The sequence below is a fragment of the Plantactinospora sp. WMMB782 genome (assembly GCF_049179135.1).
GTDB lineage: Bacteria > Actinomycetota > Actinomycetes > Mycobacteriales > Micromonosporaceae > Plantactinospora.
Genome location: NZ_JBMHMC010000007.1, coordinates 7609463 through 7840148, shown reverse-complemented (window position 1 = coordinate 7840148; position 230686 = coordinate 7609463). Strand labels below are relative to the sequence as shown.

184 protein-coding genes, 1 tRNA gene, 3 rRNA genes, 8 pseudogenes and 1 riboswitch (2 of these 197 cut by a window edge) are annotated in these 230686 nt (G+C 72.4%); of the genes and pseudogenes, 116 read left to right on the top strand and 80 right to left on the bottom strand.

The genetic code is table 11. From position 1 onward, the window contains the following. From ACN28A_RS36930 to ribH, 7 genes are all read left to right on the top strand, one after another. Positions 1-882, top strand: the 3' end of a protein-coding gene (locus tag ACN28A_RS36930) for a xanthine dehydrogenase family protein molybdopterin-binding subunit (RefSeq protein ID WP_421404838.1). Its footprint begins 1233 nt before the window's first position; only the last 882 of its 2115 coding nucleotides appear in the window; its start codon lies off the left edge, out of view; its stop codon occupies positions 880-882. Between the two features lie 38 nt (positions 883-920). Next, positions 921-1601: a ribulose-phosphate 3-epimerase gene (gene rpe, locus ACN28A_RS36925; protein ID WP_421403500.1), complete on the top strand. Its 681-nt coding sequence runs from the start codon at positions 921-923 to the stop codon at positions 1599-1601. A gap of 22 nt (positions 1602-1623) precedes the next feature. Then, entirely contained in the window at positions 1624-2631 is a 1008-nt protein-coding gene (locus ACN28A_RS36920) for a GGDEF domain-containing response regulator (protein WP_421403498.1), read from the top strand. 81 nt (positions 2632-2712) lie between these two features. Further along, positions 2713-2885: riboswitch (FMN riboswitch) on the top strand. 167 nt (positions 2886-3052) lie between these two features. Beyond that, positions 3053-4114, top strand: coding sequence for a bifunctional diaminohydroxyphosphoribosylaminopyrimidine deaminase/5-amino-6-(5-phosphoribosylamino)uracil reductase RibD (gene ribD / locus ACN28A_RS36915; RefSeq protein WP_421403496.1), 1062 nt, complete (start codon positions 3053-3055; stop codon positions 4112-4114). Between the two features lie 2 nt (positions 4115-4116). Continuing rightward, entirely contained in the window at positions 4117-4746 is a 630-nt protein-coding gene (locus tag ACN28A_RS36910) for a riboflavin synthase (RefSeq protein ID WP_421403494.1), read from the top strand. Beyond that, positions 4743-6011 (top strand): bifunctional 3,4-dihydroxy-2-butanone-4-phosphate synthase/GTP cyclohydrolase II, encoded by a 1269-nt coding sequence (locus ACN28A_RS36905; protein ID WP_421403492.1) that lies wholly within the window; start codon positions 4743-4745, stop codon positions 6009-6011. The genes ACN28A_RS36910 and ACN28A_RS36905 overlap by 4 nt, the downstream gene beginning before the upstream one ends. A gap of 2 nt (positions 6012-6013) precedes the next feature. Next, positions 6014-6493: a 6,7-dimethyl-8-ribityllumazine synthase gene (gene ribH, locus ACN28A_RS36900; protein ID WP_278066221.1), complete on the top strand. Its 480-nt coding sequence runs from the start codon at positions 6014-6016 to the stop codon at positions 6491-6493. 88 nt (positions 6494-6581) lie between these two features. Here ribH and ACN28A_RS36895 read toward each other — a convergent pair whose 3' ends face one another. The 8 genes from ACN28A_RS36895 to ACN28A_RS36860 form a co-directional block, all read right to left on the bottom strand. Continuing rightward, positions 6582-7016, bottom strand: a complete 435-nt coding sequence (locus ACN28A_RS36895; RefSeq protein ID WP_421403490.1) for a hypothetical protein — start codon at positions 7014-7016, stop codon at positions 6582-6584. After that, positions 7013-9091 carry a galactose oxidase-like domain-containing protein gene (locus tag ACN28A_RS36890; protein WP_421403488.1) on the bottom strand — a complete coding sequence of 693 codons (2079 nt, stop codon included), beginning with the start codon at positions 9089-9091 and terminating at the stop codon, positions 7013-7015. The genes ACN28A_RS36895 and ACN28A_RS36890 overlap by 4 nt, the downstream gene beginning before the upstream one ends. Then, positions 9088-10248 carry a glycosyltransferase gene (locus tag ACN28A_RS36885; RefSeq protein WP_421403486.1) on the bottom strand — a complete coding sequence of 387 codons (1161 nt, stop codon included), beginning with the start codon at positions 10246-10248 and terminating at the stop codon, positions 9088-9090. Before ACN28A_RS36885 ends, ACN28A_RS36890 begins: the two co-directional genes overlap by 4 nt. Next, the gene (locus tag ACN28A_RS36880; RefSeq protein WP_421403484.1) at positions 10241-11905 is read right to left on the bottom strand and encodes an ArnT family glycosyltransferase; all 1665 of its coding nucleotides are present in this window, start codon (positions 11903-11905) and stop codon (positions 10241-10243) included. Before ACN28A_RS36880 ends, ACN28A_RS36885 begins: the two co-directional genes overlap by 8 nt. After that, complete coding sequence (locus ACN28A_RS36875) at positions 11902-13185, bottom strand: glycosyltransferase (RefSeq protein WP_421403482.1); 1284 nt, start codon at positions 13183-13185, stop codon at positions 11902-11904. The genes ACN28A_RS36880 and ACN28A_RS36875 overlap by 4 nt, the downstream gene beginning before the upstream one ends. Before the next feature lie 285 nt (positions 13186-13470). After that, on the bottom strand, positions 13471-14229 hold the full coding sequence (locus tag ACN28A_RS36870; RefSeq protein ID WP_421403480.1) for an amino acid ABC transporter ATP-binding protein: 759 nt from the start codon (positions 14227-14229) through the stop codon (positions 13471-13473). Then, complete coding sequence (locus ACN28A_RS36865) at positions 14226-15071, bottom strand: amino acid ABC transporter permease (RefSeq protein WP_421403478.1); 846 nt, start codon at positions 15069-15071, stop codon at positions 14226-14228. The genes ACN28A_RS36870 and ACN28A_RS36865 overlap by 4 nt, the downstream gene beginning before the upstream one ends. Continuing rightward, positions 15068-15925, bottom strand: coding sequence for an ABC transporter substrate-binding protein (locus tag ACN28A_RS36860; protein ID WP_421403477.1), 858 nt, complete (start codon positions 15923-15925; stop codon positions 15068-15070). The genes ACN28A_RS36865 and ACN28A_RS36860 overlap by 4 nt, the downstream gene beginning before the upstream one ends. Positions 15926-16145: 220 nt before the next feature. Here ACN28A_RS36860 and ACN28A_RS36855 point away from each other — a divergent pair, with 220 nt between their 5' ends. The 4 genes from ACN28A_RS36855 (at position 16146) to hisG (ending at position 19417) form a co-directional block, all read left to right on the top strand. Next, entirely contained in the window at positions 16146-16667 is a 522-nt protein-coding gene (locus tag ACN28A_RS36855; RefSeq protein ID WP_421403475.1) for a SigE family RNA polymerase sigma factor, read from the top strand. A gap of 98 nt (positions 16668-16765) precedes the next feature. After that, positions 16766-17983: a GerMN domain-containing protein gene (locus tag ACN28A_RS36850; protein ID WP_421403473.1), complete on the top strand. Its 1218-nt coding sequence runs from the start codon at positions 16766-16768 to the stop codon at positions 17981-17983. A gap of 204 nt (positions 17984-18187) precedes the next feature. Beyond that, complete coding sequence (locus ACN28A_RS36845; RefSeq protein WP_101366712.1) at positions 18188-18451, top strand: phosphoribosyl-ATP diphosphatase; 264 nt, start codon at positions 18188-18190, stop codon at positions 18449-18451. 120 nt (positions 18452-18571) lie between these two features. Next, on the top strand, positions 18572-19417 hold the full coding sequence (gene hisG / locus ACN28A_RS36840; RefSeq protein ID WP_421403470.1) for an ATP phosphoribosyltransferase: 846 nt from the start codon (positions 18572-18574) through the stop codon (positions 19415-19417). 425 nt (positions 19418-19842) lie between these two features. Here hisG and ACN28A_RS36835 read toward each other — a convergent pair whose 3' ends face one another. From ACN28A_RS36835 to ACN28A_RS36790, 10 genes are all read right to left on the bottom strand, one after another. Beyond that, positions 19843-20073, bottom strand: a complete 231-nt coding sequence (locus ACN28A_RS36835) for a hypothetical protein (protein ID WP_421403468.1) — start codon at positions 20071-20073, stop codon at positions 19843-19845. A gap of 173 nt (positions 20074-20246) precedes the next feature. Next, positions 20247-21167, bottom strand: coding sequence for a TauD/TfdA family dioxygenase (locus ACN28A_RS36830; protein WP_421403467.1), 921 nt, complete (start codon positions 21165-21167; stop codon positions 20247-20249). Further along, positions 21167-22513 (bottom strand): glycosyltransferase, encoded by a 1347-nt coding sequence (locus ACN28A_RS36825; RefSeq protein WP_421403465.1) that lies wholly within the window; start codon positions 22511-22513, stop codon positions 21167-21169. Before ACN28A_RS36825 ends, ACN28A_RS36830 begins: the two co-directional genes overlap by 1 nt. Beyond that, entirely contained in the window at positions 22510-23283 is a 774-nt protein-coding gene (locus tag ACN28A_RS36820; protein WP_421403463.1) for a PIG-L deacetylase family protein, read from the bottom strand. The genes ACN28A_RS36825 and ACN28A_RS36820 overlap by 4 nt, the downstream gene beginning before the upstream one ends. After that, the gene (locus ACN28A_RS36815) at positions 23280-24971 is read right to left on the bottom strand and encodes a hypothetical protein (RefSeq protein WP_421403461.1); all 1692 of its coding nucleotides are present in this window, start codon (positions 24969-24971) and stop codon (positions 23280-23282) included. The genes ACN28A_RS36820 and ACN28A_RS36815 overlap by 4 nt, the downstream gene beginning before the upstream one ends. Then, positions 24961-25716 carry an SDR family NAD(P)-dependent oxidoreductase gene (locus ACN28A_RS36810; protein WP_421403460.1) on the bottom strand — a complete coding sequence of 252 codons (756 nt, stop codon included), beginning with the start codon at positions 25714-25716 and terminating at the stop codon, positions 24961-24963. Before ACN28A_RS36810 ends, ACN28A_RS36815 begins: the two co-directional genes overlap by 11 nt. 22 nt (positions 25717-25738) lie before the next feature. After that, positions 25739-27697 (bottom strand): TOMM precursor leader peptide-binding protein, encoded by a 1959-nt coding sequence (locus ACN28A_RS36805; RefSeq protein WP_421403459.1) that lies wholly within the window; start codon positions 27695-27697, stop codon positions 25739-25741. Then, the gene (locus ACN28A_RS36800) at positions 27691-29697 is read right to left on the bottom strand and encodes a TOMM precursor leader peptide-binding protein (RefSeq protein ID WP_421403458.1); all 2007 of its coding nucleotides are present in this window, start codon (positions 29695-29697) and stop codon (positions 27691-27693) included. The genes ACN28A_RS36805 and ACN28A_RS36800 overlap by 7 nt, the downstream gene beginning before the upstream one ends. Before the next feature lie 85 nt (positions 29698-29782). Continuing rightward, on the bottom strand, positions 29783-31177 hold the full coding sequence (locus ACN28A_RS36795) for an aspartate aminotransferase family protein (protein ID WP_421403456.1): 1395 nt from the start codon (positions 31175-31177) through the stop codon (positions 29783-29785). A 104-nt stretch (positions 31178-31281) separates the two neighbouring features. Beyond that, complete coding sequence (locus tag ACN28A_RS36790) at positions 31282-32652, bottom strand: glycosyltransferase family 2 protein (protein WP_421403454.1); 1371 nt, start codon at positions 32650-32652, stop codon at positions 31282-31284. A 282-nt stretch (positions 32653-32934) separates the two neighbouring features. Between ACN28A_RS36790 and ACN28A_RS36785 the strand changes: the two genes are divergently transcribed. Continuing rightward, complete coding sequence (locus tag ACN28A_RS36785; RefSeq protein ID WP_421403452.1) at positions 32935-34638, top strand: nitroreductase family protein; 1704 nt, start codon at positions 32935-32937, stop codon at positions 34636-34638. Here the strand turns inward: ACN28A_RS36785 and ACN28A_RS36780 are convergent, their stop codons facing one another. Together ACN28A_RS36780 and ACN28A_RS36775 are read right to left on the bottom strand one after the other, a co-directional pair. Further along, the gene (locus ACN28A_RS36780) at positions 34639-36879 is read right to left on the bottom strand and encodes an ATP-binding protein (protein WP_421403450.1); all 2241 of its coding nucleotides are present in this window, start codon (positions 36877-36879) and stop codon (positions 34639-34641) included. It abuts the gene before it with no gap. Between the two features lie 453 nt (positions 36880-37332). After that, complete coding sequence (locus ACN28A_RS36775) at positions 37333-38973, bottom strand: helix-turn-helix domain-containing protein (RefSeq protein ID WP_421403449.1); 1641 nt, start codon at positions 38971-38973, stop codon at positions 37333-37335. Between the two features lie 483 nt (positions 38974-39456). Between ACN28A_RS36775 and ACN28A_RS36770 the strand changes: the two genes are divergently transcribed. Next, a complete protein-coding gene (locus tag ACN28A_RS36770) occupies positions 39457-40194 on the top strand; it encodes a class I SAM-dependent methyltransferase (RefSeq protein ID WP_421403447.1) in 738 nt (245 codons plus the stop codon). Between the two features lie 413 nt (positions 40195-40607). Here ACN28A_RS36770 and ACN28A_RS36765 read toward each other — a convergent pair whose 3' ends face one another. From ACN28A_RS36765 to ACN28A_RS36740, 6 genes and pseudogenes are all read right to left on the bottom strand, one after another. Further along, positions 40608-41045, bottom strand: coding sequence for a hypothetical protein (locus ACN28A_RS36765; protein ID WP_421403445.1), 438 nt, complete (start codon positions 41043-41045; stop codon positions 40608-40610). Beyond that, entirely contained in the window at positions 41042-41353 is a 312-nt protein-coding gene (locus ACN28A_RS36760) for a hypothetical protein (RefSeq protein ID WP_278062684.1), read from the bottom strand. The genes ACN28A_RS36765 and ACN28A_RS36760 overlap by 4 nt, the downstream gene beginning before the upstream one ends. 76 nt (positions 41354-41429) lie before the next feature. Further along, positions 41430-41795 (bottom strand): GntR family transcriptional regulator, encoded by a 366-nt coding sequence (locus tag ACN28A_RS36755; RefSeq protein ID WP_421403444.1) that lies wholly within the window; start codon positions 41793-41795, stop codon positions 41430-41432. Then, positions 41792-42586, bottom strand: coding sequence for a hypothetical protein (locus ACN28A_RS36750; RefSeq protein ID WP_421403442.1), 795 nt, complete (start codon positions 42584-42586; stop codon positions 41792-41794). Before ACN28A_RS36750 ends, ACN28A_RS36755 begins: the two co-directional genes overlap by 4 nt. A 279-nt stretch (positions 42587-42865) precedes the next feature. After that, a pseudogene (locus ACN28A_RS36745) lies at positions 42866-42952 on the bottom strand (IS5/IS1182 family transposase); the annotation flags it as partial. Positions 42953-43129: 177 nt separating this feature from the next. Then, positions 43130-43726, bottom strand: coding sequence for a DUF4240 domain-containing protein (locus tag ACN28A_RS36740; protein ID WP_421403440.1), 597 nt, complete (start codon positions 43724-43726; stop codon positions 43130-43132). Between the two features lie 144 nt (positions 43727-43870). Here ACN28A_RS36740 and ACN28A_RS36735 point away from each other — a divergent pair. Both ACN28A_RS36735 and ACN28A_RS36730 read left to right on the top strand, forming a co-directional pair. Then, positions 43871-45117 (top strand): IS3 family transposase gene (locus ACN28A_RS36735; protein ID WP_421403439.1). Its coding sequence is split into 2 segments (ribosomal slippage): positions 43871-44153 and positions 44153-45117, totalling 1248 coding nucleotides; the frame shifts between segments, so codons are not numbered across the junction. Positions 45118-45199: 82 nt separating this feature from the next. Continuing rightward, positions 45200-45427 (top strand): hypothetical protein, encoded by a 228-nt coding sequence (locus ACN28A_RS36730; RefSeq protein WP_421403437.1) that lies wholly within the window; start codon positions 45200-45202, stop codon positions 45425-45427. A 248-nt stretch (positions 45428-45675) separates the two neighbouring features. On the opposite strand, the gene ACN28A_RS36725 is transcribed toward ACN28A_RS36730, so the two are convergent. Then, positions 45676-46263, bottom strand: coding sequence for a TetR/AcrR family transcriptional regulator (locus tag ACN28A_RS36725; RefSeq protein ID WP_421403435.1), 588 nt, complete (start codon positions 46261-46263; stop codon positions 45676-45678). Between the two features lie 98 nt (positions 46264-46361). Here ACN28A_RS36725 and ACN28A_RS36720 point away from each other — a divergent pair, with 98 nt between their 5' ends. The 3 genes from ACN28A_RS36720 (at position 46362) to ACN28A_RS36710 (ending at position 49702) form a co-directional block, all read left to right on the top strand. Continuing rightward, positions 46362-46835, top strand: coding sequence for a GNAT family N-acetyltransferase (locus tag ACN28A_RS36720; protein WP_421403433.1), 474 nt, complete (start codon positions 46362-46364; stop codon positions 46833-46835). Positions 46836-47051: 216 nt separating this feature from the next. After that, the gene (locus tag ACN28A_RS36715; protein ID WP_421403431.1) at positions 47052-48776 is read left to right on the top strand and encodes an ABC-F family ATP-binding cassette domain-containing protein; all 1725 of its coding nucleotides are present in this window, start codon (positions 47052-47054) and stop codon (positions 48774-48776) included. Positions 48777-48781: 5 nt separating this feature from the next. Beyond that, positions 48782-49702, top strand: coding sequence for an arginase family protein (locus ACN28A_RS36710; protein ID WP_421403429.1), 921 nt, complete (start codon positions 48782-48784; stop codon positions 49700-49702). A 40-nt stretch (positions 49703-49742) separates the two neighbouring features. On the opposite strand, the gene ACN28A_RS36705 is transcribed toward ACN28A_RS36710, so the two are convergent. Together ACN28A_RS36705 and ACN28A_RS36700 are read right to left on the bottom strand one after the other, a co-directional pair. Further along, positions 49743-51371, bottom strand: coding sequence for a PQQ-binding-like beta-propeller repeat protein (locus ACN28A_RS36705; RefSeq protein ID WP_421403427.1), 1629 nt, complete (start codon positions 51369-51371; stop codon positions 49743-49745). A gap of 121 nt (positions 51372-51492) precedes the next feature. After that, a complete protein-coding gene (locus ACN28A_RS36700; RefSeq protein ID WP_421403426.1) occupies positions 51493-52062 on the bottom strand; it encodes a MarR family winged helix-turn-helix transcriptional regulator in 570 nt (189 codons plus the stop codon). A 61-nt stretch (positions 52063-52123) separates the two neighbouring features. Between ACN28A_RS36700 and ACN28A_RS36695 the strand changes: the two genes are divergently transcribed. Then, positions 52124-53113 carry a DMT family transporter gene (locus ACN28A_RS36695; RefSeq protein ID WP_421403424.1) on the top strand — a complete coding sequence of 330 codons (990 nt, stop codon included), beginning with the start codon at positions 52124-52126 and terminating at the stop codon, positions 53111-53113. Between the two features lie 31 nt (positions 53114-53144). Here ACN28A_RS36695 and ACN28A_RS36690 read toward each other — a convergent pair whose 3' ends face one another. From ACN28A_RS36690 to ACN28A_RS36675, 4 genes are all read right to left on the bottom strand, one after another. After that, entirely contained in the window at positions 53145-53954 is an 810-nt protein-coding gene (locus tag ACN28A_RS36690; RefSeq protein ID WP_421403422.1) for a glyoxalase, read from the bottom strand. 162 nt (positions 53955-54116) lie between these two features. Then, entirely contained in the window at positions 54117-55016 is a 900-nt protein-coding gene (locus ACN28A_RS36685) for an oxygenase MpaB family protein (RefSeq protein ID WP_421403420.1), read from the bottom strand. Between the two features lie 9 nt (positions 55017-55025). Then, the gene (locus tag ACN28A_RS36680; RefSeq protein ID WP_421403418.1) at positions 55026-56306 is read right to left on the bottom strand and encodes an MAB_1171c family putative transporter; all 1281 of its coding nucleotides are present in this window, start codon (positions 56304-56306) and stop codon (positions 55026-55028) included. Between the two features lie 85 nt (positions 56307-56391). Beyond that, complete coding sequence (locus tag ACN28A_RS36675) at positions 56392-56742, bottom strand: ArsR/SmtB family transcription factor (protein WP_421403416.1); 351 nt, start codon at positions 56740-56742, stop codon at positions 56392-56394. 65 nt (positions 56743-56807) lie between these two features. On the opposite strand from ACN28A_RS36675, the gene ACN28A_RS36670 reads away from it, so the two are divergent. Then, complete coding sequence (locus tag ACN28A_RS36670; protein ID WP_421403414.1) at positions 56808-57980, top strand: MFS transporter; 1173 nt, start codon at positions 56808-56810, stop codon at positions 57978-57980. 32 nt (positions 57981-58012) lie between these two features. Here ACN28A_RS36670 and ACN28A_RS36665 read toward each other — a convergent pair whose 3' ends face one another. From ACN28A_RS36665 to ACN28A_RS36645, 5 genes are all read right to left on the bottom strand, one after another. Beyond that, positions 58013-58516, bottom strand: coding sequence for a hypothetical protein (locus tag ACN28A_RS36665; protein ID WP_421403412.1), 504 nt, complete (start codon positions 58514-58516; stop codon positions 58013-58015). A gap of 51 nt (positions 58517-58567) precedes the next feature. Next, entirely contained in the window at positions 58568-59017 is a 450-nt protein-coding gene (locus ACN28A_RS36660) for a helix-turn-helix domain-containing protein (protein ID WP_421403410.1), read from the bottom strand. A gap of 345 nt (positions 59018-59362) precedes the next feature. After that, positions 59363-60460: a polysaccharide deacetylase family protein gene (locus ACN28A_RS36655; protein ID WP_421403408.1), complete on the bottom strand. Its 1098-nt coding sequence runs from the start codon at positions 60458-60460 to the stop codon at positions 59363-59365. Between the two features lie 361 nt (positions 60461-60821). Further along, entirely contained in the window at positions 60822-61325 is a 504-nt protein-coding gene (locus tag ACN28A_RS36650; RefSeq protein ID WP_421403406.1) for a hypothetical protein, read from the bottom strand. Between the two features lie 145 nt (positions 61326-61470). After that, positions 61471-61698 (bottom strand): helix-turn-helix transcriptional regulator, encoded by a 228-nt coding sequence (locus ACN28A_RS36645; RefSeq protein WP_421403405.1) that lies wholly within the window; start codon positions 61696-61698, stop codon positions 61471-61473. A gap of 226 nt (positions 61699-61924) precedes the next feature. Between ACN28A_RS36645 and ACN28A_RS36640 the strand changes: the two genes are divergently transcribed. Next, entirely contained in the window at positions 61925-62200 is a 276-nt protein-coding gene (locus ACN28A_RS36640; protein WP_421403403.1) for a hypothetical protein, read from the top strand. Between the two features lie 19 nt (positions 62201-62219). Here the strand turns inward: ACN28A_RS36640 and ACN28A_RS36635 are convergent, their stop codons facing one another. Beyond that, a complete protein-coding gene (locus ACN28A_RS36635; RefSeq protein WP_421403401.1) occupies positions 62220-63332 on the bottom strand; it encodes a DUF4037 domain-containing protein in 1113 nt (370 codons plus the stop codon). An 85-nt stretch (positions 63333-63417) separates the two neighbouring features. Here ACN28A_RS36635 and ACN28A_RS36630 point away from each other — a divergent pair, with 85 nt between their 5' ends. Continuing rightward, the gene (locus ACN28A_RS36630) at positions 63418-64281 is read left to right on the top strand and encodes a hypothetical protein (RefSeq protein WP_421403399.1); all 864 of its coding nucleotides are present in this window, start codon (positions 63418-63420) and stop codon (positions 64279-64281) included. 512 nt (positions 64282-64793) lie between these two features. Here ACN28A_RS36630 and ACN28A_RS36625 read toward each other — a convergent pair. Then, positions 64794-65249: a hypothetical protein gene (locus ACN28A_RS36625; protein ID WP_421403397.1), complete on the bottom strand. Its 456-nt coding sequence runs from the start codon at positions 65247-65249 to the stop codon at positions 64794-64796. Positions 65250-66054: 805 nt separating this feature from the next. On the opposite strand from ACN28A_RS36625, the gene ACN28A_RS36620 reads away from it, so the two are divergent. Continuing rightward, positions 66055-66180 carry a hypothetical protein gene (locus ACN28A_RS36620; protein ID WP_421403395.1) on the top strand — a complete coding sequence of 42 codons (126 nt, stop codon included), beginning with the start codon at positions 66055-66057 and terminating at the stop codon, positions 66178-66180. A gap of 77 nt (positions 66181-66257) precedes the next feature. Continuing rightward, positions 66258-67028: an alpha/beta fold hydrolase gene (locus tag ACN28A_RS36615; RefSeq protein WP_421403393.1), complete on the top strand. Its 771-nt coding sequence runs from the start codon at positions 66258-66260 to the stop codon at positions 67026-67028. A 238-nt stretch (positions 67029-67266) separates the two neighbouring features. On the opposite strand, the gene ACN28A_RS36610 is transcribed toward ACN28A_RS36615, so the two are convergent. Then, complete coding sequence (locus tag ACN28A_RS36610) at positions 67267-67680, bottom strand: YchJ family protein (RefSeq protein ID WP_421403391.1); 414 nt, start codon at positions 67678-67680, stop codon at positions 67267-67269. A gap of 85 nt (positions 67681-67765) precedes the next feature. Between ACN28A_RS36610 and ACN28A_RS36605 the strand changes: the two genes are divergently transcribed. The 22 genes and pseudogenes from ACN28A_RS36605 (at position 67766) to ACN28A_RS36500 (ending at position 91955) form a co-directional block, all read left to right on the top strand. After that, positions 67766-68368 (top strand): SMI1/KNR4 family protein, encoded by a 603-nt coding sequence (locus ACN28A_RS36605; RefSeq protein ID WP_421403389.1) that lies wholly within the window; start codon positions 67766-67768, stop codon positions 68366-68368. A gap of 357 nt (positions 68369-68725) precedes the next feature. Further along, positions 68726-69661, top strand: coding sequence for a DMT family transporter (locus ACN28A_RS36600; RefSeq protein ID WP_421403387.1), 936 nt, complete (start codon positions 68726-68728; stop codon positions 69659-69661). A gap of 146 nt (positions 69662-69807) precedes the next feature. Further along, positions 69808-70317, top strand: coding sequence for a PH domain-containing protein (locus ACN28A_RS36595; protein ID WP_421403385.1), 510 nt, complete (start codon positions 69808-69810; stop codon positions 70315-70317). A gap of 341 nt (positions 70318-70658) precedes the next feature. After that, complete coding sequence (infC, locus tag ACN28A_RS36590) at positions 70659-71279, top strand: translation initiation factor IF-3 (protein WP_130460242.1); 621 nt, start codon at positions 70659-70661, stop codon at positions 71277-71279. Between the two features lie 20 nt (positions 71280-71299). Further along, complete coding sequence (gene rpmI / locus ACN28A_RS36585; protein ID WP_203860005.1) at positions 71300-71494, top strand: 50S ribosomal protein L35; 195 nt, start codon at positions 71300-71302, stop codon at positions 71492-71494. 32 nt (positions 71495-71526) lie between these two features. Further along, a complete protein-coding gene (gene rplT, locus ACN28A_RS36580; RefSeq protein WP_203860006.1) occupies positions 71527-71919 on the top strand; it encodes a 50S ribosomal protein L20 in 393 nt (130 codons plus the stop codon). A 32-nt stretch (positions 71920-71951) separates the two neighbouring features. Then, positions 71952-72836 carry a TrmH family RNA methyltransferase gene (locus ACN28A_RS36575; protein ID WP_421403383.1) on the top strand — a complete coding sequence of 295 codons (885 nt, stop codon included), beginning with the start codon at positions 71952-71954 and terminating at the stop codon, positions 72834-72836. Between the two features lie 443 nt (positions 72837-73279). Next, positions 73280-74341, top strand: coding sequence for a phenylalanine--tRNA ligase subunit alpha (pheS, locus tag ACN28A_RS36570; protein WP_421403381.1), 1062 nt, complete (start codon positions 73280-73282; stop codon positions 74339-74341). 59 nt (positions 74342-74400) lie between these two features. Further along, a complete protein-coding gene (locus ACN28A_RS36565) occupies positions 74401-77001 on the top strand; it encodes a phenylalanine--tRNA ligase subunit beta (RefSeq protein ID WP_421403379.1) in 2601 nt (866 codons plus the stop codon). Positions 77002-77203: 202 nt separating this feature from the next. Next, positions 77204-78289 carry a substrate-binding periplasmic protein gene (locus ACN28A_RS36560; RefSeq protein WP_421403377.1) on the top strand — a complete coding sequence of 362 codons (1086 nt, stop codon included), beginning with the start codon at positions 77204-77206 and terminating at the stop codon, positions 78287-78289. Beyond that, entirely contained in the window at positions 78286-79809 is a 1524-nt protein-coding gene (locus ACN28A_RS36555; RefSeq protein WP_421403375.1) for a hypothetical protein, read from the top strand. Before ACN28A_RS36560 ends, ACN28A_RS36555 begins: the two co-directional genes overlap by 4 nt. Further along, positions 79806-81119: an MFS transporter gene (locus ACN28A_RS36550; protein ID WP_421403374.1), complete on the top strand. Its 1314-nt coding sequence runs from the start codon at positions 79806-79808 to the stop codon at positions 81117-81119. The genes ACN28A_RS36555 and ACN28A_RS36550 overlap by 4 nt, the downstream gene beginning before the upstream one ends. A gap of 59 nt (positions 81120-81178) precedes the next feature. Further along, on the top strand, positions 81179-82387 hold the full coding sequence (locus ACN28A_RS36545; protein ID WP_421403372.1) for a PQQ-binding-like beta-propeller repeat protein: 1209 nt from the start codon (positions 81179-81181) through the stop codon (positions 82385-82387). Positions 82388-82490: 103 nt separating this feature from the next. Then, positions 82491-83498 carry an N-acetyl-gamma-glutamyl-phosphate reductase gene (gene argC / locus ACN28A_RS36540; protein WP_421403370.1) on the top strand — a complete coding sequence of 336 codons (1008 nt, stop codon included), beginning with the start codon at positions 82491-82493 and terminating at the stop codon, positions 83496-83498. A 43-nt stretch (positions 83499-83541) separates the two neighbouring features. Beyond that, positions 83542-84714 (top strand): bifunctional glutamate N-acetyltransferase/amino-acid acetyltransferase ArgJ, encoded by a 1173-nt coding sequence (argJ, locus tag ACN28A_RS36535; protein WP_421403368.1) that lies wholly within the window; start codon positions 83542-83544, stop codon positions 84712-84714. Positions 84715-84886: 172 nt separating this feature from the next. Continuing rightward, positions 84887-85792 (top strand): acetylglutamate kinase, encoded by a 906-nt coding sequence (gene argB / locus ACN28A_RS36530; RefSeq protein WP_421403367.1) that lies wholly within the window; start codon positions 84887-84889, stop codon positions 85790-85792. Between the two features lie 17 nt (positions 85793-85809). Continuing rightward, a pseudogene (locus ACN28A_RS36525) lies at positions 85810-87097 on the top strand (acetylornithine transaminase); the annotation flags it as partial. Further along, the gene (gene argF, locus ACN28A_RS36520) at positions 87075-88091 is read left to right on the top strand and encodes an ornithine carbamoyltransferase (RefSeq protein ID WP_421403365.1); all 1017 of its coding nucleotides are present in this window, start codon (positions 87075-87077) and stop codon (positions 88089-88091) included. The pseudogene ACN28A_RS36525 and the gene argF, both read left to right, overlap by 23 nt. Next, positions 88088-88603: an arginine repressor gene (locus ACN28A_RS36515; protein ID WP_421404836.1), complete on the top strand. Its 516-nt coding sequence runs from the start codon at positions 88088-88090 to the stop codon at positions 88601-88603. The genes argF and ACN28A_RS36515 overlap by 4 nt, the downstream gene beginning before the upstream one ends. Beyond that, positions 88600-89811 (top strand): argininosuccinate synthase, encoded by a 1212-nt coding sequence (locus tag ACN28A_RS36510; protein WP_421403363.1) that lies wholly within the window; start codon positions 88600-88602, stop codon positions 89809-89811. Before ACN28A_RS36515 ends, ACN28A_RS36510 begins: the two co-directional genes overlap by 4 nt. Before the next feature lie 73 nt (positions 89812-89884). After that, positions 89885-91351, top strand: a complete 1467-nt coding sequence (argH, locus tag ACN28A_RS36505) for an argininosuccinate lyase (RefSeq protein WP_421404834.1) — start codon at positions 89885-89887, stop codon at positions 91349-91351. A 109-nt stretch (positions 91352-91460) separates the two neighbouring features. Further along, positions 91461-91955, top strand: coding sequence for a PH domain-containing protein (locus ACN28A_RS36500; RefSeq protein WP_421403361.1), 495 nt, complete (start codon positions 91461-91463; stop codon positions 91953-91955). A gap of 45 nt (positions 91956-92000) precedes the next feature. Here the strand turns inward: ACN28A_RS36500 and ACN28A_RS36495 are convergent, their stop codons facing one another. Continuing rightward, positions 92001-92453: a hypothetical protein gene (locus ACN28A_RS36495; protein WP_421403360.1), complete on the bottom strand. Its 453-nt coding sequence runs from the start codon at positions 92451-92453 to the stop codon at positions 92001-92003. Beyond that, positions 92450-92620 carry a hypothetical protein gene (locus tag ACN28A_RS36490; RefSeq protein ID WP_421403358.1) on the bottom strand — a complete coding sequence of 57 codons (171 nt, stop codon included), beginning with the start codon at positions 92618-92620 and terminating at the stop codon, positions 92450-92452. The genes ACN28A_RS36495 and ACN28A_RS36490 overlap by 4 nt, the downstream gene beginning before the upstream one ends. A gap of 192 nt (positions 92621-92812) precedes the next feature. Here ACN28A_RS36490 and ACN28A_RS36485 point away from each other — a divergent pair, with 192 nt between their 5' ends. Both ACN28A_RS36485 and ACN28A_RS36480 read left to right on the top strand, forming a co-directional pair. Further along, positions 92813-93445, top strand: coding sequence for a DNA-3-methyladenine glycosylase (locus ACN28A_RS36485; RefSeq protein WP_421403356.1), 633 nt, complete (start codon positions 92813-92815; stop codon positions 93443-93445). Positions 93446-93556: 111 nt separating this feature from the next. Continuing rightward, positions 93557-94501, top strand: a complete 945-nt coding sequence (locus tag ACN28A_RS36480; protein ID WP_421403354.1) for a sulfotransferase domain-containing protein — start codon at positions 93557-93559, stop codon at positions 94499-94501. A 131-nt stretch (positions 94502-94632) separates the two neighbouring features. Here the strand turns inward: ACN28A_RS36480 and ACN28A_RS36475 are convergent, their stop codons facing one another. Both ACN28A_RS36475 and ACN28A_RS36470 read right to left on the bottom strand, forming a co-directional pair. Further along, on the bottom strand, positions 94633-96864 hold the full coding sequence (locus tag ACN28A_RS36475; RefSeq protein ID WP_421403352.1) for a discoidin domain-containing protein: 2232 nt from the start codon (positions 96862-96864) through the stop codon (positions 94633-94635). A gap of 266 nt (positions 96865-97130) precedes the next feature. After that, on the bottom strand, positions 97131-98333 hold the full coding sequence (locus tag ACN28A_RS36470; protein WP_421403350.1) for an ROK family transcriptional regulator: 1203 nt from the start codon (positions 98331-98333) through the stop codon (positions 97131-97133). 250 nt (positions 98334-98583) lie between these two features. Between ACN28A_RS36470 and ACN28A_RS36465 the strand changes: the two genes are divergently transcribed. From ACN28A_RS36465 to ACN28A_RS36445, 5 genes are all read left to right on the top strand, one after another. After that, positions 98584-99885, top strand: coding sequence for an ABC transporter substrate-binding protein (locus tag ACN28A_RS36465; protein ID WP_421403348.1), 1302 nt, complete (start codon positions 98584-98586; stop codon positions 99883-99885). Between the two features lie 70 nt (positions 99886-99955). After that, positions 99956-100948 (top strand): carbohydrate ABC transporter permease, encoded by a 993-nt coding sequence (locus ACN28A_RS36460; protein ID WP_421403346.1) that lies wholly within the window; start codon positions 99956-99958, stop codon positions 100946-100948. Beyond that, positions 100941-101780 (top strand): carbohydrate ABC transporter permease, encoded by an 840-nt coding sequence (locus ACN28A_RS36455; protein WP_421403344.1) that lies wholly within the window; start codon positions 100941-100943, stop codon positions 101778-101780. Before ACN28A_RS36460 ends, ACN28A_RS36455 begins: the two co-directional genes overlap by 8 nt. A 113-nt stretch (positions 101781-101893) precedes the next feature. Next, positions 101894-103267: a GH1 family beta-glucosidase gene (locus ACN28A_RS36450; protein WP_421403342.1), complete on the top strand. Its 1374-nt coding sequence runs from the start codon at positions 101894-101896 to the stop codon at positions 103265-103267. Positions 103268-103462: 195 nt separating this feature from the next. Continuing rightward, positions 103463-104158: an FKBP-type peptidyl-prolyl cis-trans isomerase gene (locus tag ACN28A_RS36445; RefSeq protein ID WP_421403340.1), complete on the top strand. Its 696-nt coding sequence runs from the start codon at positions 103463-103465 to the stop codon at positions 104156-104158. Between the two features lie 148 nt (positions 104159-104306). On the opposite strand, the gene ACN28A_RS36440 is transcribed toward ACN28A_RS36445, so the two are convergent. The 3 genes from ACN28A_RS36440 to ACN28A_RS36430 all read right to left on the bottom strand — a co-directional run bounded on the left by ACN28A_RS36440 (position 104307) and on the right by ACN28A_RS36430 (position 108862). Further along, entirely contained in the window at positions 104307-105260 is a 954-nt protein-coding gene (locus ACN28A_RS36440; protein ID WP_421403338.1) for a sulfite exporter TauE/SafE family protein, read from the bottom strand. A 276-nt stretch (positions 105261-105536) separates the two neighbouring features. Continuing rightward, entirely contained in the window at positions 105537-108107 is a 2571-nt protein-coding gene (locus ACN28A_RS36435) for an ABC transporter permease (protein WP_421403337.1), read from the bottom strand. Next, a complete protein-coding gene (locus ACN28A_RS36430; protein WP_421403335.1) occupies positions 108101-108862 on the bottom strand; it encodes an ABC transporter ATP-binding protein in 762 nt (253 codons plus the stop codon). Before ACN28A_RS36430 ends, ACN28A_RS36435 begins: the two co-directional genes overlap by 7 nt. A 296-nt stretch (positions 108863-109158) precedes the next feature. On the opposite strand from ACN28A_RS36430, the gene ACN28A_RS36425 reads away from it, so the two are divergent. Together ACN28A_RS36425 and ACN28A_RS36420 are read left to right on the top strand one after the other, a co-directional pair. After that, a complete protein-coding gene (locus ACN28A_RS36425; protein ID WP_421403333.1) occupies positions 109159-110439 on the top strand; it encodes a sensor histidine kinase in 1281 nt (426 codons plus the stop codon). After that, on the top strand, positions 110436-111113 hold the full coding sequence (locus tag ACN28A_RS36420; protein WP_278062625.1) for a response regulator: 678 nt from the start codon (positions 110436-110438) through the stop codon (positions 111111-111113). Before ACN28A_RS36425 ends, ACN28A_RS36420 begins: the two co-directional genes overlap by 4 nt. A gap of 22 nt (positions 111114-111135) precedes the next feature. Here ACN28A_RS36420 and ACN28A_RS36415 read toward each other — a convergent pair whose 3' ends face one another. Beyond that, on the bottom strand, positions 111136-113325 hold the full coding sequence (locus tag ACN28A_RS36415) for an alpha-galactosidase (protein ID WP_421403331.1): 2190 nt from the start codon (positions 113323-113325) through the stop codon (positions 111136-111138). Positions 113326-113479: 154 nt separating this feature from the next. On the opposite strand from ACN28A_RS36415, the gene tyrS reads away from it, so the two are divergent. The 6 genes from tyrS (at position 113480) to ACN28A_RS36385 (ending at position 124605) form a co-directional block, all read left to right on the top strand. Beyond that, positions 113480-114781 (top strand): tyrosine--tRNA ligase, encoded by a 1302-nt coding sequence (gene tyrS, locus ACN28A_RS36410; protein WP_421403329.1) that lies wholly within the window; start codon positions 113480-113482, stop codon positions 114779-114781. A gap of 608 nt (positions 114782-115389) precedes the next feature. Continuing rightward, positions 115390-116906, top strand: a 16S ribosomal RNA gene (locus tag ACN28A_RS36405). A 358-nt stretch (positions 116907-117264) separates the two neighbouring features. Further along, a 23S ribosomal RNA gene (locus ACN28A_RS36400) occupies positions 117265-120377 on the top strand. Positions 120378-120471: 94 nt separating this feature from the next. Next, positions 120472-120588 (top strand): 5S ribosomal RNA (gene rrf, locus ACN28A_RS36395). The 16S, 23S and 5S rRNA genes sit together here, the layout of an rRNA operon. 82 nt (positions 120589-120670) lie before the next feature. Beyond that, positions 120671-123577 (top strand): hypothetical protein, encoded by a 2907-nt coding sequence (locus tag ACN28A_RS36390; RefSeq protein WP_421403327.1) that lies wholly within the window; start codon positions 120671-120673, stop codon positions 123575-123577. Next, a complete protein-coding gene (locus ACN28A_RS36385) occupies positions 123574-124605 on the top strand; it encodes an HAD-IIA family hydrolase (protein ID WP_421403325.1) in 1032 nt (343 codons plus the stop codon). The genes ACN28A_RS36390 and ACN28A_RS36385 overlap by 4 nt, the downstream gene beginning before the upstream one ends. A 137-nt stretch (positions 124606-124742) precedes the next feature. Here the strand turns inward: ACN28A_RS36385 and ACN28A_RS36380 are convergent, their stop codons facing one another. Continuing rightward, positions 124743-125081 (bottom strand): alkyl sulfatase C-terminal domain-containing protein, encoded by a 339-nt coding sequence (locus ACN28A_RS36380; protein ID WP_421403323.1) that lies wholly within the window; start codon positions 125079-125081, stop codon positions 124743-124745. A 120-nt stretch (positions 125082-125201) separates the two neighbouring features. On the opposite strand from ACN28A_RS36380, the gene ACN28A_RS36375 reads away from it, so the two are divergent. The 22 genes and pseudogenes from ACN28A_RS36375 (at position 125202) to ACN28A_RS36270 (ending at position 150957) form a co-directional block, all read left to right on the top strand. Then, the gene (locus ACN28A_RS36375) at positions 125202-125822 is read left to right on the top strand and encodes a phasin family protein (RefSeq protein WP_421403321.1); all 621 of its coding nucleotides are present in this window, start codon (positions 125202-125204) and stop codon (positions 125820-125822) included. Positions 125823-125874: 52 nt separating this feature from the next. Further along, entirely contained in the window at positions 125875-126147 is a 273-nt protein-coding gene (locus ACN28A_RS36370; protein ID WP_421403319.1) for a hypothetical protein, read from the top strand. Positions 126148-126172: 25 nt separating this feature from the next. Further along, positions 126173-127009 (top strand): TlyA family RNA methyltransferase, encoded by an 837-nt coding sequence (locus ACN28A_RS36365; protein WP_421403317.1) that lies wholly within the window; start codon positions 126173-126175, stop codon positions 127007-127009. Beyond that, positions 127006-127890, top strand: a complete 885-nt coding sequence (locus ACN28A_RS36360; RefSeq protein WP_278062618.1) for an NAD kinase — start codon at positions 127006-127008, stop codon at positions 127888-127890. The genes ACN28A_RS36365 and ACN28A_RS36360 overlap by 4 nt, the downstream gene beginning before the upstream one ends. A 228-nt stretch (positions 127891-128118) precedes the next feature. Beyond that, positions 128119-129876: a DNA repair protein RecN gene (gene recN, locus ACN28A_RS36355; RefSeq protein WP_421403315.1), complete on the top strand. Its 1758-nt coding sequence runs from the start codon at positions 128119-128121 to the stop codon at positions 129874-129876. 193 nt (positions 129877-130069) lie between these two features. Then, a complete protein-coding gene (gene steA / locus ACN28A_RS36350) occupies positions 130070-131248 on the top strand; it encodes a putative cytokinetic ring protein SteA (RefSeq protein ID WP_278062616.1) in 1179 nt (392 codons plus the stop codon). Between the two features lie 51 nt (positions 131249-131299). Beyond that, positions 131300-132235: a copper transporter gene (locus tag ACN28A_RS36345; protein ID WP_421403313.1), complete on the top strand. Its 936-nt coding sequence runs from the start codon at positions 131300-131302 to the stop codon at positions 132233-132235. Continuing rightward, positions 132232-133101: a hypothetical protein gene (locus ACN28A_RS36340; protein WP_421403311.1), complete on the top strand. Its 870-nt coding sequence runs from the start codon at positions 132232-132234 to the stop codon at positions 133099-133101. The genes ACN28A_RS36345 and ACN28A_RS36340 overlap by 4 nt, the downstream gene beginning before the upstream one ends. A gap of 1 nt (position 133102) precedes the next feature. Beyond that, a pseudogene (gene murJ / locus ACN28A_RS36335) lies at positions 133103-134839 on the top strand (murein biosynthesis integral membrane protein MurJ); the annotation flags it as partial. Between the two features lie 227 nt (positions 134840-135066). Further along, positions 135067-136230 (top strand): annotated as a pseudogene (locus ACN28A_RS36330) (glycosyltransferase family 4 protein); the annotation flags it as partial. Positions 136231-136340: 110 nt separating this feature from the next. Then, on the top strand, positions 136341-138773 hold the full coding sequence (locus tag ACN28A_RS36325) for a hypothetical protein (protein WP_421403309.1): 2433 nt from the start codon (positions 136341-136343) through the stop codon (positions 138771-138773). A gap of 145 nt (positions 138774-138918) precedes the next feature. Beyond that, positions 138919-140649: pseudogene (locus tag ACN28A_RS36320) on the top strand (CTP synthase); the annotation flags it as partial. A gap of 202 nt (positions 140650-140851) precedes the next feature. Next, on the top strand, positions 140852-141460 hold the full coding sequence (locus ACN28A_RS36315) for an NUDIX domain-containing protein (RefSeq protein WP_421403308.1): 609 nt from the start codon (positions 140852-140854) through the stop codon (positions 141458-141460). Positions 141461-141727: 267 nt separating this feature from the next. Next, positions 141728-142843, top strand: coding sequence for an alanine dehydrogenase (ald, locus tag ACN28A_RS36310; RefSeq protein WP_421403306.1), 1116 nt, complete (start codon positions 141728-141730; stop codon positions 142841-142843). Next, positions 142840-143829: a site-specific tyrosine recombinase XerD gene (locus ACN28A_RS36305; RefSeq protein ID WP_421403304.1), complete on the top strand. Its 990-nt coding sequence runs from the start codon at positions 142840-142842 to the stop codon at positions 143827-143829. The genes ald and ACN28A_RS36305 overlap by 4 nt, the downstream gene beginning before the upstream one ends. 244 nt (positions 143830-144073) lie before the next feature. Beyond that, positions 144074-145003: a ParA family protein gene (locus ACN28A_RS36300; protein ID WP_421403302.1), complete on the top strand. Its 930-nt coding sequence runs from the start codon at positions 144074-144076 to the stop codon at positions 145001-145003. A gap of 241 nt (positions 145004-145244) precedes the next feature. Then, the gene (locus ACN28A_RS36295) at positions 145245-146315 is read left to right on the top strand and encodes a segregation and condensation protein A (protein WP_421404832.1); all 1071 of its coding nucleotides are present in this window, start codon (positions 145245-145247) and stop codon (positions 146313-146315) included. Then, complete coding sequence (scpB, locus tag ACN28A_RS36290) at positions 146312-147295, top strand: SMC-Scp complex subunit ScpB (protein ID WP_421403300.1); 984 nt, start codon at positions 146312-146314, stop codon at positions 147293-147295. Before ACN28A_RS36295 ends, scpB begins: the two co-directional genes overlap by 4 nt. Further along, the gene (locus ACN28A_RS36285) at positions 147282-148031 is read left to right on the top strand and encodes a pseudouridine synthase (protein WP_421403298.1); all 750 of its coding nucleotides are present in this window, start codon (positions 147282-147284) and stop codon (positions 148029-148031) included. Before scpB ends, ACN28A_RS36285 begins: the two co-directional genes overlap by 14 nt. Positions 148032-148363: 332 nt before the next feature. Further along, the gene (cmk, locus tag ACN28A_RS36280) at positions 148364-149047 is read left to right on the top strand and encodes a (d)CMP kinase (RefSeq protein WP_421403296.1); all 684 of its coding nucleotides are present in this window, start codon (positions 148364-148366) and stop codon (positions 149045-149047) included. A gap of 211 nt (positions 149048-149258) precedes the next feature. Continuing rightward, positions 149259-150665 carry a ribosome biogenesis GTPase Der gene (gene der, locus ACN28A_RS36275; RefSeq protein WP_421403294.1) on the top strand — a complete coding sequence of 469 codons (1407 nt, stop codon included), beginning with the start codon at positions 149259-149261 and terminating at the stop codon, positions 150663-150665. Between the two features lie 218 nt (positions 150666-150883). After that, positions 150884-150957: transfer RNA gene (locus ACN28A_RS36270), tRNA-Pro, on the top strand. A 441-nt stretch (positions 150958-151398) separates the two neighbouring features. On the opposite strand, the gene ACN28A_RS36265 is transcribed toward ACN28A_RS36270, so the two are convergent. Further along, the gene (locus ACN28A_RS36265; RefSeq protein WP_421403292.1) at positions 151399-151578 is read right to left on the bottom strand and encodes a LysR family transcriptional regulator; all 180 of its coding nucleotides are present in this window, start codon (positions 151576-151578) and stop codon (positions 151399-151401) included. A 468-nt stretch (positions 151579-152046) separates the two neighbouring features. Between ACN28A_RS36265 and ACN28A_RS36260 the strand changes: the two genes are divergently transcribed. Genes ACN28A_RS36260 through ACN28A_RS36240 form a run of 5 tightly spaced genes read left to right on the top strand, consistent with a single transcriptional unit; the run spans position 152047 to position 159142 of the window. After that, positions 152047-153753: a hypothetical protein gene (locus ACN28A_RS36260; RefSeq protein WP_421403290.1), complete on the top strand. Its 1707-nt coding sequence runs from the start codon at positions 152047-152049 to the stop codon at positions 153751-153753. After that, positions 153753-154979, top strand: a complete 1227-nt coding sequence (locus tag ACN28A_RS36255) for a hypothetical protein (protein WP_421403288.1) — start codon at positions 153753-153755, stop codon at positions 154977-154979. Before ACN28A_RS36260 ends, ACN28A_RS36255 begins: the two co-directional genes overlap by 1 nt. After that, positions 154976-157384, top strand: coding sequence for a GTPase-associated protein 1-related protein (locus ACN28A_RS36250; protein WP_421403286.1), 2409 nt, complete (start codon positions 154976-154978; stop codon positions 157382-157384). Before ACN28A_RS36255 ends, ACN28A_RS36250 begins: the two co-directional genes overlap by 4 nt. Beyond that, complete coding sequence (locus tag ACN28A_RS36245; RefSeq protein ID WP_421403284.1) at positions 157384-158970, top strand: hypothetical protein; 1587 nt, start codon at positions 157384-157386, stop codon at positions 158968-158970. Before ACN28A_RS36250 ends, ACN28A_RS36245 begins: the two co-directional genes overlap by 1 nt. Next, on the top strand, positions 158960-159142 hold the full coding sequence (locus ACN28A_RS36240; RefSeq protein WP_421403282.1) for a hypothetical protein: 183 nt from the start codon (positions 158960-158962) through the stop codon (positions 159140-159142). Before ACN28A_RS36245 ends, ACN28A_RS36240 begins: the two co-directional genes overlap by 11 nt. Positions 159143-159167: 25 nt before the next feature. Here ACN28A_RS36240 and ACN28A_RS36235 read toward each other — a convergent pair whose 3' ends face one another. The 4 genes from ACN28A_RS36235 to ACN28A_RS36220 are packed head-to-tail and all read right to left on the bottom strand — an operon-like array spanning position 159168 to position 166507. Further along, positions 159168-163391 (bottom strand): SAV_2336 N-terminal domain-related protein, encoded by a 4224-nt coding sequence (locus ACN28A_RS36235; protein WP_421403280.1) that lies wholly within the window; start codon positions 163389-163391, stop codon positions 159168-159170. Further along, positions 163381-164343 carry an AAA family ATPase gene (locus ACN28A_RS36230; protein ID WP_421403278.1) on the bottom strand — a complete coding sequence of 321 codons (963 nt, stop codon included), beginning with the start codon at positions 164341-164343 and terminating at the stop codon, positions 163381-163383. The genes ACN28A_RS36235 and ACN28A_RS36230 overlap by 11 nt, the downstream gene beginning before the upstream one ends. Before the next feature lie 50 nt (positions 164344-164393). After that, on the bottom strand, positions 164394-166163 hold the full coding sequence (locus ACN28A_RS36225) for a trypsin-like peptidase domain-containing protein (protein WP_421403276.1): 1770 nt from the start codon (positions 166161-166163) through the stop codon (positions 164394-164396). Beyond that, complete coding sequence (locus ACN28A_RS36220) at positions 166163-166507, bottom strand: CU044_2847 family protein (RefSeq protein WP_421403274.1); 345 nt, start codon at positions 166505-166507, stop codon at positions 166163-166165. The genes ACN28A_RS36225 and ACN28A_RS36220 overlap by 1 nt, the downstream gene beginning before the upstream one ends. Before the next feature lie 428 nt (positions 166508-166935). On the opposite strand from ACN28A_RS36220, the pseudogene ACN28A_RS36215 reads away from it, so the two are divergent. After that, positions 166936-167525, top strand: a pseudogene (locus tag ACN28A_RS36215) (transposase); the annotation flags it as partial. 767 nt (positions 167526-168292) lie between these two features. On the opposite strand, the gene ACN28A_RS36210 reads toward ACN28A_RS36215, so the two are convergent. Further along, complete coding sequence (locus ACN28A_RS36210) at positions 168293-169171, bottom strand: DMT family transporter (protein ID WP_421403272.1); 879 nt, start codon at positions 169169-169171, stop codon at positions 168293-168295. A 71-nt stretch (positions 169172-169242) separates the two neighbouring features. Here ACN28A_RS36210 and ACN28A_RS36205 point away from each other — a divergent pair, with 71 nt between their 5' ends. After that, entirely contained in the window at positions 169243-170172 is a 930-nt protein-coding gene (locus ACN28A_RS36205) for a DMT family transporter (RefSeq protein WP_421403271.1), read from the top strand. Positions 170173-170178: 6 nt separating this feature from the next. Here the strand turns inward: ACN28A_RS36205 and ACN28A_RS36200 are convergent, their stop codons facing one another. Then, positions 170179-171492 (bottom strand): glycosyltransferase, encoded by a 1314-nt coding sequence (locus tag ACN28A_RS36200; protein ID WP_421403269.1) that lies wholly within the window; start codon positions 171490-171492, stop codon positions 170179-170181. Positions 171493-171759: 267 nt separating this feature from the next. Here ACN28A_RS36200 and ACN28A_RS36195 point away from each other — a divergent pair, with 267 nt between their 5' ends. Together ACN28A_RS36195 and ACN28A_RS36190 are read left to right on the top strand one after the other, a co-directional pair. Then, positions 171760-172368, top strand: coding sequence for a DUF4070 domain-containing protein (locus tag ACN28A_RS36195; protein WP_421403267.1), 609 nt, complete (start codon positions 171760-171762; stop codon positions 172366-172368). A gap of 52 nt (positions 172369-172420) precedes the next feature. Then, the gene (locus ACN28A_RS36190) at positions 172421-173047 is read left to right on the top strand and encodes a hypothetical protein (protein WP_421403266.1); all 627 of its coding nucleotides are present in this window, start codon (positions 172421-172423) and stop codon (positions 173045-173047) included. Positions 173048-173199: 152 nt separating this feature from the next. Here ACN28A_RS36190 and ACN28A_RS36185 read toward each other — a convergent pair whose 3' ends face one another. After that, positions 173200-175068 (bottom strand): glycoside hydrolase family 15 protein, encoded by a 1869-nt coding sequence (locus ACN28A_RS36185; RefSeq protein WP_421403264.1) that lies wholly within the window; start codon positions 175066-175068, stop codon positions 173200-173202. 115 nt (positions 175069-175183) lie between these two features. Between ACN28A_RS36185 and ACN28A_RS36180 the strand changes: the two genes are divergently transcribed. From ACN28A_RS36180 to ACN28A_RS36165, 4 genes are all read left to right on the top strand, one after another. Then, positions 175184-176206: an SDR family oxidoreductase gene (locus ACN28A_RS36180; protein ID WP_421403262.1), complete on the top strand. Its 1023-nt coding sequence runs from the start codon at positions 175184-175186 to the stop codon at positions 176204-176206. Between the two features lie 510 nt (positions 176207-176716). Further along, positions 176717-178189 (top strand): potassium/proton antiporter, encoded by a 1473-nt coding sequence (locus tag ACN28A_RS36175; RefSeq protein ID WP_421403260.1) that lies wholly within the window; start codon positions 176717-176719, stop codon positions 178187-178189. A 287-nt stretch (positions 178190-178476) separates the two neighbouring features. Then, positions 178477-180243 (top strand): thiamine pyrophosphate-dependent enzyme, encoded by a 1767-nt coding sequence (locus ACN28A_RS36170; RefSeq protein ID WP_421403258.1) that lies wholly within the window; start codon positions 178477-178479, stop codon positions 180241-180243. 5 nt (positions 180244-180248) lie between these two features. Next, positions 180249-183338, top strand: a complete 3090-nt coding sequence (locus ACN28A_RS36165) for an FAD-binding and (Fe-S)-binding domain-containing protein (protein WP_421404830.1) — start codon at positions 180249-180251, stop codon at positions 183336-183338. Between the two features lie 402 nt (positions 183339-183740). On the opposite strand, the gene ACN28A_RS36160 is transcribed toward ACN28A_RS36165, so the two are convergent. Beyond that, on the bottom strand, positions 183741-184163 hold the full coding sequence (locus ACN28A_RS36160) for a PRC-barrel domain-containing protein (RefSeq protein WP_421403256.1): 423 nt from the start codon (positions 184161-184163) through the stop codon (positions 183741-183743). A gap of 295 nt (positions 184164-184458) precedes the next feature. On the opposite strand from ACN28A_RS36160, the pseudogene ACN28A_RS36155 reads away from it, so the two are divergent. Further along, a pseudogene (locus tag ACN28A_RS36155) lies at positions 184459-185382 on the top strand (sigma-70 family RNA polymerase sigma factor); the annotation flags it as partial. A gap of 567 nt (positions 185383-185949) precedes the next feature. Here the strand turns inward: ACN28A_RS36155 and ACN28A_RS36150 are convergent. Together ACN28A_RS36150 and ACN28A_RS36145 are read right to left on the bottom strand one after the other, a co-directional pair. Next, on the bottom strand, positions 185950-188988 hold the full coding sequence (locus tag ACN28A_RS36150; protein WP_421403254.1) for a S8 family serine peptidase: 3039 nt from the start codon (positions 188986-188988) through the stop codon (positions 185950-185952). Positions 188989-189318: 330 nt separating this feature from the next. Next, positions 189319-190989 carry a glycoside hydrolase family 30 beta sandwich domain-containing protein gene (locus ACN28A_RS36145; protein ID WP_421403252.1) on the bottom strand — a complete coding sequence of 557 codons (1671 nt, stop codon included), beginning with the start codon at positions 190987-190989 and terminating at the stop codon, positions 189319-189321. Between the two features lie 342 nt (positions 190990-191331). On the opposite strand from ACN28A_RS36145, the gene ACN28A_RS36140 reads away from it, so the two are divergent. The 7 genes from ACN28A_RS36140 (at position 191332) to ACN28A_RS36110 (ending at position 197029) form a co-directional block, all read left to right on the top strand. Next, entirely contained in the window at positions 191332-193122 is a 1791-nt protein-coding gene (locus ACN28A_RS36140) for an ABC transporter ATP-binding protein (protein ID WP_421403250.1), read from the top strand. A 74-nt stretch (positions 193123-193196) separates the two neighbouring features. Continuing rightward, a complete protein-coding gene (locus ACN28A_RS36135; RefSeq protein WP_421403248.1) occupies positions 193197-193331 on the top strand; it encodes a keywimysin-related RiPP in 135 nt (44 codons plus the stop codon). A 40-nt stretch (positions 193332-193371) separates the two neighbouring features. After that, positions 193372-195204 (top strand): asparagine synthase-related protein, encoded by a 1833-nt coding sequence (locus ACN28A_RS36130; protein WP_421403246.1) that lies wholly within the window; start codon positions 193372-193374, stop codon positions 195202-195204. Positions 195205-195214: 10 nt separating this feature from the next. After that, positions 195215-195475 (top strand): lasso peptide biosynthesis PqqD family chaperone, encoded by a 261-nt coding sequence (locus tag ACN28A_RS36125; RefSeq protein ID WP_421403244.1) that lies wholly within the window; start codon positions 195215-195217, stop codon positions 195473-195475. Continuing rightward, positions 195472-195912 (top strand): lasso peptide biosynthesis B2 protein, encoded by a 441-nt coding sequence (locus tag ACN28A_RS36120; protein ID WP_421403242.1) that lies wholly within the window; start codon positions 195472-195474, stop codon positions 195910-195912. The genes ACN28A_RS36125 and ACN28A_RS36120 overlap by 4 nt, the downstream gene beginning before the upstream one ends. After that, positions 195909-196451 carry a MauE/DoxX family redox-associated membrane protein gene (locus ACN28A_RS36115; protein ID WP_421403240.1) on the top strand — a complete coding sequence of 181 codons (543 nt, stop codon included), beginning with the start codon at positions 195909-195911 and terminating at the stop codon, positions 196449-196451. Before ACN28A_RS36120 ends, ACN28A_RS36115 begins: the two co-directional genes overlap by 4 nt. Before the next feature lie 8 nt (positions 196452-196459). Then, positions 196460-197029, top strand: a complete 570-nt coding sequence (locus ACN28A_RS36110; RefSeq protein WP_421403238.1) for a hypothetical protein — start codon at positions 196460-196462, stop codon at positions 197027-197029. A 132-nt stretch (positions 197030-197161) separates the two neighbouring features. On the opposite strand, the gene ACN28A_RS36105 is transcribed toward ACN28A_RS36110, so the two are convergent. Genes ACN28A_RS36105 through ACN28A_RS36095 form a run of 3 tightly spaced genes read right to left on the bottom strand, consistent with a single transcriptional unit; the run spans position 197162 to position 198722 of the window. Next, positions 197162-197578, bottom strand: coding sequence for a YeeE/YedE thiosulfate transporter family protein (locus ACN28A_RS36105; RefSeq protein ID WP_421403236.1), 417 nt, complete (start codon positions 197576-197578; stop codon positions 197162-197164). Then, positions 197578-198261, bottom strand: a complete 684-nt coding sequence (locus ACN28A_RS36100; protein WP_421403234.1) for a YeeE/YedE family protein — start codon at positions 198259-198261, stop codon at positions 197578-197580. The genes ACN28A_RS36105 and ACN28A_RS36100 overlap by 1 nt, the downstream gene beginning before the upstream one ends. Continuing rightward, positions 198258-198722 carry a hypothetical protein gene (locus ACN28A_RS36095; protein ID WP_421403232.1) on the bottom strand — a complete coding sequence of 155 codons (465 nt, stop codon included), beginning with the start codon at positions 198720-198722 and terminating at the stop codon, positions 198258-198260. The genes ACN28A_RS36100 and ACN28A_RS36095 overlap by 4 nt, the downstream gene beginning before the upstream one ends. Before the next feature lie 316 nt (positions 198723-199038). Between ACN28A_RS36095 and ACN28A_RS36090 the strand changes: the two genes are divergently transcribed. Continuing rightward, positions 199039-199779 (top strand): SRPBCC family protein, encoded by a 741-nt coding sequence (locus ACN28A_RS36090; RefSeq protein ID WP_421403230.1) that lies wholly within the window; start codon positions 199039-199041, stop codon positions 199777-199779. Between the two features lie 209 nt (positions 199780-199988). Continuing rightward, on the top strand, positions 199989-201149 hold the full coding sequence (locus tag ACN28A_RS36085; protein ID WP_421403228.1) for an epoxide hydrolase family protein: 1161 nt from the start codon (positions 199989-199991) through the stop codon (positions 201147-201149). A gap of 73 nt (positions 201150-201222) precedes the next feature. Here ACN28A_RS36085 and ACN28A_RS36080 read toward each other — a convergent pair whose 3' ends face one another. The 6 genes and pseudogenes from ACN28A_RS36080 to ACN28A_RS36055 form a co-directional block, all read right to left on the bottom strand. Beyond that, positions 201223-201342 (bottom strand): aldehyde dehydrogenase family protein, encoded by a 120-nt coding sequence (locus ACN28A_RS36080; RefSeq protein WP_421403226.1) that lies wholly within the window; start codon positions 201340-201342, stop codon positions 201223-201225. Positions 201343-201398: 56 nt separating this feature from the next. Next, positions 201399-201569 (bottom strand): annotated as a pseudogene (locus ACN28A_RS36075) (aldehyde dehydrogenase family protein); the annotation flags it as partial. A 106-nt stretch (positions 201570-201675) separates the two neighbouring features. Continuing rightward, positions 201676-204021: an ATP-binding protein gene (locus ACN28A_RS36070; protein ID WP_421403224.1), complete on the bottom strand. Its 2346-nt coding sequence runs from the start codon at positions 204019-204021 to the stop codon at positions 201676-201678. Positions 204022-204065: 44 nt separating this feature from the next. After that, the gene (locus tag ACN28A_RS36065; RefSeq protein WP_421403222.1) at positions 204066-205226 is read right to left on the bottom strand and encodes a pentapeptide repeat-containing protein; all 1161 of its coding nucleotides are present in this window, start codon (positions 205224-205226) and stop codon (positions 204066-204068) included. Continuing rightward, a complete protein-coding gene (locus tag ACN28A_RS36060) occupies positions 205223-205909 on the bottom strand; it encodes a cyclase family protein (protein WP_421403220.1) in 687 nt (228 codons plus the stop codon). Before ACN28A_RS36060 ends, ACN28A_RS36065 begins: the two co-directional genes overlap by 4 nt. Positions 205910-206112: 203 nt before the next feature. Further along, complete coding sequence (locus ACN28A_RS36055; protein ID WP_421403218.1) at positions 206113-206421, bottom strand: hypothetical protein; 309 nt, start codon at positions 206419-206421, stop codon at positions 206113-206115. 272 nt (positions 206422-206693) lie between these two features. On the opposite strand from ACN28A_RS36055, the gene ACN28A_RS36050 reads away from it, so the two are divergent. The 4 genes from ACN28A_RS36050 to ACN28A_RS36035 all read left to right on the top strand — a co-directional run bounded on the left by ACN28A_RS36050 (position 206694) and on the right by ACN28A_RS36035 (position 211500). After that, positions 206694-207587: an MBL fold metallo-hydrolase gene (locus tag ACN28A_RS36050; RefSeq protein ID WP_421403216.1), complete on the top strand. Its 894-nt coding sequence runs from the start codon at positions 206694-206696 to the stop codon at positions 207585-207587. 165 nt (positions 207588-207752) lie between these two features. Then, on the top strand, positions 207753-210347 hold the full coding sequence (locus tag ACN28A_RS36045; protein WP_421403214.1) for a molybdopterin oxidoreductase family protein: 2595 nt from the start codon (positions 207753-207755) through the stop codon (positions 210345-210347). Beyond that, complete coding sequence (locus ACN28A_RS36040; protein ID WP_421403212.1) at positions 210344-210829, top strand: hypothetical protein; 486 nt, start codon at positions 210344-210346, stop codon at positions 210827-210829. Before ACN28A_RS36045 ends, ACN28A_RS36040 begins: the two co-directional genes overlap by 4 nt. Beyond that, positions 210829-211500, top strand: a complete 672-nt coding sequence (locus ACN28A_RS36035; RefSeq protein WP_421403210.1) for a hypothetical protein — start codon at positions 210829-210831, stop codon at positions 211498-211500. The genes ACN28A_RS36040 and ACN28A_RS36035 overlap by 1 nt, the downstream gene beginning before the upstream one ends. Positions 211501-211529: 29 nt before the next feature. On the opposite strand, the gene ACN28A_RS36030 is transcribed toward ACN28A_RS36035, so the two are convergent. From ACN28A_RS36030 to ACN28A_RS36000, 7 genes are all read right to left on the bottom strand, one after another. After that, positions 211530-212774, bottom strand: a complete 1245-nt coding sequence (locus ACN28A_RS36030) for a sensor histidine kinase (RefSeq protein WP_421403208.1) — start codon at positions 212772-212774, stop codon at positions 211530-211532. 41 nt (positions 212775-212815) lie between these two features. Further along, on the bottom strand, positions 212816-213502 hold the full coding sequence (locus ACN28A_RS36025; RefSeq protein WP_421403206.1) for a response regulator transcription factor: 687 nt from the start codon (positions 213500-213502) through the stop codon (positions 212816-212818). Between the two features lie 49 nt (positions 213503-213551). Continuing rightward, positions 213552-214838 (bottom strand): cation:proton antiporter, encoded by a 1287-nt coding sequence (locus ACN28A_RS36020; RefSeq protein ID WP_421403204.1) that lies wholly within the window; start codon positions 214836-214838, stop codon positions 213552-213554. Between the two features lie 46 nt (positions 214839-214884). Further along, positions 214885-216261: a cytochrome P450 gene (locus ACN28A_RS36015; protein ID WP_421403202.1), complete on the bottom strand. Its 1377-nt coding sequence runs from the start codon at positions 216259-216261 to the stop codon at positions 214885-214887. Next, entirely contained in the window at positions 216258-217316 is a 1059-nt protein-coding gene (locus tag ACN28A_RS36010; protein WP_421403200.1) for an alpha-hydroxy acid oxidase, read from the bottom strand. The genes ACN28A_RS36015 and ACN28A_RS36010 overlap by 4 nt, the downstream gene beginning before the upstream one ends. A gap of 68 nt (positions 217317-217384) precedes the next feature. Then, the gene (locus ACN28A_RS36005) at positions 217385-218989 is read right to left on the bottom strand and encodes an FAD-dependent oxidoreductase (protein ID WP_421403198.1); all 1605 of its coding nucleotides are present in this window, start codon (positions 218987-218989) and stop codon (positions 217385-217387) included. Between the two features lie 35 nt (positions 218990-219024). After that, positions 219025-220587 carry an HAL/PAL/TAL family ammonia-lyase gene (locus tag ACN28A_RS36000; protein ID WP_421403196.1) on the bottom strand — a complete coding sequence of 521 codons (1563 nt, stop codon included), beginning with the start codon at positions 220585-220587 and terminating at the stop codon, positions 219025-219027. A gap of 74 nt (positions 220588-220661) precedes the next feature. Here ACN28A_RS36000 and ACN28A_RS35995 point away from each other — a divergent pair, with 74 nt between their 5' ends. Next, positions 220662-222215, top strand: coding sequence for an NAD(P)-binding domain-containing protein (locus tag ACN28A_RS35995; protein WP_421403195.1), 1554 nt, complete (start codon positions 220662-220664; stop codon positions 222213-222215). A 7-nt stretch (positions 222216-222222) separates the two neighbouring features. Continuing rightward, positions 222223-223968: a class I adenylate-forming enzyme family protein gene (locus ACN28A_RS35990; RefSeq protein WP_421403194.1), complete on the top strand. Its 1746-nt coding sequence runs from the start codon at positions 222223-222225 to the stop codon at positions 223966-223968. 94 nt (positions 223969-224062) lie between these two features. On the opposite strand, the gene ACN28A_RS35985 is transcribed toward ACN28A_RS35990, so the two are convergent. After that, on the bottom strand, positions 224063-225784 hold the full coding sequence (locus ACN28A_RS35985) for an alpha/beta hydrolase (protein WP_421403192.1): 1722 nt from the start codon (positions 225782-225784) through the stop codon (positions 224063-224065). Positions 225785-225886: 102 nt separating this feature from the next. Then, positions 225887-226822 (bottom strand): RNA polymerase sigma factor SigJ, encoded by a 936-nt coding sequence (gene sigJ, locus ACN28A_RS35980; RefSeq protein ID WP_421403190.1) that lies wholly within the window; start codon positions 226820-226822, stop codon positions 225887-225889. Positions 226823-227016: 194 nt separating this feature from the next. Here sigJ and wrbA point away from each other — a divergent pair, with 194 nt between their 5' ends. From wrbA to ACN28A_RS35960, 4 genes are all read left to right on the top strand, one after another. Beyond that, positions 227017-227634: an NAD(P)H:quinone oxidoreductase gene (gene wrbA, locus ACN28A_RS35975; RefSeq protein WP_421404828.1), complete on the top strand. Its 618-nt coding sequence runs from the start codon at positions 227017-227019 to the stop codon at positions 227632-227634. A 281-nt stretch (positions 227635-227915) separates the two neighbouring features. Then, positions 227916-228671 carry an SDR family oxidoreductase gene (locus ACN28A_RS35970; RefSeq protein ID WP_421403188.1) on the top strand — a complete coding sequence of 252 codons (756 nt, stop codon included), beginning with the start codon at positions 227916-227918 and terminating at the stop codon, positions 228669-228671. A gap of 184 nt (positions 228672-228855) precedes the next feature. Next, a complete protein-coding gene (locus tag ACN28A_RS35965; protein WP_421403186.1) occupies positions 228856-229713 on the top strand; it encodes an RNA polymerase sigma-70 factor in 858 nt (285 codons plus the stop codon). A 107-nt stretch (positions 229714-229820) separates the two neighbouring features. Beyond that, positions 229821-230642 (top strand): alpha/beta fold hydrolase, encoded by an 822-nt coding sequence (locus ACN28A_RS35960; RefSeq protein ID WP_421403184.1) that lies wholly within the window; start codon positions 229821-229823, stop codon positions 230640-230642. A 30-nt stretch (positions 230643-230672) separates the two neighbouring features. On the opposite strand, the gene ACN28A_RS35955 is transcribed toward ACN28A_RS35960, so the two are convergent. Then, positions 230673-230686: the final stretch of a helix-turn-helix transcriptional regulator gene (locus ACN28A_RS35955; RefSeq protein WP_421403182.1), read on the bottom strand. 823 nt of this gene lie beyond the right edge of the window; the window shows 14 of its 837 coding nt (coding positions 824-837); its start codon lies beyond the right edge, outside the window; it ends in the stop codon at positions 230673-230675.

Here is a 230686-nt window from a genome sequence, read left to right as displayed (position 1 = left end):
CCGACACCCGGTGTGCGGCGGGCGGCCGGCGGCTGGCTGGTCGGCACCGGGGTGGCCGCCTCGATGTACCCGGTCTACCAGCTGCCCGGCTCGGCGGCGACGATCCGGCTGGAGCCGGACGGCCGGTACGTCGTCCTGATCGGTGCCGCCGACCTCGGCACCGGCACCTGGACCTCGCTGAGCCAGATCGCCGCCGACGCCCTCGGGGTGCCCGTCGACCGGGTCGAGCTGCGGATCGGCGACACCGACCTGCCGCCGGCGATGGCGGCCGGCGGCTCGTCCGGGATGACCTCGTGGGGCAGTGCGGTGGTCGAGGCCGCCCGCCGGCTGCGCGCCCGGGTGGCCGGCGAGCACGCCGACCCGCCGATGCACCCGATCGAGGCGAGTGCCGACATGCCGGAGAACCCGGAGCGGGAACGCTTCTCGATGTACGCCTTCGGCGCGCAGTTCGCCGAGGTCCGGGTGCACGAGGCGACCGGCGAGGTACGCGCGCCCCGGCTGCTCGGCGTCTTCGCCGCCGGCCGGATCATCAACCCGAAGACGGGCCGGTCGCAGCTGCTCGGCGGGATGACGATGGGGCTGTCGATGGCGTTGCACGAGCGGTGCGTGCTCGATCCCCGGTTCGGTCACGTGGTCAACCACGACCTCGCCGAGTACCACATCGCCACCAACGCCGACGTCGGTTGCGTGGAGGTGCACACGCTCGCCGAGGAGGACCCGTACGTCAACCCGATGGGCTCCAAGGGCATCGGCGAGCTGGGCATCGTGGGTACGGCGGCGGCGATCGCCAACGCCGTGTACCACGCCACCGGGGTGCGGGTGCGGGACCTGCCGATCACCCCGGACCGGTTCTTCGCCGACGGTGCCATGATCCGAGGGTGAGCCGAGCCGGGGGTGGCCGGCGTTCGTACACTGGCGCGGTGACCGTACCAGCGCCGATCGTCGCGCCAAGCATCCTCGCCGCAGACTTCGCCCGGCTCGCCGACGAGGTGCGGGCGGTGGAGTCCGCGGCGGACTGGCTGCACGTGGACGTGATGGACAACCATTTCGTGCCCAACCTGACCATCGGGCTGCCGGTGGTGCAGAGCCTGCTGGCCGTGACCGCGCTGCCGTTCGACGTACACCTGATGATCGACGATCCGCGGCGGTGGGCGCCCAGTTACGCCGACGCCGGTGCGTACAACGTGACGTTCCATGCCGAGGCGTGCGACAACCCGGTCTCGCTGGCCAAGGACCTCCGCTCGGCGGGGGCGAAGGCGGGGCTGGCGGTCGACCGGGACACTCCGATCGAACCGTACCTTGACCTGTTGCCCAGCTTCGATACATTGCTGATCATGACTATCAAGGCGGGCTTCGGGGGGCAGCGGTTCATCCCCGACCTGCTCGACAAGGTCCGGACCGCCCGCCGGCACGTCGCGGCCGGCCATCTCGAGTTGCGGATCGAGGTCGACGGCGGGATCGCGGCCGACACCATCGAGCAGGCGGCGGCGGCCGGTGCGGACGCCTTCGTCGCCGGGACCGCCGTCTACGGCGCCGCCGACCCGGCTGCCGCCGTCACCCAGCTGCGGCGGCTCGCCGAGCGCGCCGTCCCGTCGGCATGACCGCGCGGAGCGGAGGGCGGGGATGACCGTCGACGGGGCCGCCGAGGAGCGGCCCGACCTGATCCTGGTGGTCGACGACGACGAGGACATCGTCCGGTTCGTCTCGTTCAACCTGCGGCTGCACGGCTTCGAGGTGGCCCAGGCCAGCGACGGCCAGGAGGCGCTGGAGGTGATCGAGCAGCGCCGGCCCGACCTGGCCGTGGTCGACCTGCGGATGCCCCGGATCGACGGGCTGGAGCTGACCCGCCGGCTGCGGGCCAACCCGATGACCTCGGCACTGCCGGTGATCATGCTGACCGCCAAGGGCCTGACCGTGGACAAGGTGAACGGGCTCACCGCCGGCGCCGACGACTACCTGGTCAAGCCCTTCGACACCGCCGAACTCGTCGCCCGGATCAGCTCCACGCTGCGCCGCAACAAGGAGTTCCGCGAGGTCTCCCCGCTCACCGGCCTGCCCGGCAACACCCGGGTCCGCCGGGAGATCGGCGACCGGGTACGCAGCGGCGTCGACTACGCGGTCGGCTACATCGACATCGACCGGTTCAAGAGCGTGAACGACAGGTACGGCTTCGTGCGCGGCGACGAGTTCATCAGCGCGCTCGCCCGCAGCCTGCACCGGGCGGTGGTCTCGGTCGGTCTGCCGCCGGCCTTCCTCGGGCACATCGGCGGCGACGACTTCGTGATCGTCTGCGCTCCGGAGCAGGTCCGCCCGCTCACCGAACGGGCCGTCGTCGACTTCGAGAAGACCGCCGACGAACTCTACGACCCGGAGGACGCCAAGCGCGGCTACGTCGAGCTGAAGGACCGGCGCGGCAACATCCAGCGGGCCCACCTGGTGACCCTCTCCATCGGGGTCTCGCTGTCGGTGCCGGATCGCCGGTTCACCGACCCGCTGGAGGTGATCGCGGCGGCCTCCGAGATGAAGACGGTGGCCAAGAGCCAGCCCGGGTCGTACGTGGCGATGGACCGCCGCCGTACCCCGGGCGCACCGGCTGCCGACGCGGGGGAGCGGCGGCGCGGCGCGAAGTGACAGCGGTCACCCCGCTGTGAGGTCGGTCGCCTCACTGGCCCGACGGCGCCGGATTCGTGTAAGACTCGTTCCGTACCCACCACGCGCTGGCGGGACTCGGTGTAATTCCGAACCGGCGGTGATCCGGGCGCAAGCCCGGTAAGCCCGCGACCCGGTCGGCCTCGGCCGCCCGGTGGACCTGGTGAGAATCCGGGGCCGACGGTTGGGGGCGGGCAGTTTCCGCGCCCAGACAGTCCGGATGGGAGACAGCGCGCGGGACGGACGGGTCCGCTGGCCGGTGCGTGTGCGCCGACCCGTGGTCCGCCGGGGTCGGCCGCTGCCGTCCCCACGCTCCGCCGCCGCACGCCCGGCCACCGGCCGGCACCCCTCCCACGCCCCGCCCGCGCGTCAGGCGACGACGGGCGAGGGAGAGGGAAACGGCATGGGGGGCGTCTCCGCCGACGAGGCGATGCGCCGGGCCATCGCGCTGGCGGCCCGTGGTCTGGGCACGACGAGCCCGAATCCCCTGGTCGGCTGCGTCCTGCTCGACCCGCACGGCGAGGTCGTCGGCGAGGGCTTCCACGCCTACGCGGGCGGTCCGCACGCCGAGATCGTCGCGCTGGCCCAGGCCGGCGAGCGGGCCCGGGGCGGCACCGCCGTGGTCACCCTGGAACCCTGCGACCACCACGGGCGTACCGGGCCGTGCAGCGGGGCGTTGATCTCGGCCGGGGTCCGCCGGGTGGTGGTCGGGGTGCCCGATCCGAACCCGGTCGCCACCGGCGGGATCGAGCGGCTGCGCGCCGCCGGGGTCGAGGTCGAGGTCGGGGTACGCGCCGCCGAGGCGGAGGCCGGCAACCTGGCCTGGCTGACCGCGGTACGCCGCAACCGGCCGTACCTGATCTGGAAGTACGCGGCGACCCTGGACGGTCGGATCGCGGCGGCGGACGGCACCAGCATGTGGATCACCTCCGAGGCGGCCCGGATCGACGTGCACGCGCTGCGCGGCACCGTCGACGCGGTGATCGTCGGGGTCGGCACGGCACTCGCCGACGACCCGCGACTGACCGTGCGGAACCTGCGCGACGGCTCCCTCGCCATCCGGCAGCCGCTGCGGGTCGTGGTGGACAGCGCCGGACGTACCCCGCTCGACGCCCGGGTCCGGGACGGCGCCGCGCCCACCTGGGTGGCGACCGCGAAGGAGGTCGGCACCGGCCCGGACGGGCAGGTCGACCTGCCCCGGCTGCTCGCCGAGCTCTACCGGCGCGGCGTCCGGGCGGCGCTGCTGGAGGGCGGTCCGACCCTGGCCGGCGCGTTCCTCGCCGCCGGCCTGGTCGACAAGGTGGTCGGCTACCTGGCCCCGAAGCTGCTCGGCGCCGGCCCGGCCGCGCTCGGCGACGTCGGCGCGCGTTCCATCTCCGAGGTCGTCGACCTGGAGTTCACCGATATCACACCGGTCGGCCCCGATCTGCGGGTCACCGCGTTTCCCCGTAAGACGGAGGGCTGAGGATGTTCACCGGCATCGTGGAAGAGTTGGGCGAGCTGGTCCGGCGGGACGACACCGGCGCCGACTCGGCGGTGGTCGCGATCCGCGGCCCGGTCGTCACCTCGGACGCCCGGCACGGCGACTCGATCTCCGTCAACGGCGTCTGTCTGACCGTGGTCGAGGTGGACGGCGACACCTTCACCGCCGACGTGATGGGCGAGACGTTCCGGCGTACCGCGCTGGGGGCGTTGCGCACGGGTGACCCGGTGAACCTGGAGCGGGCCGCCACGCTGGGCAGCCGGCTCGGCGGGCACCTGGTGCAGGGGCACGTCGACGGGGTCGCCGGGATCGTCTCGCGGCAGCCGGCCGAGCAGTGGGAGACGGTCACCTTCGACCTCCCCGCCGACCTCGCCCGATATGTGGTGGAGAAGGGCTCGATCACCGTCGACGGGGTGTCGCTCACCGTGGCCGGGCTGACCCCGCAGACCTTCTCGGTAGGGCTGATCCCGACCACGCTGGCCGCCACCACGCTGGGCCGCAAGGGTGTCGGCGAGCCGGTCAACCTGGAGGTCGACGTCCTCGCCAAGTACGTCGAACGACTGCTGACGACCGGTGGACGGCTGCCGGTCGACGGACTGGAGGCAGTGGCATGACCGGATTCGGCACCGTCGAGGAGGCGCTGGCGCAGATCGCGGCCGGCCGGCCGGTCGTCGTGGTCGACGACGAGGACCGGGAGAACGAGGGCGACCTGATCTTCGCCGCCGACCGGGCCACCCCGGAACTCGTCGCGTTCATGGTCCGCTACACCTCCGGCTACATCTGCGCGCCGCTGACCGAGGAGGACTGCGACCGCCTCGAACTGCCGCCGATGTACCACACCAACCAGGACAAGCGGGGTACGGCGTACACGGTGACCGTGGACGCGCGGGAGGGGGTCAGCACCGGCATCTCGGCCGCCGACCGGGCGCACACCATCCGGCTGCTCGCCGACCCGGCCACCGACGCCACCGAGCTGAGCCGGCCGGGGCACGTGGTGCCGCTGCGGGCCAAGACCGGCGGGGTACTGCGCCGTCCCGGGCACACCGAGGCGGCCGTCGACCTCGCCCGGCTCGCCGGGCTCCGCCCCGCCGGGGTGCTCTGCGAGCTGGTGAACGACGACGGCACCATGATGCGCCTGCCCGACCTGGCGAAGTTCGCCGCCGAGCACGGCATCACGCTGATCACCATCGCCGACCTGATCGCCTACCGGCGGCGTACCGAGACCGACGTCGAGCAGGTCGTGCAGACCCGGCTGCCGCTCGGGTACGGGGAGTTCCGGGCGGTCGGCTACCGGGCCCGGCAGGACGGCACCGAGCACATCGCACTCGTCTACGGCGACCTCGGCGACGGCCGGGACGTGCTGGTACGCGTGCACTCCGAGTGCCTGACCGGAGACGTCTTCGGCTCGCTGCGCTGCGACTGCGGCCCCCAGCTCGACGCCGCGCTGGCCCGGGTCGCCGCCGAGGGGCGGGGCGTGGTCCTCTACATGCGCGGCCACGAGGGGCGCGGGATCGGGCTGCTGCACAAGCTCCAGGCGTACCAGTTGCAGGACCGCGGCCTGGACACCGTCGACGCCAACCTGGACCTCGGGTTGCCGGCCGACGCCCGCGACTACGGCACCGGGGCGCAGATCCTCTACGACCTCGGGGTCCGTTCGATGCGGCTGCTGACGAACAACCCGGCCAAGCGGGCCGGCCTGGAGGGGTACGGGCTGACCGTGGTCGGCCGGGAGGCGATGCCGGTCCGGGCCACCGAGGAGAACGTGCGCTACCTGCGCACCAAGCGGGACCGGATGGGGCACCTGCTGGACGGGCTGGAGGCCCCGGCCGACGCCGGGGAGCTGGCGGAACTCGCGAAGATGACGGAAAGGTTGGCGTGACGATGGCGGGCTTCGGCGAGCCGGAACTGTCGACTGTGGACGCGTCCGGGCTGACCGTGGGGGTGGTGGCCGCGCGCTGGCACGGCGAACTCACCGACCACATGGTCGACCGGGCGGTCACCGCGGCGAAGGCGTGCGGGGTGGACGACGTACTCGTGGTCCGGGTGGCCGGCTCGGTGGAGCTGCCGGTGGTGGCCCAGGCGCTGGCCCGGCGCTGCGACGCCGTGGTGGCGCTCGGCGTGGTGATCCGGGGTGCCACCGCGCACTTCGACTACGTCTGCCAGTCGGTGACCGAGGGGCTGACCCGGGTGGCGCTGGACAGCGGGCGGCCGGTGGCGCACGGCGTGCTGACGGTGAACGACCTCGGGCAGGCCCGGGACCGGGCCGGGCTGCCCGGCTCGGCCGAGGACAAGGGCTGGGCGGCCACCACCGCCGCCCTGGAGGCGGCAGTGGCGATCCGGGACATCGCCGCCCGCCCGTAGCCGCCCGCCCGTAGCCGGCCGGTAGGTCGGTCTCACCAGCCGTAGCCGGCTGGGCCGTTCGGTCTCCCCGGCCGTGGCGGCCGGTCGGTCAGTCTCCCCGGCCGCACGCGACACCGTCCCGGTTGCGGTCCAGCCCGTGCCGGTCCCGGGCCCTGACGACCCGCAGCGGCGGATAGTCCCGGGCCGACAACCAGCGGCAGCGGTCCCGGACACCGGGCGGGAACCGCCAGGGCACACAGACCTCGGCGTCCTCGCCGTAGCCGTGGTCACAGCCGTCGAACCCCTCCGCGACGACCGGCGGCGCGGTCGGGGACGGCAGTGCCGGGCGCGGCTTCCGGTGCGGCTGCCGGGCGAAGGGGTGGATCCGGGGCGGCGGTGTGGCGGGGGACGCCTCGACAGCGCCGCCGGGTCGGATCGTCGCGGGTCCGGCGGCGGTGCTGCCGGTCCGCCAGCCGACCAGCAGCGCCGCGGCGGCCAGCCCGACCAGGGCGGCGGCCGTGAACCGGCTCCTCCGGCGGCTCATCCGAGCCTCACCCAGCGGGCCAGCGACGGCACTCCGGCGGCGTTGTGCACGAAGAGCATGTACCAGCCGGGCGGCGCGATGTTCGGATTGCTTGTCACGTTCAGGCCGATCACGTCTCCCTGCACCGACATGGGCAACTCCACGAAGCGCTGGTTCGGGTCGGACGAGTGGGTGACCGCCGCCGGTCGGATCAGCGACGCCCGGGTCACCGGAGAGTCGACGACTACCTGCTGGGTGCTGCCGTAGCTCCAGTCGGTCCGCGCCACCGAGGTGATCCGCGGCCGGGGCCCCTTGAACAGGTAGGTCGGCGAGTAGATCGAGATCCGCATGTCGAAGCTGCCGTTCCCGGGGTTGTCCCCGACCGCCATCACCCGGCCGTCGGGCAGCAGGAACGCGGCGGAGTGGTAACCGCGGGGCACCGGGTCGGCGGCCATCGGGGTGAAGGTGCCGGCCTGCGGGTCGAACACGGACGCCTCGTGCACCGGGTCGGCCCGGTTGTGCAGCGCGCCGCCGGTCTCGAAGACCGTACCGTCGGGCAGCAGCACCGCCGAGACGTACATCTTGCCCTGGGTGCCGGTCTGCGGGACGCCGCCGCTGAGCGTGCCGGCGGGCAGGTCGGGGCCGGGCAGGTACGCCGGGTCGGTCTGCTTCAGGTCGACGATGTCGGTGAGCCGGTGCGCGTCCGGGTTGGTCTCGATGTTGCCGCCGCCGAAGGTCGCCACCCGCTGGTCCTGGGCCGGCGGCAGGAGCACGCTCGCGGACTGGTCCCGCTCGTCCTTGCGGCGCAGGCCGGGCACGTCGGTGATGGTGCCGGTGTGGTAGTCGAAGATCGAGGCGCCGGTGCCGGGCAGCCCGTTGCCGAAGACGTGGCTGCCGGTGTAGAAGAGCCGGCCGTCCTGCATCAGCACCATCGCCGGATAGAGGCCCCAGAACGACCAGGTCTGGTTGGCCTCCCAGATCCGCAGCCAGCGTTCCTGCTCGGCGTCGTAGTACTCGGCGGCGACCGTGCCGTTCGCGTCCTCGCCGAGGCCGCCGAGGGAGAGTACGTCGCCGTTGCCGAGCAGGGTCGCCGACGGGTACCAGTGCCCGGCCGCCAGGTCGTTGGTGCGGGTGTAGGAGCCGGTCGCCGGGTCGAACAGGTACGAGTCGGGCAGCCCCCGGTAGCCGACGGTGCCACCGGCGCTCGGATAGTCCTTGTTGCCGCCCATCACCAGCACCCGGCCGTCGGCGAGCTGGACGTGCCCGGCGCAGAACAGGTCGGCCGGGGTGGGCACGCTGTCGAACCCGCCGGTCACCGGGTCGTAGAGCGCGGTGCTGAAGCTGCCGGCCGCGAAGTGGTCCGGGTCGTTGCCGGAGCCGGCGATCAGCAGCACCCGGCCGTTGTGCAGTACCACCGAGTGGATGGCGCGCACCGGCGAGGCGTACGGCAGAACCCGCCATTCCCCCTTCTCGCACGCCTCCGGGTCGGTGCAGGTCCCGCCGGGACCGCCGACGGTGGCGTCGACCATCGAGTAGTCGTCGGTGAGCAGCCACCCCACGCCGTAGATGCTCAGCCCCCAGCTGAGCTGGTCGGTGCCGGCCGGCACCGGCGGGGTCCGCACGACCGTCTCGGTCCACTCGCCGGCGACCGGCAGGGTGGCCAGGTCCAGCCAGTACTGCCAGCCGAGGGTGGTGTCGTGCCGGAAGACGGTGACCGCGGCGGCCGGGGTCGACGACCTGTACCACGCCGACAGGTCGTACTGGTGCTCCGGCGTGACCTGCGGGGCGCAGGTAGAGGTCTCCAGCATCATCATCTTGCGGTCGCCGGGGCCGGTGGTCGAGGTGATCCCGATCCGCATGGCGTTGTCGCCGTGGTGGGCGTCGGCGGAGACGGTGTAGCTGAACTCCTGGTCGCCCCAGCCGGACGCCTCCCAACAGCTCGGGAAGCCGGCGGTGAGCTGCTCCAGGCTCGGATTGTGCAGCAGGTTGGCGGCGGCGCTGGCCGGTGTGCCGACCAGGCCGACCACGCCGAGGAGGACGAGGACGAGAAGCTGCCCGAGGATGCGTCGGGCCGGGCGCCCACTGTCGATGCTCACGGTGCCTCCGCTACGGGTGGTTCGGGGGCGGGGACGTAGATGACCCGGTCGATCACGACGAACCGGACCAGGAAGGCGGCCACCAGGGTCGCCAGGTTCGCGACGAGCACGTTCAGGTGCAGCAGGTCGATGAGTGCGGCGAGCAGGGGGATCCGGACCAGCAGGTCGGCGTTGTTGAGCGCGACGAAGCGGCCGAGCCGGGCCGGTAGCGCGTGCCGGCGGGGCGACCGGCGGAAGAGCAGCAGGTCGGTGAGGGTGAAGTTCCAGGCGATCGCGACCTGGGTCGCCACGATCGCGGCCGGCAGGTAGTGCACGCCCAGCCCGGTGCAGAGCAGCCAGAGCGTGACCAGGTTGGGCAGTACGCCGGAGAGGCCGATGACGCCGTAGCCGAGCATCCGCGCCCGGGTGCGGCCCAGCCGCAGTACGGCAAGATGCCGCAGGAAGCGCAGGCCCTCCCGGACCGAGGACTTCGACTTCCCGGCGAACCGGTCCGCGAAGGTGTACGGCACCTCGGTGATCCGGTCCGGCCTGGTCCGGACGACAAGTTCCAGCAGGATCTTGTAGCCGGAGGGCTGGAGCTGGTCCGGGTCGACCAGGGCGGCCCGGAACGCGAAGAAGCCACTCATCGGGTCGCTGACCCCGGCCAGGTCCCGCCGGAACAGCAGCCGGGTCAGCAGTGTCGAGGCGGCGGAGACCGCCCGCCGGTAGGCGCCCGCCAGCCCGGTCCGCCCGCCGCCGTCGGCGTACCGGCTGGCGACGACCAGGCTGGCCCGGTCCCGTTCACCGGCGGCGACCAGCTCGGCCAGCACCGGCGGCGGGTGTTGCAGGTCCGCGTCCATCACCACCACCCAGGCGCCCTGGGCCAGCCGGATCCCCTCGACCACGGCGCCGCCGGGCCCGGCCAGCGGCTGCTCCCGGTGGTGCGCCAGGACCGGCACCGGACAGCGCCGGGCGGCGGCCTCGACCATCTCGGCGGTGCCGTCGGTGCTGTCGTCCACCAAGATGATCTCCGCTGCGGTACCCGCCAGCACCTCGGCCAGCCGGCGCAGCAGCTCGTCGACGTTGTCCCGCTCGTTGTAGGTCGGGATCACCACCGACACGTACGGCGGGTGGTCGGCCGGTCCGGGTCCGGCCACGAGCGAGGCCCGGTCAGTCATGGTGTACCTGCCGGATCTCGATGCGGTCGGAGCCGGTGCCGAAGGTGACCAGCGGTGCGGAGTTGGCCATCAGCAGGTCCACCGTGGGCAGCGGGTTGTCGTCGGCCCGCATCGGCGGGGTGGAGACGATCAGGTCGACCTCGCGCCACCCGTTCGTCAGCCGCTCCGCCACCTCCCGGTCCAGGTCCAGCTTGTAGAACCAGATCACCCGGTCCCGCCGGTAGCCGGCGTCGAGCAGGTCCAGCCAGAGCACGTCGTCGGTGACGACCGTCCGGTCCGACCGCTGCGGCACCTCGGTGCGCAGCCAGGCCAGCGCGGCGGCGTACCTGCCGTTGTCCTCGGCCGTGACCGCCCGCAGGTTCCCCTCGTACCACCGGGGTGCCACCACCGCCAGCGCGACGGCCACGGCGGCGAGGACCACGCCGACCCGCAGGCTCCGCTCGGTCCGGCCGGCCCGGTCCCGCCAGCCGAGCAGCCGGCGGGTGCCGGTCTCGGCCAGTCCGGCGACCGCGACGGCCAGGAACGGCAGCGCCTGGACGACGTACATGGCCGGCAGGTATCCGTCGGGTCGCAGTGCCACCGCGAGCAGCAGTGTCACCGCGACCGCGACCGGCCGGAGTCGGCGTACGGCGAGACCGAGCAGGCCGGCGACGATCCCGGCGTAGATCAGCACCGGATCGTAGAAGAGCCACGAGTCCAGCACCTCCCGGGCGCTGCTGCCGGTGGCGAAGACGCTGCCGGAGCCCTCCCGGCCCTGCAACTGGAACCGCAGCGCGCCGAGCAGCGAGACGTGTCCCGGGCCGGGCAGGAGTTCGCTCTTCAGCAGGGCGTAGAGCGGATAGCCGATGCCGACCGTCAGCAGGCCGGTGCCGAAGCCGGCGAAGGAGAACGGCCGCACCCCGCCCGGCGTGGTGCCCCGGCACAGTGCCACCACGAGGGCCGGCAGCACGATCACGATCGTCTCCTTGGAGAGCACGGCGACCCCGGCGGCGGCGCCCGCCGCGACGTGGTGCCAGAGGTGCCGGCGGGGGGAGAGGGCCAGCACGAAGGCGCCGAGCATCCAGGCCACCGCGAAACTGTCCAGGTAGATCTGCCGTTGCATGGTCACCGCGAGCGGCGAGAGCCCGTAGCCGAGGACCGCGACCGCCCCGGTCGTCCGGGCCAGGCCGAGCCGCCGGCAGAGCAGGTAGACCAGCACCAGGCTGGCACCGGTGACCGGCAGCATCGCCACCCGGCCGGTGACCACGGCGAGCTGGTCCGGCATCAGCAGCGCGGGCAGCCAGGAGAGCCCCGCGAGCTGGATCCAGCCGAGCGGGGGATGGTCGTACCAGTAGGTGTAGTGGGCCAGCCCCAGCCCCTCCCGGACCGCCCAGGCCTGGGCCAGGTAGGTCCCCTCGTCGTCGGTGACGATCGGGAAACCGCCGATGTTCCACGCCTGGACCGTCAGCACGACGCCGAGCAGCGCGCCGAGCAGCGCGACGTCGGGATGTGGCCGTCGGCGTGGACGGCTGCGGTGGCTTCGGCGGCTCCGGGGGTCGCGGCGGCTCTGTTGGCCGGCCTCCGGGCGGGCGGCCGGGCCGGGTCCGCCGGTCCGCGGCGGTACCTCGGTGGCTGCGGGCCTCGGCGGGTCGATCGGCGGGCCGGCGGTCCTCGTCATGCGACGCTGCCCTCCCGGATCACCGGCGCGGCGCCGGGCAGGTGGGCGTCGGGCAGGTGGGCGCCGACGTGGGCGGTCAGTTCCCAGTCGTCCCGCCCGCGCAGGACCCGCCAGACGGCCCGGACCGCGGCCACCGCCAGCACGAGCATGTACGGGAAGGCGCCGAGCACCAGCCGCAGGTAGTCGATCGGCCTGATCCGGAGCTGATACTGCCGGCCGAAGTCGCGCAGCCCGACGATCTGGAACATCAGGGTGGCGGTCATCGGGGCGATCGGAAGGAAGCTCACCAGTGCGGCACCGATCCCGACGTCGAAGAAGACCGCGATGACGATGCCCAACGGCACGACCACACCGGAGAACGCCTGCACGAAGGGAGCGGTGAGCGTGTAGCGGGCGAGCATCCGCTGCCAGAACGAGGGCAGCCGGCGCCAGTCGCCCTTGCCCAACACCTGGAGGAAGCCCTGGTTCCACCGGGTCCGCTGCCTGACCAGGGCGGCCAGCGAGGCCGGCGTCTCCTCCCGGGTGACGAGTGTGGAGTCGTACGCCACGACGACCTTCGCGCCCCGGCTGGAGAGCCGTACGCCGAGGTCGCAGTCCTCGGCGAGGCAGTTGCCGTCCCAGCTGCCGACCGCCCGCAGCGCCGCGGCACGGACGAAGACCGTGTTGCCGCCGAGCGGGATGAACCCCTTGTCCGCGTGCAGGTGCAGCCGGCTGCGGAACCAGAAGAAGTACTCCAGGCAGTTGTGCAGGCTGTACCAGCTGGAATGGAAGTTGATCAGCTGTACGCCGCCCTGTACGACGTCGGCGCCGGTGGCCCGGAAGGCGTGGTCGACGTACTCCAGCAGGTCCGGGTGCACCTGGTCCTCGGCGTCGAAGACCCCGATCACCAGGCCCCGGCAGTACGGCAGGGCCGTGTTCAACGCCCGTGGCTTGTTCTTCACCGGGTTGGTGTCCACGACCACCCGGACCCGGTGCCGGTGGATCTCGGCGAGCCGGTGCGCCACGGCGGCCGTCTCCGGGTCGTCGTGCCCCACCACGATGATGATTTCGAACCTGGTGTGCGTCGACCGCATCAGCCGCAGCACCGTGTGCTCCAGCACCCGCTGCTCGTGCCGGGCCGGCAGGAGCAGCGAGAAGGACAGCCTGTGCGTGCCGTCCGGTGCCGCGAAACGGGTCGCGGCCAGGGTTTCGGGTGTCCGCCAGGCGTGCATCGTCCACCACAACGTGACCGAGGCGAAGGCGAATAGAATTGTTGATATGACTACGATGACAAGTGCCACCAGGGACCCCTTCTGCGGTGGGCCGATGGAGCGGCAATTCTTGGCAAAGGCTCCTGGCGACGATGGAACGGTAGTCCGGGGTGCGCGTCAATTGTTTCCGGCCGGTAGCGGCCGGGGTTGGCGGGTATCTGTCAGGCGAGGTGGCCGGCTACCCGTACTTCCGTCGAGGAGCAATTACCCGACCGGCGAAACTGTCGGAATAATCATCCGAACGGGAGTCTGGCCGAACGGTGCACCGGCGCGGTCGCTGGAATTTCCATTTGTCGTGGGTGCAATTCCGGTGCCTCAGCCGACCTGGAGCCGGCCCGCCTCGATGATCCGGCGGAGGAACTGCCGGGTACGCGGCTGGGTCGGCTCGCCGAGTACCCGCTCCGGCGGCCCCTCCTCGACCACCCGGCCGCCGTCCAGGAAGCAGACCCGGTCGGCGACCTCGCGGGCGAACCCCATCTCGTGGGTGGCCAGCACCATCGTCATGCCGTCCGCCTTCAGGTCCCGGATCATCGTCAACACCTCGCCGACGAGTTCCGGGTCCAGTGCCGAGGTCACCTCGTCGAGCAGCAGCAGCCGGGGCGAGTTGACCAGGGCCCGGACGATCGCCACCCGCTGCTGCTGGCCGCCGGAGAGCCGGTCGGGATAGGCGCCGGCCTGGTCGGCCAGGCCGACCCGGGCCAGCAGCTCCCGGGCCTGCGTCTCGGCCTCGGCCCGGTCCCGCCGGTGTACGCGGACCGGCGCCAGCGTGATGTTGTCCAGCACCCGCAGGTGCGGGAAGAGGTTGTACGCCTGGAAGACGATCCCGATCCGTCGACGCACCAGGTCGGGGTCGGTACGCGGGTCGGTGATGTGCTCGCCGTCCAGGTGGATCGTGCCGTCGTCGATCTCCTCCAGCAGGTTCACGCAGCGCAGCAGGGTCGACTTGCCGGAGCCGGAGGCACCGATCAACGCCACCACCTCGTGCTCGGCCACCGCCAGGTCGAGGTCGTCGAGCACGACGTGGCCGCCGAAGACCTTGCGCAGCCCCCGGCAGCGCAGCACGGGCGCGCTCACCGGGCGGCCTGCCGGCGGGCTGCGCGCAGGGTCACCCAGTCGGTGACCGCGATCAGTGGTACGGCGAGCAGCACGAAGAGCACCCCCGCCACAATGTACGGCGTGTAGTTGAAGGTCTCGGCGGTGGCGATCTGGGCGGCCCGTACCGCGTCGATCGGACCGGCCAGCGAGACCAGCCCGACGTCCTTCTGCAACGCGACCACGTCGTTGAGCAGCGGCGGGGCGACCCGGCGGACCGCCTGCGGCAGCACCACGTGCCGCATCGTCTGCCGGTGGGTGAGCCCGAGCGACCGGGCGGCGGCGAGCTGGCTCGGATGGACCGACTCGATGCCGGCCCGGAACACCTCGGCCAGGTAGCCGGCGTAGGTGAGGACCAGGGCGGCCCCGCCGAGCACCAGGACCGACGGCATCCCCTGCAACCGCAGGCCGGGGACGCCGAGGGTGAGCACGTAGATCACGATGATCAGCGGCAGCCCGCGGAACGTGTAGGTGTAGCCGGCGGCCAGCGCCCGGACCGGGAAGAAGACCGGACCGCGCAGGGTGCGCAGCACCGCGACCAGCAGGCCGAGGGCGAGCGCGCCGAGTGCGCAGAAGAAGAGCAGCCGGACGTTGAGCCAGAGCCCGGTGAGGACCTCCGGCAGTGCCTCCCGGCCGATCCGCGGGTCGAGGAAGGACCGGCGGACCCGCTCCCAGCCGGGCGAGCCGGTGACCGCGAGCACCAGCAGGGTGCCGAGGACCCCGGTCGAGGCGGCGGCCACCAGCACCGAGCGGACCGTCTGCCGTTTCCGGTAGGCGGTCCGCTGGCGGGCGATCGGTGAGGGGTGGTGGTCGAGCAGGCTCACGTGATGTCGGGTACGTCGACCACCTCGGAGAGCCAGGTCTTCTCCAGTTCCTCCAGCTTGCCGCTGCCGCGCAGCGCGTCGATCGCGCCGCTGACGCAGCCGGTGAGCGGCGAGCCCTTGTCCAGCAGCAGGCCGAAGGTCTCCGGCACGCCGACCTGCGGCAGTTGCCCGACGATCGTGGCGTCCTTGATCTCGGCCGAGGTGATCTGGAAGGCGGTCGGCAGGTCCACCACGATGCCGTCGAGCTGGCCGTTCTGCAGCGCCTTCTTGGCGTCCTCGTTGGTGTTGTAGACCTGCGGCTTGACCGTCGGCTTGACCACGTCGGTGATCGCCTGGTAGCTGGTGGTGCCCACCTGCGCGCCGAGCTTGGCGCCCTGGAGGTCGGCCAGCCGCGACCTGCCGGCGATCTTCGAGCCCTTGCCGGCGACGACGGCCTGCCGGACCAGGTAGTACGGCGAGGTCATGTCGACCGCCTGCTTGCGCTCGTCGGTGATGGAGAACTGGTTGATGTCGAAGTCGAACTCCTTCGGCCCCGGCGCGATCGCCGTCTCGAACTTGACGCGTACCCACTGCACGTCGATCCGGGCGTAGCCGAGCTGCTGGGCGACCTCGTACGCGACCGCGGACTCGAAGCCCTTGCCGTTGGCCGGCAGGTTGTCGGCGAACCAGGGCGCGTACGCGGGATCGTCGGTGGCGACTGTCAACTTTCCCGGGGTACGGGTCTTCAGCTCGGCCTTGGTGCAGGTGGACTGCGGTGGACCGGGCGCGGGTTGGTTCTGGGGCGCGCAGCCGGCGAGGGCCGCGAAAACGATGAGAGCGGTCGGAAGCGCGACCGGCAGAGATCGGCGAGCCATGGCCGACAGCATAGGCACACGTCGACGCGTACCCATAGACGTCTCTCTCGATCCGGTCCGGATGTCAGCCGGTCGGGTGGGTCTGCGGCCTGTCGACTGGTGCCGGCCGGGCCCGCCGGGTAGACCGGAAGCTGGCGTGCCGGGTAAACCGGAACCGGCCGTCGCGCGTCATGCGGTCGTGACGACCCGACTGGTCTCCGACCCGCCCGGCGGGAGGACCATGACACGACCGGGACCAGCACAGTGGTCGGCCGACGAGGCGATCACCAGCCTCTACGCCGCCCACTACCGCCCGCTGGTACGACTCGCCACGCTGCTCCTGCACGACCGGGGCGCGGCCGAGGAGATCGTGCAGGACGGCTACGTCGCCCTGCACGGGCACTGGTCCCGGCTGCGGGACGCCGACCGGGCGCTCGGCTACCTGCGGACCAGTGTGCTGAACCGCTGCCGCTCGGCACTGCGGCACCGTCGGGTGGTGACGGCGTACCTGGCCGGAGCCGGGCCGCTGGCGAGCGCGCCGAGCGCCGAGGCCGGAGCCCTCGACCTGCTCCGGCACGACACGGTGATGGCCGCGCTGCGTGCCCTGCCGCCCCGGCAGCGGGAGGCGTTGGTGCTGCGCTACTACCTCGACCTCTCCGAGGCCGAGACGGCCGACCTGATGGGTGTCAGCCGGGGCGCGGTGAAGAGCCACACCTTCCGAGGGCTGGCCGCGCTGAAACAGAGTCTGGGGGCGGAACGATGACCGAACAGCACCGGCCCGGCAGCTCGCCGGACGGACCGCCGGAACCGCCGTCCACGGCGGTGCCGCGAGCGCGGGTAGCGGGGGTGCCGGGAGCGCCGGTGCCAGGGGAGCCGGGGCCGGCGGTGCCAGGGGATCGGGTGCCGGCGGAGCCGGGGCCGGGGGACGAGGAGATGCTGCGCCGGGTACTCGCGGCCGAGGCCGACCGGATCGAGCCGGCGCCGGACGCGCTGGCCGGCATCCGGCAGCGGATCCGGGCCGGCGACGGCGGTGCCCGGCGCCGCCGGCCCTGGCCGGGCCGGTGGCGCCGGCCGGAGTGGTCGCCTTCCCGACGCCGCTGGGGTGGCTGGTCGCCCCTGGCGGCCGGCGCGGTGACGGTCGCCACGCTGAGCGTCGCGGCGGTGGTCGTCGGGCTCGCCGGCACGGTGCTGCCGACCGCCTCGGACCGGGCCCAGCCGTCCACCGGCGCGGTCGGCGCGTCGCCGCCGGTCTCCGTGGCACCGTCGCCGGGCGATCCGCACCCCGGCCCGACCCCGCCGGACGGCGCGGTCGCCCCGTCGGCCGGAGCCGACACGGGTACCCCGGCACCCGGCAGCAGCACCACCGCCCTACCGGTCTACTACCTCGGCGGCGACCCGGCCCGTCCCCGGCTCTACCGGGAGTTCCACCGGCTCTGGCTGCACGACGGCTCGGCCCGGGACCGGATCACCGCCGCGTTGCGGAACCTGCTGGACGGGCCGCTCGGGATGGACCCGGACTACCGCAACCCGTGGCCGGAGGGTACGGAACTGCGGGCGGTGACCGTCGCCGACGGTGTCGCCACCGTCGACCTCGGCGGAGCGGCCCGCGACGTCGACGACATCGACGAGGTCACCGCACGGCTGGCCGTGCAGCAACTGGTCTGGACCGTCACCGCGGCGCCCGGCGTCACCGGGCTGCGGCTGCGGCTCGACGGGACAGCAACCGACCGGCTCTGGGGCGGGGTCGACATCGCCGGGGTGCTGCGCCGGGCTCCGGCGACGGAGGTGCTCGCCCCGGTCTGGCTGATCGCGCCACAGCACGGCGACGCGGTCGGCCGGAGCTTCCAGGTGCACCTCGCCGGAATACTGCCGGAGGCGACCGCCCAGCTCCGGATCCAGCGCGGGTCCCGGATCGTCCGCGACCAGTTCGTCACGCTCTCCGCGGCCGGGCCGGCGCAGGGGGAGGCGAAGATCACCGTCACGCTGCCGCCCGGCCGGTACACCCTGACCGGGTACGCGATCTCGCTTGCCGACGGGACCGAGCAGTTCCTCGACGACCACACCGTGACGGTGCGCTGATCAGCCGCGCCCGGCGGTGCGCTGATCAGCCGCGCCCGGCGGTGCGCTGAACAGCCGCGCGGGTGGTGTGCTGAGCGACCGCGTCCGGCGGTCGACGCACGGCTACGTCCGGCGGTGCCTCCGGACGGTCGGCGGTCCACCTGGTGGGCCGCCGACCGACCCGGCGGCCGGCACCGGATCGGCAGGCTGCCAGAATCGGATGCCGTGAAGACGTTCGAGGAGCTGTTCGCCGAGCTGCAGGCCAAGGCCGCGGCCGGCACCCCCGGCTCGGCGACGGTGGCCGCGCTGGAGCGCGGCGTGCACGCGATCGGCAAGAAGGTCGTCGAGGAGGCGGCCGAGGCGTGGATGGCAGCCGAGCACGAGGGCCCGGAACGGGCCGCCGAGGAAATCTCCCAGTTGCTCTACCAGGCGCAGGTGCTGATGCTCGCCACCGGCCTGGAACTCAAGGACGTCTACCGACATCTGTAGTGCCCCGCCGCGTACCCCCGACCGGTCGACCCCGCCGCAGCCGCCGGCCCGTCGACCCGCCGGGACGCGTCCGTCAGCCCGATCCCGATCTCGATCCCTGACCTGCGAGGAGCACCTCCGATGCTGCGCATCGCCATTCCCAACAAGGGCACCCTGTCCGGGCCCGCCGCCCAGATGCTGCGCGAGGCGGGCTACCGCCAACGCGCCGACGACCGCGACCTGATCTGCCGCGACGAGGCCAACGACGTCGAGTTCTTCTACCTGCGCCCCAAGGACATCGCCACCTACGTCGGCTCCGGCGACCTCGATCTCGGCATCACCGGCCGGGACCTGCTGGTCGACTCGGCCAGTCCGGCCGAGGAGATGCTCGACCTCGACTTCGGCGCGGCGACCTTCCGGTTAGCCGCCCGGCCGGAGACCGTCGCCACGGTCGACCAGATCGCCGGCCGGCGCATCGCCACCGCCTATCCCGGGGTGGTCGAGGGATACCTCGCCGAGCACGGGGTCGCCGCGACGGTGATCCGGCTCGACGGCGCGGTCGAGAACGCCGTACGCCTCGGCGTGGCCGACGTGGTGGCGGACGTGGTGGAGACGGGTGCCACGCTGCGGCAGGCCGGTCTGGTGATCATCGGCGAGCCGATCCTGCGCTCGTCGGCCGTACTGGTACGCCGCAGCGGTGCACCGGCCAACGGGCAGGTGGACCAGCTCGTCCGGCGCCTGCACGGGGTGCTCGTCGCCCGGCGGTACGTGATGCTCGCCTACGACGTCCGGGCCGACCTGCTGGAGAAGGCCACCGCGCTCACCCCGGGGATCGAGTCGCCGACCATCTCGCCGCTGCACCGGGAGGGCTGGGTGGCGGTCCAGGCGATGGTGCTGCGCCGGGACGTACACCGGATCATGGACGAGCTGTACGAGGTCGGCGCCCGGGCGATCCTGGTCACCGACATCCACGCCTGCCGGCTCTGACGCCGCTCGCCCGGCCCGGGGCGGCGTAGCCAGCGCCACCGTCCGGCTGCCCTTCGCCCTCGTGGCGTCTGCCCGAAGGGTTGCCGGACGGTGGCCGTGGCCCGCATCGGCACCGACACGTGCGGTGCCCGGAATCGGGTCCCGAGGCCGCGATGTCGCACCGCGACCGCGGTGCCCGCACCGCGGATGCCGGCCTCCACGTCAGGGCGGCACACTCCACATCCCCGGAGGCCGGCCCGCGCGTCCCGTACCCGCGTTTCCCGCCGCCGCGCGGCCCAGGCGAGGGCCCCGAGGCGACGCCAGCCGGTCAGGCGGTGAGCTGGACCGCCAGGTCGGGTTCCGCCGTCCACGCCGCACCCCGGCCGCGCAGGCAGCCCTCGGTACCGGCCGGGCGAGCGGTCAACCAGTGGTCCCGATGCCTGAACTCAGCCTTCGTGGACATGGCAGACGGAGTCACAGACGCAGTTGCAGCCCTGACCGCCACAGGCCAGGGTGCAGCTCTTCGTGGTCAGCGACGGATCCACCAGGGTTACTCCCGGCGACATGGAGAGCGTGCTCAGCGTCAGCTCCGGCCGCTGCGGATCGATCTGGAACCCGGTCAGGTCCAGGCCGGACAGATCCCGGACGACGGCGTCGAAGTCTTCCCGTACCTTCATTCTGTCCCCTTCGTATTCTGGTCCGCGTCCGAGTGGAACCGCCCCCGTCGAGCACGATCTGGGCGGCACATCCGCCGCGCGGCTGCCTCAACCGTATGGATCACCGGATCGGCCCAGCCAGGCAACGGACGGGTAAGATACCGGCATCGAAGCCGCAGCCCGGAGCTGGTCGATCAGCACCCCGGCGGCGACCGGTCCGGCGCGGCCGGCACCCGCCACCACCGGTCGACCGACTCGGGCGTGAGGTAGCCCATCCGGACCAGGATGCGCCGGGCCGGGTCGGCAAAGGCGCGTCGGCCGTGCATCACCCGCGTGTTGTTCACGATGACGACGTCACCCGGCTGCCACGGCACCGGCTCGGTGAGCTCCTCGGCGACCGACGCGACCTCGCCGAGCACCTCGGCGGGGAACGGCGTGCCGTCGGCCATCCGCAGCTCCAGCCGCCGCCCGTCGTCGGCGTCGCCACGCCCGGTCCGGACCAGGACGGAGTTGCAGAACGCCGGCAGGCCGTCGAAGAGCGCCGGCGTGACGCACCGGGTCGACAGGCGCATCCGTACGGTCCGTCCCACCGCCTCGGCGGCCACCGACTCCCAGGGCATCAGGAACGGTGCGTACCCGGTGATCGCGGCGACCGCCGCCGCCGGGTCGTCCGCCCCGCACATCTGCTGCCAACTGCCGTCCGGCATGTCGAGCTGCCAGCGGATCTCGGCACCGGTGACGAACTCCCGGGTCGCCGGGGGCAGCGCCGCCAGGAGCCGGACGCCGTCACAGACGATCGTCTCGCCGCCGTCGGCCGCCGGGCGTTCGCAGTAGAACATCAGCAGCGAGGGAGAACCGGGAACGTACGACGCCTCGCGGTGCAGCGGGATGCCCTGCCGGCCCCTCGTCACGGTGGTCGTGGTCGCGTCACCGGCCACGAACTCCCGGGCCTCCGCTAGCGCGGTGCCGTGCGAGCGCGGCCGCATCAACGCGTCACCGAGGGCGACGAACTCGGCGCGGGAGAAGCGGTCGGCGGGCCGCAGCAGCACCGCCCCGTGGTCGGCGACCCGCCCCAGCACCTGATCCGGTTCCCGAAGGTCCGTCACGATCTCCATCAGCCGTGCTCCTGTGTGTTCGGGGCGTCCGGTCCGGCGGCGTCGGCTCCGGGCGCGTACCGGTCGATGACACCGATCTCCCGGGTCGGCCAGTACTGCACCCCGGCCGGCCCGTTCGTCGGTACGCCGTCGCGGATCTCGGCCCTGGCCGGCGGGTGGTAGAGGTGCAGCAGCGTGTCGGAGTACCGCTCCAGCGCGGCCCACAGGCCGAGCCTGATCGCGAAGTCGTCGTCCTCGCCGCCCCACCCTTCGAAACGCTCGTCGAGGCCGCCGACCCGGTGGAACAGTTCGGTGCGCAGCCAGACGCAGCCGCCGGAGGGAGACCGGAGCGCGAAGCCGCGCAGCGACTCCCGTTCGGCCGAGGGGGCCGCCTCCAGGCAGCGCCGCGCGATGGCCCGCCGGCTCGCCGCCGGATCGAGATAGAGGGCATTCCGGTACGGAAGCAGCGCGCCGACTCCCGCGTGCAGGAACCGTGCGCCGTTGCGCAGCAGGAAGTGCCGGTCCACGAGGATGTCGGCGTCCAGCACGCAGACCAGGTCGGTCCGGACGGGGCTGTTGCGGACGCCGACGTTCACGGTCCACGCCTTGTTGAACGGGCCGTCCTTGGGCGCGAAGAGATAGGTGTCCGCGAGCGGGTGCACCGCCTCGCGCCAGCGAGGTCGGCTGTCCGACTCGACGACCGTCACGTGGTAGCGGTGCCGGGGCAGCGCCTGGTCGGCCAGCGCCCGCAGGCAGGCCAGCGCGTTGCGGAGCCGGACCGCGTCGGCCCGGCCGTCCCGGAACGGCACCACGACCAGCACGGTGGGCGGGTTCGGCGACCGTGCGGCGTCCGGGTGGACCGGCCGGGGGGTACCGTCCGGTGGGATCGTCCCGTCCGGCTGTACGGAGGCCGCCGGAGGTCCGCCCAGCGACGCCGGCAACAGCGCCTGCACGGCCATCTCGTCACCGGTGTTCAGGTAGCGCCGTCCGACGTGGTAGCCGATCCGCGACATGCCCTCGGCCCGCCACGCCGCCCGGAACAGCGCCTCGGTGCCGGCGTCGGGCCGGGCGGCCAGCCGGGCGAGCGCGGTGCGCAACCGGAAGTACGTCCGCGTCGAGTCGGGAGCCTCGACCAGCTGCCCGGCCAGCGTCCGCACCGAATCGGCGGCCAGGGCCAGCGCCTCCGTCGTGACCTCGTCCCGCCACCGTCGTGCCTGGTCCCAGTAGGTCGGGCTGGCCGAGCGCGCCCGCGGGTCCGCCGTGACGACCAGGGTGTCCGCGACAGCGGCGGCCAGCCGGCCCGGAAACCGACGGCACAGGGCACGGATGTCGTCTCCGCTGTCGAACCCGTCGCCGGCCGAGGTCACCGGACCCGCCAGACGGCCTCGGTCTGCAACGGCCCGGGGCAGCTCATCAGACCTCGCGCGGTCACACTCAGCGGGGCGAGCTGCGACGCGTACGCCCAGACGGCGCGCCGCTTCACCGCCCACTCCGCAGCGGTGAGCCGGACCCAACGCAGCACCGCCTCGGCCGGCGGATCGTCGAACATCGCGATCGTCCGCAACGCGTGCCGGTCGCCAAGTACCCGTTCACTTCCCTCGGCCCCCCAGTGCCACAGGTTGGCGGCGTACGGCAGGTCGGCGTAGAGCTGGACGCCGACCCGGGCACGTCCGGTCAGCCAGCGCAGTCCGTCGTCCCGTACCCGCACATGGTCCCGGTGGCCCCCGATGCCGGCCGGGAGCAGCACCGTCGTGCCGTCGGGGACGCCGGCCAGCACCGCGCGCAGTTCGTCGAGACCGCCGCCGCCTCCGCCGTACGCGCCGTCCACCCCGGTCAGGTGCAGCGCCGTCGCGCCGAGCACCGCGCAGGCGACCCGGTCCTCTTCGGTCCGGACCCAGGCCGCGCTCGACGCGTCGTCGAATCCGCTGAACCGGTCCCAGTCGCTCACCGGGCGCGGCTGCTCCGGTGCCCGGGTGAAGACCGTGGCGACCACTGTGGGCCGGCCCAGCCTGACGAGCAGTCCGGTGGTGGAGAGCAGCGCGTCGTCGAGGTGCGGCGACACCACGAGTACGCCGTCGGGACCGAGCAGGCCGGTCAGCGCGTCGACATCGGTCGGGCCGAGCACCCCGGAGGTCACGGGGCACCTCCCGTCGCGGTGCCGGGGCCGAGGGCGATGTCGACCACTCCGCCCAGCGGTGCGCCCCGCCCCACGACGACGTGCATCAGGTCGTGGTGGTCGGCGGGTACGCCGAACAACCGCGCGGCCGGCCCGCTGTGGTATCCGAAGGAGGGCCGGCACGCCAGCCCGGTCGCCGAGGCGGCGAGGGCGGCCCGCTGCACCGCGATGCCCGCGACCATGCCCTGGATCCGGTACCAGACGTCGCCGACCGCATCGAGACCGGCGTCGAGGACGCCGTAGAGGAAGATACTCGCCGCGGCCGGCCGGAGGCTGCTGCCGTTCCCCTCGACCCGGACCGCGTCGATCGATTCGCGGATGTCCCCGCGACGGCCGGCGGGGACGAGACGGTGGGCGTACCGGTCGTACGCGTAGCCGCCCGGCTCGACATCCTCGACACGTTCCACCGCGCAGTACGCGATCAGGTGTCCGCACCGCCCGTCGGTGCCGGCCAGGTCGCTGTCGTATCCGCTGAGCAGATGCCACAGCACGGTGCCGAACTCGGCCCGGGACAGCGGCGCCGGGGTGAGCCGTACGGCGGACCGCCGGGCCGCGACGCCCCGTCGGAGGTCCACCGGAAGCGGGTCGGGGAGTGGCACGACCGACGGCGGGGTGCCGCCGGACCCCGGCGGGGCCACCGAGGGCGCGGCAACCTGGGACGCCGGCGGGACGACCGGCGGCGGGGTGCCTCCGGACAGCATTCGGGCGTCCCCGGCGGCGGTCCGGCTCGCCCGGTGCAGCCGCCGGACCGCCGGATGCGCGAGCCGGAGCAGCTCGCGGTCGGCCGCCAGACCGGCCGACCGGGTGACGGCCGTCGGCCACCGGGTGACGGCCGTCGGTGGCCGGCCGGCCACCGCACGCACCCCGGCGACCTGCGCCTCGACCAGTGCATAGCTCGATTCGAGGTCCGGGTCGAGGCCGAACGCCGCGTCCAGCAGGTCGGTGTCGAAGGTGAACCGGACCGCCGCCGGGACCGGAGCGGGGATCGCGGCCAGCACCATCCCGAGCAGTACGCCGCTGTCGACGACGCCGAGGCGATAGCCGAAGCTGCCGTACTTGGCGCTGTTCTTCCACAGCCGGCAGGAGATCAGGAACACCACGCCAGCGGGCTCGTGGCCGAGCGCACTGCCGAGCAGACCGCGCGGATCACCGGTGGCCATGGTCTCCAGCAGGTGGTGCGTCGCGTCGTAGTGGTACAGCCCGGCGGGCAGCGAGTCGTCCCCAGCGACCGCCGCGTACAGCTCGGTCGGGTGGAAGCCGCCGCCGGACGGCACCGCTCGGGCGACGCCGCTCACCGGTGGATATCCCTCGCCCCCGGCGACGGGCCGGCCGTCCAGCACGGCGCAGGACCGGCCCGTGAAGTAGTGGTAGCGGGTGGGCGCGTAGCAGGCGGCGACCGCGCCGACCACCGACATGGTGTCGGGATCGGGCCCGCACGGCCCCGGCACGGTGGCCGGCCAGGGCAGCTCGACGACGGCGGCGTCCGGATGCTGCTTGTGCCGCCGGTCACGGGCCAGCCCGGCGACGCCGGTGCGCGGCAGCGTGAGGTAGTCCCGGGCGGCGGCGCCGCGCGCCGGCCCGCCGCCGTCCCGGCCGCCCACCGACCCGCTCCGGCCCGGTGCCCGGAGCTCCCGCAGGTCATCGGGCATGGGAGGCACCGTTCAGGTCGAGTACGGCGCCGCTGCACCACTCGGCGGCGGGCGAGGCCAGGAAGTGCACCGCGTCGGCGACCTCCGCCGGCCGGCCGACCCGGTCGAACGGGCTGCGGGCACGCATCGCCGCCCCCACCGGCGAGTCGAGGACGTCGCGGGTCATGTCCGTCTCCACCCATCCCGGGGCCACCGCCGCCACCGCTATCCCCCGCAGACCCAGCGCCACCGCCATCGACCGGGTGAACGAGTTCAATCCCGCCTTGCTCGCCGCGTACGCGGCCGCGGACCACTCACCCCGGAACGCGCTCACCGAGCTGACGTTCACGATCCGGCCACCCACCGGCAGGTGCCGGACGGCTGCCCAGGTCACGTTGACCGCCCCCAGCAGGTTGACGTCGAGCGTCTCCCGCCAGGCACGGCGCCAGTCGGAATAGGTGGTCTCGTGGATCGGATGGGACCCGAAGACGCCGGCATTGTTCACCAGCACGGCGAGACCACCGAGCGCCTCGGCCGCCTCGTCCACCATCCGCAGCACCGCGTCGGCGTCGCGCAGGTCGGCCGCCACCGAGACATGCCCGACGCCCGGCAACCCGGCGTGCGGCTGCGCGGCCCGGGCACCGGTGCCGCTGTGGTGCACGGCCACCCGGTCACCGGCGGCGGCGAACCTGCGCGCGATGGCGGCACCGATGCCCCGCGACGCCCCGGTGACCAGCACCGGCCGGCCGGATGTCGCATCGGGCACAGCTCCCGGGTCGTGGGCGTGCTCACGGGAACGGGTGTGGATGGGGATTCACCTCCTCGTCGGGCAGCGGCTCGGCGCGGTGTCCGAGCCGGACCGGTGCGGTGCGCAGCCGGGGCAGCGTCTCGGCACGCCGGTGCCGGTGCCCGAAGGTCATCGGGAACGTGCCGGGAATGACGACCTTCGCCGCGTACAGACCGGCGGCGCGGAGTTCCGGCGGGGTGGTGTCCACCGCGACGACGTCCAGGCCCGACCGCAGGTAGCGGTCGACCAGGTGGTGGAGGTCGTCGGTCAGGTCAGGACTCGGGACGTACCGTTGCGCCGGCGGGAACGCCTCCGCCACACTGCGGATCCCGGCATCCCGGTAGAGGAACCCGAACCGTGGCCATGCCTCGGGAAGGGCGTAGAGCAGGGCATGGTCCTCCATCGACTCCACCAGGTCGGGGTCGGCGAGCATCGCGTACGCCCGCTCGACCGCCTCCGGGGTGTGCAGCTGACGCCGCGTGAACCCGATGCCGTTCACGGCCTCGAACAGCGCGGAGCGGAGCGCCGCCTCGGGGTCGAGTCCCGCGCCCGCCCCGCAGTAGACCATCGGATGCTCCGGGTGGCCGTCCTCGTTCACCAGCATCACCCACCAGGCGGGAACGCCCTCCGGCATCGTGGTGTCGAAGACGTGCACGGCCAGGCCGGCCCGCTCCATCCGGTCCACCAGCAGCCGTACGGTCAGGTCGGTGGCGGTACGCGGGTCGACGCGGGGCACCGGCAGCCGGGCGTACCAGGTCGCCAGGAACGCGTCCCGCTCGGCGATCTCGAAGATGCCGTGCAGTACCGCCTCCGCCAGGCTGCCGCCCAGCGCACACCCGTTGGAGCACTCGAACGCGAACCGCCGCTGTCCGTGCACCCCGTAGTAGGCGTACGACTCGGGCAGCAGCACCGGCGCCCGGCGCCCGAACGAGTACCCGTACACCCAGTTCATCAGCAGGTCCGGGGTGTAGTCGACGTAGCCGCTCCGGTCCGGCGGCGGCCAGGTCGGCAGGCCGAGCGAGACCGGGTCGACCGCGGTGCCGGGGTCGAGATCCGCGAAACTGGACCGGGTGACAGTGCGCTTCCCGCCGGGCTGGAGACCGGCCCGCCGTTCGAGTCCTTCCAGGATCGACACGGTCACGCTCGTCGTCCGGTCGACGGTGCGCCCGTAGCCGACGGTCTCGGCCTCGCACACCGGGCTGACCCGGGCCGCGCTCACCGGCGTCTCGCCGCCGAGGTGCAGCTCGACGCCGGCCACCATGCCGGTGCGCTCGTCGACGAAGCGGTCGAGCAGTTCGGCAGCACTGATCGGGCCGAGCCGGAAACCGGCGGGGTCGGCCTTCGGGTTCGCCCCGGTGGGGAAGACCGCCGCCGTCGCGGTGTCCTCCGGCAGGCCGCCGCAGGTCGGGCACGCGGCCACCGGCAGGAAGCGGTGCCGACTGGTCCGCAGCGACGCGGTGGCGACCCGCAGTACCGTCTGCCGGCTGCGCGGCTGGTCGGTCACGGTCCTCCGGTCGGCGCCGGAGAGCCCGAGCGTGCCCACCTCGTCCGCGACGAGCGCGCCGACCCCGGCCAGCACCCAGGACGGGAGCCCGGACCGACGCAGGTCGTCGCGGGCCGAGGCGATCTTCCGGGCCGTCTCCGTGCCGGCCCGCCGCGCTCCGTCCGTCCGCCGCCGTACACACTCCAGACAGCCCGGCTCTCCGGGTACCACCAGCGGGCCGATCTCGACGGCATCCGCGACGACCCGGACGGCGAGCACCGGCGGGCCGTGCCGTGCGGCGCGGTGGTTGACGTCCGAGTCGGCGAGGTCGATTCCGACCGCCACCTGAAGGGCCAGGGCGGCCGTCCGCTGCCCACCGCGGGGCGGCAGCGACCGGCGCAGCGCGGCCCGGACCTCGTCCGCGAGGGCGCCCGACCCGGTGACCAGCACCGTGTCGGCCGGCCGACGGGTCAGCACGGCGCCTCTTCCAGGGGTGTGAGGCCGGCTGCGACGAGGTGGGGCACCAGGCGGGTCAGTGCCGGGTCGACGTCGATCGCAGCGACGGTGGTCCGCCACCCCCGCTCGGCGAGGTGGGCCACCAGGCCCGGCAGCGCCCGCGCCCAGGCGGTGCCGCCTTCGCCGGCCGGGTCGAGATCTGGCGGGATGTCGGCGGTGACACCGGTGACGCCCTGGAGACGGAGCACGGCCGTCTCCAGGGCGGTTCGCGACGCCACCGGCCCGGTCAGCGCGGACGCGCTGGCCAGCAACGTCCCCCGGCCGAGCACGCCGACCGTGTGCACCCCGGACGCCGACGGCAGGTCGACGGTGGCCAGCGAACCGTCGAGCAGCAGCGCCGCGGACGCGAGCGGGAGGCCCGCCGACGCCACGAGCGGGACCGCCTCCCGGGGCGGCGGGTCGGCGGAACCCGGCCGGTCCGGGTCAGCCGCGGCGAGCCGGTGGCAGTGTCGCAGCAACGCCCGGCCGACCGCCTCCGGCCAGGTCGAGCCGGCACCGGCGGCGACCCGCACACCGGCACCGCCGGCCGGCTGCTCACCCGCCGCACCTGCCGGCTGCTCACCCGCCGCGCCTGCCGGCTGCTCGCCCGGTGCGCCGGCCGGCTGCTCGCCCGGTGCGCCGGCCGGCTGCGCCGCGAGGCGTTCCGCGGCCAGTTCGCAGCCGAGCACCACCGCCCTGCGCCGCGCGTCCTCGTCGGTGTCGGCGGCGCCGAGGACCCGGATCGGGCCGGCGCCGGCCGCGCAGGGGTCGGCGAAGGTCGCCTCGACCACCCGGAGCGGCAACTGCTGGTACGAGCCCTCGGTGAGTCCGAGCAAGGGGCCGAGGCGATCGTCGGCGACCTCGACCACCGCCTGGGACGACGCCTCGGGTGCCGGGGTGTCGCGGTGCCCGGCGGTGTCGCCGAGCGGTGCGGTCCAGACCGGAGCCCCGGGCCGGTGGCTCGGGCACAGCGGGTGCGGCAGGAACCGGTGCACCTCCGACTCGGCCGTCCGCAGGTCCAACCGGACCAGCTCGGCACGCTGCCCCAGCCCCGCCCGGGTGGCGGAGCGGAAGTGGCCGAACGCCGTCACCGCCGCGATCAGGCCGATCAGGGGCCGCGACAGGTACCGCTCGGCCGGCGCCTGCGGCCGGTCGACGAGCTGATGCGCCGACCAGGTGTCCTCGGCGGCCCCCATCGACCCCAACAGGCGTAGCCAGGCACACTCCCAGCACTCCCGCACCGGGTCCGCGCCGATCGGGCCGATCCACGCCGTGCCGGCGGTGACGACCGCGTGCACCACCGGAACCTTCGCCAGTCCGGCCGCCCGGCTGACCAGCGCCGCCCGGCCGAGCATCGGCGCGGAGGCACAGTGGACCACCGCGTCGTATCCGGCCAACGCCTCCGGTGCCGGTGCCCCCGCGTCGGACCAGAGGTTCGCGTCGACCACGTCGATCCCGCGCGCCGGGTCCTGGGCCAGCGTCTCGCGCAGCGCCGCCTCCACCTCGACCCTGCCGGCCGGATCGCGCACCGCGACGCTGACCGTCCGCAGCCCGATCCGCCAGAGCGTGTCCAGCACGGCGACCGGCAGCGGGCCGTCGCCGACGACCAGGACCCGCCCGGCCCGGAACCGCTCGAACCGGTGGGCGCCGGAGCCGCCGTCCACCTCCACGAAGGCGATCTCCTCGGCGTACCGCTCCCGCTCGGCCGGGGTGAGCCGGTGTGGCAGGTCCAGGTCGACGTCCCGCACCATGCCCGCCGCGGACAGCGCCTCGATCAGGTTGAGTACCGCGGCCCGCGCCGGGTCGGGCAGCGGTGCGGTGAGCGAGGCCAGGGTGCGTTCGCCGTCCAGGTACGGTGCGATCCGGTCCAACAGCTGGAAGGTCACCTCGCCCGGCAGCAGCAGCTGCCCGGTCGCCGTCTCCAGGTAGACGCCCTCCTCGACCGCGACGTAGACGCAGTCCTCCCGCAACTTGGGCCTCACGTGCCGTCCTTCCCACCACTCGACGGAATCCGTTCGACGAGCTCCCGTTCGACGAGCTCCGGATCCGCGCCGCCGGCCGATCCACTCACGCCGCCGCCAGTTCGTCGAGCCGGTGCAGGGCAGCGTCGACAGCGTCCAGCCCGATCTCCAGCTCCTCCTCGCTGATCCGCAGTGGCGGTGCGATCGTCACGGTGTTCGGCGCGTAGCTCAACAGCAGGACGCCGCTGCGCGCGCACTCGCCGACGACGAAACCCGCGGGCTGGAACCCACCCAGCGGATCGAGGCCGGGGCTGCGCCACCTGTCCTCCGGCACCCACCGTTGTCCGGTCTCCGGGTCACGGACCAGCTCGATGCCCCAGACCAACCCCCGGCCGCCGACGCCCGCGGCGGACGGGTGCCGGGCGACCATGTCGGCCAGCCGCTCCCGGACCACCTCGCCGAGGGACGCGACGCGGGCGACGACGTCCTCCTCGATCATGATCTCCAGGGTCGCCGCGACGGCGGCCATCGCGAGCGGATGTCCGGCGAACGTCGAGCTGTGGCCCCAGAAGCCGGTGGCGAAGTAGTCCGCGATCTCCCGGCTCACCACGCAGGCGCCGACGGGTACGGCCGAGCTGCCCAGTCCCTTTGCCGCGGTCATGATGTCGGGCTGGACGTCGTGGTGCTGGAACGCCCACCACCGTCCGGTCCGGCCCATCCCGGAGATCGCCTCGTCGTCGATCCACAACACCCCGAGCCGTCGGGTGAGGTCGCGGATCTGCCCCACGTACTCGTCGGGCACCAGGAAGGCACCGGCCCCGTGCCAGATCTCGGTGATGAACGCGGCGACGCGGTCCACTCCGGCCGATCGGATCACCCGCTCGGTCGCGGTGACGCAGGCCAGCGTTCCGTCGGCGTCCTTGCAACCGGGGTAGGTCCGGCCGAGCGGGCAGGAGACGCAGATCGGCGCCGGCGCCGAGGGCTGCGGATGACCGCCCGGCACCGGCCGGCTGGTGCCACCGGCCGGTGTGAAGCCGTTGCGCAGCATGCCGACCCCCGTCACGTCGGCGGCACCGGCGGTCCATCCGTGGTACGCGAGGTCGCGGGTCACGATCAGCGGACGGTTCTGGAAGAGCCGCGCGATCATGATCGCCATCTCGGTCGCCTCCGATCCCGACGAGACGAAGCGCACCGCGCCGGCCCACGGGGAACCGGCCATGGTCTCCTCGACGATCAGCCGTGCCGCCCGGTCCTTCTGCTCGGACGGGAAGAAGTCGGCGACGTAGTCCAGCCGGTCGACGGCGTCGTGCAGGGCGGCCGTCAGCTTCGGATGGCGGTGACCGATCCCGATGCACATGTGCTGCCCGTGGAAGTCCAGCAGCCGCGTCCCGTCGGCCAACCACAGCCAGGAACCCTCGGCGCCGACGACCGGCACCTGAGGCAGGAATCGTCGCGGCGCGGTCGACAACACGTGGTCGCGGCTCGGGACGGACTCGCTCACGCCGCGGCCCGGGACGGACTCGCTCACGCCGCGGCCCGGGACGGACGCGCTCACGCCGCGGCCCGGGACGGACGCGCTCACGCCGCGGCTCGGGACGGACCCGCTCACGCCGCCGCCCGTACCGTGACGACGCGGTCCGGATCCCGGTGCTCCACCGACGTGTCCAGGTGCGGTGCCAGCATCCGTACGAAGTACTCGACGTCGTCCACCCCGGCGACGCCCGCCGGCAGCCGGGCGTCGGAGGAGTGCACGAGCACGCTCGTGCCGGCGATCCGCAGCGACTCTCCCAGATACCGGCTGACGTCGTGCACACCGAACCAGCGCCACAGGTTGACGTTGACGACGACGTCGAAGGCCCGGTCCGGATAGTGCGTCGCGAAGCCCAGCAGGTGCGGGTTGGTCGGGGAGCGGGGCAGTCCGAGGTCGAACGTCTCCGCACCGTCCGGCAGGTCGAGTTCCCCGGTGCCGAGACCGATCACCAGGACCCGTGGGTGGGGCTGTGTCGCGGGGCGGTCGGCGGCGGCGACGACAGCGTCCAGGCCGGACCGTCGCCAGGCTCGGGCGGCCCGCCACGCCGGTTCCCCGGCGGTCGCGGCGAAGCTCGCCTCGTACCGCCGGATCCGGTCGGCCGCCTGCGCCGGCTGGACGAGCCCGGTGAACTCCCACTCGTAGCAGGGGTGCTTCTGTTTGGCCACCGCCATGTTCGCGTAGTAGTCCTGGAACATCCCGATGTTGGGTCGGTAGTGCGGCAGGTGGTAGCAGGTGGCGCGGTCGTCGTAGTGGAACGCGGCCGACCGGCGGCCCAGTTCGAGGTAGACCCGGTAGAACAGCTCCAGGTCCTCGAATCCCCATCTGGTGCCGAACGCCTCGTCGAACATGCCGGCGGAGACCACCACCTCCCGGGGCACCGAGATGTTGTTGGTGTAGGCGAACAACCAGGGGGTCCGCATCAGTTCCGCGATCCGCTCCGGCGGCGTCGGTTCGGGAAACCGCAGGTCCGCGCTCTCCGCAGGCAGCGCCGCCAGGTCCATCGCGCCGGCGACGAGGATCCGGTCGAGTACCGGCCAGTCGATCTCCCAGCGCTTGCCGACGAGTACCCGCGGCGTGTCGGCGCCGCGGTGGAAGTCGTGGTGTCGGGCCAGCAGGTCCGGGTCGGCGAACGAGTCACTGTCCAGGAAGACCACCACCCGCCCGCGCGCGGCCGTCACACCGTGGTTGCGGGCGGCGGAGCGTCCGACGTGCTCGGGCAGCCCGAGGTACCGGAAACCCCGGACGGCGATCGACTTGCCGACCTGGTCGTCGACCGTGTCGCCGTCACCCACCACGATCACCTCGAACAGTTCGGGATCCAGCCGTTGCCGGGTCAGCGAGTCGAGGGTGAGCGCGAGGCACTGCGAGTCGTGGTACGTGGGGATCACGACGCTCAGGAACGGGCTGTCGGAGGTGGGTCCGTCGACCTCCTGACTGGAAGGCATCTCGTCTCCTGTTCCCGGCGTCCCCGCCGCTGCGGGTCCGGCCGCGCGGCGGGTCGGGCGCGGACCACACCGGCGCGGCGTGGTTGATCTATCCGGCCAACGGTAGGAATCCGGGTCGGCGGCGAACCAGGCACCAGACAGGTAAAGGAGGGGCAAGATCGTTTGCTTCCGGCGTGGCCGGCGCAGGCCGCCCCGCCGGGTGGCGGGCACCGGGCGGTGGCCACCGGTGGGACGGGCTACCGTACTGCGACGCTGGTCGACATCGGGGGAGGGCTGGAGTCCATGACGTCGCCACGGCCGACCGGGGCAGCGCCCGGCACGGCAACCGTCGACTACCTTCGGGTGCACCGCGACACCCCCCGGGGGCCCCGCCGGCCACCACTGTTCAAGCAGTACCCGGGAAGCGTCCGGATCCCGCTGCCCTGGCCGGCGGCGCCGCACCCGGGCCGGTCCGCCGGGCCGCTGGCGCTGGTCGGGGCGCTGACCTCGGCGTACGCGCCCACCCGACTCCAGTTCTACACGACGGCCGCGATGGCCGCGCTCGGCGGCTTTCCCGGCACGAACACCGCCCCGACCCTGCGCGGCGGCGTCCGGCGGGCGGTGCCGTCCGGCGGTGCCTACTATCCGGCCGAGCTGTACCTGGCGGTGACCGGCGGGTACGCGCCCGGACCCGGCGTCTACCACTACGACGCCACGCACCACACCCTGGAGACGCTGGCCACCGACGATCCGCAGGCGTCGCTGCGGGCCGCGCTCGGCCGCGCGCCCACGCCGTACACGCTGCTCGTCTCCTGCCGGATGTGGAAGAACGCGTCGACCTACGGCGCGTTCGGCTACCGCCTCGGCTGTCTGGACACCGGCGCCCTGGCCGGCCAGCTGCTGCACCGGGCGCCCGACGGGACCGACCTGCGCCTCGTCTTCGACGACCAGGCCCTCGACACCCTGCTCGGGCTGGACCCCGACCTCGAGTCGGTCTACGCCGTCGTCCGCACCGGCCCGGCACCCGCCGTGCCGGCCGCCCCGGCAGCGCACCCCTCGGCCCGCACGCCGGACGACCCGGCCCCGGCGGCGCCGGCCGACGCGCCCGCTGCGCCGGCGCCGGATGTCAACGCGGTCCGGGGTCTGGAGTCCGATCTCGAGCTGCGTGCCGCCGCGCATCCCAGCGCGGTACGGCTGCATCACGCGAGTCAGCGCAGCGGTACGGCCGACCGCTCCCGGGACGTCCCTACCTGGGACGCGTTCCGCCGGTCGCCGGGGCGGGACGGCCCGACCGCCGCGGACCGGCGACGACGCCCACCCGCGTCCGGTCGGAGCATCGACCTGCCCGAGCCACTCGACCTGCCCGAGCCACTCGACCTGCCCGAGCCACTCGACCTGCCCGAGCCACTCGTTCCTGCGCGGGTGGACGCGGCGCTCCGGTCGGCCGTCCGGTTCAGCGGTGCCGCGATGACGGTCCGGCAACTCGGCACGCTGCTGGCGTGGCTGCTGACCGGATCCCGCTGCGACATCACCGGCACCTCACCCGGGGCGGGGCAGTTGGCCGCCTACTGCCTGCCGAGCCGGGTGACCGGGCTGGCTCCCGGACCCTACGCCTACGATCCGGCGACACACCGCCTCCGGCCCGCCCCGGGCACCGCCGGGGACGGGTCCGCCCCGACCGACGCCCTGGGCGGCTCGCGTACGGCTGCCGCCCGGCTGTTCCTCTTCGCCGACCTCGACCGGGGACTGCGCGGCCACGGCGACCGCTGGTACCGGATGCAGCACGTACTGGCCGGCATCGCGGTACAGCGGTGTCGCCTCGCCGGCACCGCGCTGGGTCTCGGTTGCCGGCCGGTCTCCGACTACGACTCCGGCGGAGTGCGGACGATGTTCGGAGTGCCACGCGGGCAGGTCGACGTCGTCCAGCTGCTGGTCGGTCCGGCCGCTCCGCGAGCCGGCGTCGTCGACATCGGCCTCTCCGGCCCGACGGACGGTCGGGAGGCCTGACTACTTCTCCCAGTCGCTCAACCCACCGTCGGCCGTGCGTCCCAGGCCGGCGAAGATCTCCTGCGCCTGCCGCAGCGCCTGGCCGGCCGCTTCCGGCTGCCCGGACCCGTCGTACGCCTCGCCGAGGTGGGTGAGGACGATCGCCTCGAAGTAGCGTTCGCCGAACGTCCGGTGCAGGTCCAGAGCGCGCCGGTAGCACTCGATCGCCTTCGCGCTCTCGCCGAGGTGGTGGTAGGCGTATCCGAGACTGTCCCAGGTGGCCGCCTCGCTGTGCTGGTCGCCGATCTCCCGGAGCATCGCGAGCGCCCGGCGGCAGTAGCCGACCGCCTGCCGGTGGTCGCCGGTGAGGGCCAGGCTGTAGCCGACCGAGTTGAGGCTGCTCGCCTGCCCGGCCCGGTTGCCGACCTCCTGGTAGCAGCTCAACGCCTGCCGGCTGTGTTCCAGCGCCTCGGTATGGCGGTCCCGATGGGAACAGAGCCAGGCCAGGCCGCGGTGGCTCCGGGCCTGTCCACTCCGGTCACCGAGTCGGGTGAACAGGTCGAGGGCGGACCGGTGGTGACGGTCGGCCGTGTCGTACCGGCCCGTCCGGAGGTGGGCGCCGCCGAGCCCCCGGTACGCGTGGGCCTGTGCGATCGGATCAGCCAACCGGCCGGCGGCGGCCACTGCCTGCTCCTGGGTCGCGGCCAGGTCGTGCCAGTAACCCCGGAAGTCGAAGTACGTCTCCAGGGACCAGGCCAACTGCCAGACGTGCGTGTCCGAGCCCGCCGTCTCCGCCCGGTCGACGATCGCGAGCAGCACGTGGTGTTCGGTCGCGAACCAGTCGAGGGCGGCGCGGTCGTCCACGATCTCCTCGGGCACGACCCCCGGCTGCGGTCCCGCCAACTTGATCGTCTCGGGGAAGAGCAGCGTCGCCGCCCGGTGCGCGGTGTGCAGGTAGTGGTCGAGCATGCGCTGCACGGCCTCGTCACGGTCGCCGTCCTGCTCGTCGTTCCGGACGAGTTCGGCGGCGTAGGCCTGGAGCAGTTCGTGGGTCGTGTACCGGCCGGGCGGGTACTCGGTGAAGAGGTGCCGGCAGGTCAACTCGGTCAGCAGGCGTCGCGCCTCCGGGACTGTGACACCGGCCAGGCTGGCGGCGGCGGGCACGCGGACGTGCGGTCCCGGGTGCAGGCCCAGCAGGCGGAAGAGCCGGGCCGCCCCCTGGCTGAGCCGGTGGTAGGACCAGGAGAAGACGGCCCGCACGTCCGTACTCGGATCTTCGCTGACGAACGCGTCCAGGCGGCCCCGGGTCTGCCGCATCTCGTCGGCCAGCGTGGCGAGGGGAAGTTCCGCCGCCATGGCGGCCCGACCGGCCACGATGGCCAGCGCGAGCGGCAGCCGGGCGCTGAGCGCGACCATCAGGTCGACCGCGGCCGATTCCGCGGCGACGCGGCTCCGGCTCAGCCGGTGGGCCAGCAGTGACCGTGCCTCGCCCTCGGTGAGCTGGTCCAGGCGTAGTGGAACCGCCGCCTCGGACACGACCAGGCCGGTGAGCTGGTCGCGGCTGGTGATCACCACCAGGCAGCCGGCCGTGCCGGGCAGCAGCCCACGGACCTGTTCCGGGTCCCGGGCGTTGTCCAGCAGCACAAGTACCCGCTTGCCCGCGAGGAGGCTCCGGTACAGGCCCGCCTGCGCGTCGACGCCGTGCGGAAGCCGCTCCGGTGGCACCTGGAACGCGTCGAGGAAGGCGCGCACCGCCTCGTCGAAGCGCAGTGCGGGACCGCTCGGGTTGTATCCGCGCAGGTTGACGTAGAGCTGCCCGTCGGGGAAGCGGTCCGCGACCCGGTGTGCCCAGTGCACGGCCAACGCACTCTTGCCGACCCCGGCCGTACCCGTGATCAGCGAGATCGGCACGGCTCCCGCCGAGTCGGCCGGGTCGGCGTCCAGCAGGGCGTCCAGCCGGCGCAGCTGTTCGGCCCGGCCGGTGAAGCCGGGGATGTCGGCCGGAAGCTGGGCCGGCCGCACCGGGGACACCGGCGTGGTCCGGTCGTGGTCGGCCGGGGACAGTGCGGCGATGGCCAGCCGGCGGGTGTCCGGCCGGGGAGTTCCACCCCGACCGGCCTCGAGGTTGCGGACCGTGCGGACACTGAGCCCGGACCGGTCGGCGAACTCTTCCTGGGTCCAGCCGAGTTCCAGCCGTCCTGCCCGGACCCATGCACCGAACGCGGCGACACCGGCCCCGACCTCCGGTGCTGAATCCGCCATGATCTCCCCCGAACAGGAAGGCACGCGAACGGGCCGGCCCCCTGTGGACACTGATCCGGGCAGGCTCCTCGTCCGCCCACGTCGCAGGGCGACACTACCTCAGCGATCCTGGATCTGGGCACGCTCCCACGATCCGGCAGGGCGGACGGGTCTGCGTCGGCACCGGCGCGAGATGACGACCTCTGCGTCCGGGATGGCCACTCGACTCCGGCACCCGGCACCCGGCACCCGGCAGGCGGCATCCGGCATCCGGTGCCCGGCCAGAAGGCACGGCCACGGCCACCGTCCGACTGCCCTTCGCCCTCGTTGGCGTTCGGTGACCCGAAGGGCGCCGGACGGTGGCCGTCCCCCGCATCGGCACCGACAACGTACGGCGGCACGGCACCGGGCCACGAGGGGACGATCCGCACAGCGACCGCGGTGCCGGTCCCGACCTGCACAGCGACTGGACAGTCAGCCGTCGGCCAGGTCGATCGCCCGCAGGGCCAGCCAGAGTTCGTGCCGGGCGTCCGGGGCGTGCAGCAGCGAACGTCCGAGTGCCTGTTCGGCCCGGACCAGCCGCTTGCGGGTGGCCGAGACGGAGATGCCGAGCGCGGCCGAAGTGGCCGAGAGGTTGGTGTCGGCGGCCAGCCAGGCCCGTACCGTCGCCAGGCCGGTCGACCTGTCCATCGTGCGCAGCGGCCGCAGCAGGGCCCGGGCCCATCCGGTCACAGCCGGCCCGGCGAGCAACTGGTCCAGCTCGATCTCCCGGACGGCCGGGTCGGGTGCACCCTCGCCGGCGCCGGGGAGCGACCCGGGCGGCATCGTGCCGGCTTCCGGAACGGTCGGTCGGGGCGCGGCGCGCAGCCGCAGGGCCAGCCAGGCCGCGGAGCGGTCCCGGACCCGGAGGAGATCCGTCCCGAGCAGCGAATTGAGCAGCCGCAACCGGGCGGCCAGGGTGTTGCGATGGATTTTGAGGTGTCGGCTGGCCGCGCTGTCGAACGCCAGCCAGGAGTTGAGCGTGCCGAGCAGCTCCGCCGCGCCGGGGTCGGCCCGGCGGGCGGGAACATGGTCGACCACCGGCCGCAGCAGCCGTTCGGCCCAGGCGTACCCGTCGGGGCCGGCGAGCGGCACCAGGTCGTGCTGCCGGTCGAAGCGGGCGTAGCCCCCGGTCGTCGTCCGGGCCACGGCCAGGGCGTGGACGGCCTGCTCGTACCCGCTGGCCGTCGCCGGCAACGCGACCGGTTCGCTCAGCCCGACCCGGCTGGCCGGTACCCGGTCGGTGATCAGCCGCCCCAGCCGGTCCGCCGCCTCGGCCCCGTCCCCGGCCGGTCGGCCGGCGCCGAGGGCTGCCGGCGGGGCGGCGGCGCTGGACGGCTCGGCTGGTAACAGGGCGATGAGATGGTTGGAGCGGACCGGGCAGGGGACGAGCCAGGCCCGCCCGGAGAGCGACCTGGCGAGTTCGGCGGCGACCTCGTACCGTTGCCGGCCGCCGCATTCGATCACCCCGACCCGCAGCGCGTCCGGCAACCGCGGTCGCAGGGCCGAGGCGATCCGCCGGGCCGGTGCCACGTCGCCGACCATCAACAGGTGCAGTACCGCCTCCCGGCCGTGCGCGTCGGCGGCGGCGATCCGCTGGCGTACCCGGTCCGCCTCCTCGACCCGCCAGCAGAGCGCGAGCGTCCGGGCGGTGTCCGCGAGCAGGTCGCCGAGCGGTCGGCCGGGGTTGGCGACGACGACCAGGCAGCCGGACCGCTCCTCGGTCCGGGCGACGAGTGCGGCGGCGGACCGGTCCCGGCCGGTGCCGCCCAGCGTCAACAGGTGCATCCGGTGCGGTCCGTCGGTGTCGACGACGGCGGCCTCCGACCCGCGCCGGAACAGGTCCGCGACGGCGGCGCCGACGGTTCGGGCGAGCCGGGTTCCGGGGGCCGGCCGGTCGGCGGTGCCGGCGAGTACCCGGCCGTCGGCTCCGACCAGCAGGGCCGTGCCTCCGGTACGCCGGCCGAGCCAGTCCAGGATGCCGCGTACCGCGTCCGGTCCGACCGAGAGGCGGGCCAGGGTCAGCAGGTCCTCGCCCCGGGTGGCCGCCGCCACGTCCTCTGCTGGGCGGCTCATCGGAAATCGACTCCTCGGTCGTCCTCCCGGCCGGTGAACTCCGCCGCGGGTCGGTCGTCCCAGCCGTGAAACCCCCGCGCTGCCGGTGGACGAATGACAGCGTACCGGGCGGGCGGCCTGGGCTCCGTCGGGTGCGGATCGATCTGCTGACGATCGTGGTGGCGGAGTACGACCCGGGTGATCGGGTTCTTCACCGGAGTACGGCCCGGTGGTTAAACCGGTTGCCGGGTTCGTCGAACTTCTGATCTCCTGATCTTGGTCGACGGGTACCGCCGGCCGGAAGCCCATCGAGAGGAGACGGCCATGCCACGAGTGCCGATGTCCGGTCAGCGAGCAGGTTCCGTCCACTCGAGAGATACGAGGCTTCATGAGTACGTCGGTATGCACGACAAGCACCAGGGCGGGCGGCGGTAGGTCCGGCCCGACCGGCATCTCGTCGGCCGCTGGGCCGGCTCGGTCCGCTCGGTCCGGGGAGGGTGACTGATGTCCGCCCTCGACGATCCCGGACTCTTCGGCCGGCTCTGGGCCGCCGGCTACGACGACGGCCCCAACCCCGACCCGGCTCCGGCGGTGGACTTCCTCGCCGCCCTCGCCGACGGCGGCCCGGTGCTGGAACTCGCGATCGGCACCGGCCGGGTCGCGCTTCCGCTGGCCGCCCGGGGGCTGCCGGTGGAGGGCGTCGAGGCGTCCGAGGAGATGGTGGCGCGGTTGCGCGACAAACCCGGTGGCGAGCGCATTCCGGTCGTCGTCGGCGACATGGCGGACGTCCCGGTGAGCGGGCCGTTCACGATGGCGTTCCTGGTCTACAACACGCTGTTCAACCTGGTCGACGCGCGGCGGCAGGAGGACTGCTTCCGCAACGTCGCCCGGGTGCTGGCGCCGGGCGGCGCGTTCGTGGTCGAGACGTACGTCCCGGACCCGGACGACATCGACCGGACCGAGTCGCAGGTCCAGGTCCGGAACGTGACGGAGGATTCGGCGACGATCCGGCTGCACCGGTTCGACCGGGAGGCGCAGACCTTCGTCCGGCAGACGATCACATTCGACGGTCAGGGTGTGCACCTGAAGCCGTTCGGCATGCGGTACGCCTGGCCCGAGCAGATCGACGAGATGGCCGAGCGGGCGGGCCTGCGGCTCACCGAACGGTACGCCGACTGGCACCGCCGCCCGTTCGACGCCGGAAGTACCAGTCACGTCTCCGTCTACCGGCGGGGTAGTTGAACTGCCGTGCCGGCGGGGTGGTCGTCCGCTCCCGGAACCTCCGGAACTTCCGGTGACCTTCCGGGAGTTGGGAGCGGGTTGATCCAAGGCGCTTGCAGGTCTTGTGCCGGGCGCCTTCGATGGGTATTAATAGTGGTACGCACATCGACGGGGTTAGATTACCGGAAGTTTTCGGCAACCTGTCTCGGCCGGCGGAGCCCGCCGTCGAGCCGGATCCGGCTTCCACGGCGCTGGATCCGGTCCCGGGAGAAGGTGCCAGCACGCTGCCAGTCAGCGCGGCGGCGGCCCACCGGCGCCGCCGGTTGACGTCGGCGGAACCCGGCGCGGAGGGAAGGACGCCCCCTCCGCGCCGGGTCGGCGTAGCCGGAATGTTCTGCGGTATTCCGATCCGGCGAACGGCCACCCCATCGTGATCAGTCGATGGTCGCCCGGGGCCGGTTCGGGCTGACTCGGACTTCGACGATCGGCCACCCGTCGCCGAGCACCTGTCGCAGCTGGTCGGCACGGGACGTGACTATCCCTGCGGAGCTGACGAGAGCGACGTACGCGGCGTGGCCCGCGCCGAGCCGCCCGGTGTGCCGGGCCATCCCGCCGATCATCGCGCAGTCGTCGACCTGGTCGGTGCGCAGGACGGGGGAGACGACGCGCACCGCCGGGTTCTGCCGGAGCATCTGGAGATAGTCGTGCTCAGCATGGTCGAGCAGACTGTACGCCTCCAGCAGGCAGACCAGCGGCACAACGACACTGCCACCGGCGTCCGCCACCTCGACAAGGGTCTCGCCGATGACCTCGACGCCTTGGGCGTAGGCCAGCAGGGCTCCGGTGTCGAGCACGTAGTAGGGCCGGCTCACCCTGCCGCTCGCCGTTCGAGGTCAGCGCGGACCTCGTCGGCGGGCCGGTCCAGCAACTGGGCGACCCTGGATATCGCGGCAGCGCGGACCTCCGGGCTGACCTGTGGCGGTGCGAGCCGGCCGGCGGCGCCCTCGGGGTCGTACGGGTACTCGCGGTGGCCGGCCGCCCGCAAGGCGGCTCGCATGTCGTCGGAGATCCGACGCCGCCGCAGCGCCTCGGTGACATATGCGGAAACCTGACGGGCTGGGAGGGCGGCCAGTTGCTCCGCCACGTCATCAGGCACCGAGATCGTCACACGCCGACTCATACTCAGCAGCCTGGTCGAGTATGAATCCCGTGAACAGCACGGAGCCCTGCTCGACGGGTAGTGGGTGGCTCGTCCCTCATGGCGTCGCGGCCTGGCCGAGTGCCGCCTCGACGATCCGGATCGCCTCGGTGGGGTCGATGCCGACGCTTGTGACGACCGCCGCGTAGTCGTGGGCGGCGCGGCGGGCCTGTTCGAGGGCCTGCTCGCCGGCGGCCGAGACGAACGAGCCGGCCCGGCCACGGGTTTCGATCAGCCCGGCCTCTTCCAACTCCCGGTATGCCCGCCCGACGGTGTTCACGGCGAGGCTGAGGTCGGCCGCGAGCCGGCGGATCGTCGGCAGTCTCGTGCCGACGGCGAGCGTGCGCTCCTGAATCTGTCTGGCGAGCTGGGCCCGGAGCTGCTCGTACGGCGGAGTCGGCGAGCCCGCGTCGATGACGATCATCCGGTGACCATGGCACGCCGGGCGGCCGTCCCGACAGCCGTGGCCCGGAGGTGGATCAGGCAGTACGCGATGGCACCCACCACCACGAGCCCGAGCGAGGCGACGTTCCACCAGCCGAACGATTCGCCGTACAGGAAAATTGCCGGCAGCGTCCAGACCAGGCTGGGGGTGACGAGGGCGCGGGCGTCCTCGACCCGCATGATGACGTCGGCGGTGAGCGACGCCTCGTCGTCGGCCACGGCCGGGCTCGCCAGCACGTTGCGCAGTTGCAGCACGATGCCGACGGCGGCGCCGGTTAGACCGATCAGCACGACTGTCGCCCCGCGCCGTAGGCCGGGATCGGGAACCGCGAGCACGCTCACCGCGAGCAGCAGGGCGGCGGTGAAGCTGGCGACCGTGAAGACGGCGTAAGGCCGGCCGAGCACCGCCGACCAGCCGAGCTGGACCGGGTGGGCGACCCGCCGGGACAGCCGCGCACCGGCCTGCCGGTCGACGTGCCGCACCCACCAGCCGAGCAGCCACTGCGCCACCAGCAACCCGACCACCAACGCCACAAGCACCAGCATCGGCGGCCCGGAGGAGGTGACGTCGTGGGGCAGCGCCGACACGTGGGTGAGTGCCGCGCCGACGATGAACGCGGCCAGCAGCAGACTGTCGGCGACCTTGACCCGCCGCCGCACCGCCAGCCGGGTCGCGAGCAGCGGGGTCGGCTCGACGTCGGCCAGGCCGTGCCGCTCCAACCACACCCCGGCCAGCCAGCGCTCCGGATCCGTCTGAGCTGGCTGTCGCATACCCTACCTCCGAATGTCCCAAGCTTTGTCTCATTAGATTGAGTCATGGGCTGCGACAATGTCAACCCTGGGATGGGCAGCTGCCCCGCCCGCCATGTCGGGGCGACTCGGGGGACAGTGTGGCCGTGGGGTCGGGACATCGACGGGTACTCGCCGAGTTGACCGAGCCCCAGGCGTCGCTGCACCTGCTGGGACGAAGTCAACGATTCGACTGCCTGCGTGACAGATTCGGCCGGAAGTGGTGCCGTCCGAACGGCGTGCGCACGCTGCCACGGGCACCCCGAGACGCCTCCACCGCGAGCGATGCTGCCGGCGGCGGGTGCGAATACGGTCTGCGAGGTGGTGCAGGGTGTGGCTGGACAGCATGATCGTGGCGGGGTAGGACAGTGCAGCGAGGCTCCCGGTTGGGCATCGGAGGCTTCTTAGTCGACCGCTGTCCTACCTGGAGCTTTACTTCTATCGATCTCCGAGGCTGCCGCCCGAACCGTGAACAGCATGATCGCGATGAAGACCCTCATGGATCAACGCTCGCCGCGTCCGCGTTCAAGGAACAGAGAACAGGGCAAGTAGGCGGGGTAGCCGTAAGGGGATCTGGGCAGCATCGCCGGCGCTGCCGAACTGTCCTGACCACTGGTCATCGGCTGAGGGTTCTTCCTCGTCACCAGGCTCGTCGGGTTGGATTTCCAACGCCTCCCAGAACCCGTCGGCATCATCGCTGTGCTGCTCGAACGCACTCGACGCCGCGAACTGGATCTCTTCGGCCGCAAGCGCGAATCGGTCGACGTGGCCAGCGGCGATTGCTCGCACCATCGGGTGCTCCGCCAATGCATCCGCATCGGCTACCGCCTGCTCGAACGCCTCGCGCCCCAAGCCGACCAGTCCGGCCTTGAAGTCACTGAACGTGTCGTCGGAGATGTACCTACAGATCACGTACGCCGCCGCGCACAAGCCCCACTGATGCGCACGTGCGGCTACCCGCTCGTAGCAGTGGTAAAACTCCACGATGTGCTCCGCTGGCAGCTGCGCCAGCCTTGCCGCCAGTGCTCTACCGACCACCGAGCCCGACGGCCAATCCCCGCCGTCGCCGGACACGTCCTCGCGAGCACTCTCGACCAACGACCAGAACTCGTTCACCTGCACCCGCTAAGTTTGACATGTGCAGCCTTCGCCCGTTCCTCATCGCCCTCAGACCGCTGTTGTGCGTCGACCCGCAGCAACGCACCCCGCCCCGTATGAACCGCCCCGGATCTTGTAGAGACTTCCCCGCTTGGGAAGGATCGAGAGATGGCAGGAACGAAGCCGTATCCGCAGGGGTTGCGGGAGCGGGCGGTGCGGATGGTCGCGGAGGTGCGGCCGAACTACGAGTCGGATTGGGCGGCGATCACTGCGGTGGCGGCCCGGTTGGGGATCGGCACGGCCGAGACGTTGCGTAAGTGGGTCCGTCAGGCGCAGGTCGATGACGGTCGCCGGCCGGGTGTGACGTCGGAGGAGTCGGCGGAGCTGAAGCGGCTGCGGCGGGAGAACGCCGAACTGCGGCGGGCGAATGAGATCTTGAAGGCCGCGTCGGCTTTCTTCGCGGCCGAGCTCGACCGGCCTACGACACGCTCGTGAGCTTCGTTGATGCCCATCGGGGCCGCTTCGGTGGAGTCGAGCCGATCTGTCGGGTGTTGCGCCGGCACGGGCTGCAGATCACCCCGAGTGGTTACTGGGCGGCGAAGAAGCGCCCGCCATCGAAGCGGCAGGTGCGGGATGCGCAGCTGATAGCACTCATCCGGGAGATCCATGCGGCGAACTACGGTGTCTACGGAGCTCGCAAAATTTGGCATGAGCTGCGCCGCCAGGGGCATCCGACTGCCCGGTGCACGGTCGAGCGGCTGATGCGCGACGCCGGTCTGGCCGGCGTGGTGCGGGGCAAGAAGATCCGCACCACGGTCGCCGACCCCGGGCATGAACGGGCCGCTGATCTGCTGAACCGGGATTTCACCGCCGCCCGGCCGAACCGGCGCTGGGTCGCGGACTTCACCCACGTGGCCGCCTGGTCCGGCGTCGTCTACGTCGCGTTCGTCGTCGACATCTACTCCCGGGCAATCGTCGGGTGGTCCGCGGCGACGAACAAACGCACCCCGCTCGTCCTCGCCGCGGTGGACATGGGGCTGTGGCGCCGCGACCGCGCCGGCCAGCCGGTCGGGCCGGGCCTGGTGCACCACAGCGACGCGGGCAGCCAGTACACGTCGTTCCGCTTCACCACCCACCTGCTCGACACCGGCATCGACGCCTCGATCGGCAGCGTCGGCGACGCCCTGGACAACGCCCTGATGGAGTCCACGATCGGCCTCTACAAGACCGAGCTGATCAAACCCCGGGGTCCGTGGCGCAGTCTCGCCCAGGTCGAACTGGCCACCGCCGAGTGGGTCGACTGGTACAACAACCAGCGCCTGCACTCCGCCATCGGCCATGTCCCACCGGCCGAATACGAATCGATGTTCTACGCTCAACGCCAGCCCCGCGAGGTGGTTGGAGCCAACAGCTGAGGTCTCCACAGAACCCAGGGCGGTTCACGAGTACGGCAACATCTGGCCTGTCGCGATCTACCCGAGCGGCAAGGTCGAGGTGGTGTTCCAGCACTTGAGCATCCGCACGCCGTTCGATGACGTAGCCCTGCGGGAGGAGTTCCGGCAGCGGCTGAACAAGGTGCCAGGAGTGGAGATCGCCGCCGCGAAGCTGGCGCTGCGGCCGGGCTTCCCGCTCAAGGTTCTCGTCGATCCCGACACTCGTAATACCCTGATCGAACAGCTCGGCTGGTTCTACGAACAGGCACAAGTGGACGACTCGGACCGGTGAGAGTCCGCCGATCGTGGCCGGCAGGGTGTCACATCCGATGCTGGACAGGGTGTACGAGCCGTTGGTCGAGGTCGAGGTCGAGGTCGGGATACAGCGGTGCGGGTCAGGGAGCAGCCGGGGGTGAACCGGATCCAGCACGACTGCGCCCCTGCTCCGGGACCGTTGCGTTCTCCTCGTCGCCTGGACCCGGTCCCGGGAGGCCCTGCATGTCTCGTCGAGTGGCGCCGGCAGTCTCTTCCTGCCGGCGTTCACCCGAGTCTGAGCGCGGTGAGCGTGGCGTCGAGAGCTGCGGTCTGCGCGGCCGGCGGGTAACTGGCGGGGTCGGCGGAGGCTAGCGCGGCGGCCCCCTCCACCATGGCGATCAATGCGAAGGTGGCCGTCGCCACCCGCGCGTCACTCCAACCGGGCGCGACGGCGGAGACGAGCCGGGAGACCCGCTCGCGCCACGCCTGGTTGTTCGCCCGATGCTGGGCGGCCAGCTCGTCGTCGCCGACGGACGCGGCCAGGAAGCCCACCCAGACCACGCTCTCGGTCGCGGTCTCGGCGTCCAGCGCGAGGCCCTGGGCGAGCACGGCACGCAGTGCGGCGGCCGGGTCGGCCGCGTCCGCTTCGAGGGCCTCGACCCGGGCGCGGGTCCGCTCGTGCAGCAGTTGACGGGCGTGCAGCAGCAGGGCGCGACGGTTCGGGAACCGGTGCATGACCAGCCCGGTCGTGCAGCCCGCCGCAGCCGCGACAGCCCGGATCGTCAGCCGCTCGATCCCGTGCCGGGCCAGCACCTCCCAGACGCCCCGGGACAGCTGCGCCTCCTGGGCCGGTCGGTCCGCTTTCCGTGACATGGATCCCACTCCGCATCGTGCCCATCACCGGTAACATCCGTTACCGTAACAGGCGTTACCAGTTCCCAAAGTCCAACCCCCTACCCCGGGAGAACACGATGCGCGGACTCGGAAAGTGGACGATCGAGGTGCGGCCCTGGCACGATCCGGCCGGCGTCGCGCTCCGGACGCGTCAGCGGGCCGAACTCGACGCCCGCTACGGCTGCGACGACCACGAGCCCGGCACCCCGCCGTCCGAGGCCGACATCGACCTCTTCGTCGTCGCGGTCGACCCGGCCACCGCGGAGGCGGTCGGTTGCGGCGCGCTGCGCCGGCTGGACGACACCACCGCCGAGATCAAACGCATGTACGTGGAGCCGCACCACCGGGGCAGCGGCGTGGCCACCAGCCTGCTCCAGGCCCTGGAGTCGGCCGCCGCCGAGCGTGGCTGGACGACGCTGCGGCTGGAGACCGGGACCGCCCAGCCGGACGCGGAGCGCTTCTACCGGCGCGAGGGCTACCACGAGATCCCGCTCTTCGGTGACTACGTCGGCTCGACGGTGTCGGTCTGCTACGAGCGGAAACTCCGCTGACCCGTGCCGGGCAATTCCGATCGCCGTCCCCGACGCGGTTCGGCTATGGTTGCCCGCATGCATGCAGGCCTCGCCGTGATGAAGCCCTGGTCCCGCCGCTGACGGCGGCAGGGTTGACGCGACCTTCTTTCAGCTAGCTCTGTTCCGCCGTCCTGGCGTTCCCGCCGGGCGGCCTCCTCGTGCTGCCCGGCTCCACGACGAGCCGAAGAGCAGACGATGCGAAACTTCGACCTGATCTCATCACCCGATTCGACGACGACCAACACCACAGATCTTGCCTGGGGCGGCCGGCTGCCGGCCGGTGACCGGGCGCACGTCCGCGCCGACGGCGTACGGGTCGTGCTGGGCGGACGGGTCGTGCTCGCCGACGTGAGCGTGACCGTCTCCGCCCGCTCCCGCCTCGCCGTCGTCGGTGAGAACGGCCGGGGCAAGACGACCCTGCTGCACGTGTTGGCCGGCCTGGTCTCACCCGACCAGGGCACCGTGGACCGGGTCGGCACCGTCGGCGTGGCCCGGCAGTCGCTGGAGGCGCGCGGCGGTGAGACGGTGGGCAGCCTCGTCCGGGGCGCGGTGCGGGATTCCGAGCAGGCTCTGCGGGCGCTCGACGACGCGGCGACGGCACTGTCCGAGGGCCGGCGGGGCGCCGACGAGGCGTACTCCGCCGCGCTCGACGCGGCCACCCGGTTGGACGCCTGGGACGCCCAGCGCCGCGTCGACGTGGCACTGGCCGGGTTGGACGCCTGCACCGACCGGGAACGCCCGCTGGCGACCCTGTCGGTCGGGCAGCGCTACCGGGTACGCCTGGCCTGCCTGTTGGGGGCACGCCACGACCTGCTGCTGCTGGACGAGCCGACGAACCACCTCGACGCCGACAGCCTGGCGTTCCTCACCGGACGACTCCGCCAGCATCCGGGTGGGGTGGTCGTGGTGACGCACGACCGCACCCTCTTGCAGGACGTGGCCGGGGAGTTCCTGGACCTCGATCCCAGCCAGGACGGGCGACCGCTGCTGTTCGCCGGCGGTTACCCCGGCTGGCAGCAGGGGCGGCGGCGCGAACGCGAGCGCTGGGAGCGGGACTACGAGGCCCAGCAGGCCGAACACCAGCGGCTCGCGGACGCGGTGAGCGAGGCGCGGCAACGCCTGAGCACCGGTTGGCGCCCGGAGAAGGGGCACGGCAAGCACCAGCGCCAGTCCCGCGCCCCGGGCGTCGTCCAGGCGCTCCGGCGCCGGCAGGAGGAGCTGGACGCGCACCGGCTCACCGTGCCCGAACCGCCGCTGCGGCTGCGCTGGCCGGACCTGGCCACCCGACCCGGCGTACCCGTGTTGCGCTGCCACGATGTCACGGTGACCGGACGGCTGCACCGCAGTGTCACGCTCAGCCTCGACGGCGCCGACCGGCTGCTGGTGACCGGCCCGAACGGGGCGGGCAAGTCGACCCTGCTGGCGGTACTCGCCGGGGAACTCGTGCCGTCGACCGGCGAGGTCCGGCATCCGGCGCGGGTCCGGGTGGCGTACCTGGGGCAGGAGGTACCGGCCTGGCCGCCGACCGCGCTCGCCCACCAGTTGTACGACGAGCACGTCGGCCGGCTCCAGTCCCGGGGGCAGCTACCTGCCGAGGACCGGCTGCCGCTGACCGCGACGAACCTGCTCGACCGGGAGGCCCTGCACACCCCCGTCGGCCGGATGTCCCAGGGCCAGCAGCGCCGGTTGAACCTCGCGCTGCGGCTCGCCGAGCGGCCCGACCTGCTGATTCTCGACGAGCCCACCAACCACCTGTCGGCACCTCTGGTGGACGAGCTGACCGCCGCCCTGCTGCACACCCCGGCGGCCGTCGTCGTGGCCACCCACGACCGCCAGATGCTGCACGACCTGGCGGCCTGGCCGAGGTTGCCACTGGCCGCCGTCGACACCGAGCAGTCCGACCGGGGCGATGTAAAATGATCAAGATGGATGCTCGATGGGGCCTGCTCGGCGTGCCGTCCAGCGCTGGTGCGCACACCCCGGGGCTGGAGAAGGGTCCGGCGGCGATCCGCGAGGCGGGCCTGGCCGACCTGCTGCCCGGAGGCGTCGAGGACCACGGTGACCTGCCACCGTTCCGCTGGCGCCCGGACCGGGACCGGCCCGACGCCAAGAACGTCGCGGCGGTGGCCCGGGTCGCCGCCGCGACCGCCCTCGGCGTCACCCGGATCCTCGACAGCGGGCAGATCCCACTTGTCATCGGAGGCGATTGCTCGATCACGGTCGGCGTGGTCGCCGGGTTCGTCCAGCGCGGTGTCCGCCCCGCCCTGCTCTACGTCGACGGCGGCCCGGACCTGTACACGCCGGCGACCAGGCCGAACGGCAACCTGGACGCGATGGGGCTGGCCCACCTGCTGGCGATCCCCGGCCACGTGCCGGCGCTGGCCGGCATCGCGGGTACGGCGCCGCTGCTGACCCCGCGGGACGTGGTCGCGTACGCGCACGCGCTGCCCCCGGGCGACCTCGAACTCCGGCTGCTCGACGAACTCGGCATCACGCACCTGCACGCCGACGAGGTGCACGCCGACCCGGCCGGTGCCGCCGGGCGGGCCCGCCGGGAGATCGAGGCGCTCGGCGCCCCGTTCGTGCTGCACTGTGACGTCGACGTGCTCTCCTTCGTGGACGTACCGCTGGCGGACGTGCCCGACTCCGGCGGTGATCCGGTCGGCCTGCGGCTGGCGGAGCTGGCGGTGAGCCTGGCCGTCTTCGCCGCGAGTCCGCGCTTCGCGGGGCTGGTGCTCACCGAGGTCAACCCCGACCACGCCCCGGATCCAGGCGTGCTGCGGCACTTCGTCGAGGTCCTGGCCAGCGCTCTCGCCGGGCCGGTCGGAGCCCGTCCCGAGAGGTGAGCGGGTGGGCGGGGCGGCCCCGCCCACCCACCCGTCGGGTTCAGGAAGCTGCGCTGGTTGGCGGGCTGGTCGGTGCGCTGGTCGGCGGGGTGCCGGGCGGGGTGGTCGGGGCGCCCGGCAGCCCGAAGGCGTAGAAGGTGGTGCTGGCCGCGCCGAGGCGCTGGTACCCGTTGCCCCAGTAGAGCCTGCCGTCCACGATGGCGGGGCCGGCGTTCGAGGCGCCCGCGCCCTGGTGTTCCCAGAGCAGTTGGCCGTCGTCGGCGTCGAGGGCGTACATGTAGCCGTTGAGGGAGCCGTGGTAGACCACGCCGTTCGCCGTCGTCGCCGGGCCGACCGCCAGGCCGCCGTGCGGTTCCGGCACCTGCCAGACGATCGCCCCGGTCGCCGCGTCCAGCGCGCCGAACGAGCTGTGCTCGATGGTCTGGCCGTCCGGCAGCTGGTACGGCTCCCGGTCGTAGTTCGTCTCGGCGAAGAAGATCTTCTCTCCGTCGTTAGCGGTGCCCCACTCGATGCCGCCGAGCACCGAGCCCGGACCCACCGACGCGCTCCAGATGATCTCGCCGGTCAGGGCGTCCAGCATCCAGAACTCGCCGCTCTTCTGGCCGGCGCCGACCGCCTTGCGCGGCTGGCCGTCCGGTCCCGGGATGGTGAACAGGTGGGTACCGTCGCTGGTGTCGTGGTCCGGCCCCGGGTTCGGGCAGTTGTTCGGCGGAAAGCCGGGTAAACAGGCCAGGTTCCAGGCGTCGAACCGGGCCGGGCCGGTCGACCACCTGATCTCACCCGTCGCCATGTCCAGCGCGATGATCGAGTCCTTGGCGTTCCACGGCGGCAGGCACTCCTGCGGGGTGCCGCCGTTCTCCTGGCACTCCTGCGCGCTCGCCGGAACGGAATAGTTCTGCCCGGTCCCGACGTAGACGGTGCCGGCCTCCGGGTCGAGGGTCGGGGTGCTGCCCCAGACCGACGCGCCGCTGAAGACGTCGCCACCCGGTCCCTGGTCAGGCAGCGTGTGGGTCTGCCACCGCAGCTCGCCGGTCGCCGCGTCGACCGCCGCCAGACTGCCCCGGAACGTGCAGCAGTCGTACGCCGGGTCACCGGCGTTGAGGAACTCCAACGAGGAGACGCCCTGGTAGAGGGTGCCGTCGTGGATGGCCGGCGACGAGGTGAGGATCGCGTCGGGGTGGGTCTCCATCGGGGTGTTCCAGCGCAGGTCGCCGGTCTCGGTGTCCAGGGCCAGCAGCCGGGCGCCGGCCTGGGTGCCGAGGTAGACCGTGTCGCCGGCCACCACCGGGGCGGTCCGGGAGAAGGTGTCGGCGACCCCGGCCAGTTCGGCGACCGAGCGGGACCAGATCACCTCGCCGGAAGCGGCGTCGACCTTCCAGACGGTGCCACCCCAGTCCGGGAAGTAGACGGCACCGTCGACCACGGCGGGGGTGGCCGAGACGTCGCCGTCGGTGGTGAGGGTCCAGGCGACATCCAGGCCGTCCACCGTCGACGGGGAGAGGAGCCGCTCGGCCGGGTTCGACCGGGTGTTCCTGATGTCGTGCCCGCCCATCGTCCACTGTGAACCGCCCTGGGCACTTGCCGGTGGTGCGTGCACCGCGGGTACCAGGGCCACCACGCAGGCCAGGGCAAGCCCGGCCGCCGCGGCGGTTCGTCGGGAGTCGTTCATCATGATCCCCTTACGAGTGAGAAATGTCTATAGAGGCATATCTCAATGGAAAGGGATGCTTCAAGTGCGTCCGCCAGGTATGTCTGCGGTTCACCGAGAGTTCACCGGTGCGCCGGGGGTTTCAGGGCCTGGTCGGGGGCGGTGGCGTGCTTGTGGGTCCGGCTGCCTCCGTCGTCGGGTCCGCCGCCGGAAGTGGCGTTTCGAAGGCGGCGAGCCAGGTCGCGAGGAGGCGTTCCAGGTGGGCGGCGTCCTCCGGCGGCAGCAGGTCGAGCAGGCGGCGCTCGTTGCGCATGTGCTCCGTGAACGCCTGGTCGATCAGCTTCCGGCCGGCCGTCGTGAGGGCGACCACCCGGCCCCGCCCGTCGGAGGCGCTCGGGCGCCGGGTGACCAGCCCGTCGCGCTCCAGCCGGTCGATTCGCTTGGTCATCGCCCCGGTGGTGACCATGGTGTGTGCGGCCAGCTCGCCGGGGGTGCGCTCGAACGGCTCGCCGGCCCGCCGCAGGGTGGCGAGTACGTCGAACTCGCCCTCGCCGAGCCCGTACCGCCGGTAGACGACCCGGAGCTGCTCGCCAAGGTGCCCGGCCAGCCGGTGCAGCCGGCCGATCACGCCCTGCGGGCGCACGTCGAGGTCGGGCCGTTCGCGGGCCCAGGCCCGCTGGATGCGGGCCACATGATCAAGGTACTCGGTCACACCCGACACTATAGCTTCCATGGAAGCTATGATTGCTTCCATGGAAGCTAGCTTACGATGGGTGCCCGTCACCGCCCTCGCCCCGGTCGCCTGGGGTGCCACCTACTTCGTCACCCACCGGTTCCTGTCGGCCGAATATCCGCTCTACGGCGCGGTCCTCCGGGCCCTCCCCGCCGGCCTGCTGCTCCTGCTGGTCCGCCGGACGCTGCCCCGGGGCTCGTGGTGGTGGCGCTCGCTGGTGCTCGGCACCCTCAACATGGGTGCGTTCTTCGCACTCGTCTATCTGGCGGCACAGGTCCTGCCGACGAGCGTCGCCTCGACGATCATGGCGACCTCGCCGGTCGTGATGATGCTGATCGCCTGGGCAGCGCTCGCCGAACGCCCCCGGGCCGCCCACCTGGCCGGGGCCGGCATCGGGATCGCCGGCGTCTGCCTGCTCCTGCTGGACGGCACGGTCGCCGTCGAATTCTCCGGGGTACTCGCCTCCGTCGCCGCCATGCTGATGTCCTCGCTCGGCTACGTGCTTGCGAAGAGGTGGAGTTCGGACGTCGACGTCTTCTCGCTCACCTCGTGGCAGCTGGTCGCCGGCGGCGTGGTCCTGGTGCCGGTTGCCGTCGCGGTGGAGGGGGCGCCGCCCGCACTGGACGGGCCGGCGCTGGCCGGCTTCGGCTACGTGACGGTGGTGGCGACCGCGCTGGCCTTCGCCGCCTGGTTCACCGGACTGCGCCACCTGAGCGCCGGCACCGTCGGACTGATCGGACTGCTCAACCCGGTGACCGGGGTACTGCTCGGCACGGCGGTCGCCGGGGAGACCCTCGCGCCGCAGCAGATCTGCGGGCTGGCACTCGTCTTCCTCGGCATCCTGCTCGGTCAGCCCGTCGCGTTCCGGCTCCTCGCGCTCGTCCGGTCCACCCGGCCTCCGTCCGAGGTCGCGGCCAGCAGCCGGGCCCGGACGGCGGGTCGAGCCACCCGGTCCGGTCGAGCCAACCGGCCCGGTCGAGCCACCCGGCCCGACCACGCCGAGGAACGGCCGGGCCTCTGCACGAGCTGAGAACCGGTCGGTTGCGGGAGCGGCCGGCGGGCTACCCGCCTTCGCCGGTGTTCCCGCCGCCCGGGATGTCGCGCCGTAGCCAGCCGGCGAGTACCGCCGGATCGGCGACGGCACGTTCCACCTGCTCCCGTTCGGACCCGGACAGCGGAATCTCCCGCAGCCGGGCCCCCCATCCGGGCACCCGCTCGGGCTCGTCCAGCGCGGCCGACAACTCGATGAGTGCGGCGAGTGCCAGCGCCCGGTCGAGGTGGGGCGCGGTCTCGCCGTGCCGGCGCAGCCCGGAGTTGAGCGCCCGGAAGGCGGCCCGGTCGTCGGACTTGAACTCGCGCAGGATCCGGGCGTTGTCCAGTACCCGGGCCAGCCCGGTCAGCTTCTTCGCGCCGCCGTACTCCAGCTCCGCAGGCTCGTCGCGCCGGATGAAGACGATCGAGTTGCCGGACGGGTCGACGACGGTGAACCGGGACGCACCCGGCCGGTACCGGGTGATCCTCGGCAACCCCTTGCCGAGCACCTTCCCGCACGCCTTCCGCATCGCCGCCACGAACGCCGCGTGGTACGGCGCGACCGCACCGACCATCACCAGGCAGCCACCGGTGTTCTCCAGGGTCGGGTCCAGACCGGGCGGTGCGGCGCCGTAGTGCAGCTCGAACCCGCTGCACCGGAACGCCAGGTAGAGGTACGGCCTCCGCTGCTCCCAGGTCACCTCGAAGCCGAGCGCACGCCAGAACGCGATCGTCTCGTCGGCCGAGACGCAGTGCAGCAGCGGCACGACGGTCTCGTCCGGCATCATCCGTTCGTCGGTCGTCCCCATCGACACCTCGTCCCACGTCCCGGCCGGCAAGTCGGGCCATTGTGGCAGCGCACCGGGCCGATCCGCACATGGGCGACCGCGGCGCCCGGACCGCCAGCCGTCGGCCGCCAGCCGTCGGCCGTCGGCTGGCAGCAGCCCGCCGAGACGGTGATCCGGGCGGGCAGCGCCGGCCGGCCGGGCGGGAGGTTGCGCTCAGCCGGAGCGCGGTCGTGGTCGGTCGGGGCCGTCGGGCAGCGGGGCGCGCTGCGCCGGTCCGACCGTGGCGATGTCGTACCCGTCGGGGTAGGTCCTGGCCCGCAGCCCGCCCGCCAGGTACTGCTGCCTGCGTGGTGCCGCCACGTGCCGCAGGTAGCGGGCGCGTCCGGCGAGCGCGCCGGCCAGCAGGGCGCGGGCCCAGCACGGGGGCGCGGGGACGCCGACCGCCTCCCGCACCGGCGGGTCGAGGAGGGCATCCGCGACCCGGGCACCGACCGGTACCAGCGGCTTCGGCAGCTCGGCGAGGAGCCCCTTGGTGGCGGTGATCAGCCGCCCGGCGGCCGGGGTGGCGGCGAACCGTTCCGCCTCGAACGCGTCGTACCAGCGGGCGAAACCGGCCAGGTCCGGCGGGATGTCGGCGATCCGCAGCCGCCGGCCGAGTTCGGCGTAGAAGTGGTAGATCGCGGTGCGCTCGTGGCAGCAGAGCGGGCGCCAGCCGTGCCGGTCGATCCAGCGGGTGCCGACGAAGACGAAGGTGCCGAGCACGTAGCGGTGGTCGTCGTTGTCGATGGCGTACCGGCGGTGCAGTTGGTTGAGCCGTCGGGTGGCCGCCCGGCCCAGCGGGTGGTCGAGGCCGTGCTCGATGAGCGTGTACATCAGGATGCCGGTGTCGTCGGCCCGCCGCTCGGTCCGGTGCGTGGTCTCCCCGGTCGCGGCGAGCAGTTCGGCGATCGACGGCACCGCGAAGGTACGCCAGAACGCCAGCAGCAGCCCCATTCGGACGTCGAACGGGAACTCCCACAGCGCCGTCGTCCGGTAGATCCGGTGACAGTCCCGAACCGGGTCGAGTGTGCGGATCTCCCGTAGCCGGTCGAACCGGCCGGGTCGGTGCAGCATCGCGGCGCCTCAGTTCCGTACCGGAGCGTCGGGGGAGCTGTCGACGGTCGCGCCCGGCGGGCCGCCGGGAGAGTTGCCGACGGTCCCGGCCGGTGGCAGCCGGCGCAGCGCCGACGAGACCTGGCCGAGGAATTCGAGGTCGGCGGCGAGATCGGCGTCCTCGTCCGCAGCCGGTCGGTCCGGGTGTGCCGCCGGCTGATCCGGGTGTGCCGCGCGGAGCCGGCCCAGGGCGTCGCGGATCCGGACCGCCTCGCGGGCGGCGGCCGAGGTCCTGCCGCCGGTGCCGGCCGCCGTCCTGCCGCCGGTGCCGGCCGCCGCGGACGGCTCGTCGTCCGGCGCCAGGTACGGCGCGAGCGCCAGCCGGCCGTCGCGGATCTCGATGACCCGCCGGTAGAGCGCGAAGTCGAGGTCGCGCAGCATCCGCAGGTCGGCCCGGCGGGAGGCGGGCGGGTCGAGGGCGATCTCCGGCATCACCTGGTACATGGCGTGCCACAGCGGATAGAGCCGGAGGTAGGTGCGGGCCCGGTCCAGCTTCTCGGCGGCGGCGGAGAGGCTCGGTCCCCAGGAGGGGATCGTGAAGCCGGTCGTGATCACCAGGGCTCCGAGGCAGGCGCAGAGTGTGCCGAGGTCGCTCAGGGCCGGCAGCCTGGTGCCGAGCCAGGCGGCGACGACGTACCCGCCCTTGCCCAGGCAGTAGCCGAGCGCGACGATCGATCCGGCCGCGACCAGCCGCAGGCCCCGGCGCAGCCACGGACGCCCGTCGGTCCGGGCCACCCGGTTGGCGAACTGGAGGCTGCGCCAGGCGGCGACGCCGAGCCCGAAGGCGAAGGCCGAGACGTAGACCAGCAGGAAGGTGCCGCCGACCGGGCGGGGTCCGTAGACGTCGTCGAAGTCGCTCGGCGCCTCGACGGTGGCGCCGCTGAACGCGAAGAGCACCGCCATGGCGACCAGCACGAGCCCGTAGAAGACCGCCAGCACCCGGGCCCGGGGCAGCGCCTCGGCCGCCGGCATGTGCCACAGCATGAGCATGACGAGCGCGGTGATGCTGTAGCCGACGATGCAGCCGTAGACCAGCAGGGAGGCGAGGTTGGGCACCCCGAAGAAGCGGTTCACCGCCGAGTAGACCGCCGGAACGGCCATCGTGAAGCCGGCCGCCGGCAGCGCGATGCAGAGGGTGAGTACCCAGAGGTTGAGGTTGCGCGGGTTGCGGGCGAGGGCCACCAGCTTGTAGCCGACCGCGATCCACGCGACGCCCGCGCAGAACAGGAAGATGCCGCTCTTACCGTCCATCCGGCGACAGCCTAGTTGTTGCGGGTCATGAGGTTGTTGACGGCAGCGCTGCCTGCGTTGAGGCGTTCAGGGCTGGTCGGCACCTTCACGCGGACTGCCGAGGATTCTTGATCCCGACTTCCGTTGCCCCGTGTCCGTTGGTGGTCAGCAGACTCTGCAGCAACCCGGGAAACCGCCTTTCGAGTTCGTCGGTCCGGAGGTGTACGTAGCAGCGGGTGCCTTCCTCGCGAGTCCGAGTGACCCCGGCGGACCGGAGCACCTTCAAGTGATGGCTGAGCGTGGAGTTCGCGACAGGTGCGTCCAGTTCGCCCCATTGGCGCTCGACCCCGTCTGACAACAGTCGTACCAGCCCAAGCCGCAAGGGATCGGACAGGGCGGCAAGCACCGTGGTCAGCGCCACCTCGTCCAGGGCTGGGTGATGTGGATCCTTCGCCACGGATCCAGTATCGCACTCCAACCACTTTATTTCATGTTCGTCGAACATCGAATAAGGTGGTCGACATGGCACACCTACGACTCCCCGGCTGGCTGGTCGGGCTCTTCTTCGCCACGCTCGCTCTGGGCACTGACGAGTTCGTGATCGCCGGACTCCTTCCCGAACTGGCCACTGACCTGCAGATCACCACCGGCACGGCCGGCCAGTTGATCACTGTGTTCGCCCTGACCTTCGCGCTCGGTGCGCCCCTGGTGGCGGTCGTGCTGGATCCTTATCCACGACGGCGAGTCATCCTGGCCGCGTTGGCGGTCTTCGCGGTCGCGAACCTCGCCGCCGCAATCGCGCCCACCTTCGGCGTCCTGGTCGCACTGAGGGCCGTGGCGGGCCTGGCGGCGGCGGTGGTCTCGTCCACCGCGTTCGCCGTCGCTGCGCAAGGTGCTCCACCCGATCGGCAGGGGCGCTACCTCTCGGTCGTCACCGCGGGACTGACTGTGGCGCTGTTCACCGGAGTGCCGGTCGGCGCATGGGTCGGCGCTCTGTTCGGGTGGCGTTCGACGTTCGTCTTGATCGCGGTCGTCGCCTTCGCCGCGATGATCGTACTGGGAGCGGGGCTGCCCCACCTCGAGGGATCCCCGGCAACAAGTCTTGTCGAGCGCCTAGGCCCACTTCACAACACGCGGGTGCTGCGACTCGTCCTCGCCGTCTTCCTCTCCGGCGTGGGCGGTTTGATGTTCTACAGCTACATCTCCGCTCTTCTGGCGCACGACCAGGGCGACACGGGGGCGCTGCCATGGGTACTGCTGGTCATCGGCATCATCGGTGTCCCCTCGGCGCTCCTGGGCGGCAGGCTCGCCGACCGCTACGGCGGGCGTCGCAGTCGCCTTGTGGTCGTCGGCGGTCACGCCCTCGCCCTCGCCCTCGTGGGTGTCCTGCACGCGATGAGCGTCCCGTTTCCGCTCCTGCTGCTAGGCATCGCCACCTGGTCGGTGTTCGCGTGGGCTCTCAACCCACCCCTGCAGGCCAGCACTATCGAAGCCGCACCCGATGCGCTCATGATTGCGATCTCGCTCAACATCTCCGGGCTGTATCTCGGCACCGCAGCCGCAGCCGGTATCGGCGGGATGATCGTGGACGGGCCCGGTGCCCTGTGGATCCCGTTTGCCGCAGCCATCGCGCTGGCGCTTGCGTGGGTCAGCGCTTCGTTCCGCACCCCGAAGCCGGCGACGGTCACGACCTGAGTCACCGCATGCCAACGGTCAGCGGGGATTGTTCAGTGCTCCAGCGACTGGCCGAGCCGCTCGACCACGGGGTCGCTCGGGGTACGCGGGGCCGGCGGGCGCCACAGGCCGGCCCGCTGCCCGAGCAGCGAGGCGAGGGTCTCGGCCTCCTTCTCCTCCCGGCTGCTGTAGTTGGTCCGGGCGAACATCGCCCGCACCACCCCCGGGTCGAGGTGCCGGAAGAGCTGGCGGCTGCCCTGCGGCTCGTCGACCAGGTGCAGCCGGTGCTCCAGCAGCAGGTGCGCCAGCTCGTGCAGGGCGATGTGCACCCGCTGCACCCCGGTCGCGGCGGAGGTCACCACCAGGTAGTCGGCGACGTCGGTCGAGACGCAGAGCCCGCAGGGCGCACCGGGCGGCAGGTCGAAGGCGATCAGGTGGACCGGACGTCCCCGGTCGGCGCCGAAGTCGGCGATGAAGGTGTCGAGGTCGAACGGGTCCGGCACCCGGATACCGCGTACGAGCTGCTCACAGCGCCGGCGAATCTGCCGTAGCGTCATGGGCCCACCGTCCCTCTGCGCGGCGTACTGTCGCCAGACCGCGATCCGCATTCACGGGCCATCATCCGCGTCCGGCTTGCCCTGTTCAAGGACGCGGATCACCCCCAGCAACTCGGTGAGGGCGTCGATGGCGGACTGCGCCTCCGGGATGACGGAGTTGCGCAGTGCGACGGTGCGGGCACGTACCTGCTGTAACGCGGCGGCGAGGTCGAGTTCCCGGTCGACGTCGGCGGCCAGTCGGTCGCTGGTGAAGTATTCCACCGGTACGCCGAAGAACTTCGCCAGCGCCCGGAGGTGGCTGAGGTTCGGGTCGCGCTTCTTCCCGGTGCGCAACTGTCCGATGTAGGCGTGCGAGATCGACTCGCCCTGTGCGGTGATCGCGTCCGCCACCTCGCGCAGGCTGTACGCGCTGCCGTCGGGCTTGCGGATCCGGTCGAAGAGCCGGTCCAGTCGGTCGGCCAGCGGCCCCGGGCTGCGGAACTCGCCCGTCTCCTCAGCCATCCGGCCTCCTCCGACATTGGTTCCAGTGGTTTACAGCATGCCACACGGCTGTGCACAAATGTTGACGGGATCACGTGCGGTATGCATATCATCGCTGCGGAACGCGCGGGCAGGCGCGCCGGAAAGGGCGTGCCGGGACGTGCGAGCACGGGGGAGGTGTCGTCGTCCAACGGGGGAGACGGGAACGGTGTCGCTGCACCGGCACCCGTCGTACTGACGACATCTGCGGACTACCGGGGGCGGCGGGTCCGTGAGCCCGACGGTCCGGCGTCGGGCGCCCGGCCAGAGGTTCCGGCGGGCGCCCGACGCCTGACCCAGTCGGTGGTACGGACGGTCAGGGATGTTTCAGCTGGCGGTGCAGGTGGGTGACATCCCGGTGCCGCTGCCGGTGCCCTGGAAGCCGAACTCCGTCGACTGTCCGGCGGCTATCCGGCCGTTGTAGCTGACGTTCGTGAACGTCACCGCTCCGCTGCTGCCGCTGCGGTTGGCGTTCCAGGCATTCGTGACGGTGGCGCCGGAGGGCAGTGTCATGCCCACCGACCAGCCGTTGGTGCCGGACGAGCCGGCGGTCACCCGTACCGTGGCCACGAACCCGCCGTTCCAGGAGTTCAGCGACACCGTCGCGGAGCAGCCGCCCGGTCCCTGCGTCGGCGGATTGGTCGGCGGATTGGTCGGGGGATTCGTGGGCGGATTCGTCGGCGGGTTGGTGGGCGGGTTCGTCGGCGGGTTCGTCGGCGGGTTGGTGCCGTCGGGCGCGACGGCCCGGCCGGTGGTCGGAGAGATCATGCCGGGGCAGAGGTTGCGGTTGGCCAGGTTGGTCACGATCTGCGACACGGCGTTGATCGTGCTCTGGTAGCCGTCGTGCATCAGGATGACGCCACCGTCGGTGAGGCTGTTGGCGGCCTGCACGATCTGCGCGGTACTGGCGCCGTTCCAGTCCTGCGAGTCCACGCTCCACAGCACCTCGGTGAGGCCGAACTGGGCCTGCACCGAGCGCAGCGTCGCGTTTGTCTCGCCGTACGGCGGCCGGAACAGCTTCGGTGCGGTCCCGGTGGCCTGTTGGATGGCCTGCTGCGTCTGGCTGATCTCCGAGGTCATCTGCGCGGTGCTGAGCTGGGTCATGTGCGGGTGACTCCAGCTGTGGTTGCCGATCCAGTGCCCGGCCTGCTGCTGGGCGCGTACCAGCGCGGCGTTCTGCTGCACCCGCTGGCCCATGTTGAAGAAGGTGGCCCGGGCACCGGCCTGGCGCAATGCGTTGAGCAGCGAGTTGGTGGTGCCGGTGTTCGGGCCGTCGTCGTAGGTCAGCGCCACGTAGCCGTTGCAGGCCGCGGCGGCGACCGGCGGGGTCGCGACGGTGAGGGCGACGGCGCTGGCGGTCACGGTCAGGGCGGCGGCGGCGAGCGCGGCGTACAGGCTCGTCGGCCGGGAACGTGCAGGGGGCATCAGGGCTCCTCGGTGCGTGGCAGGTCCCGCCTGCCGGTGGTGGAGGTGTCGACGATGGCGACGGTGCTGGACGTTGAAACATTTCGGAGCGTCGATCGAAATATATTCAACGTCAAGCATCGATGTCCAGAGTCACCGTGATCCACCCGAGCCGCGATGCGGGTGCAGGCGCCGTCAAGCCGACCCCGGTCGTCGGGGTCGCCTCCCGGATCAGCCTGGCTCGTCCTCGTCGCCCCGGGTATCCCGGCGACGCCGAGATCAGGATGACCACGAACGCGGAGACGTGGGCCCAGGTCGCCGGGTGCGTGAGTTCATTGCCGGAGGTCGCGGAGCTGCCTCGGTCGGGCCGGGCGGCCCCCGATCAGGACCCGATGCAGCCCGGCAACCGGAACATGAGCTTCCTCGGGACCAGGTCGGTGCAGATCGCGTGGGTGCCGGCGTTGATCGCCTTCCACGTCGCACTGTCCCGGTCGTACTCGTAGAGGACGAAGGCCGGATCGACCAGTCCCCGTGGCACGATCGTCGTCGCGGTCGCGTACCCCCGGTAGCAGGCCGGGTCGCGGACGCCGCTGATCTCGGCGTTGACGGCGTCGAAGAGCTCTCTGTTGGCCTTGAGCGCGGCGAACAGGGGCGCCGCGTCGACCGGGCAGCCGTCCCGCAAGGCCGGGGTCGGGCTTGGGGCCGGGCTCGTCGTCGGCGCGGCGGCCGTCGTCGGCGCGGCCGGCGGTGTGCTCGCCGTGCCGGTCGCCTCCCCGTCGCCACAGCCCGAGGCCAGCAGTGCCAGCCCGACGATGCCGACGATCCAGGCGGCGCGACGTGCGACGGCGGTACGGCCGGGAGCCCCCTGGTTCATTACGTCGGTCATGCGGAGGAAGGCTATCGAATGTCCGCCGATGGGATGAACCCTCGGGTCGAAAGGCCGATCGAAGCATGTCCAACGTCAAGCATCGATGCCCGGCGTCATCGTGATCGCTTCCGTGGCCAGCGTGGGCGCCGACGGTACTGCCGGATCAGCCTGGTTCGTCTTCGTCGCCCCGCGGTGGTCGTGCCCTGCGGTGCTCCTTGGCCCAGGCCAACACGTCGGACTTCAGCCAGATTCCGCCGGCAGCCAGCCGGACGTATGGCTCCGGGAAAGACCGCGACGCGATGAGCTGCTTGGTCCGGGACTTTCCGGTGCCCAGCAGAATTCCGATCTCCTGCGTTCCGACCAACTCGTCGGGTGGCGGCATCTTGGCCATGGCCCGGAAGGTAGACATCCTGCGGGGTACCCTGTGCGGGCTGGCTGACACGGGGTGACCTTTTGACCCTGCCCTATGGGGTAGGGGACGATCTGGGGCACGGCCCCCGGCCGGGTGGCCAACTGGGCGGTCGGGCGGGGTGCCATCGAAGGTGAGGGCCGCTGCCGGCCTCGAAGTCCTCCGGCGCCCGGTGGCGGCCCTCGACCGACCGAGGAGGGGGAGACCTGTGCAGCTCCGGTCGTACGCCAGTGATCCAGAACCGGACCCACCGCCGACCCTGACCCAGCAGGTCGAGCGGCTCAAAGCGGAGTTGGCGGTAACCCAGCAGGCCCTACTGGAGCGGCAGGCCCGGCTTAACGAAGCCCAGCAGCGGCTGGTGCTGATCTCGAAGATCGCCCGCGACGACGAACGCTGCCGCCGTGCCCCCACCGTCTCCTGGGCCGCCCTGTACTGCGGCCCGGACAACCTCGCCCGGATCGGCACCGACCTGCCCATCGCCTAAGGCGGGGGCCATATCCGCGCTAGCCGAGCGGCCCCGCCCAAGTCCGGGTGATCGTCCGTCGGAACTGATGGCCCCAGGCAGCACCGGTAAGTGCCGGGGTGCTGTCCACGTACTGGTCGATGGCGCCGACGGGGGGCAGCGCGGCGATCCCGGGCTCGGTGACCCGGGCCAGCAGGGCGGCGGCGAACCGCTCGGCGTCGATGATCGGGTACGGCCGGTCGTGGAACCACCGCCGCGTCGCGTCCACCGGCTCGGCCAGCCCGAGCCGGTTCTGCCACTCGCCGGCCGCCTCGTAGGCGGTGCAGAGCGCCGCCTGTCGCGCCCCGGCGTCCCCGGTCGTCAACGCCTCGTCCAGGGCGCCCGCGACGACGACCGCCGCCGGCTCGGACAGGGCGTCGAAGGCGCTGCCCAGCCACTTGCCGTACGGCGCGTACCGCCGGCCCAGCAGCAGGCAGAGCCGCATCACGTCCCGGACCAGCCGGGCGGCCAGCACCCGGCTGCCCAGCTCCGACCCGGCCTCGGCGGCCCGCCCCACGAACGGCTCCTCCTGGCCGATCCGACCCCACTGGCAGGCCAGCTGATAGCGCCAGACGTCGTCCGGATACCAGTGCAGGCGCTCCCGCAGCAGGGTCAACTCACCGAGGTCGTCGGCGAAGACCGCCCCGCCGGTCGTCTCGGCCAGCAGTTGCGCCGGGGTGGCCAGCCAGTCGACGGTGTCCACACCGGACCGTGGATCGAAGCCGAGTTGGGCCGCACACCAGGCACCCACCTCGGTGACCTGCACCAGATGCGCGACGGGTCCGTCGGTCAGGGCCGGCACCCGGGACCGGCCCGCCGCCGCGACGAAGTGCGTCGGCCAGCCGCCGACCTGCTTCGGCAGCCGCTCGGCCAGCAGCGTACGGATGCCTTCGCCGTACCGGGCGAGGTCGTCGGGAGAGAGGAACAGGGTCAGCCGGGGACCCCAGTCGTGGTCGACCGAGCGCTCGGTGTCGAAGCCGAGCACCTCCGAGCCGGAACCGAGCCGGGCCGCCGCGTGCGGCAGAGCCGGGTACGCCTCGGCGAGCAGCGGGCGTACCGCCTCGGTGTAGAAGAGCCGGCACAGCCGCAGTCCCGGTACGAACGGCCCCGTCATCCGGCTCACCGTACGGTCGAGGGCGTCCGCCGGGCCAGCGAGTTGTCGAGTACGGCGGCCCGCAGCGTCTCGTAGGCTGCCAAGCTTGCAGCTCCGTCCCGTGGTGTGCCCCGCCGTCCGCGCGACAACCCAGCCGGTGCTGGAGATAGACGGCATCGACGGCGCCGACGGCAGCGGGACCATCTACTGTGTTGTCGACAGCGGCGGTCGGGTGCTCCGAATCGGTGTTAACCCCGACTGGTGGCCCACCCTCGGTCCGGCCGGCGTCGCAGGCGCGGTGCTGGACGCGGTGCGATTCGCCAAGTCCAAGGCGGCGATGGCCCGCCTGATCCTCGACCGCCACGGCCATCAGGTCGACTTGATGCCGTCGGGTCGGTCCCTCGGTCTCGTGTCGGAGCTACCCGAACCGTTGCCGTCGTCTGACTCTCCCAACTACCTGAAGGCGCTGCAACGCGAGCTGGACCGGATCTCGTTGTACTTGGACGAGGTGGAGCGGCTCCAGCGAGAGCGCGATTCGGGCGTGCCCCGGGTCTTCGACGGTCCGAATGGGCTGTTCCAGCTGGTGTTGACAGGACCGGGCAATCTCCGGGCCGAGGTTAACGAGTACGGCATGCACCGCCGACGGTCTTTCTATCCGTTGAGCAGTAACTTCGATGACGCCGATAGGTCTAGGTCAGCGGGTGCAGTCGCGGCGGTGGTCAGTCGGAGATTCGACCGCTGCCTGTCTGGAGACGATTCCGCAGATGTCAGCATGGGCAAGCGAAGGTCCCGCAATTCCTATTTGAGGAAGGGGGAAATGGCTCGGACGCCGCGCGATCGCCTAGTTAGACGACGATTCTGGCCACATGCGGAGAGTTATTGGTCCCTCGAAGAATGTGTTGGGCCCCGCGACGGCGATACTCACTTCCCCTACCTGACCGCCGCATACCGCTACCAGTTCGTTGGTTGATATGTGAGAACAAACGATGCGCGGCCATGCCAATCCCGCACCTTCTATGAGCACGTCACAGGTACCCGAAGACGGGAGAGGGTTATTTGTGTCAAGTCGATCAATAAACTCTGGCGTCGGCGGCCCACTGCCCCATGGCGCACCACGGGTGCCTGCCGTGGCCAGCTGGTGGTTGACTAGCGTGGACCACGCGTGATCAACCATGTGAGTACCGTGTCTGGTACTCACGTTAACCACCGCGTTCTTGTCAAGCCTGTAGGTGACCTGGACTACTGCCGATGTGCGGGGTCCTTCATTGAGGCTCATCCGGACACCGTCCGTCTCCCAACTACGCCCTACGCCATCAGCACGACAGTCGGGAGCCTCCAACATCGCGAATCTCGCCCCGAGCCACTGGTAGATCTCTTCTGGATCGGACAATGAAAGGCCGTGACTTCCCTGCCCCGACTCCCCAGGAACTTGAAACATGTTAGAGGCTCCCAACCGCATCATGTCAGACTGGCGGATACACCCTACAGGTCACCAGTGGCCGTTGGGCCGTACGAGAAGCAGATCGTTCCGTCCCAGAGGACAGCGTTGCTGCCGTAGAGGACACTTGCGGTCACCCGGGTGCGTCCGCCGGCAGTGAAGCCATGCGTCTTCGCCCAGAAGTGTACGGAGGCGGCAGGGTCCTCCCAGTTCCTCGTGCTCACGCCGTAGGAGTCGAGGATGGAGATCCCCCACGTCACGAGAATAGCCCCGGATCGACCAGCGTTCAGAGTGAATCCGGTGTAGATAGATGTGTAGTGCCGGGTTTTGTCGACAGCAGTCAGGTAGATAAAGGATCTTCCGCACTCTCCCGGGACCTCACCGAAGAGCGTGCTCTCGCCCTTCTTTACGCTGTACTCTACGCCGTTGCTGTCAACGCGGACCTCGAATCCGTGGGCGGTTGCGATCTCGTGATTTACACCCACCCGCTGCATCGTCATCTCTCGCACTGTAACGGCACCACTAGCGCCGTCTGCCTCGGCCGAGGCTTGCGCAGGCGCGAGCCCTAGGGTGGCACCGAGGGCTGCCACGATCAACGGGACGAGTAGACTTGGCCTAATCCGCACTGGGTCCTCCTCTGGATAGGGACTGTGACTGCGCGGAGGTGGGCGGCTGCGGTGGTGAAGGACTGCAGCCGCCCTTAAATCCGTATGGACCCTCCTATCAGACGAACGGCGAATCAGGCTGCCCTGTCGACTGTCCGGCTCATGACCGAAAGGCCGACCCCCAGCGGGGCCCGATGGACTCTGAGTGATTGCCGAGGGACATTGAAGGGCGGGATTGGGTTGTGTTGCGCACGGATAGTGACTAGCTGATGTCGTAGTGAAACTATGATCCATGTCACGGCTACTGGATTTTGTTTTAGGTGCTGTCAGAACCGGGACCGACGCCGCGCGAAAAGGATCACCAGGGATGTCAGGGCTCCGGCAAAGTCGTTGTGATGTCCGGTTCGGGCAGGTAGGCACATCCTGAAGATCCTGACCATCTCCACCGGCATCGACTTCCCGCACGCCGCCCCAGCCATCCGGATCCGGCGCCGCCGACGACGCCTCGACGAGCCGGAACGCTTCACCACCAAGACCGTCTACGCCATCACCAACCCTGCAAGTCCACCAAGCCAAAGCACGCCAACTGGCAGCCTGGATCCGCGGGCACCGGTCCATTGAGAACAAGATCCACTGGGTTCGTGACGTCACCTACGACGAGGACCGCTCCCAAATCCGAACCGGCACCGGAGCACAGGTCATGGCAACCCTGCGCAACGCCGCCATCGGCGCCCTACGCCTCACCGACGTCCGCAACGTCACCGCCGCCAACCGACATCACGCTCGTGACAGCACCGGACCACTGGCACTACTCGGCATCATCTGACGACTTGCCAGGGCCCTGGTCAACGCCCGGTTGGGTGTACTGACCGATCCGGATCCGGCCCGCGAGATGATGGGCGGATGCGACGCCTCGGCGTAAGTCACCTGTCTTGCCTGGTGTCCGGCACCGGCCCCGCGGTGGTTCTGCTGCACGGGCTGGCCGGCAGCGGCCGGGAGATGATGCTGCCGCTGCCCGGACACCGGATGATCGCCCCCGACCAGCGCGGGCACGGCCGCAGCGTGCGTCGCCCCGATGACCTGTCCCGTGCCGCCTACGTGGACGACGCCGCCATGGTGATCAAGGAACTGGCCGACGACGGGCCGGTGACCCTGGTAGGACAGTCGATGGGCGCGCACACCGCGCTGCTCACCGCGGCCCGGTACCCGGAACTCGTTGGCCGCCTGGTCCTGCTGGAGGGCGGTGTGGGCGGCAGCGACGACGATTACCCGACCCAGCTCGGCGAGTGGTTCGCCGCCTGGCCGGTCCCCTTCCCGTCCGCCGCCGCGGCGATCCGGTACCTCGGCGCGGGTCCGCTGGCACGGGCGTGGGCGCGGGACATGGAACGGCGCCCGGACGGGCTGTGGCCCCGCTTCGACCCGGACATCATGGAGGCGGCCATCCGGCCGGTGGCGCAGACGGCGTGCTGGGCGCAGTGGCAGCGGATCGAGGCGCCGACCCTGCTGGTCCGCGGCGCGCAGAGCCGGGTACCGGACGAGGAGATCGACCGGATGCGCGAGTTACGACCGGAGGTCCGGGTCGCCACGATCCCTGACTCCGGCCACGACGCCCACCTGGACCAGCCGGCGGCCTGGGCCTCGCTGCTGGCCGACTTCCTCGGCGCGGACGGTTAGGCCAGCAGGACTTCTTTGCGGAGTAGGCCGAAGCCGGCTCGGCCGTACATCTGCCGTGTGAGCATTTTGATCCGGTTGACGTTGCCTTCGACCGGTCCGGAGCCGAAGGGAGGCTCAGATCGGCGGCCACGGTGTCGAGGTCGGAGGTTACGCCGTCGACGAAGCGGATGATGCCGAGGGAACGACTTTGCCGGGGCCCAGGGATGTCCTGGCCGATCTGCGGTGGAAGTACTGCGGGCTACTCGGCCCGGAGGTAGCGCCACTGGCCGTCCTCGCGGCCGAACCGGCTGCGTTCGTGCAGCTCACCGGGGCGGCCCGAGCGCCGGTAGTGGGCCCGGAACTCGACGGTGCCGGTGGTGTCGAACATTCCGCCCCGCTCGCTGTCGAGGACGTCGAGCCGGGTCCACAGGTTCGCCGGGTCCAGCACCAGCCGTTCCGGTCGGGTGCTGGAGTGCCAGGTCCGGAGCAGATAGCCGGAGTCGCCCACCGCGAACGCGCTGAACCGCGAGCGCATCAGCGCCTCGGCGGTCGCCGCGGCCGTACGTCCCTGGTGCAGCGCACCGCAGCACTCCTCGTACGCCGATCCCAGCCCACACGGACACGGCCGGGTCGACCCGTCCCCGCCCGGCCGGCGGGCCCTGCGTCGCGCCACCGGGTGATTGTCGCCGCCCGCCCGGACGACACCACGGCCGGGTCCGAATCTCCGTGACCGGGTGTGAGACTGGTTGACTACCGGCGTGGAGGACCGACCCGATGAGTTGTCAGCCCGGTTGACGCGGGTGGCAGGGAAGTTGGAGGCCGCGGCGTCGATGCCCGGGAAGCCGGCGATGTTCGGGGCGGACGTTCACCGTTTCCGGATCGGGCCGCCGTTGTCCGAGGACGCGGTCGCCGGGTTCGAGGAGCGGCACGGCGTCAGGCTGCCGGCCGACTATCGAGGATTCATCAGAACGGTTGGGCACGGTGGCCCCGGCCAGTTCGGGGGCGCGGGCCCGTACTACGGCCTGCGCCCGTTGGAGGATTGGGACCTGGGCCTGTGGGGCGCACCGAACGGGACCATGTTGGCCAGGTCCTTTCCCGCCGAGCCTGGGCGGGTGTACGAGGACTGGTTGGCCGAGGCTGCGCCGGGCGACGAGGACGAACCGTACCGCGGGACCTTGGCGCTCGGTGACCAGGGTTGCGGATTTCTGTCGCTTCTCGTCGTCAGCGGACCGGCGCGTGGGCGGGTCACCGGCAACTGCGAGACCAAGGAGGGTCCGGTCTTCACCCCGGATCAGGATTTCCTGTCGTGGTATGAACGGTGGTTGGACGCCGTGCTGGTGGGGGAGCGGCATTTCCGTTAGCCGTGGTGCCCGGTCACCTGCAGCGCTAACCCCGTGTCCCGGTGCCGAGGCCGCCGAGCTGGCAGTTCTCCGTCCGCCCGGCAGTTCCGGAGTACTGGCGCCGCATTCCTGCGGAACTGGCCGTGCCAGGGCAACGCAGCCGCCCGGAAGGAGGCAGCCGGCGCCGATCACCGTTGACGGCGCCGTCCCCGGAGCCTGCTGCCCAGATCACGTCGGTCGAGCGATCCCGATCACAGACAGCGGCGGCCGTCGGCTGTGAGGCTGGGCCGCGACCCTGTGGGCCGGCTCTGTGCCGCCCGGCCGGTCGGCGGTCGCCCGGTCGCCGACGGTCGCACCGCACCGGGTCGACTGGACGGGGTGTCGCTGGTGAAGGTGCTGCCGGGCTGGGCCGCGATCGGGCTGACCGTACTGGCCGGGGTCGGATCGGCGGCGCAGGGCCTGGCCAACGCGGAGATCGGCGAGCGGACCGGCAGTCCGATCATCGGGGCGCTGGTGAACAACGCCGGCGGTGTGGCGCTGGTCCTGCTCGGCCTGCTCGCGCTGCCGTCGATGCGGGCCGGTCTGCGGGTGCTGCGCGGCAGCAGACTGCCGTGGTGGACGTACCTCGGCGGGCTCTGCGGGGCGTTCTTCATCGTCGCCGCGACGTACGTCATCCCGGTGCTCGGGGTGGCGGTCTACACGATCGCCCAGGTGGCCGGGAACAGCGGCGGCGGCCTGTTGGTCGACCGTACCCGGCTCGCCCCGGCCGGACGGATGCGCCTGACCCGGCCCCGGGTGGCCGGCGCGCTGCTCGGCGTCGCGGCGGTGGCGCTGGCCCAGCTCGGCCGGCCGGTCGGTGACCTGGCGCTCGGGCTGCTGCTGCTCGGTGTCGTCTGCGGGATCCTCGTCGCCGTGCAGGGCGCGTTGAACGGCCGGATCTCCACGGTCGCCAACCCGGCCACCGCGACGGCGGTCAACTTCGCGGTCAGCAGCGCGGCGATGCTGCCGGCGGCGGCGGTGATCGGCGCGCTCGCCCAGCTCGGCACCGTCGACTGGCCGAGCGGGTGGTACCTCTACACCGGCGGCCTGCTCGGCGTCACGATCACCGTCGCGCTGCTGGTCGGCATCCGCTCGATGGGGCTGCTCCGGACCGGTCTGGCGCTCGTCGCGGGGCAACTGGGTGGGGCGCTCCTGCTCGACCTGCGCCCGGGCGGCCCCGGGGCGAGCCTGCCGGTACTCGTCGGCGCGCTGCTCACCCTGCTCGCCGTGCTCGTCTCCGGCCGGGCAGCCCGGGGTGCTCCGGCGGCGACCTGAACCGTCTGCCGCCGGGCGGCCCGGGATGCTCCGCCGGCATCTGTGCCCGGCGGACCGTCGGCGTCTCCGCCCGGGTGGGCCGTTCCCGACCGCACCGGGTCGGGTTGGCGGCGGTCCGGCGGGTGCCGGATGGCAGACTGGATGCCGTGCCCGAACCCGCCGTCGCCCACGATCCCGGCACCGTCTCCGTGCGTCCCCGACGCATCCGGGTGGTCTGCTGGGTCCTGGCGCCCGCGCTTGTGGTCATGTTCGCGCTGTTGAGCATCGGGCTGCGCGGCTCGACCGGGGCCGGTGCGGCGACCTTCCAGCGTGGCGACCAGCTCGCGATGGCCGGGCTGGGCGTCCTGGGCGCCTTCGTGGTGCTGCTCTTCACCCGCCCCCGGGTCGAGGCGGACGCCCGGGGGGTGCGGGTCCGCAACGTCTTCCGGAGCTACGACCTGCCCTGGGAGGTGGTCCGGGCGGTCCGCTTCGACCGGAGTTCGGCCTGGGCCAGCCTGGAGCTGCACGACGACGACCTGGTGCCGGTGCTGGCCCTGCAGGCGGTGGACCGGGAGCTGGCCGTGGACGGGGTACGCGGACTGCGCGCCCTGCACGCCACCCACCAGCAGCCCCGCCAGGCCGTGCGGCAGGAGACCCGGCCGCAGCCGGCGGAGTGACCGTCGCCCCGGCGTGCCCGTTTTGGCATCCTGCGGGCTGACCTGCTAGTCTTCTCTGGTCGACCACTGTCCTCGCTGTGCTGGGTCTCCAGCCGGTCCGGGGCAGTCAAGAAGCGGAGCGCCTGCTCCCACCCGTGTCGCCGTCTCCGGTGGCCGGGTCCGGTCAACCGGTTCGGCCCAGCCGATCCGGAGTGCGATCGTCGATCGCCGCCGACCGGTCGAGCGGGCCCTGGCATGCGCCGGGGCCTTCTGCTTTGGGTCGCAGACGTTAGGACCGGCCACCGCTGACGCGCGGCCGGTGAGGATCACCACGAGGAGGCCCCATCAGCGTCGAGCCACGCGTGAACGAGCAGATCCGGGCACGTGAGGTCCGACTGGTCGGCCCTGAGGGCGAGCAGGTGGGCATTGTCCCACTGGAGCGAGCCCTGCAGCTGGCCGCGGACGTCGACCTGGACCTGGTCGAGGTTGCGCCGATGGCGCGCCCGCCGGTGTGCAAGCTCATGGACTTCGGTAAGTACAAATACGAGTCCGCACTGAAGGCGCGCGAAGCCAGGCGTAACCAGCAACAGACCGTCATCAAGGAGATGAAGCTCCGTCCGAAGATCGATCCGCACGACTACGAGACCAAGAAGGGTCACGTGGTGCGGTTCCTCAAGGCGGGCGACAAGGTCAAGGTGACGATCATGTTCCGCGGTCGCGAGCAGAGCCGACCGGAGCTGGGCTACCGGCTCCTGCGCCGGCTCGAGTCCGAGATCTCGGAACTGGGGTACGTCGAGGCCGCTCCGAAGCAGGACGGTCGAAACATGATCATGGTCCTGGCTCCGCACCGGGCCACCAAGGCCGCCGCCACGGCGGCCAGGGCTGGCTCGCCGCGCGAGCGGGAGGCCGGTGCCGCCGAGGCATCGCCGGCTGCCGGGGCGACACCCGGCCCGGCCGGACCCGCCGGAACCACCGGCGAGTAACAGGGGAGAGACGCACCAAGATGCCGAAGATGAAGAGCCACACCGGGATGGGCAAGCGGGTCAAGGTGACCGGCAAGGGCAAGATCGTCGCCCAGCAGGCCGGCCTCCGGCACAACCTGGAGAAGAAGCCCTCCACCCGGACCCGCCGGCTCACCGGCACCGTCGAGGTGGCCAAGGCCGATTTCAAGCGAATCAAGAAGTTGCTGGGCCGCTGACGCGCGCCTCTTGACCCTAAGGAGCAGTTGAGATGGCACGCGTCAAGCGGTCAGTGAACGCCCAGAAGAAGCGCCGTACGGTCCTGGAGACCGCCAGCGGCTACCGCGGCCAGCGGTCCCGGCTCTACCGCAAGGCCAAGGAGCAGGTGCTGCACTCGATGCAGTACGCCTACCGGGACCGGCGCGACCGCAAGGGCGACTTCCGGCAGCTGTGGATCACCCGGATCAACGCGGCGGCCCGCGCCAACGGGATGACCTACAACCGGCTCATCCAGGGGCTGAAGCTGTCCGGCGTCGAGGTGGACCGCAAGATCCTGGCCGACCTCGCCGTCAACGACCCGACCGCCTTCGCGGCGATCGTCGAGGTCGCCCGCGCCGCCGTGGCGGCCGAGGGCACCGGTGGCGCGTCGGCCCAGGCCGCCTGACCACCCCGCGACACCCGATCGAGGCGTCCCGCATGCCGGTGAATCCGCAGGTGGGGCGCCTTGACCATGTCCGGGGAGCGGAGCACGGGCCGTTCACGCCGCGTACCCCGAGGATCGTCGCGGCCCGGCGGCTGCATCGGCGCCGGGACCGCGACACCACCGGCCGGTTCCTGGCCGAGGGGCCGCAGGCCGTCCGGGAGGCGCTGGCCGTGCCGGGCGTGGTGGTCGAGCTCTTCGGCACCCAGGCCGGCCTCGACCGGTACGCCGAACTCGCCGGCAGCGCCGCCCGGGCCGACGTGCCGGTCTCCCCGGTGACCGACGACGCGCTCGCGGCCCTCACCGAGACCGTCGCCCCGCAGGGCATCGTCGCCGTCTGTGCCCGGCTCGACGTGTCGATCGGCACCGCGCTGGACCGGCGGCCCCGGCTGGTCGCCGCGCTGGCCGAGATCCGCGACCCGGGCAACGCCGGTACCGTGCTGCGCACCGCCGACGCCGCCGGGGCGGGAGCGGTGGTCTTCGCCGGGGACGCCGTCGACCCGTACAACGGCAAGTGCGTGCGTGCCTCGGCCGGCAGCCTCTTCCACGTCGACCTGGTCCGGGCACCCGACCCGGCACAGGTGCTGGCCCGGCTGCGGGCGGCCGGACTGACCGTGCTGGCCGCCTCCGGCTACGGCGAGACCGACCTCGACGACCTCGCCGACTCCGGCGGCCTGGCCCGGCCCACCGCCTGGCTCTTCGGTTCCGAGGCGCACGGCCTGCCGGCGGAGCTGGCCGAGGCCGCCGACGCCCGGGTCCGCGTGCCGCTGCACGGCCGGGCCGAGAGCCTGAACCTGGCTGCCGCCGCGGCGGTCTGCCTGTACGCTTCGGCCAGAGCCCTGCGGCCCGGGTCCACCCGTTCCACACCGGAGAGCGCATAATGGGTCCCGGGCAGCAGAACCGACCAGGGAGTTGTCGACCTGATGACCGAGTCCGCCAGGCGGCGCGTCAGCGACCCGCGACGCCGCTCGTTTAGCCAGCCCGCCGGTCCCGGCGGGCGGCAGGGCTGACCTCTTCTCCTCCCTGCGCACCCTCCCACCGGCGGGCTGCGGCCCAGCCGCCCGTCCGTAGACTCTCCGCGAGCCGCCCGCAGCGGCGCCCGCCACCGGAGCCTCATCCGATCTCGACCGCACGGTGCCGGCCCGCCGCCGGACACCTCGCGGCGGCGACGGACCTGCCCGGGAGAGAGAGTCGACGCGCCGTACCGCCGTCCGGCGGAGCGGTCCGGTGTCCGGAAGTGGGCGAGCCGCGTGGCGCGCCGGGGACATTCGACGTGGAGACAGCGGGACCACCGCCCGCGACGCAGAGGGAGTAGCAGCAAGTCATGACGTATCGCAACGACCCGTACGATCCGAAACAGGTCGCCCTGCTCGACCCGGCGGCGCTGGCGGCGGCGGTGGCCGACGCGACGGCCGCGTTCGACGCCGCCGCCGACCCCGACGGGCTGACCGAGCTGCGCCGGGTGCATCTCGGCGACCGGGCCCCGGTGTCGCTGGCCCGCCGGGAGATCGGCGCGCTGCCACCGGCGGCGAAGTCCGACGCCGGCAAGCGGGTCAACGAGGCCCGCCGCGCCATCGAGGCCGCCTACGCCCACCGGCTGGCGGCCGTCCAGGCGGCACAGGCGGAGCGGATCCTCGCCGAGGAGCGGGTGGACGTCACCCTGCCCTACGACAGGCGGCCGCGCGGCGCCCGGCACCCGATCAGCACGCTCTCCGAGCGGATCGGCGACCTCTTCGTCGGGATGGGCTACGAGATCGCCGAAGGGCCCGAGATCGAGCTGGAGTGGACCAACTTCGACGCCCTGAACATCCCGCCGGACCATCCGGCCCGGGGCACCATGGACACGTTCTACCTGGATCTGCCGGGGCTGGTGCTGCGCACCCACACCTCGCCGGTGCAGGCCCGCACAATGCTGGCCCGCAAGCCCCCGATCTACATCGTCTGCCCCGGCCGGGTCTACCGGACCGACGAGCTGGACGCCACGCACAGCCCGGTCTTCCACCAGGTCGAAGGGCTGGTGGTGGACGAGGGCATCACCATGGCGCACCTGCGGGGCACCCTGGACCACCTGGCGAAGGCGATGTTCGGGGCCGAGGCGCGGACCAGGTGGCGTCCGCACTACTTCCCGTTCACCGAGCCGAGCGGCGAGTTCGACGTCTGGTTCGCCCAGCACCGGGACGGCCCGCGCTGGGTCGAGTGGGGCGGCTGCGGCATGGTCAACCCCCGGGTGCTGCGGGCCTGCGGCATCGACCCGGACGTCTACTCCGGATTCGCCTTCGGGATGGGCATCGAACGCACCCTGATGTTCCGGCACGGCATCGGGGACATGCGGGACATGGCCGAGGGCGACGTGCGGTTCAGCCGCGCGTTCGGGGTCGAGGTGTGATCCCGGTGGCCAACGACGTGGTACTGCCCGACGACGCGACGGATGCGGTGGTCTGAGTCATGCGAATTCCTGTTTCCTGGCTGCGCGAGCACGTCGCGCTGCCGGCCGAGCTGGGCCCCGACGAGCTGGAGCAGGCCCTGGTCAACCTCGGCATCGAGGTCGAGTCCATCGTGGACCTGCGCGGCACCGTCACCGGCTCGCTCGTGGTCGGCGAGGTGCTCGAGATCGAGGAGCTGACCGGATTCAAGAAGCCGATCCGGTTCTGCCGGGTCGACGTCGGCGCCGCCAACGGCACCGGCGAGCCGCAGGAGATCGTCTGTGGCGCGACGAACTTCACCGCCGGTGACCGGGTGGTGGTGATCCTGCCCGGCGGCGTACTGCCCGGCGGGTTCTCGATCGGCGCCCGGAAGACGTACGGGCGCAACTCCAACGGCATGATCTGCTCGGTCCGGGAGCTGGGCATCGGCGACGACCACGCGGGCATCCTGGTGCTGCCCGAGGACGTGCCGGCCAAGCCCGGCGACGACGCGCGGCCGGTGGTCGGGCTCGACGACGTGGTGGTCGAGGTCGAGATCACCCCGGACCGGGGGTACGCGATGTCCGTACGCGGCCTGGCCCGGGAGCTGTCGTACGCCTTCGAGGTGCCGTTCCGGGACCCGGGGGCGACACCCGCGCCCGGGGCGACGCCGGAGCCCGCGTACCCGGTCCGGGTGGTGGACACCGTCGGCTGCGACCGGTTCGCCGCCCGGGTGGTCCGGGGCGTCGACCCGGCGGCCGAGTCGCCGGCCTGGATGCGACAGCGGCTCACCCACGCCGGCATCCGGACCATCTCGCTGCCGGTCGACATCACCAACTATCTGATGCTGGAGCTGGGCCAGCCGATGCACGCCTTCGACTCCGACGCGCTCCGGGGCGAGCTGGTGGTGCGCCGGGCGGTGCCGGGGGAGCGGCTGACCACCCTGGACGGCGTCGACCGGGCCCTCGACCCTGAGGACATGGTGATCTGCGACGCCGGCCTGCCCGGCTCGGTGGCCGGTGACGGCGGCGTGCCGATCTCGCTCGCCGCCGTGATGGGCGGCGAGACCAGCGAGGTCGTCGACAGCACCGTCAACGTGCTCTTCGAGGCGGCGCACTGGCAGGCGGTGATGGTCGGCCGGACCGCCCGCCGGCACCGGCTGTTCAGCGAGGCCGCCAAGCGCTGGGAGCGCGGCGTCGACCCGGCGCTGCCGCTGGTCGCCCTGGACCGGGCGGTCGAGCTGCTCACCAGGTACGGCGGCGGCACGGCCGGCGCCGAGGTGCTGGACGTCGACCATGTCCGCCCGCCGAACCGGATCGTCGTCGACGCGGACCTGCCGGCCCGGCGCGCCGGGGTGGCGTACCCGCCGGAGCGGACGGTCGAGCTGCTGGAGCGGGTCGGCTGTGCGGTCGCGGTCGGCGACGGACGTACCGCGGCGGCCGGCAACGGGCGGGCCGGCACCGGCAACGGGCCCGGCGGACGGCACGCCAGCGGGCCGGACACCCTGGTGGTCACCCCGCCGAGCTGGCGGCCGGACCTCACCGACCCGGCTGACCTGGTCGAAGAGGTGATCCGGCTGGACGGCTACGACAAGGTGCCGTCGGTGCTGCCGGTCGCACCGCCCGGCCGGGGACTGACCCCGGACCAGCGGCGGCGCCGCTCGGTCAGCCGCACCCTCGCCGAGGCCGGCTTCGTCGAGGTGCTCTCCGCGCCGTTCGTCTCCGTCGAGCTGTTCGACCGGCTCGGACTGGCCGCCGACGACCCGCGCCGGAACGCGGTACGGCTGGCCAACCCGCTTGCCGACACCGAGCCGCTGATGCGGACCATGCTGCTCGGCACCGTCCTCGGCACGCTGCGCCGCAACCTCGGGCGGGGCCACCGGGACGTGGCGCTCTACGAGATCGGCCTGGTCTTCCTGCCCCGGCACCGGACCGGCCCGCCCCCCGCGATGGGCGTGGACCACCGGCCCAGCGACGAGGAGTTCCGGGCCGCCGACGCCGTCCTGCCGGCGCAGCCGTGGCGGGTCGCCGGGGTACTGGCCGGCGAGGTGGAGCCGGCCGGCTGGTGGGGCGCCGGACGTCCGGCCGGCTGGGCGGACGCGGTGCAGGCGGGCCGGGACGTGCTCGCCGCCGCCGGCATCCCCGGCGACCGGGTGGTGGTCCGGCAGGCGGAGTACGCACCCTGGCACCCCGGCCGATGTGCCGAGTTCCGGGTGGACGACGTACCGGTCGGGCACGCCGGGGAACTGCATCCGGCGGTACTGTCCGAACTGGACCTGCCGGCCCGGACCAGCGCGTTCGAGATCGACCTGGACGCCCTGCCGGCCGCACCGGTGGCGCCGCCGCCCCGGATCGCCGGCTACCCGCCCGCGCTGATCGACGTGGCGCTGGTGCTGGACGCCGCCGTGCCGGCCGACGAGGTGGAGCGGGCCCTGACCGAGGGCGCCGGGGAGCTGCTGGAGTCGATCAGGCTCTTCGACGTCTACTCCTCGGAGCAGTTGGGGCACGGGCGCAGGTCGCTGGCGTACAAGCTGGTGTTCCGGGCGCCGGACCGGACGTTGACCGGCGAGGAGGCGGTGGCCGCCCGGGACGCGGCCGTGGCCGAGGCGGCCCGCCGGTTCGGTGCGGTGCTCCGGGGCGCCTGACGCCCCGCCGACAACCCTCCGGATGGTCGATCGCGGCCGTCGCGCTCCGGCGCGGCGGCCGCGACCGTCTGCCCCGGGAACGCCGCCGAGCGGCCTCGTCCGGTTTCGCGGATCTTGTACCCTACGGACTCGCGGAAGACGTCGGCGGGGGTACGCCGTGCCGCACGACCCAGGGGTCACCGTCCGGATAGGAAGATCGAACGTGGCGCCGAGCCCGATCAGATGGTCCAGCCTGCTGCTCAAGCCGCTCCGGATCTGGGGTCCGGTGCTCGCTCTGCTGCTGGTGGTGGCGGTCGCCGGGACGTACATCGCGATCGGGCTGCGCTCGTCACCCACCTCGCCGTCCCGGCCGGTGCTGGTCGCCAGCGGCGACTGGGCGCCGTTCGTCGGCCCGGAGCTGCCCGACGGCGGCCCGGTCGCCGAACTGGTGGTCGAGGTGCTGAACCGCGCCGGCTACCGCCCCGAGATCAGGTACACCTCCTGGGCGCTGGCCGAGGAGCAGGTCCGCTCCGGCGCCACCGTCGGGGTCTTCCCGCTGGTCGCCAGCGAGTCACGGCGGGCGGAGCTGCTGCTGTCGGACCCGCTCGTCGACTTCGAGTACGTGCTCTTCTACGACCGCCGGGCCGGCCAGCCGAAGATCTCCGCCGCCGCCGACCTGGCCCGGCTGCGGGTCGGCGGCATCAGCGGCTACGACTACTGGGACGAACTGGAGTCGGCGGTCACCGACTTCGTCGAGTTCAAGTCCACACTGGAGGGCTTCCAGGCGCTTGCCGACGGTCGGATCGACCTGCTCGCCGAGGGACTGCTCCCCGGCCAGGCGGCGCTGGCCGATCCCGACTTCACCGGGGACGTCGCCGACTTCGGGCACCTCCAGGGCGACGACCCGCTGGTCCACTCCGTCCAGGGGCTGCACTTCATGATGGCGGACAGCACCGAGGCGGCCGCCGTGATGCGGAAGTTCGACCAGGAACTCGGCCAGTTGCGCCGCAGCGAGGAGTACGCCGAGATCGTCGCCGGGCTCAGCCCGTCGGAGCAGCGGGAGGTCGCCCTCGATCCGGTCGGCGGCACCGGGCTGGTGGAGTTGCTGGACGAACGCGGCGGGCTGGTGCTGCTCGCCCCGCAGGGCACCCGGGCGCAGGTGCTGCACTGGCCGGAGGAGTTCGTCGGCCGGGCCGGCCCGACACCGGGCCGGATACTGGTCGAGGTGAAGCTGACGAACGGGCCGGCGCAGGGGCGGGTGCTGCGGGTCGACGCCCGCGCCCTGCGGTTGGGGACGGTGGGCCGGTGACCCAGTTGCGGATCCTCGCCCCGGTGGTGGTCGACTTCTACGCCGTACCCGGAGCGGCGCTGCGGGATCCCGAGGCGCACGCGCGGTTCTGGGCCGACCGCCAGCCGGAACTGGACGCGCTGCTGCCCCGGCTGACACCGCCGCTGCCGGCGGCGACCGCTTCGCCCGCTGCCGCCGCGTTGCCGGGGGCGACCGCTTCGCCCGCTGTTGCCGCGTTGCCGGGGGCGACCGCTTCGCCCGCTGCTGCCGCGTTGCCGACGGCCGGGGCGCCGCCGGAGGTGGCGTTGCGGCACACCCGGCCGCGCAGCTCGCTGAACCTCTACCGGACGATCAGCGAGCACGCCGCCGAGCGGACCCTGCACGTGCTGACCGGCCGGCTCCGCCCCGAACACCTGCCGGCGGAGCCCGGGGACCCACTCCGGGCCGGGCTCGTGGAGATCAGCTTCCGGCTCTACGACCACGGGTTGATGTTGCTGGAGATGCTGGCCGAGGTGGACCCGTGGCTGGCCGGGCACACCGGACGGCTGCCGGCCCGGCTCGACGAGTTGCAGGCCCGGGCGGTCGACCTGGGCGAGCAGACGGCCCGGGAGGTCGTCCGGCGCTACCTCGACCCGGTGCTCGCGCTGCTGCGCGACGCGGACCGGGACGAGGAGGTGCTGCTCCCCGCCACCCCGGCCGACGACCCGGTCACGGCGGAGTTCGGCGAGGCGCTCTGGGTGACCCGGAGCCTGGTGGTCGACCCGTCCGCGCCCGGTGCCGAGCAGATGACCAGACACTGGCTCAAGGACGTCGTCATCGACGACGACCCGCGACCACCGGCCGACCGGCTGCTCGACGGCGAGTTCGACCACCTGGTCCGCTGGCTGAACTACCTCTTCCTGGACCGGACCGGTGCCGGCGGCCGGATGCTGCCCGGCGACCCGTTCCGGGACCAGTGGGAGGCGCTGCGCTACGCCCAGGTGTTCTACGGCGTACTGGAGCGGATCGACGCGCGGCTGTCGAAAATCCTCGCCGACTCGGCCGCGGCCGGCTCACGGTGGGAGTTGGAGCAGTTGCGGGGCCAGCTGACCAGGCTGAGCCAGCGGGCCGAACTGATCATCATGGAGCGGCAGGACCTGTCGAAGTACCTCAAGCGGGCCGTACGGGTCGAGATGGACGCGATCCTCGACTTCTGGGACTACGAGAAGCTGCTGGAACAGCCGGTCCTGTTCAAGACCGAACTGTGCGGACGGCGGCTGGCCGAGCTGGCCGCCCGGCGTACCGCCCGGTCGACGATGTTCACCGACCTGATCCTGCTCGGCATCGCGATGACCTCGATCCTCGGTACCGCACTCGCGGTCACCGAGTTCGGTCGGGCGATCGCCACCGACCCGGAGATGGCCGCCTACGACCTCGGACGGTCGTCCCTGGTCGCCTGGGTCGCCTCGCAACCGGCCGACGCCATCCTGGTCACCTCCGGAGTGGTCTCCGCACTGCTGGTCCTGGTCTACCTGTTCTTCCGCCGGGACCGCAGCGGGTGAGGCAGGCGCTGCGCAGCCGGGCGGTGCGTACCTTCGCCGTCGCCCAGTTCCTGCTGGAGGTCCAGTTCTGGTTCCCGATCTGGCTGATCTACCTGCTGGACCTCGGCTTCCCGCTGGCCACCGCGGTACTCGCCGACGGGGTGTTCCGGATCGTCTCGGTCGCCTGCGAGTTCCCGGTCGGGGTGCTGGCGGACCGGATCGGGCGGCGCCGGGCGTACCTGACCCTGGCCGGGGGCGCGGTCCTGACGTTCGCGGCGATCTCACAGGTCCGTACCGTGCAGACACTCTTCGCCGCGTGGGTGCTCTGGGCCGTACTCTGGGCACTCAGCTCCGGGGCGGCCAGCGCCTACCTCTACGAACTCTGCCTACAGGACGAGCTGGAGATCAGCCCGTCCCGGGCCTTCGGGCTGGTCCGCGCGGTCGGCAGCGGCTCGGTGCTGCTCTCGCTGCTGGCCGCCGGCTACCTCTACAAGACGGAGCCGACGCTGCCGTTCACCGTCACCGCCGGCCTGGCCGCGGTGGCGTTCCTGCTCGCACTGACCCTGCCGGAGATCGCCGGATCCCGGGTCGCCACCACGCTGACCTCGGTGGCCGCCGACATCCGGGCCGCAGTGGCCGACGTGCGGGTCCGCCGGGCCGTCTGGCTGGGCGTGCTGCTGCTGCTCTTCGGCTGGAGCGCCCGGATCCTGTTCCAGCCACTGGCCCTGGAACTGGGCCTCTCCGCCCAGGTCACCGGCTGGATGTACGCGGCCTTCGCCGCCGCCTCGGTGCTCGGCGGCCTGCTCGCCGGATACGTGCCGGTGCCGCGCCGCCGGGTCGCGCTGACCGGGTCGTTCCTGCTCGTCCTCGGCACCCTGGTCGCGGTCAGCCAGGCGGAGCGGCTCGGCCCGTTCCTGTTCCTGCCGGTGATGGGCTTCGGCTACGCCCTCGGCACGACGGTGCTGGAGGTGCTCACCAACGAGGTCACCTCGCGCCGGGTCCGCGCGCTGGTCTTCGGGGTGGTCGCCAGCCTGGCCGGGGTCGGCATCGCGGTGGCCCGCCCCGGGCTGGGGATCCTCTCCGAACAGCGGTCGACCGGGTTCGCGGCCGGGGTCTGGGCCGGGGTCGGCGTCGTACTGGTGCTGCTGGCGGTCTGGCAGATCCGCCGGATCCGGCCCGAACCTGATGTTCGGATACCCGAGCTACCCTCGCCTGGATATCCGGTGGTGCCGGGTCGGCTGCCGGGGGAGCAGCCGACCGGCGGGGACGCCGAGCCTCGGGATCCGGCGGGAGCCGTCGGTGACCAGGGCGCCGAGCGGGCGGACCCCTGACGGGCGGGACGACGTTCCGGCCACCGGCGCCGGATCGGACGAGCGGGTGGAGAGCCGGGATGGCGGTACTCATCGACCTCGGCACCGGCCGCGGCCTGCCGGAGACCGATCCGTCGCCCTCGCCGGGGTCTCGACGGATCTCGGCGCGCTGGCTGTCGGGGCTGCTCTCCGGTCTGCTGCTGTTCGCCGGGGTCACCGCCGCCGCGCCGCCGACCGGGGCATTGCGGCCGGCGGGTGATCTCGACCTGCCGGCCGGGAGCACCTACTTCGTCGCCGACGACCTGCTGCTGGTCGCCACCGCGCCGACCGGCCGGGCCGGCACCTCCGACGCGGACGACCTTGCGGGGACGCTCAGCGCGTACGCACTGCCCGGTGGCCAGCGGCGGTGGACGGTACCTGTCGACACGGCCGGCCGGCACTACGCGGAGCGGGCCGGCGACGTACTGCTGGTCGCCGAGGTCGACTCGGTCGGCCGCCGTACGGTGACCGTGGCCCGGTCGGGCCGGACGGGTGCGTTGCGCTGGAGCCGGCCGGGCCGGGTCATCCGGGTCGCCGGCAGTGGACTCGGGCTCGGGGTCTCCGAGGTGCGCAGCGTCTCCGGCGCGGGTCGCCGGCTGGAGGGCGCGGTCGAGGCGGTGGAGTTGGCCACCGGGCGGGTCCGGTGGCGGTTGCCGCTGGCGTCCACCGCCGTGGTGCAGCCGGTGCCCGGCGAGCCTGCCCGGGTGCTCGTGGTGCACGACGACGTCAGGGCGGGGGTGTACGACCTCGGCACGGGCGCGCCGGTCGGTGCCGGTGAGCTGCCGCCGGCCGACTACGCACAGAGCAATCCCCGGGTGGTCGGTGGCCGGTTGGTGTTGCGGCACCCGGCGGGGCGGGATCCGGCGGTCAGCGGGTACGACCTGCCGGGGCTCACCCGGCGATGGACCCGGCCGGGTGCGGGGACCGGCGAGGTCGTGCGGGATTGCGCGGGCCTGGCCTGCCTGGACGGCGGGTCGCGGGTGGTGGCCCTGGATCCGGCGACCGGGGAGCAGCGGTGGAGCCGGCTGCGGCCCCGGGGCTGGAACTCGATCGTCTGGTCCCCGGACCTGTTGATCCGGCCGGACGCGCACCAGGGCCGGTCGCTGCTGGCGGTGGCCGACGGTGCGACGCTGCGGATTCTCGGTGTCCTGCCGCCCGGGGTGGTGGACTGCCGGGCCGGCGCGGCCGTCGTGGTCTGTCGGACCGCTCCGGACCGGCTCGGCGTGTGGCGGCTGGCCGGACCGGATTGACTCCTGTGCATGCTTCGAAAGATCATTCATTCCGTCGCATAGACTTGCAGCCGCCGCCGGACAGCTGCTAGCGTGCTCTCTGCATAGAAATGCGGAGGTGAGCATGGGGATTCGAGTCGCGGTCGCCGGTGCGAGTGGGTACGCGGGCGGCGAACTGCTCCGGTTGATCGCCGGGCACCCCGAACTCGATCTCGTCGCCGCCACCGCGCACAGCCAGGCCGGTCAGCCCGTCGCCGCCGTACACCCGCAGCTCACCGGGCTCGACCTGGTGTTCGGCCGGACCGAACCGGCGGCCCTGGCCGACGCGGACCTGGTCTTCCTGGCCCTGCCGCACGGCGAGTCGGCGGCGCTGGCCGCGGCCCTGCCCGACGGCCTGCGCCTGGTCGACCTGGGCGCCGACCACCGGCTCGCCGATGCCGCCGCCTGGACCCGCTACTACGGCGGCAGCCACGCCGGCGCCTGGACCTACGGGCTGCCGGAACTGCCCGGCCAGCGGGCGGCGATCGCCGCCGCCACCCGGGTCGCCGCCACCGGCTGCTACGCGGTCGCCACGATCCTGGCCCTCGCTCCGCTGATCGCCGCCGGGGTGGCCGCCCCGGACGACGTGGTGGTGGTGGCCGCCTCCGGCACCTCCGGCGCCGGCCGGTCCGCCAAGCCGCACCTGCTGGGCAGCGAGGTGATGGGCGACCTCTCGCCCTACAAGGTCGGCGCGCACCAGCACGTGCCGGAGATCAAGCAGGCCAGCGGCGCGACCGGACTCTCCTTCACCCCGGTGCTGGCGCCGATGCCGCGCGGCATCCTGGCCACCGTCACCGCGCTGCCCGTCGGGGACAGCCCGGCCGACCCGCGTGCGGTGCTGGAGCGGGCGTACGCGGACGCGCCGTTCGTGCACCTGCTGCCGGAGGGGCAGTGGCCGCACACCGCCGCCACGCTCGGCGGCAACTCCTGCCATCTACAGGCCACCGTCGACGTCGACTCCGGCCGGCTGATCGTGCTCAGCGCCATCGACAACCTCGGCAAGGGCGCCGCCGGGCAGGCGGTGCAGTGCGCCAACCTGATGCTCGGGCTGCCGGAGACCGCCGGCCTGTCCGGGTACGGGGTGGCGCCGTGACCGGGACCGTGCCGGCGGCACGCCGGAGGAGAGGGAGGGACGCATGAGCGTCACCGCACCCCGTGGATTCCGCGCGGCCGGCGTGGCCGCCGGACTCAAGAGCAGTGGTGACCCGGACGTCGCGCTCGTGGTCAACGACGGGCCGGACATCGCGGCGGCCGGCGTCTTCACCGCCAACCGGATCAAGGCGGCGCCGGTGCTCTGGAGCCAGCAGGTGCTCGGCGGCGGCCTGGTCCGGGCCGTGGTGCTCAACTCCGGTGGCGCCAACGCCTGCACCGGGGCGCCCGGTTTCCAGGACACCCACGCCACCGCCGAACACACCGCCGCCACACTCGGCGGCGCGGCCGGCGGGCCGGCGGTCGGTGCCGGCGAGGTGGCGATCTGCTCGACCGGGCTGATCGGCGAACGGCTGCCGATGGACCGGCTGCTGCCGGGCGTGGCCGCGGCGGTGGCCGGGCTGACCACCGACGGCGGAGCCGCGGCGGCCGAGGCGATCATGACCACCGACACCCGGCCGAAGACGACTGTGGTCGACGGCGCCGGCTGGACCGTCGGCGGGATGGCCAAGGGCTCCGGGATGCTCGCGCCCGCGCTGGCCACCATGCTCTGCGTGGTCACCACCGACGCGGTCGCCGGGCCGGCCATGCTCGACGAGGCGCTCCGGGAAGCCTGCCGGGTCAGCCTCGAACGGGTCGACTCGGACGGGTGCCTCTCCACCAACGACACCGTGCTGCTGCTGGCCAGCGGCGCCTCCGGGATCGCACCCGGCCAGGCCGAGCTGACCGCCGCGGTCACCGCCGCCTGCCGGGACCTCGCCCGGCAACTGGTGGCCGACGCCGAGGGTGCCAGCAAGGAGGTCGCGATCGAGGTGGTCGGCGCGGCCGGCGAGGACGACGCCGTCGAGGTCGGCCGGGCGGTCGCCCGGAACAACCTGGTCAAGACCGCCCTGTTCGGCAACGACCCGAACTGGGGCCGGATCCTGGCCGCCGTCGGCACCACCGCCGCCGCCTTCGAACCGGACGGCGTCGACGTGGCGGTCAACGGCGTCTGGGTCTGCCGCTCCGGGGCCGCCGCCGAGGACCGCAGCAAGGTCGACCTCACCGGCCGGCAGGTGACGATCCGGATCGACCTGCACGCCGGCCCGGCCGAGGCCACCGTCTGGACCAACGACCTGTCGCACGCCTATGTGCACGAGAACTCGGCGTACTCGACATGAGCGCGAGGAACGCAGCGCAGCGGAGTCCCGCAGTCGCGAACGGAAGCGGGCGGGTGAGCGCGAGGAACGCAGCGCAGCGGAGTCCCGCAGTCGCGAACGGAAGCGGGCGCGTGAGCGCGAGGAACGCAGCGCAGCGGAGTCCCGCAGTCGCGAACGGAACGCGGGTACGGCCGTGATGCTGACCCGGGACCTGACCGAGGCGCAGCGCAAGGCGGCCACCCTCATCGAGGCGCTGCCCTGGCTGGCCCGTTTCTCCGGCGCCACGGTGGTGGTGAAGTACGGCGGCAACGCCATGGTCGACCCGGAGTTGCAGCGGGCGTTCGCCGCCGACATGGTCTTCATGCGCTACGCCGGGTTGAAGCCGGTGGTGGTGCACGGCGGCGGGCCGCAGATCTCCGCCATGCTGCGCCGGCTCGGCATCAGCAGCGAGTTCAAGGGCGGGCTGCGGGTCACCACTCCGGAGGCGATGGACGTGGTCCGGATGGTGCTGGTCGGCCAGGTCGGGCGGGAACTCGTGGGCCTGATCAACGAGTACGGCCCGTTCGCGGTCGGCCTCTCCGGCGAGGACGCCCGGCTCTTCACCGCGGTACGCCGCCCGGCGTACGTGGACGGCGAACCGGTCGACATCGGCCAGGTCGGCGACGTGGACGAGGTGGACGTCTCGGCGGTCGCCGACCTGATCTCGGCCGGCCGGATCCCGGTGATCTCCACCGTGGCGCCGGACGCCGACGGGGTGCTGCACAACCTCAACGCCGACACCGCCGCCGCCGCGCTGGCGGTCGCGCTGGACGCCCGCAAGCTGGTGGTGCTCACCGACGTACCCGGGCTCTACGCCGACTGGCCGGACACCGACAGCCTGGTCTCGGAGATCAGCACCGGTCAGCTCGCCGAGCTGCTGCCGAAGCTGGAGTCCGGGATGGTGCCGAAGATGGAGGCCTGCCTGCGGGCCGTCCGTGGCGGGGTGCCGGCGGCGCACGTGGTGGACGGGCGGGTGGCGCACTCGACCCTGCTCGAAGTTTTCACGTCGGAAGGATTCGGCACGATGGTGGTACCCGAGCCCGGGGCGGTCCGGTCATGACGACGAACCAGCCCGCCATGACGACGAACCGGCCCGTCACGACGACGAACCTGGTCGACCGCTGGACGCAGTCCATGATGGACAACTACGGCACCCCGCAGCTCGCGCTGGTCCGCGGCAGCGGCGCGGTGGTGGTCGACGAGGCCGGCCGGGAGTACGTCGACCTGGTCGGCGGGATCGCGGTGAACGCGCTCGGGCACGCCCACCCGGCGGTGGTCGCGGCGGTCTCCCGGCAGGTCGCCACCCTCGGGCACGTCTCCAACCTCTTCGTCGCCGAGCCGCCGGTGGCGCTCGCCGAGCTGCTGCTGGCCCTGGCCGGCCGCCCCGGTCGGGTCTTCTTCGCCAACTCCGGCGCCGAGGCGAACGAGGCGGCCTTCAAGCTCTCCCGGCTCACCGGCCGCAGTCACGTGGTCGCCACCGACGGCGGCTTCCACGGCCGGACGATGGGCGCGCTGGCGCTCACCGGCCAGCCGGCCAAGGCCGACCCGTTCCGCCCACTGCCCGGCGAGGTGACCCACGTCCCGTACGGTGACGTCGAGGCGCTGGCCGCGGCGGTCACCGACGAGACCGCGATGGTGATCCTGGAGCCGATCCAGGGCGAGAACGGCGTCGTCGTGCCGCCACCCGGCTATCTCGCCGCCGCCCGCCGGATCACCGCCGAGCGCGGTGCGCTGCTGGCGCTGGACGAGGTGCAGACCGGGATCGGGCGTACCGGGCACTGGTTCGCGCACCAGGCCGACGGGATCGAGCCGGACCTGGTCACCCTGGCCAAGGGGCTCGGCGGCGGGCTGCCGATCGGCGCCTGCCTGGCCTTCGGCGGTGCCGCCGAACTGCTCCGGCCGGGCGCCCACGGCACCACCTTCGGCGGCAACCCGGTCAGCTGCGCCGCCGCCCTCGCCGTCATCTCCACGATCGCCAACGAGGGGCTGCTGGACCACGTGAAGCGGGTCGGTGAGCGGATCCGGCGCGGCGTGGAGGCGCTGGACCATCCGCTTGTGGCGCAGGTGCGCGGCGCCGGGCTGCTGCTCGGCATCGTGCTGCGGGCGCCGGCCGCCGCCGCGACCGCCGGGGTACTGCGGGACGCCGGGTTCCTCACCAACCCGGTGCAGCCGGCGACGATCCGGCTCGCCCCGCCGCTGATCCTCGGCCTGGACCAGGCCGACGCCTTCCTCGCCGCCCTTTCGGCGGCCCTGGACGCGGCGGCCCCGGCAGCTCCGGAAGCCCCGGCGGCGTCGGAGGCGCCGGCTCCGGCCGTCGTCGAGCAGACCCGGGGCGGGCACTGATGCCCCGGCACCTCCTGCGCGACGACGACCTCAGCCCGGCCGAGCAGTCGGCGGTACTGGACCTCGCCACCCGGCTGAAGGCGGACCGCCACGCGCTGCGCCCGCTGGCCGGCCCCCGGGCGGTGGCGGTGCTCTTCGACAAGCCGAGCCTGCGCACCCGGCTCTCCTTCGACGTCGGCATCGCCGAACTGGGCGGGCACCCGATCGTGGTGGACACCCAGGTCACGCACTTCGGCCGGGGCGAGTCGGTGGCCGACGCAGCCCGGGTCCTCTCCCGGTACGTCGCCGCGATCGTGCTGCGTACCTACGGCGACGACCGGCTGGCCCAGCTCGCCGAGGGCGCCGGGGTGCCGGTGGTGAACGGGCTGACCGACGGCTTCCACCCCTGCCAGCTCCTCGCCGACCTGCTCACCGTCCGGGAGCGTTGCGGCGGCACCGCCGGCCGTACCCTGGCGTACCTCGGGGACGCGGCGAACAACATGGCGCACTCGTACCTGCTCGGCGGGGCGACCGCCGGGATGCACGTCCGGGTCGCCGGGCCGGCCGGCCACGAACCCGACCCGGCCGTGCTGGACCGGGCGGCCCGGATCGCCGCCGGCACCGGCGGTTCGGTACGCGTGCTGCGCGACCCGGTCGAGGCGGTGGCCGGGGCGGACGTGGTGGCCACCGACACCTGGACCTCGATGGGACAGGAGGGCGACGGCCGGGACCGGGTCACCGCGTTCCAGCCGTACCAGGTCGGTTCGACCCTGCTGGCCGGCGCCGCCCCGGAGGTCGTGGTGCTGCACTGCCTGCCGGCGCACCGGGGCGAGGAGATCACCGACGAGGTGCTCGACGGGCCGCACAGCGCGGTCTTCGACCAGGCGGAGAACCGGCTGCACGCCCAGAAGGCGCTGCTGGCCTGGCTGCTGGAGCGGCACGCCGAGGAGCTGGCCGCCGGGGCGGCGACGGCGGAGCCCGCTGCCGAGCCCTCGGCGGCCTCGGTCATCGCGTCCGTGGTCGGCGAGTCGGCATGACCGGACCGCTGACCCGGGCCGCCCGGCACGCCCGGATCGTCGACCTGATCCGGGACCGGGAGGTCCGCTCGCAGACCGAGCTGGCCGACCTGCTCGCCGCCGGCGGGGTGCAGGTCACCCAGGCCACCCTCTCCCGGGACCTGGACGAACTCGGCGCGGTCAAGGTGCGCGGCGGCGACGGGCCGGCCGTCTATCTCATCCCGGAGGACGGCAAGCGGCCGCTGCGCGACGCCGAGTCGGCACCGACCAGGCTGATCCGGCTACTCCGCGAACTGCTCAACGGGGTCGACGCGAGCGGCAACATCGCCGTGCTGCGCACCCCACCCGGTGCCGCCCAGTACCTGGCCAGTGCGCTGGACCGGGCGGGGCTGCCGGAGGTCGTCGGCACCATCGCCGGCGACGACACCATTCTCGTCGTGGCCCGCGAGGCCACCGGTGGCGCGGCGCTGGGGGAGAAGCTCTCCGCCTGGGCGGCCCGGGAAGAACATGTCGAAGGGAGCACCACACCATGAGCGAGCGCGTTGTTCTGGCGTACTCCGGGGGGCTGGACACCTCGGTCGCCATTCCCTACCTTGCCGAACAGACCGGCGCCGAGGTGGTCGCGGTGGCGATCGACGTCGGGCAGGGCGGCGAGGACATGGCCGTGATCCGCCAGCGGGCGCTGGACTGCGGCGCCGCCGAGTCGGTGGTGGTGGACGCCCGCGAGGAGTTCGCGGCCGACTACTGCATCCCGGCGATGCGGGCCAACGCGCTCTACATGGACCGGTACCCGCTGGTCTCGGCGCTGTCCCGGCCGCTGATCGTAAAGCACCTGGCCGAGGCGGCGAAGTACTACGGCGGCACGATCGTGTCGCACGGCTGCACCGGCAAGGGCAACGACCAGGTCCGGTTCGAGGCCGGGCTGGGCGCCCTGGCCCCCGACCTCAAGGTGGTCGCACCGGCCCGGGACTTCGCCTGGACCCGGGACAAGGCGATCGGGTACGCCGAGGAGAAGGGGCTGCCGATCGACGTCACGCACAAGTCGCCGTACTCGATCGACCAGAACCTCTGGGGGCGGGCCGTGGAGACCGGGTTCCTGGAGGACATCTGGAACCCGCCGGTCGAGGACCTCTACGCGTACACCGCCGACCCGGCCGAGCCGCGCGACCAGGACAGCGTCGTGATCACGTTCGACGCCGGGGTGCCGGTGGCGATCGACGGCGAGACGGTCACCCCGTACCAGGCGATCCTGGAGTTGAACCGGCGGGCCGGGGCCCAGGGCGTGGGCCGGCTGGACATGGTCGAGGACCGGCTGGTCGGGATCAAGAGCCGCGAGGTGTACGAGGCGCCGGGCGCGATCGCGCTGATCACCGCCCACCAGGAGCTGGAGGCGGTCACCGTGGAGCGGGACGTGGCCCGGTTCAAGAAGGGTGTCGACCAGCGCTGGGGCGAACTGGTCTACGACGGTCTCTGGTTCTCGCCGCTCAGGCACGCGCTGGACGCCTTCATCGACGACACCCAGAAGTACGTCTCCGGCGAGGTGCGGCTGGCCCTGCACGGCGGCCGGGCCGTGGTGACCGGCCGGCGCTCCGAGGCCAGCCTCTACGACTTCGGCCTGGCCACCTACGACACCGGTGACACCTTCGACCAGTCCCTCGCCAAGGGCTTCGTGCAGCTCTGGGGCCTGCCGAGCAAGCTGGCGGCGGCCCGGGACGCCCGGTTGGGCAGCTCCGAAAGGTGACAGCGAGTGCGAGGAGTGAGCGAGCGCAGCGAGTGAGCCCCGCAGTCACGAGCGAAAGGCCGGTTCAGCAATGATTGTCGGCGTGGACGACAAGAGCCTGACCGAGAACAGCGCCGGCACCAACCGTACGAGCCTGTGGGGTGGCCGGTTCGCCGGCGGCCCCGCCGAGGCGTTGGCCCGGCTGTCGGTAAGCGTCCAGTTCGACTGGCGGCTCGCCCCGTACGACCTGGCCGGCTCCCGGGCGCACGCCCGGGTGCTGGCCGCCGCCGGCCTGCTCGACCCGGACGAGTTGGGCCGAATGCTGGCCGCGCTGGACGACCTGGAGGCGGCGGTGCTGACCGGCACCTTCCGGCCGACGGTCGAGGACGAGGACGTGCACACCGCGCTCGAACGCGGCCTGCTGGAACGCCTCGGTACGCTCGGCGGCAAGCTGCGCGCCGGCCGGTCCCGCAACGACCAGGTCGCCACCGACCTGCGGCTCTATCTGCGCGACCACGCCCGGGGGCTGGCCGCCCGGATCGTCGGGCTGGCCGACGCGCTCGTCGAGCAGGCGGCCCGGAACGTGGATACCCCGGCACCGGGGATGACCCACGTGCAGCACGCCCAGCCGGTCACCTTCGGGCACTGGCTGCTGGCACACGTGCACCCGCTGCTGCGCGACCTGGAGCGGCTGCGCGACTGGGACCACCGGGCGGCGGTCAGCCCGCTCGGCGCGGGTGCGCTGGCCGGCTCCGGGCTGCCGCTGGACCCGGTGGCGGTCTCCAAGGAGCTGGGTTTCCGCACCTCGTTCGCCAACTCGATGGACGCGGTCGCCGACCGGGACTTCGTGGCCGAGTTCCTCTTCGTCACCGCGCTGCTCGGGGTGCACCTGTCCCGGATCGGCGAGGAGGTGGTGATGTGGACCTCGCAGGAGTTCGGCTGGGTGGAGCTGGACGACTCGTTCGCCACCGGTTCGTCGATCATGCCGCAGAAGAAGAACGCCGACGTCGCCGAGCTGGCCCGGGGCAAGTCCGGCCGGCTGATCGGCGGGCTGGTCACCGTGCTGACCATGCTCAAGGGGCTGCCGATGGCGTACGACCGGGACATGCAGGAGGACAAGGAGCCGGCGTTCGACGCGATCGACACCCTGGACCTGGTGCTGCCGGCGCTGGCCGGGATGGTCTCCACCATGACGGTCCGGGTCGACCGGCTCGCCGCCGCCGCCCCGGTCGGCTTCTCGCTGGCCACCGAGGTGGCCGACTGGCTGGTCCGCCGGGGCGTGCCGTTCCGGGAGGCGCACGAGGTGACCGGCCGGTTGGTGGCGCTCTGCGCGGCCCGCGAGTGCGAGCTGGACGAGGTCTCCGACTCCGACCTGCGGCTGGTGAGCGAGCACCTCGACCCCGGGGTCCGGGACGTCCTCTCGGTGCGGTCCGCGCTGGCCGCCCGGACGACTCCCGGTTCGACCGGCCCGGGTCCGGTCGCCGACCAGCTCGTCTCCGTCGGTGACCAGCTCGACGGCTGGCGGGAGTGGTCCACCGAGCAGGTGCTGCCGCGCGGCTGACCGGATGGAGCCGGTCCGTTCGGCTTCTGGCGGAGCGCTCCGGACGTCGATAACCTTCGTTCCGGGCGCTCCGCCGGGGGTACGGATGACGAACGGGTGGTGAAACGCGTTGCGGCCGCTGCCGGCGACCTACCGGATGCCGAAGGACATGATCGGCTATTTCGTCGTACTGACGGTCTTCGTGATGCTGCCCGTCGGTTTCGCCGCGCTCGGCACCGGCCTGCCCGGTTGGCTTTCGGCGTTGATCCTGTTCGGCACCCTCGGTCTGCTGCTCGGGGTGGGTCTGCGGGTGTCCCGGATGGGAACGGTGGTGGAGGCCGACGGGATGATCCGGCGGGGTTTCCTCGGCGACCGGCGGTATGCCTGGTCCGACATCCGCGACTTCTACCTGCACGACAACCGGGGCGTCACCCGGGTCGGCCCGTTCGACGTCACCTCCCGGTACGTGGTGGCGGTCTACGACCACCAGCACCAGCGGCGGCGCAGGACGCTGTTCTTCCTCGACGAGCGGGCCTTCCCGGGGCCGGAGCGGTTCCTGGTGGAACTCCAGGAGATCATCCAGCTCTGGGAGCAGCGTCGGGGACAGCCCCGGGCCACCGTCTGACCGGCTCCGACGCCGTCGACGCCTCCGGCCACGGTGCCCGGGTGGCTACCGGCGGCTGCGCTGCTCGTGCTGCTCGCCGCCGGGGCGCTCCGGTGGTGGCTCGTTCCCGGGGGCCGGGTCGCCGTCGACGTCCGCCGACCGTCGGCCGGGGCCCTGCCGGGTGCGTTGTCGGGGCGCGGTCCGCCGTGCCGAGCCGTTGCGCCCGGCGGTACGGCTGCCGGAGCCCGGCGGGCCGGCCCCGTTCCCGCTCTCGTCGCCCGGACAGGGCAGCGCGGAGACCCGGACCAGGGCGTCCAGGTGGCCGAGCGGACTGCCGTCCTGGGCGAGTCGCTGGCCGCTGATCCAGACCCACTGGTTGTCGTAGTACGTCGACAGGTCGAGGCGGACGAACTCGACCCTGAGCCGGAGGCGATGGCAGCCGTACCGCCAGTCCTCCTTGGCCAGTTCGAGCACGGTGCCCGGAGGCACGTTCGGTGACGGGGCGGGCGCGGCGCTCACCGGAACCGCCGGGCCGGGGTGTTGCGGCGTACGCCGACGCTGGTGCAGGCCGGGCAGCTCAGGCCGCCGCCGCAGACGGCACACCAGCGGCGGGACGTTCGATAGGTACACAGGCCGGCGACGAAACCCAACGCCATCCCGGCCAGTCCTGCCGCGGTGACATACATGATGGGTCCTCCAATTCGGCGACTGAAAGTTACCTTTGCGTCGCCCATCGCAGGCTGCAAGGCCGGAGTCCGAGATCCCGAGCGAGTGAGCAATTGAGCGTCATGAATCATCGTCGGCCCCGTCACCTGGGCTGCCGGGCCGCCGGTCACCCCGCCCGGCGTCCGGCCGGCCTCCCGTGATGTCCTTGCCGGATGACGACGGTCGACGACTTCGCGGCCCTGCTGGCCGGTCCGGTGGTGCCGGCGGCGCGTGGCCTGCTCGGCGCGACCCTCTCGGCGAACGGCGTCACCGTCCGGCTCACCGAGGTCGAGGCGTACGCCGGCAGTGGCGGCGACCCGGCCTCGCACGCGCACCGGGGGCGTACCCCGCGCAACGCGGTGATGTTCGGGCCGGCCGGGCACGCCTACGCGTACTTCACCTACGGGATGCACTGGTGCGTGAACGTGGTCACCGGATCGGACGGGGAGGCGTCCGCGGTACTGCTCCGGGCCGGTGAGGTGGTCGACGGTCTGGCGGCGGCCCGGAGCCGGCGTACCGCCGTACGCCGGGACGTGGATCTGGCGCGCGGTCCCGCCCGGCTCTGTGCGGCGCTCGCCCTGGACCGCGCCGTCTACGGCCGCTACCTGCTCGGCGACGGTCCGGTACGGCTCCGCCCGCCGGCCGTGCCGGTGCCGCCGGAGTCGGTTGCCGCCGGTCCCCGGGTCGGCGTGACCGGCGCGCACGACGTGCCGTGGCGGTTCTGGATCGCCGGTGACCCGACGGTCAGCGACTACCGCCGGCACGTGCCGCGGCGGGCGGCCAAGAGGTCGACGGCGGGTCGGTGACCGTAGCCGTCCCGTCACGCGGTGCTCTACATTCGGTACCGTCAATCACCGGTCGGGCGCGCCGGGCCGGTGCCCGGGGCGCCTCCGGCCCAGGGGACCGAGCGTGGGGAGATGGCCGTGCCACAGCCGACAGCTCTGTACCAGAACGTTCTGATGGACAGCACCCGCTGGCACGACTTCCCCTTCCGGGACGGGGACATAGTCATCTCCACGCCACCGAAGTGCGGCACGACGTGGACGCAGATGATCTGCGCACTACTGATCTTCCAGTCGACGGACTTCCCGCAGCCGCTGGACGTGATGTCGCCCTGGCCCGACCTGTTGACCCGCCGGCACGAGGACAACCTCGCCGTGGTGGCCGCGCAGCCGCACCGCCGGTTTCTCAAGACCCACGTCCCGTTGGACGGCCTGCCCTACCTCGACCAGGTCGAGTACGTCTGTGTCGGGCGTGATCCCCGGGACGCGGCGATCTCCTGGGACAACCACATCGAGAACACCGACTTCGAGGTGCTGATGGGACGCCGGGTGGCGGCGGTCGGCACCGACGGGCTGGCCGGACCGGGCCCGGACGGCGTGCCGGAGCGTCCCGCCGGGCTGCCCGACCCGCTCGCCTCGGCCCACGACCGGTTCTGGGCCTGGATCGACAACTACGATGTACTCGTCGGCCTGGCCGCGATGGTGCACCACCTCGACACCTTCTGGCGGGCCCGGCACCTGCCGAACGTCACCCTGCTGCACTACGACGGGATGCTGGCGGATCTCGACGGCACGATGCGGCAACTCGCCGACCGGTTCGGCATCGAGGTCGCCGAGGAGAGCTGGCCCGACCTGGTCCGGGCGGCCCGGTTCGACCAGATGCGCGGCCGGTCCCGGGAGCTGACTCCGGACCAGGGCATCTGGCACGACCCGACCAGGTTCTTCCACCGGGGCGAGACCGGGCAGTGGCGGGAGCTGCTGGACGCCGACGGCGAGCGGCGCTACCGGGACCGGGTCCTGGGCCTCGGTGTCGACCCCGACCTGGTGCGCTGGATCCACCAGGGCGCACCGCTGGCCTGACCGGCTCCGCGCACCCGGGCCCGCGTCGTGTCGCACGGCGACGACGCGGGCCCGGCGGTACCGGCCGACGGCCCGGCTCCGGCGGCAGGTGCGCTCCGGAACAGGGCCGTCGGCGTGGCAGGGGTGCCGGCTTACGGGAAGTTGTTCAGGTACTGCACCTGGTTGGCGGTGTTGGCGGTGCCGCCGGAGTTGTTGATGATCCGGTTGATCGTGCCGACGCCGCCGAGCGAGACCGTCACCATGTTGTGGAACCGGACGCCCGAGGTGACCGGCACCTCGAAGGAGCGTTCGTTCACCACCGACGGGTTGACGTTGAAGTAGCAGTAGCTGCCCAGCCCCCACGCCTCGTGACTGGTCACCGAGTCGGCCACCTTGTACGCCGGATAGCCCCGGGTCGACCCGTTCATGAAGGCCGCCTGGTTCGGCGGGTCGTACGGCTTCTCGTTCTGGAAGAAGTACGTCCGCCCGCCGTTGCCGTTCCAGATGACCTCGGTCTTCTGGTAGTGCTCCACGAAGAGGCCGTACATGGTGACGTTGTTGCCGTTGACCACCAGCCCGGTGTCGGCGGTGTTGACGTTCCAGCCGTAGGTGCCGGGGTCGCCGTGGTCGGCCCGCCACAGCCACATGTGGTCGCCGATCACGTTGTGGCTGTTGATCCGCAGGCTGGTGGTGGCCTTGCCGGGCACCGCGCCGCCGATCCGGAAGAAGACGTCGTGCAGCGAGGTCGGGTTGCCGGCGTGGCTGGCGGAGGAGCCGGCCGGGCCGACCTCCATCAGCACGGACGAGTTGGTGGCACCGGCCTCGAACATGAGGCCGGCGACCTTCACCCCGTCCACGTCCGCCACCGTCATCGCGGTGATGCCGTTCTGCGGCTCGATGGTGGCCAGGCCGAGACCGAGCACCACGGTGTCCGGCCGGGTGACCCGGATCGTCTCGGTGGTCCGGTAGAGACCCGGGGTGAAGAGCAGGTGCCTGCCCTGGGCGAGTGCGGCGTTGATTGTCGCCGCGCTGGTGCCGGGGCGGACCACGAAGAACTGGCTCAGCGAGATCGACGAGCCGGCCGGGGTCTTGTTGTACCAGCTGGTGCCCTGGCTGTTGGTGCGCAGTGCCGGCACGAAGACCCGGTACTCGCCGCTGCCGTCGACGTAGAGGAACGGCTTCTCCCGGACCACCGGGGTCTGCCCGACGACGGTGTGCGACGGGTTGGGGAAGTGCGGTGCCGGTGCTCCGGTCACCCCGGTGAAGACCATGTTCCAGACCGAGCCGTTCCAGCTGCCGAACTCGCTGTTGCGGGAGTACCACTGCTGCTGCGAGCCGGAGACGACCATCCCGTCGATCTTCGTGTCGGCCATCAGGCCGCCGCTGGCCCAGCCGTCGCCGCCGTTCCAGAGCTGGATCTGGTTGCCGGCGCCGCGCAGGTGCATCCGCCGGTACGGCGCCGCCTGGGAGACCGCCCAGCGTTCCACGATCGTCCCGGCGGGCAGCGTGACGGAGAGGTTCTCGGCGGCCCGCCAGAAGTTCTGGGTGGCGTTGCCGCCGAACCAGAACGCCTCGGCCCGGACGTGCCCGTTCAGGTTCACGTCGTCGGGTGACATACCGAGGCCGGCGACCTGGGTGAAGAAGCCGAGGTTGACGTCGGCGGTGTAGCTGCCGGGCTTGAACAGCACCGCGTACCGCCGGGGGGCGAACTGGGCGGTCTCCTGCTCGGTGAAGAGCGAGTTGAGCCGGTTCTGGATGGTGGCGGTCGGGGTGGACGGGTCGAAGACGAAGGTGTTCGGCCCGAGGTTCGGGTTGCGCGGGTCGGTCGGCTCGACCGGGGGATCGCCGGGGTTGCCGCCGCCGAACTCGCCGACCACCTCGAACTCCCAGAGAGAGTACCCGTATCCGGTGCCCCGGGCGGTGCCGTACATCCGGACGTAGCGGCCGGTGCCGGAGACGTTCAGCGTCTGGGTGCCGCCGGTGCCGGTGGTCGTGCTGTAGACGCTGTTCCAGCTGCTGCCGTTCGCCGAGACCTGGATCTGGAACGCCCGGCCGTGGGCGGCCTCCCAGCGCAGTACCACCTGGCTGATCGTGGCGCTCGCGCCGAGGTCGACCTGGAGCCACTGTGGATCGCTGAACGCGCTGGACCAGCGGGTGCCGGTGTTCCCGTCGACCGCGGCGGACGCGGTGAAGGCGCCGCCCTCGGTGGAGGAGGCGGTGGCCGGCCGGCCCTGCGAGATCAGCGCCGGTGCGGCGCTCGCCGCCGGGGTCGGCCCGGCGATCGGGGTGAGCGCCACCAGCAGGGTGGCCGCGAGTATCCCGGCGAGTCGCCGGGACCGTCGTCGGGCGGGATGGGACCGGGGGAGAAAACGATGAAAAATCATGACCCTGCCTGTCCGTGCGGGGGTGTCCGGCGTCGTCGACCGGTGGGCTGTGGACATCGGAGAGCGCTCTCGGAGGATCACGAGTGTTGCGCCCGTGTTCCGGTCACGTCAAGACATCAATTTATTACGACGTAATTTATCCCGAATGCCGGAACACGCGGAGCCGCCGGACCACGCGGAGCTCGCCGGGCCGTCTCGGGATAGGCCGGATCACATGCGACCGCCCGACCGCGCACCACCCACAGCGCTGGTCTCCGGTACCCGGATCAGTCGCGGATGCCGCCGGCGGCGAGTAGCCGGGCGACCGGCAGGGTGGCGGCACCGAGCGCCACCGCGTCCACCCCGAGCTGACCCAGCTCGATGGTGGCCTGCTGGAACGGCTGGTGCAGCGCCTGCCCGGCCGCCGCTTCCCGGATCGCCGGCAGCAGGTGCGCGCCGAGCGCCGTGCCGGCCCAGCCGCCCAGCACCACCCGTTCCGGATTGAACAGGTTGATCAGGTTCGCCACCCCGGCGCCGAGGTAGCCGGCCGTCTCGGCCAGCACCCGGCGGGCGGTCGCCGAACGTTCCGCCGCCTCGATCAACGCCCCGAGCTTCGACTCCTCGTCGGCACCGGGTACGGCCTGCCCGCGCCGGGCCTCCCGGTAGCGGTCGAGCACGCCCTCCGCCCCGACGTACGCCTCCAGGCAGCCCCGGGCGCCGCACCGGCAGGGCCGGCCGTCGTACACCAGGGTGGTGTGGCCCCACTCGCCGGCGCTGCTGGAGATGCCCCGGTACATCACCCCGTTCGTCACCACCGCCGCGCCGACCCCGGAGCCGACGAGCGCGAAGACGGCGTGCCGGCTGCCCCGCCCGGCCCCGAACCACATCTCGGCCTGGCCGAGGGTCTTCGCGCCGTTGTCGACGTGCACCGGCAGGTCGACCTCGTCCCGGACCAGCCGCTCGAGCGGTACGCCGTGCCAGCCGAGGGTCTGGGCGTGCACGATCGCTTCGCCGCCCTGCACCACCACCCCGGAGACGCCGATGCCGACGCCGAGGATCTCCGACCGGGCCGCCCCGGCCGACCGGGTGACCGCGTCCAGCCCGGCAACGATGTGCCGGACCACGGCGCCCGGCTCCGGCCCGGCCGCGTCCAGCGGATAGTCGGCGCTGGCCAGCATGGTCATCGCCAGGTCGAACAGTTCCACCCGGATCCGGGTCTCCCCGACGTCGACCCCGGCGACCAAGGCGTAGCGCGGGGCGACCCGGAGCATCATGCTCGGCCGGCCGCCGTCGGAACCCACCGCGCCGGCCTCGACCACCAGGCCGGCGCCGATCAGGTCGCCGACCACGTTGCTCACGGCGGGCTGGCTCAGCCCGGTGGAGCGGGCGAGGTCCTGCCGGGTCAGCGGGCCTTCGAGGAACAGCTTCGACAGCAGGGCGGACCGGTTGCGCTGTCGCACGATCCGGTTCGTCGTCCGTTCCAGGTCCACCCACCACCTCGATAAACCCGGGTTCGCCGGGGATCACTGTACGGCTCGTCCTTGACGGCCGAGCCACCACACACTTTAATAACGGCGTAAATTAAGCCTTGATGGAACCCCCTTCGGTGGCATCCGCTCCATCGGCCGCCGACGGTGCTCGTGCCGGTACCGCCCCCACCACCCCGGCCGCCTGTCGACCCCGCCCCGGCGTTCCCGCCGGCGGGACGCGAGGCCGCCGGCCGACGCAGAAGGGCAAGTCGTGTCCAGACGACACCTCGCCATGGCTGTCGCGGCCCTGTTGACGACCGCCTCCCTCGCCGCCTGCGGCGACTCGGGCGGCTCCTCCTCCGGCGACGCCAAGACGCTCACCTACTGGGCCAGCAACCAGGGCGCCAGCATCGAGTTCGACAAGCAGACCCTCCAGCCCGAGCTGGACAAGTTCGAGCAGCAGACCGGGATCAAGGTCAGCCTGGAGGTCGTACCCTGGTCCGACCTGCTCAACCGGCTGCTCGCCGCCGCCACCTCCGGCAAGGGTCCGGACGTGGTGAACATCGGCAACACCTGGTCGGCCTCGTTGCAGGCCACCAACGCGCTGGTCCCGTTCGACGACGCGACCCTGGCCGAGGTGGGCGGCAAGGACCGGTTCGTGCCGGCCGCGCTGGCCGCCGCCGGTGCCCCCGGCAAGCCGCCGGCCGCCGTACCGCTCTACAGCCTGGCGTACGCGCTCTACTACAACAAGAAGATGTTCTCCGACGCCGGCATCACCGCCCCGCCCACCACCTGGGAGGAGTTGGTGGAGACCGGAAAGAAGCTCACCAAGGCCGGCCAGTGGGGGCTGGCGGTGGAGGGCGCGAACCCGGCGGAGAATTCCCACCACGCCTTCACCTTCGGCCAGCAGTGGGGCGGTGAGTGGTTCGACCAGGCCGGCAAGCCGACCTTCGACACCCCGCAGAACGTCGCCGCCGTCAAGCGGTACATCGACCTGATGGCGGCCGACAAGATCGTCAACCCGAGCAACGCCGAGTACGCCCAGAACCAGTCCGTCGCGGACTTCGCCAACCGCAAGGCGGCGATGCTGCTCTGGCAGGCGGCCGGGTCGAACTTCAAGGCCCAGGGGATGAGCCCGGAGGAGTGGGGCATCGCGCCGGTGCCGTTCCCGGCCGTCACCCCGCCGGGCGGCAAGAAGGTCAACAGCATGGTGGCCGGCATCAACATGGCCATCTTCAAGCACACCGAGAACCGCGACGGTGCGCTCCAGTTCGTCAAGTTCATGACCAGCGACGCGGAACAGGTGATCCTCAACAAGACCTACGGCTCGCTGCCGTCGGTCAAGACGGCGAGCGCCGACCCGGCCTTCCAGGCCCCGGAGCAGAAGGTCCTCGGCGAGGTGCTCGGCACCACCGCCGCGCCGCTGCCGCAGGTGCCGGAGGAGAGCCAGTTCGAGACCCTGGTCGGCACCGCCATGAAGGAACTCTTCGCCGACGCCGCCAGCGGTAAGTCGATCACCGAGGCGGCGGTGCAGGAGAAGCTCGGCGTGGCGCAACAGAAGATGGGCAGCTGAGCCGCGACGCCGACGGTTGACCGTGGAGGGGGACCGCCGCCCCCTCCACGGTCCACCCTGAGAGGATCCGATGGCCACCACCACCATGCCGCCCGGCCCGGTCCGGCCCGCCGGCGAGCCGGCCGGGGACGACCCGCCGGACCGGCCCGCGCGCCGCCCCGTACGCCGGACGTACCTGCCCTACCTGCTGCTCGTCCCGGCCGCCCTGCTCGAACTCGGCATCCACGTGGTCCCGATGCTCGTCGGCGTCTGGATGAGCCTGCTCGAACTCACCCAGTTCCACATCCGGGACTGGTCGACCGCGCCCTTCGCCGGGCTGGACAACTACCGGGTCACCTTCGACTTCGGCTCGGCCACCGGCAAGGACCTGCTGCACTCGTTCTGGGTCACCGCCCTCTACACCACGCTGTCGGTCGGCTTCTCCTGGATGCTCGGGCTGGCCGCCGCGGTCTTCCTGCAACGGCCGTTCCGGGGGCGGGCGCTGCTGCGTACCCTCTTCCTCACCCCGTACGCGCTGCCGGTCTACACCGCCGTGATCACCTGGACCTTCATGTTCCAGCGGGACACCGGCCTGGTGAACCACGCCCTCGACCAGCTCGGCCTGGTCGACGGCGCCGACCCGCCGTTCTGGCTGATCGGCGGGAACAGCTTCGTCGCCCTGCTGATCGTCTCGGTCTGGAAGTCCTGGCCGTTCGCCTTCCTCTGCCTGATGGCCGGGTTGCAGAACGTGCCGCCGGAACTCTACGAGGCGTCCGCGATCGACGGCGCGAACTTCTGGCGACGGCTCCGCGACGTCACCCTGCCGATGCTCCGGCCGGTCAACCAGGTGCTGCTGCTGGTCCTCTTCCTCTGGACCTTCAACGACTTCAACACCCCGTACGTGCTGTTCGGCGGCTCCGCGCCCCGGCAGGCCGACCTGATCTCCATCCACATCTACCAGAGCTCCTTCGTCACCTGGAACTTCGGCCTCGGCTCGGCGATGTCGGTGGCGCTGCTGCTCTTCCTGCTCGTCGTCACCGCCGTATACCTGCTCGTCACCAACCGCAGGAGAGAGCATGCGTGAGTCGACAGGCGAACGCTGGGCGCGCCGGATCGTGCTCAGCCTGCTGACCCTCTTCGTCGTCACCCCGCTGTACGTGATGCTCAGCTCCGGCCTCAAGCCGCTGCGCGACGTGCAGGGCGCCTTCACCTGGCTGCCCAGCCGGGTCACCTTCCAGCCGTTCGTGGACATGTGGCAGACGGTGCCGCTCGGCCGGTACCTGCTGAACAGCCTGCTGGTGGCGAGCGCCGCCGCCGTGGTCTCGGTGGCGATCGCCATCTTCGCCGCCTTCGCGATCAGCCGCTACCGGTTCCGCGGCCGGCAGCTCTTCTCGGTCACCGTGCTCTCCACGCAGATGTTCCCCGGCATCCTCTTCCTGCTGCCGCTCTTCCTGATCTACGTCAACCTGGGCAACGTCACCGGGATCGAGCTGTACGCCAGCCGCCTCGGCCTGACCATCACCTACCTCACCTTCTCGCTGCCGTTCTCCATCTGGATGCTGGTCGGCTACTTCGACTCGATCCCGCGCGGGCTCGACGAGGCGGCCCAGGTCGACGGCGCCGGCCCGCTGCGCACGCTGTTCCAGGTGATCCTGCCGACCGCCGTGCCCGGCATCGTCGCGGTGACCGTGTACGCCTTCATGACCGCCTGGGGCGAGGTGCTCTTCGCCTCGGTGATGACCGACGAGCACAGCCGCACCCTCGCCGTCGGCCTCCAGGGGTACGCGACGCAGTACAACGTCTACTGGAACCAGGCGATGGCCGCCTCGGTGGTGGTGAGCATCCCGGTGGTGGTGGGCTTCCTCGCCCTCCAGCGGTACTTCGTCGCCGGGCTGACCGCCGGAGCGGTCAAGTAGGTGCCTTCCCGTCCGGTCCGCAGCAGCACGTCCCCGTCTGCGGCAGCACGTCCACCTCGGGCTGTGACCAGCACGGTCATCACGCTCCGAACCATCTGAAGGAGAGTCGACCAGTGCCGGATCTGTCCAAGTTGCCGCCGAACTTCACCTGGGGCGTCGCCACGGCCGCGTACCAGATCGAGGGGGCCGTCGGGGTGGACGGTCGCAGTCCGTCCATCTGGGACACCTGGAGCCGGGTGCCGGGGAACGTCGACAACGGCGACACCGGCGACGAGGCCTGCGACCACTACCACCGCTGGCCGGAGGACGTCGCGCTGATGCGCCGGCTCGGCGTCGAGGCGTACCGGTTCTCGGTGGCCTGGCCCCGGGTGGTGCCGGACGGGACCGGCCGGGTCAACCCGGCCGGGCTGGCCTTCTACGACCGGCTGGTCGACGCGCTGCTGGCCGCCGGGATCCGGCCGCTTGTCACGCTCTACCACTGGGACCTGCCGCAGGCGTTGCAGGACCGGGGCGGCTGGCCCGCCCGGTCCACCGCCGAGGCGTTCGCCGACTACGCCTCGGTGGTCGCCGGAGCGCTCGGCGACCGGGTCACCGACTGGGTGACGGTGAACGAGCCGCTCTGCGTCTCCTGGATCGGCCACCTGGAGGGCCGGATGGCCCCCGGCGAGCAGGACCTGGGCCGGGCGGTCGCCACCGCCCACCACACCCTGCTCGCGCACGGGCTCGGCACGGCCGCGGTCCGGGCGGCGGCGAGCCGGCCGGCCTCGGTCGGCATAGTGCTCAACCCGAGCCCGTGTGAGCCGGCCAGCGACCGCCCCGAGGACGTGGCGGCGGCGGTCCGGGCCGACGGGCACATCAACCGCTGGTGGCTGGACCCGCTCTACGGGCGCGGCTACCCGGCCGACATGCTCGGGGTCTACGGTGTCGAGCCGCCGGTCCGCCCCGGCGACCTGGAGTGCATCGCCACCCCGACCGACTTCCTCGGGCTCAACTACTACTTCCGGCAGGTGATCGTCGACGACCCGGACGGGCCGGTGCCGCACGCCCGGCAGGTTCCGGTGCCCGGCTCGGTGCAGACCGCTATGGGCTGGGAGGCGTACCCGGCCGGGCTGGAGGAGCTGCTGGTCTCGGTGACCGAACGGTACGCCCCGGCTCGGATCCTGGTCACCGAGAGCGGTTCGGCCTGGCCGGACAGCGTCACCGCCGAGGGCGGGATCGAGGACAAGGAGCGGACGGCGTACCTGGAGGAGCACGTCGCGGCGGTCGCGGCGGCAGCCGCCCGGGGAGTACCGGTGGACGGCTACTTCCACTGGTCGCTGCTCGACAACTTCGAGTGGGCGTACGGCTACGACAAGCGGTTCGGGCTGGTGCACGTCGACTACGCCACCCAGCGCCGGACGATGAAGGCGAGCGGACTGCGCTACGCCGAGATCATCCGCGACCACCAGCGGCTCGGCGGGCGCCCGGAGAACTCGCCGGCCGGGTAGGTCATGCCGGACAGGGCGGAAACTGGCAAGGACACTCTCCTCCCGTCGGGTCGCCTGTCTCCGTCGCCACCTGCCGGCGTCGGCGGACCGAGCCGCCGCCGGCAGCATCGACGCGGGTACGGTGTGCGGAGCCGTTCGACGCCGCCGACGGCGTCCCGCCCTACTCGACATCCGTTCCGAGGAGTGCAAGATCAGATGAGTGAACCGGTCCAGAGCCCCGGGCAGCCGGGGTCGACGAGCCAGCGGCGCCCCACCAAGCAGGAGCGCCGGGCCGCGGCGGACGCGGCCGCTGCGCAGGCTGCCGCGAACCGGGCCCGTGTGCAGCGGGTGGCCGGCGGGACCATCGGAATCGTCCTGGCCGCGCTCGGTGTCGCCGCCATCGTGGTGCTGCCGCAGCTGATGGACGGGAAGCCGACATCCTCGGCCGCGCCGGCCGCGAGTACCAGCCCCGAGCCGGCCGCCGAGCCGACCGCACCGCCGGCCCCGACCGCTGAGCCGCCCCGCCCCCCGTCGGATTTGGATCCCCGGTTGGCGCAACGGCCGACCGTCGAAGCCGGTGGCGGTGAGCTGAGCAAGCTCACCGTCAAATCGCTGATCGAGGGGACCGGCCCGGCGGTTCGGGCCGGGCAGACGATCATGGTCAACTACGTCGGCGTCTCCTACCGGACCGGCCAGGAGTTCGACGCTTCGTGGAACCGGGGCGAGCCTTACCAGGAGCAGATCGGCGTCGGCCGGGTGCTCCCCGGCTGGGACCAGGGCCTGGTCGGGGTCAAGGTGGGTAGCCGGGTGCAACTCGACATCCCGGCGGAGCTCGCCTACGGCGAGAACCCGAGAGAGGGGCAACCCGCCGGTCCGCTCCGGTTCGTCGTGGACATTCTCGCGGCCCGGTAGGCCCTGGGCTCGCTCCGCCAAGCAGGCCGACGGCGGCGGACGGGACCTCTGCGGTCGCGTCCGCCGCCGTCTGGTCGGGTACTCCGGCCCCGGGCCGGCCCACGGTCTGGTGGGCGGCCCACGGTCTGGCGGGCCGCCCGCTTCCGGCTCAGGCCGGGGTGGGTGCCGAACTCTTGTCGCTGGACTCGGTCTCGGTGGCCGGTGCCGCCGAGTCGATCGCCTCGACGGTCTCCCGGTCCCGGTGCGCCCGGTACTGCCGGATCGAGTACGCCAGCGCGAGCGCCCAGACCAGGTAGATCAGGGCGTAGACGGAGTACCGCACGCCGTCCGGGGCGTCGATCCAGTCGCTGCGGAGCAGGGAGCGGGTGTTGGTCAGGATGATCACGCCGCCGACCGCCGAGCCGAGGATCCGGGGCGGGATGTGCCGGACCAGCCAGGCGGCGATCGGCGCGGCGACCACGCCGCCGATCAGCAGTGCCAGCACCCAGCCGAAGTTGACGTTCTCGCTGCCCAGCCCGACCAGGAAGCCGAGGCTGGCGGCCACCGCCACCAGGAACTCGCTGGTGTCGATCGAGCCGATCACCTTGCGCGGTGCCATCCGGCCGCTGGCCAGGATCGCCGGGGTGCCGACCGGCCCCCAGCCACCGCCGCCGGTCGAGTCGACGAAGCCGGCGACCAGACCGAGCGGGGCCAGGAACCGCTTGCGCAGCGGCTGGCCGAGGCGGTCCCGGGGGATGCCGGCGGCGGTGAACCGGACCAGGATGTAGATCCCCAGGGCGAGCAGCAGCAGCGCCATCACCGGCGCGGCCACCTCGGTGGAGAGGCTGGCCAGGAAGGTGGCACCGGCGAAGGCGCCGACCGCCCCCGGTATGCCGATCTTGGCGACCACCTTCCAGTCGACGTTGCCGAACCGCCAGTGCGCGGCGCCGGAGGCGAGCGTGGTGCCGATCTCGGCCAGGTGCACGGTGGCGGAGGCGGCCGCCGGGTTGGTGCCGATCGCCAGCAGCAGGGTGGTGGAGGTGACGCCGTACGCCATGCCGAGACTGCCGTCGACGAGCTGCGCGCCGAGCCCGACCAGGGCGAGGAGCAGAAGTTTTCGCACGGGGACTTCCTTCCCGGGGGTGGTCGCGGGGCCGGTCCGGGCCTGGCGGTCGAGGCGTTCCGGTCGGAGCCGGCGCCGACAGTTCGGACGACGGGTCGTACCAGCGCTGGTACGGCGTGCTGGGGGATTGCCGCGCCGCTGCGTTAATTCCCCAGCTAACCCATAGGGATTGTCGGCCGTTGCTCCGGGCGAGTCAACCCCACCGCCCGGCCCAGCTGTGGTCGATCCGCCGGCCGCCCCACCCACCGGCGCCGGCCTGTCACCGTCCGGCTCGCCTCACTCCACCCGGTATCCCGCACCGGCGCCCGGACCAGCCCGCAGGATCAGCCGGGCCGGCAACACACTGGCGGCCAGGGCCAGCGACAGGCAGCCGGAGACCACCAGCGCGATCGTCGGAGCGGGCACCACCAACTCGACCGGCACCCCGAACTGCTCGCCGAGCGCCGACCGGATCGCCAGCAGCGCGACCGTCGACACCAGCAGGCCGAGCGCGGTGCCGATCGCCACCACCAGGGCCGACTCGGCGGCCACCGTGCCGAGCACCTGCCGGACGGTGGCGCCGGAGCGGAGCAGCACCAGCAGCTCCCTGGCCCGGTGTGCGGTCGCCATCAACAGGGTGTTCGCCAGCGCGATCGCGGTGTAACCGGCCGAGACCGCGATCAGGATCAGCGTGGCGAGCCGGACCAGCCGGTCCTCGGCCGCGTCCCGTTCCGCCGCGTACTCGGCGACACCGACCAGCCGGGCCCCGAGTGCGGGGTGGTCGACCCCGCCGTCCCGGCCGGTCGCCGCGGCCGGAGTGAACACCGCCTCGGTCAGTGCCGACGGGTCGTGCGCCCGGACGACCTCCCGGGCGAGCAGCATCTCCGCCGGTATCGAGCCGTCGTCGACCACCGCCGCCACCCGGACCCGTCCCGCCGTACCGTCCGGAAGATCGAGCACCGCCGAACCCCCGGCCGACCAGCCCAGCCGCTCGGCGAGTCCGGCCGTCACCACCGCGCTGTCCGGCCCCCGGAAGTCGGCGAAATTTCCGGAGAGCACCCGCAGGCGCCCGTTCACCCGGGCGAACCCGGCCGGATCCACTCCGGCGACCGCCACCGGCACCCCTGCGCCGCCACCCTGCCGAGCCGCTCCGGCCGGCGGAGTGACGCCGACGGTCGGGGCGGTGCCGGCCGGAGTGACGCCGACGGTCGGGGCGGTGCCGGTCGGAGCGGCCGGAGGATCGGCGTAGACGGTGCTGGGCAGCAGTGCGGTGCCCGGCACGGCCGCCACCGCCGCGTCCGACAGTCCCGGGGTGCCGTCCGGGACGAGTACCGAGCCGGCCCGGATCGCCGCGGTGTCCCGGCTCGCGTACGCGCCGGCGGTGGTGGCGACGAATCCGGCGATCAACACCGCGAACCCGACCGTGAGCAGCATCGGCGCCGACGTCGACGCGGTACGCCGCACAGCCGTCAGCGCGTTGCGCCGCACCAGCATCCCGGTCGCGCCGGGAAGCCGGTCCAGCGGCCAGGTGAGCGCGTAGGTCAGCGGCGGCACCAGTACCGGGGCGAACAGGGCCAGCCCGGCGGTCAACGCCATCGCCGCGTAGAGCGCGTAGTTCACGATGTCGTCCGGTCCCGCCCCCACGAGCAGCACGGTCAGCAGCAACCCGAGCGCGGTACTGCCGATCGCGCCGGCCCAGCGGGACCGGGTCATCGGGCGCCGGTCCAGCACCGCCTCCCGCAACGCCTCCAGCGGGCGTACCCGGCCGGCGCGGCGGGACGCCGACCAGACCCCGAGCAGGGCGACGACCAGCCCCACCAGGTACGCCAGGGCAGGTGGCCAGAGTTCGACCCGGACCCGGAACCCGGTCGGCTGGAAACCGGCGTCGACGAGTAGGGCACCGAAGGCCGGTGCGGAGGCGCTGCCGAGTACCGCCCCGACGGCCGCTCCGACGGCGCCGACCGCCAGCGCCTCGGTGTACATCAGCCGGCGGAGCTGGCCCGGGGTGGCGCCGACGGTTCTCAGCAGCCCGAACTCCCGGCGCCGCTGGGCGACCCCGAACGCGAAGGTGGAGGCGACGACGAAGATCGAGACGAATCCGGCAAGCGTCGTCATCCCGGTCAGCACCTGCATGCCGATCCAGCGGGTCCGGGTGTCCCGGGGCGGTTCGGCCGCCGCCCGGCCGGCGCCGGTGTGCACCGTGCCGTTCCCGGCGACGACCTGCTCGGCCGCCGCCCGCACCGTCGCCGGCTCGGCGCCGTCGGCGAGCACCAGGCCGATCAGCCGTACTCCCCGGGCCAGTGGCGCCGCGACCGGGTCGGCCAGGTAGAAGCCGGGACCGTCCACCGTGCCGGTCACGGTGCGCTCGGCCGGTCCGGTGGCGGTCAGCAGGGTCACCCGGCTGCCGGGGGCGAACCCGAGCGCCCGGTCCAGCACCACCTCGTCCGGCCGGACCGGCGGGCTCCCCGCCACCAGCCGGTACGGCGCCAGCGCCGCGCTCGACCAGCCGTGCCCCTGCGGGTCCGCCAGCGCCGGCTCGCCGACCGGCCGTCCGTCGACGACCGCCTGGGCGTAGAACGAGCGGTCGGGTACCGCCGCCGTCACCCCGTCGAGCGCGGCGAGCCGCTCGGTCAGCTCGGCGGTCCGCGCCGGAGACCAGGGGCGGCGCTCCGGGAAGGTACCCGGAATCCCCGCCACCTCGGGCGCCAGGACCAGCACCTCCGCCCCGGCGTACCGGTCCGGCACCCGGGGTTGCGCGGAGACCAGGACCAGCGCGGTCATCGACATCAGCGCCACCCCGAGGCAGAGCGCGACGAACGGGCCGAGCAGCCCGGTCCACCGGGCCCGCAGTGCGGCGACGGTCAGCACGCCGGCTCCAGCCGGGCCATCCGGGCGGCGATCGTCTCCGCCGCCAGCGGGCCGGCGAGTTCGTCCACCACCCGGCCGTCGGCCAGCAGTACCAGCCGGTCGGCGTGCGCGGCGGCCACCGGATCGTGGGTCACCATCACCACCGTCTGCCGGTGCCGGTCGACGAGGTCGCGCAGCAGCCGCAGGATCTCCCGGGAGGTCCGGCTGTCGAGCGCGCCGGTGGGTTCGTCGGCGAACAGCACCGCCGGCCGGCTGATCAGGGCGCGGGCGAGCGCCACCCGCTGCTGTTCGCCGCCGGAGAGTTCGTCCGGCAGGTGCCGACTCCGCCCGGTCAGGCCGACCTCGGCCAACGCCGCGGCCAGGTCGGCCGGGTCGGGCCGCCGGCCGGCCAGCCGCAGCGGCAGCGCCACGTTCTGCGCCGCGGTCAGCGACGGCACCAGGTTGTACGACTGGAAGACGAACCCGACCCGGGCCCGGCGCAGCAGGGTGAGCGCGGTCTCGCCGAGGGTGCCGAGGTCGGTACCGTCGATGGTGACCGTGCCGCCGGTCGGCCGGTCCAGCCCGGCGGCGCAGTGCAGCAGGGTGGACTTGCCGGAGCCGGACGGCCCCATCACGGCGGTGAAGGTGCCCCGGTCGAAATCGACGGTGACCCCGTCCAGCGCGGTCACCCGGGCGGCCCCGGCGCCGTAGGACCGGCTGACCTCGCGCAGCCGTACCGCGGTGGTCAGCTCCGCCGTCCCGTCCGGTCGCGCCACCTCCTCCGGCCGCCCCGCTCCGCCCTCTGGCCCCGTTCCGCCTGCTTGCGCAGTTCCGCCCTCTCGTGCAGTTCCGCCTGCCCGTGCCGTTCCGTCCGGTTGTCGGGGTCCGTCGAGTCGTCGCGTCATGCTGTCGAAGATCGGGCATCGGCCGTCCCGGCACATCGGAGCGGAGCCGTCACTTCCGGTCCCGCCCAGCGGGCTACCCGGGCGCCGTGCCGTCCGGCGGATCAGACCGCAGGATGACCCGCTCCGGGTGGACGCGCCCCGAGCCGGCCGACAGCTACCGTCGACAGATGACCGCCGCCCACCCGCGTCCGCTGCTCACCCGCCGGTTGCGTCGCGGCGACCTGATCGCCCTCGACGTGCTGGCGGCACTCGGCCTGGCACTGGCCTGCGGCTACGCCGCCGCCGACCCACCGGCGGCGACCGGGTACCCCGACCCGCTGATCCGGGAGCCGGTCTGGCTCTCCCTGCTCTGCACGATCGTCATCACCGCCCCGATCGCGGTACGCCGCCGCTGGCCCGTACCGGTGCTCGCGGTGGTGACGCTCGGCGCGTACGGCGCCGTACTGGTGGAGGTGGTGCCGGTCTACGCCTCGTCGGCGGTGTTCCTGGCGATCGCCTGCGCGCTCTACCAGGTGGCGCTGGCCACCCCGCTGCGCCGGTCGGTGCCGGCCCTGCTGCTGGTGCTGGCCGGCTCGGCGCCGGTGATCGTGCCGAAGACGTCGGACTGGGACGAGGCGGTCGCCGGGCTCGGCTTCCTGCTGCTGCTCCTGATGGCGACCTGGATCCTCGGCCGGGCGGTACGCGAGCGGCGCGCCCACGCCGCCCGGTCGGCGGCGGAACTGGCCCGGCAGGCCACGGTGGACGAGCGGCTCCGGATCAGTCGGGAACTGCACGACATCGTGGCGCACAGCATGAGCGTGATCACGGTGAAGGCGGCGGTCGCCAACCACGTCGCGGAGTCCCGGCCGCAGGAGGTCCGGGACGCGCTGCGCGACATCGAGGCGACCAGCCGCAGCGCCCTGGCCGAGCTGCGGCGTACCCTCGGCGTGCTGCGTAGCGGCGCCCCCGGGACGTCGGTCGAGTTCGCTCCCGCGCCGGGCCTGGCGGACCTGCCGGCCCTGCTCGACCGGGCGACGGCGGCCGGGATGGCCGCGGAACTGACGCTCGAGCTGCCGGCCGGGGCGGAGCCGCCGGAGGACGTCGGCCGGTCGGTGTACCGGATCGTCCAGGAGGCGCTGACGAACGTGGTGAAGCACGCCGGACCGGTGCGCTGCCGGGTCGCGGTCACGGTCGACGGTGCGCAGCTGCGGATCGAGGTGTGCAACGAGCCCGGTCGTCCCGTCCGGCCCGCCGATCCCAAGGGTCAGGGCCTGATCGGCATGCGTGAGCGGGTGCACCTGTACGGCGGCACCTTCGCGGCCGGTCCGACCGACGAGGGCGGGTTCCGCATCTCGGCCCGGCTGCCGTACCCGGCCGCGGCCGAGGCGACGACCGCCCCGGCGGCGGTACCGGCCGTGACGGCGGTCCCCGGAGCGGCGGCGGTCGAACCGGGCGGGGCGGGCCGGTGACCGACGGGACCGTCCGGGTGCTGATCGCCGACGACCAGGCGCTGCTGCGCGGCAGCTTCCGGGTGCTGATCGAGACGACCCCGGGGCTGACCGTGGTCGGCGAGGCCGGCACCGGTGCGGCAGCGGTGGAGCTGGCCGAGCGGGAACGCCCGGACGTGGTGCTGATGGACGTCCGGATGCCCGAACTGGACGGTATCGAGGCGACCCGGCGGATCGCCGCGTCACCCGCCGCCGGTCAGGTCCGGGTCCTCATCCTCACCACCTTCGACCTCGACGAGTACGTCTACGCGGCGATCCGGGCCGGCGCCAGCGGCTTCCTGCTCAAGGATGCCCCGCCGGAGGACCTGCTGACCGCGATCCGGGTGGTCGCCTCCGGTGAGGGACTGCTCGCCCCGACCGTGACCCGCCGGCTGATCGCCGAGTTCGCCCGGTTGCCCGAACCGGACCGCCCGGTGGCCCGGGAGCTGACCGGGGTGACCGAACGGGAGCGGGAGGTGCTGACCCTGATCGGCCGGGGCCTGTCCAACCCCGAGATCGCCGACCATCTGCGGCTCAGCCCGGCGACGGTGAAGACGCACGTCGGGCGGCTGCTCGGCAAGCTGCACGCCCGGGACCGCGCGCAGCTCGTCATCGTGGCCTACCGGACCGGCCTGGTCACCGTGCCGGGCAACTGACCTGTCACCGGCCGTCGACCTGTCACCGCCCGTCGAGGTGGATCAGCACGAGCTGCTCCGGGCGCATCGGCGGGGCCTGTAGGCCGGCGTGCGCGAGGCCGCGCCCGGTCAGCCGTACCCCGGGACCGGTGGCCCAGGCCGGCGGCGCCGGCAGGGTCCGGGCGGCGTCCTCGGGGGCGAGCGCCCGGACCAGGTAGCCGCGGTCCGGGTCGAGGCCGGGCAGCCGGACCGGCCCGGGGTTGCCGGTCAGGCCGGTCGCGGTGGCGACGATCGCCATGATCGCCTCGGACCGGTCCGGTGCGACCACCCCGTGCACCCAGAGCGCGGGATCCGGATGGTCGACCCGGACCACCGTCCCGCCGTGCAACAGCGCGCGGTGCCGCTTGTACAGCGTCACCCACCAGGCAAGTTCCTGGCGCTCCGCCGGGCTGGCCCGGAGCAGGTCCCACTCGATGCCGAAGGCGCCGAAGAAGGCGGTACCGGCCCGGAAGGCGAGCTCGTGGGTACGTCCCGTGGTGTGCGACCGGCCCGCGCCGACGTGCGAGCCGATCAGTTCCGGCGGCAGCAGGAGCTGGGTCCAGCGCTGGATCGACTGCCGTTCCAGGGCGTCGATGCAATCGCTGCCCCAGATCCGGTCGGTCCGCTCCAGGATGCCGAGGTCGACCCGGCCGCCGCCGGAGGAACACGACTCGATCTCCAGCCGGGGATGCCGTTCGCGCAGCGCGTCGAGGAGCCGGTAGGCCGCCAGCGTCTGCCCGTGCACGCCGGCCCGGCCCGACGGCTGGTGGCCGGCGTCGAGCAGGTCCCGGTTGTGGTCCCACTTCAGGTAGTCCAGGGCGTACTCCCGGACCAGCGCGTCGAGCCGCCCGAGCACGTACTCGTACGCCTCCGGACGGGTCAGGTCGAGCACCTGCTGCCAGCGGGCCGGCCGGGGCAGCCGCCCGCCGGTGGCGAGCATCCACTCCGGGTGCGCCCGGGCCAGTTCCGAGTCGGGGTTGACCATCTCCGGCTCCACCCAGAGCCCGAAGTCCAGCCCCAGCCCGCGTACGTGCCGGACCAGCGGATGCAGCCCGTCCGGCCAGACGGTCGGGTCGACGTACCAGTCGCCGAGCCCGGCCCGGTCGTCGCGCCGGCCCAGGAACCAGCCGTCGTCCAGGACGAACCGTTCCGCCCCGATCTCGGCGGCGGCGTCGGCCAGCGCGGTGAGCCGGTTCAGGTCGTGGTCGAAGTAGACGGCCTCCCAGGTGTTCGCCACGACCGGGCGGGGCTGCCGGGCCCGCGCGGTACGTCGCAGGTGCGCGTGGTAGCGGGCCGACATCTCGTCCAGCCCCTGCCCGTAGGAGGCGTAGAGCCAGGGCGTCCGGTAGCGCTGGCCGGGTGCCAGCGTGATCTCGCCGGGCAGCAGCAGTTCACCGGCGGCCAGCAGCCCTTCCCCGTCCGGAGTCCGTTCGGCGTGTAGCCGGTGGTTGCCGCTCCAGCCGAGGTGCATCGCCCAGACCTCGCCGGACCGGAAGCCGAAGCCGCTCGTGCCGGCCACCATCAGCAGCGACGCGTCCAGGCCGGGCTTGCCCCGGCGGCTCTCCCGGGACCGGCTGCCGACCGTGAACGGGCTCCGCTGCGGTGCGCGTTCCCGGGACCACCGGCCGGTCAGGTCCAGCAACTCGTCCGCCTGGGGTGGCACCGGCAGGCCGAGCAGCAGCCCGTCGAGCTGGTAGGGCTCGGCGTCCGGCGGGTTGGCCAGTTCGGCCCGCAGCCGGAGCAGCCCGGCCGGATCGAGTTCGATCTCGATCACCAGGTCGAGCCGGGCGGCGTGGTCGGTGGCGGTCACCACGACCGAGGCGGTCGAGTCGGCCCGGTCGTCCCGTACCCGCAGGTCGGTGCGGTGGAACCGGGACGACCAGTCCCGGCCGGCGCGGTGCCCGGCGAGGCCGGGCGGGCCGAACCAGGCGTACGTGTGCTCCGGCAGGATGCCGACCGCCCGGCCCTCCGGGTTGCCGTACCGGACCGGTCGGCGCAGCGCGGCGGCCAGGTCGGCGAGTTCCGGCCCGGACAGCGCCCCCAGGTCGGCACCCCAGTGCGGCACCACAGGTATCCCGGCATCGGTGCCGTCCAGCAGCAGGCTGACCCCGGCCCGGCGCAGGTGCACCAGGCCGCCGTCCGGGTCGGCGCTCGCGTCGGCTGCTGGCTGGCGGGTCTGTTGCGGCACGGTCACGGGTACGCCTCCACGGGTCGGGGGATTTGTGGCGACCTGGCCCGGGTAGCGTGCCGCCAGCCGTCCTGTCCCGTCAACGCCTCGACGCCGCGCGCAGCGCCGGAGCGGTAAACCGGGTACGGCCGGCGTCTCGGCATGGTGGAGAATCTGCACCGTGACCGATAGCAGCCTTCCTTCCGCCGCGTCCGCCGGCTGGAAGTCTCCGCTGGAGGACCTGCGGTGGCGGGGTCTCCTTTTCGACTCGACCGATCCCGCCGAGCTGGCGGAGCACTTCGACTCCGCACCGGTGACGTTCTACGTCGGGTTCGACCCCACCGCGCCGAGCCTGCACATCGGCAACCTGTTGCAGGTGCTCACCGCCCGCCGGCTGCAACTGGCCGGGCACCGCCCGCTGCTGCTGGTAGGCGGGGCGACCGGCCTGATCGGTGACCCGAACGAGCGGGGCGAGCGGACGCTGAACAGCCCCGAGGTGGTGGCGAGCTGGGTCGAGCGGATCCGCCGGCAGCTCGCCCCGTTCGTGTCGTACGACGGGGAGAACGCCGCACGGCCGGTCAACAACCTGGACTGGACCGGCGAGATGTCGGTGGCGGAGTTCCTCCGGGACGTCGGCAAGCACTTCCCGGTCAACCGGATGCTGGCCCGCGAGGTGGTCAAGGCGCGGCTGGAGAGCGGGATCAGCTACACCGAGTTCAGCTACCAGCTGCTCCAGGCCAACGACTTCTTCGAGCTGCACCGCCGGTACGGCTGCACACTCCAGTTCGGCGGCTCGGACCAGTGGGGCAACATCACCGCCGGCGTCGACTACGTACGGCGGCGCGGCGCCGGGCCGGTGCACGCCTTCGTCACCCCGCTGGTCACCAAGGCGGACGGTACGAAGTTCGGCAAGACCGAGGGCGGCGCGATCTGGCTCGACCCCACGATGACCAGCCCGTACGCCTTCTACCAGTTCTGGGTCAACAGCGACGACCGGGACATCGCCCAGTACCTGCGCTACTTCAGCTTCCGCTCGCACGCCGAGATCGAGGAGCTGGAGAAGGCGACGGCGGAGCGCCCGGCGGCCCGGGTCGCCCAGCGGGCGCTGGCCGAGGAGTTGACCACGCTGGTGCACGGCGCCGAGGAGGCCCGGCAGGCGGTCGCGGCCAGTCAGGCGCTGTTCGGCCGGGGTGCGCTGGACGAGCTGTCCGCCCAGACGCTGGGTGCGGCGCTGGCGGAGGCCGGCCTGGTGCGGGTCGGGACGTTGCCGCCGGTGGCCGGGCTGCTCCGGGACACCGGTCTGGTGAGCAGCCTCAACGAGGCCCGCCGGGCGATCACCGAGGGCGGCGCGTACCTCAACAACGAGCGGGTCACCGACGTGGAGGCGACGGTGCCGGCGGAGGCGTTGTTGCACGGCCGCTACCTGGTGCTGCGCCGGGGGAAGCGGACCTTCGCCGGAGTGGAGCTGGTCCCGGGTCGATGATGTGACCGGGAATGCTCCCGGCGGATTTGACGTTGTCTCCTCCGGACGCGTAATTTCCTCTCTGGCCCACGGGGGAAACGGACGAACGGCGCAAACCGCGCCACAGGCCGGACCCGGGGCAGGAACAGCAAGGTCGACGAGCGGGTTCCCACCCGCGGACGGCCTGAGCGGGCGGGGCAACTCCGATGGCTCGAAGCGGGCGATTTGGCGTTGCGGACCTGACCGGGTAGAGTGAACGGTCGGCAGTGAGCCGGGCGAGCGCGTGGGTGACTCCGCGAGCGGCCGGGCTGCCGGGATTCCGGATCAAGCGTGACTCGATGGGTCGCGCACTGATCGGGGAAAAGCGTGATCGACGGAAGTGGATGTCAGACCGAAATTCGCTCGGTTTGACGACGCGAAATCGGTCGGCTAACGTACTACGAGTGCCTGACGGAAACGGCGGGCGCGGGACGAAATGCCCCGGGTGGCGGTCCGGTTGGACTGGTTGTTCGGTGTGTGGTTGTTCTTTGAGAACTCAACAGGGTGCTTGATAAGCCAGTGCCAAATGTTTGTTTGTTTGGCAGCAAGTGTTTTTGTTGTTGCCGGGTTATTCGGATTTTCCATGGTTTTTGTTGGAGAGTTTGATCCTGGCTCAGGACGAACGCTGGCGGCGTGCTTAACACATGCAAGTCGAGCGGAAAGGCCCTTCGGGGTACTCGAGCGGCGAACGGGTGAGTAACACGTGAGTAACCTGCCTCAGGCTTTGGGATAACCCTCGGAAACGGGGGCTAATACCGGATATGACCTTCGGCCGCATGGTTGGGGGTGGAAAGTTTTTCGGCCTGGGATGGGCTCGCGGCCTATCAGCTTGTTGGTGGGGTGATGGCCTACCAAGGCGACGACGGGTAGCCGGCCTGAGAGGGCGACCGGCCACACTGGGACTGAGACACGGCCCAGACTCCTACGGGAGGCAGCAGTGGGGAATATTGCACAATGGGCGGAAGCCTGATGCAGCGACGCCGTGTGAGGGATGACGGCCTTCGGGTTGTAAACCTCTTTCAGCAGGGACGAAGCGGAAGTGACGGTACCTGCAGAAGAAGCGCCGGCCAACTACGTGCCAGCAGCCGCGGTAAGACGTAGGGCGCGAGCGTTGTCCGGATTTATTGGGCGTAAAGAGCTCGTAGGCGGCTTGTCGCGTCGACTGTGAAAACCCACGGCTCAACTGTGGGCTTGCAGCCGATACGGGCAGGCTAGAGTTCGGTAGGGGAGACTGGAATTCCTGGTGTAGCGGTGAAATGCGCAGATATCAGGAGGAACACCGGTGGCGAAGGCGGGTCTCTGGGCCGATACTGACGCTGAGGAGCGAAAGCGTGGGGAGCGAACAGGATTAGATACCCTGGTAGTCCACGCTGTAAACGTTGGGCGCTAGGTGTGGGGGGCCTCTCCGGTTCTCTGTGCCGCAGCTAACGCATTAAGCGCCCCGCCTGGGGAGTACGGCCGCAAGGCTAAAACTCAAAGGAATTGACGGGGGCCCGCACAAGCGGCGGAGCATGCGGATTAATTCGATGCAACGCGAAGAACCTTACCTGGGTTTGACATGGCCGCAAAACCTGCAGAGATGTGGGGTCCTTCGGGGGCGGTCACAGGTGGTGCATGGCTGTCGTCAGCTCGTGTCGTGAGATGTTGGGTTAAGTCCCGCAACGAGCGCAACCCTTGTTCGATGTTGCCAGCACGTTATGGTGGGGACTCATCGAAGACTGCCGGGGTCAACTCGGAGGAAGGTGGGGATGACGTCAAGTCATCATGCCCCTTATGTCCAGGGCTTCACGCATGCTACAATGGCCGGTACAATGGGCTGCGATACCGTGAGGTGGAGCGAATCCCAAAAAGCCGGTCTCAGTTCGGATCGGGGTCTGCAACTCGACCCCGTGAAGTCGGAGTCGCTAGTAATCGCAGATCAGCAACGCTGCGGTGAATACGTTCCCGGGCCTTGTACACACCGCCCGTCACGTCACGAAAGTCGGCAACACCCGAAGCCCATGGCCTAACCCCTTGTGGGAGGGAGTGGTCGAAGGTGGGGCTGGCGATTGGGACGAAGTCGTAACAAGGTAGCCGTACCGGAAGGTGCGGCTGGATCACCTCCTTTCTAAGGAGCACCATCCGTCGAAGGACGGTATGGAGCCCGCGTCGCCCGGATGTGGTGGCGGGGTGCTCGTTGGCGGAGACACTGGCGAAGTTCACGGCTGGCAACGGCTGACCATGGCGAGTACGGCCCTTCGGGGTGTGGAAAGTTCGGGTTGGTGCGGCTGGTGGTGGGTGTAGAGCATCCTGTTGGGTCCTGAGGGAACAACCGTGTGGTTGTTGTCTTGTGCCAGGCGCGCCTGGCCCCGCATACCGTTGGTGGTCGCTGGTCTTTGGGCTGGTGGTTGCTGGGTTTGGTGTGGGGTGGTGGGTGTGGGTTGGTCGTTTGTTGAGAATTGCACAGTGGACGCGAGCATCTTTGTGGTCAAGTTGTCAAGGGCGGACGGTGGATGCCTTGGCACCAGGAGCCGATGAAGGACGTGGGAGGCCGCGATAGGCCTGGGGGAGCTGTCAACCGAGCTGTGATCCCAGGGTGTCCGAATGGGGTAACCTGGCACCAGTCATGTGGTGTCACCTGCACCTGAATTCATAGGGTGTGTGGAGGGAACGCGGGGAAGTGAAACATCTCAGTACCCGTAGGAAGAGAAAACAATAGTGATTCCGTGAGTAGTGGCGAGCGAAAGCGGATGTAGGCTAAACCGGTTGCGTGTGATACCTGTCAGGGGTTGCGTGGTCGGGGTTGTGGGACCTCATGGGGGAAGCTGACACTTTCCCGGAGAGTTATAAATACCAGGTGTTAGCTGAATGGTGTGGAAAAGCCAACCGTAGGCGGTGATAGTCCGGTAGGTGAAAGCATCTGGTCTTTCTTGTGGGTGTTCCCGAGTAGCGGCGGACTCCTGAAATCTGCCGTGAATCTGCCAGGACCACCTGGTAAGCCTAAATACTTCCTGGTGACCGATAGCGGACGAGTACCGTGAGGGAATGGTGAAAAGTACCCCGGGAGGGGAGTGAAATAGTACCTGAAACCGTTCGCCTACAATCCGTCGGAGCCTGCTTTTGTGGGTGACGGCGTGCCTTTTGAAGAATGAGCCTGCGAGTTAGTGGCATGTGGCGAGGTTAACCCGTGTGGGGTAGCCGTAGCGAAAGCGAGTCTTAATAGGGCGTGTAGTCGCGTGTTCTAGACCCGAAGCGGGGTGATCTAGCCATGGGCAGGCTGAAGCGTGGGTAAGACCGCGTGGAGGGCCGAACCCACCAACGTTGAAAAGTTGGGGGATGACCTGTGGTTAGGGGTGAAAGGCCAATCAAACTCCGTGATAGCTGGTTCTCCCCGAAATGCATTTAGGTGCAGCGTCGTGTGTTTCTTGCCGGAGGTAGAGCACTGGATGGTCTAGGGGCCCTACAAGGTTACTGAAATCAGCCAAACTCCGAATGCCGGTAAGTGAGAGCGCGGCAGTGAGACTGCGGGGGATAAGCTTCGTAGTCGAGAGGGAAACAGCCCAGATCGCCAGCTAAGGCCCCTAAGCGTGTGCTAAGTGGAAAAGGATGTGGGGTCGCATAGACAACCAGGAGGTTGGCTTAGAAGCAGCCATCCTTTAAAGAGTGCGTAATAGCTCACTGGTCAAGTGGTTCCGCGCCGACAATGTAGCGGGGCTCAAGTACACCGCCGAAGCTGTGGCATTCACACATTAACTCGGTGATGTCTTCGGATGTCATCCAGGTGTGTGGGTGGGTAGGGGAGCGTCGTGCCGGGGGTGAAGCAGCGGGGTGACCTAGTTGTGGACGCGGCACGAGTGAGAATGCAGGCATGAGTAGCGAAAGAAGGGTGAGAAACCCTTCCGCCGGATGACCAAGGGTTCCAGGGCCAGGTTAATCCGCCCTGGGTGAGTCGGGGCCTAAGGCGAGGCCGAGAGGCGTAGTCGATGGATAACGGGTTGATATTCCCGTACCCGTGTAGGAGCGCCCGTGATGAACCTCGTTGTGCTAACCATCCGAGCCTGTGGCGGTCTTCGGACCAAGACAGGGGAGCGTGGGAACCTGGCGGGTAGTAGTCAAGCGATGGGGTGACGCAGGAAGGTAGCTGAGCCCGGCCGGTGGTTGTGCCGGGGTAAGCGTGTAGGCCGGTGTGTAGGTAAATCCGCACACCATGTGGCTGAGACGTGATGCCGAGCCGATTCAGGTGAAGTCAGTGATCCTATGCTGCCGAGAAAAGCCTCTAGCGAGTTCCGAGCGGCCCGTACCCTAAACCGACACAGGTGGTCAGGTAGAGAATACCGAGGCGATCGGGTGAACTGTGGTTAAGGAACTCGGCAAATTGCCCCCGTAACTTAGGGAGAAGGGGGGCCGGAGACGTGAAGCCACTTGCTGGTGGAGCGTTGTATGGCCGCAGAGAGCAGGGGGAAGCGACTGTTTACTAAAAACACAGGTCCATGCGAAGAAGTAATTCGATGTATATGGACTGACGCCTGCCCGGTGCTGGAACGTTAAGGGGACCGGTTAGTTCCTTTTGGGGCGAAGCTGAGAACTTAAGCGCCAGTAAACGGCGGTGGTAACTATAACCATCCTAAGGTAGCGAAATTCCTTGTCGGGTAAGTTCCGACCTGCACGAATGGCGTAACGACTTCCCCACTGTCTCAACCACAGGCCCGGCGAAATTGCAGTACGAGTAAAGATGCTCGTTACGCGCGGCAGGACGGAAAGACCCCGGGACCTTTACTATAGCTTGACATTGGTATCTGAATTAGCTTGTGTAGGATAGGTGGGAGCCGGTGAAGCTTGCACGCCAGTGTAGGTGGAGGCAATCTTGAAATACCACTCTGGTTGGTTTGGGTATCTAACTTCGGGCCCTTATCGGGTTCAGGGACAGTGTCTGGTGGGTAGTTTAACTGGGGCGGTTGCCTCCTAAAATGTAACGGAGGCGCCCAAAGGTTCCCTCAGCCTGGTTGGCAATCAGGTGTTGAGTGTAAGTGTATAAGGGAGCTTGACTGTGAGACTGACGGGTCGAGCAGGGACGAAAGTCGGGACTAGTGATCCGGCACTTGCGTGTGGAAGCGGTGTCGCTCAACGGATAAAAGGTACCCCGGGGATAACAGGCTGATCTTCCCCAAGAGTCCATATCGACGGGATGGTTTGGCACCTCGATGTCGGCTCGTCGCATCCTGGGGCTGTAGCAGGTCCCAAGGGTTGGGCTGTTCGCCCATTAAAGCGGTACGCGAGCTGGGTTTAGAACGTCGTGAGACAGTTCGGTCCCTATCCGCCGTGCGCGTAGGATACTTGCGAAGGGCTGTCCCTAGTACGAGAGGACCGGGACGGACGAACCTCTGGTGTGCCAGTTGTCCCGCCAGGGGCACGGCTGGTTGGCTACGTTCGGGAGGGATAACCGCTGAAAGCATCTAAGCGGGAAGCCTGCTTCAAGATGAGGTATCCCACCCCGTTTGGGGGTAAGGCTCCCAGTGAGACGACTGGGTTGATAGGCCGGAGATGTAAGCCAGGTAACTGGTTGAGTTGACCGGTACTAATAGGCCGAGGACTTGACTACAAAGCTGCTACGCGTCCACTGTGTGATTCACAGCAAACGAACGACGGTTTGCCCTGCGTGTGGGTGGGGTTGTTGTTTGTGTTGTTGATAGGGTTACGGCGGTTATGGCGGAAGGGAAACGCCCGGTTACATTCCGAACCCGGAAGCTAAGCCTTCCAGCGCTGATGGTACTGCACTCGGGAGGGTGTGGGAGAGTAAGACACCGCCGGACATCTTAGTTTGCAGGGCCACCCCGGTCGGGGTGGCCCTGCACTGCGTGTTTCGGCGATCTCGCCATGAGGAAGGATGTACCCGTGAGTTCAGGAGCGCACGGCGCGGACCGCCCGCGCCGTCGAGATGACCGTCCGGACCGCCGAGGCGGTCGAGACGCCTCCACGCGTCGGGACGGTCGTCCGCCCTATCGCGGGGACCGCGATTCGTCCGGCGCCTCCGGCGACCGGGGTGGTTATTCGAGCGGTGGTCGGCGAGCCGACGGCCGCGAGGGCGAGCGTCGGGACCGTCCGGGTTCTCGTGACGGTGGTGGCTACCAGGGCAGCGGCGGCGGCTACCAGGGCGGTGGCGGCGGCTACCAGGGCGGTGGCGGCGGCCGCGGCTACCAGGGTGGCGCTGGTCACCAGGGCGGTGGCGGTGGCTACCGCTCCGGTGGTGGCTTCCGCTCCGGTGCTGACGACAGGCGTGCTGACGACAGGCGTGGTGGTGGCCCACGGGACGGTCAGCGTGGCGGTGGCTTCCGCGGCGACCGTGACTCTCGCGGTGAGCGTGACTTCCGCAGTGAGCGTGACTCCCGAGGTGACCGCAGCTTCGGCGGTGACCGCGGCCCGCGTGGTGATCGCGGTTTCCGGGGTGACCGTGACTCCGGCGGCAGCCGCGACTTCCGGGGTGACCGGGACTTCCGGGACGAGCGCTCCGGTGGCGGCCGGTTCGGTGGTGCCGGCCGGTCCGGCGGAGACGACCGCCGGCCGGGTGGTTTCCGGGACTCCCGCCGGGACGACGCGGGCGGGTACCGGGGCACCGGGCGCCGGGACGGTGACGCGGGCTTCCGGCCCGGTGCTGGTGAGCGGCGTGGCGGCGACGACCGGCAGGGCGGTTACCGCTCCGGCGGCCGCTGGAACGGGGACTCCGTTGCCGGCCGATCGGAAGGACGTCAGGGCTACCGTCCGACCGGCGGCGGGCAGCGAGACGGCGACCGGGACGGTGGCTACCAGTCCGGACGGCGGGACAGCTCGTTCCGTGACGACCGTGGACCGCGTACCGGGCCGAGCCGTGGTGGCGACTTCCGGGACGACAGGCGTACCGGGGGCTACCGGGACGACAGCCGGCGCGGCGAGGACCGCCGTACCGGCGGCTTCCGGGGGGACTCCGGAAGCGACGACCGGCGTGGTGGTGGTTACCAGGGCCGGGACGGCGGCTTCGGCGGGAGCGACGACCGGCGGGGTGGCTACCGGGGCGAGAGCGGTGGTTACAGGGGCGCCAGCGGTGGTTCCCGGGGTGGTTACGGCGAGGACCGACGTGGTGGGCGCGACAAGCGTGCCGGCGGTTACCGCGACGACGCACGGGGCGCCGACAGCCGGCGCGACGGTGGTTACCGGGGCCGTCCGGGTGCGGATTCCGGCGGCGACGCGGGGCGGGGCGGTGGTTACCGTGGTGGGCCGTCAGGTGGTGGGCCGTCAGGTGGTGCCGGCACCGACCAGCGCGGCGGACCGCGGGACACCGGCCGGCGCTACGGCGACGGCGAGGCCCGGCGCGGGTACGACGGCCGGGATCGGGATGGCTTCCGGGGCGCGGACCGCGCCGGTGGGCGCGACGGCGACCGTGCCGGCTTCCGCCGGTCGGACCGGGACGGTCGGAGCGGCCCGCGAGAGGGCTCCCGGTCGGGTGGCGACCGTGCCGACCGTGGCCGTACCGACGAGGGCCGACGTGACTGGAAGTCCCGGCCTGGAGCCGGCCGGTCGGACCGGGACGCCGTCGGGGCCGGCGAGGGCGGGTACCGTGGCGCCGAGCGTGCGGATCGGCGCGGCCGGGACGACCGGGGTGCCAGGGCGGGCGACGCGTCGTCGGAGAACGCCGGTCCGGCTCTCTCCGAGGAGATCGTCGCCACCGATCTCGACAGTGCGGTCCGGGCCGAACTGCTCTCCCTGGCCAAGCCCGTCGCGGAAACGGTCGCACGGCATCTCGTCGCGACCGGTGCGCTTATCGACGACGATCCGAACCTCGCTCTGGAACACGCCCTCGCCGCCCGACGTCTGGCGGCCCGGATCGCACCCGTACGGGAGGCTGTCGGGCTGGCGGCGTACCGGGCGGGTGAGTGGCAGACCGCTATCGCGGAGTTGCGGACGTACCACCGGATGAGTGGTCGGCAGACCCACCTGGCGGTGCTCGCCGACTGCGAGCGGGCGCTCGGGCGTCCGGAGCGGGCGATCGACCTCTTCCGGGGCGCCGATCGCGAGTCGCTGAGTCCGGCCGGCGCGGTGGAGTTGCTGATCGTGGCTGCCGGAGCCCGTGGCGACATGGGCCAGCGCGATGCGGCGGTGGCGATGCTCCAGGTGCGTGAACTGACCGCCACTCCGGCCGAGCCGTGGACGGCGCGGCTGCGGTACGCGTACGCCGACGCGCTGTTGACGGTGGACCGGCGGGAAGAGGCCCGGGAGTGGTTCTCCCGGGCGGCCGAGGTGGACGAGTTCGGTGAGACGGACGCGGCCGAGCGACTGCTGGAACTCGACGGTGTCGTCCTGGAGGGCGACGACTACGACGACGAGGGCGAGGACGAGGGCGAGGACGAGGAGGCCACCGACGGCGACGACCGGGTGTCGGTCGACGCCGAGTTCGATGCCGACGCCGACGCCGACGCCGATGCCGATGCCCCGGACGATGCCGAGGACGAGGACGGGTACGACGACGAGGACGCCGAGGCGGATGCCGACGCCCAGCCCGTCGGCGAAGCGGACGTCGCGGCCGAGGAGCTGGCAGACGCGGTGGACGCGGACGCGGTGAAGACGGACGCGGACGCGGACGCGGTGAAGGTGGACGCGGACGTGGAGACGGCGGACGTGGACGTGGACGTGGTGGACCAGGCTAAGGCGGGCGCCGATGACGACGGGGGCCGGGGCGAGGAGGGTCTTGCGGACGCGTCGACGGGGACGGAAGCTCCCGGGCCCGAGGCCGAGCAGGGCTCCCGGCCGGTACGTGGCGCCGACTCGTGAGTGACGTCTCGGCGGGCGGCCGGCTGGTCGACGGGTACGACCTGGTGATCTTCGATCTGGACGGTGTGCTGTACCTCGTCGACCGGCCGATCGAGACGGCGGTCGCGGCGGTCGGCCGGCTGCACGCCGAGGGCAAGCCGTTGGCGTACGCGACGAACAACGCCTCGCGGCGCGCCGACGAGGTTGCCGCGTTGCTGGTCGGGATGGGCCTCGACGTGCGGCCGGAAGAGGTGCTCACCTCGGCGGCCGCTGCGGCGGAGCTGCTGTCCCAGCGGTTTCCGCCGGACTCCCCGGTGCTTGTGGTGGGGGCGGAGGCGCTGCGGATCGAGGTACGTGAGGTCGGCCTGCGCCCGGTGAGCCGCCTGGAGGACGAGCCGGTCGCGGTGGTGCAGGGCTATGGTCCGCAGGTCGGCTGGGCGGATCTCGCCGAGGCGGCGCTGGCGGTACGGGCCGGCGCCGACTGGTTCGTCACCAACACCGACCGGACCCTGCCGACCCCCCGTGGCCCGGTGCCCGGGAACGGCTCCCTGGTCGCCGCGGTGCGTACCGCGCTGGCCCGGGATCCGGACGTGGTGGTCGGCAAACCGGAGCCGGCGCTGTTCACCGCCGCCGCCCGGCGGCACGGCGCCGCCCGCCCGCTCGCGGTCGGCGACCGGCTGGACACCGACATCGAGGGCGCGGTTCGGGCGGGCATGGAGAGCCTGCTGGTACTCACCGGCGTGGCAGCGCCGGTCGACCTGCTGCACGCGGCACCGTCGGCCCGGCCGGACTTCGTCGCCGGCGACCTCGGCGGCCTCTTCGACCCGGCCCGGGTAGCCCGGTTGACGGCCGAGCCTGACGGGGCGGCTGCCGGCGGCTGGCGGGTGACCGCCGACGGCGACCGTACGGTGCTGGACGGGGACGGGACGAGCTTGGCCGCGCTGGCTGCCCTCTGCGCGGCGAGCTGGTCCGGAGTGCCGGTCGACGACCTCGAGGCGGGCGCCGACCCGGCCCGGAAGGCTCTCGGGGAACTCGGCCTGCTGGGCTGACCCCGGCCGCCTCGGCGGCCGGTTGCGACACGCGCGGTGCGCGGTCAGAGCCTGGCGGGCGGTGCCGGCTCAGCGCCAGGACGGTGCCGGCTCAGCGCCTGGTGGACGGTGCCGTCGGAGCCTGGTGGACGGTGCCGTCAGAGCATCTTGCGGAGTTTGAGCAGGTCGAGCGGGTTAGCGTTGATCGACATCTGCCGGGAGGCGAGCGCCTTCGGCACGTCCAGCTCGCCCCGGACCAGCCGGATGAGGTCGTCGCTGGTGGTGTTCAACGCGATCTTCGCCTTCGGGTCGTCCCCGTCGGTGAGGTCGACCAGCCGGCCGCCGGTCAGCCGGCCGTGGAACGCCGTGCCGAGGTCGGTGATCCGGCAGGCCAGGGTCCGGTCGAGATCGACTTGCTTGCGTACCTTGTCGGCGTTGGTGTCCATCCGGGCCGCCAGGTCGTGCAGCGCCTGGCGGCACTCGTCCACGGTCGCCATCGTTTGCCCCTCCTCGCCTTCCGCCACGCCGTCCCCCCGGGCACCGTACCGCACTGGGCGGGCCGGGGCGCCCGGTAGCGTGACAACCTGAACAGTCGGCACCCGCGAAAGGACCGAGGTATGCAGGATGCGTGGCGGGCCTACCTTGAGCTGGCCCTCGGGCTGACGGAGGCGTCGAAGAAGCGCGCCCAGGCCGCCGCCAGGAAACTGGTCGGCTCCAGCGGCGCCACGGCCGCCCAACTGCAGACCATGGCCGAGGAACTCGTCTCCACCGGGATGGCCAACCGGGAGGCGCTGATCCGGATCATCCGGATCGAGATCGACCGAACCCTCGCGGCCGTCGGCCTGGCCACGGTGGACGAGGTCGCCGCGCTGACCGACCGGGTGGCGCGGTTGGAGCGGGAACTCGGCGCGGCGCGGGCCGCCGGGCAGGTCGGCAGCGCTGGTGCGGCGACCGGCGCGGCAGCCGGCGGCACCGGCCGACCGCCGGCCCCGGGCGCACCCGCCCGCACCGACACGCCGCCGGCCAGCAAGGAACTGGCAAAAAAGGCGGTGGCCAAGAAGGCCGTCGCCAAGAAGGTTGTCGCCAAGAAGGCCGTCGCGAAGAAGGCGGTCGCGAAGAAGGCGGTGGCGAAGAAGGTCGTGGTGAAGAAGGCCGGGCCCGGCAAGGCGGTGGCCACCCAGGATCCAGCCCTCGGCAAGACGGTCGCCAAGCGGGCACCGGACGGCGGTGCGGCATGATCTCCGTGCCGGACCGGCCCCGCCAGGCCGGTGGACGCAGCGGAGGGACGGCATGAGTCAGGTACCCGTACCCGGGCCGTTCCGGCCGGCTCCGCCCGCCCCGGCGGCCCGACCGGTTCCCGGCGCCACCCGGACTGCCGGCTGGAACGCCCCCGTCGGAGACGAGGACGCCCCGGCCGGCGGCGGTTCCGGGCACCCCGCCGTGGACGCGGTGCTCCAGGCGATGGCCAACGCCGCGAACCTGCCGCCGGCCGACCAGATCGCCCAGTACGAGGCGGCGCACCAGACCCTGCGGGAAACCCTCGCCACCATCGACCAGGCGTGAGCCCAGTCCCCTCGGAGAAGTCTCGATGGCACGTCGTACCCGGCTCGACGCGGAACTCGTCCGCCGTGGACTGGCCCGGTCCCGGGAGCAGGCCGCCGCACTTGTCGAGGCGGGGCGGGTCCAGGTCCGTGGGGTACGGGCACAGAAGGTCGCCGCCATGGTGGACCCGGCCGACCCGGTCCGGGTACTCGGCGAGGACCCGAGCACCGAGTACGTCTCGCGGGGCGGTCACAAGCTGGCCGGTGCGCTGGCCGCGTTCGCCCCGGACGGGCTGGACGTCGCCGGCCGGCGGTGCCTGGACGCCGGGGCGTCGACCGGCGGTTTCACCGACGTACTGCTCCGGGCCGGTGCTGCCGAGGTGGTGGCGGTGGACGTCGGCTACGGCCAGCTCGCCTGGACGATCCGTTCCGACGAGCGGGTCCGGGTATTCGAGCGGACGAATGTGCGTACCCTGACGCCCGAGACCATCGGCGGCACCGTGACCCTCACCGTCGCGGACCTGTCGTTCATCTCGCTCCGGCTGGTGCTGCCGGCCCTGACCGGCTGCACCGACCCGGCCGGCGACCTGCTGCTGATGGTCAAGCCGCAGTTCGAGGTGGGGAAGGAACGGGTGGGCAGCGGTGGAGTGGTACGTGAGCCGCTACTACGGGCCGAGGCGGTGCTCGCGGTGACCGGCGCCGCCGCCGAACTCGGTCTCGGGCTGGCCGGCGTGGTGGCGAGCCCGCTGCCGGGGCCGAGCGGCAACGTCGAGTTCTTCGTCTGGCTGCGTGCCGGCGCGCCACCGCCGGACGAGGCGCTGGTCGCGGCGGTGGTGACGGCCGGGCCGACCGGACCGGCGGCGGCGCGGGAGGGAGCCCGATGACCCGGACGGCACTGCTCGTCACGCACACCGGACGGCGGCGCAGCACCGAGCACGCCCGTACGGTCGCGGCGGACCTCATCCAGGCCGGCTTCGAGGTACGGGTGGTCGCCGAGGAGGCCGACGACCTCGACCTGCCCGGCGTGACCCCGGTGAACCTGCTCGACGCGGCCGAGGGTGCGGAGATCGTCTTCGCGCTCGGCGGCGACGGCACCTTCCTGCGCGCCGCCGACCTGGCCCGGCCGGCGAAGGCGCCACTGCTCGGCATCAACCTCGGCAAGGTCGGCTTCCTGGCCGAGGCCGAGATCGGCGACCTGGACCAGGCGGTCCGGGACGTGGTCGACCGCAACTACACAGTGGACGAGCGGCTCACCCTCGACGTGCGCGCCGAGTTCGAGGGCGGGCCGGTGATCGAGTCTTGGGCGCTCAACGAGGCGAGCGTGGAGAAGGGCGAGCGGGCCCAGATGCTGGAGCTGCTCGTCGACGTGGACGGCCGCCCGCTGTCCCGGTACGGCTGCGACGGTGTGGTCTGCGCGACCCCGACCGGCTCCACCGCGTACGCCTTCTCGGCGGGTGGGCCGGTGGTCTGGCCGGAGGTGGAGGCGCTGCTGCTGGTGCCGATCAGCGCGCACGCGCTGTTCAGCCGGCCGATCGTCACCGCGCCGACGGCGACCTTCACCATCACGGTGGACCCGTTCACCACCCTGGCGGTGCTCTGCTGCGACGGCCGCCGGGTCTACGACCTGCCGCCCGGGGCCCGGGTCACCGTGCAGCGGGGTGCGCTGCCGGTGCGGATCGTCCGGCTGCGCGCCCGCAGGTTCACCGACCGGCTGGTGGCCAAGTTCGGCCTGCCGGTGCAGGGCTGGCGCGGCAATCGCCGCTGACCCGGCCCGCCGCAGGCCCGGGGCGGGGCGGTGCGCGGCCAGGGCTGGCGCGGCAACCGCCGCTGACCGGGCCCGCCGCTGACCGCCGCTGACCGCCGCTGACCGGGCCCGTCGCTGACCGGGCGGCGCGGTTCGCGCCGCGGCGGCTCCGGCGCCGGTGTGCCGAAAGTCGATCGGGACGCGTGCCGGGTGGTCAAGTGTCGGGGCCCGCTACTACTGTCGGTTGCTGTGCTGGAAGAGCTGCGCATCACCGGACTGGGCGTCATCGAGGACACCACCCTGCCGCTGACCGGCGGCATGAACGTCATCACGGGCGAGACCGGCGCCGGCAAGACGATGGTGGTCACCGGTCTCGGCCTGCTCTTCGGCGGGCGCGCCGACGCCGGCCGGGTCCGGGCCGATCCGGGCCGGGCGGTGGTGGAGGGGCGGCTACGGCTGGCCGGCAACACCGCGACCGTGGTGCACGCCCGGGTGGTGGACGCGGGCGGTGAGCCGGACGACGACGGTTCGCTGCTGCTCAGCCGTACGGTCACCGTGGAGGGGCGGTCCCGGGCGCACGTCGCGGGCCGCAGCATGCCGGTGTCGATGCTGGCCGAGGTGGGCGAGCAGGTGTTGGCCGTACACGGCCAGTCCGACCAGCTCCGGCTGCTCCGGCCGGCCGAGCAGCGGGCCGCGCTGGACCGGTTCGGCGGGTCGGAGCACGAGAAGCTGCTGGAGAGCCTGCGCGAGTCGTACACCGGATGGCGGCGGGTCTGCGACGACCTGGCCGACCGGCGGCGCAACGCGCGCGAGCGCAACCAGGAGGCCGACCTGCTCCGGCTGGGCCTGGACGAGATCACCCGGGTCGACCCGCAGCCCGGCGAGGACGAGGAGCTCAAGGCCGAGGCGCAACGACTGGAGCACGCCGAGGGGCTGCGTACCGCCGCGCAGACGGCTCAGCACTGCGTGGCCGGTGCCGCCGAGCCGACCGACGAGATGGCCGACGTCACCACCCTGCTCGGGCACGCCCGCCGCACCCTGGAGGCGCAGGCCGGGGTCGACCGGATCCTCGGCGACCTCTCGGTACGGCTGGAGGAGGTGGCCACGCTCGTCGGCGACGTCGCGGCGGAGCTGTCCGGCTATCTGGCCGCGCTGGACGCCGACCCCGCCCGGTTGCAGGTCATCTACGAGCGACGGGCGGCACTGCGCGGCCTGACCCGCAAGTATGCCGACGACGTCGACGGGGTGATCGCCTGGGCGGACCGGGCCCGGACCCGACTGTCCGAGCTGGACAACTCCGACGAGCTTCTGGACGAGCTGGACCGGGAGCGGCAGCGGTTGGCCGGCGAGGTGGCCGACCTGGCGTCCCGGCTCACGGCCGCCCGCCGGGAGGCCGCCGGCCGCTTCGCCGAGCAGGTCACCGTCGAGCTGGCCGGGCTGGCGATGCCGCACGCCCGGATCGAGGTGGCGGTGCTGCCCCGGCCGGCCGGCAGGTCCGAGCCGGCCCTGACCGTCGACGGCGCCGAGGTCGGTGTCGGGCCGGACGGCGCCGACGAGGTGGAACTGCGGCTGCTCGCCCATCCGGGTGCCCCTTCGCTGCCGTTGCAGCGCGGCGCCTCCGGCGGCGAGCTGTCCCGGGTGATGCTCGCCATCGAGGTGGTCTTCGCCGGCTCGGGCGGGCCGCCCACGCTGGTCTTCGACGAGGTCGACGCCGGGGTCGGCGGGCAGGCGGCGGTCGAGATCGGGCGCCGGCTGGCCCGGCTGGCCCGCAGTCACCAGGTGCTCGTGGTGACCCATCTGCCGCAGGTGGCGGCGTTCGCGGACCGGCACCTGGTGGTGGCCAAGGACACCGGCGGTGCGGTGACGACCAGTGGGGTGCGGGTGGTGGAGGACACCGACCGGGCCCGGGAACTGGCCCGGATGCTCGCCGGTTTGCCGGATTCGGATCTGGGTATCGCCCATGCCGAGGAGCTGCTGGCGGTGGCTGCCCGGGAACGGCGCCCCTGAACGCGACCACCTGAACGCCCGGCACCGCCTGCGCGGTGGAACGTGACCCCGACGGCCACGATCCGTGGTACCGACATCGATGGTGTGACACCGGCCACACCCAGCCGGGCATGGATATGATTCCCTTGGGGTGGCGGCCCTGCTCAGGCATGTCGCGACAGAAAGCTCTGCCTCACATGCCAGGATGGTTGGGATGCGTTTACCCACGTTGCGCCGGGCCCGGAGCGCGGAACCGGGCAAAGTCGTCGGCACCGCGCGCCTCGACCGCCGGACGAAGCGCCTGGTCAGCCGGTTGCGTCCGGGTGACATAGCGGTGATCGACCATGTCGACCTGGACCGGGTGGCGGCCGACTCGCTCGTCGCGGTCGGCGTCGCCGCGGTGCTCAACGCCAAGCCGTCGGTCTCCGGCCGCTATCCGAACCTCGGTCCGGAAGTACTGATCAAGGCCGGCATCCCGCTCCTCGACGACCTCGGCGAGAGCGTCTTCCAGCAGATCCGGGAGGGCGACACCGTCCGGATCGACGGCAACACCGTGCTGCTCGGCGACGAGCCGGTCGGGCACGGCAGCCGGCAGGACGCCGAGTCGGTGGCCAAGGCGATGTCCGACGCCCGGGAAGGGCTGTCGGTCCAGCTGGAGGCGTTCGCCGCCAACACCATGGAGTACCTCAAGCAGGAGCGGGAGCTGCTGCTCGACGGGGTCGGTGTGCCGGACGTCGAGACCCCGATCCGGGGCCGGCACTGTCTTATCGTGGTCCGGGGTTACGACTACAAGGCCGACCTGGACGTGCTGCGCCCGTACATCCGCGAGTTCAAGCCGGTGCTGATCGGCGTGGACGGCGGCGCGGACGCGCTGGTGGAGGCGGGCTACACACCCGACCTGATCATCGGCGACATGGACTCGGTCACCGACGACGTACTGCGGTGCGGCGCCGAGGTGATCGTGCACGCGTACCCGGACGGGCGGGCGCCGGGGCTGGCCCGGGTGAACGGGCTCGGCGTCACCGCACAGACCTTCCCGGCCGCCGCCACCAGCGAGGACCTGGCGATGCTGCTCGCCGACGGCAAGGGCGCCTCGCTGATCGTCGCGGTGGGCACCCACGCCACCCTCGTCGAGTTCCTGGACAAGGGCCGGGGCGGGATGGCCTCCACCTTCCTGACCCGGCTCAAGGTCGGCGGCAAGCTGGTCGACGCCAAGGGGGTGAGCCGGCTCTACCGGCAGAGCATCTCCGGCTCCTCGCTGCTGCTGCTGGTGCTCTCGGCGCTGGCCGCGATGGCGTCCGCGGTCGCCGTCTCCACCGTCGGAAAGGCTTACCTCGGGGTCGCCTCGGAGTGGTGGGACAATGTCGTATTCCAGCTTGGACAGCTCTTCTAGGCCCGTGCCGCCCTCCTCCCGGCCCCGAATGACGATCAAGAGGCACCTGTCGTGATCAATTTCCGGTACCACGTGGTCTCGCTGACCGCGGTCTTCCTCGCCCTGGCGATCGGCCTGGTCGTCGGCACCGCGGCGTTGAACGGTCCGGTCGCCGACTCGCTCAAGGACCGGGTCAACGCGCTGGGCAAGCACAACGAGCAGCTCCGCGAGTCGGTGAACAGCCTGGAGACCGAGGTCCAGCGCGAGGAGGACTTCGTCAAGGAGGCCGCCCCGCACATGCTCAAGGGCACCCTCGCCGGCCGGCGCGTGCTGATCATCGCGCTGCCGAGCGGGCAGGACCAGGTCGACGGGGTCGTCGAGATGCTCCGGCTCGGCGGCGCCTCGGTGACCGGGCGGATCGACGTACAGGAGAAGTTCATCGACCCGGACAGCAGTGTCCTGCTGCTCGGTGTCGCGGCCAAGGCGGCCAGACCCACCGTCCCGGACGTCGGGCTGCCCAGCAGCGAAGGGGTGGAGAAGTCCAGCGCCCTGCTGGCCAGCGCCCTGCTGGACCGGCCGGAGGGCGGCTCGCCGGTGACCGACGTCGACCGGCGGTCGGTGCTCAACGACTACTCCGAAGAGGGCTACCTCGAGGTGCCAGACAAGATCACCGGCTCCGCCGAGGCGGTCGTGGTGGTCAGCGGACCGCCGTACGTCGACCGGGACGCCACCCGCAAGGACCGGTCCGTGGTGCAGCTCGCCGAGCAGTTCGACAAGGCCGGGGCGATAGTGGTGGCCGGCAACGGCAGCAGCGGCGGCAACCTGGTCGCCGAGGTACGCCGGGACCCCGCGCTCTCCAAGACGATCTCCACCGTCGACAACGCCAACACCGTGCAGGGACAGCTGGTCACCGCGCTGGCGCTTGGCCGGCAGGTCACCGACAAGCAGGCCGGCGCGTACGGCGTCGGCGCGGGCGCCGAATCACTGCTGCCGGGAATGCCCGAGTGACCGTCCGACCCAGGGGCGCCCGGGCGCTCGGCGTCGGCGCGCTGCTCGCCGGTGCCGCCCTGCGCGGAGTACTCGCCGGTCCGTGGGCTCCCGGGCTGCGCCGCACCAACTTCCGGGGCCGTGCCGTCACCCTCGCCGCCGGGCCGGCGCTGGCCGTCGGTGCCGCCGTCGGTGCCGCCGCCGGTGCGCCGAGTCGGCCGGCCGGCGCCGCCGCGCTCGTCGCCGGCCTCTCCTGCGGCGCCGTCGGACTCTACGACGACGTGGTCGGCGGCCGGCCGGAACAGAAGACCGCCAAGGGCTTCGCCGGGCACCTCGCCGCGCTCCGCCAGGGGCGGGTGACGAGCGGCGTCGTCAAGATCGCCGGAGTCGGCGCGGCCGGGCTGGCCGCCGCCGCCCTGCTCGCCGCCGACCCGGCGGTGCGGTCCCATCCGGGCCGCCGTCGCACCGGCCGGGCCGCCGGCATGCTCGACGTGCTGCTCGGCGCGGGCGTGGTCGCCGGTACCGCCAACCTGGTCAACCTGCTCGACCTGCGGCCCGGGCGGGCGCTCAAGTCCGGTCTGCTGCTCGGGGCGCCGCTGCTGCCCGGCCCGACCGGAGGACTCGCCGCCGGACCGGTCGGGGCCGCCGCCGCGCTGCTGCCCGGCGACCTCGACGAGCGGGTCATGCTCGGCGACAGCGGGGCGAACGCGCTCGGCGCGCTGCTCGGCGTGGCGCTGGCCGCGCGTACCGGGCCGGTGGGCCGGGCCGGGGCGCTGGCCGTGATCGCCGCCCTCACCGCCGCCAGCGAGAAGGTCAGCTTCACCCAGGTGATCCAGAACACCCCGGGGTTGCGCGAACTGGACGCCCTGGGCCGGCGACACTCCTGAGGTGGGCAGGCCGGCACCCCTGGTCGGCGCCGGGCGGGTGGCCGGCGCCGCCGCGCTGATCGCCGTACTCACCGTGGCCAGTCGACTGGCCGGGTTCGGGCGTACCGCCGTCTTCACCTGGTTGATGGGAGACGGCAGCGACCTCGGCGGCATGTACGTGGTGGCGAACAGCGTCCCGAACATCGTCTTCGAGATCGTCGCCGGTGGGGCGTTGGCGAGTCTCGTCGTACCGCTGCTGGCCGGTGCGGTCGCGGCCGGTGACCGGGCGGCGGTGGCCGCTACCACCGGGGCGCTGCTGACCTGGACGGTGAGCCTGCTGGTGCCACTGGCGGTCGTCGTGGCACTGCTGGCCGAACCGATCGTCGGGCTGATCTCCGACCAGCGCGGCCCGGCCGAGGTCGAGGCCGGCGCGCGGATGCTCCGGGTCTTCGCCCCGCAACTGCCGCTCTACGGCATCGGCATCGTGCTGACCGGGGTGCTCCAGTCCTACCGGCGGTTCGCCTGGCCGGTGATCGCACCGCTGCTCTCCAGCGTGACCGTGATCGGTGTCTACCTGGCGTTCGCGGCGGTCGAGGGGGTGCACCCGAGCATCGCCCGGGTCGGCCGGACCGGCGAGCTGATCCTCTCCGCCGGCACCACCCTCGGGGTGGTGGTGCTCTCGCTGTCGCTGCTGGTCCCGCTGCGCCGGTTGGGCCTGCGGCCCCGGTTCGGCTACGGGTTCGCCGCCGACGCCCGGGACCGGGTCGGCGGGCTGGCGCTGGCCGGCGCGGTGACCGTCCTCGGCCAGCAGGTCGCCCTGGTGGTCAGCCTGCGTCAGCTCAGCGGCGGGCCGACCGGTGCCGAGGTGGTGTTCAACCTCGCCCAGACGGTCTACCTGCTGCCCTGGGCGGTACTCGCCGTTCCGCTCGCGGTCGCGGCGTACCCGAACCTGGCCGCCGCGCACGCGGGCGGGGACGAGGCGGAGTACCGGGCGACGCTCGCCCCGACCGCCCGCCGGGTGCTGCTGTTCAGTTGCCTCGGCGCCGCAGCCCTGGTCGGCACCGCCGGCCCGGTGGCCCGGTTCTTCTGGCCGGGAAGCGGCCCGGCGGAGGTCGCCGCCGTGGCCGGCTTCGCACCGGGCCTGCTCGGTTACGGGCTCTTCGCGGTGCTCACCCGCGCCCTCTACGCGCGCGGCGCCACCCGGCCGGCGGCCGCCGCCACCCTGGTCGGCTGGCTCGTCGTGCCGGCCGCCGCGGTCGGGTTCTCCGCCGCCTTCCCGGTGGACTATCGGGTGTTCGCGGTCGCGGTGGCGAACTCGGTCGGCATGCTGGTGCTGGGAGTGCTGCTGGTCGTCGCGGTCCGGCGCAGCGCCGGCCCGGCCGCGTTGACCGGAGTCTCCCGGTCGGCACTTGTCGGACTGCTGGCCGGCGCGGTCGCCGCGACGCTCGGCGCGGTGTGCGCACACCGGCTGCCGGGCCTCGGGGGTGGTACCCCGGCGCGAGTCGACGCACTCGTGCAGGGCATGCTGTCCGGAGTCGCCGTAGGCGCGGCTTTCGTCGCGGTCAGCTATCCGCTGGACCGGCACGACGTCCGGCCGCTGCTGGCGATGCTGCGCCGACGGTTGCGCGGCCTGCTGGCACTGGCCCGCCGGGGCGGGACGACGACGGCACGGCGGCCCGACGCGACGGAGACGGATCGCCGGGACCGGCCGGACGTGGTCGACCCCGGCGGGGACGACGGGACGGAGACGGATCGCCGGGACCGGCCGGACGTGGTCGACCCCGGCGGGGACGACGGGACGGAGACGGATCGCCGGGACCGGCCGGACGTGGTCGACCCCGGCGGGGACGACGGGACGAAGGCGGATCGCCGGGACCGGCCGGACGCGGTCGACCCCGGCGGGGACGACGGGACGAAGGCGGATCGCCGGGACCGGCCGGACGCGGTCGACCCGGGCGAGGACGACGGGAAGGAACGGGTGTCACGGTGAGCGAGCGGGGTGCGGCGGCTCGACCGGAAGACCGGGGCGGTGCCGTGGCCCTGGTGCTCGCCTCCAGCACCGGCGGCGTCGGACAACACGTCAGGTCGCTCGCCCGGGGACTGGCCGACGCCGGCATGGCGGTCACCGTCTGCGGTCCGGCCGCGACCCAGGAGCAGTTCGACTTCACCGCCGCCGGTGCCCGGTTCGTACCGGTGGAGATTCCGGCCAGCCCCACCCCGGCCGACGTGCGGGCGGTCACCGCGCTGCGCCGGGCACTGGCCGCACCTGTCGACGTGGTGCACGCGCACGGCCTGCGCGCCGGCCTGGTGGCGGTGCTCGCCCGTCCGGCGGCCCCGGTCGTGGTCACCTGGCACAACGCGGTACTCGCCGGTGGGCTGCGCGGACGGCTCTCCCGGCTGGTCGAGCGGATCGTCGCCCGGCGCGCCCGGATCACCCTCGGCGCCTCCGCCGACCTCGTCGAACGGGCCGCCGCGCTCGGCGCCCGGGACGCCCGGCTCGCCCCGGTCGCCGCGCCCACCCTGCCGGAGCCCCGGCGCAGCCGGTCGGCGGTCCGGGCCGAGTTCGGCGTCGCCCCGGAGCAGCCGCTGGTGCTCTCCGTCGGTCGGCTGCACCCGCAGAAGCGGTACGACATCCTGGTCGACGCCGCCGCCCGGTGGCGTGACCTGTTGCCGCCGCCGGCCGTGGTGATCGCCGGGAGCGGCCCGAGCTACCTGCAACTGGCGGCCCGCATCTCGGCCGCCCGGGCCCCGGTGACCCTGCTCGGGCACCGTACCGACGTGCCCGACCTGCTGGCCGGAGCCGACCTGGCCGTGGTCAGCAGCGACTGGGAGGCGAGGCAACTCTTCGCCCAGGAGGCGCTGCGGGCCGGTTTGCCGCTGGTGGCGACCGCCGTCGGCGGGGTGCCGGAGCTGGTCGGCGAGGCGGCCGTACTGGTCCGGCCCGGTGACGTGGGCGCGCTGGACGAGGCGGTCCGGGGGCTGCTCGACGATCCCGCCCGGCGGGCCGAACTGGCCCGGCAGGCCACCATCCGGGCAGCGCAGTGGCCGACCGAGGAGGAGACCGTCGCCGCCGTCGCCGCCCTCTACACCGAACTCGGCGCGCTGCGCTCCGATCCGCCCCGACCGGCGGATCCGGTGGCGGATCCCGCCGTCGCGCGACCGGCCGGTCCCGGCGCGGTCGCGGAAGAAGCCGACCGGACCGGTGGCGGCCCGCCGCCCTCGACCGGCCGGGAGACCGGCTCGTCGGCGGGGCGAGGCTGATGCTGCGCCGGCTGGTGCCCGTGTTGCTGACCGCCGCCGTGGTGGCGCTCGGCGTCGCCGCGCTCGTCGTCCGGCCGGAAGCCCGGACGCCGGCACAGACCGCCGACTACGTGGTGCTGGCCGGGGTGCCGGGGCTGCGCTGGGACGACGTCGACCCGAAGAACACCCCGACGCTGTGGCGGATGGCCGAACGCGGTGCCATCGGCTCGCTGTCGGTGCGTTCGGCCCGGCAGCCGACCTGCCCGGTCGACGGCTGGCAGACCCTCGGCGCCGGCAACTTCGCCGCCTGGGACGGTGCCACCGTCGGCGAGCGGTGCCCGGAACTGGACGTCACCGTGGAGCGGCCGGACCGGATCAGCGCCAACCTGCCCGACCAGCGGACGACGGTGACCCACAACCAGGACCGGCTGCGCTGGGGCACCATGCCGGGGGCGCTGGCCGAATCGGTCCGCTGCACCGTGGCGGTCGGTCCGGGCGCCGCGGTCGCCGCGGCACGACCGTTCGGCCGGGTCGACAGGTACGCGCCGGAGCTGCCGGACGATCCGACCGAACTGCTCGCCTCCTGCGTACTCAGCATCGTCGACCTCGGCACCGTGAGCGGTGACGACCCCGCCGTACGGGCGGCCGCGGCCCGGCGCGCCGACGCCGTACTCGCCCGGGTGCTGGCGGCCCGCCCCGAACGGTCCCTGGTGATGGTGGCCGGTGTCGCCGACACCGACCGGTCGTCCCGGCTGCACGTCGCGGTGGCCGACGGGCCGGGCTGGGGACGCGGCTGGCTGACCTCAAGCAGCACCGGCCGGAACGGCTACCTGCAACTCGTCGACCTGGCACCGACGGCGCTGGCGGCGCTGGGCCGGCCCACGCCCGAACGGCTCTTCATCGGCCAGCCGGCGGCGGTGGTGGCGGGCCGGCCGGCCGACCTGCCCGCGGCGATCGCGGCGCCCGCCGACGCCGACCGCGAAGCCCGGGTCCAGCAGCGGGTCGCCAGCTGGTTCTTCCTGCTGCTGGCCGGGCTCCAGTGCCTGCTCGCGCTGGCCGTGCTGCCGCTGTTGCGCCGGGCCCGCCGCGACGCCGGACCGAACGGACCGGCCCCGGCACCCCGGCGGGTGGTCGCGACGGTCGAGGTGCTGCTGATCGCCGCCGCCCTGGCGATCCCCGCCGCGCTTGTCGCGGATGCCGTTCCGTGGTGGCGGGGCGCCCACGCCGGGGTGTACTTCGGGCTGGTCACGGCGGTGGTGCTCGGCCTGGCCACCGCCGCGGTGCGACTCGCCCGGGCGTACCAGCGCACGCTCTGGCCGCTGGGCAGCGTGGCCGCGCTGGCCGCGCTGGCCGTCGGCGCCGACGTGGTCACCGGGGCACGGTTGCAGCTCAACGGGGTGACCGGGTATTCGGCCCTGGAGGGCGGTCGGTACGCCGGGCTCGGCGTCGTCGGGCTCGGGGTCTTCATCGCCGGCACCCTGCTCTCGGCCGCCTGGCTGGCCCAACGGGTACGCCGCAGCCGGCGGCCGGCGGTGATGGTGCTGGTCGGCGTACTCGGGGTGATCGTGGTCGGCAGCCCCTACCTGGGGGCCGACGCGGTCGGCGCGGTGGCCCTCGCCGCCGGGGTCAGCATCGCCGCCGCGACCAGCACCGGCGGCTGGCTCACCCTCGGCCGGTTCGCCTGGGCCGGTATCGCCGGCCTGGCGGTGACCATCGGGTTCGTCCTGATGGACCTGCGGCAACCGCTCGACCAGCGGGGCAGTCTGGGCCGGTTCCTCACCGCCATCGGCGACGGCACCAGCGGGTTGACCGTGCACCGCTCCGGGGCGGCGAACCTGGCAGCCCTGGCCGGCAGCCCGCTGACGGTCATCGCGATCGTCGGTGCGGTGCTGGTGTGGTTCGCCCTGCTCCGTACCTGGGGTGGGCTCAAGCGGCTGTTCGGGATCTATCCCGCCATCCGGGCGGGAATGGCAGGTATCCCGGTCGCGACGGTGCTCGCCGGCCTGCTCGGCGGGTCCGCCCTCAACGTCGCGGGTGCGGCGGCGGCGCTCACCGTGCCGATGGCCGCCCTGGCCGCGTTGCGGGTGCTCGACCACGCCACCGACCGGACCATGCCGGCCGGCGGCCCCGGCCCGGACGACCCGGCGGACCCGGCCCGGCCGAGCGTGCGGGCGGTCCCGCTCGCCCACGTCGGCGGGCCGGCGGTCCCGGAGGGTGAGCCGGCGGTCCGGGACGGCGGGCCGGCGGTCCCGGAGGGTGAGCCGGCAGCCCGGGACGGTGAGCCGGCAGCCCGGGACGGTGAGCCGGGAACCCGGAGCGACGAGGCGGCAGCCGAGGTGGCCGGGCCGGGACCCGGGGTCGGGGCGGGCGCGAACGGCAGCACCGCCGGGCGGGCGTCCAGCGGCTCCGAGTCCGGGCCGGCGCAGCCGTCGGCCGGGGTGACAGCCGGCTGACCGGCGCTGGCCGGCGCCGGAAGCGGGTGCCCCCGGCAGGCCGGCCGGGGTTGGTGTTACCGTGGAATCCCGTGGATCGCGTGGATCATTTCAACGGTCCCACACCGGTTCGCATGACCGCGACAGACGACCACGGGAGCAGGCCTTGGCCCCTTCAGTACGGACGACCAGGCATATTTTCGTCACCGGTGGGGTTGCCTCCTCACTCGGTAAGGGCCTGACCGCCTCCAGCCTCGGAAACCTCCTCACGGCGCGGGGCCTTCGGGTCGTGATGCAGAAGCTCGACCCCTACCTGAACGTCGACCCCGGCACCATGAACCCGTTCCAGCACGGTGAGGTCTTCGTCACCGACGACGGCGCCGAGACCGACCTCGACGTCGGGCACTACGAGCGGTTCCTCGACCGGGCGCTGGACGGCAAGGCGAACGTCACCACCGGCCAGATCTACTCCGAGGTGATCGCCAAGGAGCGCCGGGGGGAGTACCTCGGAGACACCGTGCAGGTGATCCCGCACATCACGAACGAGATCAAGGCCCGGATCCTCACCATGGCCGACCCGGACGAGGACGGCCGTACCCCGGACGTGGTGATCACCGAGGTCGGCGGCACGGTCGGCGACATCGAGTCGCTGCCGTTCCTGGAGGCGATCCGGCAGGTCCGGCACGATCTCGGCCGGGACAACTGCTTCTACCTGCACGTCTCGCTGGTGCCGTACCTGGCGCCGTCGGGGGAGCTGAAGACCAAGCCGACCCAGCACTCGGTGGCCCAACTGCGCAACATCGGCATCCAGCCGGACGCCATCGTCTGCCGATCCGACCGGGAGATCCCGGACAAGCTCAAGCACAAGCTGTCGCTCTACTGCGACGTCGACCGGGAGGCGGTGATCGCCGCACCGGACGCGCCGAGCATCTACGACATCCCGAAGGTGCTGCACCGGGAGGGCCTGGACGCCTACGTGGTGCGCCGGCTCGGGCTGTCGTTCCGGGACGTCGACTGGCAGCGCTGGGACGACCTGCTGGAGCGGGTGCACCATCCGCACCACACCGTCCGGGTCGCGCTGGTCGGCAAGTACGTCGACCTGCCCGACGCCTACCTCTCGGTGAGCGAGGCGATCCGGGCCGCCGGCTTCGGCCACCGGGCCCGGGTCGAGCTGCACTGGGTGCCGAGCGACGAGTGCGTCACCGCCTCAGGGGCGGCGGCCGCGCTGGCCGGGGTCGACGGCATCGTCATCCCCGGCGGCTTCGGGGTACGCGGCATCGAGGGCAAGATCGGCGCTACCCGGTACGCCCGGGAGAACGGCATCCCGATCCTCGGCCTCTGCCTCGGCCTGCAGTGCATGACCATCGAGGTGGCCCGGCACCTGGCCGGGCTGGAGGGCGCCAACTCGCTGGAGTTCGACGACGAGGCCCGGCATCCGGTGATCGCCACCATGGCCGACCAGGAGGACATCGTCGCCGGCCGGGGCGACCTGGGCGGCACCATGCGGCTGGGGGCGTACCCGGCCCGGCTGACCGAGGGCTCGCTTGTGGCGCAGGCGTACGGGGACACCGAGGTCAGCGAGCGGCACCGGCACCGGTACGAGGTGAACAACGCCTACCGGGACGCGCTCACCAAGGCGGGCCTGCACATCTCCGGCACCTCTCCGGACGGCCGGCTGGTCGAGTTCGTCGAACTGGACCGCTCGCTGCACCCGTTCTTCGTGGCCACCCAGGCGCACCCGGAGCTGAAGAGCCGGCCGACCCGGCCGCATCCGCTCTTCGCCGCCTTCGTCGGCGCGGTCGTCGCGTACTCGTCGGCGGACCAGTTGCCGGTGGAGCTGGCGCCGGTGGCGGCCACCGGGACCGGCGGCTCGGGCGTCCGGGACGCGGCGGGTGCCGAGGGCGCCGCCGGCCGGCCGGCCGGGGACCAGCCGGAGCTGGCGGATCTCACCGGGCCGGCGGACGCCGCCGCACGCAACGGATCGGTCCGGTCGGCGCGGGCGAGCTCCCCGTCGTGACGACCGGCAGCGCGACCGGGCGGGAAGCAGCCGGACTTCGACGGGCCGCGGAACGGCACCGGCGAGGGGCGGCGGTGTGGGCGTGAACGGCCGGACCGACGGGCAGGGCTACGAGGTACGCGACCGCCGGGAACGGTTCCGGGGCAAGGTCTTCTCGGTGGTCACCGACCAGGTGGCGATGCCGGGCGGTCGGGTGGTGCCCCGGGACTACGTACGGCACACCGGGGCGGTCGGGGTGCTCGCCCTGGACGACCGGGGCCGGGCGGTGCTGATCCGGCAGTACCGGCACCCGCTGCGCCGGGTCATCTGGGAGCTGCCCGCCGGGCTGACCGACGTGCCCGGGGAGGCGCTACCGGCGGGTGCGCTGCGGGAGCTGGCCGAGGAGGCGGATCTCGTCGCGGACCGGATCGACCTGCTGGTGGACGTGCACACCTCACCCGGGTACTCGGACGAGCTGATCCGGATCTTCCTGGCCCGGGACCTGACCGAGGTGCCGCCGGAGCGGCGGCACCAGCGCCGGGACGAGGAGGCAGACCTGGAGGTGGTCCGGGTGGAGCTGGACGAGGCGGTCTCGATGGTGTTGGCGGGTGAGATCACCAACGTGGCCTGCGTCGCCGGGGTGCTCGCGGCCGCCCGTTCCCGGGACCGGGGCTGGGCGGGCCTCCGCCCCGCCGACTCACCACTGCCCTGACGCCGCCGGTGCAAGGAAGGGCCCTGCTCATCGGTTTCGTACAAGAAGGGCTCCCTCCTTCCAACTCGGTGGGGGCGCCTGGTTGGTGGGGCGGGCGGGGCTGACATACCGTCAAGGTTGCCGGTTACCCGCTGTCACAATGCTGGCTGCCGGCGCCGGTCCGCGGCCCTAGACTTCCGCGGGCGGGACGGAGGACCGCGGCGGCAACGGAGCCGCCGCGCGTCGCGCGGCCGGGGGCCGGAACACCCCGGAGAGAGGTGTCGGATCGTGAAGGTCGGAATTCCGCGCGAGGTCAAGAACCGCGAGTACCGGGTCGCCATCACCCCGGCCGGGGTGCACGAGTTCGTCCGTGCCGGCCACGAGGTGTACGTGCAGAGCGGCGCCGGAGCCGGGTCGTCGATCACCGACGCCGAGTTCGCCGCCGCCGGGGCCACGATTGCCGGCGACGCCGACGAGGTGTGGGGCGTCGCCGAACTGGTGCTCAAGGTCAAGGAGCCGATCGCCGAGGAGTACCACCGGATGCGCGAGGGGCAGGTGCTCTTCACCTACCTGCACCTGGCCGCCTCCAAGGAGTGCACGGACGCGCTGCTGGACCGGAAGGTGACCGGGATCGCCTACGAGACGGTGGAACTGCCCGACCGGTCGCTGCCGCTGCTCGCCCCGATGTCCGAGGTCGCCGGCCGGCTCGCCCCGCAGGTGGGGGCGTACCACCTGATGCGTTCCGGTGGCGGGCGCGGGGTGCTGATGGGCGGCGTCTCCGGGGTGTACGCGGCCAAGACCGTGGTGATCGGCGCCGGGGTCTCCGGCCGGAACGCCGCCGCGATCGCACTCGGCCTGCAGGCCGAGGTGCTGCTGCTGGACCGGGCGGTCGGCCAGCTCCGCCAGGCCGACGCCATCTACCGGGGCCACCTGCAGACCGTCGCCTCGAACACCTACGAGATCGAGCGCGCCGTCCTCGACGCCGACCTGGTGATCGGTGCCGTGCTGGTGCCGGGTGCCAAGGCGCCGACGCTGATCAGCAACGAGCTGGTCTCCCGGATGAAGCCCGGCAGCGTACTCGTGGACATCTCGATCGACCAGGGCGGCTGCTTCGAGGACTCCCGGCCCACCACGCACGACGACCCGGTCTACCCGGTGCACAACTCGCTGTTCTACTGCGTGGCGAACATGCCGGGTGCGGTGCCGCACACCAGCACGTACGCGCTGACGAACGTCACCCTGCCGTACGCCCTGGAACTGGCCAACCAGGGCTGGCGGGAGGCGCTGCGCCGCGACCCGGCCCTGGCGCTCGGGCTGAACACCCACGCCGGGCAGGTCACCTACGGCCCGGTCGCCGAGGCGCACGGGATGGGCGTCCTGCCGCTGGCGGACGTCCTCGGATGAGCCGCCCCGCAGCGGCCGGTGACGGGCCCGAACCGTCGCCGGCGCTGCGGCGTGCCGTACGCGGCTACCTCGACCACCTGACCGTCGAACGCGGACTGTCGGCGAACACGCTCAGCTCGTACCGCCGGGATCTGGAACGCTATCTGGCGACGCTTGCCGAAAGCGGCGTCGAGGAGCTGGCGGCGGTCGGGCCGGCCGAGATCGCCGCGCACGTGACCCGGCTGCGGGCCGGCGCGGACGGGCACCCGCCGCTGGCGGCGGCCTCGGCGGCCCGGGCCGCCAGCGCGGTGCGCGGGCTGCACCGGTTCGCGGTCCGGGAGGGCCTGGTCGGCCAGGACGCGAGCCGGGAGGTACGCCCGCCGGCCCCGCCCCGGCGGCTGCCCCGGGCGCTGGACGTCACCGAGGTGGTGCGGCTGCTGGAGTGCGCCGGAGCGGTCGACGCGACCGGTCCCGGTGCCGAGCTGGCGCTGCGCGACCGGGCCCTGCTGGAGTTCCTCTACAGCACCGGCGCGCGGATCTCCGAGGCGGTCGGCGCGGCCGTCGACGACCTCGACCTGACCGACGGCTCGGTGCTGCTGCACGGCAAGGGCGGCCGGAGCCGGCTCGTGCCGGTCGGCGGATACGCCGCCGAGGCGGTGCGGGCCTACCTGGTCCGGGCCCGGCCGACGCTGGCCGCCGCCGGCCGGGGTGGGCCGACCGTCTTCCTCAACGCCCGGGGCGGTCCGCTGTCGAGGCAGAGCGCCTGGACGATCCTGCGCCGGGCCGCCGGCCGGGCCGGACTGCCGGTGCAGGGGCCGCGGGCGGTCTCCCCGCACACCCTGCGGCACTCGTACGCCACCCACCTGCTCGACGGCGGTGCCGACGTACGCGTGGTGCAGGAGCTGCTCGGGCACGCCTCGGTGACCACCACCCAGGTGTACACGTTGGTCACCGTGGACCGGCTCCGCGAGGTGTACGCCACCGCACATCCGCGAGCCCGCGGCTGACCGGCCGATCCCGGTCCCGCCACCGGCGGGGTACTGTCGGGCGGCGGGTCGATTCCGGTCGGCCCGCGCCGGTCGGCGGCCGGCTCGACACGCCGAGACGGTGCCCACTACGGTGCTGCGACGTGGCGTAGAGTCGGGTTCTGGCGCGGCCTCGGGAGGCGGCAATCGAGGTTCGCGGCGGCGCCGCACAGGACACCGTTCGGCTCCGACGCCGGGCAGTCGTCGGGAGGGGGCGTACGAGGACATGGCTGGAAACGGCGACCGTGCCGAGGCGTGGACCTCGACCCTGCGCGAGCAGCAGTCCGCCCTGGACCTCGGTGCCGAGCTGGGTCCGGCCGACCCGGCCGCGTACACGATGCGCAAGCCGATCCCGGAACCGATGCCCACCGACCAGCACGGGCCCGCCCGGATCATCGCGATGGCCAACCAGAAGGGCGGGGTGGGCAAGACCACCACGACCATCAACCTCGGCGCCGCGCTTGCCGAATACGGCCGCCGCGTGCTGCTGGTCGACTTCGACCCGCAGGGGGCGCTCTCGGTCGGGCTGGGCGTCAACCCGCACAACCTCGACCTCTCCGTCTACAACCTGCTGATGCAGGACGACGTCACCGCCGAGGACGTGCTGATCAAGACGGACGTCGCCGGTCTGCACCTGCTGCCGGCGAACATCGACCTCTCGGCCGCCGAGATCCAGCTGGTGAACGAGGTCGCCCGGGAGATGGCGCTGGCCCGGGTGCTGAAGTCGATCCGCAAGGAGTACGACTACGTCCTGATCGACTGCCAGCCCTCGCTCGGGCTGCTCGCGATCAACGCCCTCACCGTGGCGGACGGCGTGCTGATCCCGCTGGAGTGCGAGTTCTTCAGCCTGCGCGGGGTCGCGCTGCTGCTGGACACCATCGACAAGGTGCGCGAGCGGCTCAACTTCGACCTGGAGTTGGAAGGCATCCTCGCCACCATGTACGACAGCCGCACCACGCACTGCCGTCAGGTGCTGCAACGGGTGGTGGAGGCGTTCGGCGACAAGGTCTACCAGACCGTCATCACCAAGACGGTCAAGTTCCCCGAGTCCACGGTCGCCGGGGCACCGATCACCACGCTCGACCCGGCCTCCTCCGGAGCCCGCAACTACCGCCAGCTCGCCCGAGAGGTGATCGCCGCGCAGGCCGAGCGGTAGCCAGCTGGGCGGTTTCGGCCCGCGCTTGCCGTGACCGCCCGTTTCGTCTGTCCGGGCCCGGACCGGTGCCCGCCGTGTCGAGGATCATCGGGTGAGTGACGGTACCGGGGCGACGCTGACGGCTGACGGTCCGGAACCGGTGGACTACGGTCGTCGGGTGAGTTCCCCGCCCACCTCCCCGGCCGCGCCGGACCCGCGACCTGCCCGCGCAGCCGACCAGCAGCCGGCCGAGGACGAGCCGATGGGTGATCAGGTGCTTGCCGAGACGCCGCGAGGTGAGGGCGCCGGGCCGTCGGGCGAGGGTAGCGGGCTGTCGGGCGAGGGCGACGCGGGGCCGGGCGAGGGCGACGCGGAGGCGGCCGGCGGCTTCACCGTACGGCTGGCGAACTTCACCGGTCCGTTCGACCTGCTGTTGCAGCTCATCGGCAAGCACAAGCTCGACGTGACCGAGGTCGCCCTGCACCGGGTCACCGACGAGTTCATCGCGTACATCCGGGCGATGGGGGACGACTGGGACCTGGACGAGGCGAGCGAGTTCCTGGTGGTCGCGGCGACCCTGCTGGACCTCAAGGCCGCCCGGCTGCTGCCGGCAGCCCAGGTGGAGGACGAGGAGGACCTGGCCCTGCTGGAGGCCCGGGACCTGCTCTTCGCCCGGCTGTTGCAGTACAAGGCGTTCAAGGAAGCCGCCGGGCACATCCTCGAACTGGAGGCGGTCGGCTCCCGCCGCTATCCCCGGGCCGTCGCCCTGGAACCGAGGTACGCCGAGGCGCTGCCGGACCTGGTGCTCGGGATCGGGCCGGACCGGCTCGCCGCGCTGGCGGTCCGGGCGATGACCCCGAAGAAGGCCCCGGTGGTCTCCATCGACCACGTGCACATGGTCCGGGTGAGTGTCCGGGAACACGCCGCGCTGCTCCGCGACCGGCTCCGGCAGGCCGGTATAGCCAGCTTCGAGGTGCTCTGCGCCGACTGCGAGTCGACCCTCGAAGTGGTGGCCCGGTTCCTGGCCCTGCTGGAGCTGTACCGGGAGGGACTGGTCGGCTTCGCCCAGCTGGAAGCGCTCGGGGAGCTCACCGTACGGTGGACCGGTCCCGCCGACGGCGACGCCGAACTCGACATCGACGAGTACGCCGGTGCGCCGGCACCACCGGAGCGTCCGGCCACCGACCCGGCCGACCCGGCGGCAGATTCGGAGGCGGCGCCGTTACCGGCGGAGGCGGCGGCCCCGGAGCTGGCGGTTCCGGTGCCGGAGGACGGCGGGACCGGGTCGGCCGGGGTGCCGGTCGGGGACGAGACGCAGGAGGAAGCAGAGTGACCAGCGAAAGGCGGCCCGACTCGCTGGCCGAGCAGGCGGCGGCCTGGGTGCCGCCGTGGGAGCGGCCGGCCGGGGCCCAGCCGCCCCGGACCGGCGGCGAGTCGACGGACACGGCGGAGTCCCCTGAGGCCTCCGAGTCCACTGGCGCGGCGGAGTCGCCTGACGGCGCCGAGCTGAGGGATGTTGCCGGGCTGACGGACGCCGTGGAGTCGGCTGAGGCGGTGGCGACCGCCGGAGCCGAAGAGGCGGATGAGCCGGCGGAGCCGGTGGGCGCCGAGGAGCCGGGACTGGCGCACGGGGGCGGCGAGCGTGGTCCGGCGCCGGAGGCGGCGGCGGGCGTACCCGAGGATGCCGGAACGGGTCCGGACGGTGCGTCGGCGGCGGTGCCGGTGCCCGGCGGGGCCGGCCGGCGGGCCACGGCGCTGGCGCTTATCGACGACGACGAGCTGCGCGGCGCCCTGGAGGCCATCCTGCTGGTGGTGGACGAACCGGTCACCGAGATCGTGCTGGCGCAGGTACTGGAGCAGCCGACCGAGCGGATCGCGGCCCTGTTGGACCGGTTGGCGGCCGACTACACCACGGCCGGGCACGGCTTCGAGCTGCGCCGGGCGGCTGGCGGCTGGCGGCTCTACACCCGGCCGGAGTACGCCGCCTACGTCGAACGGTTCGTGCTGGACGGACAGTCCGTCCGACTGACCCAGGCGGCACTGGAAACCCTCGCCGTGGTCGCCTACAAGCAACCGGTGACCCGGTCGCGGATCTCGGCCATCCGGGGTGTCAACTGTGACGGGGTGATCCGTACCCTGGTCACTCGCGGGTTGGTGGAGGAGTGCGGGACCGAGCCGGAGAGCGGCGCCTTCCTGTACCGGACGACGACGCTGTTCCTGGAGAAACTCGGGCTGGACACCGTGACCCAGCTCCCGCCGCTGGCCCCGTTCCTGCCCGACGACGTGGAAGAGATTGCCGATGCCCCGCGATGACACTCCCGACGCCCCCGCCGTGGAGCGCCTGCAGAAGGTGCTCGCGGCGGCCGGCGTCGGCTCCCGACGCGCCTGCGAAGATCTGATCTTCCGGCGCCGGGTCACCGTCGACGGACGGGTCGCGCAGCTCGGCGACAAGGTCGACCCGGCCACCGCCGTCATCTACGTCGACGGCGAGCGGCTGGTCACCGACACCCGGCTGGTCTACCTGGCGATGAACAAGCCGCGTGGGGTGGTCTCCACGATGGCGGACGAGAAGGACCGCACCGCGCTGGCCGACTTCCTGGGCCGGGTGGAGGAGCGGGTCTACCACGTCGGGCGGCTCGACGCCGACAGTGAGGGACTGCTGCTGCTGACCAACGACGGCACGCTGGCGCACCGGCTGATGCATCCGTCGTACGGGGTGCCGAAGACCTATCTCTGCGAGGTGGCCGGGCCGTTGCGCCGCGATGTCGGACGGCGGTTGAAGGCCGGCGTGGAGCTGTCGGACGGGGTGGCGCGGGTGGACGAGTTCCGCCTGGTGGACACGCTGGGGCGTACCGCCCAGGTGGAACTGACCCTGCACGAAGGGCGCAAGCACATCGTCCGACGACTGTTGGCGGAGGTGGGGCATCCGGTCTCCCGGCTCATCCGTACCGCCATCGGGCCGATCCGACTTGGCGACCTGCGACCCGGGCGCAACCGCCAGTTGACGAACGCCGAGATCGCCGCGCTGTTCAAGGCGATCGGCGGCTGATCCTGGTCAGGGTTGATCCTGGTCAGGGCTGATGCTCGGTCGGGGCTGCTGCTCGCTCGGGGGCTGATGCTCGGTCCGGGCTGAGGCGGTGGATCTGGGATTTCCCGGTCGGCCGGCGGAACCGGGACTTCCGGGCCGCGGGGAGTGACCCGGCCCCGGGCCGGGTGGCTCGGGCCCGTTGCGGGGGTGCGCTGCCTCCGGTGTCGGGCGCGGGCCCGTCCGGCGGACGGGGCATGATGGACAGCGACACGCGGTGCGCCGTCACGGCCGGCCGCCCGCGGAACTCGGCAGTGCCGGGGCGTTTCGCCCAGGTGATCGGTGAAGGAGGAATGGTGGCGGAAAAGGTACGGACCGGGCAATGTGTGGTTGCCGTGGACGGGCCGTCCGGTTCGGGGAAGTCCACCGTCTCCCGCCGACTGGCAACCATCCTCGGCGCACGCTACCTCGACACCGGGGCGATGTACCGAGCCGTCACCTGGGCGGTGCTGCGCTCCGGGGTCGACCCGCAGGACGCCGAGGCTGTCGCCAAGGTGGCGGGGGAGACCGAGCTGAAGATCGGAGTCGACCCCGAGGCGCCGAGCGTGACCGCGGACGGCACAGCCGTGGACCGGGACATCCGGGGCCCGGAGGTGACGGCTGCGGTCTCCGCCGTGTCGGCCGTGCCCGCCGTACGGGAACTGCTCGTCGGGCAGCAGCGCGAGATGATCGCGGCGGCCGGCCGGATCGTGGTCGAGGGTCGGGACATCGGCTCTGTGGTGGCGCCGGACGCCGACCTCAAGGTCTACCTGACCGCGTCGGCCGAGGCGCGGGCGCGGCGGCGCAGCACAGAGAATGCCGCCGATGTCGCCGCCACCGCAGTCGATCTGGCCCGCCGGGACCGGCTCGACTCCAGCCGGGCGACCGACCCGCTGCGGCAGGCACCGGACGCGGTGGTGCTGGACACCACCGCGCTGGGTGTCGACGAGGTCGTGGCGCGACTGCACGACCTGCTCACCGAGCGGCGGCCGGGGCAGTGACCGGCCGCGGCGGCGGTGGCGGTGCGCCGACGGTTGGTGGTGGTGCGTCAGCGGGCGGCGGCAGCGGTGCGCTGGCGGGCGGTGGTGATGGTGCGCTGGCGGGCGGCGGCAGCGGTGTGCCTGTTGGCGGCGGGGTGGCGGCTCGGGTTCGTGCCCTGCGTGACGACGCGGCCGGGATTCTTCCTGGCGGCAGCACGGTTGAGGAGGCGGCGTGAACGCGGGGGACGGTTGGGTCGAACTGCGGGAACCGGACGTGGACGAGGAGGCCGAGCCGACCGGACCGGTACCTGTGGTGGCAGTGGTCGGACGCCCCAACGTCGGCAAGTCCACACTTGTGAACCGCATCATCGGTCGGCGGCAGGCGGTGGTGGAGGACACCCCGGGGGTGACCCGGGACCGGGTTCCCTACGACGCGCAGTGGTCGGGGCGGCAGTTCACGGTGGTCGACACCGGAGGCTGGGAACCGGACGCGAAGGACCGGGCCGGCGCGATCGCCGCCCAGGCCGAGAACGCGGTCGCCACGGCCGACGTGGTGCTCTTCGTCGTCGACGCGACCGTCGGGGCGACCGACGTCGACGAGGCCGCCGTACGCATGCTCCGGCGCAGCGCCAAGCCGGTGCTGCTGGTGGCGAACAAGGCCGACAACACGGCGGTGGAACTCGAGGCGACCTCGTTGTGGTCGCTCGGACTCGGCGAGCCGCGCCCCGTCTCCGCACTGCACGGCCGGGGCTCCGGCGACCTGCTCGACGCGATCCTCGAGGCACTGCCGGACGCGCCGCCGGTAACCGAGGCGGGACCGCGCGGCCCGCGCCGGGTGGCCCTGGTCGGCCGCCCGAACGTCGGCAAGTCCAGCCTGCTCAACCGGCTCGCCAAAGAGGAGCGGGCGGTGGTCGACTCGGTCGCGGGTACCACCGTCGACCCGGTGGACAGCCTGGTCGAAATCGGTGGCGAGGTCTGGCAGCTGGTGGACACCGCCGGATTGCGAAAGCGGGTCGGCAGGGCCAGCGGTACGGAGTACTACGCGAGCCTGCGTACCGCCGCCGCTATCGAGGCGGCGGAGGTGGCGGTGGTGCTACTCGACGCCAGCGAGCCGATCAGCGAGCAGGACCAGCGGATCCTCAGCACGGTCATCGAGACCGGTCGGGCCCTGGTGATCGCCTTCAACAAGTGGGACCTGGTCGACGCGGACCGCCGCTACTACCTGGACAAGGAAATCGAGCGGGAGCTGCGCCGGATCCCGTGGGCGATCCGGATCAACGTCTCGGCCAGGACCGGGCGGGCGGTGGACAAGCTCGCCCCGGCACTGCGCACCGCCCTGGCCGGCTGGGAGACCCGGATCCCGACCGGGCAGCTCAACCAGTGGCTCACCGCGCTGGTGCAGGCCACCCCGCACCCGGTGCGGGGTGGCCGGGCGCCTCGGGTGCTCTTCGCCACCCAGGCTGGTACCTGCCCACCCCGGTTCGTACTCTTCACCACCGGTCCGCTGGACGCCGGCTACCAGCGCTTCGTCGAGCGCAAGCTCCGCGAGGAGTTCGGCTTCGCCGGCAGCCCGGTGGAGGTCTCGGTACGGCCCCGCAAGAAGATCGGGGCAGGGGGGCGTGGCAAGTCGCACGGCTGACCTGTCCGCCTTCCGCCGCCTGCCCTGATCACCGGTCTGCCGGTCCCGTGCATCCAGTGCTGGCCCCAGCAACCCACCTATCTTCCTAGGACGCGTTAGGGGGCGTGGGGCAGGACTCGACGGGCAGGTTCCGGCACGAAGAGCGGTAGGGCTGCTGCGCGCAGGGAAGGGTCCTGCGCTACGCTGTACCGGCTGCCGCGGGCTGTGTCGCGCGGGGGCGGGACGTGGCGCAGTTTGGTAGCGCACTTGACTGGGGGTCAAGGGGTCGTCGGTTCGAATCCGGCCGTCCCGACAGACAGAAAGCCCTGACCAGCAGAAGCGCTGGTCAGGGCTTTAGTCTTTGTCTATGGAGTTTTGAACCTTCCCCGAAACCCCCGTTTGTGGGTGTCGCCGACCAGGCTTGTTATCCGTGTGCATCGTTGTGCTTTACAGCTTCGGGCTGGCCATCGAGGTCGGTTCCGAGCCGTTCGAGGATCTCGGAGACGTCGGGGGCTTGGACGGGCTTGGCAATGTAGTAGGTATCGGTGACCTCCTCGCTGGAGTGTCCAAGTTGCGCCGACGCGCTCTTGGTCCGGGGGCAGCAGGAGGTATCGCACCTCGTGGAGCGGAACGGTGCGTACCCGGCCGAGCGTTTCGTCGTCCAGATAGGTCACCACGTCGATTTCGAACTCGGTGGTCAGCACCGAGGCGGCAGTCAACGCGGTGGGGATGGCGCCCATCCGCAACGTGCCGGTCAGCCCGTCACGCATCGACGACAGATCCTGGCGGAGCGTGCCAGGATCCGATGCGCCCACAGCAGTACCCGTTCACCATCTGGAGTCAGCCCGGCGAACCTGCGTTCCCGCAACACGATCGGCACGTCCAACTCGCGCTCCAGTTTCGTGATCGCGGCGGACAGCGACGGCTGCGGCACGTGTCAGGCGGCGGCCGCCCGAGCGAGTGCCGCTCCCGCGCCAACGCCGTCAGGTATTCCAGCTCACGCAACAGCACGCCACAGAATCATCCGGCGGCCCCGAGGATGTCCACCGCGCGGCCCGCCGGGGTCGACGCCGTCGACCGTGTCGCCGCCTGGGGGCGGTTCGGGCATACCCGGTGGTTCGGCGAACGGTCTACTGTCGAGGGACGGACAAACACTTGTGATCACCTTCGTCACTGTGATGACCTCGACGGGTCACTCGTACCCGATCCTGCCGATGGGGCCGGAATGAAGAGCGCGCCACCCCCTGCCGACCAGCGGCCGTCCGATCCCGAGTCTGTTCCGTGATCGCCGATGGCGTTTGACGCGAAACGGTACGACCGGGAGGTCATCAAGCCCCTGCGGGGCACCCACGGTCAGCTCCCTGCGGGAGATCTCTGGGCCCGGTACGCTATCGAGCCCGGGATGTCGGCAGACCAGCTCGCCGCGCACCTGACCCGGATGCGCGAGTTCTGGCGGGAGCGGGCCGACGGACCGGACAGCCGTGCCGAGGTCTGCCGACTGCTGCTCGTCGCCGACGAGAAACTGGTCCGCAGCGTCGGTCCGGTGCTCGATGACCCGGCCTGGTGGCAGGAGCAGGTCGCCGCCTCGGCACTCGGCCGGGCCGGGACACTGCCGCTCGACAGCGCCGATCCGGCCGGTCCGACTCCCGCTGGTGCGACCGACGGCGCCGGCCAACTGGTCGGTGGCGCCGGACTGCTCGGTGGTGAGCGGCCCGCCCTGCCCGGCGGGCCCACCTCGGCCAAGGGGGCGGTGCTGCCCGGCGGGTCCACCGGCGGCACCGGGGTTGCCGGGTCGGGTGGCCTCCCCGGGGGCACCGGGCTCGCCGGGCCGGGCGGCCTCGGCGGCGGCAGGGCAACCGGCCTGCCGGCCGGCGGCGCCAGTGGCCGGGGGGCCGGCGCCCTCGGCGGCAGTGGGCTCGATGGCAGCGGGACGGGTTCGGGCCCGGTCGGCGGGGTGCCGCGCGGCGACGGCACGGCCGCTGGTCCGCTGGGCGGCCACGACACCCCGGGCCGACCCTGGCAGAGCCAGGCTAGGTCGCTGATCCGGCAGCAGTTCACCGAGGCCGGTGACGCCTGGCCGCTCCGTACTCCGTCGGGCCGCGCCGGGTGGTCGGCCCCGACCGCCCGGTCGCCCGGGCCGCCGGACGGTGCCGGCGTTGCCGGTCCGCTCGACGACCAACATTCGGCGGTACACGATCTGCACGTCGAGGCGCTCGACGTCGAGGGCGAGCGCTGCCGGGTGCGGGTCCGGTGGCCGGAGCCCGGATCCGGCGAGGTGCTGCGGGTGCGCTGGGCGCCGGAGCCACCGGTCTGGAACACCGGCGCCACGGTCGAGTCGAGCGCCATCGAGGAGTTCGGCACCGAGCTTGCCGGAGAGCGGGAGACCGTCGACGGCCGGACCGTCGTCGTCGCCGAGGTGCCGGTCGGCTACCACGTGTACGTCCCGTTCCTGGTCGCCGACGGGACCGCGACCGTCGGCCGGTTCGTGGCCAGGGCGGTGGCAGAGTCCGTACGCCGGCTGCGGTTGGAGCGACGGAACGACGACGCGGTCGTCTCCTGGGTCTGGCCGGCCGGCTCCCGAACCGCCGTTGTGGCGTGGACGTCGGCCGGCGGCACCTTCTCCGAACGTGTCAGCCGGGCGGACTACACGGCCAGCAACGGCTACCGGATCTACGCGGTCGGCGGTGGCGCGCGGGTACGCGTACGCGCGATCACCTCGGTCGGGGGCGCCGAAGCCGTCTCACCGGCCCGCGAGGCGACGCTGGCGCCGCGCGCCGTGCGGGTGGAGTACGCGCTGCTGCGCCGCTCGTGGAACCCGCTCAACCGGGGACGCCTGACCGTGCGGGTCACCGCCGAGGTCGACCGGCCGGGTACGGAGGTGCAGGTCGTCGTCGGGCGGGACCTGGAGATGCCGCTCTCGGCGCAGCACGGGGAGCCGCTCGGCCCCGCACACCGGCTGGACCTGCCGGGTGGGGTACCGGTGGAGTTCGACGTGGAGCTGCCAGCCCGGCCCCGACGCCACCAGCCCTACTGGATCCGCTGCTTCTTCCGACCGGACGACGGGTTGACCGTCGTCGACCCCCCGGTCCACACCATGAAGGTGACCTGATGCCGCGACTCGCCTGTCCGTTCTGCTACCACCGGATCGACGGTGCCATGCTCTGGTACCAGTGCATGGGCAAGGGAAGCGCCGACCGCGACGGCTGCCTGCCGATCGACGACGCGGCCCGACGGCGTGAGACGGGTTTCGCCGAACCGATGCTCCCCACCTTCCCGCCGCCGCGCGGACAGCGGTGGCGTCCGACGTCGAAGGCGTACTGCCCGGACTGCGACGGCGGGACCGGGATGCGCGCCTGCCCCTGCTGCCACACCCCGCTGCCGGCCAACTTCGGCGAGTCGCGTGGGCCGCTGATCGCCATGGTCGGTGCGAAGGGTACCGGCAAGACCGTCTACATGACCGTGCTTGCGCGGGAGTTGCGTTCACCGGGGCTGCGCCGACGGTTCGACGCCGACATCCGGCTCACCGGAGACGGCCAGGGCGGCTTCCGGTCGCCGTTGCAGTGGCTGGAAAACAACGTCGACCGGATGTTCGTCGGACACCAGCTCTTTCCGGCCACCACCCAGGCGATCAAGGGCCGGCAGGAGCCGCTGGTCTTCGAATGGCGGGCCGAGCGCCGGAGCTGGCTGCGGGACCGGCGGATGCTCCACACCAGACCGGTTTACAACACCAGCTACCTCTCCTTCTACGACACAGCGGGGGAGGACCTGAGCCGGCAGGCCCAGGCGTACGACCTGGAGTATATCGGCGCGGCGGACGCCCTGATCCTGCTGCTCGACCCGTTCATGCTGCCGAAGGCGCGGGAACGGCTTAACCTGCCCGACTCGGCCATCACCTCGACCGAGGCGACCATCGACGTGCTCAGCCGGGTCACCGAGAGCCTGCGCGCCTACCTCGGCGTCCCCGGTCACCGGCGGATCCGCAAGCCGCTCGCCGTGGCGTTCGCCAAGATGGACGCCTTCTTCGAGGAACTGGGCGAGGGCCACCCGCTGCGCCGGGAACCCGGACAGGTTCCCGCGTACGACGACGCACTCGGCCGGGACACCCACGAGCACGTCCGTGCCCTGCTGCGCGGCTGGCAGGGCGACGACATCGACACCCACCTGCGGTTCAACTACGAGACGTTCCGGTACTTCTTCGTCTCGGCGCTCGGCGCGCCGCCCGACTACGACAACGCGATGGTCGACGACGGCGGGGTCCGACCATACCGGGTCAACGAGCCGTTGTTGTGGCTGCTGAGCCGCTTCGGCGTGGTGCCCCGACAGGCACGTCGGTGACCGGGCGGTTCGAGACCCTGATCTACACCGACTGCCGGCCCGGCCAGGGCCTCCAGGGCACGGCCGGGCTCCAGTTCCAGGCCCGGTCGGCCGGCGCCGACGGCCGGGCGATGTCGGTGGTCCAGCGCAACCTGCTGTACGAGCCGCCGCCGAGCTGGATGCGGGAGCGGCGGCCGGTCGGCGAGTACCCGCCGTCGTTCGCGCACGTCTGGGACGGCCTGCTCGCTACCGCCGCCGGCGTCTACCTCGGGCGGGAGAGCGTCGGCGGACGCGAGGGAAACCAGCTCACCCACTCGATCACCACCAGCGACCCGGCCTCGTACCGGACGGTGCGCCCGGCGCAACTGTTCGGGGCGCCGTTCTGGACGGACCGGCCGGCACCGTCGACCGAGTGCCCCCCGCTCGAACCGGGCTGGCGGCCCGGCCCGTTCGGGGTGACCGAGGCGCAGGCGTTCGTACGCGCGCAACCACAGGGTGCCGAGATGTTGTCGGCGCTGCTCGCGGCGCTGTGGCGCAGCCAGCTCGACCGGACCCGCCGGGTGCTGTTCGTCGCCGACGAGGCAGTCGGGGTGCTGCGCTGGGTCACCGCTGCGACGCTGCTCCTGCCGCAGCGGGAGGCACTCCGGATCGGCTTCAAGATCTTCACGCTCAATCCGGCGTACGCACCCCAGCACGTCCTGGCGGTCCATCCGGAGTGGAGCGCGGCCGGCGCCAACCTCGACAACGACCAGGGGTACGCGATCTTCGACCTGGTCCGGCACGCCTGGAGTCAGGGGGAGGCGGCACCGGCCGCGCGGCTCTGGGCGGACCTCTTCCTCGGCGAGGATCCTTTCGATGTGGTGGACGCGGTGGAGGTGGCAGCGGCATCCGGGTTGGCCGGCGAGGCGGCGACCATCGTCGCCTTGGCGGCCATCCTGCGTCGCCGGCCCGACGAGCGCGGCGCCCCCGAACTCGTCTCCTGGCTGCGCCAGGGTCCGCCGCAGTTGGTGCGCCGGTACGGCCCGGAAATCGTCGACCTGCTGGTGGAGCATGGCCCGGAGTGGCCGACCGAGGTGCTGCGCCAGTTGCACGAGGCGAGCGGTGCCGCCACCTTCCCGCACCGGGGGCCCACCGTGCGGCTCGCGCTGATCGAGGCGGAACTCGCCGAGGCGCTCGGCACCGGCCTGGTCCAGACCGGGCCGGTCAGCCCGCCCGGCCCCGAGTTCCCGGGTTCGGACGAGGAGGCGGCGGCGCGGGCGCTGCTCACCGACACCCTCCGGTCGGCGGATCCGGTGCGCTTCGACGCCGCGCTGCGGGTCTGCGGCCGGTTCGGCATCCAGCCGGAGATCAGCAAGCTCCAGCCGAGTCTGCGCCGGTTCGTCCTGGACTGGGCCGAGCACCCGGACCGTCCGTACGACCCGCAGTTGTGGGCCGGCCGGGCGGAGATCGAGCAGCTGCTCCGCGCCGAGCTGACCGAGCGGCTGGCTGCCGACCCGCGTCGGAGCCGGGAACTCGGCGACCTCTGGTGGGATGTCCTGCTGCGCGAGCCGATGCGGCTGGACGGGGTGTTGGACGAGGTCGTCGTCTCGGCCGCGCTGCGGTACCTGCCGCCGCAGCAGCAGGAGGACCTGGTCGAGCAGTGCCTGGCCGAGGCGGCGCGCGGGCCGGACCCGATCGGCATGGTCAACCGGACGGCGGCGGTGCTCTGGGCCGACCGGGTGCCGACGCCCGGCGAGGCCCGCACGGTGTGCCGGCTCGTGCCCAGGGGGATGCCGCTGGATCCCCGGGTCTTCGCGCTGCTCGCCGAGCAGCTCGTCCAGGACCGTCCACCCCCCGACCGCGCCGACGTCGCCGCCGGCCGGGCGCTGCTGGAGCACGGGATCTGGCGGCCGCCGAACGGCGTGGTCGAGATCATTGAGGGACACGCCGCGCTGGAGCAGACGATCGAGCTGTTGCCCCAGCAGAAGCCGGACATCGCCGCAATCACCGTGTTGATGGCCCGGGCGTCGCCGAGCGTCGTCGACGGCCGGCTGCCGGAGCTGCTGGAGACGATGCTCGTCGCGCCGGCTGCGGCGGCGGTCGCCGCCGTGCTGGCGCCCGCGCCGGTACTCACCGAGCCGCTCGCCCGGCGGTTGCGTACCGAGTTGAGCCGGAACTCCGAGCCGGCCCACGTCGCGATGGCGTTCGTCCTGGTGCACGCCCTCAGGCTCTCGCCGGTGGTGGCGCAGCAGCTCAGCCCCACCTCGCGCAATGAACTCGACCGGATCGTCTCGGTCTGGCTCAGCCGCTGTTCACAGAAGCGGCTCGACCTGGTGACCCGGCAGATCGAGGAGCTGGGACCGCTCTGGTCGGACCCCTGGCAGAACGCGGTCAGGGCGGGCCGGCGACGCGGAGTGGGCAGATTCCGGCCGGGACGGGGGCGCTGATGGCGGAGATCGGCATCCTCCTCGGGGTCGTACTGCTCGTCCTCTGCATCCAGGTCGTGCTGCTGGTGCTGCTGGCGCCGTACGTGCTCTACGCCTCGGTACTTGGATTCGCCGGGGGTCTGGTGTTCGGGCTGGCCGAGGCGGTGCTGGTGCTGGCCGGGATCCGGGCGGGCCGGGTACGCACCCCGGCCGACGTACGCGCCCACGGCGTCGGCGTCCCGGGTGGACCGAGGTCGTACGACTACGCGTGGCCGCACTACTTTCTCGGCCAGGTCTGGTACGACCTGAAAACCGTCGCCGCGAACGCGCTGTTCGACGTCCGCCAGTTCTGGCAGGCCGGCTGGCGGCGGCTGCCGAGACTGCCCCGGTTCCACGCCCGGTTTCTCGACGTGTTGCCGGACCACGGCGGCAGGACCCGTAGCTGGACGGTGCTCCTCGGCTGGCCCGTACTGGCTCTCCCGGCCGCCACCCTCGCCGGCCTCACCGTCGGCGTGCTTGTCGCCGTCGTCGCCGTCGGCACCGCCTCCGGGACCGTCACCCTGCTGACCTGGGCCGTCGGGGTGCCGTCGGTGATGGTGCAGCAGGGTGCGGAGCGGCTTCGCCGCCGGCTTCGCCGCACCACCTCCTGTTGCCCAAACTGCTATCTCATGATCGAGCTGCCGGTCTTCACCTGCCCCGGTCGGCACTCGGCCCGGGACCTCGCGAACTCCGACCGGCACCGGATGCTCCAGCCGGGGACGCAGGGGGTGTGGCTGCGCCGCTGTGGCTGCGGGAACGTCCTGCCCAGCGGCATGCCGAGGGCGGCCAGGACACTGGCGGCGCGCTGTCCCAAGTGCGGGACGTCGCTCCCGGACGGCACCGGCCTGGCGACCCAGGTCCGGGTCGCGGTCTTCGGCGCGGCGGCGGCCGGGAAGACGGCGCTGATCGACGCGGGGTTGGCCGAGCTGCCGCGCCGGCTGGAACCGACGGACTTCTCGGTCAAGCGGCTCGAACCGGCCCCGGCGACCGTCGGCCAGCCAGCCAGGACAGTTACCGTCGCACTGCGGCGGGGCTTCGGCCGGGTGCTGCTCCAGCTCTTCGACGCCCGAGGAGCCGCGCTGGTGGACCGGGGAGTCGGCGGCCACGGCTACTTCGACGACGCCCGCAACTACCTCTTCGTCCTCGATCCCTTCTCCGTCCCGGCGGTTCACGGCGGGTTGGCGAAGGTGCCGCCCCGGCTGGCGACGGCGGTACGCACCGCGAGCCACGACCCGGCGGACTCCTACGAGGCCGTGGTCACCGGTATGCGCCATCGTGGCGTCGACACCCGCCGCTGCCGTCTCGCGTTCGTGGTCACCAAGGCCGACCTGCTCCAAGCGTTCTCCGGCGGGCAGCGCCTGGAACGGGACTCGCCTGCGGTCCGGCGCTGGCTCGACGAGCAGGGACTGGACAACCTGGTCGTCGGGGCGGAACGCGACTTCGGCGACGTGCGGTATTTCTGGTGCGGGTCGCTGACGGACCGCACTCACGACCCGTCGGCACCACTGGCCTGGATCCTGTCCCGCGAGGGACTCCTCTCCGCCGCCGGGACCGGTCATGGCCGCTGACGACCTGCCGCCCAGCTACCGCGCCGCCCGCCTGATCATCATGGCCGGGTCGGGTCTGCTCCTACTGGCGGGGGTCGCCGGCGCGGTGGCGGTGGAGATCCCGCAGACGCTCCTCGGTGGCATCGAGGAGGTCCGGGCCTGGACGCAGGGCGTGTTGGGCATCTTCAACTGACTGTCGGTCGCGACCGGCGGGGATGTCAGCCGGCCGCGCCGTCGGTCCCGTCCTGATCGGGACCGTCCAGCAGGAGTTGCGCCTCCAGCCGGTGCCGCCGGGCCTGCTCGGCGTCGTCGAACCACTCCCAGAGCCGGGCGAGGTCGCCGTGCACGTTGATCAGCAGGCTCCGGGTCCGCCGGTTCGCCGGATCTTCCGCGTGCAGGTCGCCGAGGATTGCGCAGGACTCCGTCAGCACCTCGAGCGCGGACGCGATCCGGCCGGTCTCGGTCAGTTCGGTCGCCTGGTGGCTCAGCGTCACCGCCAGGGTGATCCGGTACGTCCCGGGGTCGGCGGCGGCCAGCCGGCGGTACAGGTCGATCGTGCGGGCCAGCGCGGCGAGCGAATGCTCGTGCCGCTCCAGGTCCCGCAGGTGAACGGCCTCCAAATGGTGCGCGGTCGCCAGCTCGGGGAGGAACTCGCCGGTGGAGTCGGTGGCGAGGTCGCCGAGGATTGCCACCGCCTCGGCGAGTACCGGCAGCGAGAGCTGCGGCGAACCCAACTCGCCCAGGTCGCTGGCGTGCTGGACGAGCGCCCTCGCCAGCATCGGCCACGACCGCGCCGGGTCGCGGCCGGCGAGCAGCCGGTACGCCGCGACGGCCTCGCTGCTCGCGTCCACCGCCGCGTCCCGGTCACCCCGGGCCCGGTGCACCGAGGCGAGCACGCCGAGGGCGGCAGCGAGATCCTCCTCGTACCGCTGACCGCCGGAGCCGACGAGGTGCCGGCTCGCCTCCACCGCGGCCGCGGCCGAGTCGGCCGCCTCGGCGAGCCGGCCGACGCCGCTGGCCAGCCGGGCGTGCACGGTGAGCGCGGCGACCATCTCCGGCAGGTACCGGTTCGGCCAGGCGGTGTCGAGCCGCCGGTACTGGTCGACCGCGCGGGTGGCGGCGCGGAGCGCTTGCACCGACATCCCGGCCCGGATCAGCAGGTCGGTCTGGGCGTCCAGGCTCGCGGCGAGAGCGGCGAGCGCCGCCGGAGAGACTCGAGTGCCGGCGCTGTCGACGATCCGTCCGCGCAACTCCACCTCCTCGGCGACCGGATCGAGCGCCTCCCGGTCCCGACCGAAGCCGCGCAGGCACTCCCGTTGCTGGTGCAGCGCGTCGGCCAGCCGGGGCAGGTGCCGGTACGTCGCCTCGGCGAGCCGCCGGTAACCCGCGACCAGTTCGGCGGCGGCGCGCGGGCGCTGGCCGGCGAAGACCGCCGCGTCGTCGTCGAGCCCGTCGGCGATCGCATGGAGCAGGGCGAGCGGCGTGTTCGGGTCCCGCAACGGCGCGCGGACCCTGGCCAGCAGGGCCGGCGGCACCGCCGGCAGCCGCTGGCGGGTCTCCCGCAGCAGGGAGGTCACCCAGGCCGGTCGGGTGACGGCGGCCGTCCAGACGTCCTCGGCCAGCTCAGGATAGCCCGCGCACGCCGGTCCGAGTAGCGCCAGGGCCCGCTCGCCCTGCTCGGGGTCGAGGTGTGGCAGGGCGTTGCTGACCAGCGTACGGTCGCCCAGGACCGCCGAGAGGACCAGCCGCTGCCGGACCGCTTCCGGCTCGACCGGGCCCCAGTAGCGGCCGGGGCCGCCCGGATACAGCTCGTGCAGCCAGGTGGCCAGCCGGTGCACGGTGGCCTGGTCGGTGCCGGCCGCTGGCCGGCTCCGCCGTACGACCTCGTGGGCCTGGACGGCCGAGCTGGCACCGTACAACGCGGCGGCCGCCACCAACCCGTCGAGCAGTGCCGGCGACGGATAGGAGATCTGCGCGGCGATCGCCGTACGCTCCCAGTACTGGCGCTCCCGGCCCAGTACCTCCCGTACGACGCCGCCGAGGATCGCCGCCGAGGTGTCCGGCGCCAGCTCGGCGAGGAGCAGCCGCAGGGCGAGCAAATGCAGGTTGAGCGGGGAGCCGAACCGGTCGTGGCGCAGATCCGGGACGGCCAGCCGGAGGTCCGGTTCCCCCGGGTGCTGCGCCGGGCCGGTCGTCGGCAACGCCCCGGCGAGGTCCCGCACCGCCTGCCGGAAGGCGTCGCCCCGTCCGGCCGGGTCGGTCGGGAACGGCGGCAGAACCTCGACCTGGGCCTGCCGGAGCAGCCCGGAACCGTCCCGGCGGCACAGCTCCCGCCACCAGTCCCCGGCCGACCGGGCCAGGACGAGCAGCCGGACCCGCGCGCCAGGTACGGTGCCGTGGCCGGCGAGGTCCAGCACGGCTTCCGGAAACGCCTCGGCCCGGTCGGCGACGACGAGCACCCCGTCGGGGTACGACCGCCAGGCGCCGGCGGCGTCGGCGACCCGGTCCCGGGGCAGCAGAAACGTCCGCCACCCGGCCCGCAGCAGGCGCCCGACGAGTTCGAGCGCCAGCCGGGTCTTCCCCCGGCCGACCGGGCCCGTGACCAGCCGGACCGCCGGCCCGTCACCCGTACACCAACGCTCCAGGTCGGCGATCTCGGCGGCACGCCCGTGGAACCGCACCACCGCGCGCTCCGGAGCGAGCAGGTCGTCGACCGGTGGTACGGCCCCGGCCGTGCCGCCCTCGACGCCGGCCCCGGCTTCCGGTCCGGCCCCCGGCGGTTCGGCCCTGGCACCGCCCGCCCGACCGGCCGTCCGATCCGATTCGGTCTCCGGCGGCGGGGCGACCGGGCTGCGTAGCGGGTTTCTCGACCGGTCGAGGCAGTCCCGGCCGATGCTGCTGATCACGGCGAACGGGACACTGTCGGCGCCGATGACCTGCTCGCCGGCACCGGGCGTCAGCGCCGTGAATCGGTCCCGCGCCAACGACATCCGGGCCTGGACCGATTGCGAGATCCGCTCCAGCAGCTCGCCGGCGCGGGAGACCTCAGGCCGGGTCAGCGAGTCGAGCAGGTGCCGCTGCACCCCGTCGACGAACTGGTAGTGCCCGGCGCCGCCGTCGACGACCCGCAGCAGTCCGCTGAGCAGCACCTCGGCGAGGTGCGCCGGGAGGGCCGGCCGGAACATCGACTGGTGGATGTGCCGGATGACGGGCAGGTGCGGCTCGCTCATCGCGACGTAGGCGGCCAGCCGGAACGCCTGCGGCGAGGCCACGGAGCGGAAGTACCTGACCCGTTGCAGCGGGCTGGGTGTCGAACTGGTGCGCGGCACCATCCGGTCCACCCGATGTTCGGTGACCACCGTGACGGCCGAGGTGACCGGTGCCGAGCCGGCCAGCATGCCGGTCCAGCGTGCGAGCCAGTCGCCGGAGATCTCCAGTACCGGCATCAGCGTGCCCGGTGGCACGCGCATCCGGTCGAACGACGTGAACCTGAGGTCGGTGTTGGGGGCACCCGGCCGGGGCAGCGCCAGGCGGCCGGGGATCGTCCGGGCGCCAGTACGGGCCCAGAGACGTTCGGGCAGTGGTTGCAGGATGGTCACCGGGCCGTGCCGTCCCCAACGGTGCAACAGCGAACCGGCGGCGCCCAGGTGCCACATCCGGTCGACACAGTCGCTCAGCACGAAGACCACCCGGCGGCCGTTCGGGTTGACCAGCTCGGCCGGGCTGCGCTCCTCACCCGTCCAGGTCGACACGACCGCGCGCCGCCCCCGGTCGACACTGGTCAACCGCCAGCTCGTGATCCGGTGGAAGGCCCCCGACCCGGCGAACGAATCGGTCACCTCGGTCGCGAGCTGGCGCCAGATGGCCATCGAATCCGTGCAGTCGACGACCACGGCCGCGTCCAGCCACCGTTGCGTCGACGGCCGCAGGACCGGCGGCCAGGTCCGGCCCGTACCCGGGTGGTCGGCGACGAACCGGGCGGTTGCCTCCTCGTCCAGCACATCCATCCGGGACGACGGCACCCGTCGCATCAGCGGACGTAACGCCCGCTGGAAGTCGCGCCGGTCGGGCAGGGCCGCAGTCTGCGGTACCCGCGCCTCGACGGCCGACGAGCCGGGCGGGTCGGGGTCGTCCGGCACGCCCGGCGTGGGTCGCTCCGGCCCGGCCGGCCGCGAATGCAGGGCGGTCTCGTCCACCGTGACGGCGTCGAGCGGCGAGCGGCCGGGCGGCGCCGGCAGCTCCTCCGGTTCGACCGACCCGTCGTCGGGCGGGTCGACCGGCGCGGGCAGTGCCCCGGGCGCCGGTTCCGGGCCGGTCTCCCGCCCCGGTGGCCTCCGGTCGCCGGCCAACTGCCGCGCCAGCCAGAGCGTCTCCGCGAGTTCCCGGGCGGTCGGCTCGCCGCCGACCGCCGAGATGACCCGCCGAAGCCGCTCAGCGGTCATCGGGCCTGCGGGTGAGGTAAGCCATCACGCTCCGGGCGAGCTGGCGCCGGTCGACCCCACCGGAGCGACCGGCCCGGTCCGTCAGGTAGATGGCGTTGAGCAACTGGTCGGTGGCGAGTTCGCCGGGGTCCCGGCGGTCGAGGAACTCGTCGATCAGGTCGGCGCTCTCGTCGGCGATGTCCGCTAGGTGGGCACCGACGATTTCGTTGAGTTTCGCGCCGTCCGGCTGCGCCAGCGTTGCCTGGATGCATCGGCGCAGGAAGGCCGGCGGAAATTCCCGCTCGTCGTTGCTGGTCATGATGACGATCGGGAAGCTGCGGCAGCGTACCCGACCCTCGTGCACCAGGACCCGCTCGGTGCTGTCGGCCGTCATGACGTACGCGTCGGCGGCCTGTTCGGCCTGCCGGACGAGTTCGGGGATCTCGTACGCCCCGTCCTCGAAGATGGTCAGCAGGTCGTTGGGCAGGTCGAGGTCGCTCTTGTCGATCTCGTCGATCAGCAGGACGCGGGGCCGCTCTCCCGGCAGCAGGGCCGTACCGAGCGGACCGAGCCGGATGAACCGGCCGACGTCCTCGTCCGCCTTCTCCGGCTCCTCAGCCCGGCGACTCGCCCGGTAGAGCCGGGCCAGCGGGTCGTACTGGTAGAGCCCGTCCCTGACTGCGACCCGGCTGGTGATGTTCCAGCGCAGCACCCGGCCCAACCTCAACTCGTGGGCGATGGCGGTGGCCAAGGTCGACTTGCCGGTGCCGGGGCGGCCCGTGACCAGCAGCGGACGGCGCAGATAGAGCGCCGCGTTGACCAGTTCGACGATCTCCCGGTCCGGCCGGTAGTTCTCGCCGCTGCGCTGTTCCGCGTCCGTTTGGTCCACCCACGGTGTGATCGGCTCGGCCTCCTCGTCGAAGACCCGCCACGGCGGCGGTTTCGGCAGCTGGTCGATCGAGTCGTGGGGCACGCCGGTCCCCTGATAAATGCACCAGGCGGGCACGTCAGGCAAGGCAACTCCTACTCGGCGAATTCCAGCGGCGGTGGTGTCGGTCGTCGCCGGTCGTACCACAACAACGACACGCCGCACCCGGTGCCGTCGCCGCCGAGCCTGGCCCGCAGCAGCCGGACCTTCTCCGGCAGCGCGTCGACCGCGACACCGTGCAGCTTCCGCTCGGCCGTGCTGTGCAGCTCGACCCCGAAACACGGGTTCGCGGGGTCGAGGTGGTCGTCGGGGCAGGGGGAGCGCTGCCACAACAGCACCGGCACCCCGTTGGCCACCGCCGAGTCGATCCGCTCGTCGCTGGCCCACGGGCCGGTCAGTCCGAGTACGAGTGGGTACTCCTCGCCCCACAGCCAGGCGTCGAAGCCGGCCATGCTCTCCGGACTCCGACAGTGCCGCCACCGCATGACCGCGTCGAGGGTGCCGTCCAGCTCGCCCAGGGCGTTGGCGCGTTCCTCCAGTTCCCGCGGCTCCGGCTCGTAGAACCAGGTGAGGTCGCGTACGACGACCGGCCACCGCCAGCCGAGCATCACCCTGTGCTGCGGCTGTGTGCGCCACTCGTCGACCGGCATGGACAGCAGTCCCCGGGGCAGTACGAACTCGACGGTGACGGGCCGCTTCCTTGGCAGCCTGGACAGCGCCTCCGGCAGGTATCGCTCGACCGTCTGCTGGAGTTCCGCCTCCGACACCGGATCGTCGAAGACCGGCGCGTCGAGGCCGCTCTCGGCCCGCGCCGCCGTCCAGATGGTGAGCTGGCGGGTCTCGCGGCTGCGTGCGGTCGGCGCGATGCGTACGACGATCCAGGACCGCCCGGCCGCGCCACCGTCGCTCTCCGCGACCGGCCCGGACTCGACACCGGGCCAGCCGCCGCCGAACCGGCCCCCGGAGTGTGCGAAGAGGTGCCGGTCCATCCAGGCCAGGATCGCCGTCTTCGCCTCGGGATGCTCGCGGGCGACGAGGTACAGCAGGTCGGCGACGAGCCGGCGGACGTCGCCGACCGGGCAGTGGGTGACGGTGGCGAGTGCCTCCGCGACCGCGAGCACGCTGCTCAGCGCCGGGGAAGCCGCCGGTTGCAGGCCCTCCCAGCGGCTGAACGCCTCGGCATAGAGGCGGGTGACGTCGGCGACCGGAGTCCTGATCGGCTCCAGCGCCGCGCGCAGGCTGCGGTATTCCGCCGGGCTGAACGGACCGAGCCCGACGAGGTCGGCCAGCGGTGGCCAGAAGACGGCGATCTCCTCCAGCGGCAGCATCGCCCCGACCCGCCCGTCGCCGCCGCGGAGGTCCGACGAGGTCACCATGCCCAGCACCTCGTAGCTGCCGTCGACGTAGACCGCCGCTCCGCTGAAACCCCGTTCCAGCGGTACCTCGACGTCGTCGATGGACTTCAACTGGCAGACGCCGTTGCCGAGCCGCGCCGGCTTGGCCCGGAAACCGCTGATGATGCCGGCTTGGACATGCCCTCCGGGGAAGCCGAAGGCGTTCAGGTCGTGCTCGCTGAAGATCTCCACGGCGGAGAACGAGGCGAGCACGGCGGGGATCAACGGGACCGGCTCGGCCAGCCGCAGGAGCGCCACGTCGGGTCCGCCGGACCGCCACTCCCAGTTGCACTGCTGCACCACTGCCGGCAGGTCGACGTGCTGGGTGCCGACGAACGACACCGTTGCCGCGTCGTGCTCGGAGACGACGTGCGCGCAGGTCAGTACGTGGCGGTTGTCGACGAGGAAGCCGCTCCCGCCACTACGCGGATCGGCGACGTCGATCCGGGCGTGCCACTGGGGCCGCGGCATCAGGCCGTGCTGGCCTGACCGGGCGACCCCTCGCGGGACCAGTTCAGCTTGACCGTCAGGTGGCCCTCGGCGGCGGTCTTGGCGAACACGGCACCGGCCTCCCAGTTGAACCGGACGCCAAACTCGATTTCGATCTCGTCGGGGCGGAGCGTGCCGTCCCGGAACACCCCCAGAGCCTTCTGCGCGGCGGCGCTGACGTCCTGTAGACCCTTCTCGAACCGCTCCCGGGCCTCGATGATCGTCCCGTGCCGGCTGACCGGCTGGAAACCGGCTGCCTCGTCGTCGACCTCGACGAAGATCTCCTCCCCGTCCTTGGTCATGATGCGCATCAGCTCACTCGCCATCAGCCCTCCCCACCGGACGCGACCGATCTGAGCATCGACCAACCTGGACAGATCGCGCTATCGGCCATCTGACTGAACCTTCTCCCACCGGAACCGGACGACGCGATCCAGGGTCTCCGTACGGTGGGCGGGGCGAGGGGACCTCGGGACGGGGCGGACGCGGGGTGGCCACCAAGATGGTCCGGCCAGTTGCCAGTACCCGCCGCCGTGCTGGTCCGGTCGGCCCCTACCCGTCCGCTCGGCGGAGCGCCGGACGGTACGCGGTCCGGCCGAGGCAGCGAACCCGGCGGCTCGACGAACTGCGATGATGCACCCATGCCGCTGCCCGCGTCCCTGCTCCTGTACCTGGACCCGCCCGAGGCCGCCATGGTCCTTGCCGTAGACGAGAAGTCGCAGATCCAAGCCCTCGATCGGCCCGCGCCCATAAGGAAGGCATCTTCACCGACCTGAACTACACCCTCACCGGCCTCGTCCGCGACACCACGGCCGCACCATATGCCCCACCGCGTCCATCATGGACACCCAGAGTGTGAAGACCTCCATCAACTTCCCACTGTCCACACGGGGCACCGACGTCGAAAAGAAGATCGTCGGCGGCAAACGCGGCATCATCACCCACACCCTCGCCTGCTGCTCGCCGTCATCGTCACCGCCGCCAGCGCCAGCGACAACACCATCGGCGTGGACCTGCTCGACCAGGCCATCACCGCACACCCCAGCCCACCCTGGCCACGACCTGGGTCGACGCCGGGTTCAAGAATCGCGTCGTCGAACACGGCGCCGCCGTCGGCGTCGACGTTGAGATCGTCACCGAGGACCCGAAAGCCAAGGGCTTCCACATGGTCAGGCGCCGATGGGTCGTCGAACGCACCCTCGGCTGGCTCATGCACCCCCGCAGGCTCGTGCGCGACTACGAAGCCCGACCCAACAACTCCGTCAGCATGATCACTCTCGTTATGATCGACAACCTCGCCAAACGCCTCACCACCGAACCACCCCAACCTGGCGATACGGCTAAACCCACATAACCGACGAACTACGTGAATCAGACGTCCTCTTAGATGTGACGGAGGAACCTCCGCCCCACGGTTTGCGGCCCCGAGGCGGAGGTCTCCGCTCTGGTGTGGGCTCACCGACCGGTCGGTCAGGTGGGCCCACACCCGTTCCCGGACACGATCGCGGCTATCAGCGTCGCGGTCGCGGCGAGCGCCTGAGCGCCCTGAGCGCCCTGAGCGCCAGGACGGTCACCTCGCCTGCCTTCCTCCACCTGTCGGTCTTGGTTGGCCCCGGTTGGTGCGTGGTGTGGCGCACCCATACGGCACGGTCTCCCTCCAGGAGGACGTTCGCCTCCCTCGCGAGATTGGAGGCGGACGTCCCGTCCCATGAGGTTGACCTGGCTTGCCCTCTGCCTGTCTAACGAGTTCCACGAGATGGGGTATTTGTTCGCCGTGACGACTCTGAATGACTACGTCAGGCAGCCCACGCCACCGCCGCCCCAGCCCAGATCGCTGAATGATCCAGTTCAATCGCTGAATGATCCAGGAAGTATCCGCCAGTCGACGCCGGCCGCCGACGATTCGGTCGGGTCACCATCTGGCTGAGTGCGATGGCGGTCTTCTTCCACCGGCAACGACGTCGGCCCGGGTTCCCGGGCAATGTGGCCGCCGGGCCGGCGCCGCCCGGCAGGCCCCCCGCGCTCGCGCTGGCCCGTCAACCCCGGTCTGGGCGGCAAAGGGCCAGCCGGACGTGTCGTTCGGCCGGAACGGCTGCCAGGGCCGGTGCCGGCTACGCCGGCCGGGCGGCCTCTTCCCGCTCGTGCAGCGCCGCCAGCATCGGTGAGGTGTCCAGCAGCACGATGCCGGCGAGCAGTAGCAACAGCCCCGCCCCGGTGACCGTACCGGCTGCCCAGCCGGTACGGACGGACTCCCCGAAGAGCGCGACTCCGATGACCACGGCCACCAGCGGCTCGGCCGCGTCGATCACCGGTGCGCTGGCCGCGAGCGGGCCCACCTGGTAGGCGGTCTGGATCAGCACCAGGCCGGCGATGCTGACCAGCACGAGCAGGTACGTCTGCCAGGCGGTGAACAGCACCGCCGCACCCGCACCGAGTCGGTGCACGGTGACGGCCAGCAGGGCCGACTGGGTTCCCATGGTCAGTCCGGCCGCCAGCGCCACCAACGACGCCCTGGGGCTGCCCGAGAAACAGCGGCTCAGCGTCAGCGTGACAGCGGTCAGCGCGGCGACCACGCCGATTGTCAGCAGCCAACCCCCCGTACTCGCGACCGGCGAGCCGCCGCCCGGCCTGGCGGCGGCGAGGGCCGCGGCCAGGCCCACCGCCACGGCGATCCCACCCGACCACTCCCGCAGCCCGATGCGGCAGCCCCGCAGCCGGGCGGCCAGTGGGATGGCGAAGACGAGTTCGGTGGTCACCAGCGGCTGCACCAGGATCAGTGGTCCGTTTGCCAGGGCGAGCATCTGGAAGGCGTACGACAGCACCGCCAGGCCGAGCCCCACGAGCCATCGCCTGCGGCGGGCCAGGGCCGCCAGCAGCCGGAACCGCATCGCCTCCTCGTTCGGCCGCGCGCTGGCCTCGTGTTGCTGCAGAACGCCGGCCACGGCGAAGCACGCTCCGGCAGCCAGGGACGCGGCGATCGCGATGAGCACCGCCCGATATTCCCCACCCGAGCCGGGGCAATCCGCCAGTTACCTCGCTCGTCGAGCGGGTAGCCGGGCTGGTGGTCTACCTGCTGGCGATCCTCGCGGCGGCGCTGTTCGGCTTCGGCGCCAGCCTCCAGCAGCGGGTGGCCGCCAAGGCACCGGACGACAAGGTGCTGCGCCTGTCGCTGCTCTGGCATCTCGTCCGGCAACGGCTGTGGCTGATGGGTGTGGCCACCGCCCTGGTGGGCAACCTCTTCAGCGGTGCCGCTCTCGGCATGGGCGGGGTGGCGCTCGTGCAGCCCCTGCTGGTTACCAGATTGATCTTCGCGTTGCCGATCTCGGCGCACTGGAACCGGCGCTCCCTGCACCGGCGGGAGTGGCTCGGCGTGCTGGCCGTGGTCGCCGGTCTGGCGGCCTTCACACTGGCCGGCCGGCCGAGCGAGGGCGAGGAGGACCTGTCCGGAGCTGGCCCGCTGTGGCTGCTCACCGGCGGCGTGATCCTGCTGGCCGTCGTCGGGCTGGTGGGCGTCGCCCGCCGGCTGCGGCCGAGCAGCGAGGCGCCGGTGCTGGGAGCCGGTGCCGGAGTGCTCTTCGCCCTGCAGTCCGGTCTGACGAGCGTGGCCGTCGACCGGTTCAGCCGGGACGGGCTGGTCGCGTTGCTGCTCACCTGGCCGACGTACGCGGTGGTGGTCGCCGCGGTGACCGGCACGCTGCTCGCGCAGAGCGCGTACAAGGTGGCACCGCTGCCGGCGTCGTACCCGCCGCTCGCCACCACCGAACCGCTGGCCGGGATCGGCATCGGGCTCGGCCTGCTCGGCGGCACCCTGCAGGTGACCCCGCTGGCGGTGGTGGTGGAGATCCTCGGGCTCGGCACGATGGCCGTCGGGGTGTTCGTGCTGGCGTCCTCACCGCTGGTCACCAGCGCGCACCACGCCACCGGCCGGCCGACACCTGACGACGCCACCGTCGAAGCCCACGAGGAGGAGCGTCGGGTGGAACGGGGTTGAGCGCCGTCACCGGTGGCGGGCCGGTAGCTCGGCTCCCGGCCGCCCGGTGGGTCGGCGGCCTGCCGACCCGACACCCCAGGCCGGCAACAGGTCCTCGACGAGCACCGCCGGCCAGGAGCGGTGCCTCGTCCGGGAGGTGTGCGCCGCCTGCTCGCCGATGGACCGGCGTCGTGCCGGCTCGTCCATCAGCCGGGCCAGTTCGAACGCCCAGCCGCGCGGGGTGTCGTCCCGCACCAGCGCTCCGTCGAGACCCGGGCGGGCCAGCCAGGCGGTGGTGCGGGCTCCGGCGGGCAGCAGTACCGGTCGGCCACAGGCCATCGCCTCGGCGACGACGTTGCCCGCCGTCTCGCTGTGCGACGGGAAGGCGAGTACGTCGCCGTCGGCGTAGACGTCGGCCATGCTGTGCTGCGGAACGGAGCCGAGCGGCGTGACCGCGTCACCGAGCAGCCGTGACAGGGCTTTCAGGTCCGCTCCGTCGCCGGCCACGAGCAGCCGGACGGGACGGCCGCCGGCACGTAGCAGTCGTACCGCCTCGCCCACCACAAGCACCCGTTTCGAGGCGTCCACCCGACCCACGAACAGCACGGTGAACGGCCGCACCGGCGGCTGCGGCTGCTCCGGTCCGGGCCGTGGCGCGAACCGGCGGGCGTCGATCCCCCGGCCGAGCAGACCGACCCGCTCGGCTCCGACGATCTGTCGTATCTCCGCCTGTTCCTGCGGGGTGGCCACCAGGACCGCGTCGCAGGCCCGCAGGAAGCGGTCCCGGCGGCGGCGGAGCAGCCTGCCGGCGATCAGCGCGGGGTCGACCCTCGGACCTCCGGCGGACAGCAGGCGCAGCGGCCACGCCGACCGCAGCAGTTGTGCGACGTAGGTGGTGGCGAGGACCGGTACGTTTGTGTGCAACGAGGCGACGAGACGGCCCGGCGGGTGGCGACGGGCGAGGCGCAGGGCGGTCGCGGCGAAGCCGAACATGTGGGTGAGGTGCCACACGTCGTGCCGCGGAAGTAGCTCGGCCAGCCGTGGGTGGTACGGCGTCAGGTCGGTCGCGTCCACCCCGCCGAGACGTCCGGTGAACCTCCCGGTGCCGAGTACCGGCCGCAGGGAGACGATCCGTACCGCCGGGGAAAGTGCGACGACGCTCTCCCGGGATCCGAGCAGATACAGCGTCAGGTCGATGCCGAGGGCGCCCGGAGCGATCGAGGCGGCCGCCTCGGCGAACCTTTCCCAGCACTTGACCTGGCCACCCGCGGGCGGGCCGCCGGCCAGTTCGACAAGGACCGCAATCGATCGGCCGGGTCCGGTGGAGGGCTGAAATGCCACCCGGGGGCATACCCGGGGCGGAACAAATGATTCCTACCCAGGTTTGGCCCGGGCCGGTCCGGGAAGACCGGCGTCCCGGTTCGGGGTCGAATCCGGACGGGCCTGGTGGAGCGCAGACCGGAGCGCAGACCGGAGCGCAGACCGGAAGGAGAGACCGATGGGCAGGAGTCCCGCAGTCAGGTTGCTCGTCGCCGTCGCCGTCGCCGTCGCGGCCGGGCCGGCGGCCGACCTGGTGGACGGCCTGTACCGATCGCGTCGTCAGCAGGCATGCCGGTAGCTTCGCCGACAGATCACGGACCCCGGCCGGCGGAGATCGTCGCGGGCCGGGCGGTAGGCCGCAACCCCCGGCGGGTCCTGCTGGTCTCGCCACGGTACGCCCGCTCCTTCGGCACCCTCGACCACGCCTTTCCGCTGGTGGGCGCAGCCGCGTTCATGCCGCCGCAGGGACTGCTCACCATCGCCGGCTACCAGCCGGCCCGCTGGCAGGTCACGGTGACCCGGGCCGTCACCCCGGAGGCGGTCTACCGGCGCTTCGCCCACCAACTGCGGTACACCTACCCCAACCGGCTCCGTAACCAGCGCCGGCCCAGCCGGGCGGAGTTGTGCCGGGGCCTGGGCGTGTTGGGCCGGATGTTCTGGTACGTCGGGATCCGGGGCAGTTACCGGCGGGTGTTCTGGCGGACCGCATGGCCGCTGTTGCGGGCCGGCCGACTGGAGAAGCTGGTGCACGTCGCCAGCGTCTCGCACCACCTGATCACGTTCGCCCGGGACGTGGCGGCCGGCCGGGCGGAGAAGTCGTTCTACAGCCCCCGTTTCGAGCCGCGCTGGCCTGAGCCGTACGAACCCCCGCTGCGGACACCCGAACACCAGACGTGAGCGCGAGGGCGATCGACCTCTCGCGAATTCCGACAGAAGGGCGGGTTGTGTCATGGCTGCTACCGGTGGGAGTCCGCGTCCGGGACACTTCCCGGACGAGGAGAGCGTCAGCTACCCGACCGCCACCGCGTCCCAGGTCGCCGGGCGGCGACCGCACGGGGACCGGATCAGCGGCGGGCCGGTCTGGGGCGGGTTCGTGGTCGCCCTCGCCGTGTGGATCACTCTGGAGGTCTTCTTCGTCGCGGTCGGAGCCACCGACGTCGGGGGCGGCGACGGGTCCGGTCCGAACAGCGCCGCCTGGTGGTGGTCGCTGGTCGCGGCCGCCGTCGGCCTCTTCGTGGGCGGGATGACGGCCGGCGCCGCCGCCCTGTGGCGCGGGATCTCCGACGGGCTGCTGGTGGGCGTGACGCTGTGGGGGCTCACGGTAGTCGCGGTGCTCATCCTCGCCAGCATCGGCACCGGGATCGGGTTCGGCGCCTTCGGCGAGGTGTACGGCGTGCGCGGGGGCGCCGGGTCGGGACAGGCCGTACCGGCCGACGTGACCGATTCGGTCCGGGAGGCGGCCGCCGTCGCGCTCCTCGTACTCGGCGTCACGGTCGCCGCCGCGGCCGCCGGGAGTGTCGTGGGGGCCAAGGTCTGGCCCCGGCGGGCGGATCGGATGACCGACGCCACCCGCTGACGGCGCCGCCGGTGGCGGCCACGGGGCGCGCCGGTGGCATCGGCGAACGCTGCCCCGGTAGCGCCTCCGGCCGGGGCGACGGGGTAGCCGACGCCCGTGGGCCGCCGGTGAACCTCGCTCGGGTGGTCCCGTTGTCGGGGTCCGCATCCGGGTCACCCGCTGCCCAGCGTCACCGCCGTCTCCAGCAGCAGCGCGTGCACGAACGCCTGGGGAAGGTTGCCGCGCAGCTGCCGCTGGCGTACGTCGTACTCCTCCGTGTACAGCCCGGGTGGGCCGCAGCCGGCGCGGTTGCGTTCGAACCAGGCGCGGGCGAGGACAGGCTGTCCGGCCTGCTGCGTGGCGAGTGCGGCGAGGAAGCCGCAGAGCAGGAAGGCGCCCTCGGCGTCGCCGAGCGGTCGCTCGTCGGGCCGGAACCGGTAGAGGTAGCCGTCCTCGGCCAGTTCACCCAACACGGCCTGGCGGGTCGCGACGCTACGGGGGTCTTCGACGTGCAGGGCCCCGCGGATCGCGGGCAGCAGCAGCGCGGCGTCGATCCTGGGATCGTCGTAACCGCGTTGCCAGCGTCCCGAGGGATGCAGTGCGCACCGTCCGACCTCGGCGAGGATGCGGTCGGCGAGGCCTGCCCAGTGACCGGCCTGCCGGGCCGGCGCCACCCGGGACACCGCCCGCAGCCCGGCGACGCAGGTCAGTTTCGAGTGCGTCCACTGCCGGGGTGAGAGTTCCCAGACTCCGGAGTCCGGCTCGGTCCAGCGCCGCTGGATCGCCTCGACGGCGACCTCGACGGCACGCCAGGCCGGTGGATCGAGACGTCCCCTGACGCTGGCGGCGGCAAGGAGCAGAAGAGCCTCACCGTAGGCGTCGAGTTGGAACTGTTCGCGTACGTGGTTACCGGTGCGCACCTCGCCGCCCGGATAGCCGGTCAGGTGGGTCAGTGGCTGCTGGCCGGGCACGGGATGCCCGCCGGTCGTGTACGCGGGAGCCATCGACGGCCCGTCGGCGAGCAGCCTGGCCCGGACGAAGGCCGCCGAACTGTCGAGCAGCGCATCCGCACCGGCGGCGGCCGCGGCCTGCCCGATGTAGCACTGGTCGCGGATCCAGGCGTAGCGATAGTCGTAGTTGCGCCCGGCGTGGGCCCGCTCCGGCAGCGAGGTGGTCACCGCCGCGACCGTGCCACCACCGGGCTCGGTCATCCCGACCAGAACCGCGTGGGCGAACCCGGCGTCCCGGCCGGCCAATCCGGCGCGCAGTTCGCCGGATTGCTGCCGCCACGCCTGCTCGGTCGCACGCCAGGCGGTGTGCGCGTCCGGTGCCGGTTCCCGGAACGCCTCGACGGAGATTTCCAGCACCAGGTCGCGCTGGCCGCCCGCACGGATCGGGACGACGGCCGCCAGCGGACTCTCGGCGGTCGGCAGCAGTGGCACCTCGCCGCTGCACCGCACGTACAGGTCGCCGCTGCGTCCGAGCCAGGTGTCGTCCGCCCGGCGCAGGTCGCGTAATCCGGCCCGGCCGAAGTCTGCGGCCGTCTCCAACCGGATCGACACCTCGGCGTCGTGGTCCAGCGCCCGGATGCGGCGGAGCAGGACCAGCCGATCCCGGTCACCCGGAAACGCCAGCGCCGCACGGGACTCGATCGCGCCGGCCGGGGTGACCCAGCGACTGTTCCAGATGAGCGAACCGGGTTCGTAGTAGCCGCCCCAGGCATGGCACGGGTCGGACGGGGTGACGACGTAACGGCCGGCCGCACCGAGGAGGCTGCCGAAGACGCTGGGACTTTCCCAGCGGGGAAAACAGAGCCAGCAGATCTCGCCGCCCGGGTCGACCAGGGCGCCGCGGTACCCGTCGGCCAGCAGCGCGTACTCGCGCAGGACGTACGGGGCGTGCGACCGACGGTCAGCCACGGGGTTTCCGTCGGAGCCGGTGCGGCCGCCTCCGCTCGCCTGGCCCGGGACACCCGCCGGTCTCGCCGGCACGTGCGAGCCAGGACATCGCCACCTCCGGCCGGGATCACGGACGCGCCGCATACCCGCTCCGGGCCGTCCGACACCCTCGCGAGGTCGTTTTCTTCCTACCGGAAGGTCGCTTCCTTCCTGCCGATTCGGGTAGAGAGCGTCTGCCAGACGAGACCGAGGAGCCAGCATGCGCCACGAGCAGCCACCCGGCGTCGCGGTGGTCACCGGTGCGAGCGCCGGGGTCGGCCGGGCCACGGTGCGGGAACTGGTCCGCCGGGGCACCACCCGGATCGCCCTGCTGGCAAGGGGCAGCACCGGCCTGGCGGCGGCGGCCGACGAGGTGCGGGCGGCCGGCGGCACTCCGCTGCCGATCGAGACCGACGTGGCCGACTATGACCAGGTCGCCGGGGCCGCCGAGCGGGCCGCCGCCGAACTCGGGCCGATCGACCTGTGGATCAACGACGCCTTCACCTCGGTGTTCGCCCCGTTCATCGAGATCGAGCCGGCCGAGTTCCGCCGGACAACCGAGGTGACGTACCTCGGCTTCGTCTACGGGACCAGGGTCGCGCTGGAGCACATGCTGCCCCGCAACCACGGCACGATCGTGCAGGTCGGCTCCGCGCTGGCGTACCGGTCGATCCCGTTGCAGTCGGCGTACTGCGGTGCCAAGCACGCGATCGTCGGCTTCACCGAGTCGCTGCGGTGCGAGTTGCTGCACGACCGCAGCCGGGTCAGGCTCACCGTCGTGCACCTGCCGGCGGTGAACACCCCGCAGTTCGACTGGGTGCTGTCCCGGCTGCCCCGACACGCCCAGCCGGTACCGCCGATCTACCAACCGGAGGTGGCGGCCCGGGGAATCGTCCGGGCCGCGTACCGGCCGAACCGCCGGGAGTACTGGATCGGCGCCTCGACCGTGGGCACCATCCTCGGCAACCGGATCGTGCCGGGCCTGCTCGACCGCTATCTGGCCCGGACCGGCTACTCCGGTCAACAGACCGGCGAGTCGACGAGCCGGCGCCGTCCGGCCAACCTCTGGCGACCGGCGGACGGCCCCGACGGCCAGGACTTCGGCGCACACGGTTCGTTCGACCGGAAGTCACACAGCCGAAGCTTCCAGGCGTGGGCGTCGCGGCACCGGACGGAGTTGGCCGCCGGCACGCTCGTCCTGGGTGCGGCGGGTGCCGCCCTGAGCCGGGTCGTCCGGGGCTGACCGGCTCTCGCTGGCTCGGTCTGGTCGGTCTCGGCCTCCGGTGGCGACGCCGGCGAGGGCGGCCGGACCGACGCGACTCCGCCGTTTCCTCCGGCCGGCGAGGACCGCCGCGCTCGACACGGTCGCCGACACGCGGAATGATCCGTCGTTGACCGGGTAGCAGGTCCTCCGGAGGTGGATGGCGTGACTCTTCCCGGCCCGACCGGACCCGCCGACCTGGCTTGCCACGGCCGACCGGCCGGCCGCGATCACGACAGACGCGCCGGGCATCCGGCAGCTGCGCCCGACGGCCCGACTCGGCGGGCAGGCGGAGCAGGTGGTCGACGGCGCCCGTGCCGTTCTGTGCCGGGCGTCGGCTGATCCGGCCGGCTGACGCGTCGATCCGCGTCCGGAGGGCATCCCGACCGGGCCGCCGGGCGGCACAGCACGGTCCGGAAGGCGCTGCCGGCCGGCACCCGTGAGAACCACCGACCGCCCCGGTGCGGTCATGGGCAACGGAGGTGGACCGGGTTGATCGGGTTCGCCTGGACGCTCGCCCTGCTGTCGTTGGCCGCCATCGCCGCCGTGCTCTCGCACCGGATCAGCGACCGGTTGCACATCCCCGCACCGGCGGTGTTCCTGCTGGCGGCCGCGGCGGTGTCGGACCTCTTTCCGCGGCTCGCCGAGCTGTCGACCGGTACGGTCCGGCACATCGTCACCGTCGCGCTGGTGGCGGTGCTGTTCAACGGCGGCATGAACATCGGCTGGCGCCGGCTGCGCCCCGCGTTGGCGCCGGTGCTCTGGCTCGGTGTGCTCGGCACGGTGCTGACCGCGTTGATCCTGGCCGGCCTCACCCGCTGGATCTTCGGCCTCGGATGGCTGGCCGCGTTGCTGGTCGGTACGGCCCTGGCGCCGACGGATCCGGCCGCGGTCTTCTCCGTGCTGGGCCGGCGGGAGATCCTCGGCCGGACCGGCACGCTGCTGGAGGGAGAGTCGGGCGCGAACGATCCGGTCGGCATCGCGTTGATGCTCGGCCTGCTGGCGGCCGGTTCGGCCAGTGGCTGGGGAGCGGTCGCCACGGGGGTACGCGAATTCGCCCTGGAGTTGGCCGTCGGGCTGCTCGTCGGCGCGGCCGGCGGGTACCTGCTGGGGTGGGCCATGCGCCGGATCGTGCTACCCGGCGAGGGGCTCTATCCGTTGCAGGTGTTCTTCGCCGGACTTGCCATCTACGGCCTGGCCACCGTCGCCCGGGGCTCGGGCTTCCTCGCGGTGTTCGTGGCCGGCGTCCTCGTCGGCGACGTGCGGGCGCCGTACAAGCGGGAGATCGAGCGGTTCCACCAGGTGCTGGCCAGCTTCGGGGAGATCGTCGCGTTCTCCGTGCTCGGGCTGTCGGTGTCGCTGCGGAGCCTGCCGAACGGGAACGCCTGGCTCGTCGGGCTGGTCCTGGCGGTGCTGTTGACCCTGGTGGTCAGACCGCTTGTGGTCGGGACGCTGCTGCTGCCGGCCCGGCTGCGGTGGGGAGAGCGCGCGTTCGTGGCGTGGGCCGGGCTCAAGGGCGCGGTGCCGATTCTGCTGGGCACGTTCATCCTGACCAGTGACTTTCCGCATGAGTTGCGGCTGTTCGACATCATCTTCGTGGTCGTCGCGTTCTCGGTGATCGTGCAGGGCGGTCTGGTGACCGTGGTGGCGCGGCTGTGCCGGGTACCGATGCGGTCGGTGCCGTTGCGGCCCTGGGCGGTCGGGCTGCGGGTACAGGAGGAGCCGCAGGGCACGCGCCGGTACCAGGTCGCCGACGGTTCAGCCGCGGTCGGACGCTCGGTGCAGGACGTCAGTCGTGACGAGGGTGTCTGGGTGAGCCTGTTGACCCGCGCGGGCGAGGCGATCCCGGTCAACCGGGACACGGTGCTGAGGCCGGGGGACGAGGTACTGGTCACCGTCGATCCGGACGAGCCGGACAGCTCCGGAGCGCTCTTCACGGGCGAGCCCGATCAGTCGCGACGGTGAGCGGTGCGGCCCGGTCCGGCGACGGAGCGCAAGCACGGCACGGATGGGGTCGACGGCGGGCACCCGGCGGTGCTGGAGGGCCGGGGGCGGCTTTCGGTACCGCCCCGGGACGACAGGCCCGCCTGACGGCGGCGGAAGCCGGGGCCCCGGGTCGGTTTGCGGTCCGGGAGGTCGGGTAGCCGCCGGCACGTCCGCCCTGGTCGGCGCGGGTCCGGCACGGCAGGTGGACGCCGCCGGGCGGCGGGAGCGCCGACGAGGGGGACGAACCTCGGAACGCGGAGGTCGACGTGCAGGAGATCGTGGGCGAGAGCCTGGCCCGACGCCTGGTGGAGTGGGGCGTCGACACCGTGTTCGGGTTGCCCGGCGACGGCATCAACGGCCTGATGGAGGGATTCCGCCGGCAGCGGGAGAAGCTGCGGTTCGTGCTGGTGCACCACGAGGAGGCGGCGGCGTTCATGGCCACCGGCTACGCCAAGGCCACCGGCCGGCTCGGGGTGTGCGCGGCCACCTCCGGACCGGGAGCGATCCACCTGCTCAACGGGCTCTACGACGCCAAGCTCGACCACGTGCCGGTACTGGCGATCACCGGTATGCAGGAGACCTCGGTGCTGGGCTCGCGCTACCAGCAGGAGGTGCACACCACCCAGCTCTACCAGGACGTGGCCGGGTACAACCTGATGGTCACCAACCCGCAGCAGATGCCCGCGGTGGTGGACCTGGCGATCCGCGACGCGCTGAGCAGGCGGACGGTGGCGCACCTGACCTTCCCCAACGACGTGCAGGTGGCGCCGGCCTCGGAGGACCCGTACCGGCACGTCAGTCCGGGCACGCCGCCGATGAGCGCGGCCGTGGTGTCGTACCCGCGGCTGCCGCCGGACCCTCGGGACCTGGCGAAGGCGGCCGAGGTGCTCAGGGCGGGCCGGAAGGTGGCCATGCTTGTCGGTGTCGGTGCCCGCGGTGCCCGCGAGGAGGTGCTCGCGGTGGCGGAGGCGCTGGCCAGCCCTATCGTCAAGACGCTGCCGGGCAAGCTGGTGGTACCCGACGACCATCCGCTGACCACTGGCGGACTCGGCCTGCTCGGCACCGCGCCGAGCGAGGAGCTGATGGAGGAGTGCGACACGCTGCTGATGGTGGGCACCTCCTTCCCGTACGGCAAGTTCCTGCCCGCCGCAGGGCAGGCGAAGGTCGTGCAGATCGACGTCGACCCCAGCCTGATCGGGATGCGGTTGCCGGTCGAGGCCCCGGTCTGCGCGGACGCCCGCCTGGCGCTGCGGGACCTGCTGCCGATGCTCGGCCACGGCCCGGACCGCTCGTTCCTGGAGAAGTACCAGCGCAAGATGGCCACCTGGCGCTCGGAGATGGCCGCTCTGGTGGATCCGAAGCGGTCGCCGATCGCGCCGCAGTACCTGATGGGCTGTATCGACGCCGCCGCCGCCGACGATGCCATCCTCACCTGTGACTCGGGGACCATCGCCACCTGGTCGGCGCGGCACTGGACGATCCGCGGCGAGCGCGAGTTCTACCTGTCGGGCAACCTGGCAACCATGGCTCCCGGCCTGCCGTACGCCATCGCGATGCAGCACGCGTACCCCGGTCGGCAGGTGATCGCGTACGTCGGGGACGGTGGGTTCGCCATGCTGATGGCCGAGTTCCTCACCGCCGTCCGGCACGAACTGCCGATCAAGGTGGTGGTCAACAACAACAACTCGTACGGGCAGATCCTGTGGGAACAGATCATCCTCGGCTACCCCGAGTACGCGGTGCGGCACCGTCAGCCGGAGGCGGACTTCTCCAGCTGGGCCCGTGGCTGCGGTGCGTTCGGAGTCAAGGTGACCGACGCGAAGGCGCTGCCGGGCGCCATCCGGGAGGCCCTCGGGCACCCCGGCCCGGCGTTGGTCGACTGCGACGTCAACCCGAACGAGCCACCGATGCCCGGCAAGATCAAATATGATCAGGCGAAGCATTTCACCGAGGCGTTCCTGCGCGGTCAGCCGCACAAGGTGGCCACCGTCGCATCCGTCGCCCGCGACAAGATCAACGAGTTGCGTTCGTGACCGGGGTGCTGCCCGACCCGGTCCTGCGTCCACCCGGGCCGGCCAGCGACGTCGACCGGGCCGCCCTCGCCGCCGCCCTGCGGGCGGAGGTGGACGGCGAGATCCGCTTCGACGCCGGCACCCGTGCCGCGTACTCCACGGACGCCTCCAACTACCGTCAGGTGCCGCTCGGGGTGGTGCTGCCCCGCACCGTGGAGGCGGCGGTGGCCGCCGTGGCCGTCTGCCGCCGGCACGGCGCGCCGCTGACCTCCCGGGGCGGTGGCACCAGCCTGGCCGGCGAGTGCACCAACACCGCGGTGATCGTCGACTGGTCGAAGTACTGTCACCGGCTGCTGGAGGTCGACGAGCAGGCCCGCACCTGCCTGGTCGAACCCGGCATCGTCCTGGACGAACTCAACGCCCGGCTCGAGCCGACCGGACTGGAGTTCGGGCCCCGGCCGGCGACCCACAACCACTGCACGCTCGGCGGGATGATCGGCAACAACTCCTGCGGCGCCACCGCCCAACGGGCCGGCAAGGTGGTCGACAACCTCGTCGAACTGGAGGTGCTGCTGCACGACGGCACCCGGATGTGGGTGGGGGAGACCGGCGACGAGGAGTATGCCCGCATCCAGCGCGGGGGCGGACGCCGGGCCGAGATCTACCGGCGGCTTCGGGCGCTCCGCGACGAGTACCAGGCCGACATCCGAGCCCGCTACCCGGACATTCCCCGCCGGGTCTCCGGCTACAACCTGGACAGCCTGCTGCCGGAGCGGAACTTCCACGTCGCCCAGGCCCTGGTCGGCTCCGAGGGCACGCTTGTCACAGTGCTGCGCGCCCGGCTGAAGCTGGTCCCCCGGGTCAGGGCCGACGCGATGGTGTTCCTCAGCTATCCGGACATCGCGTCGGCCGGCGACGACGTGCCGAGAATCCTCGAACACCGCCCCGTCGCGCTGGAGGGGATCGACGACAAACTGGTCAACTTCGAGCGGCGCAGGAGCATGCACCCGCAGGCGTTGCACGAGCTGCCCGAGGGCGGCGCCTGGCTGATGGTCCAGCTCGGCGGCGACATGCCCGGGCAGGCACGCGCCGCCGCGGACCGGCTGATCGCCGCCGTCCGCCGCGACGGCGGGCCGCGCGTGCACGAGTTCGCCGACCCGGCCGACGAGAGGCGGATGTGGGAGGTCCGCGAATCCGCGCTGGGCGCCACCGCCCAGCTACCCGACTCCGCCAGCACCTGGCCCGGCTGGGAGGACTCGGCGGTCGCCCCGGACCGGCTCGGCGACTACCTGCGCGACCTGCAGGCGCTGTTCCGCGAGTACGGCTACCAGGATGCCTCGCTGTACGGGCACTTCGGGCAGGGCTGTGTGCACACCCGGATCCCGTTCCGGTTGCGCACCGCCGACGGAATCCGGGACTTCCGCTCCTTCGTCGAGCGCGCCGCCGACCTCGTCGTGTCCTACGGTGGGTCGTTCTCCGGTGAACACGGCGACGGGCAGGCTCGGGGCGAGCTGCTGCCGAAGATGTACGGCGAGCGGCTGATCCGGGCGTTCGGCCAGATCAAGGCGATCTTCGACCCGGACGACCTGATGAACCCCGGCAAGGTGATGCCGCCGTACCCGCTGGACAGCCACCTCCGGCTGGGCGTCGACTACGACCACGGCGACGTGCGTACCGGCTTCGCCTACCCGGACGACGGCGGCAGCTTCGGCAACGCGGTGCTGCGTTGCGTGGGCGTCGGCAAGTGCCGCCGCCACTCCGGCGGGGTGATGTGTCCGTCCTACATGGTGACCCGGGAGGAGGAGCACTCGACGCGGGGGCGCTCCCGCCTGCTGTTCGAGATGCTCGACGGTGCCGCCCGGGGCGGCACCATCGGCGACGGCTGGCGCTCCGCCGCGGTACGTGACGCGCTCGACCTCTGCCTGGCCTGCAAGGGCTGCAAGGCGGACTGCCCGGTCAACGTGGACATGGCCACCTACAAGGCCGAGTTCCTGGCCCACCACTACGCTGGCCGGCTACGTCCCCGGTCGCACTACTCGATGGGCTGGCTGCCGCTGGTGGCCACCGTCGCCGCCGGGCTGCCGCGCACGGTGAACGCGTTGACCCGCGCCCCCGGGATCGGCCGCCTGGCCAAGATCGTCGGCGGGATCGATCCGCGCCGGGACATCCCGCTGTTCGCGCCGGAGTCGTTCCAGCACTGGTTCGCCCGCCGTACCCCGACCGGGGACGGCTCCCGTGGCGAGGTCGTGCTCTGGCCGGACACCTTCACCAACCACTTCCAGCCGGCGGTGGCACAGGCCGCGGTCGAGGTCGTGGAAGCCGCCGGATGGCGGGTCCGGGTACCGGAAGGCCCGGTGTGCTGCGGCCTGACCTGGATCTCCACCGGCCAGCTCGACGTCGCCAAGCGGGTGCTGCGACGCAGCGTCGACGCACTGCGGTCGCACCTGCGCGCCGGCACCCGCGTGGTGGGGCTGGAACCGAGCTGCACGGCGGTGTTCCGCGGCGACGCGCACGAGCTGTTCCCGGCCGACGACGACGTCACCCGGCTGCGGAAGCAGACAGTCACGCTCGCCGAGCTGCTGCACGAGCACAGCCCCGGCTGGCAGCCGCCCCACCTCGACGCGCACGCCCTGATCCAGACCCACTGCCACCACCATGCCATCCTCGGCACCGCCGCCGATCGGGCCGTGCTGTCCGCAGCCGGCGTGGACGCGGACTTCCTCGACTCCGGCTGCTGCGGCCTGGCCGGCAACTTCGGCTTCGAGCAGGGCCACTACGAGGTGTCCGAATCGTGCGCGGAACGGGTGCTGCTGCCCGCCGTCCGGGACGCCGCCGACACCGACGTGCTCCTTGCCGACGGCTTCAGCTGCCGTACCCAGGTGGAGCAGAGCGCCTCCGCCGGCCGCACCGCGATTCACCTGGCCGAACTGCTGCGCGCCGCCCTGCACGCCGACACCGTGCCCCGACGGCCGGAGCGACGCTGGGCGGCCCGGCCCCGACCGCCCGGCCCGGTCACCCGCTGGACGGCAACCGGGCTGGTGGCGGCAACCGGGCTGGTGGCGGCAGCCGGGCTGGCCTGGGCGAGCGCACTGGCACGCCGCCGATGGGGCCGGTGATGGCGCTGGTATCCAACTGGTCCGCCACCCGGACCGCCGTGGTGGCGCCGCGCGGTCCCTGCCGACGAGCGGCGGTTGCCGCACCGGGACCGTGCGGCGCCACGACCGGTCAGGTTCGGACGCCGCCGGCACAGCCGACGGGACGTCCGTCAGTCACCCTCGACGGGCGTGTCCGGCGGGTCCTGGGAAGGGACCGGCTGGTTCGTACCGGAGCCGTATGGCGACCGCTGGTCGGGCGGAACGGTCCGGTGCTCCCGGCGGCCACCGCTACCCGCCGTGCCGGCCGGTGGAGGACCGTCACTGTCCTGCACGAGCCGGGTTTCGCCACTGCGGCGCATCTCCGGCTGCTGAACGTTCGGCATGTCTACCTCCTCGGTCCTCGCCTGTCATGGCCGGTGCGCCTCACATCCGGTACCAGGGGAAGCGGGGGTAGGTGTACCCCGCACCCCAGTACGGCGGGTATCCGTAGTAGCCGTACAGGGACCGGTAGTAGTCCGGCTCGTCGATGACCTCGGGGTCGTACTCGGGGGCGGCCGCAACCCGCTCGCGCGGCTCCCCGACGTGCACCGTGTCGTCGGTGATCTCGACGATGGCGTCGATCGGGATGAAGACGGCGGTGGCACCGATGCCGAGGATCCCGCCATGCTCGACCCGCAGAAAGCGGATCTTGTGTTCGTCGGTGTCGACCAGCAGGTCGTCGACCTTGCCGAGGTCCTCGCCGTTTTGGTCGCGCACGTTGCGACCGCGGATGTCGTCCCCGGGGTCGGCGAGGATCTGATCACTGTCGCCGAGCTTGATCAGCGACGAGGTGCTCTGGGCTGCCATAGCGGTTCTCCCTTCTCGTGCTTCTCGTGTCGGAGGGCGCCGTTGAGGCGGTCGGCCCTCGTCTCGGTCCTTCAGGGCTACCGCCCGGCGCACGGGCTCAAACACCTCCACGCCCTTTTATGGCGACTGCCGGCGTACGTCGGCCAGGTGTGACGGCGTGGACACGGGTCCATGACAGGTTCGTGACGAATGGCGAAGTCGGGTTTCCCCGCACTCGGCTGGGTTACCTCGGAGTTCGTAGCTTTCGTCCCGGGTCTCAGGGCGCGGCACCGGGGCCGGATACCAGCCCGCCGCCATGGTGGGGAGCCGATCGTCGCGGCCCTGCCGCGCGGCGTGGCCGCAGCTGCCGGACCCGCCCCGGGTCTTCCGCGTCTGGTGGGTCGGCCGGAGACCGGGGTATCCGGGTCGGCCGGAGACCGTGCTGCACGTCGATCCTGACCCTTCAGGAGGTCCCATGTCTGTCGTTACCGAGCACCGCCCGTCCGGGCCTGCCCCGGTCGCCGCCGGTCGCGACGCGGGGCCTGCTCGGGTCGCCGACGATCGGGAGGCGGCCACGGTGGAGGCGGCTCGGCGGATGCGTCGGCCCGGCTGCCCGCCGGCCGAACGTGACCGGTTGCGCGACGACATCCTGCGGCGGCACCTGCCGTTCGCGCACCGCCTGGCCCGGGGGTACGCCGACCGCGGCGAGAACCTCGACGACCTGTTCCAGGTCGCCGCGCTGGCCCTGATCAAGGCGGTCGACGGGTACGACCCGGACCGGGGTGCCAGCTTCACGGCGTATGCCCGCCCGACGATTCTCGGCGAGCTCAAGCGACACTTCCGGGACCGGGTCTGGGGCGTCCACGTGTCCCGACAGCTCCAGGAACGCTGCCTGGAGGTGACGCGTGCCCGTGCCGACCTGACGCAGCGCTTGCAGCGCACGCCGTCCGTGTCGGACATCGCCGCGGCGCTCGGTCTGACCGAGGACGACGTACGCGACACCGAGGCGAGCACGTCCGCCTACCGCTGTGAGTCGCTGAATCGTCGGGTCGGGTTGGACGACGACGCGGGGGAGCGGCAGGACCTGCTCGGTGAACGGGACGCGGCCCTCGACGCGGTCGGTGATCGGGTGACGCTGGAGGCGATGCTGCGGCTGTTGCCTGCCCGCGGACGTCACGTCGTGCGACGCTACTTCTTCGACAACCGCAGCCAGGACCAGATCGCCACCGAACTCGGCACGTCGCAGATGACGGTCTCCCGGCTCCTCGCCCGGGCGCTGGCGCAGCTGCGCGCCCGCCTGACGGCGGACCCGGAGGCCGGCGCCACGACCGGCGCCGGGAATAGTCCGGTACGCACGTACGAGTCCGAACCAGGTTGCCTTGTGGCGGCCGTCAGGGAGCCCTCGACGGGCGGTGCGGCGGCCACTTCCTGGCGCGACGCGCTGGTCCAGCTTGTCGTACACCGGCGCCCCCGCACCTTCGTGGTGGACCTGCGCCGGATGCGGCAGGGGCCGGCCGTTGTCGCGCCGGTACTCATCGATCTCTACCGGGCGTCCGGGCACACCGGATCCCGGCTCCGCGTCGTCAACGTGCCACCCGAGCTGTACGCGGCACTCCGGGTGCGCGGCGTCACGCGGCTCGTCGCCTGTCGGGTGCGGACGGAGCCCGGTGTGGGCGGCGACGGGCGCCCGGCGGCCAGGGCACGGCGTGTCCCGGTCGTCCGGCATCCGCAGGTGAGTGACGGAGGCGACCGGCGGGGGCCAGAGCCGTCCAGCCCCGCATCCCGCCGGTCGCCCGTCAGGTGTTGGTCATCGCGAGCTGATCAGCGGCCCGGAGACGACCTTCCCACCGGTGGTGAACTCCGTGTACGCCCAGTGCTCGACGTTCGGCAGGGTGCCTGTCGGCGTCAGCCGGACGGTGTAGTAGTTCCCCCGGGTGAGGCTCGTGGTCGGGGTGCCCCCCGCGTCGGTGAGCTGCACCGTCGTACCGGTGTAGCTGCCGTTGCGGGCCAGGACCGTGGCGGCGAACTGGTAGTTGGCCGTCCCACCCGCCGTCGCGCCACGCTGTGCGTGCACGTACGCCGTGTAGGTGCCGGCCTCCGGCAGATACAGCACGCTCCGTTCGTTGCTGCTCCAGTAGTCGAGGCTGTGGCTGACGAGCTTGCCGTTGCGGTACACGTACAGATCGAGGTTGGCGGCGCCGGTGCTCGTCGTCTGGACGATCAGGCCCGCCGACCCGGTCGGCACGGTGATGCTGTGCGACCGGATGTTGTCCCCCTGCGAGTCGAAGAAGGTCGACGGGTACGTCGTGGACAGGCTGGCGCTGCTCCACGAGACCGCCCGGTAGCCGGTGGTGCGGGTGGTCACCGGCCCGGTGAACCCCGGCTGGAACAGTTTCTCGCCGAACGAGCCGTGCCAGCCGAACTGCGCGAGCGAGTCGCTGTCGTCGTCCGTCCTCGGGTTGAAGCCCCACGGCCTGGTCGACACGGTCATCCGTACCGAGTGCGCCGGGCTGGCCCAGGTGATGGCGCCCGCGGCGTACCGGTCGAAGGGCGCCGAGCCCCGGTTGACGGTGATCGCGACGGTGACCGTGTTGCCCGGGCTCACGGTGAAGCTCGACGGGTTCATGGTGACCGACATCCCCGTCAGGCCGGAGACGCTGGCCTGGTAGGTCTCCGGTGTGCTGCCGACGTTCGTGAACCTGCGGTTCACCGTGACCGTGTTCGTCCCGTCGTACTCCCGGAGTGCGATCGACGGCAGGTTGAGTTCCTTGCCGTCGGGCGTCGCGGCGTCCCGGAACGCGGTCAGCTCGGCGGCCGACGGCACCACGGCCAGCCCGGGGTCGTTGGCGCGGGTCGGGTCCGGCATCCCGCTGCCCTGCTTGAGGGGGCTGCTGGTGCCGACCGTGTCGGTCGCGGTGGTGCGCAGTGCCGACGCGATGGTGCCGGGCGACCAGTTGGCGTGCAGGCCCTTCAGGATGGCGGCCATCCCGGCGACGTGCGGCGCGGCCATCGAGGTGCCCGAGTACACGTCGAAGTTGCGGTTGTTGTTGCCGGGTGGCGCCACGGCGGCGACCACGTCGGTGCCCCGGGCCGCCAGGTCGGGCTTCTGGAGTCCCGTGTGGACCTGGTCGGGCCCCCAGGAGGAGAAGTTGACCACGGACGGCACGCCGGGCAGGCTGGAGCCGTTGCCGCCGGTGGAGAGCGTGACGGTGCCGGTGGTGGGCCGGCGCTGGAGATAGGTGAGGAGCGGACCGGCCTGCTGGCGGGTCCAGAGCGTCACGGTCGGGAAGCCGTACAGGTTGTTGATCCGCTTGACCTCGACGTCGCCGAAGAGGATCACCGCTGCGCCGCCCTTGGCCCGTACCTCGTCGACGGCGGCGAACTTGTCGCTGTAGTTGCAGGCGACGACCCTGCCCTGCACCTTGGTGGCGTCGAGTGAGCCCGGCTGGCAGGTGGTGGTGCCGTCGGTCGACGCCTGGCCGGCGTAGACCAACGACCTGGATCCGCTCGGCAGCGAGTCCACCGACGTGCCGACGATGCTCGCCCCGCCGCCGAGCGCGATGGTGGCCTCGTTGGCGTTGCTGACCGCCGCACCGACGGTGGTGACCCACGGGTAGGTGTTGCTGATGGTGCCGGACTTGCCGTCGTTGCCGGCGGAGGCGGCCACGAACACCCCACCCAGGTAGGCGTTGAGGAACGCGTTGCCGATGGCGTCGTTGGGCACGAAGTCGCCGCCGGTGTAACCGACGGAGTAGTTGATCACCTGCACGCCGTCGACGACCGCGGCGTCGATCGCCGCGATGATGTCGGCGTCCGTGCCGGTGCCGTCCCACAGGGCCTTGTACACCGCGATGTGCGCGTCCGGCGCCACCCCCGCGATGGGGCCGAGGTCGCGGCCGTCGACCACGGTGTTCGATACGGGTACGCCGGCCGCGGTCGAGGCGGTGTGCGAGCCGTGCCCGAGCATGTCCCGGGCCGAGAGCACCTCGTTGGCCGGCAGCGTTCCGTACTGGGCGAGATAGTCGGTGGCGAAGTGCCGGGCGCCGAGAATCTTGCCGTTGCAGGCGGAGGCGGGGAACTGGGCGCCGGTCTGGCAGGTGCCCTGCCACCCTGGTGGTGCCGACATCGTCCTGGCGAACGACGCGCTCTCCGGCCAGATGCCGGAGTCGATGACGCCGATCACGACACCGGCGCCGGTGCCGGGGGCGGCGAGTGCGACCGGGGCGTGTCCCGGCCTTCCGCCGGTGGTCAGGCCGACGGTGTTGCGGAGCACGGCGGAGCCGGCCCGGCCGGCCGACGGCTGTCGCCAGGTGCTCGTCGACGGCTGTCGCCAGGTGCCGGTCGGGGTCGTGGAGTGCGCCTCGACCGTGCGTTGCTCGGTGACCGCCGCGACCCGTTGGTCCGCGCGCAGCGCGGCGACCTGTGCCGGCGACAGCGACGCCGAGAAGCCGTTGAACGCGGTGGTGTACGTCTGGTCGGCGCGGGCGTCCACCCTGGACAGCACGGCCGAGCGGGTGGCGGCGAGGTGGTCACGGTACCTGCGTGCCGCATCCGATCGCGCGGCGAGCCTCTCGCCGGCCTTCGGGCGGGTGGCGGGCAGCGCGTCCACACCGCCGGAATACGCTGCCACCGGCGGTTCGGCGAGCCGGACCAGGTATCGGTCCGACCTGCCACTCTCGGCGGGCGTGCTGGTTCGGCGTTCCGTGCCGCCGGTGAACGCGGCCGGCGCGGGGTTGTTGTTCGCGAGCGCGGGAGTCGAGCCCATGAGGCCGACGCCGGACGCCAGCAGGAGGGCGACGACAGGTGCCGCCAGCCTGCGCTTCCATGGGTTGATACCGGTAGCCACCTGGCTCCTTCCTGGATGCCGGACGACATCCATTGATCATGGGACTACGCCAGGTGGTTAGACAGGCAGAGTTGACTCCATCAGATCCCCCGTGTAGTCACTGATCGACCTTCGCCGATCATATGATGTTTCGTCGGCGCCAGGTGCCGAAAAGACCACAGTGGCCGATGACCAAAGTCACGTGGCGGGTTTCGATGATCTTCCTTTTCCGCCATCGCGGCGGCGTCGGCTCCCGAACGCCGTTCCTCGATCACTCGGCGCAGGCCCGGCCCGGCCCGGCCCGCGGGAGCCCGCCACGTCGGTCGTCTGCGCGATCGCCTGCTCTCGCGGTCAGCCGGCGGTGCAGGATCTGATCTGTGGTCGGCCGCCGGAGTTGCCGTTCATCATCGTGGTGAAGCCGAACGTGTTGCCGCTGCCGTTGGAGCGCATCGTCAGTACGGTGTTGTTGTTGCTCAGGCTGGCGGTGCCGCTCCAGGTGGTGCTGATCGACTGTGGCGAGTTGACGGCGACGACGACGGTCCAGCTGGCGGCGCCGCTGACCGTGACGGCGGTGTTGTAGCGGTCGCCCCAGACCGTGCCGGCCGCCGTCGACGCGGTGCAGCTGCCGCCGGCCGGCGGGGTGCTGGGCGGGGGCGTGCTCGACGGCTGGCCGGTCGGTGGGGTGGTCGGGGCGGAACCCTCGCTGACGGTGATGGTGGAGATGCTCCGTGCCGGGATGTTGACGGTCGCCTGCCCGTCGCCCAGGCTCACCGGCTGGGCCGCGGCACCCAGGCTCTGCGAGGTGACCGTGTACTCGGCGTTCCCGATGCTCTGCGGCGTCTGGACCACGGCGTTGTTGACCGCGCTGTTCGAGCGGTTGAGGATCACCAGCGTGACCTTGCCCCTGCCCTGGTAGGCCGTGACCTCCAGGCCGGAGGTTCTCGAACTCTTCGTCACGGCGACCCGCCGGTCGCCCGGGCGGACGTACCTGGAGTACTGCGAGAACGCCTGGCCGCGCCGGAGGACCTGACCCTTCGTGGTGCCGTACTGCGCGTCGCCGTCGCCGATGAAGGAGTAGAAGCGGCGGCCGTACCACCAGATGTACGCGCTCCAGCCGGACTCCATCGACCTGTGCACGGTCCGCATGATGTCGTCCAGGCTCTCGTTCCAGACGGTCGCGTTGCCGGGGTTCCCCCAGATGTTCGAGCCGTTCCCGTCGGCCGCGTGCAGGTTCCACTCGGTCATCCACTGGTTCTTGCCGTACTGGTTCGCCAGCGGGTACGGGGAGAGGTTCCCGCTGTTCTCGGCGTCGTAGAGGTGTCCGCCGACGTAGCCGATGTTGTTGCGAGCCGTGGCGTCCTGGAGCGTCGGGTCGGAGTACGCGCGGTTGAACCGCAGGGACTCGCCGACCATGAGCCTGGTGTCCCTGACCTTCGCGCCCTGGTCACGGACCCAGTTCCGCATCTCGGCGCCGGTCCAGTCCATCGAGTCGTAGTCGGGGTGCCAGTCCGGTTCGTTCTGCACCGAGGTCACGTCGATGGCGACGCCCTGGCTCTTCATGTACTGCACGTAGCCGTTCAGGTGCTCGGCATAGTCGTCGTAGTAGTCGGTCCTGAGCTTTCCGCCGTTGATCCTGCTGTTGTTCGTCTTGAAGTTCGCCGGGGCCGTCCAGGGCGAGGCCAGGATCTTGACGTCGGAGCCGTAGGACTTCGCCGTTCGCAGGCTGTTCGCGTACAGGTTCCACTCGCTCGACACCGGCGACACCACGGTCCGGATGATCGACAGCCCGAGCTGACCCGGGCCGGTACCGACGAGTGTCTGGGTTTCGCTGTCCGTCCACGGGTCACCGGAGCCACCGAAGATCGGGGTTGCGGCCCCGAAGCCGTCGATCGTCTGGTAGGTCGAGGCGGTGTTGACGGTGAGGTCGGGCGTCGCGGCCGACAGGGGCGGGGCGGTCAGGACTCCCGCCACGGTGGTCAACGCGGTGGCCGCGGCCACCACCAGGATTCGGGACCTCTTCACGTTTCTACTCCACTGGCTAGGGCGGCAACGGCCTCCGGGGCGGTGGGCGTGAGCTCGCCACGACGGCCCGGTGCTGGGAAGGTGGGTGCCGCATCCAACGGAGCGGAAGTCCCGCGACCGAGTTGCATAGAGATCTATCTATGCGGATCTCAAATCTAGCCCCGATCCTCCGCGCTCGCAACCCTCGTGATCACGTTCGGATATAGCCGGAGTATCGGACCGCGCCGGAAAGTGTCGGTGGGCCGGAGCCGAAGCCGGCCGGCGACTCCGACAGCCCGCACCTCCCCGCATCCCGCAACTCCCCGCATCCCGCAACTCCGACATCCCGGTGAGGACGACGGCATGCCGCCCAGCACCTGTGCCGCCGGCCGGACGCCGCTGGCGTCCCTGCTCAGCTACGTCCGCCCGCACGCCTCCGGCCTGCTCGGCGGAGCGGCGCTGATGTTCCTCGGTGGACTCGCCAACCTCGCCCAGCCGATGGTGGTGAAGAGCCTGATCGACGCGCTGACCGGCGGCACCCCGTACCGCGGGCCGATGCTGGCACTGGTCTCGCTGCTGCTGTTCAGCGTGGTCGTCGGGGTCTGGGGCATGTACCTGGTGGAGCTGACCGCCGAGAGCGTCGTGCTGACCGCGCGCCGACGGCTCGTCACCCGGCTGCTGCGCCTGCGGGTCGCGGTCGTCGACGGCGCCGAGCCCGGCGACCTGATGTCACGGGTGACGGGCGACACCACGCAACTGCGCGCGGCGGCCACCAGCAACGTCGTCGACCTGGTAGCCGGGGTCTTCCAGATCGCCGGTGCGGTGGTCCTGATGGCGCGGCTCGATCCGGTCCTGCTCGCGGTGGTACTTGTCGTGCTGCTGCTGCTCGCCGCCGTGACGCTGGCCCTGGTGCCCCGGATCCGCCGCGCCGGGGAACAGGCGCAGGAAGCGGTCGGCGGGATGGGAGCGGTCCTCGAACGTACACTGGGAGCCTTCCGGACGGTCAAGGCCAACGGCGCGGAGGAGCAGCAGGCCCGCGCGGTGCACGCCGCGGCCGGGCGGGCGTGGCGACGGGGGCGGCAGGCGGCGCGGTGGGTCTCGCTGGCCGGCGTCGCCACCGGCCTCGCGGTCCAGGTCGCCTTTCTCGTGGTACTCGGGGTGGGCGGAGCCCGGGTCGCCGCCGACGAGCTGGCCGTGTCCGCACTCGTCGCCTTCCTGCTGTACCTCTTCTATCTCGGCGGCCCGGTGACCCAGCTGGTGGGCGGCTTCACCGGGCTACAGGCCGGGCTGGCCGCGGTCCGCCGGATCGACGGGATCGCCGACCTCGCCGCCGAGGACCTGAGCCGGCCGGCGGACCCGGACCGCGTCGGGGCGCCCGTGACGGTGCGGTTCCGGGACGTCTCGCTGCGACACCGGCCCGACGGCCCGGCGATCCTGGACCGGGTCGACCTGCGGCTGCCCCCGACCGGACTCACCGCCGTCGTGGGGCCCTCCGGCGCCGGGAAGACGACCCTGCTGGCACTGGTCGAGCGCTTCCACGATCCGACCACCGGTCAGGTCGAGATCGACGGCCGCGACGTACGGGACTGGCCCCTGGCCGAGCTGCGCGCCCGGATCGGCTACGTCGAGCAGGACGCTCCGGTGCTGTCCGGAACGCTGCTGGACAACCTGACGATGGGCTCGGCGCAGTTGTCGGAGTCCTGGCTGGCGGAGGTCCTCGAACGGACCCGCCTCGTCCCGCTGCTGCGCCGGCTGCCGGACGGGCTGCACACCGCGGTCGGGCATCGCGGCGCGTCGCTCTCCGGCGGGGAGCGGCAGCGCATCGCGATCGCCCGTGCCCTGCTGCGCCGGCCGGGCCTGCTGCTGCTCGACGAGCCGACCTCGCAGCTCGACGCCATGAACGAACGCGCGCTCGGCCAGATCGTCGCCGACGTCGCGCGGACCACCACGGTGGTGATGGTGGCGCACCGGCTCTCCACCGTGACCGGGGCGGACCGCATCGTCGTGCTGGAGTCGGGCCGGATCCGCGCCGTCGGCACGCACGCCGACCTGGTGGACGGCTGTGACCTCTACCGCGGGCTGGCCGCGACCCAGATGCTCGCCGGGACCGGCCCCCGACGCTCGCAGCAAAGCTCCGATATCGCAGCAATATAGATCGATCTCGGATAGTGCTCGCACGGCGGGCTCAGGACGTCGGAGCCCGCGACCCAACCAAGGAGGACATCGAGATGGTGCAGAAGACGGCGTACCAGCGCCCGACCCTGTCGAAGCAGGGCACGTTCGCCCGCAGGACGGCCGGCAGCCTGTTCACCAGCTGCCGGGAGTCGTTCGTCACCCAGAAGCCGCGCTCCATCTGCAGCTGACGGCGCGCGCCCACCGCACCGAGACAGAGGGGTAGTTCCGATGGTGGCCGTACCAGGCGTGGCATCCGGGCTCTCGTGGTTCGTGGTCGTCCCCGACACCGACGGCGGTCGCGCACTCGCCGAACCGCTCCGGCGGCCGGGAACCGGACTGCGGACGCTCACCCACGCCTCCGGACGGCCGTGGCTGCTCGGTCGGTGGACGGACGACGAGGTGGCGGTGGCCGAGTTCGGCGACCGCCGCCTCGTCGCGCTGGGCGAGCACCGGCTCGGGGCGGGCGACCTCGAGCGACTCGGTACCGGCGCCCGCGACGCCGGACAACTCTGTGCCGCCCTGCACGGCCGGCCGGGCAGCTTCCACGCGCTCGCCTCGACCTCGGCGGGTACGGCGGTGCACGGCAGCCTCTCCGGCTACCGCCGGGTCTTCTTCGCCTCGGTGCGGGAGCAGACCCTCGCCGCCGACCGGGCCGACGTACTGGCCGGGTTCACCGGCGGGCGGGTCGACGACGAGGCCCTCGCCCTGCGGATGCTCGCCCCGTACGCCCCCTGGCCGATCTTCTGGCAGCCGGTCTGGCAGGGCGTGCACGCCGTACCGCCGGACCGGCGCCTCCTGTTGGACCGGGCCGCCGCACCGCGCACCGTGACCCGGTGGCGCGCCCCGGAACCCGAACTCGACCTGGCCACCGCCGCCGACCGGCTGCGCCGGGCGCTCTCCGACGCCGTGGCCGTCCGGGCGGGAGCCGACGAGGTGGTCGCGAGCGACCTGAGCGGACTGGACTCGACATCGCTGTGCGCGCTGGCCGCCCGGGGCGGCAGCCGGGTGGTGGGACTGACCTGTGTGAGCCCGGACCCGCTCGACGACGACCTGCCGTGGGCCCGCCGGGCCGCCGCCGAACTCGGCTCCGTGCGGCACGAGGTGGTGGACGGCGAGGCGAACCCGCTGCCGTACGAGGGCATCCTCCGGCCGGAGGACCGGTTCGACGAACCGACCGCCGCGGTGCTGTACCGGGCGAGCTTCCTGGCGGTGTCCCGCCGGGCCGCCGAGCACGGTGCCGGTGTCCGGCTCACCGGGTTCGGTGGGGACGAGCTGCTCAGCGCCGACCCCGCGATGCAGCTGACCCTGCTGCGGACGCATCCCCGGCAGGCCGTCCGGCAACTGCGGCTGCTCCGCTCGGCCTACCGGTGGGGACGTAGGGACACGCTGCGGGCGATCGTGGACCGGCGCTCGTACGGCCGCTGGATGGCCTCGCTCGGCGGTGACCTCGACGGCGCCGGAACCGCGCGGGCACGTCCGCTGCTCGGCTGGGGAGTACCTGTCGCGACGGCACCGTGGCTGACCACCGATGCCCGGGTACGGCTGGCCGAGGCCCTGCGCGAGCGGGGGAGTGCGGCGGTGCCGCTCGCCGAGGACCGTGGCCTGCACGGCCGGCTCGCCGGGGTGTACGCGGGTGCGGCGAACGCCCGGCACCTCGCCCAGTCGACGCGCCGGGTCGGGGTGACCGCAGCCCTGCCGTACCTCGACGACCAGGTCGTCGAGGCATGCCTGGCGGCACACCCCGCCCACGTCACCTCACCCCGGCACTACAAGCCGCTGATCCGGGCCGCCATGGCGCCGGTGCTGCCGCCGGCTCTGCTGGCCCGGGACACCAAGGCCGACACCTCGATCGCCGCCGCCCGCGGCGCCCAGCGGTACCGCGACGACCTGCTCGCCCTCGCCGACGACTCACGGCTCGCCGGGTACGGCCTGGTGGACGTCGCGGCACTGCGCGCGGCCGTCCGCGCCCCGGACGACCGCACCTGGTACGACCTCGACCAGACGCTGGCCTGCGAGACCTGGTTGCGGACCGTGGAACCCGCCCCCGCCATCCGATGCTGAGGGAACGACGATGACCTGGAAGTTGCCCGACCGGGTGTCCTGGACACCGACGGAGTACGGCGGCGTGCTGCTGGACGCCGCCTCCGGCGAGTACTGGACGCTCAATCCGAGCGGGGCGGTGGTGCTCGGCGCGCTGCTTGCCGGCGGTGGCCCCGAGCAGGCGGCGGCCCGGCTCGCGGCGGAGTTCGACGGCGACCCGGCGGTGATGGCCGCCGAGGCACCGGAGCTGATCGCCGAGTTGACGGCGGCCGGACTGGTGGTCGCGGGGTGACCTCGGAACAGGTGCTCAGACACGATCCCCGGCACCTCGGCCTGCGGCGGCGGCTGACCGTGCGGGCGGCAGTCGTCGTGGCCCGGCTGCTGGCCGGGCAGAAGCCCGACCGCATCCGTCTGGTGCTGCGTCGGCTGAGCCGTGGCGCGCGGCCAGCGAGTCGTGCGGAAGCGGCCGCCGCACGCCGGGACACCGTCACGACGAGCGCCTTCTGCAGCGGTCCGGTGGGTTGCCTGCCACGGTCGATCGCCACGGTGCTGCTGTGCCGGCTGGCGGGCACTTGGCCGGTGTGGCACGCCGGGGTACGCCGGTATCCGCCCTTCGGAGCGCATGCCTGGGTGTCGGTTGACGGTATCCCGGTGGACGAGCCGTATCCGGACGACTTCCACATCCCGCTGCTGACCGTCGCCGTCGACGACCGACCGGAACCCGGATGAGCACCGTCCTCGGGTACGTCTCCCTGCTCTGCCGCGGCACCCTCGTCGTGGTGTTCGGGCTCTCCGTGGTCGGCAAGTTGCGCAGCCGGGCGGCCTACGCCGGGTTCCGGGACGCCACCGGGCGGTTGACGGGACTGTCGGCGGGAAGGGCCGGGATGCTGGCCCGGCTCGTCGTCGCCTGTGAGGTCACCGTGGCGGCGACCGCGTCCGTCGGCCCGTTCTCCACTGTCGGGCTGGGCCTGGCCGGTGTGCTGCTGGTCGGCTTCACCTGGGCGCTGGTGCGGTCACCGGAGTCCGGGCGGGCACTGGAGTGCGGATGCTTCGGTTCGGCGGTCTCCACCACCCGGCGTACGGCGATCGCCCGCAACGTCCTGCTGCTGGCCGTGCTGGCCGGCGGCATCGCGAGCACCCGGCTCCGGACCGGGGCCGCACCGATGGGCTGGGACGCCACCGGTGTGTGTGTCGTCGGCGCCGTCGCGCTGGCCGTGGCGATCAGCCGGCTGGACGAGATCACCTCCCTGTTCACCGCTCGCCTGTGAGGTTGCGGATGTCCGTGCTCGTCGCCGTCGTCGTGCTCAGCAGCGTCTGGTGCGCGTTCAACACGGCCCTGCTGGTCGCGGTCGTGCGGCGGCTGCGATACCAGTCCGAACTGCTCTCGGAGGTGGAGCGCCGGGGAGTCCCCGCGCGTGCCCTTCCGCGCGGCGACACCGTGCGGGACTTTCTCGTCCACGACACGCGCGGCCGGCCGGTCACGCATGTCGTACCGGCGGCCACGCTTGTCGGCTTCTTCAGCCCGACCTGCGCATCCTGCCGTCGTGAGCGGGCCCGCTTCCGGACGGTGGCGGCGCGCTGGCCGGGCGGTTCCGAGCGGGTACTCGCCGTGGTGACGGGGCCGGCCGCGTCGGCCCGGTTTCTCCGCCGGCTCGACCCGGTGGCCCGGATCGTGGTCGACGGGGACAGTGCGCTGCGGCACGCGTTCGGGATCGAGAGCTTCCCGGCGATCTTCGTGCTGGCCGGGACCGGGTGCCTGAGCTGGACAGGCATCCATGCCGACGCGGTGCCGGCCCTGGCCGCGTCCTCGCCCGGTGGCGAATGTCCGGTTGGTCGACGCGCCTGATCGACTGGCTGATGCGCCGCAACCCCACCAACCGTCGGCCGGGCCGGGCCACGGGTGGGTTCGGGCCGGGCCGCGCGAGGGTGGATCGGCCGGGTGACGGGCTGGTCTCACCGGCCGCAGGACCCGACGTTCTCACCGGCCGCAGGACCCGACGTCGAGGTGGAGGTACCTGGCGTTCACCCAGCGGCAGAGCCGGGTGCCGACCACGATGCCCACGATCGTGACCAGCGCCGGAAGGTAGCCGCTGGCCACCTGGATGATCGGGATCGCCGGGCAGCCGCCGGAGAGCGCCCAGCCGCCGCCGAACAGTACCGCGCCGGGTATCACGCCCGGATGGATGCGGCCCGGCGTACGGCGGATCCGGAACAGGGCGAAGACCACGACGATCAGCCCGACACCGCCGGCGAAGGCGAAGAACATCCGCAGGTCCTGGAAGGTGAACATGCGGTTCAGTTCGGCGTAGTCGCCGAACCCGATGTTGGTGACGGTGAAGCCGAGGGCGAGCCCGGCGATGATGTTGGCGAGCAGGAGGCCACCCCGGGTACGCATCACACGACCTTCCAGAGCAGGAACGACACGGCGACGGCGGCGCCGAAGAATACGGCCGTCGCGACGAGGCTGTCCGGATGGAGCCGGCCACAGCCGTTGAGCCCGTGACCGGAGGAACATCCGCCGGCCAGACGGGTACCGAAGCCGACCAGGATGCCACCGACGAAGAGCGTGCCGACCATCTGGGGTGGACTGTCGGTGACGATCTCGCGGAAGCCGTCCCCCATGTCCAGCCGGAGGTCGAACCGGCCGGCCGTGACCGCTGCCAGCAGCCCGCCCAGGAAGATCGAGAGCAGCAGGGCGGCCTGGGTGACCAGCGGCGCCGGACGCGGGGCGGTGGACGCGGGCCGGGTACCCGGATCCGGCTCGACGGCCGGGACGACGGCCGTCGGCCCGGCGGGTGGGCCGACGGAGGGCGGACCGGAATCTGCCACGGGTGGCCGGGCCGGTGCGCCGGGCCGGGGTCCGAAGTGTTCGGCGGTGGCCACCGCGAGCGCCTCGGTGAGGGCGCGCTCGTCGGTGAACTGTGCCTCCAGCCGTTCGGCGCGGCGCTCGTCCCGCCAGTGCAGCACCCGTTCCCACGCGGAGGAGACGCCGAAGGACCGGTCGGTGCTGACGGTGTAGTTGATGGTGACGGCGGCCAGGCCGAGTGCGCCTGCCCACCATGGCCAGTAGTTGCTCATGCGGGGCCTGAGATCCAATCGGTGAGGCGGGTCCACCAGCGGCGTCGCGGTTGCGGCGTCGACGGAGTGCTCCCTGGGGGTTGCGCGACCTGCGGAAACAGTGGATGTTTCGGCAGTCCGGCCGGCGGCGCGGCCTGCTCGAAGTAGGCCGACGGCGCGGGTGCCACCCGGCGGGGATCCGGCCCCGGCCACCGTGGCGGCGTCGACGGGTCCGGTCCGACCGGACCGACCCCGGCTGTCGCACCCTTCAGGTGCTGCGCGTTGGCGCCGTTGGGCAGCAGCGTGATCGGCACGACGGCGCCGGTGAGCGACAACGTGTACCGGGCACAGTCCCGCCAGCCGTCCCCGGTGTCGCAGTAGTACTCCCGCCAACTGCGCAGAGAGGCTCGCAGTAGCGGGAACAGAGGGCATCGTTCGGCGTGTGGGCAGCCCATGTCGCTCCAGTCTGACCGGCTGGCCATCCGGTGGACCCGGCGGTCGAGCACAGTCCCTGTCTGCTGATCCAGCCGGAAAGCATAGAGCATCTAGAGTGCGACGGGGTTCGATGGCGACCGGGCGGAGGTGTCCCACGCGGCGCGGCGGCGTCCCGGCGGTTCGTGCCTGTCCGGGTGAATCCTCCCCACCAGCGGATTCCCCACTTCTCCGGCGTACCGGGCAGCGAACCAGGGCTGACCCACACCGACAACTAATCCTGTCTTGACAGCATTAGTATTCGGCTCGTAGCGTGTCGACGTGCCACCGCACTCCGTACCCCGACCAGACCAGGGAGCCCTGAAGATGACCGCGCACGAGTTCGAACTGATCCACGACATCACCGTCCAGGCCGCCCCGGAGCAGGTCTGGGCGGCCATCGCCACCGGTCCGGGCATCGACTCCTGGTTCATGGGGCGCAACGAGGTCGAGCCGCGCGAGGGCGGCACGGCCAGCATGACGATGTTCGGCAACACCGAGGGCGCCACCATCACGGCCTGGGAGCCGGGGCGGCGCTTCGCCTACCGGGGCATCCCCGGCGAGGACGGCGGGTTCATGGCGTTCGAATACCTCGTCGAGGGTCGCGACGGAGGCTCCAGCACACTGCGCATGGTGCACAGCGGCATCCTGACCGGCGACTGGGAGTCCGAGTACGAGGCGCTGAAGAACGGCAACCCGCTCTACCTGCGGAGCCTCGCCCAATACCTGGAACACTTCCCCGGCCGCACCGCCGTGCCGGTCACGGCGCTCGGTCCGCAGCAGCCGGACCAGGAGACGGTCTGGGCGAAGCTCACCGCCGCGACCGGCCTGTCCAGGGACGTCGGCGAGGGCGAGCCGGTGCGCTTCACAGTCGACGGCCGGCAGGTCGACGGCGTCGTCGACACCGTGCTGGCCCCGAGCTTCCTCGGCGTACGCACCGACGACGCGCTGCTGCGGTTCGTCGGCCGGGGCGGTGTCATCCTGACGGGCCACCACGTCTTCGCCGAGGTCGACCCGGACCAGGCCGAGCGGACCTGGCGGAAGTGGTTGGCCAACGCGATGGCCTGACCGGCGACAACGGCACCCGACAGCACGGCGACCGGAAACCCGTATCTCGACGGGCTGATGGCCGCGCACCGCACCGCACCACCGCCACCGGTCGTCGACGCCGGTCACGGCGAGGGCGGGTCGCTGTGCGGTGTTGAGATCATCGGTCTGGACCATGCCACCGGCGAGACGGCCCTCGCCGGCTGGGCGGCCGGCAGAGAGGCGGAACCATGACCGACGAGATCACGCCGTACCGGATCGAGGTTGCGGAGGAGCAGTTGGTGGAGCTGCGCCGGCGGCTGGCCGCGACCCGCTGGCCGGAACCCGAGACCGTGCCGGACTGGTCCCAGGGGGTTCCGCTGCGCTACCTGCGCGAGCTGTGCCGGTACTGGGCCGAGGCGTACGACTGGCGGGTCACCGAGGCGCGGCTGAACGCCCTGCCGCAGTACCGGACCGTGATCGACGGGCTCGGTGTCCACTTCGCGCACGTGCGCTCGCCGCAGCCCGACGCGATGCCGCTGGTCCTGACGAACGGCTGGCCGGGCTCGCTGGCCGAGTACCTCAAGGTGGTCGGCCCGCTCACCGACCCGGTCCGGTACGGCGGCGACCCGGCGGACGCCTTCCACCTGGTCCTGCCGACCCTTCCCGGGTACGGGTTCAGCGACAAGCCGACCGGACCCGGCTGGGGCGTGCAGCGTGTTGCCGACGCCTGGGCCGAACTGATGGCCCGGCTCGGCTACCGGCGGTACGGCGCGCACGGCACCGACTGGGGCAACAGCGTCACCACCGCCATCGGCCAGCAGGACCCCGGACACGTCGCCGGAATCCATCCGGTGCCCCCGATCGCCGCCCCCGACCCGGCCACCTTCGACGATCTCACCGACGCCGAGCGGGCCAGCCTCGCGGCGCTGCGCGAGGCGCAGGACCGGGAGTCCGGCTACTCCGCCGAGCAGTCCAGCAAACCGCAGACCATCGGGTACGCCCTGGTGGACTCGCCCGCCGCGCTCTGCGGCTGGATCGCCGAGAAGTTCTGGTCCTGGACCGACCACGACGGGAACCTGGAGGCCGTGGTCACCAGGGACGAACTGCTCGACACGGTCATGCTCTACTGGCTGCCGGCCACCGGCGCCTCCGCCGCCCGCCTCTACTGGGAGAGCTTCGGGCAGGTCGCCGAGTGGTTCCGGTCGACCACCACGGACAGCGTGTCGGTGCCCACGGGCTGCTCGATCTTCCCGGGGGACGTACCCCGCCCGTCGCGCCGGTGGGCGGCCCGGCGCTACACCGACATCCGGTACTGGAACGAACTCGACCGGGGCGGGCACTTCCCCGCCCTCGAACAGCCCGACACCTTCGTCCGGGAACTGCGGGCATTCTTCAGACTGGTCCGCTGAACACCGGTCGCGGCGCAGCCACCCGGTCGGCTCGGCCCCGGCGCCGAGCCGAGCCGGCGCCGGCGGCGGCGTGTCAGGCGGTAAGTGCGATGTACTCCTCCTCCAGGAACTCTCCGATGGCGTCCGAGCCGCCCTCCCGGCCGAGGCCGCTCTGCTTGACGCCGCCGCACGGGGCCGCCGGGTCGCTTTCCACCCCCGGTTGACGGCGACCATCCCGGTCTCCAGGCGGCGTGCCACGGCGACCGCCTCCCGTTCCTCGCCGAAGACGTACGACATCAGGCCGAACTCGGTGTCGTTGGCCATCCGTACCGCGTCGTCGACGTCGTCGAAGGAAATTACGGCGGTGACGGGACCGAAGATCCCGGTACCGGTGAGCGTCGAGTTGTGCCGGACGCCGGTGAGCAGTGTCGCGCCGGCCACCGCGGTCGCCAGGTCCGCGCCGGGCAGTACGACCAGCGCCCGCGACCGCGTGGCTGCCACGATCCGCCGTGGACGCGAGCTGCCGCGACCGGGCCGCTCGGCCGAGTCAGATGGCGAGCCGCTCCCGGACGGCGGCAGCCCGAGGGTGGGCGAGCGACTCGAAGATCGCCAACGCCTGTTCCCACCGGTGGACCGCCTCCGTGGACTCGCCGAGTGTCTGTAGTGCGGTGCCGAGGTCGTCCAACGTGACCGCGGCTGCGAGCCGGTCACCGACCTCGTCGTGCACCGCGAGCGATTCCCGGTAGCTGGCCGCGGCGCTCGACCAGTTGCCGGCCGCCGCCTGGGCCAATCCCATGTCGTGCAGTGTCCATCCCTCGACCGCCCGGTTGCCGATCTCCCGATGCAGCTCGCTGGCCCGGGTCAGCAGCTCGATCGCCTCGGTCCACTGACCACGCGCGGACTGGACCCGCCCCAGGTTACGGAGAACGTGGGCTTCGCCCCACCGCACATCGATGTCGCGGAAGAGCGTGAGCGAACGGTCGAGCGTGGCCTTCGCCTCGTCCCAGCGGTGCAGCTTCAGGTAGGCCAGCCCGAGGTTGTTGCCCGCGAGGGCTTCCCCGAAGACATCGCCTTCGCGCTGGTTCGCCGTGATTGCCTGCTCGCAGTACGTGGCTGCGTCAAGCGGTCGATCCACCTCGACACACGCCAGACCGAGATTTATGAGAATCCAGCACTCGGCCCGGCCGCCCATGCGCCGCGCGGCGGGCAGGACGATCTGGTGGACGGCGAGCAGCTCCGGCCAACGGTTACGTAGATAGAAATACTCGCCGAGCGCGGCGGCCAACTGCCAGGCGATGTTATCGAAGCCGTACCGGACGGCCTGACGCGCCACCGGGACGAAGTTCGGCCGCTCCGCGTCGCACCAGGCGAAGGCATCGGCCGTGGTCGTCATCGGCGGGACCGGAACGTCCGAACCGAGTTGGACCGGAACCCGTCGCCGCTCGGGAGCGAAGATGCGGTCCGTGGCATCGGCCCCCGCGAGGTACCACTGCAGCAACCTGCCGACGGCGGACGTCCGCTCGTCCGGGTGCATCCGTTGCCCGGCAAGCTCGGCGGCGTAGATGCGCAGCAGGTCGTGGAAGCGGAACCGGCCGGCTGGCAGCTGTTCGACCATGCTCGCGTCGACGAGGCCGCGCAGCAGCCGGCGGGCCCTCGCGGGATGGATTCCGGCGACCACGGCGGCGGAGGCGCTGCTCAGCTCCGGGGCTTCGTGCAGGCCGAGCCTGACGAACAACTGCACCTGCTCGGGCAGCAGCGAGCTCAGCGACCAGTCCAGAACCCGGCGCACGTCCGCCTGGTCGCCGGCCGCGAGCCCGTCGAGCCGTTCGTCCTCGTCGGTCAGCTCGGCTACCGCGTCGGACACCGGGACCGCCGGCCTGCCGGCCAGTCCGTCGCCCGCGACGGAGAGTGCCAGTGGCAGGCGCGCGCAGAGCTCGGCGAGATCCGCGACTGCCCCGGGCTCGGCGCCCGCGCGCTCGGCACCGATGGTCTCGGCCAGCAGCGAAGCCGCCTCGTCCTGGCTGAGCAGGCCGAGTTGCAGCGTGTGCGCGCCGAGCCCCGGCAGGACACGGCGACTGGTGATGAGCGTCCGGCAGTTCGACACGCCGGGCAGCAGCGGACGTACCTGGCTGGCCTCGTGGGCGTTGTCGAGGATGAGCAGGAGCTGGCGGTCGGCGGTTTCGGTACGGAACCGGGCCTCCAGTTCGGCCCGGCCGGCCGGGATCTCCTCGTCCGGAACGTCGAGGCTGCGCAGGAGTTGGCTCAGCGCCGCCACCGGGCTGAGCGGCTCCGAATCACCGTAACCGTGCAGGTCGACGTAGAGCTGACCGTCGGGAAACCAACGGGCGGCGAGGTGTGCCCAGTAAAGGGCGAGGGTGGTCTTGCCGATCCCGGCCGTGCCGGTGACGACGACGGACAGAAACCCACCCGGGGTGCCGGGCAGGAGTCGTTCGAGTGTCGACAGTTCGGCGGTCCGCCCCGCGAACACCCGGGCTGACGGCGCGGGCACCTCGTGGGGCGCGTGTGGCCGGGTGATCGGCGCGGGCAGTTGGGCGATCTGCCGCCAGGCGTTCTGCCACCTCGTGACCTGAGCGTTCACCTCGGCCTCCGGTTCGCCCTGTAGGCATGCGCAGACGAAACAGCGAATGAACTCGAACATCTCCGCATCGGTCGCCGGTTGCCGGATGCCGCACTCGAAAGCCTGGATGAAGTCACGCCGCAACTCCTTCCAGCACTGCTTCGAGCGCGGATCCCGCATGCGGTCGATGGCGAGCTTCGCCCACCGCTCCCGGAGAGTCCGCAGCGCCTGCCCGAACTCCTTCGGGGACCGGGCACCACGCGGGTCAGGAATGGCCTCCCGGGCCGCGTGCGACCCGGACGACGAGGAGCCCATGAACCGGCCTTTCCGACGCTGGCTGACCTGGATCGTACTCCAGGCTATTGGATCGATCCCGGACTATCACGTACGGAACTGCCGGCGCCCGGCTGCCGGGCCGGCAGGCGTAGCACCGCCGGATCCGCGGGCAGCGAGTCGGGTAGCGCAAGTGTGTCCGGGCTGCGGACCCGTCGCAGGTCGACGAGCCCGCTCTGGAAGTGGGCGTCCTCGAAGTCGAGAATTCCCGCGACGAGGTGGGCGCCGGCAAACGAGACCGACGAGCCGCAGAAGATCGCGCCGAAATCGACGGAACCGCCGGTGAACGTGGCATCGGCGAACGAGACCTCGCCACTGGCGAACTCCGCCCCGTCGAACGACAACGCACCAGCGGTGACCGCCGACTCCGCGAAGCTCACCACGCAGTCGACGAACTGAGCGTCCTGGAAGGACACCTGCGCACCAGACACCACCACGCCGCGCAGCGACACCCGGCCGCCGATGAACCGGGCATTCCGGAAACTGACCCGACCACCGCTGAACACCGCGCCGTCGAACTCGCCGTCATCGAAGACCGCACCGGTGAAGTCGAGGTCGTGGCCCCACCAGCCGATGCGCGCGTCGCGCCGCAGATGGGACGAGATCAACCTGATGATCGTCTGGCGGACCTGTCGCTCGCCGTGCCACGCCGTCTGCATGTCGGGCTGGTCCGGCGGGTCGACGGCATAGAACATCCGGAGGTACGCGCAGAGCACGTCGACACAGGTCTGCCTGCCCGCGCCCCAGTCGTCCGCCAGCGATGCCATCGCGTACGCGCCGGCCAGCCGCACCGCCGCAGCCGGGTCACCGAGCTGTTGAGCTGCCGTCGAGAAGCGCTCCATGCTCAGCTTGACCTCTTCCCGCTGCTCCTCCATCTCACTGAAGTGCTGCTTGCGGTACGCGACGACCAAGGCCACCGCGCCGCCGATACCGCCGGTCACGGCGAGCGCGATCTTGGTCAGCTCCAACCGCTCCTTCACCGGCACCGCATGCGCTGGTGCACCGATGCCCCACCAGACCAGCAGTCCGGCGGCGAAGGCGACGCCTGCGGCCAGCGCGATCCAGCCGGCGATGTGCCAACCCAGTCGCAGCCGTGGGGGCGTGAGACTTTCCGGCGTGGAGAGCCAACCGAGGGTATGTCCCGCGCGGACCGGCCGCCCCGACGCGGCCAGCCGATCCCTGGTCACACGCCGAGACCCTGTACCCAGACGGCGCGCACCGGAGACGCCGAGATCCGCCGGATGGGTAACGGCGCTGCGATCAGGTGCCCGCTGTTCGAGCCGACCGCGCCGAGGTTGGCCAACGGTGCCAGCAGCAACGCGTCCGACCGGAAGAACCTCCGAAGATGCCCGGACGGAGCGGCCGGATTCTCGAACCGGGGAGTATCACCGCCGAGCAGGCTGAACCGCTGGGCCAGCACCTCGTCGATGACGTCGTCGTCAAAGTACGGGCAGGCGTCGAGGTAGTCCGGCTCGTCCCAGTGGGTGCCCCAGCCGGTCGAGATCAGCAGTCCGTACCCGTCCCACGGGCCCGGCCCGATATTGTCGAGCACCCTGCGGACCTCCCGCGCCCGTACCGGCTCCCCGGGGCCTTTCGGCACCTGGACACAGACCGCCGGCAACAGCACCGTGCGCGCGAGCGGCACGTCGTCGAGCCGGACTCCGTCGGGGCGTACATGTGCCGCCGTCTCCACGTACGTGCCGGTCTGCAGCGGCATGCGTACCGCCTCGGAATAGACCGGCTCGGTGAGCCAGGAAACGGGAGGGAGATCGAAAATCTCGGGCGCGAAATACGGGTCCGGATAGTGCCACATCTGAGGATGGACCGGACCCGAAATATCGATCATGCGGTACGAGCCGGAAGTGTTCATCGGTCCTCCTTCGCGGCCAGTAAGGACGTGCGGTGCTCGCAACTCGACTTGCCGGGTCCAGCCGACAGGCTACCGATCCCGCCCAGTCGAGTTCCGGCGCAGTCGCGTATTCGACACCCCGTTCGACACCTCGTTCTGGACGACGGAGGTAAGGCGTCTGAGAACCGCCCGGCCAATCGGGTCGGGCCGGCCGGTGTGCCTGTTCAGATCCGCGCTCTCGCCTGCGGTTGGATGGTGGTCACCGCGCCGTTGAGCGAGTTGAGCGCCCGGTTCTGGTGCGCCACCGCCTTGCGCAGCGCGTCGGCCGGGCCGGTCTGTCCGGCGGTCGCGGCGGCGCCGGCCAGCTCGATCAGGCACTCCTCCAAACCGGACCCGATCCGTTGCAGGATGGCGAGCAGGATCGCCGGCTCGTTCACGCGTACGTCGCCGCGCAGTTGGAGGGCCAGCTGTTCGAGGGCCTGTTGTGAGCCGATCGCCAGGTCGACCAGTTCCGGCTCGGCGTCACCGGTCATCGGGCGGGCCTGTCCGGGTCCGGTGCCGGCCGGCTGGCCCGGTGGCCGGAGAGGTTCGAGGGTGGTGCCACCCGTCCAGGATGGCAGCGGATGCCGGTGCCGCCCTCGGATCTCCGATCATGGCTTGGGGCTGAGCGGTCCGGAACTGGGCGGCCGATCGGGCGTGGTTGGTCGTGCCGACGGGCAACGGGTCGCCGTACCTCGGTCGCGCTGACGCCGGTCGGGCGATCCCGGTCTCGGCTGATCGGCGGTGGCCCGGCGGCGGAAATGCCGTGCCCGCCGAGGTGTGTTCCGGGCTGATCGGGGTACGGCGGCACCGGGGTGTTGGCGACGTGATGATCGAGAACGCCGGCCCGGCCGTCACCGCGACCTTCGTGGGCAACGCGACCGTGCTGCTCAGACTGGGCGGGTTCACGCTGCTGACCGACCCCAACTTCCTGACCGCCGGCCAGCGCGCCTATCTCGGCTACGGGCTGTGGACCCGGCGGCGGACGGATCCGGCGCTGCGGATCGACGAGCTGCCGCCGGTCGACGGGGTGGTCCTTTCCCACCTGCACGGCGACCACTTCGACCGGCTGGCCCGGGACGGCCTGCCGAAGACCCTTCCGGTGATCACCACGCCGCAGGCCGAGCGTCGGCTCCGGCGCTGGGGCTTCGGCGCGGCCGAGGCGCTGCGGACCTGGGAGAGCCACCGGACGAGCCGGGGCGGGCAGGTCCTGACGATCACGGCCGTACCCGGCAAGCACGGTCCCGGGCCGCTCGACCGGGCGCTGCCCACGGTGATGGGCAGCATCATCGACCTGGAGCAGGACGGCGAACGGCTGACCCGGCTCTACGTCACCGGCGACACGCTGCGGCACGCGGCCCTGGCCGAGATCCCGGAACGGTTCCCGGGGATCGACGCGATGCTGATCCACCTCGGGGGGACCCGGGTGCTCGGGGTGCTGCTGACGATGGACCACCGGCAGGGCACCGAGCTGGTCCGGCTGATCCGGCCGAGGCTGACCCTGCCGATCCACTACGACGACTACCGCGCCTTCCGCTCGCCGCTCGGCGACTTCCTCGACCTCGCCGAACGCCAGGGGATCCGCCCAGGTGTGCGGGTGATGGGGCGCGGCGAGACGGTTCCGCTGCCGGTCGCGCCAGCCCCGCCCGCCCCGGCGTGACGGCCGCCGGTCGGTGCCCGGGTCGGGCGTTCGAGGTGCGGACCGCCGGGCCCGGTGCCAGGGTCGGAGGTGTGCCGGGACGGAGCGGCTCCGGCCGGCGACGGGTTCTGGCCGGCGGCCGGTCCCGGGCGACGGTCGGTGGACGGTGCGGACGGAGGAGGACGGATGGGCAGCGTTGACCGGATCGGGCAACCCTGGGGGAGCCGGACGCCGTACGGGCCGGGCGAGTCGTGGCCGGTCCGGGTGGACACGTACCTGGCCGACGGGGTACGGCCGGACGACGTCGACCGCTGGGTGCAGTCCGCCTCGATCCTGCACTCCAACGGCGACGCCCTCGACATCGCGGTCAGGGACGGCCGGATCGTCGGGGTACGCGGCCGGGCCGTCGACCGGGTGAACCACGGCCGGCTCGGCCCGAAGGACCTGTTCGGGTGGCAGGCGAACGCCTCCCCGGACCGGCTGACCCGACCGCTGGTCCGCCGGGACGGGCGGCTGGTGGAGACCGACTGGGACACCGCGATGGGCCTGGTGGTCGACCGGACCCGGGAACTCCTCGACGAGCAGGGCGCCAGCGCGATCGGCTTCTACACCAGCGGGCAGCTCTTCCTGGAGGAGTACTACACCCTCGCGCTCATCGCGCACGGCGGGATCGGCACCAACCACATCGACGGGAACACCCGGCTCTGCACCGCCACCGCCGCCGAGGCGTTGAAGGAGTCCTTCGGTTGCGACGGCCAGCCCGGCTCGTACTCCGACGTCGACCACGCCGACGTGGTCGTCCTGTACGGGCACAACATGGCGGAGACCCAGACGGTGCTCTGGAGCCGGGTGCTGGACCGACTGGCCGGGCCGAACCCGCCGGCCGTGGTCTGCGTCGACCCCCGGGAGACACCGGTGGCCCGGGCCGCCACCGTGCACCTGGCGCCCCGGCCGAGCACCAACGTGGTGCTGATGAACGCGCTGCTGCACGAGATCGTCCGGCACGGCTGGGTGGACGAGGAGTACGTCGCCGCGCACGCGGTCGGCTTCGAGGAGCTGCGGCAGCGGGTCGGGGAGTACCCGCCGGAGCGGGCGGCGGAGGTCTGCGACGTACCGGTGGAGCGGATCCGCGAGGCGGCCCGGCTGATCGGCACCGCCGAGCGGCTGCTCTCCACCGTCCTACAGGGTTTCTACCAGTCGCACCAGGCGACGGCCGCCGCCGTGCAGGTGAACAACATCCACATCGTCCGGGGCATGCTCGGCCGGCCGGGTTGTGGCCTGTTGCAGATGAACGGCCAGCCGAGCGCGCAGAACACCCGGGAGTGCGGCGCCGACGGCGACCTGCCGGCGTTCCGGAACTGGACGAACGAGACGCACGTCAAGGACCTCGCCCGGGTCTGGAACATCGACCCGATGCGGATCCCGCACTACTCGCCGCCGACGAACCTGATGCAGATGATGCGATACGCCGAGGAGGGGTCGATCCGGTTCCTCTGGGTGAGCTGCACAAACCCGGCGGTGTCGCTGCCGGAGCTGTCCCGGATCCGGGGCATCCTGCGCCAGCGGCGGCTCTTCCTGGTGGTGCAGGACATCTTCCTCTCCGAGACGGCGCAGCTCGCCGACGTGGTGCTGCCGGCCGCGACCTGGGGTGAGAAGACCGGCACGTTCACCAACGCGGACCGGACGGTGCACCTGTCGGAGAAGGCGGTGGACCCGCCCGGCGAGGCCCGCCCCGACCTCGACATCTTCCTCGACTACGCCCGGCGGCTGGACCTGCGCGACGACGACGGGCAGCCGCTGGTGAAGTGGACCGATCCGGAGGGTGCGTTCGCGGCGTGGCAGGAGTGCAGCGCCGGCCGGCCGTGCGACTACACCGGGCTGAGCTACGCCAGACTGCGGGGTGGCAGCGGTATCCAGTGGCCGTGCGACGCCGAGCACCCGGACGGGACCGAGCGGCTCTACGCGGACGGGGCGTTCTGGGCCGCCCCGGACTACGCCGAGACCTACGGCCGGGACCTGGTCACCGGTGCGCCGCTGGAGCCGACCGAGTACGCGGCGCTGAACCCCTCGGGCAAGGCGGTGATCAAGGCGGCCGAGTACCTTCCCCCGCACGAGCTGCCGAGCGAGGAGTACCCGTTCCAGCTGGTCACCGGTCGTACCCTCTACCACTTCCACAGCCGGACCAAGACGGCGCGGGCGCCGCAGTTGCAGGCGGCGGCGCCGGAGGTCTGGGTCGAGATGGCGGCCGCCGACGCGACCGAGCACGGCTTCGCCGAGGGCGACCTGCTGGAGGTCGCCACCCCGCGCGGTGCGGTTCGGGCCCGGTTGCGGGTCACCGGCATCCGGCGCGACGGGCTCTTCCTGCCCTTCCACTACGGCTACTGGGACGCCTCCGGCGGGTCCGGGCCGGAGGACCGGGAGCGGGGCCGGGCGGCCAACGAGTTGACCATCACCGACTGGGACCCGGTGTCGAAGCAGCCGCTGTTCAAGTCGGCGGTGGCCCGGGTGACCCGGGTCGGCAGCGGCGACGGGACGCCGGCACCGGCGCCGACGACCACCGCGTCCCGACCGGTGGCGGCCGGGATACCGGAGACGGCCGGCGGCCCCGCCGCTTCGGCCGACGAGCGGCCCGGGCAGCCGCCGAGTGGTGGGGGCGAGCGGCCCGCGCAGCTGCCGATCAGTGAGGTCGAGCGGCCCGCGCAGCCGCCGGGCGGGGCGGCCGAGCCGGTGGCGGCCGGCGCCGGGCGGTTCTCCGAGCCCGACCGTGGAGGCCGACGATGAACAAGATCGACATGGTGATCCGGGAGCTGCACCGGTCCGAGAACAAGCTCGCGGTCGACCTGCTGCGAATGGCGGACCGGCACAGCGCCGACCACGAGATCCACCACGTCGGGCGGGACCTGTCCCGCTGGTCCCAGCAGCACGTGACCGAACTCGCCCGGGTCGGCCGCGACTACGGCCTGGACCTGGCGGAGCAGGCCCGCGACGAGTCGGGGCTGTTCGCCGCCGTCGAGCAGAAGGCGTCCGAACTGGTCGGGCGGCACCGGCAGCCCGGGGTACTCCTCCTCGCCGACCTGCGGCACCTCTACCGGGACGCCTCGGGTGTCTCGCTGGACTGGGAGGTGCTGGCCCAGGCCGCCCAGGCCACCCGGGACATGGAACTGCTCGGCCTGGCCAAGCGCTGCCATCCGCAGACCCTGCGGCAGGCCCGCTGGGCGAACGCGAAGCTCAAGGAGACCTCCGCCCAGGTCCTGGTGAGCTGATGGAGGACCGGGAGCTGCTCGCCGTCAGCCGGATCAACCTCCGGCCGATCGGTACCCCGCTGCCGTTGGGCTTCGTCGGCCTGGTCGTCGCGACCGCCGCCTTCGGCTGCCTGCAACTCGGCTGGCTGCCGGCCGACCAGCACCGGCAGGTGGCCCTCGGCGCACTGCTGTTCACGGTGCCGGTGCAGCTCATCGCCGCCGTCTTCGGCTTCCTCGCCCGGGACCCGGTGGCCGGAACCGGCATGGGAATCCTGGCGGGCAGCTGGGCCACCGCCGGTGTGGTGACGCTCACCGGCCCGGCCGGGGCCAGCAGCCCCGGGCTGGGCGTGCTGCTGCTCTGCGCCGCGGCCGTTCTGCTGGTGCCGACAGTCGCGGCCACCGGCAAACTCGTCGCCGCCACCGTGATGGGGCTGAGCGCGCTGCGCTTCGCCGTCACCGGCGTCGCCGAGCTCACCGGCTCGCCGGGTTGGCGTACCGGGGCCGGCTGGTGCGGCCTGGTGCTGGCGGCGGTCGCCCTCTACGCCGCGCTCGGTTTCGAGCTGGAGGACGTACGCGGGCGGGCGGTGCTGCCGCTGCTGCGTACCGGCTCGGGCCGGGCGGTCGAGGCCGACTCGGTCGCCGCCCAACTGCGCGGGGTGGCCCACGAGGCGGGCGTACGCGAGCAGCTGTGACCGGCGTGCCACCACGCGGCCGGCGACGGTCAGCCGACGGGCCGGGCCCCGGTGAGCGTGGTGTCGGCCCTGGCCGGCAGCCGGACCACGAAGCTGGCGCCCCGGCCGGGCTGGCCTTCGGCCTGGATCGTGCCGCCGTGCCCGGTGACGACCTCGCGCAGCAGCGACAGTCCGAGGCCGGTGCGCCGGCGCTCGGTTTCGACGCCGCTGCGGAACCGGTCGAAGATCCGCTCGGCGGGGTCGAATCCGGTACCGGTGTCGGTGACGGTCAGCTCGACCACGCCTCCGCCGGCCGGGCGGCGTACCGTCACCTCGATCAGTCCGCCCGCCGGAGTGTGGGTCAGGGCGTTCGTCAACAGTTCGCCGATCACCCGTCTCAGCGCGGACGCCACCCCGAGCACCGGCAGCGGCACGTCAGGACGGCTCAGCGTGAGCGTCACACCCTGTTCGGTGGCCCGGTCGGTCTCGGCGACCACCGCGTGCTCGGCCAGCGCGGCCATGTCCACGGTGCCGGTGCCGGGCCGGATGTCCGGCATCGCCGCCAACCGGGCGGAGAGCAGCAGGTCGTCGACGACCTCGCCGAGCCAGCGGGTGGTGCCGATCAGCCGTTCCAGTTCGGCGCGGTAGTCGGCCGGTACTCCGGCGTTGCCGGCCCGGCGGGCGAGCAGTTGGGCCCGGGTGTGCACCTGGGCGATCGGGGTACGGAGTTCGTGGCTGACGTCGGCGACGAACCGGCGCTGCCGGGCGAGCGCCTCGGCCAGCGGTGCGACGGTGAGGCGGCCGACCGTCAGGCCGCTGGCGACGGCGGCGAGCAGCCCGATCGCCTCCGCGATGGCGAGCGCGACGAGCAGGTGCCGGCGGTCGGCGAGCTGGTAGCGGGCGTCGAAGATGGCCTGCACGACGTCGTCGCCGCGCGGCTGGGTCAGCACGTAGTAGACGGTGCCGTTGCGTTCCAGGGTGGTCACCTCGGCGGTCCTGGTCTCGACCACCCTGGCCAGCGGCTGCTCGAGCGGGAAGCCGGGTGGCGCCGGGATGTTGCCGGTGCGCAGGTCGCCGTCGTGCAGCAGGAAGAGCCAGGTGCACCCGGGCGGCCCGGACGGGTCGCTGCGGGTGGCGGTGTAGGCGAGTTCGCGGTGGATCTGCCGTTCCTGGCCGCGGAGCAGCGAGGCGTAGGCGACCCCGCCGATCAGGGTGATCAGGACGGTTACGGCGAGTCCGACGAGGATGCCGACCCGGCGTCGGGCCCGGGCCACCACGATGCGTTCGGTGGCCATCCAGGAGATCCCGGCCGGCCCGTCCAGCGGACCCCGGGCCTTCACAGCTCGCCCAACCGGTAGCCGAGGCCGTGCACGGTCCGCACCGCGGTGCGGCCGAGCTTGCGCCGGAGATAGTAGACGTAGGTGTCCACTATGGATGAGGCGGCTGCCTCGCCGAAGATCCGGCGGCGCAACTCCGCGCGCGAGTGCACCACCCTGGGGCGCACGGCGAGCAGGTGGAGCAGGTCGAACTCCCGGGCGGAGAGCGCCACCCGGGAGCCGTCCGGCAGCAACACGTCCCGGGCGCCCAGGTCGAGCCGGCCGGCGCCGAGCGGAAGCGTCTCGGCCCGGTCCGAGGCGCGCCGGCACAGCGCCCGGATCCGGGCACTCAGCTCGTCCAGCTCGAACGGCTTGATCAGGTAGTCGTCGGCGCCCGCGTCCAGGCCGGCGACGCGGTCGTCGACGGTGCCGAGGGCGGTGAGCATCAGCGCGCGGGCCGGGACGGCACGGGACCGTAGCCGGGACAGCAGGTTGAGTCCGTCGAGCGCCGGCAGCAACCTGTCGATCACCATGACGTCGTACGGCCGGGTGAGCCCGAGGTGCAGGCCGCGTTGACCGTCCGGAGCCACGTCGACGAGGTAACCTTCGTCGGTCAGCACCTCGGTCAGCATCCCCGCCAGGTCGGCGTCGTCCTCGACCAGGAGCAGGCGGTGTACGCGGGGTGGCGTCTCGCTAGCCGTGAGCACATGTCGAGAATCCCACACCTGGCGAACACATAGACTGTGATAGATGTCTCTATGCTTTGCCTCCCGCCGGTTGAACCGCTATGGCGCTTTCCTGCGTGTCGGCCTGGGCGCCGGCCCGCGCCTCCCGCCGCTCGATCCAGGTCAGCAGCGGCGTCGTCATAAGCGTCGTGACGAGCGCGACAAGCACCAGCGCGGTGAACAGCGTCGAGTTGACGATGCCGGCGGCCATCCCGACGTTTATCGCGATGAGCTGCATCAGCCCACGGGCGTTCATCAGCGCGCCGACCCGCAGCGCAACCCCGTTCGGCTCCCGGCGCAGCCGGGCCGCGCCCCAGCAGGCGCCGAACTTGCCGACGATCGCCACCGTGACGCAGCCGAGCGCGAAGAGCAGCACCGACGGCTGGCCCAGCAGTCCGAACTCGGTGTGCAGGCCGGAGTAGGTGAAGAAGAGCGGCAGGAAGACGATCTGACAGACCGGGGTGACCGTGTTGACCAGCCGGTCGGTCCGCTCGTGGTGCGGCATCACCGCGCCGACCGCGAAGGCGCCGAACACCGCGTACAGGCCGATCTCGTCGGTGTACCAGGCGACCGCGAAGAGGAGTGCGACCAGGCCGAGCAGCCGGGACTGGTCGCCGAGCCGGTCGCTGCCGACCAGCGCGGCGGTGACCCGGCGACCCGCCGTCCAGAGCAGCAGCCCGAACAGCGCCGCACCGCCGACCGTGGTCAGCGCCGGCCCCACCCGCCCGGATGCGGTGGCCAGGACGACCGCGAGCAGCATCCAGGCCACCACGTCGTCGAGGGCGCCGCTGGCCAGGGCGAGCGAGCCGTGCCGGGTCCCGGCGTGACCGCGCTCGGTGATGATCCGGGCCAGCATCGGAAAGGCGGTGATCGCCAGGGCGACCCCGACGAAGGCGGCGGAGACCCCGACCGAGGCGCCGTCGGCGATCACCGGTGCGTGCCCCGCGGTGGCGAGCACCAGCAGCACGCCCAGGCCGAGCGGGGCGAGCACCCCGGCCAGCGACACCGCGCCGGCGGTGCCGGCCAGTCCGGTCGTCGGATGCGCGGTGAAGGCGTACCCGGCCTGGAACATGAAGATGACCAGGCCGACCTGGCCGACGACGTAGAGCACCGGATAGAGCTGCGCCGGGAAGAGCGCGTCCTGCACGGCCGGTGCCAGCAGCCCGAGCAGCGACGGCCCGAGCAGCACGCCGGCCAGCATCTCGCTCACCACCGCCGGCTGGCCGACCCTGCCGAGCAGCCACGCCATCAGCCGGCAGAAGAGCAGGATCACCGCGACGGCGATGAAGAACCGGGGCGCCAGGGCCACCGGGGTCACGTCGGGCCACCCTCGGCCGGGGTCCCGCGGACCGGACCGGGCTCGCTCATCGTCGAACCTCCTCGAAGTAGGTGGCGCAGAGTCGCTGCCGTCGCGCGTCGAGCACCATCACGCTGCCGAGTACCAGCTGGACGAGGCTGCGCCGCACGTCGGCCCAGTTGTCCGCCAGCCGCATCAGCCACAGTCGGAACCGCCCGGGTGGCCGTACGCCGGCCGGGACGAGGAAGCACGGCCCACGGCTCGGCAGTGAACGGCTGTGCCGGACGGTGGAGACCAGCGCGTACCGGCGCAGCACCTCGCGGGTGACCGCCCGCATCATCACCGGTGCGACGCCCCGGGCCGGACAGGCGCGGTTGGCGGTCACGCCGAACGGGACGAAGTGCGCCGCCCGGCGGTCCAGCGTCCGCCACCGGTCCGGGTCGAAGGTGTCGTCGGCGGCCGGTCCGGTGCGCTGGAAGGCGAGGTAGTTGAAGAGCAGCACGGCGCCGGCCGGGATGGTGACCGCGTCGTCGAGCCGGATCGGTGCCGAGGTCACCCGGTGCGCCACCCCGAAGAGCGGGTGCACCCGCAGCGTCTCGTCGATCACCCGGTCCAGTACCCGGTCACCCGCCTCCCCGGCGTCGTCCAGGCCGGCCAGCAGCTCCCGTTGGGTCGCCGGGTGCTGGGCGACGGCCAGCAGCAGGTGCGCCATCGCCTCGGACATCTGCACCACGGCGGTGTTGAAGAAGGCGCCCTGGAGATACCAGGCCGTCTCCCGGGCGGTGAACGGCTCCGGCAGGGTCACCGGCGAGGTGCCCGCCTCGATCCGGGCCAGCAGGTGCCGGGTGAGCCGGTCCCGCCGCCGCATGTGCCGCAGCCCGCAGCACTTCAGCGCGGTGACCACGTCGTCGGCGTTTGCCACGATGAGCGCCCGGACCTCCGGCGGGCACTCCTCGCCGAAGACGAGTTCGTGGTAGACCTCGGCCCAGATCGGCATCATCAGGTCGCGCAGCCGCACCCGGCTGCTCCGGTCGGCGGGCAGCGCGGCGAGGATGCGCCGGGCCGAGGCTGCGGCGAGTTCCGTCGACCGCTGGTGCGACACCGCCAGTACCCGCCGGGTCGTCCGGGCGACGGTGCGGTAGCGCTCGCCGGGCTCCAGGTGCTCCTGGTGCATCTGCGGCCCCGGTGCCAGCCAGTACCAGAACAGGTCGGAGAGGCCGGCGCCCCGGCTGCGCCCGTCGGCCGCCGGGTCGGCGTAGAGCCGGGTGAAGTGCTCGGGGCCGACCAGCGGGCCGGGCACCGCGATCCCCTCGGTGCCGTTCACCCGCGCGAAGATCCACTCCCGTAGCCGGACCACCGCCGGGGGCAGCCAGCGCGGCAGCAGCCAGCCGGCCACCGCGACGGGAACCGCCAGCAGGGCGCCGAACACCGGCAGCGCGCTCATCCCGGCACCGCCCGGCAGAGCAGGTCGGGGCCCAGGTCGGCAGGGCGGACGGCACCGGCCAGCGTCATCACCCGGGCCAGGTCGGCGCGGAGCAGGTCGAGCACCTGGCCCACCCCGACCCCGCCGCGGGCGGCGAGCCCCCAGATCACCGGCCGGCCGAGCCCGACCGCGACCGCGCCCAGGGCCAGCGCGGTGAGCACGTCGCTGCCCCGGCGGACCCCGCCGTCGAGCAGGACCGGAATCCGCCCCTCGACCGCGGCCACCACCGCCGGCAGGGCGTCGACGGCGGCCGCGGCGCCGTCCAACTGCCGCCCCCCGTGGTTGGAGACCCAGACGGCGTCCACGCCGTGCGCCACGGCGAGCCGGGCGTCGGCCGGATGCAGGATCCCCTTCAACACCACCGGCAGCCGGGTCGTCGCGCGCAGCCAGTCGACCTGCGCCCACCCGAGGTCGGGGTCCAGGACGATGTCCCGGACCCGCCCGGTCTCCGGGTCGCGCATGTTCTCGCAGCACAGGCCGGGCGGCAGGTCGAGGAAGCCGTTGCGCAGGTCCCGCTCGCGCCGGCCGAACACCGGCGAGTCGACGGTGACGACGAGCGCCCGGGCGCCGGCGGCCTCGGCCCGCCTGACCAGCGACTCGGTGAACCCGAGGTCCGGCTGCGGATAGAGCTGGAACCAGAACCGCAGCGGCCGGCCGTCCCCGCCCGGCGCGGCGGCGACCGCCTCGATCGGTGTGGTGGCAGCCATGCTCAGCACCAGCACCGTTCCGGCGGCCGCCACCGCCCGGGCGCAGCCCACCTCCCCCTCCGGGTGGGCCAGCCGGTGGAACGCGGTGGGGGAGACCAGTACCGGCATCGACAGCGTCCCGCCGAGCAGCGGCGTACGCAGGTCGCGCTCCCCGCCGCCGCGCAGCACCCGGGGCAGGATCCGGTAGGAGTCGAAGGCCGTCTCGTTGGCCCGCACGGTCCGTTCCTCGCCGGCCCCACCGGCGAAGAAGTCCCGGTGCACCGGGTCGAGCCGCTCCCACGCCTCGCCCCGCAACTCCGCGAGGTTCACCGGGGGGTCCGCGCCTGCCGTGGGATTGTGGCGCGGACCCGCCCGATGCGTCACCGGGGACATCGCCGTCAGTTCCCGGTGGCGTTCAGGCAGCGGTCCAGGAAGGCGACCAGCGGGGCCCGGTGCACGTCCGGGCGGTTCCACTGGTTCTCCAGGTTCTCCGCCAGGTGGTGGACCGCCGCCACCCGGCCCTGGTGGTGGTGCCGGACCACCGGATGCAGGTACGCGGCGTCGTGCGCCTGCCCGACCACGTCCTGCGCGACCCGGGTCACCGACACGTCGAACGGGTCGACCTGGTCGTGCTGGGGGCCGTACTCCAGGGTGACGACGAAGGCGTGCTCGACCGGGTGGTCCGGTGTGGAGAGTCCGTACCGGGTGAAGTACTCGACCGGCACCTCTTCGTGGTAGCGGGCGTCCGCCGCGGCCGTGGCCGGCCCACCCGTCCCGGCCACGGTCAGCACGTCGGCGAGTACCCCGAACTGCTGCCACAGCGCGGACGTGCGGTTCACCCGGGCGATCACCGCGTCCGCCATCGCCTCGCCGGTCGGGTCGAGCTTCTCGGCCGGCCACGGGGTGTCGTGGTAGCGCCGTTCCAGGATCCGGTGCAGGGCCCGGACGGCGTACCGGAAGCCGTGGATGAAGCCGCTGGTGGACCGCTTGAAGTCCCGTTCCTGGGAGAGCGTGCCGGCGAAGAAGAGGTCCGGGACGTCCAGCGACTCCCACTCGGCGCTCTGGGCCGGGAACCGGTCGTTTATCACGAGCGCCGGCCGGCAGCTCTCGTCGAAGATGGACGGGTCGAACCGGAACCCGGTGCAGAGCAGCACCCGGTCGTAGTGGAGTTCCTTGGTGACCTCGTCGGCCCGGGAGAAGCTGAACGTCACCCGGTAGCCGTCGCCGTCGGGCTCGATGCCGCGTACCGTCCCGTCCAGGATGGCGTTCGCCGACTTGAGCTGGTAGGTGTCGAGGAAGTTGTTGTTCACCGCCCGCAGGTGCCCGACGTAGTGGGTGCGCCAGGCCATCCGGATCGAGCTGGGTCCGGCCAGGTGGATCAGGGTGGTGGTCTCCATCAGGTTGTCGGCGGTCTCGAACGCCGAGTTCCCCTTCCCGATGATCAGCACCCGCTGGTCGAGGAAGTCGGCCGGGTCGACCGGCATCGTGTCGTACCGCTCGGCGTGTTCGACGCCGGGAATCGCCGGCACGTACGGCTGGGAGACCCCGGTGGCCACCACCACCCGGCGGGCCCGGTACGTCGTACCGTGCTGGTCGGTGACCGCGAAGCCGCCCCCGGTGGCCCGGGAGACCCGGACCACCCGGCTGCGGTACCGGACCCGGGCGCCGGTGGCGGCGGCGAAGTCCGCCAGGTAGCGCAGCATCAGGTCGGCTTCCGGGAAGTACCTGTCGGTGTACCTGGTGAACCGCAGCGCCGGGTCGTCGCTGAGCAGCGAGTTCCAGTCCAGCCGCAGGTTCAGTTCCGGATCGTCGGAGCCGGTGTGCGGCTTGTTGATGGAGATCAGCTGGCGGTGCCGGGGGAACCGGGCGAAGAACGCGCCGGGGACGTCCGCGCCCTCCAGCACCAGGTAGTCGCGCCGGCCGTCCTGCTCCAGCAGCGCCGCGAGCTGGAGTCCGGCCGGGCCGGCACCGATGATCAGATAGTCGAGCGTCTCTCCGGTCACGGGAACGACGCTACGACCCAGAAATCAGAGAAAAATCAGGATTCGTCCGGGAGTGCGGTCAGCTCGTCGAGCAGCTCCGCCGCCCGGACCACGTCGGCGTCCAGCGGCCGGTCCGGATCGACCGCCGGCACCACCTCGACCAGCCGGTCCAGCAGCTCGGCACAGCCCGGCGCGGTCGGGGTACGCGCACCGACGTGCACCGCCTGCCGCAACCCGACCGCCAGCGAGCCGCAGAGCAGCCGGAGCAGGTCGGCCTGGTCCACCGCGCGCAGCGCCGCCTGGGTGCCGAACGGCACCACGTCCTGGTTGTGCAGGTTGGTCGGCAGGCTCTGCATCCCGGCCGGGGTGGCGTTGCGGCGGATCTCCGCCACCAGCGCGGTACTGGCCAGCTGCACGCCCTGCAACCCGTGCTGCCGGCCGGGCCCGGCGGCCAGCATCGGCGGCAGCCCGCCGTTGCGGGCCGGGTCGACAAGCAGGTCGAGTTGGCGCTCGACGAGGTTGCCCAACTGGGCGGCGACCGTGCCCAGCAGGTCGGCGGCGAACGCGGCCGGCTGGCCGAAGAAGTTGCCGCCGTGCAGCACCAGGTCCTCGTCCGGAAAGAAGAGCGGATTGTCGCTGACCCCGCGCAGGTCGGCCGCGACCACGCCGTCGACGTACCGCAGGGCGTCCTCGGCGGCGCCGAGCAACTGCGGTACGCACCGGATGCTGTACGCCTCCTGGAGCGGCCGGCGGCCGGACGGCACCGCCCCGTCGAGCAGTACCCGCATCCGGGCGGCGACGTCGACCGCGCCGGGGTGCCCGTACGCGGAGATCAGCCGGGGGTGCACGAACTGGCCGGGATCGCAGCCGAGCACGTCGACGAGGAGACAGCTCAGCCACTGCGCGGCCCGGTGCGCGGCACGCACACCGTGCAGGGCGAGCGCGAGGGCGGCGGTGGTCAGCGACGTACCGTTCACCAGCGCCAGCGCGTCCCGCCCGTCCAGCACCAGCGGGCTCAGCCCGGCCCGGGTGAGCGCCTCGCCGGCCGGCAGCCGCTGCCCGTCCAGATAGGCCCAGCCGCGACCGCGCAGCGACTGCGCGGCATAGGCGAGCGGGATCAGGTCCCCGCTGGCCCCGACCGAGCCGTACCGGGGCATCGCCGGGGCGAACGGTGTCGCCAGCATCGCGGCGAGCCCCTCCACCACCCGCGGCGACACCCCGGAGACGCCCTGGGCCAGCGACCAGGCCCGGACCAGCACGGTGGCCCGGGCGACCGCCGGATCGATCTCCGGCCCGTGCCCCGCCCCGAGGTGGGCCAGCGTGTTGTCGCACTGGTCGGCCTCGTCGTCCCGGCCGGCGAACCCGACGAGCGCGCCGAAACCCGTGGTGGCGCCGTAGACCGGCCGGTCGTCGTCGCCGAGTACCGCCCGCAGGTGGCCCCGGCCGCGCGCCACCCGGTCCCGGACGACGGCCGGGACCTCGACCCGGACCCCGGTCGCGACCCGCCGCAGGTCCGCCACCCGCAGCGGCCGGGCCAGGTCGACGGTGCCGGCGACGGTGGGCCGGGAGCCGGTCGGACCGGCGGTACGGGCCGGGCCGGGCGCGCGCTGGGTCGTCATCGCACCGACCGTAGCCACGGATTCTCAGAGCGATCTGAGTTCTCTCTGATTACCGCTCGCTACCGTCCGGCGGCATGACGCACGATTACCTGATCCTCGGCGCCGGGCCGGCCGGACTCCAGCTCGCGGCCCTGCTGGAACGCGACGGTCACGACTACCTCGTGCTGGAGGCCGGCGAAGGGCCGGGCACCTTCTTCACCCGCTATCCCCGACACCGCAAGCTGATCTCCATCAACAAGGTCTACACCGGCTCGGACGACCCCGAGTTCAACCTGCGGATGGACTGGAACTCGCTGCTCGGCGACGATCCGGAGCTGCTCTTCACCAGGTACACCGGGCGGTACTTCCCGGACGCCGACCTGATGGTCCGCTACCTGGCCGACTTCGCCGCCGCCACCGGGGTCCGGGTCAGCTACCGCACCCGGGTCGTCCGGGTCGGCCGGGACGGCGACGGCTTCGAGGCCGTCGACGACACCGGCCGGAGCTGGCGCGGCCGGCGGCTGGTGGTCGCCACCGGAGTGTCGCAACTGTACGTGCCGCCGATCGAGGGCATCGAGCACGCCGAACGGTACGACACGGTGAACGTCGACCCGCGCGACTTCGTCAACCAGCGCGTCATGGTGATCGGCAAGGGCAACTCCGGCTTCGAGACCGCCGACAACCTGGTGGAGACCGCGGCGGTGGTGCACGTGGCCGGACCGCACTCGGTCAGGCTCGCCTGGCAGACGCACTACGTCGGGCACCTGCGGGCGGTGAACAACAACTTCCTCGACACCTACCAGCTCAAGTCGCAGAACGCCGTGCTGGACGGGACTGTCGAGAGCATCCGCCGCCGCGACGACGGCGGATACCTGGTCCGGTTCCGCTACGCCCGCACCGTCGAGGCGATCCGGGAGATCGAGTACGACCGGGTGATCGCCTGCACCGGCTTCCGCTTCGACGCGGACATCTTCGACGACTCCTGCCGCCCGGCGCTGGTGATCAACGGCCGCTTCCCGGAGCAGACCCCGGCGTACGAGTCGAGCACCGTGCCCGACCTGTACTTCGCCGGCACCCTCACCCAGCAGCGGGACTTCAAGCGGTCGACGAGCGGCTTCATCCACGGCTTCCGGTACGGGGTCCGGGCGTTGTACCGGATCCTGCGCACCCGCTACCACGGCACGGGCTGGCCGGCGACCCCGGTCGAGGCGACCCCGGAGGCGATCACCGACGCGATAATCGCCCGGATCAACCGCTCCTCGGCGCTCTGGCAGCAGTTCGGCGTCCTCGGCGACGTCGTCGCGGTCTCCGGCGACACCGTCGCCTACCACGAGGAGGTGCCGGTGGCCCACCTCGTCGAGGGCGGCCTGGGCGGCGGCACGTTCTTCGTCACCACCCTGGAGTACGGTGCCGACCACGACAGCGTGGACCCGTTCGACATCTCGGTGCCCCGGCCCCGGGAGAACGACGCCACCGCCGCACACGACGCCAGCTACCTGCATCCGGTGGTCCGGCTCTACCGGGACGGACAGGTGGTCGCCGTACACCACCTGGCGGAGAACCTGGAGAACGAGTGGAACCTGGCCGGGGTACACCAGCAGCCGCTGGCCGTCTTCGTCAAGGAACACCTCGCCGATGCCCGTAGCTGAGCCGCCGATGCCCGTAGCTGAGCCGCACCGGACCGAGCCGCACCGGGCCGGGGCGGGCTATCCGCAGGCCGTACTCGACCTGCTCGCCGCCGCCCGGGACCGGCCGGTCTTCGAGCACGGCCCCCGGACCGTCACCGGCGGCGAACTCGCCGACCTCGTCGCCCGGCTCGCCACCGGACTGGCGGAGGCGGGCATCGGCCCGGGTGCCGGGGTGGCGACGGTGCTCGGGGTCTCCCCGGAGGCGTTCGCCGCCGTCGTCGCGGCCCAGGTGGTCGGTGCCCGGGTGGCCGGGGTCCGTCCCGGGCTCACCGCCGAACAGCTCCGGCACGTCCTCGGCCACGACATCGCGGCGGTGCTGCTGGACCCGTCGACCGCCACCCCGGCACTGCGGTCGGCGGCGGCCGGACTGCGGCTGCTGGCGGTCGGCCCGGTCGACGGGGTACCCGACCTGGCCGCCACCCCGCCCCCGGCCATCCCGCCGAGACCGGCGGGCCGGCCGGACGACATCGCCCGGGTCATCTACACCAGCGGCAGCACCGGGACACCGAAGGGCTGCGTGCAGACGTACGCCGCGCTCGGTGCCGGTTGGGCGCCGCACCCGGACCGGTGGCCCCCGGCGGTCCGCGACCTCGCCGCCCGGCTCGACCGTTACCTGGTCTTCGGCTCGCTGAGCAGCCAGGTGATGCTGGAGTACGGCCTGCTCACCCTGGCCGCCGGCGGCACGATGGTGGTCGCGGAGCCGGCCGGGGGAGCGCGGCCGTTCCTGCCCGACGCGATCGCCCGGCACCGGGCCACCGCCAGTGTGGTCACCGTGCCCCGGCTGACCGGGATGGTGGCGTCGCAGCGCACCGACCCGGTCGACCTGGGCAGCCTGCGCGCGCTGCTGGTCTCCGGCTCGCCGCTGGAACCGGGCCGGCTGGCCGAGGCGATCTCCGTGCTCGGCCCGGTCGTCTACCACGGCTACGGCCAGACCGAGACGGGCATGATCGCCATGGTCACCCCGGCGGAACTGACCACCGCGCTGGCTGCCGGCGCAACCGAACGCGACGCAGACCGCGCCGCCATCGGGTCCAGTGTCGACCGTGCCGCAACCGGGCTCGGGGTAGACCGGGCCGCCACCGGCACTCCGCCGCCTGTTCCCGGCCCTGTGGGCCAGCCGGCGGCCGTGCTCGGCTCGGTGGGCCGCCCACCGGCCGTGGTCGACGTCGAGGTCCGCGACCCGGATGGCCGGCCGGTGCCGGCCGGGGTGGCGGGGGAACTCTTCGTCCGCACTCCGGCCCAGGCGAGCGGATACTGGTCCGAGCCCGCCGAGACCGCCGAGGTCTTCGTCGACGGCTGGGTACGCACCCGCGACCTCGCCCGGCAGGACGCCGACGGCTACCTGCATCTGCTGGGCCGCACCCGGGACGTCGTCATCGTCAACGCCGAACTCGTCTACGCCGGCCCGATCGAGCGGGCCCTGGCCAGCCACCCCGAGGTGGCCGAGGCGTACGTGGTGGCCGCGCCGGACGAGCAGACCGGGGAGGCGGCGCACGCCTTCGTCGTGCCGGTAGCGGGTTGCCGGCCCGACCACGAGGTGCTGCGGGAACTGGTCCGGGAACGGCTCGGCGAGGCGAGCGTTCCCCGGACGGTCACCTTCGTCGCCGACGTTCCCGTCTCGGCCGCCGGCAAGCCGGACAAGCGCCGCCTCCGGCACCGCGAGGGCGCCGGAGGCGGGGACGTCGCCCAGCGACCGGTGCCGGCCGCCCCGTGACCGGCGGACCGGGGCCGGGGCGGCCGGCGGGACGTCAGCGGCCCGGCCGCCCCGGGTCGGTCCGGCGAACCGGCCCGGGGCGGCCGGCGGACGGTCAGTGGATGGGCGAGTTGGCCCGGGTGATCCGCTCCCGCACCTGCTCACGCAGCTCGGGCAGACTGTCTGCGGAGGCCCGCGCCGCCGGGTCGAGCTTGCGGCCGTCCCGCTTCACCGGGCCGGCGACCGGATACACCTCGGACTCGCCCGGCAGCGGCAGACCCGGACAGGTCGCGTCGGACGGGCGCGAGTTGTGCAGCAGGAAGACGTTCACCATCCCGTCCACGCACGGGTTGCCGTCGATCGCGTACTGGGCGTGGAAGGTGGCGTCGTCGACCGAGACCATGCTGACGCCGGGAGCCGCCCGGACCGCCGCCCTCGCCTGCTCGTAGCCGGTCTGCGGGTCGAACTCCGCCTGCACGACCAGGACCTTCGCCGCGACCGAGGCGGGCAGCTCCGGCAGGGTCTGCCGGGGTGGGTCGGACCAGAAGCCGCACGGCTCGGTGAGCCCGTACGCCCAGCCGAAGAGCGGGTACTGCGGGCCCTGCCGGTCGCTGAGTCGCCGGTACCAGGTGGCGGAACGAGTGGGCTGGTCACCGCAGGCGACCGCGACCCGGGTGCCGGGGAACAACGTATAGTCCTCCGGCGTCTCGGTGGCGATCCGCCGCAGCGTCAACCCGGCCAGCGGCACGCCGTACTCCGAGCGGGCCAGCTCGTCGAGTTCGGCGCGTACGGCCGCCGGCAGGCCGGCCCCGACGGTCTCGCCCTGCATCTCCTGTGCCGCCAGCGTGAAGACCAGGGTGGCGAGGAGCCACTGGAGTTGGCCGCCCATTCCGACGAAGAGCCTGTCGTAGTTGTCGCCGGAGATGCCCACGGTCTTGGCGTACTCGCGGGCCGCCTCCCAGGTCCGCGCCGCCTCGGCCGGAGTGTCGCCGACGATCTCGGGGAACTGCCGGGCCGCCCAGGGCAGGTAGACGTTGTCGCGCTGCCGCTGCCCGATCATCGGGAACGCCTCGAAGGCCGCCTGTAGCCGGCCCTGCCAGTTCACACTGGAGTCGAGCACCATCTTGCCGGCGCTGGCCGGGAAGAGCGAGGCGTACTTCGCCCCCAGCCAGGTGCCGTAGGAGTAGCCGACGTAGTTCAGGGTGTCGTCACCGAGCAGTTGCCGGATCAGCTCCATGTCGTGCGCGGTCTGCCAGGTGGTGACGTACGGGGTCAGCGCCTTGCTCTGGCACGCCTCGGCGACGGCCCGGGGTGCCTTCTGGTGCTCGGCGATGCTGCTCGGCGACCGGTCCCGGGCGTCGAGGTCGGCGGTCGACAGCCGGTCGTTCGGGATCTCGCAGACCAGTCCGAGCTGGTCCGGGGCGGTGCCGCCCTCCTGGCCGGTGCCGCGCGGGTCCATCCCGACGAAGTCGTAACGCTCGCTGACGCTCGGTTGCAGGGCGGCCAGCGCACCGGCCAGCGAGCTGCCCTGGGCGCCGGGCCCGCCCGGGTTGACCAGGATGGCGCCGAGCCGCTCTCCGCTGGCCTTCACCCGGCTGATCGAGACGCGCAGGTCGACGCCCGCGTCGGGCACCGCCCAGTCGCGAGGGGCGGTGACCTGGGCACACTCGATGTCGCGTGTCGGGTCGGGCGAGGCGAACAGGCAGGCGCCCCAGCTGAGTTCCTGGTCGAGATAGAGGTCGAACGGGGTGGTGGCGGCCTGCGCTGCGACCGGGGTCGTGGCCAGCGCGAGGACCAAGGTCGCCGGTGTCACCACACTTCTGACGAGTCGGCGCACGGTACTCCCTCCGGAAGGAATCGGATGAAGGGAGCGTAGCCGGTTGTTTCCGGGCCGCCGACCACCCTGGGCCGAACTCGGCCTCGTGCTCGGTCTCCTGCCTCATCCGCGCGTCCACGGACGCAGCTTCTCCGGGTTGCGCACCGACCAGATCCGCCGGATCCGGTCACCGGCGACGTCGAACGCCATCACCGTCACGACCGCGCCGTCCACCTCGGCCACCAGACCGGGCCGGCCGTTGACCGTACGCTCCAGCAGCGTCAGGCCGGCGGCCCGGCCGGCGACCTCGACGAGTATCCGGGCGACCCGCTCGCCGCCGTGCACCGGTCGGAGTTCGGCGCTCACCAGGCCACCACCGTCGCTGACCGCGGTGACCTGCGGGTCGAGGAGCGTGACGAGGGCGTCGATGTCGCCGGCCCGCCAGGCCCGCTTGAAGTCCCGGACCACCCGGGCGTGTCGGGCCGTCGGGGTGGCCACCGGCCGTGCCGCGCGGACCCGGCGGCGGGCCGACGAGGCGAGCTGGCGGCAGGCCGCCGGGGTACGGCCGACGATCTCGGCGACCTCGGCGAACGGGTACCGGAACACGTCGTGCAGCACGAACGCGACGCGCTCGGCCGGGGTCATCGAGTCGAGCACGACGAGCAGGGCCATGTCGACGGACTCGTCGAGGGTCACCCGGTCGGCCGGATCGAGCGGGCCGCCACCCGGCCGACCGCTGCTCCACCGCGTCCCGTCCGGCAGCGGCTCCGGGATCCATTCGCCGACGTACCGTTCCCGGCGGGCCCGGGCCGAGCCGAGCAGGTCGAGGCAGATCCGACCGGCGACCGTGCAGAGCCAGGCGCCGGGGGAGTCGATGGCCTCCCGCTGCCCCCGGGGGAGGGCGTACCAGCGGGCGTAGGTCTCCTGCACGACGTCCTCGGCCTCGGTCAGCGAACCCAGCAGCCGGTACGCGAGATTGGTCAGCTGGCGCCGCTCGCCCATGATCGCTGTCAGCTCGGGATCGGCCGGGTCGTCCCCGGGCCCGGGTCGGATGGTCATGGTGTCCGCTGCTCCCTCGGTCGCTGCCCTGCCCGGTCAACAGTCCGACGAGACACCGCACCGGACTGTGAGGCCGGCGCCCTCACAATTGCCGACCCCGTTTCGTCGTACCGCTCGGACGCCTACACCCGTCCCCCGCCGCCGGGCGAGGCGTGCCCGCCCGGCGGCGCGGACAGCACCGAGAAAGGACACCGATCGTGGAACCCGTGCGGGTCGCCGTCATCTACTACAGCGCCACCGGAACCGTCCACACCCTGGCCCGGGCCGTCGCCGAGGGCGCCGAGCAGGCCGGTGCCCGGGTGCGGCTGCGCAGGGTCGCCGAGCTGGCCCCGCCGGAAGCGGTCGACGCCAAGCCGGAGTGGGCGCAGCATCTCCGGGACACCGCCGACGTCGCCGAGCCCGGCCTCGACGACCTGGCCTGGGCCGACGCCGTGCTGTTCGGCACCCCGACCCGGTTCGGCACCCCGGCGGGCCAGCTCAAGGCGTTCATCGACACCACCGGTCCGCTCTGGTTCTCCGGCGGCCTCGCCGACAAGGTGTACTCGGCCTTCACCGCGTCGAACACCGCGCACGGCGGGCAGGAGTCCACCATCCTGGCGCTGGGAAACGTCTTCTACCACTGGGGCGGGATCATCGTGCCGCCCGGCTACACCGACCCCGTCCAGTTCAGGTCGGGCAATCCCTACGGCACCTCGCACGTGGCCGGCGACGGGCCACCCGGCGAGGTGGCCCTGGCGGCGGCCCGTCACCAGGGCCGGCGCGCCGCCTACACCGCCGCGGCGCTCCGGGCGGGGCGGGGGCCGCGGTCCTGACCGGCGCGTGGCGGTCGTACCGGATCGGTGCCACCAGCGCCGCCGCCCGGCCGGGCCCGTCGGGCGGCGGCGGCATCACCCGCGAGGGGTGATCGGCACGGTACGCCCACCGGGCGGCGATCAGCGGTGCAGGCTGGAACCGCACTCCGGCGGGCCACGGCCACCGGGGTGATCCGGGTCGCACGGCACCGGGTCCTGTCACGAATCGACGTCCCGCCCGGTCGTTGTGGTGGCCGGGCGCCAACCGGCGCCTGGAGAAGGACGACAACCAGAGGACCAAAATGAAGATCGTCGTTATCGGCGGCAGCGGACTCATCGGCAGCAAGGTCGTGGACCTGCTCACCGCACAGGGCCACCAGGCGGTGCCGGCGTCCCCGAAGACCGGGGTGAACGCGGTGACCGGGGAGGGGCTGGCCGAGGCACTCGACGGCGCCGAGGTCGTCGTGGACGTGTCGAACGCACCCTCGTTCGAGCCGGCCGCCGCGCTGGAGTTTTTCGAGACGTCCACCCGGAACCTGCTCGCTGCCGAGGCGGCGGCCGGGGTGGGTCACCACGTGGCGCTGTCGGTGGTCGGCGCGGACCGGATGCCGAACGTCGGGTACATGCAGGCGAAGGTGGCACAGGAGAAGCTGCTCCCGGCGTCGCCGGTGCCGTACTCGATCGTGCGCGCCACGCAGTTCTTCGAGTTCCTCGAGGCCATCGCCGGGATCGGTACCGACGGGGACACCGTACGCCTGGCGCCGGTGCTCTTCCAGCCGATCGCCGCCGACGACGTGGCGGCCACGGTGGCGGACGTCGCGCTCGGTACCCCGGTCGGCGGCATCGTCGAGGTGGCCGGGCCCGAGCGGTCCCGCCTCGACGAGGTGATCCGGTCGGTGCTGGGCGCCGACGGGGACCCCCGGAAGGTGGTGCCGGACCAGGCCGCCGGCTACTACGGTGCCGAGGTCGCCGACGACGCGCTGGTGCCCCTCGGCGAGGCCCGGACCGGTCGGATCCACCTGGCGCAGTGGCGCGAGGCGACCGGCAGGGCGCGGTAACCTCCGCCGGCCGGTCCCGACGACTTTGCCGGATCGCGCCGCGGCCGGGGAGGATGGTCCGGTGCAGCCCGCAGCCGACGGTCGGACCGGTCCGACCGGTCCGACCGGTCCGACCGGTCCGACCGGTCCGACCGGTCCGACCGGTCCGACCGGTCCGACAGGTCAGATCGGTCAGATCGATGAGTTGGCGGACTTCCAGGCCGTTCGGGGACGGTTGTTCGGGATCGCCTACCGGATGCTGGGCAGCGTCGGGGACGCCGAGGACGTGGTGCAGGACACCTGGCTGCGCTGGCAGCGGACGGACCGCCGGAACGTGCGCAACCCCGAGGCGTTCCTCACCACCACGACCACCCGGTTGGCGATCAACGCGGTGACGGCGGCCCGGGCGCGTCGCGAGACGTACCCGGGGCCGTGGTTGCCGGAGCCGGTGGACACCGCCGCCGATCCGGCGCTGGGCGCCGAGCGGGCGGAGGGGCTGGAGCTGGGCGTACTCCTGCTGCTGGAGAAGCTCGCCCCGGCGGAGCGGGCGGCGTACGTGCTGCGGGAGGCGTTCGACTACACCCACCGGCAGGTGGCCGAGGTCCTGGCGACGTCGGAGGCGAACGCCAGGCAACTGTTGAGCCGGGCCCGCCGGCACCTGGGTTCGGGGCGGTCGGCGCCGGTCGGCCGGGCCGAGCACCGGCGACTCGTCGAGGCGTTCCTGGCGGCGGCCGACGGCGGGAACCTGACCGCCCTGGAGCGGCTGCTCGCCGACGACGTGGTCGCGCGTTCCGACGGCGGGGGACGGGTGCACGCGTCGCGCCGGGACGTCTCCGGCGCGGCCCGGGTCACGAACTTCCTGGACAACGTGCTGCGGAAGTACTGGCACGAGTCGGTGCTCCGGCTCGTCCCGGCCAACGGGGCGGAGTGCCTGCTGGTGGCGGCCGCCGACGGTACCCCGCAGGCCCTGCTCGCCCTGGCGACCACCGGCCGGGGGATCGAGCGCCTGTTCGTCGTGCTGAACCCCGACAAGCTCGGCCAGTTCGCCGGCCCGCCCGCCTGACCGCCGGAGGGATTCCGGCAAATCGCCCTGCGGGTTGCCCGGCCTGTGCCTAAATCGGGTACGACAGGCCGCACGGCCGGGCAACGATCACGACGTACGGGGGAGAGATGGGCTTCGTCGCGGCGAAGGACGGCACCGAGATCTACTACAAGGACTGGGGCTCCGGTCCGGTCGTGGTGTTCTCGCACGGCTGGCCGCTGAGCGCGGACGCCTGGGACGGCCAGTTGCTGTTCCTGGCGCAGCACGGCTTCCGGGTCGTCGCACACGACCGCCGGGGGCACGGCCGGTCCGGACAGGCGTCCTCCGGCAACGACATGGACGGGTACGCCGACGACCTCGCCGCCGTGCTGGAGACGCTGGACCTGACCGACGTGACGCTGGTCGGCCACTCGACGGGCGGCGGTGAGGTGGCCCGCTACATCGGCCGGCACGGCACCGGTCGGGTGGCAAGGGCGGTGCTCATCTCCGCCGTGCCGCCGATCATGGTGCAGACGCCGGACAATCCCGAGGGCCTGCCGGTCGAGGTCTTCGACGAACTGCGCAGCAAGCTCTCCGCCGACCGCTCGCAGTTCTACCAGGATCTCGCCCAGATGTTCTACGGGGCGAACCGGCCTGGGGCGACGGTCTCCAAGGGCATCCTCGACCAGTTCTGGCTCTGGAGCATGCAGGCCGGCGCGAAGAACGCGTACGAGAGCATCAAGGCGTTCTCCGAAACCGACTTCCGGGACGACCTGGCCAGGTTCGACGTACCGACCCTGGTGATGCACGGCGAGGACGACCAGGTCGTCCCGGTGAAGGACTCGGCCCGGAAGACCGCACAGTTGATCGCGAACGCCCAGGAGATCTACTACGAGGGGGCGCCGCACGGGCTGACCGCGACCCTCCAGGACCAGGTGAACAACGACCTGCTCGCCTTCCTGCGAAGCTGACTCCGCCCGCCGTCGAATCCCTGGCCGGCGTCAGGACCGCTGAC

What these genes read in the sequence shown, in the direction of transcription:
- ACN28A_RS36920 (WP_421403498.1), top strand. Translation starts at nt 1,624, where the DNA reads ATGACCGTCGACGGGGCCGCCGAGGAGCGGCCCGACCTGATCCTGGTG.
- ribD (WP_421403496.1), top strand. Translation starts at nt 3,053, where the DNA reads ATGGGGGGCGTCTCCGCCGACGAGGCGATGCGCCGGGCCATCGCGCTG.
- ACN28A_RS36910 (WP_421403494.1), top strand. Translation starts at nt 4,117, where the DNA reads ATGTTCACCGGCATCGTGGAAGAGTTGGGCGAGCTGGTCCGGCGGGAC.
- ACN28A_RS36905 (WP_421403492.1), top strand. Translation starts at nt 4,743, where the DNA reads ATGACCGGATTCGGCACCGTCGAGGAGGCGCTGGCGCAGATCGCGGCC.
- ribH (WP_278066221.1), top strand. Translation starts at nt 6,014, where the DNA reads ATGGCGGGCTTCGGCGAGCCGGAACTGTCGACTGTGGACGCGTCCGGG.
- ACN28A_RS36895 (WP_421403490.1), bottom strand. Translation starts at nt 7,016, where the DNA reads ATGAGCCGCCGGAGGAGCCGGTTCACGGCCGCCGCCCTGGTCGGGCTG.
- ACN28A_RS36885 (WP_421403486.1), bottom strand. Translation starts at nt 10,248, where the DNA reads ATGACTGACCGGGCCTCGCTCGTGGCCGGACCCGGACCGGCCGACCAC.
- ACN28A_RS36880 (WP_421403484.1), bottom strand. Translation starts at nt 11,905, where the DNA reads ATGACGAGGACCGCCGGCCCGCCGATCGACCCGCCGAGGCCCGCAGCC.
- ACN28A_RS36860 (WP_421403477.1), bottom strand. Translation starts at nt 15,925, where the DNA reads ATGGCTCGCCGATCTCTGCCGGTCGCGCTTCCGACCGCTCTCATCGTT.
- ACN28A_RS36855 (WP_421403475.1), top strand. Translation starts at nt 16,146, where the DNA reads ATGACACGACCGGGACCAGCACAGTGGTCGGCCGACGAGGCGATCACC.
- hisG (WP_421403470.1), top strand. Translation starts at nt 18,572, where the DNA reads ATGCTGCGCATCGCCATTCCCAACAAGGGCACCCTGTCCGGGCCCGCC.
- ACN28A_RS36835 (WP_421403468.1), bottom strand. Translation starts at nt 20,073, where the DNA reads ATGAAGGTACGGGAAGACTTCGACGCCGTCGTCCGGGATCTGTCCGGC.
- ACN28A_RS36830 (WP_421403467.1), bottom strand. Translation starts at nt 21,167, where the DNA reads ATGGAGATCGTGACGGACCTTCGGGAACCGGATCAGGTGCTGGGGCGG.
- ACN28A_RS36815 (WP_421403461.1), bottom strand. Translation starts at nt 24,971, where the DNA reads ATGCCCGATGACCTGCGGGAGCTCCGGGCACCGGGCCGGAGCGGGTCG.
- ACN28A_RS36790 (WP_421403454.1), bottom strand. Translation starts at nt 32,652, where the DNA reads ATGCCTTCCAGTCAGGAGGTCGACGGACCCACCTCCGACAGCCCGTTC.
- ACN28A_RS36785 (WP_421403452.1), top strand. Translation starts at nt 32,935, where the DNA reads ATGACGTCGCCACGGCCGACCGGGGCAGCGCCCGGCACGGCAACCGTC.
- ACN28A_RS36780 (WP_421403450.1), bottom strand. Translation starts at nt 36,879, where the DNA reads ATGGCGGATTCAGCACCGGAGGTCGGGGCCGGTGTCGCCGCGTTCGGT.
- ACN28A_RS36775 (WP_421403449.1), bottom strand. Translation starts at nt 38,973, where the DNA reads ATGAGCCGCCCAGCAGAGGACGTGGCGGCGGCCACCCGGGGCGAGGAC.
- ACN28A_RS36770 (WP_421403447.1), top strand. Translation starts at nt 39,457, where the DNA reads ATGTCCGCCCTCGACGATCCCGGACTCTTCGGCCGGCTCTGGGCCGCC.
- ACN28A_RS36760 (WP_278062684.1), bottom strand. Translation starts at nt 41,353, where the DNA reads ATGAGTCGGCGTGTGACGATCTCGGTGCCTGATGACGTGGCGGAGCAA.
- ACN28A_RS36755 (WP_421403444.1), bottom strand. Translation starts at nt 41,795, where the DNA reads ATGATCGTCATCGACGCGGGCTCGCCGACTCCGCCGTACGAGCAGCTC.
- ACN28A_RS36750 (WP_421403442.1), bottom strand. Translation starts at nt 42,586, where the DNA reads ATGCGACAGCCAGCTCAGACGGATCCGGAGCGCTGGCTGGCCGGGGTG.
- ACN28A_RS36725 (WP_421403435.1), bottom strand. Translation starts at nt 46,263, where the DNA reads ATGTCACGGAAAGCGGACCGACCGGCCCAGGAGGCGCAGCTGTCCCGG.
- ACN28A_RS36720 (WP_421403433.1), top strand. Translation starts at nt 46,362, where the DNA reads ATGCGCGGACTCGGAAAGTGGACGATCGAGGTGCGGCCCTGGCACGAT.
- ACN28A_RS36715 (WP_421403431.1), top strand. Translation starts at nt 47,052, where the DNA reads ATGCGAAACTTCGACCTGATCTCATCACCCGATTCGACGACGACCAAC.
- ACN28A_RS36710 (WP_421403429.1), top strand. Translation starts at nt 48,782, where the DNA reads ATGGATGCTCGATGGGGCCTGCTCGGCGTGCCGTCCAGCGCTGGTGCG.
- ACN28A_RS36705 (WP_421403427.1), bottom strand. Translation starts at nt 51,371, where the DNA reads ATGAACGACTCCCGACGAACCGCCGCGGCGGCCGGGCTTGCCCTGGCC.
- ACN28A_RS36685 (WP_421403420.1), bottom strand. Translation starts at nt 55,016, where the DNA reads ATGCTGCACCGACCCGGCCGGTTCGACCGGCTACGGGAGATCCGCACA.
- ACN28A_RS36680 (WP_421403418.1), bottom strand. Translation starts at nt 56,306, where the DNA reads ATGGACGGTAAGAGCGGCATCTTCCTGTTCTGCGCGGGCGTCGCGTGG.
- ACN28A_RS36670 (WP_421403414.1), top strand. Translation starts at nt 56,808, where the DNA reads ATGGCACACCTACGACTCCCCGGCTGGCTGGTCGGGCTCTTCTTCGCC.
- ACN28A_RS36665 (WP_421403412.1), bottom strand. Translation starts at nt 58,516, where the DNA reads ATGACGCTACGGCAGATTCGCCGGCGCTGTGAGCAGCTCGTACGCGGT.
- ACN28A_RS36660 (WP_421403410.1), bottom strand. Translation starts at nt 59,017, where the DNA reads ATGGCTGAGGAGACGGGCGAGTTCCGCAGCCCGGGGCCGCTGGCCGAC.
- ACN28A_RS36655 (WP_421403408.1), bottom strand. Translation starts at nt 60,460, where the DNA reads ATGCCCCCTGCACGTTCCCGGCCGACGAGCCTGTACGCCGCGCTCGCC.
- ACN28A_RS36650 (WP_421403406.1), bottom strand. Translation starts at nt 61,325, where the DNA reads ATGACCGACGTAATGAACCAGGGGGCTCCCGGCCGTACCGCCGTCGCA.
- ACN28A_RS36645 (WP_421403405.1), bottom strand. Translation starts at nt 61,698, where the DNA reads ATGGCCAAGATGCCGCCACCCGACGAGTTGGTCGGAACGCAGGAGATC.
- ACN28A_RS36635 (WP_421403401.1), bottom strand. Translation starts at nt 63,332, where the DNA reads ATGACGGGGCCGTTCGTACCGGGACTGCGGCTGTGCCGGCTCTTCTAC.
- ACN28A_RS36625 (WP_421403397.1), bottom strand. Translation starts at nt 65,249, where the DNA reads ATGACGATGCAGCGGGTGGGTGTAAATCACGAGATCGCAACCGCCCAC.
- ACN28A_RS36620 (WP_421403395.1), top strand. Translation starts at nt 66,055, where the DNA reads ATGGCAACCCTGCGCAACGCCGCCATCGGCGCCCTACGCCTCACCGAC.
- ACN28A_RS36615 (WP_421403393.1), top strand. Translation starts at nt 66,258, where the DNA reads ATGCGACGCCTCGGCGTAAGTCACCTGTCTTGCCTGGTGTCCGGCACC.
- rpmI (WP_203860005.1), top strand. Translation starts at nt 71,300, where the DNA reads ATGCCGAAGATGAAGAGCCACACCGGGATGGGCAAGCGGGTCAAGGTG.
- rplT (WP_203860006.1), top strand. Translation starts at nt 71,527, where the DNA reads ATGGCACGCGTCAAGCGGTCAGTGAACGCCCAGAAGAAGCGCCGTACG.
- ACN28A_RS36575 (WP_421403383.1), top strand. Translation starts at nt 71,952, where the DNA reads ATGCCGGTGAATCCGCAGGTGGGGCGCCTTGACCATGTCCGGGGAGCG.
- pheS (WP_421403381.1), top strand. Translation starts at nt 73,280, where the DNA reads ATGACGTATCGCAACGACCCGTACGATCCGAAACAGGTCGCCCTGCTC.
- ACN28A_RS36565 (WP_421403379.1), top strand. Translation starts at nt 74,401, where the DNA reads ATGCGAATTCCTGTTTCCTGGCTGCGCGAGCACGTCGCGCTGCCGGCC.
- ACN28A_RS36545 (WP_421403372.1), top strand. Translation starts at nt 81,179, where the DNA reads ATGGCGGTACTCATCGACCTCGGCACCGGCCGCGGCCTGCCGGAGACC.
- argC (WP_421403370.1), top strand. Translation starts at nt 82,491, where the DNA reads ATGGGGATTCGAGTCGCGGTCGCCGGTGCGAGTGGGTACGCGGGCGGC.
- argJ (WP_421403368.1), top strand. Translation starts at nt 83,542, where the DNA reads ATGAGCGTCACCGCACCCCGTGGATTCCGCGCGGCCGGCGTGGCCGCC.
- argF (WP_421403365.1), top strand. Translation starts at nt 87,075, where the DNA reads ATGCCCCGGCACCTCCTGCGCGACGACGACCTCAGCCCGGCCGAGCAG.
- ACN28A_RS36515 (WP_421404836.1), top strand. Translation starts at nt 88,088, where the DNA reads ATGACCGGACCGCTGACCCGGGCCGCCCGGCACGCCCGGATCGTCGAC.
- ACN28A_RS36510 (WP_421403363.1), top strand. Translation starts at nt 88,600, where the DNA reads ATGAGCGAGCGCGTTGTTCTGGCGTACTCCGGGGGGCTGGACACCTCG.
- ACN28A_RS36490 (WP_421403358.1), bottom strand. Translation starts at nt 92,620, where the DNA reads ATGTATGTCACCGCGGCAGGACTGGCCGGGATGGCGTTGGGTTTCGTC.
- ACN28A_RS36485 (WP_421403356.1), top strand. Translation starts at nt 92,813, where the DNA reads ATGACGACGGTCGACGACTTCGCGGCCCTGCTGGCCGGTCCGGTGGTG.
- ACN28A_RS36480 (WP_421403354.1), top strand. Translation starts at nt 93,557, where the DNA reads ATGGCCGTGCCACAGCCGACAGCTCTGTACCAGAACGTTCTGATGGAC.
- ACN28A_RS36475 (WP_421403352.1), bottom strand. Translation starts at nt 96,864, where the DNA reads ATGATTTTTCATCGTTTTCTCCCCCGGTCCCATCCCGCCCGACGACGG.
- ACN28A_RS36460 (WP_421403346.1), top strand. Translation starts at nt 99,956, where the DNA reads ATGGCCACCACCACCATGCCGCCCGGCCCGGTCCGGCCCGCCGGCGAG.
- ACN28A_RS36455 (WP_421403344.1), top strand. Translation starts at nt 100,941, where the DNA reads ATGCGTGAGTCGACAGGCGAACGCTGGGCGCGCCGGATCGTGCTCAGC.
- ACN28A_RS36445 (WP_421403340.1), top strand. Translation starts at nt 103,463, where the DNA reads ATGAGTGAACCGGTCCAGAGCCCCGGGCAGCCGGGGTCGACGAGCCAG.
- ACN28A_RS36425 (WP_421403333.1), top strand. Translation starts at nt 109,159, where the DNA reads ATGACCGCCGCCCACCCGCGTCCGCTGCTCACCCGCCGGTTGCGTCGC.
- ACN28A_RS36380 (WP_421403323.1), bottom strand. Translation starts at nt 125,081, where the DNA reads ATGGCGACCGTGGACGAGTGCCGCCAGGCGCTGCACGACCTGGCGGCC.
- ACN28A_RS36375 (WP_421403321.1), top strand. Translation starts at nt 125,202, where the DNA reads ATGCAGGATGCGTGGCGGGCCTACCTTGAGCTGGCCCTCGGGCTGACG.
- ACN28A_RS36370 (WP_421403319.1), top strand. Translation starts at nt 125,875, where the DNA reads ATGAGTCAGGTACCCGTACCCGGGCCGTTCCGGCCGGCTCCGCCCGCC.
- ACN28A_RS36365 (WP_421403317.1), top strand. Translation starts at nt 126,173, where the DNA reads ATGGCACGTCGTACCCGGCTCGACGCGGAACTCGTCCGCCGTGGACTG.
- ACN28A_RS36360 (WP_278062618.1), top strand. Translation starts at nt 127,006, where the DNA reads ATGACCCGGACGGCACTGCTCGTCACGCACACCGGACGGCGGCGCAGC.
- steA (WP_278062616.1), top strand. Translation starts at nt 130,070, where the DNA reads ATGCGTTTACCCACGTTGCGCCGGGCCCGGAGCGCGGAACCGGGCAAA.
- ACN28A_RS36325 (WP_421403309.1), top strand. Translation starts at nt 136,341, where the DNA reads ATGCTGCGCCGGCTGGTGCCCGTGTTGCTGACCGCCGCCGTGGTGGCG.
- ACN28A_RS36305 (WP_421403304.1), top strand. Translation starts at nt 142,840, where the DNA reads ATGAGCCGCCCCGCAGCGGCCGGTGACGGGCCCGAACCGTCGCCGGCG.
- ACN28A_RS36300 (WP_421403302.1), top strand. Translation starts at nt 144,074, where the DNA reads ATGGCTGGAAACGGCGACCGTGCCGAGGCGTGGACCTCGACCCTGCGC.
- ACN28A_RS36295 (WP_421404832.1), top strand. Translation starts at nt 145,245, where the DNA reads ATGGGTGATCAGGTGCTTGCCGAGACGCCGCGAGGTGAGGGCGCCGGG.
- ACN28A_RS36285 (WP_421403298.1), top strand. Translation starts at nt 147,282, where the DNA reads ATGCCCCGCGATGACACTCCCGACGCCCCCGCCGTGGAGCGCCTGCAG.
- ACN28A_RS36260 (WP_421403290.1), top strand. Translation starts at nt 152,047, where the DNA reads ATGTCGGCAGACCAGCTCGCCGCGCACCTGACCCGGATGCGCGAGTTC.
- ACN28A_RS36255 (WP_421403288.1), top strand. Translation starts at nt 153,753, where the DNA reads ATGCCGCGACTCGCCTGTCCGTTCTGCTACCACCGGATCGACGGTGCC.
- ACN28A_RS36245 (WP_421403284.1), top strand. Translation starts at nt 157,384, where the DNA reads ATGGCGGAGATCGGCATCCTCCTCGGGGTCGTACTGCTCGTCCTCTGC.
- ACN28A_RS36240 (WP_421403282.1), top strand. Translation starts at nt 158,960, where the DNA reads ATGGCCGCTGACGACCTGCCGCCCAGCTACCGCGCCGCCCGCCTGATC.
- ACN28A_RS36235 (WP_421403280.1), bottom strand. Translation starts at nt 163,391, where the DNA reads ATGACCGCTGAGCGGCTTCGGCGGGTCATCTCGGCGGTCGGCGGCGAG.
- ACN28A_RS36225 (WP_421403276.1), bottom strand. Translation starts at nt 166,163, where the DNA reads ATGCCGCGGCCCCAGTGGCACGCCCGGATCGACGTCGCCGATCCGCGT.
- ACN28A_RS36220 (WP_421403274.1), bottom strand. Translation starts at nt 166,507, where the DNA reads ATGGCGAGTGAGCTGATGCGCATCATGACCAAGGACGGGGAGGAGATC.
- ACN28A_RS36195 (WP_421403267.1), top strand. Translation starts at nt 171,760, where the DNA reads ATGCCGGTAGCTTCGCCGACAGATCACGGACCCCGGCCGGCGGAGATC.
- ACN28A_RS36190 (WP_421403266.1), top strand. Translation starts at nt 172,421, where the DNA reads ATGGCTGCTACCGGTGGGAGTCCGCGTCCGGGACACTTCCCGGACGAG.
- ACN28A_RS36185 (WP_421403264.1), bottom strand. Translation starts at nt 175,068, where the DNA reads ATGCGGCGCGTCCGTGATCCCGGCCGGAGGTGGCGATGTCCTGGCTCG.
- ACN28A_RS36180 (WP_421403262.1), top strand. Translation starts at nt 175,184, where the DNA reads ATGCGCCACGAGCAGCCACCCGGCGTCGCGGTGGTCACCGGTGCGAGC.
- ACN28A_RS36160 (WP_421403256.1), bottom strand. Translation starts at nt 184,163, where the DNA reads ATGGCAGCCCAGAGCACCTCGTCGCTGATCAAGCTCGGCGACAGTGAT.
- ACN28A_RS36140 (WP_421403250.1), top strand. Translation starts at nt 191,332, where the DNA reads ATGCCGCCCAGCACCTGTGCCGCCGGCCGGACGCCGCTGGCGTCCCTG.
- ACN28A_RS36135 (WP_421403248.1), top strand. Translation starts at nt 193,197, where the DNA reads ATGGTGCAGAAGACGGCGTACCAGCGCCCGACCCTGTCGAAGCAGGGC.
- ACN28A_RS36130 (WP_421403246.1), top strand. Translation starts at nt 193,372, where the DNA reads ATGGTGGCCGTACCAGGCGTGGCATCCGGGCTCTCGTGGTTCGTGGTC.
- ACN28A_RS36125 (WP_421403244.1), top strand. Translation starts at nt 195,215, where the DNA reads ATGACCTGGAAGTTGCCCGACCGGGTGTCCTGGACACCGACGGAGTAC.
- ACN28A_RS36115 (WP_421403240.1), top strand. Translation starts at nt 195,909, where the DNA reads ATGAGCACCGTCCTCGGGTACGTCTCCCTGCTCTGCCGCGGCACCCTC.
- ACN28A_RS36110 (WP_421403238.1), top strand. Translation starts at nt 196,460, where the DNA reads ATGTCCGTGCTCGTCGCCGTCGTCGTGCTCAGCAGCGTCTGGTGCGCG.
- ACN28A_RS36105 (WP_421403236.1), bottom strand. Translation starts at nt 197,578, where the DNA reads ATGCGTACCCGGGGTGGCCTCCTGCTCGCCAACATCATCGCCGGGCTC.
- ACN28A_RS36100 (WP_421403234.1), bottom strand. Translation starts at nt 198,261, where the DNA reads ATGAGCAACTACTGGCCATGGTGGGCAGGCGCACTCGGCCTGGCCGCC.
- ACN28A_RS36095 (WP_421403232.1), bottom strand. Translation starts at nt 198,722, where the DNA reads ATGGCCAGCCGGTCAGACTGGAGCGACATGGGCTGCCCACACGCCGAA.
- ACN28A_RS36090 (WP_421403230.1), top strand. Translation starts at nt 199,039, where the DNA reads ATGACCGCGCACGAGTTCGAACTGATCCACGACATCACCGTCCAGGCC.
- ACN28A_RS36085 (WP_421403228.1), top strand. Translation starts at nt 199,989, where the DNA reads ATGACCGACGAGATCACGCCGTACCGGATCGAGGTTGCGGAGGAGCAG.
- ACN28A_RS36070 (WP_421403224.1), bottom strand. Translation starts at nt 204,021, where the DNA reads ATGGGCTCCTCGTCGTCCGGGTCGCACGCGGCCCGGGAGGCCATTCCT.
- ACN28A_RS36060 (WP_421403220.1), bottom strand. Translation starts at nt 205,909, where the DNA reads ATGAACACTTCCGGCTCGTACCGCATGATCGATATTTCGGGTCCGGTC.
- ACN28A_RS36055 (WP_421403218.1), bottom strand. Translation starts at nt 206,421, where the DNA reads ATGACCGGTGACGCCGAGCCGGAACTGGTCGACCTGGCGATCGGCTCA.
- ACN28A_RS36045 (WP_421403214.1), top strand. Translation starts at nt 207,753, where the DNA reads ATGGGCAGCGTTGACCGGATCGGGCAACCCTGGGGGAGCCGGACGCCG.
- ACN28A_RS36040 (WP_421403212.1), top strand. Translation starts at nt 210,344, where the DNA reads ATGAACAAGATCGACATGGTGATCCGGGAGCTGCACCGGTCCGAGAAC.
- ACN28A_RS36035 (WP_421403210.1), top strand. Translation starts at nt 210,829, where the DNA reads ATGGAGGACCGGGAGCTGCTCGCCGTCAGCCGGATCAACCTCCGGCCG.
- ACN28A_RS36030 (WP_421403208.1), bottom strand. Translation starts at nt 212,774, where the DNA reads ATGGCCACCGAACGCATCGTGGTGGCCCGGGCCCGACGCCGGGTCGGC.
- ACN28A_RS36015 (WP_421403202.1), bottom strand. Translation starts at nt 216,261, where the DNA reads ATGAGCGCGCTGCCGGTGTTCGGCGCCCTGCTGGCGGTTCCCGTCGCG.
- ACN28A_RS36000 (WP_421403196.1), bottom strand. Translation starts at nt 220,587, where the DNA reads ATGACGACCCAGCGCGCGCCCGGCCCGGCCCGTACCGCCGGTCCGACC.
- ACN28A_RS35995 (WP_421403195.1), top strand. Translation starts at nt 220,662, where the DNA reads ATGACGCACGATTACCTGATCCTCGGCGCCGGGCCGGCCGGACTCCAG.
- ACN28A_RS35990 (WP_421403194.1), top strand. Translation starts at nt 222,223, where the DNA reads ATGCCCGTAGCTGAGCCGCACCGGACCGAGCCGCACCGGGCCGGGGCG.
- sigJ (WP_421403190.1), bottom strand. Translation starts at nt 226,822, where the DNA reads ATGACCATCCGACCCGGGCCCGGGGACGACCCGGCCGATCCCGAGCTG.
- ACN28A_RS35970 (WP_421403188.1), top strand. Translation starts at nt 227,916, where the DNA reads ATGAAGATCGTCGTTATCGGCGGCAGCGGACTCATCGGCAGCAAGGTC.
- ACN28A_RS35960 (WP_421403184.1), top strand. Translation starts at nt 229,821, where the DNA reads ATGGGCTTCGTCGCGGCGAAGGACGGCACCGAGATCTACTACAAGGAC.